Origin of the sequence: Streptomyces tendae, from assembly GCF_014650435.1 — a bacterium.
In the GTDB taxonomy this organism is placed as follows: Bacteria; Actinomycetota; Actinomycetes; order Streptomycetales; family Streptomycetaceae; genus Streptomyces; species Streptomyces tendae.
In genome coordinates, this window is record NZ_BMUY01000009.1 from 1 (window position 1) to 228,281 (window position 228,281).

Below are 228,281 nucleotides of genomic sequence, written 5' to 3' on the forward strand. Positions count from 1 at the left end.
ACGCCCGGTTACATTTCGAACCCGGAAGCTAAGCCTTACAGCGCCGATGGTACTGCAGGGGGGACCCTGTGGGAGAGTAGGACGCCGCCGAACAATCTTTGGGAAGGACCCCTGGTCCCCAGCGTTCAGCTGGGGACCAGGGGTCCTTTCGTTTTTCCAAGGCGCACCGGGTGGCCGGCTGCGCGAGAATGACTTGCGGTACCGAAGACAGGAGTCACCGATGTCCACCAACTCTCCCGACGACCGACCGGAGCGCGACCAGCGGCGACGGGACAGCGGTGACCGCGGTGACCGTAGGGGTCAGCGCGGGGACCGGGGTGGGTTCCGCCGCGACGACCGCCGCGACGACCGTCGGGGTGACGACCGCGGCGGACAGCGTGGTGGTGGCTTCCGACGGGACGATCGAGACCGTGGACCGCGTCGGGACGATCGCGATCGTGGTGGCGACCGGGGTTTCCGTCGGGATGACCGGGGTGGTGACCGTCCGCCCTTCCGCCGCGACGACCGCGGTGACCGCGGTGACCGGGGCGACCGTCCCTCGTACCGCCGCGACGACCGCCGTGACGATCGCCGGGACGACCGTCCTGCCTTCCGGCGTGACGACCGCCGAGACGACCGTGGTGGTGTCCGTCGGGACGACAACCGTGGGGACCGCGGTGGCTTCCGCCGGGACGATCGCCGCGATGACCGCGGTGGCTTCCGCCGGGATGACCGCCGCGATGACCGCCGTGACGGTCGCCGCGAGGACAACCGAGGTGGCGGGTACGGGCGTCGGGACGACCGGGACCGTGGTGGCGACCGGGGCTTCCGTCGGGATGACCGGGGTGGTGACCGTCCGTCCTTCCGCCGCGACGACCGCGGTGACCGCGGTGACCGGGGCGACCGTCCCTCGTACCGCCGGGACGACCGCCGGGACGACCGCCGTGACGATCGCCGGGACGATCGCCGGGACGACCGTCCTGCCTTCCGGCGTGACGACCGCCGCGACGACCGTGGTGGCTTCCGTCGGGACGACAACCGTGGGGACCGCGGTGGCTTCCGCCGGGACGATCGCCGTGATGACCGTCCGTCCTTCCGGCGTGATGACCGTCGTGACGACGGTCGGGGTGGCGATCGTGGTGGGTTCCGCGGGCGGGACGACCGCGGAGGCCGTGGGCCCCGTCGTGATGACCGGGGTGGGCGGCCCGGCGGTTACCGGGGGCGCGACGACCGGCACGGTGGTGGCGGTGGCCGCTTCCGTGAGGAGCGGGACCGGGACCGCGAGCCGATCAAGCGCCTGCCGATCCCCGAGGAGGTCACGGGCGACGAGATCGACAAGGACGTGCGGCAGGAGCTGCAGAGCCTGCCCAAGACGCTCGCGGAGGACGTCGCCAGGAACCTGGTGATGGTGGCGCGACTGCTGGACGAGGACCCTGAGGCCGCGTACGGCTACTCCAGGGTGGCCCTGCGCCTGGCGTCCCGCGTCGCCGCCGTACGGGAGGCGGCCGGGTTCGCGGCGTACGCCAACCAGAAGTACGGCGAGGCGCTGGCCGAGTTCCGGGCCGCGCGGCGGATGACCGGGTCCGTGGAGCTGTGGCCGGTGATGGCGGACTGCGAGCGTGGGCTCGGCCGGCCGGAGAAGGCGCTGGACATGGCAGGTGCACCCGAGGTGCACAAGCTGGACAAGGCCGGTCAGGTCGAGATGCGCCTCGTGGCGGCCGGCGCCCGGCGGGACATGGGGCAGCTGGACGCGGCCATCGTGACGCTGCAGAGCCCCGAGCTGGCCTCCAACTCCGTACAGCCGTGGACCGCGCGGCTGCGGTACGCCTATGCCGACGCGCTGCTGGCCGCGGGCCGGGAGCAGGAGGCGCGGGAGTGGTTCGCGAAGGCCGTGGAGTCGGACCGGGACGGCAGCACGGACGCCTCGGACCGGCTCGCGGAGCTGGACGGTGTGGAGTTCATGGACGCCCTGGACGAGGGCGAGTCCGAGAGCGATGGTGAGAGCCCTGCCGCCGAGGACGGTGGCAAGGACTGACGGTTCGACGGCCGTGAGGACCTGAGAGTCTGAGGGTCTGAGGGCGAGTCGAAGGGGGCGGGCCGGTTCACGGGCCCGCCCCCTTCGGCATGTCGTCAGGACCGTCTCAGGCGTCGAGTGCGCGCAGCACCAGGCCCGAGGCCGGTTTCGGGCCGAAGGACGTGGACTTGCGGGGCATCGTGACGCCCTGCCGGGCCAGGTCGCGGACGACCTCCTCGCGGACCGGGTGCATCAGCACCGCCGTACCGCCGTCGCGTTCGGCCTTCTCGACGGTGGCCGCCGTGTCGTGGATGTAGGAGATGTGGGCCGCCGAGTCGTCGGGGACGTGCCAGACGTGGGCGAGGAGCGTGGCGTGCAGGACGGTGGCGTCCAGGGTGCGCCAGGCATCGGGCCGGTCGGTGGGGACCGTGCGGGCCAGCAGGCCGGGATCCGGCAGGTCGACGAGGTGGAAGGCGCCGTCGCCGGCGAGGAGGAAGGCGTTGCCCGCGTCGGCCGCCTTCGCCAGGGTTTCCAGGGACGCGTCCAGAGGTGTGTCCAGGCGGCGGACGCGGAAGTGCCCGTCCAGGGCGGCCACGGCCTCGGGCACCGGCAGGTCGTGCAGCAGGCGGTGGATGGCGCGGACGCGGAGCGGGTAGCGGGCCGTGTCGACCAGGAGGACCAGGCCGTGGTCCCAGGGGCTGGGCGAAGGGTGTTCCGCGCGCAGGGTGCGGTAGGTGGCCCAGCGGTGGTGGCCGTCGGCGATGAGGGCCTGGTGCCGGGACAGCTCGGCGCGGACGCGGGCTACGGTGTCCTGGTCGGTGACCGACCACAGGCGGTGGCAGAAGCCGTCCTCCGTGGTCGTGGAGAGGAGCGGCGGCTGCTCGGCGGTCCGTTCCACGAGAGTCGTGGTGGCCGGCGCCCTGTCGTCGCCGCGGTAGGTCAGGAGCAGCGGTTCGAGGTTCGCCCGGGTGGCCCGCATGAGCGCCGCGCGGTCGGCGACGACGTGGGGCATGACGTCCTCGTGCGGCAGGACCACCTGCTCGGCGGGGTCCGACACGCGCAGGGCGCCGATGATGCCGCGCTGCAGCATGCCGGCGTCGTCGCGTTGTTCGTAGACGTACAGGCCCGGTTCGGGGTCGGTGGTCAGGACACCCGCCGCCGTCCAGCGCCGCAGGGTGCGGGCGGCCTGCTCGTTGCGCGCCTCGGGCGTGGCGGCCTGGGGCAGGATCAGCCGGACGATGTTGTACGGGTCGGCGGACTCGAGGTGGAGCAGGCCGTCGGGGCGGACCACGACGTCGTAGGGAGGGGAGGTGACGGCGGCCAGGCTGCCGACCCGGTCGGGGTCGTAGCGGAGGCCTCGGAACGGGGTGAGTTCCAGGCCCCGGCGCGCCGTTGCTTCCGGGTGACCTGCAGAGTTCATCCCGGCATCGTACGTGTGTCAGTGGCATGGGGGATGATCGGGGGAAAGGCGACGAACGAGGAGCGATGCGCAATGAGCCGGAGCGTCAGGACGAGGCCCGCGGGCAGTGGGCCGGACCTGAGTGAGGCGTACGACACCGCGCTGCTCGACCTGGACGGCGTGGTGTACGCCGGGGGGAACGCGATCGCCCACGCCGTCGACTCCCTCGCCGCGGCCCGCGACGGCGGGATGCGCCTGGCCTACGTCACCAACAACGCGCTCCGGACACCCGACGCGGTGGCCGCGCACCTGACCGAGCTGGGGATACCGACGGGGGCCGAGGATGTCATCACGTCGGCGCAGGCGGTGGCCCGGCTGATCGCCGAGCAGCTGCCCTCGGGAGCGCGGGTGCTGGTGATCGGCGGGGAGGGCCTGCGCGTGGCGCTGCGTGAGCGCGGTCTCGAGCCCGTGGAGTCGGCCGAGGACGATCCGGCGGCCGTGGTGCAGGGGTTCGGCGGTCCCGAGCTGCCGTGGGGGCGGTTCGCCGAGGCATGCTACGCAATCGCGCGGGGCGTGCCCTGGTACGCCTCCAACACCGACCTGACCATCCCGGGCGCCCGCGGGATCGCCCCGGGCAACGGCGCGGCGGTGGAGGTCGTGCGGATCGCGACCGGCGCCGAGCCGCAGGTCGCGGGGAAGCCCCTGCCGCCCATGCACCGGGAGACGATCCTGCGGACCGGCGCCCGGCGCCCGTTGGTGGTGGGCGACCGGCTGGACACCGACATCGAGGGCGCGTTCAACGGGGAGGTGGACTCGCTGCTCGTCCTGACCGGCGTCACCGACGGGGCGCAGCTGCTGGCGGCGCCGCCGCGGCACCGGCCGACGTACGTCGACGCCGATCTGCGAGGGCTGCTCACCGGGCAGCCGGAGGTCACGGGTGACGCGGAGGGAGGCTTCCGCTGCGGAGGCTGGACGGCGACGGCCGGCGGGGAGCGGTTGGAGCTGGACGGCGAGGGCGCGGCGCTGGACGGGCTGCGGGCCCTGTGCGCGGCGGCCTGGACGGCGGGCGGGGAGCGGGGCTGCCGGCTGGACTCGGGGAAGGCGCTGGCGCGGTTGGGGTTGTGACGCGGTGTACGGGGAAGGCGCCGGGTCGCGGGCCGGTGTGCGCCGGGGGTGCGTAGAGGGTGCGTGATGCCGGGCCGGGGCGGCCTCGGGAAGGCTCGGGGATCGTGATCGATTAGCAGGGTAGGCTAACCTAACTGCGTGTTGGTCGACAGTCCCCCCGAACAGCGCGCGGAGACCGCTCCCGCGCCGCCCTCCAAGCGCCGCGTCCTGCGTGCCGCGGGGCTGCCCGTCTCCGTGGCGGTCCTGGTGTTGATCGTGTTGGCGAGCATCGCGGTCGGTGCGAAGGACCTGTCCCTGGCGGAGGTCTGGCACGGCCTCTTCCACGACTCGGGCACCTACGGCGACGTGGTGGTCGGCGAGCGGCTGTCCCGGACCGTTCTCGGTCTGCTGGCCGGTGCCGCCCTCGGTCTCGCGGGCGCCGTGCTCCAGGCGCTGACACGCAATCCACTGGCCGACCCCGGACTGCTCGGCATCAACGCGGGGGCCTCGGCGGCCGTCGTCACGGGCATCACCTTCTTCGGCGTCACCTCGCTGACCGGGTACGTCTGGTTCGCCTTCGCCGGTGCGGCCGGCGTCGGCGCGCTGGTCTGGTTCCTGGGCGGCAGCCGGGGGGCCACGCCGGTGCGGCTGGTGCTGGCCGGTACCGCGATCAGTGCAGCGCTCTTCGGCTACCTCCAGGCCGTGATGATCATGGACGACGCCGCGTTGGGCCGGATGCGCTTCTGGACAGTCGGTTCGCTCGCCTCGGCGACGACCGGGACCATCAGGGAAGTGCTGCCCTTCTTCGTGGTGGGCACGGTCCTCGCCCTCGCGCTCGCCCGGCCGCTCAACGCCATGGAGATGGGCGACGACACCGCCAAGGCCCTCGGCGCCAACCTGAACCGCACCCGGGCGCTGTCCATGCTCGCCGCGACCGTGCTGTGCGGCGCCGCGACCGCGGCCTGCGGGCCGATCGTCTTCGTCGGGCTGATGATCCCGCACATCGTCCGCTCCTTCACCGGACCCGACATGCGCTGGATCCTGCCCTACGCGGCGATCCTGTCCCCGGTGCTGCTGCTGGGCGCGGACGTCCTCGGCCGGATCGTCGCCCGGCCCTCGGAGCTCCAGGTCGGCATCGTCACCGCCGTCCTCGGCGGGCCGGTCTTCATCTTTCTCGTACGACGGCGGAGGACGGCCCAGCTGTGAAGACCGCGAAGAACGGGACCGCGAAGAACGGCGAGACCGCGAAGAACGGGAAGACCGCGAAGTACGTGAAGAGCAATCGGGCCGTCCGCACTCCGGGTGGGCTGTCCCTGCGCCTGGATGTGCGGGCCGTGGTCGTCGTCGTGCTGCTGCTGCTCCTCGCGCTCGCCGCGAGCGTGTTGCTGATCGGCACCGGCGACTTCGACATACCGGCCGTCGACGTGCTGAAGACCCTGGTCGGCCAGGGCAACGCCGGGCAGGAGTTCATCGTCAACGAGCTGCGGCTGCCGCGCGTCCTGGTCGGGCTGCTGGTCGGCGGCGCCCTCGGCGTCGGCGGCGCGCTCTTCCAGGCCATCTCCCGCAACCCGCTCGGCAGTCCGGACGTACTGGGCCTCGGGCAGGGGGCGACGGCCGGCGCGCTCATCATGATCGTCCTGTTCTCCGGCAGCTCGGCCCAGGTGACCGTCGGCGCGCTCGTCGGCGGCCTGGTGACCGGTCTCGCCATCTATCTGCTCGCCTGGAAGCGGGGTGTGCACGGCTACCGGCTGGTCCTGGTCGGTATCGGCGTGTCCGCGATCGTCACGGCGGTCAACGGCTACCTGATGACCCGGGCCGACATCGTCGACGCCTCCCGCGCCGTCGTCTGGATGACCGGCTCCCTCAACGGCCGCGACTGGGACCAGGTCTGGCCCCTTCTCGCGCTGTGTGCCGTGCTCGTGCCGCTGGTGCTCACCAACGGGCGGGCCCTGCGGATGATGGAGATGGGCGACGACGTCTCGTACGCCCTCGGGGTGCGCGTCGAGCGGGTGCGGGCGCTGCTGATGGTGGCGGCCGTCCTGCTCACCGCCGCGGCCACCGCCGCCGCCGGACCGGTCAGCTTCGTGGCGCTCACCGCGCCGCAGCTCGCCCGGCGCCTGACCCGCTCGCCCGGCCCCAACCTGGTGCCGTCCCTGTGCATGGGTGCCGCCCTGCTGGTCGGCGCGGACTTCGTCTCGCAGCGGGTCTTCGGCGCCGAGCAACTGCCCGTGGGCGTCGTCACCGGCGTACTCGGCGGCGTCTACCTGCTGTGGCTGCTGGTCACCGAGCGCAAGGCGGGCCGGATATGAGCGCCGGCACCGGCCGTCGCAGCGGGCCGAACAACCGAAGGAGCAACAGCAACGTGAACCGCCTGACCGCCGAGAACGTCACCCTCGCCTACGACCAGCGGGTCATCGCGGAGAAGCTGTCGGTGGAGATACCCGACAACTCCTTCACCGTGATCGTCGGCCCGAACGCGTGCGGCAAGTCCACCCTGTTGCGCGCCCTGTCACGGATGCTCAAGCCGAGCCGGGGCCGGGTGCTGCTCGACGGGTCGGTCATCCAGTCGATGCCCGCCAAGCAGGTCGCCCGGACCCTCGGCCTGCTCCCGCAGTCGTCCATCGCGCCCGACGGCATCACCGTCGGCGACCTCGTCGGCCGCGGCCGCTACCCGCACCAGGGCATCCTGCGCCAGTGGTCGACCGAGGACGAGCGGGTCGTGCAGGAGTCGATGGCCCAGACGGGCATCTCCGAGCTGGCCGACCGCTACGTCGACGAACTCTCCGGCGGACAGCGCCAGCGCGTGTGGATCGCCATGGCGCTCGCCCAGCAGACCCCGCTGCTGCTCCTCGACGAACCGACGACGTACCTGGACATCCAGCACCAGATCGACGTCCTCGACCTGTGCGCGGAACTCCACGAGGAGCAGGGCCGCACCCTCGTGGCCGTGCTGCACGACCTCAACCACGCCGCCCGCTACGCCACCCACCTCATCGCCCTGCGCGACGGGGAGATCATCGCCGAGGGCGCGCCGAAGGACATCGTCACCGCCGACCTGGTCGAGCGGGTCTTCGGGCTCCGCTGCCAGGTCATCGACGATCCGGAGACGGGTACGCCGCTGGTGGTGCCGGCCGCCCGCAAGGGGCGCACCAAGCAGGAGAACGAGCAGGTGACCAAGCAGGCGAAGGCGGTTGCTACAGGAGCTTCCTGAGCCGGAACAGATCGCGCAGGCCGGCCTCCAGCTTCACCCGGCCCGAACCCCAGGCCCTGGCGAAGTTCAGCTCGCCCGCGACCAGGGCGACCAGGTCGTCGCCGGTCATCGCCAGCCGGATCTCGGCCTTCTCGCGCGGCGGCCCGGCAAGGGTCTCGCGCACGTCGATGCGGCCGTCCGCCATGCGTCCGGCGAAGGTGACGTCCAGGTCGGTGATGTGACAGCTCACCGAGCGGTCCAGCTCCGCGGCCGACCGCACGTCCCCTTCGGCGCTCCGCATGTGGTCAGAGAGCTTGTCGAGTGCGGCACGGCACTCCTCAGTCGTCGCCATCGGGACCGACCGTACCCCAGCGCCACGCGGTAGCGTCGGGGCATGAGCGACGCAGTACCGGAGCCGGAGCCGGAGACCGAGCCCGAGCAGGCGGAGCCCGGGGTGCGCACCGGCCCCGGGTACGAGCCGGCCGCCCCCGCCCCGCTGGGCGTCCCGCGCGACCCCACCGGGAACGCCGAGGTCGACGCCGGACTGGCGCGGCTGGCCGACGCCGACCACCTGGCCACCGACGGACACGTCGAGGTGTACGAGGATGTACACCGGGGGCTGCGCGACGCGCTCACCGCGCTCGACACCCGCCCGGGACCACCGGCGCCCCCGTCACCACCATCACCGTACGACCGCAGGAGCTGAACCGAACGTGGCAGGAGTCGCACGCCGCCGTCTCGACGCGGAGCTGGTGCGCCGCAAGCTGGCGCGCTCGCGTGAGCACGCGAGCCAGCTGATCGCCGCCGGGCGGGTCACCGTCGGCAAGACCGTCGCGACCAAACCCGCCACGCAGGTCGAGACCGCCGCCGCGATCGTCGTGACCGCCGACGACAACGACCCCGACTACGTCTCGCGCGGCGGCCACAAGCTCGCCGGGGCCCTCTCCGCCTTCGTACCGCGGGGCCTCGTCGTCGAGGGGCGGCGGGCCCTGGACGCCGGTGCCTCCACCGGCGGCTTCACCGACGTACTGCTGCGGGCGGGCGCCGCGCACGTCGTCGCCGTGGACGTCGGATACGGACAACTCGCGTGGAGTCTCCAGCAGGATGAACGCGTCACCGTCAAGGACCGTACGAACGTACGCGAGTTGACGCCGGAAGCGATCGATGGGGAGCCCGTGGACCTTGTGGTGGGGGATCTGTCCTTCATCCCGCTCGGACTGGTACTGCCCGCACTGGTGCGGTGCACCCGGCCGGACGCCGACCTGGTGATGATGGTGAAGCCGCAGTTCGAGGTGGGGAAGGAGCGGCTCGGCAGCGGGGGAGTGGTACGCAGTGCGCAGTTGCGCGCCGAGGCCGTGCGGGGAGTCGCGCACCGGGCCTGGGAGCTGGGGCTCGGGGTGAAGGGGGTCACCGCCAGTCCGCTGCCGGGTCCCTCCGGGAACGTCGAGTACTTTCTGTGGCTGCGGGCCGGGGCCGGTGAACTGGACCCGGCCGACGTTGACCGTGCAGTGGCGGAGGGGCCGCGTTGACACAGAACCGAGCGCGTACTGTTTTCCTGCTCGCCCACACCGGGCGTCCCGCGGCCGTTCGCAGCGCCGAACTGGTGGTAAAGGGGCTGCTGAACGCCGGGCTCGGGGTACGGGTGCTGGAGGCGGAGGCCCGCGACCTGCCGCTGCCGGGCGAGGTGGAACTGGTCGGCGAGGCCACTCCGCAGTGCCTGGACGGGTGCGAACTGCTGATCGTGCTGGGCGGCGACGGCACGCTGCTGCGCGGCGCCGAGTTCGCCCGCGCCTCCGGGGTCCCGATGCTCGGCGTCAACCTCGGGCGGGTCGGCTTCCTCGCGGAGGCCGAGCGCGACGACCTCGACAAGGTCGTCGACCGGGTGGTGAGCCGGGCCTACGAGGTCGAGGAGCGGATGACCGTCGACGTCGTCGTGCACCGCAACGGCGACATCGTGCACACCGACTGGGCGCTGAACGAGGCCGCCGTGCAGAAGGCGGGCGCCGAGAAGCTGCTGGAAGTCGTGCTGGAGATCGACGGCCGGCCGGTGACGGGGTTCGGCTGCGACGGCATCGTGCTGTCGACGCCGACCGGGTCGACGGCGTACGCCTTCTCGGCCGGGGGCCCCGTGGTGTGGCCCGAGGTGGAGGCGCTGCTGATGGTGCCGATCAGCGCCCACGCGCTGTTCGCGAAGCCGCTGGTGACCTCGCCGGACTCGGTGCTCGCGGTGGAGGTGCTGCCGCATGTCCCGCCGGGGGTGTTGTGGTGCGACGGGCGGCGGACGGTGGAGTTGCCGCCGGGCGCTCGGGTGGAGGTGCGGCGGGGGGCGGTGCCGGTGCGGTTGGCTCGACTGCATCACGCGTCGTTCACGGACCGGCTGGTCGCGAAGTTCGCGTTGCCGGTGTCAGGGTGGCGCGGGGCGCCGCACTAGCGGTCTCGAAGGGGTGGTTCTGTTGTGGCCCGGCCGCGGGTGGTCCGTGGCTGGTCGCGCCGTTCCCCGCGCCCCGGAGCGGCATGCACTGGACGGCGTTGCAAGGGCAGCCTGTGTGCGCTCCTCGCCCTCGACCTCGTATGGTCGTGTCCGTGCTTGAGGAGATGCGGATACGGTCGCTCGGGGTCATCGACGACGCCGTGGTCGAGCTGTCGCCCGGGTTCACCGCTGTCACCGGTGAGACGGGTGCCGGCAAGACCATGGTGGTCACCAGCCTGGGCCTGCTGCTGGGCGGACGCGCCGACGCGGCGCTCGTGCGGATCGGGGCGAAGAACGCGGTCGTCGAGGGGCGCATCGCCGTGCCCGGCGACGCCGCGGCCGCCGTCCGGGCCGAGGAGGCCGGGGCCGAGCTGGACGACGGGGCGCTGCTGATCAGCCGTACCGTGTCCGCCGAGGGAAGATCGCGGGCGCACCTGGGCGGGCGGTCGGTGCCGGTGGGGATGCTCGCCGAGCTGGCCGACGAGCTGGTCGCCGTGCACGGGCAGACCGACCAGCAGGGGCTGCTGAAGCTGAACCGGCAGCGGCAGGCACTGGACCGGTACGCGGGCGACGCGGTCGCCGGACCGCTCGCCAAGTACGCGGAGGCGTACCGGCGGCTGCGGGCCGTCGCCCGTGAGCTGGAGGAGATCACCACGCGCGCGCGTGAGCGCGCTCAGGAGGCCGACCTCCTGCGCTACGGCCTCGACGAGATCGCGGCCGTCGAGCCGCGCGCCGGTGAGGACGTGGAGCTGGCGGAGGAGGCGGAGCGGCTGGGACACGCCGAGGCGCTCGCGTCGGCCGCCACGGCCGCCCACGCCGCCCTGGCGGGCAACCCGGAGGACCCCGAGGGCGTGGACGGCTCCACGCTCGTCGCGGGCGCGCAGCGGGCCCTGGACGCCGTACGGTCCCACGACCCGGCGCTGGCCGCGCTCGCCGAGCGGATCGGCGAGGTCGGCATCCTGCTGCGCGACGTGGCCGGGGAACTCGCCGGGTACGCCGACGACCTGGACGCCGACCCGCTGCGTCTCGCGGCGGTCGAGGAGCGCCGGGCCGCGCTGACCGCGCTGACGCGGAAGTACGGCGAGGACATCGCGGCCGTGCTGACCTGGGCCGAGCAGGGTGCTGCACGGCTGACGGAGCTGGACGGGGACGACGAGCGGATCGGCGAGCTGACCGCAGAGCGGGACGCGCTGCGGGCGGAGCTGGGCGGGCTCGCGCAGGCGCTGTCCGACGCGCGGATCGAGGCCGCCGAGCGGTTCGCCGCCGCGGTGACCGCCGAGCTGGCGTCGCTCGCCATGCCCCACGCGCGCGTGTCCTTCGCGATCCGGCAGACCGAGGACCCGGAGGGCGTCGAGGTCGGCGGGCGGACCGTCGCCTACGGGCCGTCGGGCGCCGACGAGGTGGAGCTGCTGCTCGCCCCGCACCCGGGAGCGCCGCCGCGGCCGATCGCCAAGGGCGCCTCCGGCGGTGAGCTGTCGCGCGTGATGCTGGCCGTGGAGGTCGTCTTCGCGGGCACCGATCCCGTGCCGACGTACCTCTTCGACGAGGTCGACGCCGGGGTCGGCGGCAAGGCGGCGGTGGAGATCGGGCGGCGGCTGGCGCGGCTGGCGAAGAGCGCGCAGGTCGTCGTCGTCACGCACCTGCCGCAGGTGGCCGCGTTCGCCGACCGGCAGCTGCTGGTGGAGAAGACGAACGACGGCTCGGTCACCCGCTCCGGCGTGAAGGTCCTGGAGGGTGAGGAACGCGTCCGGGAACTCTCCCGGATGCTCGCTGGCCAGGAGGACTCGGAGACGGCCCGTGCCCACGCGGAGGAACTGCTGGAGGCGGCCCGGGCCGACCAGTAGCACTTCGGTGTCCGGGCGGGCGCACCTCGGCGGTCCCCAAACGCCCGCCCCGGGCGGGTCGGCGCGGCGGTGTGACGTTCACTCGTACGAGTGAGGCGGTTCGGTGTCGTTGTCCCGTCGGCCGTCCGCTCGTGGCGGCCGTCGTTCCCGGAACACCCGTGCGGCCTGGCATCCTTGACGGAGCGGCGCACCGGAATCCGCCCGGCGCACCCCGTCCGCACCATCCTTCTGTACGTTCTTCGTGACCGTCCCCCGCCGAACCAGGAGCCCCGGCCAGGTGACCCCTGTGAGCAGCCACTCACCGCACGGCCAGTCCCCGCTGCGCACCGTGCAGGTGCTGGGCGGCGGCAACGCCGGCAGCAGCGCTCACGTGCGCTCGTTGGCCGCGGGGCTCGTCGCGAGGGGCGTGAAGGTGACGGTGTGCGCCCCCTCCGATGCGGAGCGCACCTACGACTTCACCGGCGCCGGGGCCGACCACGTGCACGTGCCGCGCAGCAGCGATCCCGTCTCGGTGGCCGCGCTGCGGACGGTGTGCGCCGAGGCCGACCTGGTGCACGCGCACGGACTGCACGCCTCCTTCCGGGCCGCCCTGGCCCTCGGCGGGCGGCGGGTGCGCACACCGCTCGTCGTCACCTGGCACGACCGGGTGCATGCCGAGGGGGCCCGCGCCCATCTGCTGCGCGTGCTGGAGCGGCGGGTGATGAAGGCCGCCACCGTCGTGCTCGGCGCCACCTCGGAGCTGGTCGACGGGGCGCGGCGCACGGGGGCGCGGGACGCCCGCCTCGGCCCCGTCGCGCTCCCCGCCCGGCCCGGCCGGCCGGCCGGACCCGAGGACCCCGACCGGCTGCGGGCCAAGCTCCGCGCCGAACTCGGCGCCATCGACCGCCCGTTGCTGATCGCGGTCGGTTCCCTGGAGCCGCACCGGGGGTACGACGTCCTGCTCGACGCCGCGCGCGTCTGGCGCGGCCTCGACCCGGCGCCGCTGGTCGTGGTCGCCGGGGAGGGCCCGCTGCGCGGGGAGTTGCAGGGGCGGATCGAGGGCGAGGGACTGCCGGTGGTGCTCGCCGGCAGCCGCGACGACGTGCCCGACCTGCTGGCGGCGGCCGACCTCGCGCTGCTGCCGAGCCGCCGGGAGCCGGGGCGTTCGGTCCTCGCCCAGGAGGCGCTCCACGCACGCGTGCCGCTCGTCGCGGGTGCCGTCGGAGGCATCCCCGAGCTGGTCGGCGACGCCGCCGAACTCGTGCCGCCGGAGGACGGGGAGGCTCTCGCCGACGCCGTGGTCCGCCTGCTCGCCGACCCGGCGCGGCGGGAGGAGCTGCGACAGCGCGGCGCACGGCAGGCGGCCACCTGGCCGACCGAGGACGAGACCGTCGCCCAGGTGCTGAGCGTCTACGACGAGTTGACCCAGCCCACGCCGTTGCTCTAGGCACCCGCCTGCGAACCCCGCCCGCCCGGGAGCGTCCGCTACGGAACGTGCCGGCGGGCGCGCAGGGCCAGGCTCAACGCCAGTACGGTCTGCGGGTCGTCGAGGTCCGTGCCCAGCAACTCCCCGATCCGGGCCAGCCGGTTGTAGAGCGTCTGCCGGTTGAGGTGGAGCTCGCGCGCCGTCTCCGCCTTGCGGCCGGCGTGGGCCAGGTACGTCTGGAGGGTGGGCAGCAGGGGCGGTTTCGAGCGGTCGTCGTGGTCCCGCAGCGGGCCGATCGCCCGGTCCACGAACGCCGCGAGGTCCGGGTGGTCGCGCAGCCGCCACAGCAGCAGGTCGATGTCCAGGCGCCGCGCGTCGTACCAGGGCCGGTCGGTGAGGCCCTGCGCCGCGGTCGCCGTCTCCGCCGCGTGCCTGAGGCCCGCCGAGGCCGCCGCCCAGCCGCCGGACACCCCGACGACCACGACGGGCGGTTGCGCTCCCGGGCGCTGCATCCCGGCCCGTTCCACGCCCGCCCGCAGCGCCGCCGCGACCCGGTCGGCGACCGCTCCCCGCTCCGACTCCGCGCGCAGCCCCAGCAGCAGCGGGACCCGGCCCTCCACCGGCCGCACGCCCAGCAGGACCGGCACCCCCACCGAGGCCAGCTCCTCGGCGACCGCGCGCGCCAGCACCGCCCAGCCGCCGCCCGCGGGGGACAACGCGTCGCCCAGCCGCATCACCACCGGCAGCAGCGGCCCCGAGCCCGGCTTGAAGCCCAGGACCCGGGCCTGCGCCGGGGCGTCCTGCGCGGTGATCCGGCCCTCGGCCAGGTCGGTGAGGAAGTCGCCCCGCCCGCGCGCCGCCAGCTCCTCCTCCTGACGCGCCTGCATCAGCACCACGGCGAGGATGCCCGCCGCCCGCTCCGCCGCCATCCGGTGCACCGGCGCCGGCGCGGACCGTACCGGCAGCAGGACGAGGCGGGCCCGGACCGACCCCGTGCCGGGGCCGCCGCCGGGCACGTCCACGAGGACCGAGCCCGTTGGGGGCGGCGCGTCCTTGTGCGGGTCCCGCAGCCCCTCCCAGACCTGGAGGGGGTCGGCGCCCTCGGGTCCGGATCCGGCGGCGTACAGCAGCCGGCCGTCGGTGGTCTCCAGGAAGACGGGGTTGCCGGCGAAGTCGGCCAGGATGGCGAGGACCTGGGGCACCCCGCCGCCGCCCAGCAGTGCCTCGGTGCAGCGGCGGTGCACCTCCTCGGCCCGCTGGAGCAGCGCGTAGTGGCCGTTGACGATCTCGGTGTGGATCTCCTCGGTGACCGTCACGAACGGCACCTCGCGGTGCAGCTGCACCAGTGGCAGCCCGGCCGCGCGGGCCGTGTCGACCAGGGCCGCCGGCAGCCGGGAAAAGCGCGGGCCCAGCTCCACGACCAGCGCCGCGATGCCGCGCTCGGCCAGCGTGCGCACGAACGCCCGCTGCTCGGCGGGGCGGGTGCCCAGGCCGTACCCGGTGGTCAGCAGCAGTTCGCCGCCCTTGAGCAGCGAGGCGATGTTGGGCACCTCGCCCGCGTGCACCCAGCGCACCGTGCGCTGCATGCGGTCGGCACCCGCGACGATCTCCGGCAGACCGCTGCGCAGCCCGGGCAGCTCCAGTGCCCGCCGCACGGTGATCCCGGCCCCCTGCGTGTCGAATGCGCTGCTCATGCCGCTGTCCATGAGCCGGACGCTACCCGGCCAAGCCCCACCCGGGACATCCACCCGACCGCCCCCGGGTCGGCGGCCGCCCGCTGGGTAGGGCACCGGGCATGGACATCACCGTCGTGGCCGCCGCACGTGAGGACGCCAGCCCCCTCGACGAGCCCTTGCGCGTGGCGCAACAGGCCGACCGGCTGGGATACCCCGAGGTGTGGCTGGGGGAGGGACCCACCTGGGACGCGTTCGTACTGGCCGCGGCCGTCGGGGCGGGCACGCGGCGGGTGGCGCTCACCGCCGGGCCGGTCGCCGTGTCGGTGCGCGACCCGCACGGCATCGCGCGGGGCGCCGCCTCGGTGGCCGCGGTGACCGGGCGCCCGGTCGGCGTGGCGCTGGGCACGTCCAGCAAGCGGGTCGTCGAGGGTGTGCACGGCCGGCCCCGGGAACGTCCGGCGGCCACGCTGGAGGCGAGCGCCGCGGCGCTGCGGGACCTCCTCCACGGGGCGCCGGGCGAACCCGTCGTACCCGGCAGCGCCTTTACGCGCCGTCACCGGCCGCCGGGCGGGCCGCTCACCGTGGCGGCGTTCGGCGACCGTGCGATCTCCGTCGCTGCCCGGTACGCCGACCGCATGCTCCTCGACGTGGTCTCGCCCGAGCAGGTCCGCGCCCTGCGCGCCCGGCTGCTGGCCGCGGCCGGGGAGGCCGGGCGGACCCCGCCGACGCTGGCCGCCTGGGTCCCCGCCGCCGTCGACCCGGACCCCGCCTCGCTCACCCAGGTCATGCGCAGCGTCGTGGGCTATCTCACGGTGCCCGGCTACCGCGAGATGTTCGAGGAGGCTGGCTTCGGCGCGGCGGTCGCGCTGGCCCGTACGGGAGCCGACGCGGACACCCGGCTGCGCGCACTGCCGGCAGAGGCCGCGGCCACCGTCGGCCTGATCGGCGACCTGGACACCGTACGGGCGCGCATGGACGCCTACGCGCAGGCGGGCCTGGACGAGATCGCCCTGGTACCGGCGACGGCAGGCGACCCGGGCGGCGAACGGACCCTCACCGCGCTGGCGCCCTGAGCGGGGCGCAGGCATCGGGCAACCGACGGCGCCCGGACCTGCCCCCGACCCGGGGGAGTTCAGCCGCCGTACGCGCCGCTCGCCGTCAGCCGGAGGGCCGTGTCGATCAGGGGGACATGGCTGAACGCCTGGGGGAAGTTGCCGACCTGGCGCTGCAGGCGCGGGTCCCACTCCTCGGCGAGGAGGCCCAGGTCGTTGCGCAGGGAGAGCAGCTTCTCGAAGAGCTTCCGCGCCTCGTCCACCCGGCCGATCATCGCCAGGTCGTCCGCCATCCAGAACGAACAGGCCAGGAAGGCGCCCTCGTCGCCCGGCAGACCGTCGACGCCCTCGTCCTTGCCGTCCGTCGGGTAGCGCAGGATGAAGCCGTCCGAGGTGGACAGCTCCCGCTGGATGGCCTCGATGGTGCCGATGACCCGCTTGTCGTCCGGAGGCAGGAAGCCCATCTGCGGGATCAGCAGCAGGGAGGCGTCCAGCTCCGGGGAGCCGTAGGACTGCGTGAAGGTGTTGCGTTCCTTGTCGTAGCCCTTCTCGCACACGTCCCGGTGGATGTCGTCGCGCAGCTGCTTCCAGCGCTCCAGCGGGCCGTCCGCGTCACCGGACTCGATCAGCTTGATGGTGCGGTCGACGGCGACCCAGGCCATCACCTTGGAGTGCACGAAGTGGCGGCGCGGGCCGCGCACCTCCCAGATGCCCTCGTCCGGCTCGTTCCAGTGGTCCTCCAGGTAGCGGATCAGCTTGAGCTGGAGCACCGAGGCGTAGTCGTTGCGGGCCAGGCCCGTCATATGGCCCAGGTGCAGGGCCTCGGTCACCTCGCCGTAGACGTCCAGCTGGAGCTGGTGGGCCGCGCCGTTGCCGACCCGGACCGGCGTCGAGTTCTCGTAGCCCGGCAGCCAGTCCAGCTCCGCCTCGCCCAGCTCCCGCTCGCCGGCGATGCCGTACATGATCTGCAGGTTCTCCGGGTCGCCGGCGACCGCGCGCAGCAGCCACTCGCGCCAGGCGCGGGCCTCCTCGCGGTAGCCGGTGCGCAGCAGCGAGGACAGCGTGATCGCGGCGTCGCGCAGCCAGGTGTAGCGGTAGTCCCAGTTGCGGACGCCGCCGATGTCCTCCGGCAGGGAGGTGGTGGGCGCGGCGACGATGCCGCCGGTCGGGGCGTACGTCAGGGCCTTGAGCGTGATCAGGGAGCGGACCACGGCCTCGCGGTAGGGACCGTGGTACGTGCAGTGCTCGACCCAGTCGCGCCAGAAGTCCTCGGTGGCCACCAGCGACTGCTCGGGCTCGGGCAGCGCCGGCGGCTCCTTGTGCGACGGCTCCCACGAGATCGTGAACGCCACCCGGTCACCCGGCGCCACGGTGAAGTCCGCGTACGTGGTCAGCGCCTTGCCGTAGGTCTCCGCCTCCGTGTCGAACCACACGGAGTCCGGGCCCGCGACGGCCACCGTGCGGCCCTCCTGCTTGTGCACCCAGGGGACCACCCGGCCGTAGCTGAACCGCATCCGCAGCTCCGAGCGCATCGGCACCCGGCCGGAGACGCCCTCCACGATCCGGATCAGCTGCGGTGCGCCGTCGCGAGGCGGCATGAAATCGATCACCCGGACGGTGCCGCGCGGGGTGTCCCACTCGGACTCCAGGATCAGCGAGTCGCCGCGGTAGGTCCGCCGGGCGGAGGTGGGCGGTTCGGCACCGGGCGCGTAGGCGGGGCCGAGCCGCCAGAAACCGTGCTCCCCGGTGCCCAGCAGGCCGGCGAAGATGGCATGCGAGTCGAAGCGGGGCAGGCACAGCCAGTCGACTGTGCCGTCCCGGCAGACCAGGGCAGCGGTCTGCATGTCTCCGATGAGTGCGTAGTCTTCGATGCGCCCGGCCACGTGCAACTCCAGTCGAACGGCCACGTCACCCCGCATGGGGGCGGTCGCTAGTGCGGTCAGCGGTCAAGGGTGGGGTCAGGGGTGTGTGTCAGGGAATGTGTGTCGAGGATGTCGGTCCTGCGTGCCATGCCTCGTTGAGCCATGAAGCAAAGCAGCCGTCCGGCCGTGCAGCCAAACGTGATGCCTCGAACGACAATTGTTTCTCAACGAACTGACGAGCTCTCGTTGTTCCGGTACGGACGGGCGAGGGGTGGTGCCGTGTCGCCGGGCGGGCTCGGCAGCGAACGTCCGAGCAGGATACGACGCACGTAGATGATCTGTGTGCCGCTCCGGGCAACCCGGGTCCGCCGAACGGGTGACCGGCGTGTGAGGAAACGGTGACCTTCCCACCTGCGTGTCCGGGCGTGCGCGGAGGGTGGCCGGACGCCATCGCCCCGAGGCGCTGATACGCTGGTAGCCCGTGGACCGGTGGGAGAAAAACCCCGGAACCGCAGCGACGGCGCCGCCGACGACACCCGGGACGACCGGGGCGGAGGACGAACGCACCGCACCCCAGACCGCGACCACGGGAGCCCCCTCTTGGCCATGCCGCCCAAATCTTCGACGACCAAGCACATCTTCGTCACCGGGGGTGTCGCCTCCTCGCTCGGCAAGGGGCTCACCGCCTCCAGCCTCGGCATGCTGCTCAAGGCCCGGGGCCTGCGCGTCGTGATGCAGAAGCTCGACCCGTACCTGAACGTCGACCCCGGCACGATGAACCCCTTCCAGCACGGTGAGGTGTTCGTCACCAACGACGGCGCCGAGACCGACCTGGACATCGGCCACTACGAGCGCTTCCTCGACCGCGACCTCGACGGCTCGGCCAACGTCACCACCGGCCAGGTGTACTCCACGGTGATCGCCAAGGAGCGGCGCGGCGAGTACCTGGGCGACACCGTGCAGGTCATCCCGCACATCACCAACGAGATCAAGCACCGCATCCGCCGCATGGCGACGGACGAGGTCGACGTCGTGATCACCGAGGTCGGCGGCACGGTCGGCGACATCGAGTCGCTGCCGTTCCTGGAGACGGTCCGCCAGGTCCGGCACGAGGTCGGCCGCGACAACGTGTTCGTGGTGCACATCTCGCTCCTGCCCTACATCGGCCCTTCGGGTGAGCTGAAGACCAAGCCGACCCAGCACAGCGTCGCCGCCCTGCGCAACATCGGCATCCAGCCGGACGCGATCGTGCTGCGCTGCGACCGCGAGGTCCCGACCGCGATCAAGCGCAAGATCTCCCTGATGTGCGACGTCGACGAGGCGGCCGTGGTGGCCTGCCCCGACGCCCGCTCCATCTACGACATCCCCAAGGTCGTCCACACCGAGGGCCTGGACGCCTACGTCGTCCGCAAGCTGGACCTGCCGTTCCGCGACGTGGACTGGACGACCTGGGACGACCTGCTCGACCGCGTCCACAAGCCCGAGCACGAGATCGTGATGGCCCTGGTCGGCAAGTACATCGACCTGCCCGACGCCTACCTCTCGGTGACCGAGGCGCTGCGCGCGGGCGGCTTCGCCAACAAGGCCCGCGTGAAGATCAAGTGGGTCACGTCCGACGACTGCAAGACCCCGGCCGGCGCCAAGGCGCAGCTCGGCGACGTCGACGCGATCTGCATCCCCGGCGGCTTCGGCGACCGCGGTGTGCTCGGCAAGGTCGGCGCGATCAAGTACGCCCGCGAGAACCGGATCCCGCTGCTCGGCCTCTGCCTCGGCCTGCAGTGCATCGTCGTCGAGGCCGCGCGCAACCTGGCCGGCATCTCGGACGCCAACTCCACCGAGTTCGACCCGGCCACCGCCCACCCGGTCATCTCCACCATGGCCGAGCAGCTGGACATCGTGGCCGGCGAGGGCGACATGGGCGGCACCATGCGGCTCGGCATGTACCCGGCGAAGCTGGCCGAGGGCTCCATCGTGCGCGAGGTCTACGACGACAAGGAGTACGTCGAGGAGCGCCACCGCCACCGCTACGAGGTGAACAACGCCTACCGCGCGGAGCTGGAGAAGAAGGCCGGCATCGTCTTCTCGGGCACCTCCCCGGACGGCAAGCTCGTCGAGTACGTCGAGTACCCGCGCGACGTCCACCCCTACCTGGTCGCCACGCAGGCGCACCCGGAGCTGCGCTCGCGCCCGACCCGCCCGCACCCGCTCTTCGCCGGGCTGGTCAAGGCCGCGGTCGAGCGGAAGACGTCGAAGTAGCACACCAGTTGTACGGTGGCCGGGGCGCGCGCACTCAACTGCGCGGGCCCCGGCTTTCGCGTACGTCTGGAAGGGCAGGTCAGGCAATGACGGGCAGCACGATCAAGGACACTCCCGAGGCGTGGGAGGTCCGGGGCAGCCAGACCCCCTTCCGGGGCAAGAAGACCTCGGTCCGCACGGACGACGTGGTGATGCCCGACGGCTCCGTGGTCTCCCGCGACTACCAGGTCCACCCCGGCTCGGTCGCCGTCCTCGCCCTGGACGGGGAGGGGCGGGTGCTGGTCATCCGGCAGTACCGGCACCCGGTGCGCGAGAAGCTGTGGGAGATCCCGGCCGGCCTGCTCGACGTCCCGGGTGAGAACCCGCTGCACGCCGCCCAGCGCGAGCTGTACGAGGAGGCGCACGTCAAGGCCGAGGACTGGCGGGTGCTGACCGACGTCTACACCACCCCCGGCGGCTGCGACGAGGCCGTACGGATCTTCCTCGCCCGGGACCTGTCCGAGGCCGCCGGTGAGCGCTTCGAGGTCGAGGACGAAGAGGCCGACATGGAGCTGGCGCGGGTGCCCGTCGCCGACCTGGTCCGAGGGGTGCTCGCGGGCGAGCTGCACAACAACTGCCTGGTCGTGGGCGTGCTCTCGCTGGTCGCCGCGGAGCGGGGCGACGGGCTCGACGCGCTCCGTCCGGCCCTGGCGCCGTGGCCGGCCCGGCCTTTCGAGGCCTGAGGACGGCCCTCGGGGCCGCATTGGTGTGACCATCGGCTGATCCGATCGGGGGATGTGCCCGCCGCGCTCCACCGGGAACGTCGCAGAGCGTGAACTAGGCTCTCAAACGCCCGAACCGGGCTTCCGGCGGGCACCGGCGTGCGGTGGGATCGGGAGTGTGGCCCGTGACGGATCAGGCGGTGGACACGGACGAAGTACGGCTGTCCCGGGAGCCCGCTGAGGAGAGCGGGTTCCTCGGCCGCACCCGGGAACTGAAGGAACTGCGCGCCGACATCGAGCGCGCCGGCCTCGACACCCTCTCCGGCCGCAAGGCCCCCCGCGCGCGCGTGCTGCTCATCGCGGGCCGTCCCGGCTCGGGCCGCACCGCGCTCGCCGAGGAACTGGTCGCGCGGGTCGCGGACGACTACCCGGACGGCGTGCTGCGGGCCCGGCTGAGCGAACCGGACGGCACCCGCGTCCCCGTCGAACGCCTCGCCCGGGACCTGCTCGGCGCACTGGACCGCTCCGCCCCGCCCGGCGCCGACGAGGACGACCTCACCGAGGACCTGCGCACCGCGCTCGCCGACCGCAGGGTCCTGCTCCTGCTCGACGCCGTCGCCGACGCCGAGCAGGTCGACGCGCTGCTGCCGGACACCCCGGACTGCCTGGCCGTCGCCGTCGCCGAGGGCCCGCTGACCGGGATCGCGGACGTCCGCCCGTGCACCCTGGGGGGCCTGGACACCAAGTCGGCCGTGGAGCTGCTGTCCCGCCACACCGGCTCGGTCCGCATCACCGTCGACCCCCGGGCCGCCGAACAGCTGGTCGAGCTGTGCCAGGCCCAACCGGCCGCGCTGACCCTGGCCGGCGGCTGGCTCGCGGCGCGCCCCCAGGCGGCCGTCGCCGACCTCGCCAAGCACGTGCACGCGGAGAGCGACGAGTCGGGCGCGCTCGGCCGCGTCTTCGGCCTCGTCTACGCCTCCCTGCCCAGCACCGCCGCGCGCATGCTGCGGCTGCTCTCCCTGGCACCGGCGGGCCTGGTCGACCCGCACACCGCCTCCGCGCTCGCCGGCTGCTCGGTGAGCGGCGCCCGCACCACCCTGGACGACTTCGTCGCCCACGGCCTGCTGCGCGCCGTCGACTCGCCGCTGCCCGAGTACGAGGTCCCCGGGTGCCTGCACGGCCGGCTGAGCGCGCTGGCCCGCAAGCACGACCGGCCCGCCGAGCTGCAGCTGGCCCGCGCCCGCATGCTGGAGCGGACGGTACGCCTGCTGCAGTCCTGCCGGGCGGTCACCGAGACCGACAGCCCGCAGGCCCGCGAGAAACTCCTCGCCACGCCGCGCGACCTGCGCTTTCCGCACCCCAGGGCTGCCGCCGACTGGCTGCGCGCCCGGCGCCCCGCCCTGCTGGCCGCGGCCCGCCTCGCGGTCGCCGACGGCGAGCTGGACACCCTCGCCCGCAGACTCATGTCCCAACTGGTGCGGGCCATGGTGGCCCACTTCGGCACCCGGGCCGCGGCCCCCGACCTGTACGGGATCCACCGGCTCGTCCTCGACGTGGCCGAGCGCCGCGAACTGCCCCGGGAGAAGGCGGCGGCCCTGCTGAACCTGGCCGACCTGGACGCCCGCACCGGCCGCACCGCCGAGGCCCTGGTGCGCTACCGGGCCGCGCTGGACGCCGGACGCGAGGCGAACGACCCGTACGCGACCGGCCGCGCGATGGAATCCGTCGGCGGTGCCCACCTGGAGCTCGGCGACTACGACCGCGCCGCCGACTGGTTCGGCCGGGCCCTCGCCCAGCGCCTCGCCCGCGACGAACGTGCCGACGCCGCCCGGGTCTACGGGCGCCTCGCCACCGCCCACACCTACGCGGGCCGGTACGGCGAGGCGGTGCGGTCCTGGCGCGCGGCCGTCGCCGGGTACCGCAAGGCCGACGACGTGGCCGCGCACGCGCGGGCGCTGGCCGAGCTGGCCCGGGTCCAGGAGTACGCCGGGCGGCCCGAGGAGTCGCTGCGCACCTGCCAGGAGGCCGTCGACTGGGCCCGCCGGGCCGAGGACGACCGGCTCCAGGCCGCCCTGCACCTGCGGCTCGCCGACACGCTGGAGCGGCTCGGCGACCCCACCGCGGCGGCCCTGGAGCGGAGCACGGCCGAACGGATGCTGAGGGAAGATCCCGCAGACGCCTGCGAAATCCGTAGCGCATCGTCTGAAGATTAATGCTTTGAAAGGCTAGACAGAGGGAACACCTTCATTAAACTGGCTCTGCCGCACATTCTCCTGCGGTCTGACCCGGTGTGCCCGCGCTTGAGCGGGTATGCCTTGTAATAGCCCATCCTCTGAGCCAAGGACCGTGATCCACGTGAAGGTCGGCATCCCCCGCGAGGTCAAGAACAACGAGTTCCGGGTGGCCATCACCCCCGCCGGCGTGCACGAGCTGGTGCGCCACGGTCACCAGGTCGTCGTCGAGCACGGTGCCGGTGTCGGCTCCTCGATCCCCGACGAGGAGTACGTCGCGGCCGGAGCGCGGATACTCGACACCGCCGACGAGGTCTGGGCCACCGCGGACCTGCTCCTGAAGGTCAAGGAGCCGATCGCGGAGGAGTACCACCGCCTGCGCAAGGACCAGACGCTCTTCACCTACCTCCACCTGGCCGCCTCCAAGGAGTGCACGGACGCGCTCGTCGAGTCCGGCACCACCGCCATCGCCTACGAGACGGTCGAGCTGCCCAGCCGCGCGCTGCCGCTGCTGGCCCCGATGTCCGAGGTCGCGGGCCGGATCGCCCCGCAGGTCGGCGCATACCACCTGATGGCCCCCAACGGCGGACGCGGCGTGCTGCCCGGTGGCGTGCCCGGCGTGACCCCCGCCAAGGCCGTCGTCATCGGCGGGGGCGTCTCCGGCTGGAACGCCACCCAGATCGCCGTCGGCATGGGCTTCGACGTGACCCTGCTCGACCGCGACATCAACAAGCTGCGCGAGGCCGACAAGATCTTCGGCACCAGGGTCAAGGCCGTCATGTCCAACTCCTTCGAGCTGGAGAAGGCCGTTCTCGACGCCGACCTGGTCATCGGCGCGGTGCTCATCCCGGGCGCCAAGGCCCCGAAGCTGGTCACCAACGAGCTGGTCTCCCGCATGAAGCCGGGCAGTGTCCTTGTCGACATCGCGATCGACCAGGGCGGCTGCTTCGAGGACTCGCATCCGACCACGCACGCCGAGCCGACCTTCAAGGTCCACAACTCGGTCTTCTACTGCGTCGCCAACATGCCGGGCGCGGTGCCCAACACCTCCACCAACGCGCTCACCAACGCCACGCTGCCCTACATCGTCGAGCTGGCCGACCGCGGCTGGGTCGAGGCGCTGCGCCGCGACCCCGCGCTGGCCAAGGGCCTCAACACGCATGACGGCAAGGTGGTTTACCGCGAGGTCGCCGAGGCGCACGGCCTGGAGTATGTCGACCCGGCGACTCTGCTCGTCTGAGTCACCAACTCGCCCAAGTCATCAAACGGCAAAGGCGATACGTCAACAGACGTCGTCAACCCCACACACCCGGCCGGACCTTGCCCGACAAGGTCCGGCCGGGTGTGTGTATGGTCACTTTGCGATTCTCGGTCAACTCGCCTCGAACGTAACGCTTCAACCGATTCGCGCACCGGTGAAACCTGCTGTGCGACGGCCGTACGCCCTTGACAGAGGGATGTTTCATTGCCGACACATCGGGCCGGGTCCGGCGGATTGTGTTGCTGCGGACGGCCGACACGCCATAGAGTCGCCGAACGTCGGCATGGTGCCACGCTGACCTGTCTAGAAGTTCCCTGGTCACCAAGGAGGTAAGACGACTTGTGAATGAGTCGACATTTACTCCCGGGGGTGGTCAACCAGGAATGCCGGCACGGACCCACGGTCCCGGGCGTCTCGAGGCGGTCGGCTCCGTAGCTGTACGCACCTCCGCAGCCGACCACCACCGTCCGCAGGCAACTCGGACAGCACACATGAGTATGGATGGCCAACACGTGAACGCCATGGCCGGCGACGGAAGTGGCGCGCCCCGCAACCACTTCGCCGACTACGACGAACTGCCCGAGGGGCACTTCTACGACCCGGACGCGGAGTACGAGCCGGATCCCGAGTACGCCGCCACGCTCGCGCCCGACGCGGCCCGACAGCGCCGTGAGCGCATCGGCCCGACCGGACGCCCGCTGCCGTACTTCCCGATTCCGGGACCGCTGACCGAGCACGGCCCCGCGAAGATCATCGCGATGTGCAACCAGAAGGGCGGCGTGGGCAAGACCACGTCGACCATCAACCTGGGTGCCGCGCTCGCCGAGTACGGGCGCCGGGTGCTGCTCGTCGACTTCGACCCGCAGGGCGCGCTGTCGGTCGGTCTCGGCGTCAACCCGATGGAGCTCGACCTCACCGTCTACAACCTGCTCATGGAGCGGGGCATGGCGGCCGACGAGGTGCTGCTGAAGACCGCGGTCCCCAACATGGACCTGCTGCCCAGCAACATCGACCTGTCGGCGGCCGAGGTGCAGCTGGTGAGCGAGGTCGCGCGCGAGTCCACCCTCCAGCGGGCGCTGAAGCCGCTGATGGACGACTACGACTACATCGTCATCGACTGCCAGCCCTCGCTCGGCCTGCTCACGGTCAACGCGCTGACCGCCGCGCACAAGGTGATCGTGCCGCTGGAGTGCGAGTTCTTCGCGCTGCGCGGTGTGGCGCTGCTGACCGAGACGATCGAGAAGGTCCAGGAGCGGCTCAACCCCGACCTGGAGCTCGACGGCATCCTCGCCACGATGTACGACTCGCGCACGGTGCACAGCCGTGAGGTGCTCGCGCGGGTCGTCGAGGCGTTCGACGACCACGTCTACCACACGGTCATCGGGCGCACGGTCCGCTTCCCGGAGACCACGGTCGCCGGCGAGCCGATCACCACGTACGCGTCCAACTCCGTCGGTGCCGCCGCCTACCGCCAGCTCGCCAGGGAGGTGCTCGCCCGGTGTCACGCCGAGTGAGTCTGCCGGGGGCCGACGAACTCTTCCGTACGACAGGGGGAATGGCGCTCCAGGCGTCCACCCCGCGGCGACCGGCGGGCGGCGAGGCCCGGGTGCCGGCCCCGGCGGGGGAGAGCGACCAGGCCGCCGCCGAGGACGCACCGCAGTCGGTGCCCGCGCAGGGCGGGGACGGCGAGGGCGCGGAGCACGCCGCGGCGGACGCGGAGCCCGGCGCCGCCGGTGAGTCGCACACCCGGGGCACGGAGCGCTCGGCACGGGCCTCGGGGCCCGGTACGGGCGCGCAGGAAGGTTCTGCCGCCGACCGGCCCCGCAAGCGCGGCAGAGCCGCCGCACGGCGCCCCAGCGGGCGTGAGCGCCACGACGAGAAGATCACCGTGTACGTCTCCGCCGAGGAGTTGATGGACCTGGAGCACGCCCGCCTGGTGCTCCGGGGCGAGCACGGCCTGGCCGTCGACCGCGGCCGCATCGTCCGCGAGGCGGTCGCCGTGGTCCTGGCCGACCTGGAGACCCGCGGGGACGCCAGCATCCTCGTACGACGGCTGCGCGGGCGGTAGCGGTAGCCTGCGGGGGCCATGACCTCGAACGACGCCCCCCGCCCCGACCGCGGCCCGCGCACCGGCCGTCGGCGTGCGCTGGGCAGGGGCCCGGAGGTGTCGGCGGCTGCCCCGCTCCCCGAGGAGACGCCTTCCGGCGACGGGGCGCCCGGGACCGCCGGAGCGGCGCCCACCGAAGAGGACCTCCGGGCCGGACCGGCGTCCGCCCCCGCCGTATCGGCCGGGGCGTCGCCCGCTGACCCCGGAGACCCGCTGCGGGGCCGGGAGACGGCGGCGCCGGACGCGGAGGAGTACGCCCCCGGAACGGAACCGGACCCCGCGGGCCCCGCCGTGCGCGCGGAGGCGGAGCCGACGGACGCGGGAACGGCGTCGGAGGCGTCGGCGGCGACCGAGCGCGGCTCGCTCGCACCCGGCCGACAGGCCGCCGCGCCCGCCGACCGGCGAGTACGGGCGGACGGCCCGCCCGACGCGGTGGCCGCCGAGGATCCGCCCCTCGTGGTGGCCGCAGAGGATCCGCCCCTCGTGGTGGCCGCCGTGGATCCGCCCCTCGTGCCGGAACAGGCTCCCCGGACCGCGGAGGAGACCTCCGACGACGCGGGCGACGGTGTCTTCAAGGTGCGGCTCGCCAACTTCGAGGGGCCCTTCGACCTGCTCCTCCAGCTGATCTCCAAGCACAAGATGGACGTCACCGAGGTCGCGCTGTCGAAGGTGACCGACGAGTTCATGGCGCACATCCGGGCGATGGGGCCGGACTGGGACCTCGACCAGACCACCGAGTTCCTGGTGGTCGCGGCCACACTGCTGGACCTGAAGGCGGCCCGGCTGCTGCCCGCCGCCGAGGTCGAGGACGAGGCCGACCTCGCCCTGCTCGAAGCCCGCGACCTGCTCTTCGCCCGCCTGCTCCAGTACCGCGCGTACAAGCAGATCGCGGAGATCTTCAACGAGCGGCTGGAGGCCGAGGCCCGCCGCTACCCCCGTACCGTGGGCCTGGAGCCGCACCACGCCGAGCTGCTGCCCGAGGTCGTCATCAGCATCGGCCCCGAGGGCTTCGCCAAGCTCGCCGTGAAGGCGATGCAGCCCAAACCCAAGCCGCAGGTCTACGTCGAGCACATCCACGCGCCCCTGGTCAGCGTGCAGGAGCAGGCCGGGATCGTCGTCGCCCGCCTGAAGGAGCTGGGCGAGGCCAGCTTTCGCGTGCTGGTCCAGGACACCGAGGACACACTGACCGTCGTCGCCCGCTTCCTGGCCCTGCTGGAGCTCTACCGGGAGAAGGCCGTCGAGCTGGACCAGGAGACCGCCCTCGGCGACCTGCTGGTGCGCTGGACCGGCGGTGACGGCCAGACGCAGCCGGTGGTGACCGACGAGTTCGACCGGCCGCCCGAGGTACCGAAGGAGGAGCAGCAGGCGTGAGGGAACAGACCACAGGGGTCGAAGCGACCACCGACGCTCCGGACGGGCCCGACGGTGTCGCCGGACTCGACCTCAAGCCGGCCCTGGAGGCCGTCCTCATGGTCGTCGACGAGCCCGCGACCGAGGAACAGCTGGCGAAGATACTACAGCGGCCCCGGCGGCGGATCGCGGACGCCCTGCGCGAGCTGGCCGACGAGTACGCCGTCCAGGGCCGGGGCTTCGAGCTGCGCCTGGTCGCGGGCGGCTGGCGCTTCTACAGCCGGCCCGAGTACGCCGCGGCCGTCGAGGGCTTCGTCCTGGACGGCCAGCACGCCCGCCTCACCCAGGCCGCGCTCGAGACCCTCGCGGTGGTCGCCTACCGCCAGCCGGTCAGCCGCAGCCGGGTCTCCGCGGTGCGCGGCGTGAACTGCGACGGCGTGATGCGCACCCTCCTGCAGCGGGGCCTGGTCGAGGAGGCGGGCACGGAACCCGAAACAGGTGCGATCCTGTACGTGACGACGAACTACTTCCTGGAGCGGATGGGCCTGCGCGGCCTGGACGAGCTCCCGGAGCTCGCGCCCTTCCTCCCGGAGGCTGAGGCGATCGAGGCCGACACGCTGGAAGGGGTCCCGTCGTTCGATCCGGACGCCCCGGATGCCGGGGACGCAGACGACAAGACGGAATTTTGATGCGAAGCAGCAGCGGCAGGAACAGCAGCGGAAACAACGGCGGGAGCCGTGGTGGCAACAGCGGCGGCCGCGGCGGGAGCAGCGGGGGCCGCGGCAACCACCGCGGCGCCGGCAACAACCGCGACGACAAGCAGGGCGGCCGTCCCAAGAAGCCGCGCCCGGAGGAGCGGCGCTACGACGTGGGCCCCGGCGCCACGAAGGACGGCCCGAAGTCGGGCCGCGGCCCCTCGGCCCGGGGCGGCGCCAAGGGCGGCCCGAAGCGGCCCCAGCAGCGCGGGCGCAGCGCCCCGGCCACGTCCCGCGAGTACGAGACCCGGGCCGAGGAGCGCAACCGCGAGCGGTACGCGGGCAAGAAGGACGTCAAGCTGCCCAAGACCTTCCCGGGCGCCGAGCAGGAGGGTGAGCGGCTGCAGAAGGTCCTCGCACGCGCGGGCTACGGCTCCCGGCGCGCCTGCGAGGAGCTGATCGAGCAGGCCAGGGTCGAGATCAACGGCGAGATCGTGCTGGAGCAGGGCCGCCGCGTCGACCCGGAGAAGGACGAGGTCAAGGTCGACGGCCTGACCGTCGCCACGCAGTCGTACCAGTTCTTCTCGCTGAACAAGCCCGCCGGTGTCGTCTCCACCATGGAGGACCCGGAGGGCCGCCAGTGCCTCGGCGACTACGTCACCAACCGGGAGACCCGCCTCTTCCACGTGGGCCGGCTCGACACCGAGACCGAGGGCGTCATCCTGCTCACCAACCACGGCGAGCTGGCGCACCGCCTGACCCACCCCCGGTACGGCGTCAAGAAGACCTATCTCGCGCACATCGTGGGCCCGATCCCGCGCGACCTCGGCAAGCGCCTCAAGGACGGCATCCAGCTGGAGGACGGGTACGCGCGCGCGGACCACTTCCGGGTCGTCGAGCAGACCGGCAAGAACTACCTGGTCGAGGTCACCCTGCACGAGGGCCGCAAGCACATCGTCCGCCGGATGCTGGCGGAGGCGGGCTTCCCCGTCGACAAGCTGGTGCGCACCGCCTTCGGCCCGATCACCCTGGGCGACCAGAAGTCGGGCTGGCTGCGCCGGCTGTCCAACACGGAGGTCGGGATGCTGATGCAGGAGGTCGACCTCTAGGCCGCGATCCGGGCGAGGGCGCCAGCACGAGGCTTGTGCCGACCGGTCACCCCCTTTTATAGTCGCAGTGACTATTAAGGGGGTGGCCGGTCGTGCACGGCTACGACAAGCACGCTTTCGAACCCTTCGCCGTCACCGTCGACCTCGCTGTCCTCACGCTCCGCGCGGGCGCGCTGCACGTGCTGCTCGTCGAGCGGGGACAGGAGCCGTACGCCGGCCGCTGGGCACTGCCCGGCGGCTTCCTGCTCCCCGAGGAGTCGGCGGAGACGGCCGCCCGCCGGGAACTGGCCGAGGAGACCGGCCTCGCGGACGTGACCGGACTGCACCTGGAGCAGCTGCGCACCTACAGCGAGCCCGGCCGCGACCCCCGCATGCGGGTCGTGTCCGTGGCCTTCGCCGCGCTGCTCCCGGACCCTCCCGAACCGCACGGCGGCGGTGACGCGGCCGAGGCCCGCTGGGTGCCGTACGACAAGGCCCAGGGCCTCGCCTTCGACCACGACCGGATCCTGGCCGACGCCCGGGACCGCGTCGGCGCCAAGCTGGAGTACACCTGCCTGGCCACCGCCTTCTGCCCGGCCGAGTTCACCCTCGGCGAGCTGCAGCAGGTCTACGAGACGGTGTGGGGCACGGCCCTGGACCGGCCCAACTTCCGCCGCAAGGTCCTCGCCACCCCCGGCTTCGTCGAGCCCGTCCCGGGCGCTGCCCGCCTCACCGGAGGCCGGGGCAAACCGGCCGCCCTCTACCGCGCGGGCCCGGCCACCACCCTGCACCCACCGCTGCTCCGCACCCCTCGGGAAGGACGCCCCGCATGACCACGACCACCGGCACCAAGCGCGCCGCCACCGGAGCGCTCACCGGCCTCGCCCTCGGCGACGCGCTGGGCTTCCCGACCGAGTTCAACGACGTTCCGGCGATCCTCGCCAAGTGCGGCCCCTGGCGGGAGATGGCGCTGCCCCGGCCCGCGATCGTCACCGACGACACCCAGATGACGCTGGCGCTGGGCAAGGGGCTGCGGACGGCCATGGACCGGGGGGTCCTGTCGCCCGAGGGAATGACCGAGCCGGTACGGCGGGAGTTCATCGCCTGGAACCGTTCGCCGGACAACAACCGGGCACCGGGCAACACCTGCCTCAGGGCCTGTGACCTCCTCGAGCGGGACGACCGCCCCTGGCAGGACGCCAGCCAGATCCACTCCAAGGGCTGCGGCGCCAACATGCGCGTCGCACCGGTCGGGCTGGTCCCCGGACTGAGCGACGAACAGCGCGCGGGCGCCGCCCAGTTGCAGTCCGCGCTCACCCACGGGCACCCCACCGCGCTCGCCGCCTCCGACCTCACCGCGCACGCTGTACGGCTGCTCGCCGAGGGCGCCGAACCGACCGGCCTGGTCGGGCGGCTGCGCTCGTACGCTTACGACAACCGCACCCAGTACCACGAGCGCTGGCTCGGCGACCTGTGGACCCGCGCCCAGGACCCGACGCCCGAGCACTTCATCGCGCGCGGTTGGGACGAGTGCCTGGCGACCCTCGACCGGCTCCAGGAGGCGGTGCGCACCGTCTCGCCCGAGACCGACCCCTGCCTGGCCGTCGGCGAGGGCTGGATCGCCGAGGAGGCCATGGCGGCCGGGCTGCTCTGCTTCCTGCTCTTCGTCGACGAGCCGCTCACCGCCCTGCGCCGCGGCGCCTGCACCTCCGGCGACTCCGACTCCATCGCCTGCCTCGCCGGCGCCTTCGCGGGCGCCCACCTGGGCGCCGACGCCTGGCCGGCCGACTGGGCCGACCGCATCGAGTACCGGGGCGACCTGCTGACCCTGGGAGCGCTCTGGGACGCTTGAGCCCATGATCGACGCCCTCGACATCGACCTGGCCCCGGTGGTGGCCGAACAGCCCTTCCCGGTGCTGTTCGCCACCGTCTCCGGCGCCCACCTCTACGGCTTCCCCTCCCGCGACTCCGACGTCGACCTGCGCGGCGTGCACCTGCTGCCCGCCGCCGACCTGGTCGGGCTGCGCGAGCCGGAGGAGACGCGGTCGCGGATGTGGGACCGGGACGGCGTCGAGATGGACCTGGTCACGCACGACCTGCGCAAGTTCGTCCGGCTGATGCTCCGCCGCAACGGCTACGTACTGGAGCAGCTGCTCTCCCCGCTGGTCGTGCACACCACCGAGGCGCACCGGGAGCTGGCCGCCCTCGCGCCAGGTGTTCTCACCCGCCACCATGCCCACCACTACCGGGGATTCGCGGGCACCCAGTGGCGGCTGTTCGAGAAGACCGGCCAGCTGAAGCCGCTCCTGTACATCTTCCGGGTGCTGCTCACCGGCATCCACCTGATGCGCACCGGCGAGGTGCAGCCCCACCTGTCCACCCTCGTCGAGGAGATCGACACCGCTCCGGGGTACCTGCCCGAGCTGGTCGCCGCCAAGGCGGAGCGCGAGCACGGGGACGCGGGGGTCGACCACGCGCGCGTGCGGGCCGACGTGGAGCGGCTGCACGCCGTGCTGGACGAGGCCCAGGCCGCCTCAGCCCTTCCCGACGCCCCGGCCGGGTACGACGCCCTGCACGACTTCGTCGTACGGGTCCGGCTGGAGCGCTGAGGCTCGGCGGGTGCGGATCAGGAAGTCCTCCACGCGGCGCCGGTCCGGCTCCTCCGGGAGCGGGCTGTGCCGGGCCGCCTCCTCGCCCTCCCGCACCAGGCGGTTCATGCGCGCCTCCACTTCCCGCCAGGGCACCTCGCCGCGCTTCACGGCGAGCAGCGGCTCCCGCTCGTCGCCGACGTCGATCGTCAGTACGCCGGTGCGCAGCAGGTCGCGGGCGCTGGTCAGCAGCCTGAGCAGGTGCATCGCGTGCTTCCAGCGCGGGGCGCCGTGGGTGCGCACGTCGGCGTCGAGCTTGCGGCGCTGGCCGTGGGCGTAGCGGGTGAAGGTCTCGTAGGCCCGGCGGGAGAGGAACGCCTCGCGGAGGGTGAGGAGTTCGCGGCCGGTGTCGTCCACCGACTCCACCAGCGGGGAGTGCAGGCACTCCAGGATGTTCGGGTTCGCCCGCAGGGCCAGCTCGCAGAAGCGCTCCAGCTCCCAGCTGAACTGCTCCTCCGCGGGCCCCTCCACGTGCGTCGGCGGCTTCTCGAAGCGCCAGTACAGCTCGGTCGGAGCGAGGAAGACGCCGCGGCGGTCGGTGTCGCTGTCCTCCGTCGCCAGCCCGAAGGCCCGCGAACCCATGACACAGGAGTAGATCGTGTGGTCGCGGACCAGGGTATCGGGCGTCTCGGGGCGCATGGCGGGAGCGTACGCGGGCGGCTCACGCCAGGCGGACCGAATTTCCCTCCACCGTGATCCGCTTCTCCGGCAGCGGCTTCGTGGCCGGACCCCGCACCACCGAGCCGTCGGCCGCGGCGAACCTGCTGCCGTGGCAGGCGCAGTCGATGGTGCCGTCCCGTACGTCCGACACGATGCAGCCCTGGTGGGTGCAGACCGCCGAGAACGCCTTGAACTCGCCCTTCTTCGGCTGGGTCACCACAATCTTCTCGTCGGCCAGGACCTTGCCGCCGGCGATCGGGATGTCGCCCGTCCGCGCCAGTTCCTGCCCCGGCGAGGCGGAGGAGCCGTCGTCGCCTCCGCCGCCGCAACCCGTGCAGAGCGCCACCGCGCCCGCGCCCGTGCAGCGGAGGACCGTACGGCGGCTCGGGGTCTGGGTCATGTCGCAACTCCGGGGGAGGGGGGATCCAGGCGGCGGGGCCAGCGTCTCAGGGGACGGGCGCCGCGGGCCGGTACACGGCGGGCTGACTAGGCTGGACGGACCAAGAACCGATACACGCGTCAGCAACATCGGCAGCAGCACGTCAGCAAGGAGCATCGCCGTGGCGGTACGAGCGGTCCGGGGCGCCGTCCAACTGGAACGGGACGAGGCGGGGCACATGGACGAGCAGGTCGCGGCGCTGCTCACCACCCTCATGGAGCGCAACGGCCTGACGGTCGACGACCTGATCAGCCTGTGGTTCACCGCCACCCCCGATCTGCACAGCGACTTCCCGGCCGCCGCGGCCCGCGGGCTCGGCATCACCGACGTGCCGCTGATCTGCGCCCAGGAGCTGGACATCGAGGGCGCCATGCCGCGCGTTGTGCGTGTCCTCGCCCACATCGAGTCCGACCGGCCCCGCGCCGACATCGCCCACGTCTACCTCGGCGCCGCCGCGGCCCTGCGCAAGGACATCGCCCAGTGAGAACCGCACTCGTCATCGGCACCGGCCTCATCGGCACCTCCGCCGCCCTCGCCCTCACCGACCGGGGCGTCACCGTCCACCTCGCCGACCACGACCCCGAGCAGGCCCGCACCGCCGCCGCGCTCGGCGCCGGCACCGACGCCGCCCCGGACGGCCCAATCGACCTCGCGATCGTCGCCGCCCCGCCCGCCCTGGTGGCCGACGTGCTCGCCGACGCCATGGCCCGCGGCGCCGCCCGCGGCTACATCGACGTGGCCAGCGTCAAGGGTGGCCCCCGGCGAGAGCTGGAGGCACGGGGCCTGGACCTGTCGGCGTACATCGGCACCCACCCCATGTCCGGCCGGGAGAAGTCCGGCCCGCTGGCCGCCACCGCCGACCTCTTCGAGGGCCGCCCCTGGGTGCTGACCCCGACCCGGGACACCGACACCGAGGTGCTGAACCTCGCCCTGGAGCTGGTCTCGCACTGTCGCGCGGTGCCCGTGGTGATGGACGCGGACGCCCACGACCGCGCCGTGGCCCTCGTCTCCCACATGCCCCACCTGGTCTCCAGCATGGTCGCCGCGCGCCTGGAGCACGCCGAGGAGGCCGCCGTACGGCTGTGCGGGCAGGGCATCCGCGACGTGACCCGGATCGCCGCCTCCGACCCCCGGATGTGGATCGACATCCTCTCCGCCAACCCGGGGCCGGTCGCCGACCTGCTCACCGACGTCGCCGCCGACCTGGAGGAGACGGTACGGGCCCTGCGCGCCCTGCAGTCCTCCGACGAGGACAAGCGCCGCGAGGGCGGCACCGGCATCGCCGAGGTGCTGCGGCGCGGCAACGCCGGGCAGGTCCGCGTCCCCGGCAAGCACGGCTCGGCCCCGCGGGCCTACGAGACGGTGGCCGTCCTCATCGACGACCAGCCCGGCCAGCTGGCCCGCATCTTCGCGGACGCGGGACGGGCCGGGGTCAACATCGAGGACGTACGGATCGAGCACGCGACCGGGCAGCAGGCGGGCCTGGTGCAGCTGATGGTGGAGCCGAAGGCCGCCGCCGTCCTCACGGCGGCCCTCAAGGAGCGGGGCTGGGCGATCAGGCAGTGAGCGCGGGCCGCCTCTGGACGCCTGTCGGAGGGGTTCCCGCGGCCCGGTAACCTTGTGCGGGACGCGCTCGCGTCCCGCACACCACCCACCGCACCGCACCAGGAAGGTGTCCCCTCGTGGAAAACGGCGCCGCCCCGACCGTCCCGGCCGTGATTGTCGCCATCGACGGCCCCTCCGGCACGGGCAAGTCGAGCACGTCGAAGGCCGTGGCCGCACAGCTCGGCCTGAGCTACCTGGACACCGGTGCCCAGTACCGGGCGATCACCTGGTGGATGGTGACCAACGGCATCGACACCGACGACCCGCACGCCGTCGCCGCCGCGGCCGGCAAGCCCGAGATCGTCTCCGGCACCGACCCGGCCGGTCCGACCATCACGGTCGACGGCGTGGACGTGGCCGGACCGATCCGCACCCAGGAGGTCACCTCCAAGGTCAGCGCGGTCAGCGCCGTACCGGAGATCCGCGCCCGGATCACCGAGCTGCAGCGCTCCATCGCCGCCGCCGCGCCGCTCGGCATCGTCGTCGAGGGCCGCGACATCGGCACCACCGTGCTGCCCGACGCCGACCTCAAGATCTTCCTCACCGCCTCGGCCGAGGCCCGCGCGGCTCGCCGCAGCGGCGAGCTGAAGGGCGCCGACGTCAACGCCACCCGCGAGGCCCTGATCAAGCGGGACGCGGCCGACTCCAGCCGCAAGACCTCCCCGCTGGCCAAGGCCGGCGACGCGGTCGAGGTGGACACCACCGCCCTCACCCTCGCGCAGGTCATCGAGTGCGTCGTCACCCTCGTCGAGGAGAAGCGGGCGGGGAAGTGACCGCATCCTCCGCCGCGCCCGTCCCCTCCGAGAAGGGCGCCGAGGTCGGCCGGCGCATCGGCGTCGGCCTGATGTACGGGCTGTGGAAGCCGCGCGTGCTCGGTGCCTGGCGGGTGCCCGCCACCGGCCCGGTGATCTACGCCGTCAACCACGCGCACAACATCGACGGCCCGATGGTCATGGGCGTCGCGCCCCGGCCGACGCACTTCCTGATCAAGAAGGAGGCGTTCGTCGGCCCGCTCGGGCGGTTCCTGACCGGCATCGGCCAGCTGAAGGTGGACCGCCACTCCGCCGACCGCGCGGCCATAGGGCAGGCGCTCGGCGTGCTGGCGGACGGCGGCGTGCTCGGCATCTTCCCGGAGGGCACCCGGGGCGAGGGCGACTTCGCGTCGCTGCGCGCCGGGCTCGCCTACTTCGCGGTGCGCAGCGGCGCGCCGATCGTGCCGGTCGCGGTGCTGGGAAGCACGGACCGTCCCGGACGGTTGATAAAGGCGCTGCCCCCGCTGCGCTCCCGCGTGGACGTCGTCTTCGGCGATCCCTTCGAGGCGGGCGACGGCAGCGGGCGGCGCACCCGCAAGGCGCTGGACGAGGCCACCGAGCGCATCCAGAAGCAGCTCACCGCGCACCTGGAAAACGCCAGGCGCCTCACCGGGCGCTGAGTGACACTTGAGTAGTGGATCACCCGGTACAGGGGTGTTCCACCGATCACCACGATGAACGAGGTACGGACTTCATGAACGACCACATCCACTCCGAGGGCTCGGGCGCGGAGCACGACCACGGGGCGCTCGGCGACGCCGAGTACGCGCAGTTCATGGAGCTGGCCGCCGAAGAGGGCTTCGACATCGAGGAGGTCGAGGGCGCGATCGAGGAGGCCGGGCACGGCCCGCTGCCCGTCCTCGCCGTCGTCGGCCGCCCCAATGTCGGCAAGTCGACCCTCGTGAACCGCATCATCGGCCGCCGCGAGGCCGTCGTCGAGGACAAGCCCGGCGTCACCCGCGACCGCGTCACCTACGAGGCCGAGTGGGCGGGCCGCCGCTTCAAGGTCGTCGACACCGGCGGCTGGGAGCAGGACGTCCTCGGCATCGACGCCTCCGTGGCCGCCCAGGCCGAGTACGCGATCGAGGCCGCCGACGCGGTCGTCTTCGTCGTGGACGCCAAGGTCGGCGCCACCGACACCGACGAGGCGGTCGTCCGGTTGCTGCGCAAGGCCGGCAAGCCCGTCGTGCTGTGTGCCAACAAGGTCGACGGCCCGAGCGGCGAGGCCGACGCCGCCTACCTGTGGTCGCTGGGCCTCGGCGAGCCGCACCCGGTCTCCGCGCTGCACGGCCGCGGCACCGGTGACATGCTGGACCGGGTCCTGGAGGCCCTGCCCGAGGCTCCGGCGCAGACCTTCGGCACCGCCATCGGCGGCCCGCGCCGCATCGCCCTGATCGGCCGCCCCAACGTCGGCAAGTCCTCGCTGCTGAACAAGGTCGCCGGCGAGGAGCGCGTCGTCGTCAACGAACTGGCCGGCACCACCCGCGACCCGGTCGACGAGCTGATCGAACTGGGCGGCGTCACCTGGAAGTTCGTCGACACGGCGGGCATCCGCAAGCGCGTCCACCTCCAGCAGGGCGCCGACTACTACGCCTCGCTGCGCACCGCCGCCGCCGTCGAGAAGGCGGAGGTGGCCGTCGTCCTCGTTGACGCCTCCGAGTCGATCTCGGTCCAGGACCAGCGGATCGTCACCATGGCCGTCGAGGCGGGCCGCGCGATCGTCGTCGCCTACAACAAGTGGGACACCCTCGACGAGGAGCGCCGCTACTACCTGGAGCGGGAGATCGAGACGGAGCTGGGCCAGGTGGCGTGGGCGCCGCGGGTCAACGTCTCGGCGCAGACCGGTCGGCACATGGAGAAGCTCGTCCCGGCCATCGAGACCGCCCTGACGGGCTGGGAGACCCGGGTCCCGACGGGCAGGCTGAACGCCTTCCTCGGCGAGCTGGTCGCCGCCCACCCGCACCCGGTGCGGGGCGGCAAGCAGCCGCGGATCCTCTTCGGCACCCAGGCGGGCACCAAGCCGCCGCGGTTCGTGCTCTTCGCCTCCGGCTTCATCGAGGCGGGCTACCGGCGCTTCATCGAGCGCCGGCTGCGCGAGGAGTTCGGCTTCGAGGGGACGCCGATCCACATCTCCGTGCGGGTGCGCGAGAAGCGCGGCGCGAAGAAGAAGTAGCACGTACGACTGAGGGGGAGGGCACCCGGCCGGGTGCCCTCCCCCTCAGTCGTACGGCAGTTCTCCGGCGGTCAGCTGCCGGACCGCGGGGCCGGTGGCAGCGCCGCCGGGACGTGGTGCGTGCCGCCGACGCGCTGCCACACCGACTGCTGGCCGACACGGGCGCTCTGGGCCCCCGCGCTGTAGGCGCTGTAGGCGCCTCTGCCGCGCGGGATGCTCCTGAAGGCCGTGAATCCCAGCTCCTCCTCACCGCTGCGATCGCCCGGCAGCGATCGGAAGGACCTGACGTACTCGGCGTAGAGCGCGTCGTAGATCGGAGTGGCCGAGGGGCCGCCGTGGCGGTGGAAGGCGTCGTATGCGTACACGTATGTCCAAACGACACCGCGCGGGAAGGGATGCGGCCCAGGCGGCGGCCGTCCGGCAGCCGCGGGATCCGGCTCAGGTTCCCGCCAGCGGCAGCGCCGCCGCGACCAGCTGTCCGTTCGCCGCCGCCTTGTCCAGCGCGTCCCGCAGCAGGTCCTCGCGCGGCTGCCGGCCGATCGACCCGACGGGCGCCGCGAACATCAGCACCTGCTGGTGCTTGTTGGCCGCCGTGCGCCAGCCCTCGGTGACCTGGAGCGGCTGGTGCGCCTGCCACCAGGCCACCGGCCTGCCGCCGTGCGTCCCCGGCTGGAGCACCGCGTGCAGCTGGCCCATCGCCAGCAGGACCGACCAGCCGTGCAGCACGGCCGGCGTGGAGGCCAGCTCGGTGACCGGCATGAAGCCCTGCTCGATCAGCAGCGGCAGGAAGTCGTCGCCGGCACCGGCCGTGCCGGGCCGGGCGATGGGCGCGGTCGGCTCCACCACGAGGGCCGGGTGCAGCTCCCCGGCGATCAGGATCAGTCCGCTGGTCACCCCGAGGACGGCCTGCTCGGGCGCGGCCTTCTCCGGGGCGGCGGGCGCGGGCTCGGAACGGGCCTGGTCGGCGTTGATGGACCGCACCGCGCCCTGGAGCTGCTCCTCGGTGACCTTGACGACCTGCGAGGGCAGGCAGCCCGCGTGGGCGAAGGCGAGCACGGCGGTCTCGTCCCCGATGAAGAGGACGGTGCTGGTGCGCTCCTGCTCGCAGTCGCCCGGGGTGCGGCAGGACGTGCAGTCGTAGCTGCCCGGGGCGGACTCCCCGGCCAGCAGGCGGTCGGCTTCTTCGTCGCCGATCTCGGCGCGTACGTCGTCGCTGACGTCGAGCATGCGCGGCACGGGTGGCTCCCTCGGGATGCGGTGCGTGGCCGGACCGGGTGGCTCCCGGGCCGTGGTCCGGGCGGGTCCCCGGCTCATGCAAGGACAACGGGGGATCAGTGGCGGGAGTCACGCCCCATGGCCAACGGAATCGAACCATGCGAGGCGCCCGAGCGTCCGAGCGCCGAGATCGTCGCTCCAAGCTCAAGTGGGCCGCGCCGAAGGCGTGTTGGGTCGGGCGACCGGATAGGACGGTGTGCCCGGGAGTCGACAAATCATGAAATCAGTGAATGAACTGGGTGACTGGAAACAGTCGTCAGGAGGCGCTCGTCCCCGTCGTGACCACATCGCAATCGGACACGGACAACCAGAAGGCGGGGTTCCGGGTCTAACCGGACGACGAGACGCCCATCGGAGGAACCGCACCGCAATGACGCCGCCGGCCCCACCGGCCGCCCCGCTGCGCGCCGACTGCATCGGCGACTCCGCGGGCGGTCTGACCTTCGACGTCGCCGCGCGCAGAAACACCGGGGCGGCCCTGCTCATCCTGCGCCGCCGTGTCACCGACGCCGTCGACGCCGCCGCGGACACGGTCAGCCTGCCGCTGGCCCCGGCGGCGGAAGGCCGCCTGCGCGCCGCGCTGCCCAGCAGCGTGTCCCTGCCCGAGGGACGCTGGGACGCCTACGCCCGCCTCTCCGACGGCCGGCCGCGACGCCTGGTGCCCGGCGTCACCGACCTGCGCTCCCTCGCCGAGCGCACCCCCAGCGGGCTGCTCGGCCACGTCGCCGTCCGCATCCCGTACGCCACCCGGCAGGGCAACCTCACCGTCCGCAGCTGGCTGCGCGCCCCGCACGCGGAGGCGGTGGAGCTGCGCCTGGCGAGCGGCGGTCTGACCGTACGAGGGCGTGTCTACGGCACCCAGCTGGTGCCCGGGGCGGACGCCGAGCTGCGCGCCCGGCCCGGCGACGGGGAGCGCGGCGGCCGGGGCGGGGCCGGTGTGCTCCGGGTGGAGGTCGCCGCCGAGCGGACGAAGTTCGCCTTCACCGTGCCCTACGACGGCCTGGCACCGGGCCTGTGGGACCTGTGGCTGCGGCCCGCCGGTGACGCCGGTCCGGTGGTCCGCCTCGCGCGGCTGCTGGACGACGTGGCCGACAAGAACCCGGTCCTCACGTTTCCCCGCGCGCGGGTGCGGACGCCCCACGGCCCCGTGGAGGCCGGGCCGTACTACACCCGGGACAACGACCTGTCGCTCGCCGTCGCCCCGCTGGAAGCCTGACCGCATGTCCGATGTTCGATTCGTGTAAGTGATCCGGGGCCGTTCCGCGGGGGCACACGCAAGTCCGTTCGGGAGTGTTCGGATGCGAAATGCGGGACGCCGCCGGGCCGCCCCGAACGTCTTTTCCGTCCGCGTATTCGACGGGGTACCGCAACGCGCGGGAATTCACCTCGGCCGCCCGCGGAACGTGTGCGAATCCGTCCGTCCGTGTGAACGGGTTCCAGTAAAACGCCCATCATGATCCTGTGACAGAAATGTGACCGTAGGTGCATCTGTGACCCGTGTTACCGACTCGGGCTTCCCCGGTCCCGGAGCAGGGCATAGCGTGGCGGCATGGCACCGATTCCGACACCCCCCGCCGAGCCCCACGACAGTCCGGACACCTACGTCGGCCTCGATGCCGACGCGGCCGAGCGGCTGGCGCGGGAGCGGGGCTGGTCGACGGTGCGGTCCCTGGCACCCGGCACGGTCATCACCATGGAGTACCGCGTGGGCCGCCTCAATTTCGAGGTGAAGGACGGCCGCGTCTCCCGGGCCTGGAAGGGCTAGCGCGGGCCCAGGACGGCGCAACGGGCGCGCTCAGCCGCCGGACAGGGGGCGGGCGGTCGAGGCCGTGTTGCGCGGGTGGCGGTCGGCGTGCGGCGGCCGGCGGCTGCCGGCCGGGGTCACCGGCGTACGGTCCGAGCGGGCCGTGTGCGGGCCCGGAGCCAGGTACACCGGGGCCCGGGCGGTGCGCGGCGTGGAGACCGGCTCGCGGGCCGGAGCCTCCGGCCGGCCGGAGGCCGCCGGGGCGACGGGCACGGGCCGGCCGACCGGCCGCCTCGTCGTCCGCCTGCGGCCGAGGCGGGCGAACCAGCGGTCGCGCAGCCCGAGGATCCCTGCCTCCGCACGGGTGATCAGCGGCTCGAACCAGGGGAGCGCCAGCAGGATCAGCAGCCCCGCCGCCCAGCCGAGGAGCACGTCGCTGAGCCAGTGCGTACCGAGGTAGACGGTGGACATGCCCACCCCGAGCGAGGTGACCGCGGACAGCGCGGACAGCCAGCGCCGGGCCCGGTGCGTCGAGGCCAGGTAGGCGAGGATGCCCCAGGTCACGACGGCGTTCGCGGTGTGACCGCTCGGAAATATATCGCCGCCGAGCCACATCTCGTTGGCGCCGATCGTGGTCGCGTAGTGCGGTCCCAGCCGGCCCATGCCGTACTTGGCGGCGCCGACCGTGACGTTCAGCAGGAGCAGGGAGACGCCGAGCGCCAGCAGCGGACGCAGGGTGTGCTGCCGCCAGGAGCGCCAGCCGAGCCAGGCCGCGACCATCACCGCGGTGGGACCGCGCTGGCCGAGCACCACGTAGTAGTCGACGAAGGCGTGGATCTCCGGCCACTGCTGGTAGGGCCTGAAGAACATGACCTGCCAGTCGAGCCGTACCAGCCACGAGGTGATCACTACGGCCCACACGATCGCGAGGTAGAACGCGAGGGTCCCGGCGAACAGCGCGAACCTGTGCCGGGACATCTCCGGCACGTCCAGGAGCTCCGGTCGTTCCGGCTCCCGGTCCAGTCTCGCGAACACCCGGTCCAGACGGGTGGGCTTCCGTTCGGTACGCACCCAATCGACGTTACAGCGAGTGAGGAGTGATCCCGGCCGAATCAACGGCTTTGTGATGACGATGTGATGTGGGATTCCTCTCAGGCGGCGCATTGTTTCCTGGTAATCCGCAATGCGGTCCGAGCGCGGACTTCAATTCCTTTGATCTGCCCGGCCGACGGTTTTATCGTGCTTATGAATTCGTTCACCGAATCCTGGCCCGGAATTGTCCCGGCGGTCATCGGGCGTCCCCGCGGGTCAGGGCGGGCCCGAGCCGTTCAGCCAGAAGGCCCCGTAGACCGCCGACGCCGCCGCGACGGCGCACACGACCACCGTCGCCCTGGTGGTGCGCAGCCGGGCCAGGCCCAGGGCCAGGGGGAACAGCAGCGGGAACGCGGGCAGCAGCAGCCGGGGCTTGGAGCCGAAGTAGCTCGACGCGCACAGGGCGAGCACGGTGACGAGCCCCGCGTAGACCAGCAGCGGCAGCGGCTGGCGCTGCCGTACGCACACCACGTACAGCCAGACCAGCAGCGCTACCCCGATCACCAGTCCGACGCCCGCCAGGGCCCCCGGGAACGAGGTGAACTTCCCGGCGACGAAGCGGGCGAAGGCCGCGCCCCCGTCGAAGCCGTTGCGCCAGCCGGCCTGCACATCGAGATAGCCGAGCGGGCCCTTGCCGGTACGGTGGCCGACCCACAGGACGTAACCGGCGGCGCCCAGGGGCGCGAGCAGCATGCCGAGCACGTGCCGCGCGCCGGGGGCGCCCTCCGGGTCACCGCCGCTCCTGCTCCGCACGATGGCCGTGATCACGGCCACCCACACCGCCGCCGTCACCGCGAGCCCGACCGGGCGGGTCAGCCCGGCCAGCGAGGCCAGGGTCCCGGCCGTCACCCAGCGGCCGGTCAGCACCGCGTACAGCGACCAGGCGGCCAGCGCCGTGAACAGCGACTCGCTGTACGCCATCGACTGCACGATCCCGACCGGCAGCACGGCCCACAGCAGCGCCGCGCACACGCCCGCTCGGGGGCCGTACACGTGGTCCGCCACCGCGAAGATCCCCCAGGCCGCGGCGAGCGAGGCCAGGAGGCTCACGACGAAGCCCGCGTCCGCGTACGAGAGCGGGGAGACGGCCGCGCCCAGCCGCTCCAGCCAGGGCAGCAGCGGGAAGAACGCCAGGTTGGAGTGCACGTCCCCGTTGGGGAGCCGCACCTCGTAGCCGTACCCCAGCTCGGCGACCCGGGTGTACCAGAGGGAGTCCCAGCGGGCGGTCAGCAGCGTGTACGCGCTCTTGTCGCGCGCCGCGCTCCACAGGGCCAGGGCGAGCAGGCCCAGGGCGCGCACGGCCGCGTAGCCGACGAGCGCCGGGGCGGCCCGGCGCAGGGCGCCGGACGGACCCGAGGCGCTCGGGCGGCCCGCGGTGCGCGTTTCAAGATCGGTCACGGGCTCGATTATCTGCCGGACGGGAGGGCCGTCGTCGCGCCGGGGCGGGCGGGACGGTGGCCGCAGTGGCGCATGCCACACGGGTGACGCGGAATGTGTGAGGCCCGCCACGTGTGCGGGGGCGGGTCTCGCGTACTCTGGCGAGTCACTCGCGTTCCGTTGCACGGCCCGGAGCTCCCCCCGCTCCTCTCCGGCCGAGCCGCCGGGGAGTCCCCACCCCGCGGCCCGCCGGACGCGAGGGAACATCTTGGAGGTACGTACATGTCCGGGACGACCACGGCTGCCGCTGCGCCGCGCCGTCGGGCGGCCGGGGCCGGTGCCAACCGCTGGGTGGTCCTGGTCGTCCTCTGCGTCAGCCTGCTGCTCGTCGCCGTCGACGCGACCGTGCTGCACGTGGCGGTCCCCGCCGTCACCGAGGACCTCAGGCCCGGCGCCATCGAACTGCTCTGGATCGTCGACGTCTATCCGCTCGTCTGCGCCTCGCTGCTGATCCTCTTCGGCACGCTGGGCGACCGGGTGGGCCGCAGACGGGTCCTGCTGCTCGGCTACGCCCTCTTCGGCGTCGCCTCCGCGCTCGCGGCCCTCGCCGACACCGCCCAGGTGCTGATCGCGGCCCGCGCGCTGCTCGGCGTCGGCGGCGCCATGATCATGCCGGCGACGCTGTCGATCCTGCGGCAGGTTTTCCCCGACCGGCGGGAGCGGGCGCTGGCCATCGGCATCTGGAGCGCCGTGGCCGCGGTCGGCGCGGCGGTCGGTCCGCTGCTCGGCGGCTTCCTCCTCGAGCACTTCTGGTGGGGCTCGGTCTTCCTCGTCAACATCCCGCTGATGCTGGTCAGCCTGCCGGTGGGGCAGCTGCTGCTGCCCGAGTCGAAGGGCGACGGACGCGGGCCCTGGGACGTGGTCGGCGCGCTGATGGCGGCGGGCGGCCTGTTCGGGGTCGTCCTGGGTGTGAAGCGGCTGGGCGGCGGGGAGCCGGTGGCGAGCCTGCTCACCGTGCTGCCGCTGGTGCTGGGCGCGGCGCTGCTGGCGGGCTTCGTACGGCGGCAGCGGCGGCGTACGTATCCGCTGGTGGACCTCGCGATGTTCCGGCGGCCGGCGTTCAGTACGTCGGTGGGGTGCATCGTGCTGGCCATGCTGGCGCTGGTGGGGCTCGAGCTGATCGCCGCGCAGTACCTGCAGCTGGTGCTCGGTCTTTCCCCGCTGGAGACCGGGCTGCGGCTGCTGCCGCTGACCTTCGCGGCGATGGCGGCGGGGCTCGCGGGTGCGCGGCTGCTGCGGCGCTTCGGGCCGCGGCGGATGGTGTGCGCGGGGTTCTGCCTGACGGCCTTCGCGGTGGTGCTGCTGACGGCGATGGGCCGGGCCGACAACTGCGCGCTGCTGCTGACCGGGTTCGTGCTGCTCGGCTTCGGTCTGGAGACGACGCTGTTCGGGGCGTACGAATCGATGCTGAGCGAGGCGCCGCAGGAGCAGTCGGGGGGTGCGGCGGCGATCGGGGAGACCTCGTACCAGCTGGGCGCCGGGATCGGCATCGCCCTGCTCGGCAGTGTGATGAACGCGGCGTACGCGCCCGGGCTGACCGGGGGCGTGCCGGGGGTGCCGGCGTCGGCGTCGGTGGCGGCGGGGCATTCGCTGGGGGAGGCGTACGAGGTTGCTGCGCAGCTCGGGGGGCCTGCGGGGGTTGCCCTGCGGCGGGCGGCGGGGGATGCGTTCGTGCACGGGCTGCATGTGACGTTGGTGGTGAGTGCGGGGTTGTTGCTGCTGGGGGCGGTGATGGCGTTGCGGTTGCCGCGGGTGATGCAGTGCGAGGAGGTTTCCGTGCCGGCGCCTCGGGGGGCGGGGGCCGTGGAGTCCCAGTCCCGCGTCTCGGTGTGAGCGGGTGGCGATGGCCGTGGGCGGCTGCGGGCCGTCGCCGTTTGTCTCCCACCCACGCACCACCCGTTCGCCGTCGCCACGGGGTGGACGTTTCCCGTGGGGCCGGTCCGCCGTTGGCGGCTGCGGCTCGTGGGCCGGAGGGGGATCGCCCGGCCGGAGCATGGTGGACGTGTGGAGCGCCGCATCGTAACGTCGGCAGCGAGAGCCGTGACTAGCGGCGCTAGTTTTGAGAGTCCCGGAGGGTGTCCCCATGGCCGCGTCCCCCAAGTTGCCCGCGTTCGACCCCGCCGATCCCCTCGGCATCGACGACCTGCTCGAGCCGGAGGACCTCGCCGTCCGGGACACCGTGCGGAGCTGGGCCGCGGACCGCGTGCTGCCGTATGTCGCGGACTGGTACGAGAAGGGTGAGCTGCCCGGCATCCGGGAGCTTGCGCGCGAGCTCGGCTCCATCGGCGCGCTCGGGATGTCCCTCGACGGGTACGGCTGCGCCGGGGCGAGCGCCGTCCAGTACGGGCTGGCCTGTCTGGAGCTGGAGGCGGCCGACTCCGGTATCCGCTCCCTGGTCTCCGTGCAGGGCTCCCTCGCCATGTACGCCATCCACCGCTTCGGGAGCGAGGGGCAGAAGCAGACCTGGCTGCCGCGCATGGCCGCCGGTGAGGTCATCGGGTGCTTCGGGCTGACCGAGCCCGACCACGGGTCCGACCCGGCCAACATGCGCACCCACGCCAAGCGCGACGCGGGCGGGGACTGGGTGCTCAACGGGCGCAAGATGTGGATCACCAACGGCTCGGTGGCCGGTGTGGCCGTCGTCTGGGCGCAGACGGAGGAGGGCATCCGCGGGTTCGTCGTGCCGACCGGCACCGCCGGATTCTCCGCACCCGAGATCAAGCACAAGTGGTCCCTGCGGGCCAGCGTTACCAGCGAGCTGGTGCTCGACGACGTACGGCTGCCCGCCGACGCCGTACTGCCGGAGGTGACCGGGCTGCGCGGGCCGCTCAGCTGTTTGTCGCACGCCCGTTACGGCATCGTCTGGGGCTCGATGGGCGCGGCCCGCAGCTCCTTCGAGGCGGCCGTGGAGTACGCGAAGTCGCGGGAGCAGTTCGGGCGGCCCATCGGCGGCTTCCAGCTGACCCAGGCCAAGCTCGCCGACATGGCGGTCGAACTGCACAAGGGGATCCTGCTCGCCCACCACCTCGGGCGGCGCATGGACGCCGGCCGCCTGCGTCCCGAGCAGGTCAGCTTCGGCAAGCTCAACAACGTCCGCGAGGCCATCGACATCTGCCGTACGGCCCGCACGATCCTCGGCGCCAACGGGATCTCCCTCGAGTACCCCGTCATGCGGCACGCGACGAACCTGGAATCGGTGCTCACCTACGAGGGCACCGTCGAGATGCACCAGCTGGTGCTGGGCAAGGCGCTGACCGGGCTCGACGCCTTCCGGTAAGCGGCCGGGGGGTGGGGCGGGGCCGTGGTCTGCGGCCCCGCCTCAGCTCTGGTTGAAGAAACCGTCGGAACGGTGCGCGGCGGGCTCGCCGCTGATGACCTGGGTGTCGGCCGGGCTCAGCAGGAACACCCGGGTGGACACCCGCTCGATCGAACCGCGCAGGCCGAAGATGAGTCCGGCCGCGAAGTCGACCACGCGCTTGGCGTCGGTGCCCTCCATGGCCGTCAGGTTCACGATGACCGGGACCCCGTCCCGGAACAGCTCACCGATGGCCCGTGCGTCCCGGAAGCTGTCCGGGGTGACCGTCGCGATGCGGCGGCCCTTCTCCTCGGCCACGTCCGAGGCCACCTTGACCCGCGGGTCAGTGACCCAGGCGTCCCCGGGCTGCTCGGTGCCCTCGGAGTAGTCGTCGTCGTAGTAACGCTCGTCATCGTTGTCGTCGACGAGGCCGAGCCACGCACTCGCCTTGCGTACCGATCCCATGGACGCCTCCTCTCACAGCGGTCTTTCGTGCTTCCGCATCCCTATGGTCATCCATGATGCGGACGTCGCGCCAAGTGGATAGACGCCGCGCGGGGGGTTTGTGACGGTACTGGTGCACAGCGGATCCGTCGAGAGTCCTTGTGTCCCAAGGGTCGTTTCCCAAACGGCTGCTGACTGTGAGTGAAATATGATTCTTCACGGCACACGGGTGAGGGCGGGTGCGTACGGGTGATGGCGGCGGTCGGTACGATGCCGCAGCTCAGCGTCGTACCAACCACGGGGGAGCGTCGTGTTCGGAATCGTCAGGCCGTGCAGGCACCGGCTCGGAGAGAGCCTCACGAGCCAGTGGATGGCTCATTTGTGCGGGTTGTGCCTCGCGCTGCGCAAGGACCACGGACAGTTCGCGCGGATCGTGACGAACTACGACGGGTTGCTCATATCGGTTTTGACGGAGGCTCAGGCCGAGCGGGGTGGCGCAGGCGCCGGGCGGCGCACCGCCGGGCCCTGCCCGCTGCGCGGGATGCGCACCGCGTCCGTCGCGCACGGCGAGGGGGCCCGGCTCGCGGCGGCCGTCTCCCTGGTACTGGCCTCGGCCAAGGTGCGTGACCACGTCGCCGACGGGGACGGCCTGCTGGCCCGGCGTCCCGTCGCGCTCGCCGCCCGTCGGATCGCCACCGGCTGGGACGCGGCCGGAGCGCGCGGCGGCAGTGCCGTCGGCTTCGACACCGCCGTACTGGTCGACGCCGTGGACCGGCAGGGCGGCATCGAGGCGCTCGCCGGGCCCGGAACGCCCCTGCTCACCGTCACCGAACCGACCGAGACCGCGACCGCCGCCGCCTTCGCGCACACCGCGCACCTCGCCGGGCGACCGCACAACGCCGTGCCGCTCGCCGAGGCCGGACGGCTCTTCGGCAGGCTCGCCCATCTCCTGGACGCCGTGGAGGACCGGGAGGCCGACGCCGCCGCCGGCGCCTGGAACCCGCTCACCGCCACCGGGACGCCGCTCACCGAGGCCCGGCGGCTCGCCGACGACGCCGTGCACGGGGTGCGGCTGGCCCTCAGGGAGGCCGAGTTCACCGACGGCCGGCTGGTGCACCGGCTGCTCGTGCACGAGCTGGGTGCCTCCGTGGACCGCGCGTTCGGCACGGTCTCGTGCGCCCACGGCAGCCATCCGTACGCCCCTCCCGGCGCGCCCGGCACCCCGGGCGCCCCGGGCGGTCCCGGTGGGCCGACGCCCCCGGAGCCGCCCCGCCGCGACCGGCGCGGCCTGCTCGCCGGCTGCGCCCTGTGGCTCGGGCTGGCCTGTACGTGCCAGATGTGCTGCGGCACGTTCGAGGACCCGTGGAGCGGGCAGCGCAGGGAAGGGCTCTGCTCCCAGTGCGACTGCGGCAACTGCTGCGACTGCTGTGACTGCTGCAGCAACTGCTGCGGCGACGACGGGTGCGACTGCGGCTGCGACGGCTGCGACTGCGGGTGCAGCTGCTGAGGCTCCGTCAGCCCGTCAGCCCGTCAGTCCGTCAGCCCGTCAGTCCGTCGGCTCCGGCGGTGAGATCTCGGACTTCGCTGTCGCCGACTCCGTCGTGCCCCACTTTTTCAGGATGCGGGCGCACGTCCAGTCGGCGATCAGTTCGGGCACGCGTGGGCGTACGCATCGTCATCAGTGGTCTCCTGAGAGCGAAGGCATGGGGCGGCGCGAGGGGAGGGGGCGTGCGCGTGTGAAGGCGGGCCGACGACGGGTCGGACCCGAGGAGGCCCCGACCGGATCAGCGGATCGCCCGGTCAGGGGTGATCGGGCGGTCCGGGGTGATCAGGGCAGGCAGCGGGGTCGGCTCAACAGGAACAGGACCACACTCGACCGAAGTCGATGTGGGAGCGCGTGACCAGCCACTGCTGTGGATGCATGGGCCAAGTGGAACAGGCATCCGGTTCCGCGTCAACGACTTGAGATGCGCGGCTCAGAGTGTGGACAGCCTTGACAGCGGGCGGAAACACCCCCGTACTCTCGGCGGACGGCCATGCTGAGGGGCTCGGCCGTGTGAAGGCACCACCGTGTCCGACTGACTCGATGTCACGGAGCCTTCGCATGTCCTCCCACACCCTCGCCAACTCCGCCGCCATACCCGGCACCCCGGGCCAGGCGGACCTCCCGCGGATCGTCCCGCAACGCCGCCCCGGTCAGTGGGCGGCCGTCATCGTCGTCCTCGTCCTCCTCATCGGCGCTCTGTGGATCGTCCTCCCGCAGGCCATGCGCGCCATCGTGCCGCCGGCCGGGAACACGCTGATCGGCACCCTCAAGGGCACCTCCATCGTCAGCGTCATCGCCGTACAGCTCGGCATCGGCCAGTACTACGTCGAGAAGCACCGCGCCCGCGGCACGGAGCGCACCCGATGAGCCGCCGCGCGCAGGCTCCCCGGGCCTCGTTGGTCGTCGTCGGCGCCGGCCCCCGCGGCACCGGCCTCCTGGAGCGCATCGCCGCCAACGCGCCCGAGCTGTACGACGGCCGCGGCCTCGACATCCACCTCGTGGACCCGCACCCACCGGGCGCCGGACGCATCTGGCGCACCCGGCAGTCGCCGCTGCTGTGGATGAACTCGCACGCCGAGGACGTCACCATGTTCACCGACGACACGGTCGAGATGGCCGGTCCCGTACGGCCCGGACCCACCCTGCACGAGTGGGCGGCGGTGGACGGCCGTACCTTCGCCGACCGTCGGACCCAGGGCGGCTACCTGCGCTGGGTGTACCAGCGTGCCGTGGCGGGGCTGCCGCCCAACACCGTCGTGTACCACCACGCGCGCCGTGCGCTGCGGGTGGAGGGCTCGCGCCGGGAGCGTCAGCGGGTGTGGCTCGACGGTCGCGACACCCCGCTCCCCGCCGACCTGGTCGTCCTCACCCTCGGCCACCTCGACGCCGAACCCGACGACGAGCAACGGGAGCTGTCGGCCTACGCCCGTGCGCACGGGCTGGTCCACCTGCCGCCGGCCTTCACGGCCGACAGCGACCTGTCCGCGCTGCGCCCCAGGGAGCCGGTCCTCGTCCGCGGTCTCGGGCTGGCCTTCGTCGACCTGATGGTGCTGCTCACCGAAGGCAGGGGAGGGCGGTACGACGGGGACACCTACGTCCCCTCCGGACGGGAGCCGGTGCTGTACGTCGGCTCGCGGCGCGGAGTGCCGTACCACTCGAAGATCGGCTACGACTGGACCGGGGAGCGGCCGCCGCTGCCGAGGTTCTTCGGGCCCGACGAGACGGCGGCGCTGCTCGCCCGGCCGGACGGCATCGACTTCCGGCGCGACGTGTGGCCGCTGGTCGGGAAGGAACTGGGCTTCGCCCACTACCACCGCCTGTTCACGGCCCATCCGCAACGAGTGCGCGGCGACTGGGCCGGCTTCGAGGCGCGGTACGCGGCTGCCGCTGCGCACGAGCGGGCCGCCCTCGTCGCCGTCGCGGTGCCCGACCCCGCCGACCGGCTCGACCTCGCCGCCCTGGACCGCCCCCTCGACACCGTGCGGTACGGCTCGCACGCGCAGCTCCAGGAGGGCCTGCGCCGCTACGTCGAGGCCGACCTGCGGCGCAGGCACGATCCGGCGCACAGTCCTGACCTGGCGGTCTTCCTCGCCCTGCTCTCCGTGTACGGGCAACTCGTCCGGCTCGGCGACGTCGGCGGCTGGTGGCACGGCTTCTTCAGCCTCCTCGCCTCCGGACCACCCGGACCCCGGCTGCGGCAACTGCTCGCCCTGTCCCGGGCCGGCGTCGTGCGCTTCCTGGGCGCCGGGACGAAGGTCACCACCGGGGACGGGGTCTTCCGGGCGACCGGCGCCTCCGTGCCGGGTGCCGTCGTCGAGGCGCGGGCGCTGGTCGAGGCGCGGCTGCCGCACCCCACCGTGGAACGCGCCCGGGATCCGCTGCTGCGCGCGCTGCACGCCGACGGCGCCGCCGCGACACCGGACGGGTTGCTGGCCGTGGACCGCACCGACGGACGTGTGCTGGACCGGGCCGGGCGGCCCCATCCGCGGCGGTTCGCGCTCGGCCCGCACACCGACGGGCGCGGCTCGGGCGCGTTCACCCGGCCCCGTACCGGCGGCGTGGCCTTCCGGCAGAACGACGCCACCGCGCGGGCCGTACTGACCTTCCTGCGGGCGCCCGAGCCGCCCGCGACGCCGCACCCCCTGCTGGAGGAGTCCGCGCGATGAGCATCACCGACGACACGGACGTCATGGTCGACATCAGATCCGTGCACAAGAGCTTCGGCCCGCTGGGGGTGCTCAAGGGGCATCGACCTCACCGTATGGACGACGGACGCATCGTCGAACAGGGCCCGCCCGGCGACGTGGTGGACCGCCCGCGGCACGAGCGCACCCGGGCCTTCCTCTCCAAGGTCCCGTCATGACGCAGCCATTGGCGCAGACCGGGACGACAGGGCCGTTGACGCGGACAGAAAGGGACGACCCCGCATGACCTCCTCCCACGGCACCCGGCGGCTGCACCTGGCGACCGCCCTGGACCGGCGGTCGGTGTACGACGCCGACGCCTTCGTGGCGGCCGCCCGGCTCGCCGAACGCGGCGCGCTCGACTTCGTGACCCTGGGCGACAGCCTCGCCCGCCCCGGTCCCGACGCGCTCTCCGTCCTGTCCCGGGTGGCGCCCGCCACCCGGCGCGTCGGCCTGGTCCCCACCGTCACCACCACCCACACCGAGCCCTTCCATGTCCAGGCGGCCGTGGCGACCCTGGACTGGGTGAGCCGCGGCCGGGCGGGCTGGCGGATCGAGGTGTCCACCACCGAGGGCGAGGCCCGCCTCTTCGGCCGCCGCCACGCCGCCCCCGTCGACGCGCTCTGGCAGGAGGCCGGCGAGGTCGCCGACGTGGCGGCGCGGCTGTGGGACAGCTGGGAGGACGACGCCGAGATCCGGGACGTGGCCACCGGCCGCTTCGTCGACCGGGACAAGCTCCACCACGTCGACTTCACCGGCTCCGCCTTCTCCGTCAAGGGCCCGTCGATCGTGCCGCGGCCCCCGCAGGGGCACCCCGTGCGCGTGGTCGACGCCACCGACCGGGCCGCACGGGCGGTCGCGGCCCGGTACGCGGACGTGGCGCTGGTGCGCACCGCGCTCCCCGCCCGGGCCGCCGCCGCGCGGGCCGAACTGCGGGCGTCCGCCGCGGCGCACGGCCGCGACCCGGACGACCTGCGGGTCCTCGCCGCCCTGGACGTCGACCTCGGCGACGGCGAGTACGCGGCCGAACCCGGCCACGGCGGGGGCGGCCCGCGCACCACGCCACGCGGCCCGCAGTACCGAGGCGGTCCCGTGGACCTCGCCGAACTGATCGTCTCCTGGCACCGGGACGGCACCGTCGACGGCTTCCACCTCACGCCGGTCGAGCCGCTCCGCGACCTGGAACGCCTCGTCAACGGCACCGTGTCGCTGCTCCAGCACCGGGGCCTGTTCCGCACCTTCTACCCGGGCAGCACGCTCCGGGACCACCTGGGCCTGGCCCGGCCCGCCAACCAGTACGCCGTCGCGCAGGGAGCGTCATGACCGCACCGAAGCCGATGCAGCCCCGTCCGACCCAGCCCCGTCCGACCCAGCGTCCGACGCGGCCGAAGCCGATGCATCTCGCCGCCCACTTCCCGGGCGTCAACAACACCACCGTCTGGGCCGATCCGCGCTCGGGCTCGCAGATCGACTTCGCCTCCTTCGAGCACCTCGCGCGCACCGCCGAACGCGGCCTGTTCGACTTCTTCTTCCTCGCCGAGGGGCTGCGCCTGCGCGAGCACAAGGGCCGCATCCACGACCTGGACGTGGTCGGCCGCCCCGAGTCCCTGACCGTGCTGAACGCGCTCGCCGCCGTCACCGGACGCCTCGGACTCGCGGCCACGGTCAACGCCACCTTCAACGAGCCCTACGAACTCGCCCGCCGGTTCGCCACCCTGGACCACCTCAGCGGCGGCCGGGCAGCTTGGAACGTGGTGACCTCCTCCGACGCCTTCACCGGCGAGAACTTCCGGCGCGGCGGCTACCTGGACCGGGCCGAGAGGTACACCCGGGCCGCCGAGTTCGTGGCGACGGCACGGAAGCTGTGGGACTCCTGGACCCCGGACGGCACCCCCCGTCCCTTCGCCCACCACGGGCGGCACTTCGACATCGCGGGGGAGTTCACGCTGCCCCGCTCCCCGCAGGGGCACCCGGTGGTGATCCAGGCGGGCGACTCCGACGAGGGCCGGGAGTTCGCGGCCTCCTCGGCCGACGTGATCTTCACCCGCCACGGCACGCTGGAGGCGGGGCGTGCCTTCTACGCCGACGTGAAGCGCCGCCTGGCGAAGTACGGCAGGAGCCCCGCAGACCTCAAGATCATGCCCGGCGTCACCGTCGTCCTCGGGGACACCGCCGCCGACGCGCACGCGCGGGCCGAGGAGATCCGCCGGCAACAGGTGTCCCCGCAGACCGCGCTGCTCACGCTGGAGCGGATCTGGGGCGTCGACCTGTCCGGGTACGACCCCGACGGGCCGCTGCCCGACGTCGACCCGGTGCCCGATCCGCAGCTCAGCCAGGGGCGGACCCGGCAGGGCGACAGCGTCGCGACCGCCGAGAAGTGGCGGGCCCTGGCACAGGAGCGCGGGCTGTCCATCCGGCAGACCGTGATCGAGGCGGGGGCGCGGCAGTCCTTCGTGGGCACGCCCGAGGAGGTCGCCGCCGAACTGGCACAGTTCGTGGCCCGGGACGCCGCCGACGGCTTCATCCTCGTACCGCAGCTGACCCCGGGCGGGCTGGACGAGTTCGTGGACCGGGTGGTCCCGCTGCTGCAGGAGCGCGGCGCGTTCCGTACCGGGTACGAGGGCACCACCCTGCGCTCCCACCTCGGCCTGGCCGACCCGGTGCGGAACGCTTGAGCCGGGGCGGAGGGCGCCCGGCGACGCGGGCGGCGGGGCATCCGGACGGGCAACTTCCGGACATCTCCGGGCCCTTGCTGCGGACCGTCCGCGCCGACCACTTCCTGCGGCCTTGCGGGGAGTTGGTAAAAGTCGTTCAAAGCTTGACGGCCGAAAGGCACTCTTGCGCCGACCGGTCGTTCGGCCGAATACTCCAACCTCAGCGCTTGTCAGGAGCACGACGTATCCGGAACCCGGAGGTCCGCCCCTGGCTGCGCCTCACGGGCCCCCACCCCCACGAGAGGGGCCCCCGACTTCCCCTGTGGAGGAACGAAAAGTGAGGATCAAGCGCACCACCCCCCGCAGCGGCATCACGAGACGGACTCGGCTGATCGCCGTATCCACCGGCCTCGTGGCCGCGGCCGCCGTCGCGATCCCCAGCGCGAACGCGGCACCCACCCCGGCCACCTTCAGTGCCGCCGAGCTGAGCAGCGCCGGCAGCGCGGTGCTCAAGGCCGACGTCCCGGGCACCGCCTGGGCCGTCGACAACGAGTCCGGCCGGGTGCTGCTCACCGTCGACAGCACCGTCTCCCAGGCCGAGATAGCGAAGATCAAGGAGCAGGCCGGCGACAAGGCCGGCGCGTTCACGATCAAGCGCACCCCCGGCACGTTCAACAAGCTCATCCAGGGCGGCGACGCCATCTACGCGAGCAGCTGGCGCTGCTCCCTCGGCTTCAACGTCCGTGCCAGCAACGGCGCCGAGTACTTCCTGACCGCCGGACACTGCACCGACGGCGCCGGCGCCTGGCGGGCCAGCTCCGGAGGCACCGTCATCGGCCAGACGGCGGGCTCCAGCTTCCCGGGCAACGACTACGGCATCGTGCAGTACACCGGATCCGTCTCCCGGCCCGGCACCGCCAACGGCGTGGACATCACCCGCGCGGCCACCCCGAGCGTGGGCACCACCGTCATCCGCGACGGCTCCACCACCGGCACCCACAGCGGCCGGGTCACCGCCCTGAACGCCACCGTCAACTACGGCGGCGGCGACGTCGTCGGCGGGCTGATCCAGACCACGGTATGCGCCGAGCCCGGCGACTCCGGCGGCTCGCTCTACGGCAGCAACGGCACCGCGTACGGTCTGACCTCCGGCGGCAGCGGCAACTGCTCCTCCGGCGGTACGACGTTCTTCCAGCCGGTGACGGAGGCCCTGAGCGCCTACGGCGTCAGCGTCTACTAAGAACCAAGAACCAAGAGCGCAACCGGCAGTACGACGAGCCCCCGCACACCGCGGCCACGGTGTGCGGGGGCTCTTGCGCGGCCGCGGTGGCCGCGCCGTCCGCCGGTGCGGCCGTCGCGCGAATCCTGTGGGAAGCGGCATGAATGGTGAAGGCCGTGTGACCGCGCTGGAGTTGTCGTGCGCACGTCCTGGAGTCGACCTTGTGTACGGCCTGTGGAGTCGGAAGAGTTAACGCTCGTCAACCAGCCTTCCGGTTCACGGGGTCCCCACAACCTCGCGGACCGACCCCCCACAGGAGGACGTGAGTTGAAGCACCGACGCATACCCAGGCGGCGGGTCGCCGTGGTAGGTGCGGGAATCACCGCACTGGTCGCCGCGGGAGTCACCTTCCAGAGCGCGAACGCCAGCGAGGCCCCGCAGACCGCCGCGCCCGAGACCCTCTCGGTCACGGCGGCCGGGAAGCTCGCCTCCACGCTGCTCGGCGACCTCGGCGCCGACGCGGCCGGCACGTACTACGACGCGCAGGCCAAGAGCCTCGTCGTCAACGTGCTCGACCAGAGCGCCGCGCAGACCGTCGAGGAGGCGGGCGCCAAGGCCAGAGTCGTCGAGAACTCGCTCGCCGACCTGAAGAGCGCGCGCACCGCGCTCACGAAGGACGCGACGATCCCGGGCACGTCCTGGGCGACCGACCCGACCACCAACAAGGTCGTCGTCACCGCCGACCGCACGGTCTCCGAGGCCGAACTGGCCAAGCTGACCAAGGTGGTCGACGGGCTGGGCGCCAAGGCCGAGCTCAAGCGCACCAAGGGCGAGTACAAGCCCTTCGTCGCGGGCGGCGACGCCATCACCGGAGGCGGCGGGCGCTGCTCGCTCGGCTTCAACGTGACCAAGGGCGGCGAGCCGTACTTCATCACCGCCGGCCACTGCACCGAGTCCATCTCGACCTGGTCGGACTCCTCCGGGAACGTCATCGGCGAGAACGAGGCGTCCAGCTTCCCGGACAACGACTACGGCCTGGTCAAGTACACCGCCGACGTGGACCACCCGAGCGAGGTGAACCTCTACAACGGCTCCTCGCAGGCCATCTCGGGCGCCGCCGAGGCCACCGTCGGCATGGAGGTGACCCGCAGCGGTTCCACCACCCAGGTGCACGACGGGACGGTGACCGGCCTGGACGCCACCGTGAACTACGGCAACGGCGACATCGTCAACGGCCTGATCCAGACCGACGTATGCGCCGAGCCCGGCGACAGCGGCGGCTCGCTCTTCTCGGGCGACCAGGCCATCGGCCTCACCTCCGGCGGCAGCGGCGACTGCACCTCGGGCGGCGAGACCTTCTTCCAGCCGGTGACGGAGGCCCTGTCGGCCACCGGTACGCAGATCGGCTAGCAGCACCCGCACACCTGTGAAGTCCCGTCCCGCGCGCGAGGGGCGGGACTTCCGCGTGTCCGCCCAGGGCGGCTCCGGCGTCCGTACGACGGTCGGCCGGCCGGTGCGGCGAACGGTCAGTCGGCCGGCGCGGCCGGCAGCTCCGTCTCCTGCCGCCCGCGGCGCGGCAGCACGGCCGCCAGCATCGTGATCACCGTTCCCGCGACCGCCCACGCCCACAGCACCAGCAGGGAGGCGGTCACGTCGTTCCCCTTGAAGTAGGCGATCGAGCGGGCCGTCCAGGTGCCCGCACCGGGCGGCAGCCACGGGCCGATCGCCTTCCAGAACGGCGGCAGCATCGGCAGCGGGAAGGCGCCGCCCGCGCTCGGGTTGCCCGCGATCACCACCAGCAGGATCGCCAGACCGATGCCGACGATCCCGAACACGCCCTGGAGGGCGAGCGTGGCGGCGCCCACCGCGAAGGTGATCAGCGCGCCGAGCCCCCACAGATCCACCACGCTGCCGGGCAGCGCGCCCAGGATCGGCCCGATGATCACCGCGCCGCCGAGCCCGCCGACGATCGCGACCAGCGCCATCACGATCAGCCGGATCGCCGCCCGGCGCGGGTTGGCCGGCCGGGCGCCGGTGCTGATCGCCAGGATCGAGGCGCACAGGTAGCCGCCGACGCACCAGCCCACGACCAGGTAGAAGGACGACAGCCCGTCGAAGTCGTGGGGCGAGGCCGGGGCCGTGTCGACCACCCACACCGTGCGCCGCTCGGCCTGTTCCGCCTTGCCGACGATGCCCTCCAGCGTGGTGGCGAGGACGGTGCCGCCGCCGGAGGCGACCAGCAGGGTGTCCGGTCCGCCCTCGGGGTTCGTGATCAGGGCGCCGTCGATCTCCCGGTTCACGATCTGCCGCCGGGCGCTCGCCTCGTCGGCCACCGTGCGCGGGTCCAGCGGGGAACCGGGCAGCCGCTCCAGCCGGTCCACCGTCCGTCCGGCGGCCGCGCCGGGGGCGACCACCCCGAAGGGCACGTCCTTCGGCCTCGGGTCGTGCAGCGCCCCCACGTAGGAGGCGATGAACAGCAGCTGGAGCGCGATCACGCCGAGCACGAGCAGGGTGGCCCGCGGGGTGACGGCGTCCTTCACCTCACCGAGGAAGGAGCCGCTCCGCGCGCCGTTCCGCGTGCCGGGGCCCGGTGTGTGTGACATGTCCCCACAGTCCTGGTCGGAGGGTGTTCGCGCAGGTGGGACGGGGCCGAACGGATGTCGTACACACATTCGAAGATGAGGGTATGGTGGGTGGGGTAGCTGGGAACAGACGTTCGATAATGGCGTTCGGGCATACGTGGTCATGCGTCGGTTCATGAGTCGGGAGGTGCGTGATGCCGGGTTTCACGCATCTGCACACCGTCTCCGGGTTCTCCGCCCGCTACGGCGCCTCCCACCCGGAGCGGCTGGCCGAGCGCGCCGTCGAGCGGGGCATGGACGCCCTCGCCCTCACCGACCGCGACACCCTCGCGGGCACCGTCCGCTTCGCCAAGGCCTGCGCGCGGGCGGGCGTCCGTCCGCTGTTCGGTGCGGAGCTGGCGGTCGCCGCTCCCGCGCCCGAGTCCGCCGACCGCACGGAGACCTCCGTACGCCGGGACCGCCGCCGCGTCCCCGTGCGCGGCGGCGCCTTCGTCGACGAGTCGGCCCCGCGGGTGACTTTTCTCGCCCGCGACGGCGCCCGCGGCTGGGCCGACCTGTGCCGCCTGGTCTCCGCCGCCCACACGGCCGAGGACGGCCCGCTGCTGTCCTGGCCCGACAACCACGCCGACGGCCTGACCGTCCTGCTCGGCCCCGGCTCCGACGTCGGCCGCGCCCTCGCCGCGGGCCGTCCCGACCGCGCGGCGCGGCTCCTCGCCCCGTGGCGGGAGGTCTACGGCGACGCCCTGCGCCTGGAGGCCGTCTGGCACGGCCGCGAGGGCACCGGCCCCGGCTCCCTGAGGCTGGCCTCCCGCACCGTCGGTTTCGCCGCCGAGCAGGGGGTGCGGCCGGTGCTCTCCAACGCAGTCCGCTACGCCGACCCCGGCCAGGGCCAGGTCGCCGACGTCCTGGACGCCGCCCGCCGCCTGGTCCCGATCGGCGCCGGCAAGGAGCTGGACTCCGGCGAGGCATGGCTCAAGGACGCCGGTGCCATGCGGGACGCCGCCGAGCGGATCGTCGAGTCCGCGGGCTTCCGGCGCGACACCGCCCACCGCCTGCTGGAGCAGACCCGGGCCACGGCCGCCGAGTGCCTGGTCGACCCCGAGGACGACCTCGGCATGGGCGCCGTCCACTTCCCCGAACCGCACCTGGTCGGCGCCGGGCGGCGCACCGCCCAGCGGGCGCTCGCCTCCCGGGCGGCGGCCGGCATGGTGCGGCGCGGCTACGACCGGCGCCGGGACCACCGGGAGTACTGGGAGCGGATGCACCACGAGCTGGACATCATCGCCCACCACGGCTTCGCCTCGTACTTCCTCACCGTCGCCCAGGTCGTGGACGACGTACGGCACATGGGCATCCGGGTCGCCGCGCGCGGCTCCGGCGCGGGCTCGCTCGTCAACCACCTCCTGGGCATCGCGCACGCCGACCCGGTCGAGCACGGGCTGCTGATGGAGCGGTTCCTGTCCAAGGAGCGGGTGGTGCTGCCCGACATCGACATCGACGTGGAGTCCGCGCGCCGGCTCGAGGTCTACCGCGCGATCATCGGCCGGTTCGGCACCGAACGGGTCGCCACGGTCGCCATGCCGGAGACGTACCGGGTGCGGCACGCCATCCGCGACGTGGGCGCCGCCCTGTCCATGGACCCGGCCGAGATCGACCGGGTCGCCAAGTCCTTCCCGCACATCCGCGCCCGCGACGCCCGCGCGGCCCTGGAGGAGCTGCCCGAACTCAAAGCGCTGGCGGGGGAGCAGGAGCGGTACGGCAAGCTCTGGGAGCTGGTCGAGGGCCTCGACGCCCTCCCGCGCGGCGTCGCCATGCACCCCTGCGGCGTCCTCCTGTCCGACGCCTCCCTGCTCTCGCGTACGCCGGTCATGCCGACCAGCGGCGAGGGCTTCCCGATGGCGCAGTTCGACAAGGACGACGTCGAGGACCTCGGGCTGCTCAAGCTGGACGTGCTCGGGGTGCGGATGCAGTCGGCGATGGCGCACGCGGTCGCCGAGGTGAAGCGGGCCACCGGCACCGAGGTCGACCTGGACGCCGTACCCGAGGGCGATCCGGCGACATACCGGATGATCCAGTCCGCCGAGACGCTGGGCTGCTTCCAGATCGAGTCGCCGGGGCAGCGGGACCTGGTCGGCAGGCTCCAGCCGTCGACCTTCCACGACCTCGTGGTCGACATCTCGCTCTTCCGGCCGGGTCCGGTCGCCGCCGACATGGTGCGGCCGTTCATCGAGGCCCGGCACGGCCGGGCGCCGGTGCGTTACCCGCACGAGGACCTGGCGGAGCCGCTGGCGGGGACGTACGGGGTCGTCGTCTTCCACGAGCAGATCATCGACATCGTCGACATCATGACCGGCTGCGGACGCGGCGAGGCGGACCGGGTGCGGCGCGGTCTTTCCGACCCGGAGTCGCAGGGGCGGATCAAGGTGTGGTTCGCGCAGCACGCGACGGCGAACGGCTACGACGCGGAAACGATCCGGCGGACCTGGGAGATCGTCGAGGCGTTCGGCAGCTACGGCTTCTGCAAGGCGCACGCCGTCGCCTTCGCGGTGCCCACCTACCAGTCGGCGTGGCTGAAGGCCCATCACCCGGCCGCGTTCTACGCCGGGTTGCTCACCCACGACCCCGGCATGTACCCCAAGCGGCTGCTGCTGGCGGACGCGCGGCGGCGCGGGGTGCCGATCCTGCCGCTGGACGTGAACGAGTCCGGGGTCGCACACCGTATCGAACTGGTGTCTGAACCGGGTAAGGCCCGCCGGACGAAGACCTGGGGACTGCGCCTCGCCCTCTCCGACGTGCACGGCATCAGCGAGGCCGAGGCGGAACGGATCGCCGAGGGACAGCCCTACGCCTCCCTGCTCGACTTCTGGGAACGGGGCCGCCCCAGCAGGCCGCTGGCCGCACGGCTCGCCCAGGTCGGCGCGCTGGACGCGTTCGGCGCCAACCGCCGGGACCTGCAACTGCACCTGACCGAACTGCATCGCGGCGCCCGGGGCGGACGCGGAGACCAGCTCCCCCTGACCGGCGGCCGCAGGACCGCCTCCGCCGGGCTGCCCGACCTCACCTCCGAGGAGAAGCTCAGCGCCGAACTGGGCGTGCTCTCCATGGACGCCTCGCGCAACCTGATGGACGACCACCGCACCTTCCTGCGCGAGCTGGGCGTGGTGTCGGCCAAGCGGCTGCGCGAGGCGCGGCACGGCGAGACGGTGCTGGTCGCGGGCGCCAAGGCGGCCACCCAGACCCCGCCGATCCGCTCCGGGCGGCGCGTCATCTTCTCCACCCTGGACGACGGCTCGGGACTGGTCGACCTCGCCTTCTTCGACGACTCGCACGACGCCTGCGCGCACACCGTCTTCCACTCCTGGCTGCTGCTGGTGCGCGGGGTGGTGCAGCGGCGCGGCCCGCGCAGCCTCAGCGTCGTCGGCTCCGCCGCCTGGAACCTCGCCGAACTGCTGGAGGTCCGCCGGGAGGAGGGCCTGGAGGGCGTCGCCGCCCGGCTGGCCGCGGCGGGCGCGAGCCAGGAGGGCGACGACCCCGAGGGCGGCCCGGCGCGCCGCCGTCTCGCCGGTTCGGACGGGCAACCCGCGCCGGCCGGCTCCGCGGCCCAGGACCCGATGGAGCAGCGGAAGATCCGCATGTCCACCGGGTACGAGATGCACCCCTGGGCCGATCTGCGCCCCGCGGGCGAAGGGCCCGCGGTCGGAAGGAAGTTGTGGCACCAGAGTCCGGGGAGTGCGGGATGACGATTCTCTGCGTACGTTTCCAGCTACCGCCGATGTACGAGGCGGCCCTGCCCGAACTGCTCGGTCTCCTCGAGGAGTTCACGCCGGTCGTCGAGGCGCTGCCGCCCGACGGGGCGCTGGCCGACCTGCGCGGCGCCGAGCGGTACTTCGGGCGCGACGCCGTGGAACTGGCCTCGGTGATCCGGGTGCGCGCCCTCGCGCTGCACGGCGTGGACTGCGTGATCGGCGCCGGACCGGGCCCGATGCTGGCCCGCATGGCCCTGCGCGACGCCCGCCCGGGACTGACCCGTGCGGTGCCCGGCGGCGAGGAGCGCGCGTTCCTCGACGGCAAGCCCGTCGCCGCGCTGCCCGGAGTCGGCACCGCGACCGCCCGCACCCTGTGCGAGTACGGCCTCGACACCCTCGGCCGGGTCGCCGCCGCGCCGCTGTCCACGCTCCAGCGCCTGGTCGGCGCGAGGACCGGCCGCGAGCTGCACGAGAAGGCCCAGGGCGTCGACCGCGGCCGGGTCGTCCCCAACGGCGTCTCCCGGTCCCTGGCCGCCGACCGCCCCTTCGACCGCGACGAACTCGACCCCGACCGCCACCGCCGCGCCCTGCTCTCGGCCGCCGGAGACCTGGGCGCCCGGCTGCGCGCCGTGGACAAGGTCTGCCGCACCCTCACCCTCACCGTCCGCTACGCCGACCGGTCGGCCACCACTCGCAGCCGCACCCTGAAGGAGCCGACCGCGCACTCGGCGGCCCTGACCCGGACCGCGTACGACCTGTACGAGGCGCTCGGCCTCCAGCGCGCCCGGGTCCGTTCGATCGCTCTGCGCGCCGAGGGGCTCACGCCCGCCGAACACGCCTCCCACCAGCTCACCTTCGACCCCGTGGACGAGAAGGTCCGCCGCATCGAGGAGGTCGCGGACCGCGCGCGGGCGAAGTTCGGGCCGAAGGCGGTGATGCCGGGGTCGCTGGCGGCGTGAGGCCCCCGCGGGTCAGTTGGCCCACGGGGGAGTGATCCGGGTGCCGTCGGCCAGCTCCGCGGTCAGCCCGACCGAGGTGGTGACCCAGGAGGTCGCGGTCCGGTCGGTGGGGTTCTCGACGGCGAAGGCGGCACCGGCGTTGATGATCACCGTGTCCCCCGCGGTGACACGCTCGGTGTGGCCGTCGAGGGTGATCAGCAGCTCGCCGGTGAGCAGGTGGAAGACCTCTTCCCGGCTGACGGTGTGCGCGGGCGCCTTCGTCCCCGCCGGGATCTCGCCCCGCCAGGCGCAGAGCTCCTTGCTGCCGGTGCGGGGAGCGGCGTACGAGACGAATCGGGTGCCGTGGATCTCGTGGACGCTGCCTTCGGACGTGCGGACGACGGGCATGGCGGGCTCCTCCGAGCTTATGGTCAAGTAGCTTGACTATCTCTACGGCCCTTATGGTCAAGCTCCTTGACCAAAGTGTCAAGGGTGTTTCAATGCGGTCGTGCAGAACTCCGACGCCATGGCCCTCACCGCCGCCCTGCTCGCCGCGGCCGGCGGGCTCACGCAGCGCATCCACGAGGGCGTCGTCGCCCGCGGCTTCGAGGGGGTCCGGCCCGCGCACGGGTTCGCCTTCGCCCGGCTCGCCCCGGACGGCGCGACGGTCACCGACCTGGCCGTGCACCTGGGGGTGACCAAGCAGGCCGCAAGTCAGCTCGTCGACGAGCTGGTCCGCAAGGGGTACGCCGAGCGGCGGCCGCATCCTGCCGACGCGCGCGCCCGGCTCGTCGTCATGACGGAGGCGGGGTGGGCCTGCACGCGGGCCGCGGAGGCGGCGGCCGCCGAGGCCGTGGGCGCGTGGGCCGAGGTGCTCGGCGAGGACGGGGTGCGCGCGCTGCGCGCCGGTCTGCTGCGCGTTGCACCGGGCGGGCCGATCCGGCCCAGCTGGTGACCCGGGCCCTCTATCACCTGCGCCACCGACGACGTCGGTTATCGCTGGAAGTTTTTACTGACGCGTAACTTCACGCGTGCGCTACTCGCCCGTAACTTGACGAGTGAACAGCATCCCGTGATCCGGATCACAGGGCGTCCTGTCATCGAAACTCCCCTGCCCCGCAAGGAGATCACCCGATGCTGCCCTGGATACGCGCGCTCAGACCCCTGACAGCCCTGCTGCTGGCCGCCGCCATCGCCCTGGTCCCCGCCACCACCGCCCACGCCGCGGACGCGCGCCCTGCCTCCGGCTGGAACGACTACACCTGCAAGCCCTCCGCCGCCCACCCCCGCCCGGTGGTCCTGGTCCACGGCACCTTCGGGAACTCCGTCGACAACTGGCTGGGCCTCGCGCCCTACCTGAAGAACCGCGGCTACTGCGTCTTCTCCCTCGACTACGGCCAACTGCCCGGCGTTCCGCTCTTCAACGGACTCGGCCCGGTCGAGAAGTCGGCGGAACAACTGGCCGCCCACGTCGACAAGGTGCTCGCCGCGACCGGCGCATCCGAGACCGACCTCGTCGGCCACTCGCAGGGCGGCATGATGCCCCGCTACTACCTGAAGTTCCTCGGCGGAGCCGCCGAGGTCAACGCCCTGGTCGGCATCGCGCCCAGCAACCACGGCACCACACTGTCCGGCCTCACCAACCTGCTGCCGTACTTCCCCGGCGTCGAGGACCTGCTGAACGGGCACACCCCCGCCCTCGCCGACCAGGTCGCCGGCTCCGACCTCCTCACCAAGCTCAACGCGGGCGGCGACACCGTGCCAGGCGTGCGCTACACCGTCCTCGCCACGAAGTACGACGAGGTGGTCACGCCGTACCGCAGCCAGTTCCTCGACGGCCCCGGCGTGCGCAACGTCGTGCTGCAGGACCTGTGCCCGCTCGATCTCTCCGAGCACCTGGCGATCGGGCTGTTCGACCGGATCGCCTTCCACGAGGTGACCAACGCCCTGGACCCGGCGCACGCCACGCCCACCACCTGCGCCTCGGTCTTCGGCTGACGGGAGACCCGGCGCTCCGGCCCACGCCACGCGGGGCTCGTCCGGCCTGAGCCGCCGGACGAGCCCCGCATCCCCCGTGTCCCGGGGTCAGCCGCTGTGCCTGCCCCCGGCGGCCCGTCGGCGCACGGACGCGAACATCACGGCCGCTCCGACGGCCAGGGCGGCGGCGCCACCGACCGCGATGTAGGGCGTGCTGCCGTCCCCGCCGGTCTCCGCGAGGTTCTCGGTGCCCGCACCGGCGGCCTTGACCTCGTTGGGCCCACCGGCTGCGGCGGTCCCGGAAGCCGCAGTGGCCGGGTCGGACGGGTCGGCCGGGTCAGCCGGGTCGGTCGGGTCCGTCGTCGTCTCGGCGTCCTGGTCGCCGTGGCCGTGGTGCTCGATCGTCGACTTGTCGGCCGCGGCCGCGATCTGCTCCTCGGACGGCGCGGACGCCTCGGGGGCCGGAGCGGCACCGCCCGCGGAGTCACCGGCCGCCGTGCCGTTGTCGTCGCCGCCGCCTCCGAAGGAGACGTCCGAGCAGGAGTAGAAGGCCTCGGGGCTGTCCGAGCGCTGCCACACCGCGTACAGCAGGTGCTTGCCCGACCGCTCGGGCAGGGTGCCGGAGAAGGTGTAGAAACCGCCCGAGGCGACCGGGTCGGTGGAGGTCGCCACCGGCGCGGACAGGTCCAGGTCGCCCCAGCCCAGCGGCTTGGCCGGGTCGTAGCCCGGCTTGGTGATGTACACCTTGAAGGTGCCCTTGTGCGGGGCCGTCACGCGGTACTTGAAGGTGTACGAGCCGCTGCTCACACCTGTCGCGGGCCAGTCGGCGCGGGCCAGGTCCATGCCCTTGAACGCCGGGTCGTTGGCGCTGCACAGCTTGCCGTCCGGGATCAGTTCCTGGTGCTTGCCCGCGGCGTTGCCGATGCGGATGCCGTTCCAGTCGTAGAGCGCCTGCGTGCCACCCGCCGCGACCGCCGCCTTGCACGCGGCCGACTTCGGGTTCTCGGGCCCCTCGGCGTGGCACTGCGACACCCGGCTGACCGGGTCGCCCATCGAACCGTGCGCCGAGGCGGGGGCGGCGGCCAACGTGGTCAGGGCGAGCGGGGCGAGACCGGCGACGGCGACGGCTGCGACCCTGCGGGGCACGGACGGTGCGGGCATGGGGAACTCCTCGAAACGGTCACTGGGGATGCGGAACTCGGGCCGGAACCCGTGGGGTTGATCAGCAAGCTAGCCCCAAGAAACCGTGAAACCGCCTGCTGGAGGCGGGTGACGGAGATCCTTATGGTCGCGTTAAGGGAGTGCTCAGGCTGGGCTGAGGTAGCTACCGTCCGCGGTATGGAACGAGAGCAGATCCGGCAGGCGGTCACCGAGGACGTGCCGGCGGTCAAGGCCGTGACCGACGCCGCGTACCACCCCTACGTCGAGCGCATCGGGGTCGTGCCGCAGCCCATGGAGGCGGACCACGCGGCGAACGTGGCGGCGGGGAAGGTGTTCGTCACCGAGGACCCCGGCGCGGGGCGGGCGGGACCCGTGGGCCTCGTCGTCCTGGAGGCGCACGCCGACCACCTCTTCCTCGACAGCATCGCCGTCCACCCCGACGCGCACGGCAGAGGGGTGGGGCGGCGGCTGCTGCGGTTCGTCGACGCGCACGCCCGTGCGCTGGGCCTGCCCGAGGTCAGGCTCTACACGAACGCGATGATGTGGGAGAACCAGGAGATCTACCCAAAGTACGGGTACGAAGTCGTGGAACGCAGAGTGGACGGGCCCTACGACCGCGTCCACTACCGCAAGCGACTGCTCTGAGGCGTCTCATGCCCGGCCTGCCGGTCAGCTCTCCGGCCACCAGGTGCGCGCGATGTCCTTGCGGACCTCCGGGCGCCCGGAGGGGCGCTCGTCGGACTCCTCGCGGACTCGGCGGGCATCGGTCTTCTTCAGGGGCTTCTGCACGGTCAGACGGCGCATGGCTGCCTCCTTACGGATCCACCGGGTTCCGCGTTCTCACGGAGGTAGACCCTTTCCCCGAGACTCACTCATCGATGCATCCCTGTCAGTGGCGGTTGTCACGTTCCCGCGCCCCGACTCCGTTGTCAGTGGCGGGTGTCACCCTGGGCGCATGAGTGGGAACAGTGACGGAACGACCGCACCGGGTGCCGACTGGGACGCGCTGGCCGCCTCCTTCGACGACGAGCCGGACCACGGCCTGCGCGACGCGGACGTACGCCGGGCCTGGGCCGCCCGGTTGGCCTCCTGGCTGCCGGACCGGCCCGGCGACGTCCTCGACCTCGGCTGCGGCACCGGCAGCCTGTCACTCCTCGCGGCCGAGCAGGGGCACCACGTCACCGGTATCGACCTGTCCCCGGCCATGGTGGAGCTGGCCAGGACCAAACTCGCCGGTCGTGACGCGGTGTTCCTCACCGGTGACGCCGCGGCACCGCCGGTGGGGGAGCAGCGCTTCGACGCCGTGCTGGTCCGGCACGTCCTGTGGACGCTGCCCGATCCCGGCCGGGCCCTGCGCCACTGGCGGCAGTTGCTGCGCCCCCGGGGGCGGCTGGTCCTGGTCGAGGGCGTGTGGGGGAGCGTCGCCCCGGTCGGCATACCCGCCGGCCGGCTCACCGCCCTGCTCGACCCGCTCGCCGGACAGGCGCGGGTGGAACGGCTGTCGGACGACCCCTCGCTGTGGGGCAGGGAGGTGACGGACGAGCGGTACGCGGTGGTGGCGACGTACGGCTGAGCCGCGCGGCGGGCCGTGTCGACGGGCCGTGCGGGCAGGCCGTGCCGACGGGCTGGGTCGGTGGGCCGTGCCGAGGGGCCGGGTCGGGGGCCGATGGGCCGGGTGAAGCCGTCACTCCAGCAGGCCGGTGAAGCCGCCCCGGAGGGCCAGCCGCTCCAGTTCGTCCAGCGCGGCGACCGCGGCGGCGGCGGCCCCGGGGTCCCGGTCCGCCAGCCCGCTCTCGGCGAACTCGTCCTCGTCCAGGCGCCGTACGTCCGTGCCGTCGGCGGAGCGCCACAGGTCCAGGTCCAGGTCCTCGACGACCAGCTCGGTGCCGGTCAGCACGGCGGGGCGGGTGACGTCGCAGTACCAGCCCTTCAGCACCCCGGCCGCGGTCCTGACCTCCTTCACCGAGTACCACCGGTCCCGCCAGTAGTACTCGGTGAAGACGTCCCCTGCCTCGAAGCGCACGAAGCCGAAGTCGCGCACGCCGTCACCGGCCCAGGGAGCGCGGACGGCGAGGCGGGTGCCGTCGTCGTGCAGCAGCGTCGCCGCGTACCGGATCTTCGTGCGGCCCGCCTTGACCAGGGCGACACTCACCTCGGTCACAGGTTCAGCCGAGTTGGCGGACATGACGTACCTCCGTCGCGCAGATCTCGTACCCGAGCCACTTGTTGATGGCGAGCATCGGGCCGTTGTCGGTGTCGTTGCCGGTGAGCGCCTCCGTGTACCCGGCCGCGCGGGCCCGGTGCAGGGAGTCGGTCTTGGCGAGCTTGGCCAGGCCCCGGCCGCGCTGGGCGCGGACCGTGCCGGTCATCGCGGTCGCGTACCGGGTGCCGTCGGTGTAGGCGACGCTGAACGCGGCCGGACGGCCGTCGACGACCACGACCGTGGTCAGTTCGCGGTCGAGCAGCGGGTGCCGCCAGGTCTCCGCGAGCCACGCCTCGTAGTCCGTGAACTCGACGTCGACGTCGCTCGGTTCGTCCGCGACCGTCTCCGCGTCCAGCTCGAACACGGGCCGGGGATCGTCCGCGTAGTCGGCGGCGGTGCGCAGCTCGACACCCGGGGGAGGGGACGACAGGGGCGGGAGCGCGGCGTGCGCCAGGTCCAGCCGGAGGAAGTGCGCGGCGCGCTTGCGCCGGTAGCCGTGCTGCTCGGCGAAGGCCAGGTTGGCGGGCCCGTCCAGCACCCAGGCGTACAGCTTCGTCGCGCCCTCGCCGCTCAGGTACTCCTCGGAGGTACGCACCAGCAGGCCGCCGGCCCCGCGGCGGAGCCGCTCCGGATCGACGTAGACGTTCAGGAATGCCTGACCGGGCTCCGGGCTGTCGTGCACCAGTCCGATCTGGGCCGTGCCGATCACCTCCCCGTCCTCCTCCGCGACCAGGGACCGGCTCCGGGCGTCCGGATGGGTGTGGACGAGCCGGTGCACGACGGCCTCAGGGGTCCACAGGATGAACGGCAGGGCCCGATGGCGGACCCCGGCGAAGGCCGCGACATCGGCCGGGTCGTCGGAACGCAGATCGCGTACAAGAACGGTCATGGGGGCGCACGCTACGGCGGACGGGCGGTCGGGTGCCTCTCATTTTCGCGGGGATACGGGACAATCTCCGGGTGACCTTGAAGATCCGTATCGACGACGGCACGCCGCCCTACGAGCAGGTGCGCGCGCAGATCTCCGAACAGGCGCGGTCGGGGGCGCTCCCGGTCGGGTACCGGCTGCCGACCGTGCGCGGACTGGCCGAGTCCCTGGGCCTCGCCGCGAACACGGTCGCCAAGGCGTACCGGGCGCTGGAGACGGACGGGGTGATCGAGACGCGGGGGCGCAACGGAACGTTCGTCGCTGCGGCGGGCTCTGCGGCTCAGCGGGAGGTTGCCGCGGCGGCCCAGGGGTATGCCGAGCGGGCTCGGCGGCTCGGGGTGTCGGAGGAGGACGCGTTGGGGGCGGTTCGGGATGCGTTGCGGGCGGCTTACGGGTGAGTGCCGTTGGGGTTCGGGCCGCCGCCCGGCTGCTGGTTCGCTGTGGCCGGTCGCGCAGTTCCCCGCGCCCCTTCAGGGCGCGTTCTGGTGACCGTCCGGTTTGAAGTGCGGGCCAGTTTGGCCAACAACGCCGCGTCTGCCGGCGCCGCCGCGTTCGGGTCGTTGTTGAAGTAGGTGTAGACGTCGCTCGTGTTCGGCCAGGTGGTGGTGATGCGGTCGATCCACGTTGCCAGGGAGCGGCGGCCGTAGTGGGGCCACGCCGTGGCTCGGCCCTCGTGGAAGCGGACGTAGCCCCAGTCGGTGGTGCGCCACAGGGGGGTGACCGGGCGGGCGCGGACGTCCGCCCAGCACAGGGCCGCTTGCCGGGTCACGAGGACCTCGCGGGTCTCGGGCGTCCACCAGGACGCGTGCCGGGGTTCCACCGCGACCCGGGTGCCCGGTGGGAAGCAGGCCAGGCAGGTGTCCAGGAGGTCCGGGTCGGCGCGCAGGGTCGGCGGCAGTTGCAGCAGGACGGGGCCGAGGCGGTCGCCCAGACCGGCCACGTGGGTCATCAGGCGGTCGACCGGTTCGGCCGGGTCGCGCAGGCGTTTGATGTGCGTCAGGTAGCGGCTGGCCTTGACGGCGACCGTGAAGTCCGGTGGGACGCGGTCCCGCCAGGCCGCGAAGGTCTCCCTGGTCGGCAGGCGGTAGAAGGCGTTGTTGATCTCGACCGTCGCGAAGGCGGCCGCGTAGTGCTCCAGCCAGAGCCGGACCGGCAGACCGGGCGGGTAGAAGCTCTCCCGCCAGTCCCGGTACTGCCAGCCCGACGTGCCGACGAACAGGGTCATACCCCCATCAAAGCACCGAGCGGTGGCGCCCGGGCTACAGGTACAGCCCGGCCTCCGTGCCCGCCCGCGGCTCCGGCAGCGCCGTCGGCGAGGTGCCCCGGCGCAACGCGTACAGCTCCGCCAGGGTGGCGCCCTCGCGGCCGACGCCCTCTTCCGTGCCGAGCCAGTCCACCGCCTCCCGCCGGGTCAGCGGGCCGACCTCGATGCGGGCCAGGCAACGGCCGGGGCGGACCACGGCGGGGTGCAGGCGCTCCAGGTCCTCGTTGGTGGTGACGCCGACCAGGACGTTGCGGCCCTGGCCGAGGAGTCCGTCGGTGAGGTTCAGCAGGCGGGAGAGGGCCTGGCCCGCCGTGTGCTTGGCCTCGCCGCGGATCAGTTCGTCGCAGTCCTCCAGCAGCAGCAGTCGCCAGCGGCCCTTGCCCGCCGCGTCCTCCTCGCCGATGGCGATGTCCATCAGATAGCCGACGTCGGAGAAGAGCCGCTCCGGATCGAGGACGCAGTCCACCTGGCACCAGTCCCGCCAGGAACGGGCCAGCGTGCGCAGCGCCGAGGTCTTGCCGGTGCCCGGCGGCCCGTGCAGGAGCAGCAGTCGGCCCGCGATGTCCTCGGGCGTCGTCTTCATCAGGCCGTCCATCGCCTCGGCGACCGGCGCCGTGTAGTTGGCCCGGACCTCGTCCCAGGTGCCCGCGGCGATCTGGCGGGTGGTGCGGTGCGGGCCGCGCCGCGGGGAGACGTACCAGAACCCCATCGTCACGTTCTCCGGCTGCGGCTCGGGCTCGTCCGCCGCCCCGTCCGTCGCCTCGCCGAGCACCTTCTCGGCGAGGTCGGCGCTGGTCGCCGTCACCGTGACGTCGGCGCCCCGGTTCCAGCGCGAGATCAGCAGCGTCCAGCCGTCGCCCTCCGCCAGCGTCGCGCTGCGGTCGTCGTCGCGGGCGATCCGCAGCACGCGCGCGCCGGGAGGCAGCAGCGTGGCGCCGGACCGTACGCGGTCGATGTTCGCCGCGTGCGAGTACGGCTGCTCACCCGTGGCGAAACGGCCGAGGAACAACGCGTCGACGACATCGGACGGGGAGTCGCTGTCGTCCACGTTGAGCCGGATCGGCAGGACTTCGTGCGGATTCACGGACATGCCGCCATGATCGGGCACCCGGCCGCCGCACGCACCCGCTTTCCCGGGCACACGTGCGGCACGGACGCGCGGGGCGTCGCGCCTCGGCGGCCGTTCAAACGCCCGATTTTCGTCCGAATTTGAACGAGTGTCAGCCAATTGTTGACATGAGCACTTCCAGTCAACGCGCGTAGCCGCTACCACGGTTGTGGCAGCAATCCTGCTAAGGGAGGTTCCATGAGACGTTTCCGACTTGTCGGGTACCTGAGTTCACTCCTCCTCGCCGCCGGCGCCGCCCTCACCGGGGCCGCGACCGCCCAGGCGGCCCAACTCGCCGCAGCCGACGGCTATGTGGCCCTCGGCGACTCCTACTCCTCCGGGGTCGGATCGGGCAGCTACATCAGCTCCAGCGGCGACTGCAAGCGCAGCACGAAGTCCCACCCGTACCTGTACGCGGCCGCCCACTCGCCCTCCACGTTCGACTTCACCGCCTGTTCCGGCGCCCGTACGGGTGATGTTCTCTCCGGACAGCTCGGCCCGCTCAGCGCCGGCACCGGCCTCGTCTCGATCAGCATCGGCGGCAACGACGCCGGGTTCGGCGACACCATGACGACCTGTGTGCTCCAGTCCGACAGCTCCTGCCTGTCGCGGATCGCCACCGCGGAGGCGTACGTCGACTCGACGCTGCCCGGCAAGCTCGACGGCGTCTACTCGGCGATCAGCGACAAGGCGCCGAACGCCCACGTCGTCGTCATCGGCTACCCGCGCTTCTACAAGCTCGGCACCACCTGCATCGGCCTGTCCGAGACCAAGCGGACGGCGATCAACAAGGCCTCCGACCACCTCAACACCGTCATCGCCCAGCGCGCCGCCGCCCACGGCTTCACCTTCGGCGACGTCCGCACCACCTTCACCGGCCACGAGCTGTGCTCCGGCAGCCCCTGGCTGCACAGCGTCAACTGGCTGAACATCGGCGAGTCGTACCACCCCACCGCGGCCGGCCAGTCCGGCGGCTACCTGCCGGTCCTCAACGGCGCCGCCTGATCCGAGGCGGAAGGAGAAGAAGACGGAGAAGCGGGAGGAGAGGACGAGGAGGCCCCGCCGGTCGGGGTCTCCGTCTCCGTCCCCGTCCCGCAGGTCACCGAGAACGCCACCGCGTTCGACGTGGCCCGTACCGGAGTCCGCACCTCCACGCGCACGGCGCTCTCGAACGCGCCGCTGTCGTCGTGCGTCGTCACCACCACGGTGTCCTGACGCGAGCGGTCGCCGCCCGACGGGAAGGACAGCGTCCGCCACCCCGGGTCGGAGACCGACCCGTCCGCGGTCACCCAGCGATAGCCGACCTCCGCGGGCAGCCGCCCCACCGTGAACGTCGCCGTGAAGACGGGCGCCCGGTCGTGCGGCGGCGGACAGGCCCCCTTGTAGTGGGTGCGCGAGCCCACGACGGACACCCGCACCGACTGCGGCGCGGGAGTGCTCTCCCCGCTGCCGCTCCCGGAGGACGCCGACGGACTCGGCCCCCCGCCGCCCGTCGCCGCGGACGTGGCCCCCGGGTCCGGGCTCCCGCTCGAACCCTGCGTCCCCGCACCGCCGTCCGAGCGGTCCAGCAGCGCGTACGTCAGTCCGGCCAGCGCCAGGACCAGCACGGCCAGCCCCGCCGCCAGGGCGGCACGCGCCCGCCGGTCCCGGCTCCTCGACTCGCCGGACGCACCGGGCGCGGACGTGCCCCCGGTCGCCGGCCCGGGCATCGGAGGCGTCGACGCGGTGGGCACCCCCGGTGACCCCGGCGCCCCGGGCGACCCCGGGTCGGCCACGACCGTAGGGGCGTACGCGCCGGACGGCGCCCCGCCGGTGCGAGGTCCGCCGGACGGTGTCCCGCCGGCGCCCACCAGCCGCAGCTCACGCTCGGCCGCGTCCGCCGGGAGCCGCCCGGCCGGGTCCTTGCGCAGCAGGCCCGCCACCACCGGCCCGAGCGCACCGGCCCGGTGCGGCGGCGGCAACTCGTCGTCGACGATCGCCCGCAGGGTGCTCAGGGGCGTGTCCTGACGGAACGGAGAGACCCCCTCCACCGCCGCGTACAGCAGTACGCCCAGCGACCACAGGTCGGACGCGGGACCCGGCGTGCGGCCCAGCGCCCGTTCCGGCGCGAGGAACTCGGGCGAGCCGACGACCTCGCCGGTCATGGTCAGCGCCTCGCTGCCCTCGACCCTGGCGATGCCGAAGTCGGTGAGCACCACGCGGCCGTCGTTCGCCAGCAGCACGTTGGCCGGCTTCACGTCCCGGTGCAGCACCCCCGCGGCGTGCGCGGCCCGCAGCGCGGCCAGCACCTCGGCACCGATCAGCGCGGCCCGCCCGGGCTCCAACGGGCCCTCGGCGGCCAGCAGATCGGCCAGGGACAGCCCGCGGACCAGTTCCATCACGATCCACGGCCGGCCGCCGTCGGTGGCCACGTCGTACACCGTGACCACGTTGGGGTGGGAGATCCGGGCGGCGGCCCACGCCTCGCGCTCCAGCCGGGCGTACATCCGCCCGACGTCGGCCTGCGGCAGTCCGGCGGGGGCGCGCACCTCCTTGACGGCGACCTCGCGCCGCAGCAGCTCGTCGCGGGCGCGCCACACGGTGCCCATGCCGCCCTCGCCGAGCGGCGACAGGAGCCGGTAGCGGCCGGCGATCACACGCTCACCGTCGGGTTCTCCGGACACGGGCGCCCCCTATGACGTCGCGCGCGGACCCTACACAAAGTAGCCCAGCCCGGTGCGGATGCGGCCCCCCTGACGCCGATCCGGCGCGGGGACTGGCGTTTTCGGGCCGCTCGTCCGTAACCCCTGCGGAGGGCGGGCCACCGCGCGCCCGGTGACGACGCGGACGGGCCGGACACGGTCCGCGGAGAGGGGGACGGGTGGAGGCGGACGAGCTGCTGGAGCTGGTGGCGGGCGGCGACCAGAAGGCATTCGAGGAGCTGTACGGGCTGGTGTCGGGGCCGGTGTTCGGACTCGTGCGGCGCGTGGTGCGCGACCCCGCGCAGTCGGAGGAGGTGGCGCAGGAGGTACTGCTCGAACTGTGGCGGTCCGCGGCGCGCTTCGACCCGCGCCGGGGCAGCGCCCTGTCGTGGATCCTCACCGTCGCCCACCGCCGCGCCGTCGACCGGGTGCGCAGCGCCCGCGCGGCCGGCGAACGCGAACGGCGCGAGGCCCGCCGCGCCCACCAGCCCGCCTTCGACCAGGTCTCGGAGGAGGTCGAGGCGGGGCTCGAACGCGAGTGGGTGCGGCGCTGTCTCGACCGCCTGACCGCGCTGCAGCGCCAGTCGGTCACCCTCGCCTACTACGACGGCTACACCTACCGGGAGGTGGCCGAGCGGCTCCGCCTCCCGCTGGGCACGGTGAAGACCCGGATGAGGGACGGGCTGGGCCGCCTGCGCGACTGCCTGGGAGGCGCCGCATGAGCCGCTTCGCCCACTCGCTCGCCGCCCCCTACGCCCTGGACGCCCTGGAGGGCGCCGAACGGGTCCGCTTCGAACGGCACCTGGAGGGCTGCGCCCGCTGCGCGGCCGAGGTGCGGGCGCTGTCCGAGGACACCGTCCGGCTGGCCCGGTCCACGGCCACCCCGGCGCCGCCCGCGCTGCGCGAGCGGGTCCTGTCCGCCGTACGCACCACCGCGCAGGAGCCCGCGCCCGCGCGCGGACCGGTCCCGCGGCGGTCGGCCGGGCATGTCCGGCCGCGTCTCCTGCTCGTGCCGTTCGCCACGGTGACGGCCGCGGCCGCGCTCGTGGTCGCGGCACTGTTCGCCGTACGGGCCCACCAGACCCAGGACGAGCTGGACACCGCTCGGGACCGGGCACGTGAGATCGCCCACGTTCTGGCCGCTGCGGACGCCCGCGCGACGCGTGCTGCGGACGCCCGCGGCCGCGGTGTCGCCGTGGTCGCCTCCGTGTCCAGGGGGCGCGCGGTGGTGACCCTGAGCGGGTACGGCGAGCCGCCGGGCGACCGCGTGCGCCAACTGTGGCTGATGCGCCCCGGCGCTGAGCCGCGCTCCCTCGGGCTCTTCGACGGCGACACGCCCCTGATCGCCTCCGGCCTCAGCCGCTTTGCGACGTCACTCGCGGTGACCGTCGAGCCCGGCGGGGGGTCGGACCGGCCGACGACTGAGCCGGTCGTCCAACTCGCCCTGGAATCTGTCGGATTCGGAGAGTAATCGTCAACCCCCTTACAGGGAAGGTGAATCCTGTGACCGCGATACACGCATGCCGTACCGGGGCGATAGGGTTACCCTGCCCGGGCCGGGTGGACTCGTACGGGTGGGGAGTGACATGGAACAGATAACAGTGCGCAGCAGGGCAAGGGTCCCTGCGATCACCTGCGGAAGCAGCGCGACCAGCTCGCGCCTCGACCGTCATCTCGCGGTGCTCGGCGGGCCTGCCCTGCCGCCGCGGGAGACCGTGGAGGCGACGTCGCTGATGCGTGAGCTGACCGCGCGTGAGCCCGCACACAAGCGCAGCAACCGGGGTGCCAGGGTGCGCCGGGTATCGCTGTTCGCGCCACTGCGTCGACTGCGCCGCTCGCTGTTCGGCGGCAACTGAGGCCCGCGCTCCGGAGGGCACGCCTCCCGGCGCGGCGCCGCGGCACTCGTCCGTCATCCCCACGGCACGCAGCGGCGCCCCGGTGTGCTCCCGAGCGCGGGGCCGTCCCGTACACCCGACTCCGTACGTCCGTCCCGCACGCGTCCGCCCGTTCCCGCACCGCCGTACCGTCCCGCCGTCTCCCCACCGGCGGTGACGCGCTCCGGCCCGTTCAGCGACCCCCGTGCGCGTACCGGCGCACCGCGAGCGGGACGAAGAGCGCGAGCAGCACCGCGCACCAGGCCAGCGACCCGGCGACCGGATGTGCCACCGGCCAGGCCGCTCCCTCCGGCACGGGCGCGTTGCCGAAGAGGTCCCGCAGCGCCGTGGTCACCGCGCTGATCGGGTTCCACTCCGCGACCGTGCGCAGCCAGCCCGGCAGTCCGTCGGCCGGGATGTAGGCGTTGGACAGCAGCGGCAGGACGAAGGTCGCGCCGCCCAGCTGACCGGCGGCCTCCTCGTTGCGGGTGAGCAGCCCCAGGAAGATCCCGATCCACGTCGTCGCGAACCGGAACAGCAGCAACAGCCCCACCGCGCCCGCCGCGCCGAGCGCACCGCCCTCCACCCGCCAGCCCACCGCGAGCCCGACGAGCAGCAGGGGCACCGTCCCGGCGGCCGTCACGAGCACGTCGGCGACCGACTGCCCGAGCGGCACGGCGGCCCGGCTCACCGGCAGCGTGCGCAGGCGGTCCGTCACGCCCCGGTGGGTGTCCTGGGCGGCCTGGAACATGCCCGTCATGATGCCGTTCGCGGCGGTGGCGACCAGCAACCCCGGCACCAGGAAGGCCCGGTACTCCTCACCCGGCATGGCCAGCGCGCTGCCGAAGACGTAGCCGAAGAACAGCAGCATCGTGATCGGCATGGTCTGGGTGAGGATCAGCAGCCCCGGATTGTTCCGGACCCGTCGCAACTGGCGGCCCAGCATGGCCGCCCCGTCGTACGCCAGTCCGTAGGCCGGTCCGTGCGCAGAGCCGTACGATCCCGTCGTCACCGTGCTCATGCCACCAGCTCCCTGCCGTCGTTGCTGTCATCGCTGTTGTCGCGGCCGTTGCCGTCGCTGCCGTCGGTCAGGCGGAGGAAGACGTCGTCGAGGGTCGGCGGCCGCAGGCGCGCGTCCACCAGGGGCACGCCCGCCGCGTCGAGTTCGCGCACCAGGCGCGGCAGGGTCAGCGTCGGATCGGTGCTGACGGCCCCGACGGTGTGCCGCTCGTGGTCGAGGGCCGGCTCGGCACCGGTCAGCCGGTCCAGGACCGCCGCCGCCCGCGTCAGCGCTTCCGCGTCCGTGACGACGGCCTCCGCGTACGTCCCGACCAGGGCCTTGAGCGCGGCCGGTGACCCGGTGTGCGCGACCCGGCCGCGGTCCACCAGGGCGATGTCGTCCGCCAGACGGTCGGCCTCCTCCAGGTACTGCGTGGTGAGCAGCACGGTGGTGCCGTCCGCCTTCAGGGCGCGCACGGCGTCCCAGATCCGGTTCCGGCTGGCCGGGTCGAGCCCGGTCGTGGGCTCGTCCAGGAACAGCACGTCGGGGCGGCGCACCAGGCTCGCGGCCAGGTCGAGGCGGCGCCGCATTCCGCCGGACAGGGTGGCGGCGGGCCGGTCGGCGGCGTCGGCCAGGCCGAAGCGGTCGAGCAACTCGTCGGCCCGCGCCGCCGCGTTCCGCACCCGGTGCAGCCGGGTGAACAGCCGCAGGTTCTGCCGTCCGGTGAGGTCCCCGTCCACCGACGCGTACTGCCCGGTCACCCCGATCCGGCGGCGGACCGCGGCGGCCTCGCGCACCAGGTCGTGCCCGGCGATCCGGGCCGACCCGGCGTCCGGCCGCAGCAGCGTCGTCAGCAGCCGGACCGCCGTGGTCTTGCCGGCCCCGTTCGGCCCGAGCAGCCCGCAGACGGTGCCCTCGGCCACCGCGAGATCCAGGCCGCGCAGGGCGTGCACGGCGCCGAAGCGCTTCTCCAGACCCTCACTAAGTACAGCGTACGTAGTAGTCATGGGTCGACCATAGCGCACTACGTACGCTGTACGTAACTAGGATGGTGGCCGAGGTGATGCACGATGGCGGGCCGAGCGGCCGTACCCGAAGTGATCTGGTCGCGCCCCGAGCGCACCGGCCGGGGGCCGAGACCGGCCTACACCCGCGCCGACATCGCCGCCGCCGCGGTGCGGATCGCCGACGCCGAGGGCCTGGACGCGGTCACGATGCGCCGCGTCGCCGCCGAACTGGGCTGCGGCACCATGTCGCTCTACAACTACGTCCCCCGCAAGGAGGACCTGTACGAGCTGATGATGGACGCGGCCAGTGGCGAGCACGAGCTGTGGGAGCCCAGCGGCGACTGGCGCGCGGACCTGATCCGGGTCGCCCACCAGACCCGCGCCCTCATGCACCGCCACACCTGGCTGCCCCGCCTGATGTCCCCGGTCTACGGCTTCAGCCCCAACGCCCTGCGCTACCTGGAGCACTGCCTGGCCTGCCTGGACCCCTTCGAGGCGCCCTACGGCACCAAGATGGAGCTGATCGCGATGGTCAACGGCGTGGTGACCACGTACGTCGGCAACGAGATCGCCACCGTCGAGCGCACCCGCTCGCTGCCCTGGTCCCAGGAGCAGGAGAACGCGGTGCGCATCGCCTACCTCGGCCGGCAGGTCGCGAGCGGCGCCTACCCGAGGCTGGCGGCGTCCTTCGCCGAGGACGCGGGCCCGATCGACCTGGAGGGGGTCTTCGAGCGGGCGCTGGCGCGGGTGCTGGACGGGTTCGCCTGAGCGGCAGCCGGAGCCCCGGCTCCGCCGACGTCACAGCAGCGCGAGCTGCCCCTCCGGCCCCTCCTCCCGGTCGTCCAGCACGGAGGCCGGTCGGCGGGCCGACGCCGGCACCGGCAGGACGCCCGCCTCGCGCAGCTCGCCCGCGGTGATCCGGTCCGTGACCGTCAATTCCCGGCACGCACTTCGCACTTCGTCCAGCAGGGCGAGGACCGTGATCAGTTCCAGCAGTTCGGACGTCCATGTCTGCGGCCAGCCGATCGGACGGATCGCCGTCAGCGTGCCCGGCTCGCCCTCGGCGGTGCGGGCCGCGAACCACTGCTCCAGCACCCGCACCCCGCCCACCTCGAAGTCCCAGGCACCGGGCGGCACGGGGGAGACCCGGCCCTCGTCCAGGAAGAGGGCCTCCTCGTCCCGGTCGTAGCTCAGGGTCAGCGGTCGCGGCGGCAGCGGGGCGCGGACGTAGGGGCGGCGGCCGCCGGGCAGCTTGGGGCGCGCTCCGTCGCGGCGCATCAGCCACAGGGCGCGCCGTCCCAGCTCGACCCCGCGCTCCCACAGTGCGGGGTCCGCGGTGAGCGGGACCAGCGCACCGGGCCGCACGGCCGCCACCGACCAGGCGAGCACGTCCAGCGGGCCGGGGCGCAGGCCGAGACGGGCGGCCAGATGGTCCAGCAGACCCGGGGCGAGGTTGGGCTCCGCGCCGCCGGGGCGGCGGTGCAGCGGGCGGATCCGGGCCGGGCCGAACAGCGGCAGCAGCGAGGTCGCGAGGAGCAGCGGCCCACCGGCGGCGTCCGGCGTCTCCACCACGAACACCTGCCGCTCGTCCGCCACCCGCCACAGCTCCGGGCGGGCCGCGTCGATCAGCCGGTGGTCGGGGATCAGCCACTGCTCGTCGAAGGGCGACCGCAGCACCCGGACCGGCTCGGCACAGGGCCCCACGGCGCGCGCCAGCCGCTCGGTGCCCCCGGTGCCGCCCGGCAGCCGTCCGACCGCCGAGTACGGCGTGCGCGAGCGGGTCGGCTCGAACAGGGTCGCGCGGTCGGGTCCCTCGGCCTTCAGCAGGGCGTCCCAGCGGGCCTTGAGGGACGCCGGGTCGGGAGCCGTCGGCCACCCCCGGCCGAGCCGCGGCGGTGCGACGGACCACGGCATGAGGTCCGCCAGCGGCGGGGCGTCGTCGTGCGTCACGCCGGGCATCGTACGACGGGGCGCCGCGGCCTCACGTGGCATCCAGGGTGACCGTGAAGGAGAACCGGTCGCCCCGGTAGTGGATGACGGCCACGTCGAGGACCCGGCCGGCGCCGTCGTAGGTGATGCCCGTGTAGTGCAGGATCGGGCTGAGCAGGGGGACTTCGAGCAGCCGCGCCGTCTCCGGGTCCGCGAGCCGGGCCTCGACGGTGTCGGTGATCCGGCTGATGTCCATGCCCACCACGTCCCTGAGCACCTTGGTCATCGGCCACCGGGCGAGGCCGTCCGGGTCGATGCGCGCGGCCAGCTCCGGACGGACGTAGTTGCGGGCGTGGTTGGTCGGCTCGCCCGTCTTCTCGTCGCAGCGCAGCCGGTGGTACGTCGCCACCTCCGGCAGCTCCGGGAAGTACTCGCCGAGTTCGGAGGGCACGGGAGTGGTGCCGTGGTCCAGCAGTTCGGCCTTCATGCCGGACTGCTGGGCCACGATCGCGTCCACCGAGCCGAGCAGCCGCACCGGCGCGCCCCGGCGGGCGTGCGGTTCGATGAACGTGCCCCGGCGGCGGTGGCGGGTGATCAGCCCCTCGTCCTCCAGCTCCTTCAGCGCCTGCCGCATGGTCAGCACACTCACCCCGTAGTGCCCCGCCAACTGCTCCTCCGTGGGCAGGCGCAGCGGGTCCCGGGGCGAGCGGCCGAGTATCGAGGCGCGCAGCGACTGCGACACCTGATACCAGAGCGGCAGCTTGCGGTTCAGGACGATGGAGTCCGGGGCGAAGGAGGTCACGGGCCATCCGTACCGGTAGGAAATGCTCAGTGCAAGGGGCGGAAGTGCCGCTCCAGGCCCTGCCAGACGTCGTCGTAGCGGGGCTGGAGGTGCTCCGCACGGGCGGCCTGCGGAGTGAGGGTCACCGGCCACCGCGTCTCGAACATGAACGCCAGCCCGTCGTCGATCCGCTGCGGCTTCAGCTCGGCCGCGCTCGCCCGGTCGAAGGTCTCCCGGTCCGGGCCGTGCGCCGACATCATGTTGTGCAGCGAACCGCCGCCCGGCACGAAGCCTTCCGCCTTGGCGTCGTAGGCGCCCTCGATCAGGCCCATGTACTCGCTCATCACGTTCCGGTGGAAGTACGGCGGCCGGAAGGTGTCCTCGCCCACCAGCCAGCGCGGCGCGAACACGACGAAGTCCACGCCCGCCAGGCCCGGCGTGTCCGATGGCGAGGTGAGCACCGTGAAGATCGACGGGTCCGGGTGGTCGTACGAGATGGTGCCGATGACGTTGAAACGGCGCAGGTCGTAGACGTACGGGACGTGGTTGCCGTGCCAGGCGACGACGTCCAGCGGGGAATGGTCGTACTCGGCGGTCCAGAGGTTGCCGCAGAACTTGTTGACCACCTCCACCGGGCCCGGTGTGCTCTCGTCGTCCTCGTACGCGGCGACCGGCGCCCGGAAGTCCCGGGCGTTGGCCAGGCCGTTGGCGCCGATCGGGCCGAGGTCGGGGAGCTGGAACGGGGCGCCGTAGTTCTCGCAGACGTATCCGCGGGCGTCCGCGTCCAGCAGCGACACGCGGAAGCGGACCCCGCGCGGGATCAGCGCGACGTGGCCCGGCTCGGTGTGCAGCAGCCCGAACTCGGTGTGCAGCAGCAGGCCGCCGCGCTCCGGGACGATCAGCAACTCGCCGTCCGCGTCGCTGAAGACACGCTCCATGGACGCCGTGGCGTGGTAGAGGTGCACGGCCATGCCGGTGCGTTGGCTCGCGTCGCCGTTGCCGCCGAGCGTCCACAGCCCGTCGACGAAGTCCATGGCGGGCCCGGGCACCGGCAGCGGGTTCCACCTCAGCCGGTTCGGGTCGGGCACGGCCTGGTTGAAGGGCGCCGTGCGGATCGCGCCGTTGCCCGTGCGGGTGAACGCGGGGTGCGCGGCCGACGGGCGGATCCGGTACAGCCACGAGCGCCGGTTGTGCGCCCTCGGTTCCGTGAACGCCGTGCCGCTCAGCTGCTCCGCGTACAGGCCCAGCGGCGCCCGCTGCGGAGAGTTCCGGCCCTCGGGCAGCGCGCCCGCCACGGCCTCCGAGCTGTGCTCGTTGCCGAAACCGGACAGATAGGCCAGCCCCTCCGCGGTCTTCCGCGCGTTCCCGCTCATTGCTCGCTCCCTCGCGACCCGAATCCTTGCGACCCGATTCCTATGGCACACCGTAGGATTGCGGTTTCCCTCGCGCAAGAGGGCATAAGAGGACTTCCCCGCTCCGCTCCCGCCCGCCCCCTCCGTCCCAACATCCGTCGTGAGGATGACCGGAACCACACCCCCGGGGGATCCGGACTGTCGGACCCGTGTTCTAGTCTCGCGTCATGTCGTGGACGCGGGGAGTGCTCGCCGGGCTCGCGGTCTGTGTCCTGCTGTTGACGGGATCGGCGGGCTGCGGCTCGGGTGACGTGGGTGAACCGGAGGCCGGGGATTCGGCCACACCGGTCGGCAAGCTGCTCGACGCCACCGACGAGGAGGGCCGGCGCTACCGCGAGGTGGCCGCCGAGCACGCCCCCGACGTCGGGATCGAGGTGCAGCCCGAGGCCGACGACAGCTGGGACGTCCGCCTGACCGTCCGCAACTTCCGCTTCTCGCCGAACGGCACGGAGGCGAAGGCGGTGGCCGGCCGCGGCGTCGCCCACCTCTTCCTCGATGGCGACCTCCTCACCCGCCTGCGCGGCCCCCAGTACCGCCTCCCCGCCGACCTGGTCCCGCGCGGCACGCACCAGGTCACCGTCCGCCTGTACGCCGACGACGACACCGTCTGGGCCGTCGACGGCGAGCCCGTGGAGAGCACGGCGGACATCACGGCGTCGGAGGCCGAGCCGACCGGGGCGACGCAGCCGGAGGAGATCGAGGGCCGGACGGTCACCGAACCGGCGGCGGACCGGTGAGCGCGCCCGCCGTGCGCACCCGGCGCCCCGAAGGGCCGGGTACGGACGGTGCGGCCGGCCGTACCGGAGGGTGCGGTTCACCCGGCCGGTCCCGGAGGGCATCATGAGGACCGTGTCCCATGCGACCCCGCTCCGCCGTGCCCCCGTGCAGCGGCGCAGCGCCGAACGGCTGACCCGGATCCTCGACGCCTGCGCCGACCTCCTCGACGAGGTGGGCTACGACGCCCTGAGCACCCGGGCCGTGGCGCTGCGCGCGGACGTCCCCATCGGGTCCGTGTACCGCTTCTTCGGCAACAAGCGGCAGATGGCCGACGCCCTGGCCCAGCGCAACCTGGAGCGCTACGCGGAGCGGGTGACCGAACGGCTGACGGAGACGGACTCGGGGCCGGACGGCGGCGGCTGGCGCGGCGCGCTGGACGCCGTGCTCGACGAGTACCTGGCGATGAAGCGGACCGCCCCCGGCTTCTCCCTGATCGACTTCGGCAACCAGATCCCGGTCGGCGACCGCCACGCCGTGCCCAACCACCGCGTCGCCGAGCGACTCACCGAACTGCTCTCCGGCTATCTGGGCCGCCGCCCCGACGACGACCTGCGCCGCGTCTTCCTCGTCGCCGTGGAGACCGCCGACACCCTCGTACAACTCGCCTTCCGGGTCGCACCGGACGGCGACGAGAAGATCATCGAGGAGGCCCGGGAACTGCTGCGGGCATATCTGGGGCGGGTTCTGGACTGACGGGCCGGCAGCCGGCAGCCACGGCCGCACAGGTGTTCACGCGGCAGTCGGTTCAGGGCCTCCCCAACATGCCTACCGGTCGGTATGCTCGCGGGGCAGAGAGCGTAACCACCGCCCCGAGCGGACCGCCGCCCGAGCGGACCGCCGCCTTCCGGGAGGACCCGTGTCCCGCACCGCCCTGCGTATCTGCCCCCTGTGCGAGGCCACCTGCGGCCTGGCCCTCACCGTCGACGGCACCACGGTCACCGCGGCCCGCGGCGACCGGGACGACGTCTTCAGCCGCGGCTTCATCTGCCCCAAAGGCGCCTCCTTCGGGGCCGTCGACTCCGACCCCGACCGGTTGCGCGCGCCCCTGGTGCGCAGGGACGGCGCGCTGCGCGAGGCCACCTGGCAGGAGGCGTTCGACGCGGTCGCCGCCGGTGTCCGGCCCGTCGTCGAGCGGTACGGACCGCACTCCGTCGGCGTGGTCCTCGGCAACCCCAACGTGCACACCGTCGCCGGGGCCCTCTACCCGAACGTCCTGCTCGGTGCCCTCGGCAGCCGCAGCGTCTTCACCGCGTCCACCCTCGACCAGATGCCCAAGCACGTCTCCAGCGGCCTGCTCTTCGGCGACGCGAACGCCATCCCGGTGCCCGACCTCGACCGCACCGACCACCTGCTCCTCATCGGCGCCAACCCGCTGGAGTCCAACGGCAGTCTGTGCACCGCCCCCGACTTCCCCGGCCGGCTCAAGGCGCTCAGGGCCCGCGGCGGCACCCTCACCGTCGTCGACCCGCGCCGTACCCGCACCGCGAAGCTCGCCGACCGGCACGTGGCGATCCGCCCCGGCACCGACGCGCTGCTGCTGGCCGCGATGACCCACGTGCTGTACGAGGAGGATCTGGTCGACCTCGGCGCACTCGCCCCGCACGTCGAGGGGCTCGGCGAAGTCCGTGACGCGGTACGCGACTTCAGCCCCGAGTCCGTCGCCGCCGCCTGCGACGTGGACGCCGACGTGACGCGTGCCCTCGCCCGCGAACTCGCCGCCGCCCGCACCGCCGCCGTGTACGCCCGCATCGGCAGCTGCACCGTCCCGCACGGCACCCTCGCCAGCTGGCTCGTGGACGTCCTCAACATCCTCACCGGCAACCTCGACCGGCCCGGCGGCGCGCTCTTCCCGCAGGCCGCCACCGACCGGACCCCGCGCCCCGCGGGACCCGGTCGCGGGTTCGCGCTCGGCCGCTGGCACTCCCGGGTGAGCGGACACCCCGAGGCGAAGGGCGAACTGCCCCTGTCCGCGCTCGCCGAGGAGATCGACACCGCCACCGACACGGGCGAACCCGTCCGCGCGCTGCTCACGGTCGCCGCCAACCCCGTGCTGTCCGCGCCCGACGGCGACCGGCTCGACAAGGCGCTGGACTCCCTCGACTTCATGGTGAGCGTCGACCCCTACCTCAACGAGACCTCCCGCCACGCCCACGTCGTCCTGCCGCCGCCCCCGCCGGCCCAGAGCCCGCACCACGACTTCGCCTTCAACACCCTCGCCGTGCGCAACCAGGTCCGCTACACGCGTCCCGCCGTCCCGCTGGAGCCCGGCAGGATGGCCGAGACGGAGATCCTGGCCCGGCTCACCCTGGCCGTCACCGGGGCGCACGGCACCGACCCCGCCGCCGTCGACGCCGGCGTGATCGAGCAGACCCTCGCCAAGTCCGTACGGGAGCCCCACTCACCCGTGCACGGCCGCGACCCCGGAGCACTCACCGCACAACTGACCGGCGAGAACGGCCCCGAGCGGCGCCTGGACCTGATGCTGCGCCTCGGCCCCTACGGCGACGGCTTCGGCGCCCGGCCCGACGGGCTGACCCTGGAGCGGCTCCTCGCCCACCCGCACGGCATCGACCTCGGCCCGCTGCGCCCGCGCCTGCCGCAGCCGCTGAAGACCCGCAGCGGCAAGGTGGAGCTGCTGCCGGGGCCGATCGCCGCCGACCTGCCGCGCCTCGTGCGGGCCCGCGCCGAACGCCCCGCCGGGCTCGTCCTCGTCGGCCGCCGCCACCTGCGCTCCAACAACAGCTGGATGCACAACATCCCCGCCCTCACCGGCGGCTCCAACCGCTGCACCCTGCACGTGAACCCCGAGGACGCCGAACGGTTGGGTGTGCGCGGTGCGCAACCCGTGCGCGTGCAGGGGCCCGGGGGAGCGGTAACCGTCCCCGCCGAGGTCACCGACACCGTCCGGCCCGGCGTGGTGAGCCTCCCGCACGGCTGGGGCCACGACCGGCCGGGCACCCGCCAGACGCACGCCGCCGCGGACCCCGGCGTCAACGTCAACCAGCTCCTGGACGGCAGCATGCTCGACCCGCTCTCGGGCAACGCGGTCCTCAACGGCGTACCCGTCACGCTCACACCACTGACCGGCGCAAAGCCGTGACCTGGAGTTTTGCGCTTATTGCTCGCATGTCAACGTCTTGTTAACGCTCCCTCGCGCCACCTAACGTCGCTCGCACCGCCTGCCCCGGTGGGATGTTCAAGGGCGAACGTTAGGTACTCACTCATGCTGACCATCCTCGGCTTCGCCATGATCGCGACCTTCCTGGTCCTGATCATGATGAAGAAGATGTCGCCGATCGCGGCGCTCGTGCTGATTCCCGCGCTGTTCTGCGTGTTCGTCGGCAAGGGCGCCCACCTCGGCGACTACGTCATCGACGGCGTGTCCAGCCTCGCCCCCACCGCGGCGATGCTCATGTTCGCGATCGTCTACTTCGGTGTGATGATCGACGTCGGGCTCTTCGACCCGATCGTCCGGGCCATCCTGAAGTTCTGCAAGGCCGACCCGATGCGCGTCGTCGTCGGCACGGCGCTGCTCGCCGCGATCGTCTCGCTGGACGGGGACGGCTCCACCACCTTCATGATCACGGTCTCGGCGATGTATCCGCTGTACAAGCGGCTGAAGATGAGCCTGGTCGTGATGACCGGCGTCGCCGCGATGGCCAACGGTGTGATGAACACGCTGCCCTGGGGCGGCCCCACCGCCCGCGCCGCCACCGCGCTGAAGGTCGACGCCACCGACATCTTCGTCCCGATGATCCCCGCCCTGGCCGTCGGTCTCGTCGCGGTCGTCGTCCTGGCGTACGTGCTGGGTCTGCGCGAGCGCAGGCGGGTGGGCACGCTGACGCTGGACGAGGCGCTGGTGCGGGAGCCGGAGACCGAGACGGTGCTGGTCGGCGCCGGTGCCGGTGCGGGTGCCGTCTCCGGTGGGTCCGGTGCGCGTACCGGTGCGGACCGCGGTGCGGCGGGCGGCTCGGGCGAGGCGGCGGACGGGGATGCCGGGTCCGGCGGCGCGTCCGGCGACGGCTTCCAGGGCCTCGACCCGAACCGGCCCACCCTGCGGCCCAAGCTGTACTGGTTCAACGCGCTGCTCACGGTCGCGCTGCTCACCGCCATGATCATGGAGCTGCTGCCGATCCCGGTGCTCTTCCTGCTCGGCGCCGCGCTCGCCCTCACCGTCAACTTCCCGCACATCCCCGACCAGAAGGCCCGCATCGCGGCCCACGCCGACAACGTCCTCAACGTCTCCGGCATGGTCTTCGCCGCCGCCGTCTTCACCGGCGTCCTCACCGGCACCGGCATGGTCGACCACATGGCCAACTGGCTGGTGGACACCATCCCCGACGGCATGGGCCCGCAGATGGGCCTGGTCACCGGCCTGTTGAGCCTGCCGCTCACCTACTTCATGTCGAACGACGGCTTCTACTTCGGTGTCCTGCCGGTGCTCGCGGAGGCCGGCCAGGCACATGGCGTGTCGACGCTGGAGATCGCCCGCGCCTCGATCGTCGGCCAGCCGCTGCACATGTCCAGCCCGCTGGTGCCGGCCGTGTACGTCCTGGTCGGCATGGCCAAGGTCGAGTTCGGCGACCACACGCGGTTCGTGGTGAAGTGGGCCGTCCTGACGAGCCTGGTGATCCTCGCGGCGGGCATCCTGTTCGGCATCATCTGACCGTCGGAGAACATCAGATCATCGGAAAGGGGCGCGATCATGGTGCCCGGTGGGAACCGCGGCTGGCTGCTCCGTCTCGTCATCGCCTTCGGCTTCGCACAGGCCGCGGTGTCGATGGCCCGGCCCGCCGTCTCCTACCGGGCCCTCGCGCTGGGCGCGGACGAACGGGCCGTCGGTGTCATCGCCGGTGTGTACGCGCTGCTGCCGCTGTTCGCCGCCGTACCGCTGGGCCGCCGCACCGACCACGGCCGCTGCGCGCCGCTGCTGCCCGCCGGGGTGGTGCTCATCGCCGGGGGCTGCGCGCTGAGCGGTGTCGCCGGGTCGCTGTGGACCATGGCCCTGTGGAGCGGCGTCATGGGCCTCGGGCACCTCTGCTTCGTCATCGGCGCCCAGTCACTGGTCGCCCGCCAGTCCGCGCCGCACGAACAGGACCGCAACTTCGGCCACTTCACCATCGGCGCCTCGCTCGGCCAGCTGATCGGCCCCATCGCCGCGGGCGCGCTGATCGGCGGCCCCGACATGGCCGGCAGCAGCGCGCTGGCCCTGGTGGTGGCGGGCGCGGGCGCGGCGGTCGCCTTCACCTCCCTGTGGCGCACAGAGCACCCCTCGGCCGCCGAATCCCGTACGGAACGGGGCGCGCGCGTCCCCGTGGGGAGCATCCTGCGTGCCCGGGGCGTTCCGGCCGGCATCCTGATCAGCCTGTCCGTGCTCTCCGCGACCGACATCCTGACCGCCTACCTTCCGGTGGTCGGCGAGCACCGGGGGATCTCCCCGGCCGTGATCGGCGTACTGCTCAGCCTGCGGGCCGCCGCCACGATCGCCTGCCGGCTCGTGCTGACGCCCCTGCTTCGGCTGCTCGGCCGCACGGCGCTGCTCACGACGACGTGCCTGCTGGCCGCGCTGCTGTGCGCCGGGGTCGCGCTGCCTGTGCCGGTGTGGGCGCTCGCGCTGATGCTGGTCGTCCTCGGCTTCTGCCTGGGCGTCGGCCAGCCGCTGTCCATGACCACGGTCGTGCAGGCGGCCCCCGACGAGGCGCGCTCCACGGCCCTCGCCCTGCGTCTGACCGGCAACCGCCTCGGCCAGGTCGCCGCACCCGCCGCCGCGGGCCTGATCGCGGGCGTGGCGGGCGTGGCCGCGCCGTTCGTGATGCTGGGCGCGCTGCTCCTGCTCTCCTCCGGCGTCGCCCTGCGGGCCCCTTCGGCGGGCCTGGCCGACCCGCGGGGCCCGGTGGTGGGGCAGGATGTCCCGGACCGGGCCGGTGGCAGCCGGCCGTGTCGGGAAGCGAAGGGCTGAGCATGATCCTGTTGGTTCTGTCCGTAATCCTGGTCCTGGTCGTGGCGGGCTGCGCCAGTGTCGTGTGGGCGGCTCGCGGCGGCCCGCCCTGGACCCGGGCGGTGGCGAAGGCGACGATGGCGGCGGGCGAACTGGTCCGCGCCTCCGGCCGCTCCACCGGGAACCGCAACCGGAGCAACGACAGCAGCACCCTGGGAGGGGACTGACGCGACCGAGACCCCTGACAAGGGGTCGGAGAGGTCCGACAGGGCGTCCGAGAGGTCTGCAGGGCGTTCGAGAGGTCTGGCAGGACGTCCGAGACACCTGACAGGGCGTCCGGGACTGCTGAATGTGGGCGTCCGCTTTCTCACCAGATGGACGTTCGCGGCGAGTTGTGGTCCAGCGTCTTCCCCCGGCCGGGCACGGTCCGTTAACTTCCGTGACTCACACGCCCCGTACGACCCGCACGTGGGCGTCCGACCGCGGAGCACCAGAGCCCAGTGAGCCCCCGGGGGCACCTCCATGACACGCGCCATCTCCCTGCACGACGTGAGCAAGACCTACGCGCGAGGCGTCCGCGTGGTGGACCGGCTGTCGCTGGACATCGCGCCGGGCGAGTTCCTCGTCCTGCTCGGACCCTCCGGCTGCGGCAAGTCGACCGTGCTGCGGATGATCGCCGGACTGGAGGAGATCACCGAGGGGGAGCTGACGCTGGACGGCGCGTACGCCAACGACCTGCTTCCCGCCGAGCGGCGCATGGCGATGGTCTTCCAGAACTTCGCCCTGTACCCCAACATGACCACCCGCGGGAACATCGGCTTCCCGCTGCGCGTCGAGGACCCGCAGACCGACCCCCGTCCCCGCGTGGACGCCACCGCGCGCATGCTGGGCATCGAGGACCTCCTCGACCGTTTCCCCGCCCAGCTCTCCGGCGGTGAACGCCAGCGCGTCGCCATGGGCCGGGCCATCGCCCGGCACCCCACCGCCTTCCTGATGGACGAGCCGCTGTCCAACCTCGACGCCAAACTCCGCAACCACCTGCGCGCCGAGATCACCAGGCTGACCCGGGAACTGGGCGTGACCACCATCTACGTCACCCACGACCAGTCCGAGGCCATGTCGCTGGGCGACCGCGTCGCCGTCCTGCGCGGCGGGGTCCTCCAGCAGGTGGACACCCCGCGCGCCGTCTACGCCCTGCCCCGCAACGTCTTCGTCGCCGCCTTCATCGGCACCCCGCGCATCAACCTGCTGCGCGGCCTCGTGCGCGCGCCGCTCGACGGGGCGATGACGATCAGCCTGGGCAAGCAGTTCCTGCGCCTGCCCGAACCGCTCTCCCTGGACCACCAGTTGCTCCGCGTCCAGCAGGGCCGCGAGGTGATCGTGGGCCTGCGTTCGGAGGCCGTGCGGATCGCGAAGCCCTCGTCCGCCCGTCCCGGCGAGGTGCTGCTCACCGGGCTGGTGGAGCACGTCGAGTTCCAGGGCCACGAGGTCCTCGTGCACTTCAACACCGGTTCCCGGCCCGCCGTCGTGCCCGACCTGGAGGCGCCGCGCCCCGCCACCCGCCCGGTACGGCGCCGTCGCCGCGACGGCACGGTCCTGGACCGGCTTCGGGAGCGCGCGGGTGCCCTGCGTGCCGGACCGGTGGTCGTCATGGACGAACCGGAGGATCCGGAACCCGTGGTGGCCCCGCCCGACGGCCGCCTCCCCGGCGACCTGATCGTCCGGACCACCCCCGACATCGACCTCCGCCACGGCATGCAGGTGCCCCTCCTGGTCGACCTCGCCCACCTGTTCGTCTTCGACCAGCACGGCGACCGCATCTGCCCCGCCCCGGCGCGGCTGCCCGAACTGGAGGAGTGATCCCGCCCCGACTTCGCATTCCGGGAGGGTGAGCCGCGCCACCATCGTGGGAGCCCCTGGTGCCATAAAACTAACGGCGCTAGTTTGGGACGGACGACGAGGCCCGCCCGGAAGGAACGCGATGAAGGCACACGACGGCATGTACATCGACGGAGCCTGGCGCCCCGCCGACGGCCGGGACACGATCGATGTCGTGAACCCGGCCGACGAGCAGGTGATCGGCCACGTCCCCGCCGGCAACGCGCTGGACGTCGACACCGCCGTACGGGCCGCCCGCGCCGCCCTGCCGACCTGGGCCGCCACCCCGCCCGCCGAGCGGGCCGCACGCCTGGCCGCCCTGCGGGACGTACTGGCGGCCCGCAAGGACGAGATCGCCGAGACGGTCACCGCCGAACTGGGCTCCCCGCTGAAGTTCTCGCAGGCCGTGCACGCCGCAGTCCCCGTCGCGGTCGCCGGTTCCTACGCCGAGCTGGCGGCGACGTACGCCTTCGAGGAACGGGTCGGCAACTCCGTGGTCCACCACGAGCCGGTCGGCGTGGTCGGCGCCATCACTCCCTGGAACTACCCGCTCCACCAGATCGTCGCCAAGGCCGCCCCGGCGCTCGCGGCCGGCTGCACGATGGTGCTCAAGCCCGCCGAGGACACCCCGCTCGTCGCGCAGCTCTTCGCCGAGGCGGTGCACGAGGCCGGGATCCCCGCGGGCGTCTTCAACCTGGTCACGGGCCTCGGCCCGGTCGCCGGACAGGCCCTCGCCGAGCACCCGGGCGTCGACCTGGTCTCCTTCACCGGCTCCACCGCCGTCGGCCGCCGCATCGGCGCCACCGCGGGCGCCGCCGTCAAGCGGGTCGCCCTCGAACTCGGCGGCAAGTCCGCCAACGTCATCCTCCCGAGCGCCGACCTCGCCAAGGCGGTCAACGTCGGCGTCGCCAACGTCATGTCCAACTCCGGCCAGACGTGCAGCGCCTGGACCCGCATGCTGGTCCACCGCGACCAGTACGACGAGGCGGTGGCGCTCGCCGCCGAGGCCGCCGCGAAGTACGGCGACCGGATCGGCCCGGTCGTCAACGCCAAGCAGCAGGCGAGGGTGCGCGGTTACATCGAGAAGGGCGTCGCCGAGGGCGCGCGCCTGGTCGCGGGCGGCCCCGAAGCCCCGCGCGAGCAGGGGTACTTCGTCAGCCCGACGGTCTTCGCGGACGTCACCGAGGAGATGACGATCGCCCAGGAGGAGATCTTCGGCCCCGTCCTGTCCATCCTCCGCTACGAGGACGAGGACGACGCCCTGCGCATCGCCAACGGCACGGTCTACGGCCTGGCCGGCGCCGTCTGGGCCGGGGACGAGGCCGAGGCGGTCGCCTTCGCCCGCCGGATGGACACCGGGCAGGTCGACATCAACGGCGGCCGGTTCAACCCGCTGGCGCCCTTCGGCGGCTACAAGCAGTCCGGCGTGGGCCGCGAACTGGGCGCGCACGGCCTCACCGAGTACCTCCAGACCAAGTCCCTCCAGTTCTAGCCCGCAGGGGAGTCTCCACCTCATGGCCGTCCGTACCGCAGTCCGTGCCGCCGTCGTACCAGCCGTCGGCGCCCCGCTGGAGGTCACCGGCATCGAGCTGCCCGAGCCCGGCCCCGGCCGGGTCCGGGTGAAGCTCGCCGCCGCCGGGGTCTGCCACTCCGACCTGTCCCTGTCCAACGGCACCATGCGGGTGCCGCTGCCCGCCGTCCTCGGCCACGAGGGCGCCGGCACCGTCGTCGCCGTCGGCGGGGGCGTCACCCACGTCGCGCCCGGCGACGCGGTCGTCCTCAACTGGGCCCCGTCCTGCGGCGCCTGCCACGCCTGCTCGCTCGGCGAGGTCTGGCTGTGCGCGAACGCGCTGGCCGGCGCCGCCGACGTGCACGCCCGCCGCGCCGACGACGGCACCGACCTGCACCCCGGCCTGAACGTCGCCGCGTTCGCCGAGGAGACGGTCGTGGCCGCGTCCTGCGTCCTGCCCGCCCCCGAGGGCATCCCCCTCACCGAGGCGGCACTCCTCGGCTGCGCCGTCCTCACCGGCTACGGCGCCGTCCACCACTCGGCGAAGGTCCGCGAGGGCGAGACGGTCGCGGTCTTCGGCGTCGGGGGAGTGGGGCTCGCCACCCTCCAGGCGGCCCGGATCGCGGGCGCGTCGAAGATCGTCGCGGTCGACGTGTCCCCCGAGAAGGAGGAACTGGCCCGTGCCGCGGGCGCCACCGACTACCTCCTCGCCTCCGACACCACCGCCCGTGAGATCCGCGCCCTCACCGGCAAGCAGGGCGTCGACGTCGCCGTGGAGTGCGTGGGCCGCGCGGCCACCATCCGTACCGCCTGGGAGTCCACCCGGCGCGGCGGCCGCACCACGGTCGTCGGCATCGGCGGCAAGGACCAGCAGGTCACCTTCAACGCCCTGGAGATCTTCCACTGGGGCCGCACCCTGTCCGGCTGCGTCTACGGCAACGCCGACCCCGCCCGCGACGTCCCGGTCCTCGCCGAACACGTGCGCGCGGGCCGCCTCGACCTCGGCGCCCTGGTCACGGAACGCATCGCCCTCGACGGCATCCCGGCCGCCTTCGAGAACATGCTGGCGGGCAAGGGCGGCCGGGCCCTGGTGATCTTCTAACCCCGCACCCGCCGACCCGGCGTGCGCCTGCGGGCCCGGCCGGGCGTGCGGGGAGTTCCCCGGCGAGGAGCACTCCGGACCCGGCCCGGGGCTGGGCGAAGTTCTTGCGCCGGCGCAGGACATTGTGTCTCCGGTCCCGTCGGCCCGGACCAGGGGTGGTGTGGCGTGGCGTGGGCAGCACCCGGCCCCGGCCGGTCTCCCCGGCATCCGGGGGGAGCTCCGGCCGGTCTGTCCGGTGCTCTCGCGTCGTGGCGTGCCGGGGGAGTGGGCTCGGGGGTGCTACACCCGCTCCGCGTCCCCCGGGCGCGGCTCCCCGGCGGGGTCGGGCCCTTCCGCGGGTGCGGGTGCGGGTGCGCGGCGCCTGCGGGAGCGGGACACCGCCACGCCCGCCAGGCACAGCGCGCCGCCGGCCAGGGTGAGCAGCCCCGGCACCTCACCCAGCGCCAGCCACGACATCAGCACGACCAGCGCGGGCACGGCGTACGTGGTCGCGCCCATGCGGCCGGCGGTCGTACGGGCCAGGGCGTACGCCCACGTCGTGAACGCCAGCGCGGTGGGGAACACGCCCAGGTACACCATGTTGAGCGTGGCGGAGACCGGCGCGCCGCCCGCCTCGTGCACCAACTGCCCCGCGAACGGCAGACACAGCACCGCCCCGACCAGGCATCCGAACGTCGTCACCTGGAGGGCGCTCGCGTGCGCCAGCGCGGGCTTCTGCGCGACCACCCCGCCCGCGTACGCCACCGCCGCCAGCAGGCACAGCACCACCCCGAACAGCGAGGAACCGCCCTCGCCCGACATCGACAGGCCCACCGTCACCGCACCGGCGAACGACACCGCCATCCCCGCCAGCAGCCGCGGCGGCAGTGCGTCGCCCAGCAGCCGGGCGCCCAGCAACGCGATGAGGATCGGGCCGACGTTGACCACGAGGGCGGCGGTACCGGCGTCCACCTGCTGTTCGCCCCAGTTCAGGACGACCATGTAGAAGCCGAACCACAGCACGCCCGATATGGCGATCCCGCGCCAGGCGGCCCGCGGCGGCACGCCCTCCCGGCGCAGCAGACAGATCACGCCGAGCGCCAGGGCGCCCGACAGCAGCCGCCCGAGCGCCAGCGCGCCCGGCGAGTACGCCTCGCCCGCGCTGCGGATCGAGACGAACGCCGACGCCCACAGCACGACGGTGACGGTGGCCGCGCCGGCCGCGAGCAGTTCCGGACGGCGGGACGTGGTGGTACGCATCATGCTCCCGAGGCTAGGCAGGAAAGGCCGGGACGACCGGCGGATTTCGGACGGGGAGAACGGCACGGCTCAGCGCAGCGACACCGGATCGATCCGGAGCAGCTCGGACAGCGCGTCCTCGCCCGCCGGAGTCACCTTCACCGCCCGCTCCGAGCCGATCCGCACGCACCAGCCCGTGTCCAGGGCGTGCCGGCACAGGGCGGCGCCCGCCACGCCCGCGAGATGGGGGCGGCGTTCCGTCCAGTCGAGGCACGCCCGGGCCAGCGGCCGCCGACCGGTCGGCCGCAGCCGGATTCCGGCGGCGTCGAACCAGCCGAGCCCCGCGTCCGTGAGCGCGAAGCCGGTGTCCTGGCGCAGCAGCCCGAGCCCGGTCAGGGCGTCGGTCACCGCGATGCCGAGCCGCCCGGCGAGATGGTCGTAGCAGGTGCGGCCCCGGGCCATCGCCGACCCGGCGCTCGACGCCCGCAGCGTGCGCGGACGCCGGGCCGCCGCCTCGGGGGCGACCTGCGAGGCCAGGTCCTCCACGAGCTGCGCCACCCGGTCGTCGGCCAGCCGCACGTACCGGTGCCGCCCCTGCCGCTCCTCGGCGAGCAGCCCGCCCGCGACGAGCTTGCCCAGGTGCTCGCTGAGCGTCGACGCGGCGACCCCGGCGTGCCGGGCCAGCTCACCGGCCGTCCACGCCCGCCCGTCCAGCAGGGCCAGCAGACAGGCGGCGCGCGTCTCGTCGGCGAGCAGCCCGGCCAGCCGTGCCAGGCCGGGTGCCTCGGCTTCCTTCTCGGTCATGCGTCCCAGGATGCGCCACGCACGGTTCGGCGGGCGCCGAAGTGTGTCCGGAGCCCCTCAGACACCCTGCGCGACCTGTGCGTACTGCTGGGCCAGCCCGTCCAGCAGCGCGGTCAGCCCGGTCTCGAAGGCACGTTCGTCGATCTTCTCCTGCTGCTCTGCCAGGAGGTGGGCCTGCTGGAGATGCGGGTAGTCGGCGGGGTCGTAGGCACCGGCGTCGGTCACGAAGCCGCCGGCGAAGGAACCGAGCGCCGAGCCCATGATGAAGTACCGCATCAGCGCACCGATGGAGGTGGCCTGGGCCGGGGGCCAGCCCGCCCGGACCATCGCGCCGTAGACCGCGTCCGCGAGGTGCAGCGCGGCCGGGCGGCGGCCGGGGCCGTGGGCCAGGACCGGGACGATGTTGGGGTGGTCGCGCAGCGCCGTCCGGTAGGAGACGGCCCAGTCGTGCAGCGCGGTCCGCCACTCCCGGCCGTCCTCGAACATCGACAGGTCGACCTGCGCGCTCACCGAGTCGGCGACGGCCTCCAGGATCTCGTCCTTGGTGCGGAAGTGGTTGTAGAGCGAGGGTCCGCTGACCCCCAGTTCCGCGGCCAGCCGGCGGGTGGAGACGGCTGCGAGGCCCTCGGCGTCCACCAGCGCGCGCGCCGTCTCGACGATCCGGTCGGTGCTGAGCAGGGGCTTGCGCGGTCGGGCCATGGCGCACATAGTAGGGCTGCGGCTTTAAACTAGCAGTGCTAATTTACAACTCGGGCCCCGGTGGTCCGCCGTTCAAGGTCCGTCTTCTGTGGGGTGACTCGGCATGAATCTGGAGCTCAGCGAGGAGCAGGGCGCCGTACGGCGGCTCGCGCGGGAGTTCGTGGCGCGCGAGATCGCCCCGCACGTGGTCGCCTGGGACCGCGCCGAGGAGGTGGACCGGGCCATCGTGAAGAAGCTCGGCGAGGTCGGCTTCCTCGGCCTCACGATCGACGAGGAGTACGGCGGATCCGGGGGTGACCACCTCGCGTACTGCCTGGTCACGGAGGAGCTGGGGCGCGGCGACAGCTCCGTGCGCGGAATCGTCTCCGTCTCCCTCGGCCTGGTCGCCAAGACCGTCGCGGCCTGGGGCAGCGAGGAGCAGAAGCGGCGCTGGCTGCCGGGCCTCACCTCCGGCGAGTACGTCGGCTGCTTCGGTCTCACCGAGCCAGGCACCGGGTCGGACGCGGGCAACCTCTCCACGCGCGCCGTGCGCGACGGCGACGACTACGTCATCAACGGCACCAAGATGTTCATCACCAACGGCACCTGGGCCGACGTCGTGCTGCTCTTCGCCCGCTCCACCGACGCACCAGGGCACAAGGGCGTCTCCGCCTTCCTCGTGCCCACCGACACGCCCGGCCTGACCCGCCGCACCGTCCACGGCAAGCTCGGACTGCGCGGCCAGGCCACCGCCGAACTGGTCCTGGAGGACGTCCGCGTCCCCGCCGCCGCGATGCTCGCGCCCGAGGGCAAGGGCTTCTCGGTCGCCATGTCGGCCCTGGCCAAGGGGCGGATGTCGGTCGCGGCCGGCTGCGTCGGCATGGCCCAGGCCGCGCTGGACGCCGCCGTGAAGTACGCGGGGGAGCGCGAGCAGTTCGGCAAGACCATCGCCCACCACCAGCTCGTCCAGGAGCTGATCAGCGACATCGCCCTCGACGTGGACGCCGCCCGGCTGCTGACCTGGCGGGTCGCCGACCTGATCGACCGCGGGCAGCCCTTCGCCGTCGAGTCCTCCAAGGCCAAGCTCTTCGCCTCGGAGGCCGCCGTGCGCGCCGCCAACAACGCCCTCCAGGTCTTCGGCGGCTACGGCTACATCGACGAGTACCCGGCCGGCAAGCTGCTGCGCGACGCCCGCGTGATGACCCTCTACGAGGGCACCAGCCAGATCCAGAAGCTGGTCATCGGGCGGGCGCTGACCGGGGTTTCGGCGTTCTGAGTACGCGGTCTGAGTATCCCGGCGGATGTGGCGGGTGCCACATCCGCCGATCCTTCTTCCCATGAGTGACACACCGGTCAAGCAGCAGAACACCGCGGCCTTCTACGGGCAGGCCGTCGCCTCGTTCGCGGTGGCCATGGGCGCCACCGCCATCGGCATCTACCAGCTCGAAGCCGACGCCTGGGTGCGGGCCTTCCTCGCGATCGCCGTCCTGTACCTGGTCACCTCGGCCTTCACGCTGGCCAAGATCATCCGGGATCGCCAGGAGGTCGGCCAGATAGTCAGCCGGGTCGACCAGGCACGGCTCGACAAGATCCTGGTCGAGCACGACCCCTTCCAGAAGCCGGGCGGCACCCCGGCCGGACAGCGCCCCTAAGCGCCCGCTCAGCTTCGGCGGTATGGTGGTGCTCCTGTCACCGAGAGGGGCGAACAAGCGATGAGTACGGCGGCCGAGACGACGGGCGGCGACATCGAGCCGTGGGAAGAGGTCACGCCTGACGCGGCCCGGCGGCTTCTGGTCGCGGCCGTGGAGGCGTTCGCCGAACGCGGGTACCACGCGACCACGACCCGCGACATCGCCGGGCGGGCCGGCATGAGTCCGGCCGCGCTCTACATCCACTACAAGACCAAGGAAGAACTGCTCCACCGCATCAGCCGCATCGGCCACACCCGCGCGGTGGCCATCCTGCGCTCCGCCGCCCAGGCTGAGGGCGGTGCGACCGAGCGGCTCGCCGACGCCGTGAGCTCCTTCGTCCGCTGGCACGCCGGTCGGCGCACGACCGCGCGCGTCGTGCAGTACGAGCTGGACGCGCTCGGACCCGAGGCCCGGGAGGAGATCCTCACGCTCCGCCGGCAGTGCGACGCCGCGGTGCGCGGCATCATCGACGACGGCGTGGCGACGGGCGAGTTCGACGTGCCGGACGTCAAGGGCACGACACTCGCCGTGCTGTCCCTCTGCATCGACGTGGCCCGCTGGTTCAACGTGAAGGGCCCCCGCACGCCCGACGAGGTCGGCGCGCTCTACGCCGACCTCGTGCTGCGGATGGTGGGAGCCCGGGACCGCTCCGGTGCCCAGTAGACGGACGTCGTTTCAGACGTAGTAGCGCGAGACGGACTCGGCGACGCACACCGGCTTGTCGCCGCCCTCGCGCTCCACGGTGAACGCGACGCTCACCTGGATGCCGCCCGTGACGTCCTCGACCCCCGTGATCGTCGCCGTGGCGCGCAGGCGTGAGCCGACCGGGACGGGGGCGGGGAAACGGACCTTGTTGGTGCCGTAGTTGACGCCCATCTTCACGCCCTCGACCTGGATCAGCTGAGGCCCGAAGAGGGGGAGCAGCGACAGGGTCAGGTACCCGTGCGCGATGGTGGTGCCGAACGGGCCGGCGGCGGCCTTCTCCGGGTCCACATGGATCCACTGGTGGTCCCCGGTCGCCTCCGCGAACAGGTCGATCCGCTTCTGGTCGACCTCCAGCCAGTCGGTGTGGCCCAACTGCTCGCCCACCGCCGCCTTCACCTCGTCGGCGGACGCGAAGATCCTCGGCTCTGCCATGTTCCGGCCTCTCTGCTCGCTCGACCTGTGCACTCGACTCTAAGCGACTGCTTAGCATGGTCCGCCCGCGGGGCCGCTGTCAACGGAGCCGACCCGGCCGCACGGGTGACGGGGTCGGTAGGGTTTGAGGAGTGCCTCAGATTCCCGAGAAGATCCAAGAGCTCACGGTCGGCCAACTCGCCGCACGCAGTGGCGCCGCCGTCTCCGCCCTGCACTTCTACGAGTCCAAGGGCCTGATCAGCAGTCGCCGGACCTCGGGCAACCAGCGCCGCTTCAGCCGTGACGCGCTGCGCCGGGTCGCCTTCGTCCGTGCCGCCCAGCGGGTGGGCATCCCGCTGGCCACGATCCGCGAGGCGCTCGCCGAACTGCCGGAGGGGCGCACGCCCACCGAGGAGGACTGGGCGCGGCTCTCCCGGTCCTGGCGCTCCGAACTGGACGAGCGGATCAAACAGCTCAACCGGCTGCGCGACCACCTCACCGACTGCATCGGCTGCGGCTGCCTGTCCCTGGAGACCTGCGTGCTGTCCAACCCCGACGACGCCTTCGGCGAACGCCGCGCCGGCTCGCGCCTGCTCGTGGAACGCCGCGGCTCGGCCACCTCGACCACCTCCACCGCCACGGGCGGCGGGCGGCCGAGCCGTGCCCTGAGCGGGGAAACAGGGTGTTGCGACGACTGACCGTCCGGTGACCCGGGCCCGGTCGTCAGCGGCCGCCCCGACGTGCCGAGGCGTATTCGCTCAGACCTGCGCTGACCAGGGCGGCGTTGGAGGCGGCCCGGCCGCCGTCCGGCAGAAACAGGGTGTCCTCCAGGCCGATCCGGGTCGCCAAGTCCAGCCGGCCCGCCAGGCGCAGCACCGGCCAGGCGCCGCCGTCCTCGCCGTGCAGCAGGACCGGGCGGCCGTGGGCCGGACCGAGGTCGGACAGCAGGGCGTGCGCCGAGTCCCGCGCCGTCGCCGGGTCGGTGTCCGTGACCTCCGCGAGCACCCGCAGCACCTTCGGCCCGAGCGGTGAGCGCAGGAACAGGGCCGCGCCGTCCGTGCCGGACCAGACGCCCGCCTCCACGCCCACCCCGCGCTCGATCAGGGCGGCGGCCGTCTCCTCGGCGCCCGGCTCGTGCCAGTTGACGGAGGCGTGGTCGGGCAGCACCGTCCAGCTCCGGATCCGCGCCACCCGGGCCGCGGGGTCGGGTTCGGCCCAGGCGCCCGTCGTGACGCCGACCGGCACCGACGCCGGGACGCGCGCCCTGACCGCCTCCAGCGTCGCCGCGAGCACACGCGCGGACAGCGTGTCCCGGCCGCACGGGGTCTTCGGGTGGACGTGGACGTCCGTGGCCCCGGCGGCGACCGCCTCGGCCACCGAGTCGGCGACCGCCTCCGGCGACAGCGGGACCACCGCGCCGTCGGCGCTTCCCCGCACCCCGTTCACGCACAGCTGCACCATTCCCCCATGGTGCCGGGCGCCACCGACAGCGCCCGCCGGACCCGGTGCCGTACCGGACACCGGGGGTGCGGCATCCCCGGCACACCCCCGGTCGGTTACGCCGACATCAGCAACCGGCCCCGCCGGGCGTCCGCTCGCGCTGCGGGAGTGAGGACGGGCCGCGGCACGAGGATGCCGCAGTCCGTGCAGACGGGGCCCGTCGAGGGCTCGTGGTCCAGGTCGTACTTCCAGACGAGGCGCTCCCCGTCGCACACCGGGCACACGGAGCCCGGCTCACGCTCAAGCGCCGAGATCAGCCGGCGCAGCACCTCCGCCAGCGGTCCGTCGGGATGGACCCGGGGGTCGTCGCACCAGGCCACCCCGAAGCCGCCCCAGGTCAGCCGGTGCCAGTCGTCCATGCTGCCCGGCCTGCGCAGCCCGTCGTGCTTCTCCTTCCTGCGCCGCGCGGCGAACTCGACCTCGTAGGCCAGCCACACCGAACGCGCCTCCTCCAGCTCCTCCAGTGCGGCCACGAGCCGCGCTGGGTCGGGGGAGCGGTCCTCGGGACCGAACCCGGCCCGGGAGCAGAGATGGTCCCAGGTCGCCCTGTGCCCATAAGGGGCAAAACGCTCAAGGCACTTGCGCAGCGAATAGCGCCGCAGCGCCAGGTCGCACCGTGGATCGCGGACCTGTCTCGCCAGACTTCGGAAACCGGCCATCGCCCTGCACCTCCGTCACACCTTCACCTGTACTCGGGTCACTTCGGCGTCGTCGTACGGACGTCGCCGAATAGACGTATCGACAACCGATTCGGCTCCATCCGATTTCCGATGCCCCCCATAAGCCGATCCACCCGCTGCCAAAAAGTGACGCATGTTCACCTTCCCACTCGGGGATACCGGCGGTAACGTCCCGCCACACCCCCGTCGGGAGGAGCTGCCATGCCACGGCGCACCCCACGCAACGCCCTCGACAGACTGAGAACTCCCCGCGGCCTCCACGGGTTCCTGAAGACCGCATCCGTATGCGCCCTCATTGCCGGACTTTTGTCACCGCTTTCCCCGGCCATGGCCGCCGGGAGCGGATCCGCCGAGGTCACGGCCGTCGACGCCGCCGCCAACGACCACTGCGGCGGCCAGTGTTCCGACATCCTGCCGCCCGGCCAGAACGGCAACGCCACCCTCGCCCAGATCCTCCTCAACCAGGCGTTCGGCACCCAGCCCGCGCACGCCGAGGACCAGCTCGGCCCCTACGCCGGCCTCGCCACCGGCTACACCGGCCTCACCAACGACAAGATCAACACCTTCTTCAACGACGCCTCCTTCGGCGTCCCGGACGGTCAGGTCGCCTCCACCGTCCGCCCCGCCGGACGCGACGACGTCACCATCGTCCGCGACAAGAAGACCGGCGTGCCGCACATCACCGGCACCACCCGCTACGGCACCGAGTTCGGCGCCGGCTACGCCGCGGCCCAGGACCGGCTGTGGCTCATGGACCTCTTCCGGCACGTCGGACGCGGCCAGTTGACCCCCTTCGCCGGCGGTGCCCCCGCCAACCAGGGCCTGGAGCAGCAGTTCTGGCGCAGCGCCCCCTACACCGAGGACGACCTCGAGGCGCAGATCGAGAGCGCGGCCGCCAAGGCAGGGGAGCGCGGCGAGCTGGCCCTGGCCGACGTGGACGCCTACGTCGCCGGTGTCAACGCCTACATCGACGCCTCCGACAAGGGCCGCTACTTCCCCGGCGAGTACGTCCTGACCGGCCACAAGGACGCCATCACCAACTCCGGCACCATCGAGCGCTTCAAGCGTACCGACCTGATCGCGCTGGCCTCCGTCATCGGCTCCCTCTTCGGCGCCGGAGGCGGCGGCGAGGTCAACAACGCGCTCTCCCTCCTCGCCGCCCAGGAGAAGTACGGCGTCGCCGAGGGCACCGAGGTCTGGGAGTCCTTCCGCCAGCGCAACGACCCCGAGGCCGTCCTCACCCAGCACGACGGCAGCTTCCCGTACCTGCCCACCCCGGACGACCCGCAGGGCCGCGCCCTGCCCGACGCCGGGTCGGTCGAGCCGGAACCGCTGGTGTACGACCGTACGGGCAGCGCTGCCGCCGCGGGCGCGACCGGCGCATCGGCCAAGGCGGCGGACACCGCCGTGACCTCGGCGCGGCGCGGTATGTCCAACGCCCTCGTCGTCAGCGGCGAGCACACCGCCAGCGGCCACCCGGTCGCCGTCTTCGGACCGCAGACCGGCTACTTCGCGCCGCAGCTCCTCATGCTCCAGGAGATCCAGGGCCCCGGCATCAGCGCCCGCGGCGCCTCCTTCGCGGGCCTGAGCATGTACGTCGAACTCGGCCGCGGCCAGGACTACGCCTGGAGCGCCACCACCTCGGGCCAGGACATCATCGACACCTACGCGGTCGAGCTGTGCCAGGACGACTACCACTACCTCTACCGCGGCACCTGCACGCCCATGGAGAAGGTCGAGCGGCACAACGCCTGGAAGCCCACCGTCGCCGACTCCACCGCCGCCGGCTCCTACACGATGCGGGTCTGGCGCACCAAGTACGGCCCCGTCGAGTCCCGCGCAACGGTCGGCGGCAAGAAGGTCGCCTACACCACCCTGCGCTCCTCCTACATGCACGAGGCCGACTCCATCATCGGCTTCCAGATGCTCAACGACCCGGACTACCTCAACAGCCCGCAGCGCTTCCAGGGCGCCGTCCAGCACATCAACTACACCTTCAACTGGTTCTACGCCGACTCCGAGCACACCGCGTACTACAACAGCGGCGACAACCCGGTGCGCGCGGACGGTGTCGACGCCGAGTTCCCGGTCTGGGCCCGGTCCGCGTACGAATGGCGGGGCTGGGACCCCGCCGACAACACCGCCCGCTACACCGGCGCCTCCGCCCACCCGCAGTCGGTCGACCAGGACTACTACGTCTCCTGGAACAACAAGCAGGCCAAGGACTACCCCGCCGCCTCCTGGGGCAACGGCTCCGTCCACCGCGGCAACCTCCTCGACGACCGGGTGAAGAAGCTGGTCGCCGCAGGCGGCGTCACCCGGACCGCGCTGGTCAAGGCCATGGCCGAGGCGGGCCTCGCCGACCTGCGGGCCGAGGACGTCCTGCCCGACCTGCTGAAGGTGGTCGAGTCCGCACCGGTGACCGACCCGGCGGCGAAGACGGCCGTGGACCGGCTGAAGGCGTGGCTGTCCGCGGGCGGCCTGCGCACCGAGACCTCGGCGGGCTCCAAGAAGTACGCCCACGCCGACGCGATCCGCACCCTGGACGCCTGGTGGCCGCTGCTGGTGAAGGCCGAGTTCGAACCCGGCCTCGGCACCGACCTCTACACCGCCTTCACCCGCAACCTGCCCGTCGACGAGTCCCCGTCCGCCGCCCACGGCCCGACCGGTGCCCACGCCGGCAGCGCCTTCCAGTACGGCTGGTGGAGCTATGTCGACAAGGACATCCGGTCCGTGCTCGGTGAGTCCGTCAAGGGTCCGCTCGCGCACACGTACTGCGGCGACGGCGACCTCGCCGCCTGCCGGGACTCCCTGGTCTCCACCCTGAAGGAGGCGGCGGGCCGCACGGCCGCCCAGGTCTATCCAGGCGACGACAGCTGCTCGGCGGGGGACCAGTGGTGCGCCGACTCGGTGATCCACCGCACCCTCGGCGGCATCAAGCACGGCGGCATCAGCTGGCAGAACCGGCCGACCTACCAGCAGGTCGTGGAGTTCACGTCCCACCGGTGACCGGCCGGCCCGCAGGTCACCTGTAGAGGAGGTACTGGCGGCGTGTCCTGCGGAACGCCGCCAGTTCCGCCTCCCAGCCGGCCACCACGTCGTCGGTGTCCGCACCGGCGTCGATCATCGTGCGCACCTGCGTGGACCCGGTGAGCTTGTCGATCCAGTTGTCCGACCGCCAGGCGAAGCCGTCCCAGGTCCGCTTGGCGGTCACCAGGAGGGCGATTCCGGTGCGCACCGGGTCGAACGCGGCCCGGTCGTGCACGTGGAGCTGCACACCGCCGACGGTCTTCCCCTGGAACTTGGAGAATGTGGGCGCGAAGTACGCCTCCCTGAACCGCACACCCGGCAGCCCGAGTTCGTTCACGGCGGCGGCCCAGCTCCCGTCGACGCCCTCGGCGCCCAGCAGCTCGAACGGGCGGGTCGTGCCGCGGCCCTCGGAGAGGTTCGTGCCCTCGAACAGACAGGTCCCCGAGTACACCAGCGCGCACTCCGGTGTCGGCATGTTCGGGCTCGGCGGCACCCAGGGCAGCCCCCAGGCGTCGTAGAACTCCGAGCGCCTCCAGCCCGACATCGTCACCGTCTCCAGCGGAACTGGCGAGGTCAGGAACTCGCCGTTGAAGAGCAGGGCCAGCTCGGCGACCGTCATGCCGTGGGCCTGCGCGATCGGCTGCCGCCCGACGAAGGTCGCGAACTCCTTGTGCAGGACCGGGCCGAGGGCCGCCCGCCCGGTCACCGGGTTCGGCCGGTCCAGGACCACGAACCGCTTCCCCGCGAGCGAGGCCGCCTCCATGCAGTCGAACAGCGTCCAGATGTACGTGTAGAAACGCGCGCCCACGTCCTGGATGTCGAAGACGACGGTGTCCACGCCGGACGCCGTGAACACGTCCGCGAGCGGCTGCCCGCTCTTCAGGTACGTGTCGTACACCGGCAGCCCGGTCGCGGGGTCGTCGTAGCGGCCCTCGGAGCCGCCCGCCTGCGCCGTACCGCGGAAGCCGTGCTCGGGGCCGAAGACGGCGGTCAGGTTCACCCGGTCGTCGGCGTGCATGACGTCGACGATGTGGCGTACGTCCCGGGTGATGCCGGTCGGGTTGGTGACGACGCCGACCTTCTGCCCCCTGAGCGGCGCGTAGCCGTCGTCGGCGAGGCGCTCGAAGCCGGTGCGCAGCCGGCGGCCCCCGTGCCCGGCGGGCGCGGCCTGCGCCGTGCCCGCCGACGCGGTGGCGGCCGTGGTGCCGGCCGCCACCGCGGCCGTCGTGGCGAGCAGGTTGCGTCTGGACAGCGTCATGCGGTGACCTCCGTGATCGCGGCGGGTGTCATGCGCACGCACGCTAACCCGCACCCCGGCGCCCGGGGAATGGAGTAGACCGCGGTTCACCTCTTCCGTACGACATACCGACTGGTTAGTCTGGCGCTGCAACAGGGAGCGAGTCGTGCCCGAGCCGTGTCGAAGGAGACCGATGGTGGAAGCCGTGCAGGACGCCGGAGTCGTCGTCACCGGGGCGGGAGGCGGCATCGGAGCCGCGCTGGCCCGCCGCTTCGCCGCCGAGGGGGCCCGGGTCGTCGTCAACGACCTGGACGCCGGCCGGGCGAAGGCCGTCGCCGACGAGATCGGCGGCATCGCCGTCCCCGGCGACGCCTCCGCGATCGTCACCGAGGCCCGCGACGCGCTGGGCGGCAGGGTCGACGTGTACTGCGCCAACGCGGGTGTCGGCTGCGGCGGTACGGAGGCCGCCGAGGAGGCCGTCTGGGCACTCGCCTGGGACGTCAACGTCATGGCCCACGTGCGGGCGGCCCACGAACTGCTCCCCGACTGGCTGGAGCGCGGCAGCGGCCGCTTCGTCTCCACCGTCTCGGCCGCCGGACTGCTCACCATGATCGGAGCCGCCCCCTACAGCGTCACCAAGCACGGCGCGTACGCCTTCGCCGAGTGGCTGTCCCTGACGTACCGCCACCGCGGGGTCAAGGTCCACGCCATCTGTCCGCAAGGGGTGCGCACCGACATGCTCACTGCCAGCGGCAGTGCGGGCGAACTGGTGCTCCAGCCCACCGCGATCGAGCCGCAGGACGTCGCGGACGCCCTGTTCAAGGGCATCGAGGAGGACCGCTTCCTGATCCTGCCGCACCCCGAGGTGGCGCAGTACTACCAGGCCCGGGCCACCGAACCCGACCGCTGGCTGCACGGCATGAACCGGCTCCAGCGGCAGTGGGAGGAGGCGACGGCCCGGTGACCGGCTCCCGCTACGCGGCCAGGCCCTGGCTCGGCCTGCTGACCGACGCGCAGAAGGCCCCGCTCGACCCCGACGCTTCCCTCGTGCACGCCCTGCGCCGGGCGGCCGCCGAGGCCCCCGACCGCGCTTTCCTCGCCTACTTCGACGGCCGCCTCACCTACCGCGAGGTGGACGAGCTGAGCGACTCCGTCGCCGGGCACCTCGTCGCGCGCGGCCTGGAGCGCGGCGACCGGGTCGCCGTCCTGCTGCAGAACTCCCCGCACTTCGTGCTCGCCGTGCTGGGCGCCTGGAAGGCGGGCGCGGTCGTCGTGCCCGTCAACCCGATGTACAAGTCGGGGGAGGTCGGCCACGTCCTGCGGGACGGTGAGGTGGCCGCGCTGATCTGCTCCGACCGGGCCTGGGAGTCGTACCTGCGCGAGACGGCCGCCGACTCGCCGGTGCGGATCGTGCTCACGGGGTGCGAGTTGGACTTCCAGACCCGCCAGGACGCGCGCGTGCTGACGTTCGAGCGGCTGCCGGACGCCCCCGACGCCGACGACCTCGCCCGGGTGGCCCGCGCCGGCCACCGGGCGCCCGAGGGCCGCGACCCGCAGCCCGGCGACACCGCGCTCATCAGCTACACCTCGGGCACCAGCGGCACGCCCAAGGGTGCCACCAACACCCACCGCAACATCATGTACAACGCCGAGCGGCAGCGCACCGGGCTCGGCCTGCCCGCGGCGCCGGTCTACTTCGCGCTGGCCCCGTTGTTCCACATCACCGGCATGGTCTGCGAGTTCGGCGCCTGCCTGAACAGCGTGGGCACCCTCGTCCTGGCGTACCGCTTCGAGGCGGGTGTCGTCCTGGACGCGTTCGCCGAGCACCGGCCGCACTACACGGTCGGCCCGTCCACCGCCTTCATGGCGCTCGCCGCCCACCCCTCGGTCACCCGGGAGCACTTCGCGTCCTTCGCGAACATCTCCTCGGGCGGCGCCCCGCTGCCGCCCGCCCTGGTGGAGAAGTTCCGCGCGGGCTTCGGCCCGTACATCCGCAACGGCTACGGACTCACCGAGTGCACCGCGCCCTGCGCCTCCGTACCGCCGCACCTGGAGGCCCCGGTGGATCCCGTCTCGGGGACCCTCGCGGTCGGCGTGCCCGGCCCCGAGAGCGTCGTGCGGATCGTCGACGACCAGGGCGCGGAGGTGCCGTTCGGGGAGCAGGGCGAGATCGTCGTGAGCGGCCCCCAGGTCGTCCCCGGCTACTGGCGCCGCCCGGACGCCACCGCCGAGACCTTCCCCGGCGGTGAACTGCGCACCGGGGACATCGGCTTCATGGACGCCCAGGGGTGGCTCTACGTCGTCGACCGCAAGAAGGACATGATCAACGCCTCCGGCTTCAAGGTCTGGCCGCGCGAGGTCGAGGACGTGCTGTACACCCACCCAGCGGTGCGCGAGGCCGCCGTCGTCGGCGTGCCCGACGGGTACCGCGGGGAGACCGTCAAGGCCTACATCAGCCTCCGGCCGGGCGCCGCCACGGACCCGGACGCCCTCGTCGCCTACTGCGAGGAGAGACTGGCCGCCTACAAATACCCGCGCCAGGTGGAGATCCTGCCCGACTTGCCGAAGACGGCGAGTGGGAAGATCCTCCGTCGGGAACTGCGTTCCGGTAATGACGGGACGCAGCAGTGAACGGACAGTGAAAAGGAAAGGCAGGTGACGGCAGTGCCCAGGACCACGGACGGGGACGGCACTCCGGTGCCGCAGCGGCTCCTGGCCGCCGCCACCCGGCTCTTCGCCGAGCAGGGCTACGACCGCACCTCGGTACAGGAGATCGTCGAGGCGGCAGGCGTCACCAAGGGGGCGCTCTACCACTACTTCGGCTCCAAGGACGACCTGCTGCACGAGGTGTACGCGCGCGTGCTGCGCCTTCAACAGGAACGCCTGGACGCCTTCGCGGACGCCGACGAGCCGGTCGAGAAGCGGGTGCGGGACGCGGCGGCCGACGTCGTCGTCACCACCATCGACAACCTCGACGACGCGTCGATCTTCTTCCGGTCCATGCACCAGCTCAGCCCGGAGAAGAACAAGCAGGTGCGCGCCGAGCGCCGCCGCTACCACGAGCGCTTCCGCGCACTGATCGAGGAGGGCCAGCGGACCGGCGTCTTCACCAAGGAGACCCCGGCCGACCTGGTGGTGGACTACCACTTCGGGTCCATCCACCACCTGTCCACCTGGTACCGGCCGAACGGGCCGCTCAGCCCGCAGGAGGTCGCCGACCACCTGGCCGATCTGCTGCTGCGGGCCCTGCGGCCATGACACGACCGTGCGGCGCGCCCCCGGAGTCCCCGGGGGCGCGCCTTCGTTCGTTCAGAAGTACGTTCAGAGGTACTTCTTGATCTCCCGGCGGGCCAGCGAGCGCTGGTGGACCTCGTCGGGGCCGTCGGCGATCATCAGCGTCCGCGCCCCCGCGTACAGCTCGGCCAGCGGGAAGTCCTGGCTCACGCCGCCCGCGCCGTGCAGCTGGATCGCCCGGTCGATGATGTCGACCACCGCCCGAGGCGTGGCGATCTTGATGGCCTGGATCTCGGTGTGCGCGCCCCGGTTGCCGACGGTGTCCATCAGCCAGGCGGTCTTCAGCACCAGCAGCCGCAGCTGCTCGACGGTGACCCGGGCGTCCGCGATCCAGTTGTGGACCACGCCCTGCTGGGCCAGCGCCTTGCCGAAGGCCTCGCGGGACACCGCGCGGCGGCACATCAGCTCGATGGCGCGCTCGGCCATGCCGATCAGCCGCATGCAGTGGTGGATGCGGCCCGGACCCAGGCGGGCCTGTGCGATGGCGAAACCGCCGCCCTCCTCGCCGATCAGGTTCGTCACCGGCACGCGCGCGTGGTCGAAGGTCACCTCGGCGTGGCCGCCGTGGTAGTGGTCCTCGTAACCGAAGACCTGCATCGCGCGGTTGACGGTCACGCCGGGTGTGTCGCGGGGGACCAGCACCATGGACTGCTGGCGGCGGATGTCCTCGCCGTCGGGATAGGTCTTGCCCATCACGATGAAGATCTTGCAGTCGGGGTTCATCGCCCCGGAGATGTACCACTTGCGGCCCGTGACGACGTACTCGTCGCCGTCGCGCTCGATGTGCGTGGTGATGTTCGTGGCGTCGGAGGAGGCCACGTCCGGTTCGGTCATCGCGAACGCGGAGCGGATCTCGCCGGCGAGCAGCGGCTGAAGCCACTGCTTCTGCTGCGCCTCGTCGGCGAACTGGGCCAGCACCTCCATGTTCCCGGTGTCGGGGGCCGCGCAGTTCGTCGCCGTGGGCGCCAGCTGGGGGCTGCGGCCGGTGATCTCGGCGAGCGGGGCGTACTGGAGGTTGGTGAGGCCGGCGCCGTGCTCGGCGTCGGGGAGGAACAGGTTCCACAGGCCCTGGCGGCGGGCCTCGGCCTTCAGGTCCTCGACGACCTGCGGGGTGTCCCACGGGGAGGCCAGGCGGGCGCGCTGCTCGTGGGCGACCTGCTCGGCCGGGTAGACGTACTCGTCCATGAAGGCGAGCAGCTTGGCGCGGAGTTCCTCGGTGCGTGCGTCGTACGCGAAGTCCATGGCGGGGTCAGCCCTCCTGAAGGGTGGTCAGGCCGTGCTCGATGAAGACGGGGACGAGGTCGCCGATGCGGTCGAAACCGCGGCCGACCGTCTGGCCCAGCGTGTAGCGGTAGTGGATGCCCTCCAGGATCACGGCGAGCTTGAACCACGCGAACGCCGTGTACCAGGCGACGGCGGACACGTCGCGCCCCGAGCGCGTGGCGTACCGCTCGATCAGCTCGGCGGGGGCGGGGTGGCCGGGGGCCTGTGCCGTGGTGGAGACGGGGGAGTCGGGCATGCCGAGCGGACTGCTGTACATCGCCAGCAGGCCGAGGTCGGTGAGCGGGTCGCCGAGGGTGGACATCTCCCAGTCGAGGATCGCCCGGATCTCGTCGTTCTCCCCGCCGATCAGGACGTTGTCGAGGCGGTAGTCGCCGTGCACGACGGTGGGGGCGGGCGAGCGGGGCAGTTCCCGGCCGAGGGTGGCGTGCAGTTCGTCGATGCCGGCCAGGTCGCGGTTGCGGGAGGCGTCGAGTTGCTTGGCCCAGCGGCGGAGCTGGCGGTCCAGGAAGCCGTCGGGGCGGCCGAAGTCCGCGAGGCCCGCCTCGGCGGGGTCCACCGCGTGCAGGCCGACCAGTGTGTCGACCAGGTTCAGCACGGCGGCGCGGGTGCGCTCGGGGCCGAGGGGGGCGAGCTGTTCCGCGGTGCGGAACGGGGTGCCCTCTACGAACTCCATCACGTAGAACGGCGCTCCCAGCACCTCCTCGTCCTCGCACAGGAGTACCGGGCGCGGGACGGGCACGTCGGTCGGGTGCAGGGCGCTGATGACGCGGTGCTCGCGCCGCATGTCGTGCGCGGTGGCCAGGACGTGGCCGAGCGGTGGGCGTCGTACGACCCAGCGGGCGGCGCCGTCCGAGACGGCGTACGTGAGGTTCGACCGTCCGCCCTCGATCAGCCGGCCGGACAGCGGACCGGTCACCAGGCCGGGCCGCTCGCGGTCGAGCAGGACGCGCAACCGGTCGAGATCGAGTCCGGGCGGGTGGTCGGGGCTCATCGTCTCTCCCTGGGACGGGTGAACAGTACCCGACACATGATGCCGACCGGTCGGTATGCCGTCCAGTGGGCGGGCGGAACGTGATCGGCGTTACGGCCGGCCGGTTCTGCGGGGTCTCCCCGTCTCAGAAGACGAGGAACGCGCCGCAGACTGCCAGGGCCAGCGTGCACAGGGCCGCGGCGGCGGCGTGCGCCGGGGTGAGGGCGCGGGGGCGGTGCGCGGCGGCGAGGGTGCCGATGCGGCCGTGGGCGATCCGGAGGAAGGCCAGCCAGAGGGCGCAGCACAGGGCGGCGGCGAGCACCGAGACGGCCGTCGCGCCGCCGTGCACCGCGGTCTTCGCGGCGAGTACGGCGACGACCGTGGCGGACAGGGTGGTGCGGCGCCAGGCGAGCCGGGTGCGCTCGGGCTGGAGCCCGGGGTCGCGGTCCGGGGGTGCCGCGTCGGCGCCGCTCACGCTCAGGCCTCCCAGCCGACGAGGACCACCACGACCATGACCACGGCGACCACGGCGACGACCAGGCTGAGCAGCGCCGGGAAGCGCGAGACGGGAAGGTCCTCGCCCCGGCGCATGGCGCGTTCGCAGCGCGCCCAGTGGTTCACGGCCCGCAGCGAGCACAGCACACCGGCGACGAGCAGGGCGAGCGCGAGCCCGACCCGCCAGCCCCAGCGCAGGTCGGGCAGGAACTGGTCCACCGCGAACCCGCCGCCGATCAGGGCGAGGGCGGTACGCAGCCAGGCCAGGAACGTCCGCTCGTTGGCCAGCGAGAACCGGTAGTCGGGGGTTCCCCCTTCCTGCCGTACCTCCGCAGGCACGAACCACAACCGGACGCTCCGCACGAAATCGATCACCCGGGGACCCTATCCGGCCCCCGCCGCGGGTGCCTGCGGCGCCTGTGCGGGTTCGGTGGGGGTGCGGGGTGCCTGCGGCGTCGCTGCGGGTTCGGTGGGGGTGCGCGTAGCGCGGTGCGTGGGGTGGTGGGTCGGGGCCGCGCCGGGGGGTGTTCGTCCTCGGAACGGCGCGGAATCGGTTTTTCACAGGGGTGCGGGGCGTTGACGCGCCAACCGCTGCGGGCGAACACCCCCCGACACGTCCCCTCCTCGCCGTACGCGGCTCCCCGCTCCGGAACTGCGGGCTGTCGTCCCGCCGCCGTAGCTGCGGGCAGTCGTGCCGCTGGGGCGGCACGGGTGGGCGCAGGCGGCGCCCCGTCAGCGCCGGGCCGCGCTTCCCACCCCCGCGGTCACACTCACGCCGGGTCACCGCTCGCCGCCGGTCCACTCGACCCCCGCCAGGCCCGCAGCCGCGCATACGCCGACAAACCGTCCGGCACGAACTCCCACTCCCCGAGCCTCCCCTCCAGCTCCGCCTCCGGCAGGAACCCGTACCAGGCCACCTCCTCCACCTGAGGAGACACCGCCCCCGCCACCCGCACCTCGTACACCGCCGACCACCAGGTCCGCCCGGCCCCGTCGTCGTACAGGAACTTGAACAGGAACTCCGGCCGCGGCAGCCCGCTCGCCCCCAGCTCCTCCTCCGCCTCCCGCAGCGCCGCGTCGTCGTAGGACTCGCCCGCACCCACCACCCCGCCGACGAACATGTCGTACAGCGCGGGAAACACCAGCTTCGTCGCCGTGCGGCGGTGGACGAAGACCCGGCCCTCCGGGTCCCGGGCCCACACGAACACGCACCGGTGCCGCAGCCCCCGCGCGTACGCGTCGCCCCGCCGGGCCTGCCCGACGACGCGGTCGTTCTCGTCGACGATGTCGAGGATCTCGTCAGCAGAGCTCATGCGCCCATCCAAGCAGCAGCAGCCGACGGCCTCAGCTCCGCTCCAGCGCCCGTTCGCGCCCGCTCTCCCCCGTGCCCTGCGGCATCGCCGGATGCATGCCCAGCAGGACGATGCCCGCCACGACCGCCGCGAGGCCGCCCGCCTGCCACGCGAGCGCCCCGGTGTCGGTGTGCAGCCGGTCGCCGAGGAAGCCGACCCCGCAGGCGATGCCCGCGAGCGGCTGGGCCGCCGTCAGCGCGGGCAGCGACCTGCGCAGCGGCGCCGTCTCGAAGGCGCTCTGGACCAGGACCAGGCCCGTGACGCCGAGCACCACCACGGCGTACGGCTGCCAGCCCGTCAGCAGTTCCGCGAGGCCGCCCGCCGAGAAGCGCCGGCCGCTCACCCGGGTCAAAGCGTCCTGAACCCCGTAGAGGAGGCCGGCGGCCAGGGCCAGCAGCGTCGGGCCCCAGGTCAGCCGCAGGCGGCCGGCGCACAGCGTGAGCAGGAGGGCCAGGCCCAGCATCACGCCGACGATCAGCCAGTGCCGCAGCGGGTCGGTCACCGCACTGCCCCCGCGCGGCTCGCCCGCCAGGATGAACGCGGTCACCCCGCCCGCGAGCAGCGCGAGGCCGGCCCAGCCCTGGCGGCCCAGCGGCTGCCGGGTCTGGAAGCGGGAGAGGGCGAGGGCGAAGAGGAGGTTCGTTGCCAGGAGGGGCTCGACTAGGGTCAGTTCGCCGCCGCCCAGCGCGATCGCGCCGAGGACCATACCGGCCACCATCAGGCCCATGCCGGCCAGCCAGCGCGGCACCCGCACCAGGTCGAGCAGCAGGCGGGGCGAGAGAAAGTCGCCCAGCGGGGCGCGCTCGGCCGCGTTCTGCTGGAGGACGAAACCGAAACCCAGACAGCACGCGGCGCACACGGCGAGAACCAGAACGAGAACCGACACGCTGCGTACCTCGATCGTCAGTCGGGTCACGGGGGCGTCGGGGACGACACTAACGGGGGTGGGGGACAGGCGCCGGGCGAGAGGCGCATTCGGGGTGTGGAAGGAGGGGTGATCAAGAGCAAGTTCCCCTGGAGTCACGGTTGTTGACGCGTGTAACGAGTTGATTCCTCTTGACGTCAAGCCTTGGCTGCCGGTTTGCTGTGCGTGATCAGTTCATGGCAATCCGGTCATGGCAATCCGGCTACGACGACCCAGCGCGTCGCGTGAGGAAGTTTCCCGCGGTGTCCCCACCCCCGCCTCCCCTCGGCCGTGGCCGCAAACGCGCGGCCCAGGCCTTCGACGAGGCCCTCGACGACGCCGAACTCACCGCCGTGCGTGCGGCGTTGGCCCAGGGGCGCTGGCAGTCCGTCCGCTCGCTGCTGGTCCACACGGGTGACGACTGGGACCGCCGGGGGCACCGGGTGTCGGTGCTCGCCAAGGAGTCCCACTGCGCCCCCTGGGCCCGCGAGTGGCTGCTGGCCGAGCCCGACTCCGCCGACGCCTCGGTGCTGCTCGCCCTCGCCCTGGTCCACCGCGCCCTGCGGGGCAAGGAGAAGCCCGCCCGGGTCCGCGAGGCGTGCCGGGACGCCGCCGCCCTCGTGCCGGACGACCCCACGCCCTGGCTCGGCCTCCTCATGCTGGAACGCTCCCTGGGCGCGGACGAGGACGTCATCCGCGTCTTCGACGAGGTGCGCGGACGGTACGCCGACCACCACCACGCCCATCACCTGATGGTGGCCCGGCTCGCCGAGCGCGGCGGCGACGGCGGCGCCGACCCGCTGCACGAGGTGTACGACTTCGCCAACTGGGCCGCCGAGCAGGCCCCCGCCGACTCCCCGCTGGCCATCCTCCCGGTCGTCGCGCACGCCGAGCGCTACCGCGTGCTGGCCGCCGCCGGACACGAGTCCCCCGACCCGAGCGCCTCGGGCCACTGGGTGGGCCGGCGCGCCCGGCTGGTGATGAAGGCGGCCTTCGACTGGTGGCTCGAGTGGGAGCAGGACGGCCATCCGCGCCGGCTGATCGACCTCAACTTCCTCGCCCACGCCAAGTCCTGCGAGGGCCGCGGCGCCGAGGCCGCCGCCCTGTTCCACCGCATCGGCGAGCACGCCACGCCGGCCCCGTGGTCGTACCCGGACCGCGACGCGTTCGCCGCCTTCCGCGCCGCCCGCGCGGGCGCGCTCGGCACCGGCTGACCCGCCCGAAAGACCCGACGCACACCACCCACACGAGAGAAGGACGTCCTGCGATGACCACGGGCAGTTCGAGCAAGAGCAGAACCGCGAGCGGTGGCGCCATCAGCACCTTCAAGGGCGAGGAGCGCGCCCTGCGCGCCGACCGGCTGGGCACGGGTGGACTGCTCCTGTCCGTGCTCGCCGCCACCGCCCCGCTGATGGTGGTCGCGGGCGTGATGCCCACCACCTTCGCGGTCATGGGCATCGTCGGACAGCCCCTCCTCTTCGTGCTGCTGGGCGTGGTGCTGATCCTCTTCAGCATCGGGTACGCCGAGATGAGCAGGCACGTCCACAACGCGGGCGCCTTCTACGCCTACATCTCCCGCGGGCTCGGCGGCACCGCCGGCGCGGGCGCCGCCCTGGTCGCGCTGGTCGCCTACAACGCCCTCCAGGTCGGTATCTACGGCATCTTCGGCTTCGAGGTCTCCGGCCTGCTGTCCACCTACGCCGACCTCGACGTGGCCTGGTGGATCCCCGCGCTCCTTGCGGTCCTCGCGGTCGGTGCGCTGGGCTGGCTGAAGATCGACGTCAACGCGCGCGTACTGGGCGTCCTGCTGCTCATCGAGGTGGTGCTGGTGGTGGTGTTCGACATCGCCGCCGTCTCCGACCCGGGGGCGCAGGGGCTGTCGCTGCACGCCTTCAACCCGGACACCCTGACCGGCGCCGGGGTCGGCACCGCGCTCTGCTTCTGCATCGCCGCCTTCCTCGGCTTCGAGCAGGCGCCGGTGTACGCCGAGGAGACCAGCCGGCCCCATGTGCTCGTTCCGCGTGTCATGTTCCTGGCGGTCGGTGGGGTCGCCGTCTTCTTCGCGCTCAGCAGCTGGGCCCTGACCGTGGCCACCGGCCCCGACAAGATCGTCGGTACCGCGCAGGAGCAGAGCGCCGGACTGCTGTTCTTCCTGACCGAGTCACGGCTCGGCGACACCTTCACCGACGTGCTGCACGTCCTGTTCGTCACCGGGATGTTCGCCGCGCTGCTGAGCTTCCACAACGTCGTCGCCCGGTACGCGTTCGCCATGGGACGCGAGGGACTGCTGCCCGCCGCCTTCGGGCGGACCAGCGGCACCAGCGGCGCGCCGGGCACCGGCTCGCTGCTCCAGACCGCCGTGTCCGCGGTCGTCGTCATCGGCTTCGCGATCGCCGACGACAAGCCGAACGGCGACCCGACCCAGCCCGTACTGCACCTGTTCACCTGGGGCGGCAACATCGGGGCCCTCGGCGTGATCGTGCTGATGGCCGCCGCCTCGTTCTCCGTCGTGGCCTTCTTCGTCCGGCGCGGCGCCGCCGGGGCCCAGGCCGTGCGCCTGGTCACCTCCACCGTCGCGGGCCTCGCCCTGCTGGTGATCGCCGGTTACACGGTCAAGGACTTCGACGTCCTGGTCGGCGCGGGCCCCGACTCCGCCCTGAGCTGGGTGCTGCCCGGCATCATCGGCCTCGCCGCGGTGGCCGGCGTGGTGCAAGGCATGATCCTGCGCTCCCGTGCCCCCGAGCGGCACGCCCGTATCGGCCAGGGCAACGAGGCGTTCCAACTGGACAAGGCCGCGTCCTCCTGACGACGGGCCGGGAACGGGGGAGGGGCCGGGACGCCGCCGTGTGCGGGTTCCCGGCCCCTCGCCGCGCTCCGACGCTCCGGCGCGCTCAGCCGCCGGGCAGGCTCAGGCGGCCGGAGCCGCGCCGAAGTCCAGCAGCACCTTGCAGGACCTGCTCCGGTCCGCGGCCAGTTCGAACGCCGAAGCCGCGTCCCGAACCGGTATCACCGCGCCGACCAGAGCGTCGAACGCGGGCTCGGCCGCCAGCAGGAGCAGCGCGTCGTCGAACTCGCCGTCGAAGCGGAACGCGCCGCGCAGCTCGATCTCCCGGCTCACCAGCAGGTTCCCCGCGAAGGGGCTCTGCCCCGGGGGCAGCATGCCGAGCTGGACGACCACACCGCCGCGCCGCACCAGCCGCAGACAGGTGTCGAGACCCGCGGCCACCCCGGAGGCCTCGATCGCCGCGTCCACCTCCACCGGCCAACCCGAGTCGCCCGGGTCGTCCGCCCGTACCAGGGTGTCGGCGCCGACGGCCCGCGCGTACTCCAGGGCCGCCGGCAGCAGGTCCGTCACCGTCACGTGAGCCGCGCCCGCCGCCTTCGCCGCCGCGACCACCAGGCAGCCGATCGGCCCGGCCCCGGTCACCAGCACATGCCGGCCGACCAGGTCCCCGGCCCGGCGCACGGCGTGCAGGGCCACGGACAGCGGCTCGGCGAGGGCGCCCCGGCGCGGGTCCAGGCCGGCCGGGAGGGCGCGCAACTGCTCGGCGGGGACGACGATCCGCGCCGCGAAGCCGCCCTGGACGTGCGGGAAGCGGGCCGCGCTGCCCAGGTACCGGGTGTCCCGGCAGACGTTGCGCCGCCCGTCCACGCACTCCGGACACACCCCGCACGGGGTCGCCGGGTGCACGGCGACGGACGTACCGGCCGCCGGCCCCGGTGTGTCCGGGGAGCCGTACGCCACGACCGTGCCGACCACCTCGTGCCCGAGCAGCATCGGCTCCCGCAGGCGGAAGTCGCCGACGCCGCCGTGCCGCCAGTAGTGCAGGTCGGAGCCGCAGACCCCGCCGTAGCGCACGGCGACCAGCGCCTCGCCCGGACCCGGACGGGGGACGGGCACGTCCTCGACCCGCAGGTCGCCCGGCCCGTGGATCACACAGCCCGGCGCAAGGGCCTTCCCGGCGCTCACAGGACGCTCGTCATTCCGCCGTCGACGTACAGGATCTGTCCGCCGACGAAGTCCGCGGCGGGCGAGGCCAGGAACAGCAGCCCGCCCACCAGGTCCTCCGTACGGCCCCAACGGCCCGCCGGAGTGCGGCCGCGCACCCAGGTGCTGAACTCCTCGTCCTCGACGAGCGGCCGGGTCAGCTCGGTCTCGATGTAGCCGGGACCGAGGCCGTTGACCTGGACGCCGTAGGGGCCCCAGTCGGCGCACATGCCCTTGGTGAGCATCTTCAGCGCGCCCTTGGTGGCCGCGTAGGGCGCGATGCCCGGGCGGACCACCTCGCTCTGCAGCGAGCAGATGTTCACGATCTTGCCGTGGCCGCGTTCCGTCATCCGGCGCGCGGCCTCCCGGCCCACCAGGAAGGCGCTGGTGAGATTGGTGTCCAGGACGCGGTGCCAGTCCGCGTCCGCGAACTCCAGCAGGGGCGCCCGCAGCTGCATCCCGGCGTTGTTGACCAGGATGTCGAGCGGACCCACCCGCTCCTCGACCTCCGCGATCCCGGCGGTCACGGACGGACCGTCGGTCACGTCGAACACCGCCGTGCGGACGTCGCCGGGGAGTCCGGCGGCGGCCTTCGCGAGGCGGTCGCCGTCGCGTCCGTTCAGGACCACCCGGCAGCCGGCCTCCGCCAGGCCCCGGGCCAGCGCCAGCCCGATGCCCCGGCTGGAGCCGGTCACCAGGGCGGTGCGGCCGCCGATGTCGAAGAGGGGGTGCGCCGTCATCGTCGTACTTCCGTTCCTTCTCGCTGGTGTCCCGTGCCTGGTGCGGCTATATGACCAGGGACAACAGCAGGACCAGCGCACCGGCGACCACTGAGATGATCGTCTCCATCACGGACCAGGTCTTGATGGTCTGGCCGACGTTCAGCCCGAAGTACTCCTTCACCAGCCAGAAGCCGGCGTCGTTGACGTGGCTGAAGAAGAGCGAGCCGGCGCCGATGGCCAGGACCAGCAGGGCGGCGTGCGTGGTCGACATGTCGGCCGCGAGCGGCGCGACCAGACCGGCCGCCGAGACGGTCGCCACCGTCGCAGAACCGGTCGCCAGCCGGATCACCACCGCGATCAGCCAGGCGAGCAGCAGCGCCGGGATCGACCAGTCCTTGGAGATGTCCAGGACCATCTGGCCCACGCCGGAGTCGATCAGCGTCTGCTTGAAGCCGCCGCCCGCGCCGACGATCAGCAGGATGCCGGCGATGGGCGCCAGCCCCTTCTCGACCAGGCCGGAGAGACGGTCCTTGCCGAACCCGGCGGGCCGCAGCAGCGTGAAGATGCCGACGATCACCGAGACGAGCAGGGCGATCAGCGGGTTGCCGATGACGTCGAAGGTGCGCTGCACCACGTTCTCGGGGTCGTCGATGATGATGTCGACCAGGGCCTTGAGCAGCATCAGCACGACCGGCAGCAGGATCGTGGCCAGCGTGGCGCCGAAGCTCGGACGCTTGTCCAGCTGCTCGGAGGCGCGCTGCGGGATCATGCGGTCGGGGGCCGGGACGTCCACCCAGCGGGCCGCGTACTTCGAGAAGACCGGACCGGCGATGATCACGGTGGGGATCGCGATCAGCACGCCCAGCGCCAGGGTCACCCCGAGGTTGGCGTCCACCGCGTCGATGGCGACCAGCGGGCCGGGGTGCGGCGGGACCAGACCGTGCATCACGGACAGACCGGCCAGCGCCGGGATGCCGATCCGCATCAGCGAGTAGTTGCCGCGCTTGGCGACCATGAGGACGACCGGGATCAGCAGCACGATGCCGACCTCGAAGAACAGCGGCAGTCCGATGACCGAGGCGATCAGCACCATCGTCCACGGCATCGAACGCGGGGTCGCCTTGGCGAGGATGGTGTCCACGATCTGGTCGGCGCCGCCGGAGTCGGCGAGCATCTTGCCGAGGATCGCACCGAGGGCGATCAGGACGCCGACGCCCGCGACGGTGGAGCCGAGCCCGGCGGTGAAGCTGGTGATGACCTTGTCCAGCGGCGCCCCGGCGAACGCGCCGAGCGCCAGCGACCCGATGGTCAGCGACAGGAAGGCGTGCAGCTTGAACTTGGTGATGAGCAGGACGATGACGGCGATGCCCAGGAGCACGGCGATGCCCAGCTGGGCGTGGCCCGCCGAGGTGATCGGCTCGACGGGGTCCGCTGCCAGCATCTCGACGCTGAGTCTGGTCACGGTGGTTCCCTTGCGGTGATGGGGACTGGGGGGAGTTCGGGGCCGTGCGCGTGGAGGGCGGCACGACCCCGGGGGAGGTGGGGGGTGCGGGGGTTACTGGACCGGCTCGGGGAGGTCCTTCAGGGCGTCGACCGCCCGTTCGGTGATCTCCTCGGGGGTGCCGGCGACGTCCACCGCGACTCCCGCCTCGTCCGGCTGCAGCGGCTGGAGCGTGGCGAACTGGGAGTCGAGCAGGGCCGTCGGCATGAAGTGGCCCTGCCGGTGCGACATCCGGTCCTCGATCAGCTCACGGCTGCCCGTGAGATGCACGAAGACGACACCGGGAGCGGCGGCCCGCAGCCGGTCGCGGTACGACCGCTTCAGCGCCGAACTGCTCACCACCCCACCGAGCCCGGCACGCCCGTGCGCCCAGCCGCCGATGGCGTCCAGCCAGGGCCAGCGGTCCTCGTCGGTGAGCGGGGTGCCGGCCGTCATCTTGGCGATGTTGGCCGGAGGGTGGAAGTCGTCGCCCTCGGCGTAGGGAACGCCGAGCCGGGCCGCGAGCAGGGGACCGATGGTGGTCTTCCCGGTGCCCGCGACGCCCATGACCACGACCACGTGGGGGGTGTGCAGTTGCTGCATCGCACTCTCGCTGTCTGCTGTCTTCGTCGACACCTGATGTCGACGCAACTGAAACTCATTAGTACGACAACTTCAAGAGTCTGTGACATATAAGTCTGACTTTTTGTTCCCGTGACGTGCCCCGTACGCTGAGTGCATGAGCACACCGGGCCGGGGGCTGCACGGCCGCGTACTGGACACCCTCGGCCCCGCGATCACAGCGGGCGAATACCCCGCGGGCAGCGTTCTGCGCACGGACGAGCTCGCGCAGCGCTTCGAGGTCTCGCGCTCCGTGATGCGGGAGGCGGTCCGGGTGCTGGAGTCCATGCACCTCGTCGAGTCGCGCCGCCGCGTCGGCGTCACCGTCCTGCCCGAGTGCGAGTGGAACGTCTACGACCCGCAGGTCATCCGCTGGCGCCTGGCCGGCTCCGAACGCCCCCGGCAGCTGCGCTCCCTGACCGTGCTGAGGTCGGCCGTCGAACCGGTCGCGGCGGGCCTGGCCGCACGGCACGCCACGGCGGAGCAGTGCGCCGAGCTGACCGAGTGCGCACTCGGCATGGTCGCCAACTCACGAGGTCACCGGCTCGAGGAGTACCTCTTCCACGACGTGGCCTTCCATCGCGTCATCCTCACCGCCTCGGGCAACGAGATGTTCGCCCGCCTCGGCGGCGTCGTCGCCGAGGTGCTGGCCGGCCGCACCCACCACGACGTGATGTTCGAGGACCCCGACCCGGCCGCCGTCACCCTGCACGTCCAGGTCGCCGAGGCGGTCCGCGCCCGCGACGCCGAGCGCGCGGAGCAGCTCACCCGGGAGATCACCGAGGGCGCGCTTCAGGAGCTGGACATCCTGGCGCCGTAGGGCCCCCGGGGCGTGCCAGGGCGTGCCGGGGGCGGCGTCAGTCGAGGAACTCCCCGTCGACGTACACCCACGCCCCGTCCACGCGCTCGAAGCGGCTGCGCTCGTGCAGCGAGCCGCCGCGATAGGACGCCCGGAACGTCACGGTCCCGGTGGCGTGGAAGGCGGAACCGTCGGCCGTGTCCAGGATCTCCAGCCCCGTCCACCGCATGCCCGGGTCGAGGTCGAGCCGCGCGGGCCGGGTCCGCGGGTGCCAGGTGCGCAGCAGGTAGCCCGCGTCCCCCCGTACGAAGGCGCAGTAGCGCGAGCGCATCAGGGCCTCGGCGGTCGGGGCGGCGGCGGTCCCGGCGTGGAAACGGCCGCAGCACTTCTCGTACGGCTCGGACCGCCCGCAGGGGCAGGGAGGGGTGGGCATGGCGACCACTGTAGAGGAGAGTCGGCCCGAGAAAAGCAGAAAACCCCTGCTCGGCAGGGGTCTCAGCTGGTGTCCGAGGGGGGACTTGAACCCCCACGCCCGATAAAGGGCACTAGCACCTCAAGCTAGCGCGTCTGCCATTCCGCCACCCGGACAAGGTGTCTGTCGCGTGGGTTTCTCCCCGCGGCGACGACGTAAACATTACCAGGCTTTCCGGGGTGGCCGATCACCCCCTCCTTGGGCCCGGACGGCCCAGGGAGGAGGATGAGGGGGACCCACCAGCAGTGACATCGGCAGTGACAGCGGGAGGAACCACGTGAGCGACTCGGGCACGGCCAGGAGCGTCACCGGCGAGGACGAGGTCGTCGACCTCTGCCGCGAGCTGATCCGGATCGACACCAGCAACTACGGCGACCACTCGGGGCCGGGCGAGCGGAAGGCCGCCGAGTACGTCGCCGAGAAGCTCGCCGAGGTGGGACTCGAACCGAAGATCTTCGAGTCCCACCCCGGACGCGCCTCCACGGTGGCCCGGATCGAGGGCGAGGACCCGTCCCGCCCGGCGCTGCTCATCCACGGCCACACCGACGTCGTCCCGGCCAACGCGGACGACTGGACCCACCACCCCTTCTCCGGGGAGATCGCCGACGGGTGCGTATGGGGGCGCGGTGCCGTCGACATGAAGGACATGGACGCGATGACGCTCGCGGTCGTCCGCGACCGGCTGCGCAGCGGGCGCAAGCCCCCGCGGGACATCGTGCTGGCGTTCCTCGCCGACGAGGAGGCCGGCGGCACGTACGGCGCCCGGCACCTCGTCAACCACCACCCCGACCTCTTCGAGGGCGTCACCGAGGCGATCAGCGAGGTCGGCGGCTTCTCCTTCACCGTGAACGAGCAGCGTCGCCTCTACCTGATCCAGACGGCCGAGAAGGGCATCCACTGGATGAAGCTGACCGTGGCCGGCACCGCCGGGCACGGGTCGATGATCCACCGCGACAACGCCATCACCGAGCTGTCCGAGGCCGTCGCACGCCTCGGACGGCACAAGTTCCCCGTCCGCGTCACCAAGACGACCCGGGCCTTCCTCGACGAACTGGGCGACGCGCTCGGCACCGAGCTGGACCCGGAGGACATGGACGGCACGATCGCCAAGCTCGGCGGCATCGCCAAGCTCATCGGCGCCACCCTGAGCAACACCGCCAACCCGACCCAGCTGGGCGCGGGTTACAAGGTCAACGTCATCCCCGGCGAGGCCACCGCGCACGTCGACGGGCGCTTCCTGCCCGGGTACGAGGAGGAGTTCCTCGCCGACGTCGACCGGATCCTCGGACCGCTCGTGCGGCGCGAGGACGTGCACGCCAACAAGGCCGTCGAGACGACCTTCGACGGAGCGCTGGTCGACGCGATGCAGTCCGCCCTGGTGGCCGAGGACCCGGCCGCGAAGGCGATTCCCTACATGCTCTCCGGCGGCACGGACGCCAAGTCCTTCGACGAACTCGGCATCCGGGGCTTCGGCTTCGCGCCGCTCAAGCTGCCGCCGGAGCTGGACTTCGCGGGCATGTTCCACGGGGTGGACGAGCGGGTGCCGGTGGAGGGACTCCAGTTCGGCGTGCGGGTGCTCGACCGCTTCATCGACGCGTCCTGAAACGCCGGTGTGGACGCGTGTTGAATCGCCCGTGTGTGCGGGAGGTGACCGGGGCGAGTGAATGCGCTCATAAGCTCGTAGCCTCATTACTCCCTCCTCGTTACAGGTGATGCGATCGGCAATTTTGGGATCGCGTTTGCCAACTAGGAGGAACAATGCTCAAGAAGGTCGTCGCCGCCGCGGCAGCCACCGGTGGTCTGGTTCTCGCGGGCGCGGGCATGGCCGTCGCCGACTCCGGTGCCCAGGGTGCCGCCGTGCACTCGCCCGGCGTCCTTTCCGGCAACGTCGTTCAGGTTCCCGTGCACGTGCCGGTGAACGTCTGCGGCAACACGATCTCCGTGATCGGCCTGCTGAACCCCGCCTTCGGCAACGTCTGCATCAACAAGTGACGTTGTGCCCCGCCCCGTGAGGGTCTGATTCCGCCGGCCCCGGAGTGCACGCCATGCGCTCCGGGGCCGACGGCCTTTCGGGGGACATTCGAGGCGGAAGGACGACGGCGACGCCGGAATTCCGGCACGCTCGGCATTCTCGGTACCACGGGACCAGGACAAGGCAGGGATTCAGAAAATGCGACAGGTCACCCGCAAGGGCCTGATGACGATGGCGGCGGCCACCGGCGTGATCGCCGCCGCGGGCGGCACCGCCCACGCGGACGCGGGCGCGCACGGCTCGAGTTCGGGTTCGCCCGGCGTGCTGTCCGGCAACACGGTGCAGGCCCCGGTGCACGTGCCGGTGAACGTCTGCGGCAACACGGTGGACGTGGTCGGCGTCCTCAACCCGGCGATGGGCAACTCGTGCGCCAACAAGGGCGGCGGCGCCGCCGGAGGCCACGGCGACTCCGGCGGATACGGCGGCTCCGGGAGCCATGACGGGTCGCACGGCGGCTCGCACGGCGGCGGGGGCTCTCACGCGGGCGGCCACGCCTCGGACTCGCCCGGCGTCGGCTCCGGCAACCACGTCGAGGTGCCGATCGACGTGCCGGTGAACGTGTGCGGCAACAGCATCGACGTGGTCGGCGCCCTCAACCCGGCCTTCGGCAACGACTGCGACAACGGGGGCGGAGGCGGGGACCGCTCGACGCCCCCTGGCGACCACGAGACGCCTCCCGAGAAGCCGGGCAACCCCGACAACCCCGACACCCCGGACAAGCCGTCCGGCCCGGACGGCGAGACGCCGGACGACTCCAAGGACCGCAACCGGCCCGACACCCAGACCGTCGGCCAGCCCAGCGGTGACGCGGCGCTCGCCGAGACCGGCAGCGACCTGCCGCTGGGCCTCGCCCTGCCGGTGGGCGCCGGCGCGCTGCTCGCGGGCACGGTGCTCTACCGCAAGGCGCGCGCCTCGGCGTGAGAGGGGCACACCGGTACACGCAGCGGGCTCCGCACCGGCGGGGCCCGCTCCGTTTCCGCCTCCGTCACCAGGTGGCGCGCACCTGGCGAATGATCCGCCGCCGCAACCGCACCTTGCGGCTGCCGTCACGCAGCAGGGTCAGGCGGTACAACTCCCAGTGTCCGTACTCGGCATGGTCCGTCAGCTGACGTGTCGCCTCCTTGCGGGTGACCCCGCGCGGTAGGTACACGTCGACAAATTCGTATTCCGGCATCGAATCTATTGTGCGGGCTGGGGCCCGGTACGGATAGCGTCTGCACTATGTCTGATGCTGCGCAGCCCACCGCTGCCGAGGTACGCGCCGCCGCCGAGGCGGTCAAGACCGCGCTCGACCGTCACCTTGCCGCGGTCGAACGCCGGTCGGGAGAGGAAGACCCGGCCGTCTACGACGCGTTCAACGAGCTGGCCGCGGCCGCGGAGGCGTACGACGAACTGCTCTACGACCGGTACGACGAGGTCACTCCCTTCGAGATCCCCGGCGAGGACACGCTGCCGCCGTACACGGGCCCGGAGGAACCCAGCGCGCTGAGCGTCCTGATCCGCCGCGACTACGCCGTGGCCGAACCGCAGCGGCTGATGGCCCAGGCCCGGCGGGTGGAGGCGGCGGACGAGGACGCACCGGGGGCCGGGGCCTCGGGCACGGTGCACGGCGCCCTCGGCCTCCTCTTCGGCGAGTTCGAGCCGGACGAGATCGCCTCGCGGCACAAGGAGTTCGGTCTCGAGGAGGGCGACTCCACGCTCTGGGTGACGGCCGCGGACGAGAGTGCCGAGCCGGGCGAGTGGCTGGAGGCCCCGTTCGAAGAGGTCGACCCCGAGCGGGTGGTCTGCCGCTTCGACGTCAGCGCGGTCTTCGACGAGGAGTTCGACGACGGCGACGAGGAGGAAGAGGAGGACGAGGGCGAGGGCGAGGACGGCGAAGCCGACCTGTCGGACCTGGACGAGGACCTGGACGAGGATCTCGACACGGATCTGGACAGGGACCTCGACGAGGACGGTGAGCCCGCCCGCCTGGAGGCCGACCGCTGACCGGCACCCGCCACGGCCTGCCCGAGGCGTCAGCGGTAGCCGCAGGCGGGTCTGGGTGCCCCCGGCGGGGATGCGCCGGGGGCCGGGTGCCCGCGGTCAGTCGGTGGTCGGGGTCTGGGGGGCCAGCAGCCGAGGCAGGCGGGTCGTGCGGGGCTTCGCCGGGATTTCGGCCACCGCGCGGGGGAGGGCCTGCTCCACGCCGTGCACCACGGACAGGTGCCGTGCGGCCCGGCCGAACGCCGTGTAGATCCAGGGGCGGCTGAGGGCCTGCACGGCGTCACCGGGCAGCACCACGACCGCGGCGGCCCAGCGGCCGCCCAGCGCCTGGTGGGCGGTCAGCGCCCAGCCGTGCCGCACCGCGCCCTCCACCCGGTCCCTGGGCACGATCACGGTCTCGCCCGCGCACGACAGGTGCAGTCCTTCGGCGTCGGCCGTGACCACCCGCCCCGGCAGCACCCGGCCCGGGGCGGGCGTGTGGACGACCCGGTCCCCGGGGTCGAATCCGCCGAAGCGACCGGGGCCGGGGTTGAGGCGTTCCTTCAGCGCCGCGTTGAGCACGCGCGTGCCCGCGGCACCGCCGTGGCCCGGCGTGATGACCTGCGTCTCCTCGGCCGGGACGCCGATCGCGCGCGGCACCGAGTCCGCCACGAGCTGGACGGTGCGGTGCACGGCCTCGCCCGCGTCCCGCACCGGCACGATCACGACCTCCTTGCCGGGCGCCTCCACCTGGCCCAGCTCACCGATGCCGATGCCGGAGACCAGTTCGCCGAGCGGACCCGGGTCCGGGCGCCGCGAGGCGATCTGGGGACAGACCCGTGCCGCCAGCAGGTCCGCGAAGACCCGCCCGGGGCCCACGGACCAGAGCACCGCCGGGTCCCCGGCCAGCACCAGCCGGGCCCCGTCCGGCAGTGACTCCGCGAGTAGGGCACCCGCCTCCACGTCGAGCTGCGGCGCGTCGACCACGACGAGCAGATCGAGGTCCAGCGCCCCGTCGGCGTCCCGCCCCGGACCCTCGGCGCCGGTCAGCAGCCCGGTCACGGTGACCGCCGCGGGAGCCTTTGGCCCCGAGGAGGGCGGCTCGGCCGGCGCGGCGCCCAGCAGGGCGGCGAAGCGGTCGCGGCCGAGCGGGCCGGGCGCGGCTGCCCAGGCCCGCAGGCCCAGGGCGTGCGCCGTGCGCAGCAGGGCGGCGGGCTCGGCCAGGGACGCCTCGCCGCCGGTGTGCAGGACCAGTCCGTGGCCCGCGACGGCACGGATCAGCTCGGCCGCCGAGCCCTGCGCGGAGGCGGCCGCCTGCTCCCAGTCCGCCGCGGAGCCGTCCTGCTTGGGCGCCGAGTTGACCAGCCGGGCCAGTCCGTCGGCGAGGCTCTCCTCGGCGAGCGCGTACCGCTCGAGGCCGATCAGCACCCGGACGGGACGCTCCTCGCCCTCCTCGCCTTCCTCGTCCTGCTCGCCCTCCTGGCGGGCGTCGGTCTCCTCCAGGGCGTCCTGGAAGGCGAGTGCCTCGCCCTCGGCGAGCGTGCTCTGCACGGCGGCGTCGGGGTCCGGAACGCCCCGCTGGGCCAGCGTGGCGGTGAGCCGCGGCAGCTCCAGTGCCGTGTGCCCGGCCAGCGCCGCCTGCTCCAGCAGCCACACGGTCACGGCACGGCCGCGCCGCTCGTCGTCCGGGCCGCACTCGGCGCCGAGCAGCGCGCGGGCGAACCCGTCGGCCTGCTCCGGCCGCACTCCGGCGACCCGGAGCAACAGCCAGGGGTCCTCGCGCAGCGCGTCCTGAGCGCCTTCACCGAGGAGCGCGGCGGTCTGCGGCGCGAGCCCCTCGGGGGCGCCCCCCTCCGCCAGTACGCGTCGCACGCTCTGCACGGTCTCCGGGGCCGGACCCGCGGGCCCGGCGGGCGCGGCGGAGTGCTCCGCGGGCGCCGGACGGGGCGGGCGCACCGGCTCCGGCGCTGGGCGGCGGGCGGGTTCGGGAGCGCCGAAGACCGTGGCCGCCGGCTTCTCACCGCTCTCCACGGCGCGTACTGCGGCGAGCAGGTCGGCCGCCGAGCCGCTGAGCTTGCCACCGGCGTTGATCGGCCCCTGCTTCTCGGCCTTCCGCCGCTCGATGCGCTCCCGCTCGATCCGCTGCGCCGCCAGCTCGGCCTCGACCTCGGACACCTGCGCCGCCGCCTCGCCCCCGTCCCCTGCGGGCTCGTCCGGCCGCGCTTCGGAGGCCGCCCCGGCCGGCTCCGCGGTGCCCGGGGTCTCCGGCCCGGTGTCCACGGCGTGCGCGGTGTCCTCGGTGGCGGGCTCGGGCTCCGTGCTCACAGCGTGCTCCAGTCGTGATCGGGATAGCGGTGCACGGGCGCCGACACGTCGTCGAGCGCCCGGCAGATCTCGTCAGGAAGACTAAGGGTCTCCACTGACAGCGCCGCCGTGAGTTGCTGCGCGGTGCGCGGACCGATGATCGGGGCGACCACCCCGGGCCGGTCGCGGACCCAGGCCAGCGCCACCTGGAGCGGGGTCACCGCGAGCCCGTCCGCCGCCGTCGCCACCGCGTCCACGATGTGCCCGGCCGTGTCGTCGAGGTAGGGCTCGACGAACGGTGCCAGATGGTCCGAGGCGCCCCGCGAGTCCGGGGGCGTGGCGTCCTTGCGGTACTTGCCCGTGAGCACCCCCCGGCCCAGCGGGGACGAGGGCAGCAGCCCGATCCCCAGGTCCAGGGCGGCCGGCAGCACCTCCCGCTCCACACCCCGCTGGAGCAGCGAGTACTCCATCTGGGTGCTCGCCACCCGGTTGCGCACACCCGGCGCCGCCAGCTGCCAGGTCGCCGCCTTGGCCAGCTGCCAGCCGCAGAAGTTGGAGACCCCCGCGTAGCGCGCCCGGCCGCTGCTGACCGCGACGTCGAGGGCGTGCAGCGTCTCCTCCAGCGGGGTGTGCGGGTCGAAGGCGTGCAGGTGCCACACGTCGACGTGGTCCGTGCCCAGGCGGGCCAGCGAGGCGTCCAGTGCGGAGAGCAGGTGGGCACGCGACCCGTCGAACCGGCGGTCGGGATCCGGAACGCTGCCGGCCTTCGTCGAGATCACCAGGTCCCGGCGCGGCACCAGGCCCTCCATGAGGCGGCCCAGCAGGTACTCCGACTCGCCGTCGCCATAGACGTCCGCGGTGTCGACGAGCGTCCCGCCCGCCTCCCAGAAGGTCTTCAAGAGGTCCGCGGCGTCATGCTCGTCCGTGTCCCGGCCCCAGGTCAGGGTGCCTAGACCGATGCGGGACACGCGCAGGCCGGTGCGGCCGAGATGCCTCTGCTCCATGAACGCCGACATTACTGGGCACGGCTTGCCCTGTGGGGGCCTGTGGACAACCGATTTCCGCGCGCTAAGGTCGGGGCACCAGCCACGTTACTGATCGGTAAGGGGAATCGGCCATGCAGCTCGGGATCAACCTCGGCTACTGGGGTGCCGGAATGGACGCGGACAACCTGGCCGTCGCCCAGGAGGCCGACCGGCTCGGATACGCCGTGTGCTGGGCCGCCGAGGCATACGGCTCCGACGCGGCCACCGTGCTGACCTGGGTCGCCGCCCAGACCGAACGCATCGACGTCGGCTCGGCCATCTTCCAGATCCCCGCCCGCCAGCCCGCGATGACCGCGATGACCGCCGCCACCCTGGACTCCCTGTCCAAGGGCCGTTTCCGCCTCGGCCTCGGCGTGTCGGGACCGCAGGTCTCCGAGGGCTGGTACGGCGTCAAGTTCGACAAGCCGCTCGCCCGCACCCGCGAGTACGTCGAGATCGTGCGCAAGGCGATGACCCGGGAACGGCTCTCCTACGAGGGACAGCACTGGACGCTGCCGCTGCCCGACGGCCCCGGCAAGCCCATCAAGCTGACCGTGCACCCGCAGCGCGAGCACATCCCGCTGTACATCGCCGCGATCGGCCCGAAGAACCTGGAGCAGACCGGCGAGATCGCCGACGGCGCCCTGCTCATCTTCCCCTCCGCCGACCACCTGGAGGAGACCGCCGTCAAGCACCTGCGCGCCGGGCGCGAGAAGGCCGGCAAGACCCTCGACGGGTTCGACGTCTGCCCGACCCTGCCGCTCGCCCTCGGCGACGACAAGGACGTCCCCGCCCTCGCGGACACCTTCCGCCCCTACACCGCGCTCTACGTCGGCGGCATGGGCAGCCGCAAGCAGAACTTCTACAACCAGCTCGCCCAGCGCATGGGATACGAGCGGGAAGCCGCCGACATCCAGGACAAGTACCTGTCCGGCGACAAGCAGGGCGCCGCCGAAGCCGTACCCCACGAGCTGATCGACCAGACGACACTGCTCGGCTCCGTCGACCGCATCGCCGACCGGATGAAGGCATACGCCGCGGCCGGTGTCACCACCCTCACCCTCGCCCCCGCCGGCTTCACCCTGGACGAGCGGCTCGCCGCACTCCGCGCGGGCACCGAGGCCCTGGAGCGCGCCGGACTGGCGTGACCCGGGAGGAAAGTTTCTGCGGCCGTGGTGGGGGCTCGGGGGTCTTCCCCGCCACGGCCGTCACGAGGAACAACGCGTCCACGCGCGCGTGGTTACGCCTTGGCGCGCCCCGGCCGTCCTTCTTTCGGCGGAGTTGTGCGCCGCACCTGTTGCCGTGCCCCCTCGCCCGCACTTGACTCGGCTTCGCGGAGTGTGCGGAACCTGCGGATCACGCAGCGGCAGAGAGGTGCCCACCGATGCTTTCGGCCAAGAGTCTTTTCCAGGAGATCCTCGACAACGACGAGTCGTTCCGTCTCTTCTGCTCCATCGCGGCCAGCGGCGAGTCCCAGGGCGGCTGGGAGAACGCGCGCATCGCGGCGCTGGTGCCGGAGAGCGAACGCGCCCTCGCCCCCAAGATCACCCGGCACGGTGCGGACGAGGACAAGCACGGCCGGATCTTCAACGCCCTGTTGAAGAAGCGCGGCCTCGAACCCGTCGAGGTACCGCCCGAGACCGACTACACGATGCTCCTGGAGCGGCACGGCATCGGCCTCGCCCACGAGAAGCTCAAGGCCGACCAGCCCCTCACGGTGCGGGACGTCATCACCTACCTCGCCCACAGCAGGGTCACCGAGCAGCGCGCGGCCGAGCAGATGGCGATGCTCCTCAAGTACTTCGCGGACCACCCCGACCTGGGCCGGGCGGTCCGGATGATCTCGGCCGACGAGGACAACCACCTCGCCTACTCCCACGAGGAACTGCTGCGCTACGCCGCCGCCGGGCACGGCCCGTACATCCGGCGCACCCTGCGCGAGTGCGCGCACGCCGAGATCCGCGTCCACCGTGACGTCAGCCTCGCCGTGATGGCCCGCATGGGGCGCCTCCTCGGCTGGTCCCGCGCCAGGTCGGCGCTGCTCGCGGCGGGCATCCACGCGACGTACGCCGCCGAGCGGCTGGCCGGCTGGCGCCGCATGGTGACGCTGCGGGCGCCCGAACGGCGCGACGCGCTCGGCGGACCCGCCGCCGCGGCCCCCGAGGTCGCCTAAGGGGCCCCGGTCCCACAGCCGGCCCCGGCTACAGCCAGCCCCGGCGCTTGAACTGCCGGTACAGCAGCAGCTCCAGGACGGCCATCAGTGCGATCACCGCCGGGTAGCCCCACACCCAGTGCAGCTCCGGCATGTGCTCGAAGTTCATGCCGTAGATCCCCGCGACCATCGTGGGGACCGCGGCCATGGCCGCCCACGCGGAGATCTTCCGCATGTCGTCGTTCTGGCGGACGCTCGTCTGCGCCAGGTGTGCCGACAGGATGTCCGACACCAGCCGGTCCAGGCTCTCCACCGACTCGTTCACGCGCGTGAGGTGGTCGCTCACGTCCCGGAAGAACGGCCGCGCCCGGTCGTTCACGAAAGGCACGCCGCCGCCGTACACCCCGGTACCCGCCAGCCGGGCCAGCGGGGGCGCGAGTGGCCCCGTCGCCCGGCGGAACTCCAGCACCTGCCGCTTGAAGGTGTAGATCCGCGACGCGGTGTGCCGGGAGCCGCCGCCGTCCGGAGAGAAGACCTCCGCCTCCAGCTCCTCCAGGTCCGTCTGCAGCTCGACCGCCACGTCCAGGTAGTGGTCGACGGTGGCGTCCGCTATCGCGTACAGGACCGCGGTGGGACCCTTCCCCAGCAGTTCCGGTTCGTGCTCCAGCCGCCTCCGCACGGCCTTCAGCGGCGAACCCTCGCCGTGCCGGACGACGACCGCGAACGCGTCGCCCAGGAAGATCATCAGCTCGCCGGTGGACACGGCGTCGCTGTCCGGCTCGTACACCACCGGCTTGAGGACGGCGAAGAGGGAGTCGTCGTACACCTCCAGCTTGGGCCGCTGATGCGCCTTGAGGGCGTCCTCCACCGCCAGCGGGTGCAGCCCGAACTCCTGGCTGACCAGCTCGAACTCCTTCTCCGTCGGCTCGTGCAGGCCGATCCAGACGAAGCCGCCGGCCTCCCGTGCCTCACCGAGCGCGTCGGAGAAGTCCTCGGGCCCGGCCGTGCGGTGCCCGTCCCGGTAGATGGCGCAGTCGACGATCACCGAACCCATTCTCCCCTCGTCCCGGCGCCCCTGTACCGCGCCGTACGCCTACCCTGGCCGCATGCCCACGCTGATCCTGGTTAGGCACGGACGTTCCACCGCCAACACCGAGGGGCTGCTCGCCGGCTGGACGCCCGGCGTCGCCCTCGACGAACGCGGCGCCGCGCAGGCCGCCGCGCTCCCCGGGCGGCTCGCCGGCCTGCCGCTCTCCGAAGTCGTCACCAGCCCCCTGCAGCGCTGCCAGGAGACCCTCCGGCCGCTGCTCGAAGCCCGGCCCGACCTGCGGGCCCACACCGACGAACGGATCGGGGAGTGCCACTACGGCGACTGGTCCGGTCGCAAGCTCGCCGAACTCAGGGACGAGCCCCTGATGGAGGTGGTGCAGGCGCACCCCTCCGCGGCGGCCTTCCCCGGCGGCGAGTCGATGCGCGCCATGCAGACCCGCGCCGCCGAGGCGGTACGCGAGTGGAACGCGCGCGTGGAGCGCGACCACGGGCCCGACGCCGTCTACCTCATGTGCTCCCACGGCGACATCATCAAGTCCCTCGTCGCCGAGGCCCTCGGACTCCACCTCGACCTCTTCCAGCGGATCTCCGTCGAGCCCTGCTCCGTCACCGCCATCCGCTACACCCGGCTGCGCCCGTTCCTCGTCCGCCTCGGCGACACCGGTGACTTCGCCTCCCTGGCCCCGCGCGAGGAGCCGTCCGGTGACGAGGCCCCGGTCGGGGGTGGTGCGGGCGCACCGTGATCGTCCGCCGCAGTAGGGTGAACCGGTCGCGGCAGTGCCCTCGATCCCGATCTTCCGCTTTCCCCGACTTCCATGGAGACAGGACGTGTCCCGTCAGGTGTTCCTCTACGACCAACCGGAACGGTTCGTGGCCGGTACGGTCGGGCTGCCCGGACGCCGTACGTTCTTCCTCCAGGCCTCCGCCGGCTCCCGGGTGACCAGCGTGGCCCTGGAGAAGACCCAGGTCGCCGCCCTCGCCGAGCGCATGGACGAGCTCCTGGACGAAGTCGTACGGCGCAGCGGCGGCAGCACCGTCGTCCCCGCCACCGCTCCCACCGGGCCCGCCGACACGGCGCCGCTGGACACCCCCGTCGAGGAGGAGTTCCGGGTCGGCACCATGGCGCTGGCCTGGGACGGCGAGGACCAGCGCATGATCGTCGAGGCACAGGCCCTCGTGGAGCTGGACGCCGAGTCCGAGGAGGACCTGGCGGAGGCCGAGGAACGCCTCCTCCAGGACGAGGAGAACGGCCCGCCGATGCTCCGGGTCCGCCTCACCGGCGCGCAGGCCAGGGCCTTCGCCAAGCGCGCCCTCGACGTCGTCAACGCCGGGCGGCCGCCGTGCCCGCTGTGCAGCCTCCCGCTCGACCCGGAAGGACACGTATGTCCGCGCCAGAACGGATACCGCCGCGGAGCGTGACCACCGACGCGGCGGCGGCCGAACTGCTCGTCCTGGGCGAGCTGACCGTGCGCGGACGCATCCGTGACGCGTCCAACGCGGCGCTGTACTGCACGGTGACGCACGAGGGACGCGAGGCGGCCTGCGTCTACAAGCCGGTCGCCGGGGAGCGCCCGCTGTGGGACTTCCCCGACGGCACCCTCGCCCAGCGCGAGGTCGCCGCCTACGAGGTCTCCGAGGCCACCGGCTGGGGCCTGGTCCCGCCCACCGTGCTGCGCGACGGCCCGTACGGCGAGGGCATGGTCCAACTGTGGATCGAGACCGTGCCCGAGACGGAACTGCTCGCCCTGGTGGACGAGGAGGAACCCGGCGCCGGCTGGAAGGCGATCGCCCTCGCCGAGGTCGGCGAGGGCCGCACCGCGCTGCTCGTCCACGCCGACGACGCACGGCTGCGCCGGCTCGCCGTACTCGACGCCGTGATCAACAACGCCGACCGCAAGGGCGGCCACCTGCTGCCCGCGGCGGGGGAGCGGCTGTACGGCATCGACCACGGGGTCACCTTCAACGCCGAGAACAAGCTGCGCACCCTGCTGTGGGGCTGGGCGGGCGACCCCCTCACCGAGGAGGCCCTGACGGTGCTCGACGCCCTCAGGGAGGCACTGAAGGACGGCGGCACGCTGGCGATCCGGCTCGCCGCGCTCATCACCCCCGCCGAACTCGACGCCACGCGCGCGCGTGTCGGGGCCCTGTTGGATTCCGGGAAGCACCCCGAACCGAGCGGCGAGTGGCCGGCGATCCCCTGGCCGCCCGTGTAGGGACCCTGCGCCACGCGGGCCGGTGGTGTGCAAGAGCGCCTTACCGGCCATCCGGGCCCGGTCCGGTTCGTGTACGGAACATCCGTCCGGTTAGGCTCATGACATGCATGCCTGGCCCGCTTCCGAGGTCCCCGCCCTGCCTGGTCAGGGCCGCGACCTGAGGATCCACGACACCGCGACCGACGGCCTCGTCACCCTCGACCCCGGTCCCGTCGCCCGTATCTACGTCTGCGGCATCACGCCGTACGACGCCACCCACATGGGGCACGCGGCGACTTACAACGCGTTCGACCTCGTGCAGCGCGTGTGGCTCGACACCAAGCGGCAGGTCCACTATGTCCAGAACGTCACCGACGTGGACGACCCGCTCCTCGAGCGGGCCGTGCGCGACGGGGTCGACTGGACCGCCCTCGCCGAGCAGGAGACCGCCCTCTTCCGCGAGGACATGACGGCGCTGCGGATGCTCCCGCCGCAGCACTACATCGGGGCCGTGGAGGCAATACCCGGCATCGTCCCGCTCGTCGAGCGGCTGCGCGACGCCGGCGCCGCCTACGAGCTGGAGGGTGACACCTACTTCTCCGTCGAGGCCGACCCGCACTTCGGCAGCGTCTCGAACCTGGACGCCGCCGCGATGCGGCTGCTCTCCGCGGAGCGGGGCGGCGACCCGGACCGGCCGGGCAAGAAGAACCCGCTCGACCCGATGCTGTGGATGGCCGCCCGCGAGGGCGAGCCCAGCTGGGACGGCGGCACGCTCGGCCGCGGGCGGCCCGGCTGGCACATCGAGTGCGTCGCCATCGCCCTCGACCACCTCGGAATGGGCTTCGACGTCCAGGGCGGCGGCTCCGACCTCGCCTTCCCGCACCACGAGATGGGCGCCTCGCACGCCCAGGCACTCACCGGCGAGTTCCCCATGGCCAAGGCGTACGTGCACGCCGGCATGGTCGGTCTCGACGGCGAGAAGATGTCCAAGTCCAAGGGCAACCTGGTCTTCGTGTCGAAGCTGCGCCGCGAGGGCGTCGACCCGGCCGCCATCCGGCTCACGCTGCTCGCCCACCACTACCGCTCCGACTGGGAGTGGACCGACCAGGTGCTTCAGGACGCCCTCGCCCGCCTCGACCGCTGGCGCGCCGCCGTCTCCCGCCCCGACGGCCCGCCCGCCGAGGCCCTGGTGGAGCAGATCCGCGAGGCCCTCGCGAACGACCTGGACTCCCCGGCCGCCCTCGCCGCGATCGACCGCTGGGCCGCCCTCCAGCAGGACTCCGGCGGCACGGACCCCGGCGCCCCGGGCGTGGTATCCCGAGCGGCAGACGCCCTACTGGGCGTGGCGCTGTAGGACCGAACCGCGGGCAGCCGCCGCGCCGCGCCGCGCCCGCCCCAGCTGCGGGCAGTCGTGCCGCTGGGGCGGCACGGGTGGGCGCAGGCGGTGCCCGGTCAGCGCCGGTCAGCGCCCCCGCAGTAACCCGCACTCAAACGACTGAGGGGCGCTCCCACCAGGGAAGCGCCCCTCACTCACACTCGGTCGGGCTCAGTCCTCCGACGACTCCTCGTCCTCCCCGCCCGCCTTCGGCGGCTTCGGCGGCCGCCCACGCCCACTCGGATTGTCCCGCAGGAACGGCGCCCCGGACGGCCCGTCGCCGCCGTCCGCCGTGGCATGCCCACCGGCGCCCCCGGGGCCGGGCCCACCCGTCCCCGACCCGTCCCGCCGTCGCAGATACCGCTCGAACTCCCGCGCGATCGCCTCGCCCGACGCCTCCGGCAGCTCCGCCGTGTCCCGGGCCTCCTCCAGCGACTGCACGTACTCGGCGACCTCGGTGTCCTCCGCGGCCAACTGGTCCACGCCCACCTGCCAGGCACGCGCGTCCTCGGGCAGCTCGCCCAGCGGGACCCGCACGCCGATCAGGTCCTCCAGTCGGTTCAGCAGCGCCAGCGTGGCCTTCGGGTTCGGCGGCTGCGACACGTAGTGCGGCACCGCGGCCCACAGCGACACGGCCGGCACGCCCGCGTGCGTGCACGCCTCCTGGAGGATGCCGACGATGCCCGTGGGCCCCTCGTACTTGGTCTCCTCCAGGTCCATGCGCCGCGCCAGATCGGCGTCCGACGTGGTCCCGCTGATCGGGACCGGACGGGTGTGCGGCGTGTCGCCCAGCAGGGCGCCCAGGACGACCACCAGCTCGACGCCCAGCTCATGGGCGAAACCGAGCAGCTCGTTGCAGAACGAACGCCAGCGCATGGACGGTTCGATACCGCGGACGAGGACGAGGTCGCGCGGTTTGTCGCCGCCGACGCGGACCACCGACAGCCTGGTCGTCGGCCAGGTGATCTTGCGTACGCCGTCCTCCATGAACACCGTGGGACGGTTGACCTGGAAGTCGTAGTAGTCCTCGGCGTCCAGCGCCGCGAACACCTCGCCCTTCCACTCCCTGTCGAGATGCGCGACCGCGGTGGAGGCGGCGTCACCGGCATCGTTCCAGCCCTCGAACGCGGCCACCATGACCGGGTCGACCAGCTCGGGAACCCCCTCGAGCTCGATCACCCAGCGCCTCCTTCCGACGTGCCCTCGCGTACCCCCCAACCTTACGGCGTGTCGAGGGGCCGCCCGCAGCCCCCTTGCACGGGGCAGTGCACGGATCACTGCCCCGTGCCCGGGGTCCGGACACCCGCCGCGCGGTGCCGAACGCGGGGCCTACTTCTTGTCCAGCACGTCCTGGACCCGCGCGCGGACGTCGTCCGTGGCCAGGCCGCGGATGGTCAGAGTGGTACGGCGGCGCAGCACGTCGTCCGCCGTCTCGGCCCACTCGTTGTCCCGGGCCCACACGACCTGCGCCCAGATCTCGGGCGCGTCCGGGTGGACGCGCTGTCCCAGCTCGGGGCTCTCGTTCGCGAGCCGGGCGATGTCGAAGGCGAGCGAACCGTAGTGCGTGGCCAGGTGCTTGGCGGTGTCGGCCGCCATGCGCGGGCCGGGCGCCGAACCGTCCACCAGCAGCCGGTGGGCGACCGCGCGCGGGTTGGCGACGCCGGGCAGCGGCAGCTTCTTCGGCAGCGACGCGATCGGCTCGAAGTCGTCGCCCAGCGGGTGGCCCGGCAGCGCCTCCAGCTTCTTCATCACCGTACGGCCGATGTGGCGGAAGGTGGTCCACTTGCCGCCCGCGACGGACAGCATGCCGCCCCGGCCCTCGGTGACGACCGTCTCGCGCTTGGCCTTCGCCGTGTCGCCGGGACCGCCCGGCAGCACCCGCAGCCCCGCGAAGGAGTACGTGATGAGGTCGCGGTCGAGCTGCTGGTCGCGGATGGAGAACGCGGCCTCGTCCAGGATCTGGGCTATGTCCTTGTCGTTGACCGCGACGTCCGCCGGGTCACCCTCGAACTCCTCGTCGGTGGTGCCGAGCAGCAGCATGTCCTCCCAGGGGAGGGCGAAGGTGATCCGGTACTTGTCGATCGGGGTGGCCAGCGCGGCCTTCCACGGCGCGGTCCGCTTGAGCACCAGGTGCGCGCCCTTGGACAGGCGGATGGACGGCGCCGCGTTCGGGTCCTCCATGCGGCGCAGGTGGTCGACCCAGGGGCCGGTGGCGTTCAGCACCAGCCGGGCGTTCACCCCGAACTCGTCGCCGGACAGCCGGTCCTTCAGCTCGGCGCCGGTCACCCGGCCGTTGGTGAAGCGCAGCCCCGTCACCTCGGCGTGGTTGAGGACCACCGCGCCGGACTCGACCGCCGCGCGGACGGTCATCAGGGCCATACGGGCGTCGTTCATCTGGTCGTCGCCGTACACGGCCACGGCCTTGAGGTTGTCGGTGCGCAGCTCGGGCACGTCCTGCGCGGCCTTGGCCGGGGAGAGCAGGTGGCCGACGCGGTCACCGAACGCGGACAGCGCCGAGTACGCGAAGACACCGGCCCCGAGCTTCGCCGCGCCGTGCGGCCCGCCCTTGTACACGGGGAGGTAGAAGGTGAGCGGGTTCGCCAGGTGGGGGGCCACCTGGCGGGAGACCGCACGGCGCTCGAAGTGGTTCTCCGCCACCAGCTTCACCGCGCCGGTCTGCAGGTAGCGCAGACCGCCGTGGAGCAGCTTGGAGGAGGCGGAGGAGGTGGCGCCGGCGAAGTCGCCGGCGTCGACCACGGCCACCCTGAGGCCGGACTGCGCGGCGTGCCAGGCGGTGGAGATGCCCAGGATGCCGCCGCCGATCACGAGAAGGTCGTACGACGCCTTGGAAAGCTGCTCCCGGGTCTCGGCCCGGCTCGGGTTCGAGCCGGAGGCCGGGTGCGTACCCAGGGCAGGCACGGACTGCAGGGTGGACTGGGTGGTCATGGTCGTTCTTACTCCTCGTCCTCGAGCCAGCCCATGGTCCGCTCGACGGCCTTGAGCCAGCTCTTGTACTCACGGTCGCGGGTGTCCGCGTCCATGCGGGGGGTCCACTCGGCGGCCCGCCGCCAGTTGGCGCGCAGGTCGTCGGTGCTGTTCCAGAAGCCGACGGCCAGGCCGGCGGCGTAGGCGGCGCCGAGGCAGGTGGTCTCGGCGACCATCGGGCGCACCACGGGGGCGTCCACGAAGTCGGCGAGGGTCTGCATCAGCAGGTTGTTGGAGGTCATGCCGCCGTCGACCTTGAGGGCGGTCAGCTCCACGCCGGAGTCCTTCGTCATGGCGTCCGCGATCTCCCGCGTCTGCCAGGCGGTGGCCTCCAGGACGGCGCGCGCGAGGTGCGCCTTGGTGACGTACCGGGTGAGGCCGGCGATCACACCGCGGGCGTCGGAGCGCCAGTACGGGGCGAACAGGCCGGAGAAGGCCGGCACGAAGTAGGCACCGCCGTTGTCCTCGACCGTCAGGGCGAGGGTCTCGATCTCGGCGGCCGTGGAGATCAGGCCCATCTGGTCGCGCATCCACTGCACCAGCGAACCGGTGACGGCGATCGAGCCCTCCAGGGCGTAGACCGTGTCCTGGTCGCCGATCTTGTAGCCGACGGTGGTCAGCAGGCCCGAGTAGGAGTTGATCAGCTTGTCACCGGTGTTCATCACCATGAAGGTGCCGGTGCCGTACGTCGACTTGGTCTCGCCCTCGGAGAAACAGGTCTGGCCGAACAGGGCCGCCTGCTGGTCGCCGAGCGCGGAGGCGACCGGGATGCCGCCGAGCAGCTCGCCGAGCCGGCCGCCGGTGATCTCGCCGTACACCTCGGCGGAGGAGCGGATCTCCGGGAGCATCTGCATCGGCACGCCGATCGACTCGGCGATCTTCTCGTCCCACGCCATGGTGTGCAGGTTCATCAGCATGGTGCGCGAGGCGTTGGTGACGTCGGTGACGTGCTTGCCGCCGTTCACCCCGCCGGTCAGGTTCCAGATGACCCAGGTGTCCATGGTGCCGAAGAGCAGGTCGCCCGCCTCGGCGCGCTCGCGCAGACCGTCGACGTTGTCGAGCAGCCAGCGGGCCTTGGGACCGGCGAAGTAGGAGGCGAGAGGCAGGCCGGTCTCGCGGCGGAAGCGGTCCTGGCCGACGTTGCGGCCGAGCTCCTTGCACAGGGCGTCGGTGCGGGTGTCCTGCCAGACGATGGCGTTGTGGACGGGCTCACCGGTGTTCTTGTCCCAGACGAGGGTGGTCTCGCGCTGGTTGGTGATGCCGATGGCCTTGATGTCGTCGCGGGTGATGCCGGCCTTCTCGACGGCTCCGGCGACGACCTCCTGGACGTTGGTCCAGATCTCGGTGGCGTCGTGCTCGACCCAGCCCGGCTTGGGGAAGATCTGCTCGTGCTCCTTCTGGTCGACGGAGACGATGCGTCCGTCGCGGTCGAAGACGATGCAGCGCGAGGAGGTGGTGCCCTGGTCGATCGCGGCGATGAAGGGCCCTGCGGTGTGGGAGTCGGTCACTGTGTGCTCCTGGGGTTCCGTGGTGGGTGGCGGTGGCCGGTGCGTACGGCGCGTGGTCTGCGGCTCGATGATCGCCGAAGCGGGGCCCGCTCAGGCGAACGCGAGGTTGTAGACACCTCCGGCGATCGCACCGCCGATCAGCGGACCGACGACCGGGATCCAGGCGTAGGACCAGTCGGAGCCGCCCTTGTTGGGCAGCGGCAGCAGGGCGTGCACGATGCGCGGGCCGAGGTCGCGGACCGGGTTGATCGCGTACCCCGTCGGGCCACCGAGCGACAGGCCGATGGAGACCACCACGAAGCCGGTGATCAGGGCGCCCAGGATGCCGAGACCGTTGCCCTCGTCGTTCAGGCCCTGGGTCAGGATGGCGAGCAGCAGGACGAAGGTGCCGATGATCTCGGTGGCGAGGTTCTGGACCGTGTGCCGGATCTCGGGGCCGGTCGAGAAGACGCCCAGGACGGGCCCGGCGCCCTTCTCCTGCGCCTCGACGGACTTGGCCGTCGTGTCCTGCGCGCCGGGACCGCCGACGATCTCCCGGTCGGTGAGGTGGGCCTGGAACTGGCCGTAGTAGGTGATCCAGACCAGGACCGCGCCGATCATGGCGCCGAGGATCTGGCCGGCGAAGTAGGTCGGCGTGTTGCTCCAGTCGCCGTCCTTGATCGCGATGCCGATCGTCACGGCCGGGTTCAGGTGGGCTCCGGAGAGCGGACCCGATATGTAGGCCGCCGTCATGACGGCGAAGCCCCACCCGAGGGCGATGGCGACCCAGCCGGCGTTGCGTGCCTTGGAGGCCTTGAGCGTCACGGCGGCACACACGCCGCCGCCGAGCAGGATGAGTATGGCGGTACCGATGGTCTCGCCGATGAAGATGTCGGAGCTGGACACCCGCGACTCCTTTGTCCTTCGTCCAGGGGAAGCCGAACCCCCGGGTCCCTCCGGGTGTTCCGGCGCCCTCGGTATGAGAGCGATGGCGGCCCTTGGCACTGTCACACTCTAACGCGTATTGCCGGTAGGTGTTCGACAATGCCGACCGATGGACGCGAGTCTCGTTCGGCGTCACGCGTGCGTCAAGAGCTGTGTTATCGAAAGCACGATCGTTATTGATCGTCGCGGGTTATCTATCCCGCGCCGCGGACGGCACGGCGGGAACGCGAAGGGCCGGAACACCCTTGGTGTCCCGGCCCGTGTCGACCCTGCGCCCTGATCCGCCGGACAGGCCCTAGAACCGCCCTGCGCCCAGGTCCCGCGACACCGCGCGGGCGCAGTCCCGTACCGCCGCGACCAGCTCGGGCCGCAGCTCGCCCTCCCGGCACAGCCGTTCCACGGCCCCGGTGATGCCGACCGCGCCGACCGGCATGCGCCTGCGGTCGTGGATGGGGGCGGCGATGGAGGCGATGCCCTCCCAGGTCTCCTCGACGTCGGCGGCGTACCCGCGCGCGCGGGTGATGTCCAGGATGTGCTCGAAGCTGTCCGGTTCGCAGACGGTCCGGTCGGTGAACGCCTTGCGGTCGGCCTCCAGGGCCTCGCTGTGCGCCACCGGGTCGTACGCCGACAGCACCTTGCCCAGCGCCGTGGAGTGCAGAGGCTGCATGGCCCCGATCTCCAGGACCTGCCGGCTGTCGTCGGGACGGAAGACGTGGTGCACGATCAGGACGCCCTGCTGGTGCAGCACCCCGAGGTGGACGCTCTCGCCGCTGGAGCGGGCCAGGTCGTCCGTCCACACCAGGGCGCGCGCCCGCAGCTCGTGCACGTCCAGATACGTCGTGCCCAGGCGCAGCAGCTCGGCGCCCAGCTGATAGCGCCCGGAGGCGTCGTCCTGCTCGACGAAGCCCTCCTGCTGGAGGGTGCGCAGGATGCCGTGCGCGGTGCCCTTGGCCAGACCCAGCGACGAGGCGATGTCCGACAGGCCGAGCCGCCGCTCGCCGCCCGCGAGCAGGCGCAGCATCGCGGCCGCCCGCTCGAGCGACTGGATGTTCCGTGCCATCGACGTACTGCCTCCGTCCCCTTCGACTGCCGACCTCGGCGTCGCTGACGTCGTTCGGCAATGCCGAACACTACCGGTCCATGCCGACCTCCCGCCAATGGTCGGCGGGCAACTGTTGCACTTCGGCCACTCCCGAGACCGCGGACGTTCCGTACGAGGTGTGCGCACCGCGCGGGCGCCGCGCGCCCGCCACCGCCGGAGCGAGACGCTCCGGACGGGAGGGGCTCGTCCGTTCGGCGGGTATTCGCCCCGCCATCCTCGTCCGTCTCGTGGACGCCCTGACCATCAGCCCCCGGTCCCGGCTACCCTGGCGGCGTGCGTTCTCCCCGGGGACGTCCACAACGGGCGGCACCGGGCAGAGGCAAAGCCGACAGCCGTCGCATCCTAGGGAGCCCTTTCATGGCCTCGTCGCCATCCACCCCGCCCGCCGACACCCGCACCCGCGTTTCCGCCCTCCGAGAGGCCCTGGCCACCCGTGTGGTGGTCGCCGACGGCGCGATGGGCACCATGTTGCAGGCCCAGAACCCCACGCTGGACGATTTCCAGCAGTTGGAGGGGTGCAACGAGGTCCTGAACCTGACCCGGCCCGACATCGTGCGTTCGGTGCACGAGGAGTACTTCGCGGCGGGTGTCGACTGCGTCGAGACGAACACCTTCGGCGCCAATCACTCCGCTCTGGGTGAGTACGACATCCCCGAGCGGGTGCACGAGCTGTCCGAGGCCGGCGCCCGGGTGGCCCGTGAGGTCGCCGACGAGTTCGGTGCCCGCGACGGCCGGCAGCGCTGGGTGCTGGGCTCCATGGGCCCCGGCACCAAGCTCCCCACCCTGGGTCACGCCCCGTACACCGTCCTGCGCGACGCCTACCAGCGCAACGCCGAGGGCCTGGTCGCGGGCGGCGCGGACGCGCTGCTGGTGGAGACCACGCAGGACCTGCTGCAGACCAAGGCTTCGGTGCTCGGAGCCCGGCGCGCCCTGGACGCCCTCGGCCTCGACCTGCCGCTCATCGTGTCGGTCACCGTCGAGACCACGGGCACGATGCTGCTGGGCTCGGAGATCGGTGCGGCGCTGACCGCGCTGGAGCCGCTGGGCATCGACATGATCGGTCTGAACTGCGCGACCGGTCCGGCGGAGATGAGCGAGCACCTGCGCTACCTCGCCCGGCACTCGCGTATCCCGCTGACCTGTATGCCGAACGCCGGTTTGCCCGTGCTGGGCAAGGACGGCGCGCACTACCCGCTGACGGCGCCGGAGCTGGCCGACGCGCATGAGACGTTCGTGCGCGAGTACGGCCTGTCGCTGGTCGGCGGCTGCTGCGGCACCACGCCCGAGCACCTGCGCCAGGTGGTGGAGCGGGTCCGGGACACCGCCCCGACCGTCCGTGACCCGCGCCCCGAGCCCGGCGCCGCCTCGCTCTACCAGAGCGTGCCGTTCCGCCAGGACACCTCCTACCTGGCCATCGGTGAGCGTACGAACGCCAACGGGTCGAAGAAGTTCCGTGAGGCGATGCTGGAGGGCCGCTGGGACGACTGTGTGGAGATGGCCCGCGACCAGATCCGCGAGGGCGCGCACATGCTCGACCTGTGCGTCGACTACGTCGGCCGGGACGGGGTGGCGGACATGGAGGAGCTGGCGGGCCGGTTCGCGACCGCCTCCACGCTGCCGATCGTGCTGGACTCCACCGAGGTCGACGTGATCCGGGCCGGTCTGGAGAAGCTGGGCGGCCGCGCGGTGATCAACTCGGTCAACTATGAGGACGGTGCGGGCCCCGAGTCCCGGTTCGCGCGTGTCACGAAGCTGGCCCGGGAGCACGGCGCTGCGCTGATCGCGCTGACCATCGACGAGGTGGGACAGGCCCGCACCGCGGAGAAGAAGGTCGAGATCGCCGAACGGCTGATCGAGGACCTGACCGGCAACTGGGGCATCCACGAGTCGGACATCCTCGTCGACTGCCTGACGTTCACGATCTGCACCGGTCAGGAGGAGTCCCGCAAGGACGGCCTGGCCACCATCGAGGGCATCCGGGAGCTGAAGAGGCGCCACCCGGACGTGCAGACCACGCTGGGCCTGTCGAACATCTCCTTCGGCCTGAACCCGGCGGCCCGCATCCTGCTCAACTCCGTCTTCCTGGACGAGTGTGTGAAGGCGGGTCTGGATTCGGCGATCGTGCACGCGTCGAAGATCCTGCCGATCGCGCGGTTCGACGAGGAGCAGGTCACCACCGCCCTGGACCTGATCTACGACCGCCGCCGTGAGGGCTACGACCCCCTGCAGAAGCTCATGCAGCTCTTCGAGGGCGCCACGGCCAAGTCGCTGAAGGCGTCCAAGGCCGAGGAGCTGGCCGCCCTCCCGCTGGAGGAGCGCCTCAAGCGGCGCATCATCGACGGCGAGAAGAACGGCCTGGAGCAGGACCTCGACGCCGCCCTCCAGGAGCGCCCGGCGCTGGACATCGTCAACGAGACGCTGCTGGACGGCATGAAGGTGGTCGGTGAGCTGTTCGGTTCCGGCCAGATGCAGTTGCCGTTCGTGCTGCAGTCGGCCGAGGTGATGAAGACCGCGGTGGCTCATCTGGAGCCGCACATGGAGAAGACCGACGACGACGGCAAGGGCACGATCGTGCTGGCCACCGTCCGTGGTGATGTCCACGACATCGGCAAGAACCTCGTCGACATCATCCTGTCCAACAACGGCTACACGGTCGTCAACCTCGGGATCAAGCAGCCGGTCTCCGCGATCCTGGAGGCGGCCGACGAGCACCGGGCCGACGTCATCGGCATGTCCGGCCTCCTCGTCAAGTCCACCGTGATCATGAAGGAGAACCTGGAGGAGCTGAACCAGCGCAAGCTGGCCGCCGACTACCCGGTCATCCTCGGCGGCGCGGCCCTCACCAGGGCCTACGTCGAACAGGACCTGCACGAGATCTACGACGGCGAGGTCCGCTACGCCCGTGACGCCTTCGAGGGCCTGCGCCTGATGGACGCGCTGATCGGCATCAAGCGCGGTGTGCCCGGCGCGAAGCTGCCGGAGCTGAAGCAGCGCCGGGTGCGGGCGGCCACCGTCGAGATCGACGAGCGTCCGGAAGAGGGGCACGTCCGTTCCGACGTCGCCACCGACAACCCGGTGCCCACGCCGCCCTTCCGCGGCACCCGCGTGGTCAAGGGCATCCAGCTCAAGGAGTACGCGTCCTGGCTGGACGAGGGCGCTCTCTTCAAGGGCCAGTGGGGTCTCAAGCAGGCCCGCACCGGTGAGGGGCCCTCCTACGAGGAACTGGTCGAGTCCGAGGGCCGGCCGCGGCTGCGGGGTCTGCTGGACCGCCTGCAGACGGAGAACCTGCTGGAGGCGGCCGTGGTCTACGGCTACTTCCCCTGCGTCTCCAAGGACGACGACCTGATCGTCCTCGACGACGACGGCAACGAACGCACCCGGTTCACCTTCCCGCGCCAGCGCCGCGGCCGGCGCCTGTGCCTGGCCGACTTCTTCCGGCCGGAGGAGTCCGGCGAGATCGACGTGGTCGGCTTCCAGGTCGTCACCGTCGGCTCCCGCATCGGCGAGGAGACCGCCCGCATGTTCGAGGCCAACGCCTACCGCGACTACCTCGAACTGCACGGCCTGTCCGTCCAGCTCGCCGAGGCCCTCGCCGAATACTGGCACGCCCGCGTGCGCTCGGAACTCGGCTTCGCCGGGGAGGACCCGGCCGAGATGGAGGACATGTTCGCCCTGAAGTACCGGGGTGCCCGCTTCTCCCTCGGCTACGGCGCCTGCCCCGACCTGGAGGACCGCGCCAAGATCGCGGCCCTCCTGGAGCCGGAGCGCATCGGCGTCCACCTGTCCGAGGAGTTCCAGCTGCACCCCGAGCAGTCCACCGACGCCATCGTCATCCACCACCCGGAGGCGAAGTACTTCAACGCCCGCTGAGGCCGACGCGGGCCGCTCCCCACCGGGCCCGGCGGCCACACCAGGCGTTCCGGTCCCGCACGACGTACACTGGTCGGTCCACCGCAGGCCGGCTCCCTTCGTGGGAGCCGGCCTGATCGTCCCTCAAGGAGGTACGTGGATGACCAGCACGGTCCCCGCGCTCGGAACCCGTACGGCCGAAGGCTCAGCCCTGCAGGCCGTACTCCTGGACATGGACGGCACCCTGGTGGACACCGAGGGCTTCTGGTGGGACGTCGAGACGGAGGTCTTCGCCTCCCTCGGCCACACCCTGGACGACTCCTGGCGCCACGTCGTGGTCGGCGGCCCGATGACCCGCAGCGCGGGCTTCCTGATCGAGGCCACCGGCGCCGACATCACCCTCGCCGAACTCAGCGTGCTGCTCAACGACGGCTTCGAGCAGCGCATCGGCCGTGACCTGCCCCTCATGCCCGGCGCCGCTCGACTGCTCGCCGAGCTGTCCGCGCACGAGATCCCCACCGCCCTGGTCTCCGCCTCGCACCGGCGCATCATCGACCGCGTCCTGAAGTCGCTGGGACCCCAGCACTTCGCCCTCACCGTCGCCGGCGACGAGGTACCGCGCACCAAGCCCCACCCCGACCCGTACCTGGCGGCCGCGGCCGGACTCGGCGTGGACCCGGCCCGGTGCGCCGTCGTCGAGGACACCGCGACCGGCGTCGCCGCCGCGGAGTCCGCCGGCTGCCACGTCGTGGCGGTCCCCTCGGTCGCACCCATCACCCCGGCCGTCCGGCGCACGGTGGTCGCCTCCCTGGAAGAGGTCGACCTGACATTTCTGCGCGGTCTGATGACGCAAATGCGCTAGCCGTTCACCAAGCGTGCGGCGGCGTCGCCGCGGCAATTCGAGGAAGGGTCGTCCGGCGCGACCGACGTATGTTCACGGTCCATTTCCGCCGTCCCGGGTGGCCGAATTCCGGTACGAGCGTCCAAAGTCCGACTGTGACGTTCACCACGTTCCCAGGGGTCGACAGAGGTGCGTGGGTGTGCTGCTTCCGGCTTGGCGAACGTTGTCGAGGAGCCTTTGTGTCCTGATTGGTGAAACCCTGCACGAATCCTTCCACTGTCGGGTTTTCGGTGTGTCCACACCCGGTTTCGCTCCGTGATGAGCCCTCAACTCCGGTGGCTGCGAGCGCCCGTGCGGGCGCGGACTAATCTCGTCGCGAGAACATCGGCCACTACCCCCGTGATCCGCAGCGACACCCCTGCATGCCGGATACACGGACCGACAGCTCTGGAGAAACTCGAGCATGAACCGCAAGACTTTGGTGCTGCCGGCGGTCGTCGGCCTGCTCGCGCCGGTGCTCGCCGCCTGCGGTGGGTCGGACAGCGGCAGCGGCGACGGGGACGCGATCGTCGTCGGCACCACGGACGGGTTCAGCGTCTCGAAAGAGATAACCGCGCCCTTCGACCCGGCGTACGCCTACGACGTCGGCGCCTGGAACATCATGCGCCAGACCTCGCAGACGCTGATGGTGCTGCCCCGCGGTGACGGCGAACCCGTGCCCGAGGCCGCCCAGCAGTGCGGATTCACCGACACCGGCAACGAGCGCTACGCCTGCACCCTGCGCGACGGCCTGGAGTTCGCCAACGGCGACCCGGTCACCGCCGAGGACGTGAAGTACTCCATCGAGCGCGTCCGGAAGATCGACGCCGACACCGAGGTGGCCTCGCTGCTGTCCACGGTGGACACCATCGAGACGAAGGGTGACCGCGAGGTCATCTTCCACCTCAACACCGCCGACGCCACCTTCCCGTTCAAGCTGTCCACACCGGTCGCCGGCATCGTGAACCCGGACGACTACGAGAAGGACAAGCTGCGTGACGGCTTCGAGTTGACCGGCTCGGGCCCGTACACGATGAAGGCCGAGGTCAAGGGCGAGGAGATGACCAAGGCCGTGTTCACCAAGAACCCCAATTACAAGGGGAGTCTCAAGGTGAACAACGACAAGGTCGAACTCGTGTCCTTCGCCGACGCCGACGCCATGGGCGACGCCATCAACAAGGGCGACATCGACGTGATGACCCGCGCGATGTCGCCGAAGCAGATCCAGAACCTGTCCAAGGGCACGGACGGCGACGTCGACCTGGTCGAGGTGGCCGGTCTCGAGATCCGCTACCTCGCCTTCAACACGGACGCCGCCACGGTCAAGGACAAGGCCGTCCGCGCCGCCATGGCCCAGCTCATCAACCGCAGCGAACTCGTCTCCGCGGTCTACGGATCCCAGGCCGAACCGCTGTACTCGATGGTTCCGGCCGGCATCACCGGCCACTCCAACTCGTTCTTCAACAAGTACGGCGACCCCAGCGTCGCCAAGGCGAAGGCGACGCTGGAGGACGCGGACATCACCACGCCGGTCAAGCTGACGCTGGACTACACGACGGACCACTACGGCGCCGCGACCAAGGAGGAGTTCGAGCACCTCCAGAAGCAGCTGAACGACAGCGGCCTGTTCGACGTCGACATCAAGGGCACGCCCTGGGAGACGTTCCACCCGGCGGAGCGGGCGCGCAAGTACGACGTCTTCGGCATGGGCTGGTTCCCCGACTTCCCGGACGCCGACAGCTTCGTCGCGCCGTTCCTCGACAAGGGCAACACCCTCAACATCCCGTACGCCAACCCGGAGATCATCAACAACCTGATCCCCGCCTCCCGCGGCGAGGCCGACCGGCTCTCCGCGGTGGACAGCCTCACCGAGATCCAGGACATCACCGCCCAGGACGTCCCGCTGATCCCGCTGTGGCAGGGCAAGCAGTACGTCGCCACCCGCGACGACGTCACCGGCACGGCCTACCTCCTCAACTCCTCCTCCTCGCTCCAGCTCTGGGAGCTGGGCCGGGGCGTGAGCGGCTGACGTCGGCCCCGGACAAGCCCGAAGGGCGCCCTCTTCCCGTCCGGAAGAGGGCGCCCTTCGCGTTGGCTACTGCGCGCCGGGACGCACCAGACCGCTCTCGTAGGCGTACACCGCGGCCTGCACCCGGTCCCGCAGGCCCAGCTTGGTCAGCACATGCCCCACATGGGTCTTGACGGTGGTCTCGCTGACGAACAGGTCCGCGGCGATCTCCGCGTTGGACAGCCCGCGGGCCACCAGCTTCAACACCTCCACCTCACGGTCCGTGAGCGTATGCAGGGTGTCCGGCACCGGCTCGTCACCGGAGGGCAGGTGCGTGGCGTACTTGTCGAGCAGCCGCCGGGTGATGCTCGGCGCGAGCATCGCCTCGCCGTTCGCCACCACGCGGATCGCCTGCACCAGCTCGTTGGCCGGGGCGTCCTTGAGCAGGAAGCCGCTGGCGCCCGCCTTCAGCGCCTCGACCACGTACTCGTCCAGATCGAAGGTGGTCAGCACCAGCACCTTCGCCGGGCCGTCCCGCTCGGGCCCGGTGATCTGCCGGGTCGCCTCCACACCGTCCATCCGCGGCATGCGGATGTCCATCAGCACCACGTCGGGCTGCAACGCCCGCACCTGGTCGAGCGCCTGGAGGCCGTCTCCGGCCTCGCCGACGACCGCGAGGTCCTGCTCCGCCTCCAGAATCATCCGGAAGCCCGTGCGCAGCAGCGGCTGGTCGTCGACCAGTAGGACGCGGATGGCCACGTAAGTCTCCTTCTCGCTAGTCCGGCCCCATTCTGCCCTGCGCGACGGCGCCGGAGTCGGCCGCCCTCACCGGCAGCGGGTAGGGCGGGGGAGTGCCGCCGAACTCCGGACAGTGCGCCTGGTGGTCGCACCAGCCGCACAGCTTGGTGGGACGCGGCCGCCAGTCACCCGTCTCGGTCGCCAGCCGGATCGCCTCCCACAGGGCCAGCAGCTTGCGCTCGACCCGCTCCAGGTCGGCCAGGACCGGGTCGTACGTGAGCACGTCGCCGCTGCCGAGATAGACCAGCTGCAGCCGCCGCGGGACGACCTTCTTGAGCCGCCACACCACCAGCGCGTAGAACTTCATCTGGAACAGCGCGCCCTCCGCGTACTGCGGCCGGGGTGCCTTGCCCGTCTTGTAGTCGACGATCCGCACCTCGCCGGTGGGGGCCACGTCGACGCGGTCGATGATGCCGCGCAGCCGCAGCCCGGAGTCCAGCTCGGCCTCGACGAACAGCTCCCGCTCGGCGGGCTCCAGCCGGCTCGGGTCCTCCAGGGTGAACCAGCGCTCGACGAGCCGCTCCGCCTCGGACAGCCACTGCGCCAGCCGCTCGCCCTCCGGATCGTCCGCGAACAGCTCACCGACCTCCGGCCTGCTCTCCCGCAGCCGGTCCCACTGACCGGGGACCAGCGCCTTCGCCCTGGGCGCGGTGCGCTCGGCCGCCGGGGCGTCGAAGAGCCGTTCCAGCACCGCGTGCACCAGGGTGCCCCGGGTCGCCGCCTCGCTGGGCTTCTCCGGCAGCCGGTCGATCACCCGGAACCGGTACAGCAGCGGGCACTGCATGAAGTCGCCTGCCCGGGAGGGCGAGAGCGAGGTGGGCGGTATCACCGAGGGCGCGGCGACGGCGGGCGCGGCGGCCGCGGCTACCGTCTCCGCCGCCGGGGCGCCCGGCTCCACGGCCGTCTCCGGCTGGTCCACCACCGCCGCCGGCCGGGCGGACCCGCCCGCGTCCTCCGCGACGTCCTCGGTACTCGTCTCCATGTCCACAGACCATACGGCCGGCCACTGACAACGACCCAGCCCGCAGGCGTGACCCGTGTGACGGAAGGGAAGCAGAGGGGTGCCGGAGCGGAACGGAAGGCGACGGACGCATACCATCGACACGAGACCCTCCCGTCCGCAGGCGGGAGACGCTTCGAACGAGGGGACACCGTGGACGTGAGCGGCGGGAGCGGGCAGCCGCGGTCCGGCAACGACGAGCCGGCCGAGCCCCGGGCACATCCCACGGCCCCGGCCGCCGACCCCACCGGCCCCGCGGAGCGCGGACCGGGGGAGACCTCCGGCCGACCCCCCGCCACACCCGACGAACCGGGCCGGGCCGCCCCGACCGGGAAGCCGAACCCGAGCACCGATGGCGAGAGCGACAAGGACGCCCGGCCGAAGCCGCCGTCGGACATCTGGCGTGCCCCGGCCCCCTCGGACCCCTCCGCCCCCACTGAACCCTCCGGCACCACTACCACGGAACCCTCCGCCCCCCAGGGACCCGCCGAGCCCCGCGAACCGGCCGCCGGCCCCCGGCACGCCGCTCACCACGCCGGCACCGACGCCCCGCGCCACCGCACCGAGGCCCACACCGCCGGCACGGGCGGGCCGGGACGGCCGCCGCAGCGCCGACCGGAACCCGGAGGCGGGCTGCTGATGGGCCGGCCCTTCGGCGTGCCCGTGTACGTCGCCCCCAGCTGGTTCCTGGTCGCCGTCCTGATCACCTGGGTCTTCGGCGGCCAGCTCGACCGCGTACTGCCCGAGCTGGGGGCCGCCCGCTACCTGGTCTCCCTCTTCTTCGCCATCGCCTTCTACGCCTCCGTCCTCGTCCACGAGCTCGCCCACACCGTCGCCGCCCTCCGCTTCAAACTCCCCGTCCGCCGCATCCAGCTCCAGTTCTTCGGCGGCGTCTCCGAGATCGAGAAGGAAGCCGAGACCCCCGGCCGCGAATTCGTGCTGGCCTTCGTCGGCCCCCTGCTCTCCCTCGTCCTCTCCGGCGTCTTCTACGCCGCCCTGCTGCCCGTCGAGCCCGACAGCGTCCCCGGCGTGCTGCTGGCCGGCCTGATGGTCTCCAACCTCATCGTGGCCGCCTTCAACCTGCTGCCCGGCCTCCCCCTCGACGGCGGCCGCATGCTCCGCGCCGTCGTCTGGAAGCTCACCGGCAAACCCATGAGCGGAACGATCGCCGCCGCCTGGGTCGGCCGCGCCCTCGCCATCGCCGTACTGATCGGCCTGCCGCTGCTCACCCAGTCACTCGGCAGCGACGCCGCGGACGACGTCGGCATGGACACCGTCATGGACGCCCTGCTCGCCGCGATCCTCGCCGCGATCATCTGGACCGGCGCCGGAAACAGCCTCCGCATGGCCCGCCTGCGCGAACACCTCCCCGAGCTGCGCGCCCGCGCCCTCACCCGGCGCGCCGTCCCCGTCCAGGCCGACACCCCCCTCTCCGAGGCCCTGCGCCGCGCCAACGCCTCCGGAGCCCGCGCCCTCGTCGTCGTCGACGCCGACGGCACCCCCGCCTCACTGGTCCGCGAGGCCGCCATCGTCGGCGTACCCGAGCACCGCCGCCCCTGGGTACCGGTCAGCACCCTCGCCCAGGACCTCACCGACGGCATGCGCGTCTCCGCGGAACTGTCCGGCGAGGAACTCCTGGACGCCCTGCGCGCCAACCCGGCCACCGAATACCTCGTCGTCGAGGAGACCGGCGAGATCTACGGCGTCCTGTCCGCGGCCGACGTCGAGCGCGCCTTCGTCAAGGCCATGGCAAGGCCCAGCTGAACGCGCCCCCAAGGGGCGCGGGGGACTGCGCGAGCGACCCCGTACGGCCCGCGCCCGTTCGCACGCACCGCGACAAGCATCCGCCTACGCTGGTCAAGCCCCCGGCAGGGAACCGGTAGGCTGGTCACATGTCCGAACCGACCGGTGCCGCCCGCAGGCGCGGGCCCTTCACGGTCGGGGACCAGGTTCAGCTGACCGACCCCAAGGGCCGCCACTACACGTTCACGCTCGAGGCCGGGAAGAACTTCCACACCCACAAGGGTTCCTTCCCCCACGACGAACTGATCGGTGCTCCCGAGGGCAGCGTTGTCCGCACCACCGGGAACGTCGCCTACCTCGCGCTGCGCCCCCTGCTCCCCGACTACGTCCTGTCCATGCCCCGCGGGGCAGCAGTCGTCTACCCGAAGGACGCGGGCCAGATCCTCGCCTTCGCCGACATCTTCCCCGGCGCACGCGTCGTGGAGGCCGGCGTGGGCTCCGGCTCCCTCAGCAGCTTCCTGCTGCGCGCCATCGGCGACCAGGGCATGCTGCACTCCTACGAGCGCCGCGAGGACTTCGCCGAGATCGCCCAGCAGAACGTGCAGCGCTACTTCGGCGGCCCGCACCCCGCCTGGCAGCTCACCGTCGGCGACCTCCAGGACAACCTGTCCGACACCGACGTCGACCGCGTCATCCTGGACATGCTCGCCCCGTGGGAGTGCCTGGACGTCGTCAAGAAGGCCCTCGTGCCCGGCGGCATCCTGTGCTGCTACGTCGCGACCACCACCCAGCTCGCCCGGACCGTCGAGTCCATCCGCGAGATCGGCTGCTTCAACGAGCCGACCTCCTGGGAGACGATGATCCGCAACTGGCACGTGGAAGGCCTCGCCGTCCGCCCCGACCACCGGATGATCGGCCACACCGGCTTCCTGCTCACCGCCCGGCGCCTCGCCGACGGCGTCGAGCCGCCCATGCGCCGCCGCCGCCCCGCCAAGGGCGCCTACGGCGAGGACTACGACGGTCCCAACGCAGGCGGAGGCTCCGGCCGCTGAGGCGGCCCCGTGCCGCGTACAACGTACAGACGCCGTGGTGGAGTTCCCGGGCCCTCCGGGAACTCCACCACGGCGTCGACGCGTTGACGGCGCCGCACGACGGCCACCACCCGACGGGACACGCGCCCGCACGGGAATCGGAACGAGTACCCACCCCGCCGTTCCCCCGCACTGTGACGTGTGGCACGATGCTGGCCACCCCCACCGGCACAGCCCTCACAGGAGACACTCCTCGTGCAGCACCCCGCCGTTCCGGACCTCTCGCACACGCACACCCGGCCGATCCACTGGGTCGCCACCGCCACGGCCGTCGCCGGAGTGGTCGCCCTGTCCTCCGTCCTCCAGCCCGACGCCGCGACGGCCGCCCAGAGCGCCGACAAGGCCGCGACCCCCGCCCCGAAGAGCGCGCCGGCCCACGGCACGCCGCCCGATCCGGCCACCGTGGCCTTCCCCCTGGAATGCGGCCCCGTCAAGGCCGTGGTGCAGAAGAAGGCATCCGGCGACCTCGACGGCGACGGCCGGCCCGAAACGGTGGCCGTCGTGCACTGCGACGCGCCCATGGGCACACCACCCGACGGCGTGTACGTCGTCACGCGGAGCAACGACGGCGGCAGGCCCCGCGTCGTGGCCACCCTCGTGAACCCCGAGGAGCGCCGCACGGCCACCGAGCTCTCCGTGCGCGACGGCGTCGTCCGCGCCACCCTGCTCGGCTACTCGTCGGCCGACGTGCCCAGTTGCTGCCCCGACGTCACCGACGACGTGAAGTGGCGATGGAAGAACGGCGCGTTCGTCAGCGACACGCCGTCGCACGCACGCACCGTGTGACCGCCACCGCCACCGCCACCGCCACCGCCGCGACAACCGGTGTGACACACCAGACAGTAGTCACGGAGCGTACGCGGTGAGTCACATTTTGGTCACTCTGAGTCCGGACCGTAGACCTCGGCCCTGTCCGAAACGCGACGCACGTGGATGCACTCGCCCGGACACTCCTTCACGGAGTCGACCACATCCGTGAGAAGCGTCAACGGCACGGGCGTTGCCGCCCCCGGGGCCTGCAGCAGCTCGTCGTCCGCGCCCTTCACATAGGCCAGACCGTCGATGTCCAGCTCGAACACCTCGGGCGCGTACTGGGCACAGATGCCGTCGCCGGTACACAGGTCCTGGTCGATCCAGACCTCCAGAGCCTCGCCACCGACCCCGGCCTCCTGCTGCACGCTCATCTCTCCTGCCGTTTCCTGCGCCGAGCCGTTCGGGAATCCGGCCAGCTCTGACGGGTGTTGAACACTTCGACCCTACCCCCGCCTGGGTTCCTCTCACGTTCCGTGGGTATTCCCCTGGCGTGAGGGAGAGCGCAAGGGTGAAGATCGGACACACCCCGACAGTCTTTGTGATCTAGGGGTTTCAATCGACACCCACCCAGGTAGGGTCTGGAAGCGTCCAGCTCCCCTTGGAGGAGGTGAGGACCGTGGCAGCCCACGACGACGACATGAACCGCGGCATCCGCCCGGGACGCGGGTCCGAGGACCCGGCCGGGCAGGTGGCCTACCTTGAGCAGGAGATCGCCGTCCTGCGACGCAAGCTCGCCGAATCTCCGCGACACACGAGAATTCTCGAAGAGCGGATCGTCGAACTGCAGACCAACCTGGCCGGCGTGTCCGCCCAGAACGAGCGACTCGCCGGCACACTCCGCGAGGCCCGCGACCAGATCGTGGCCCTCAAGGAAGAAGTCGACCGGCTGGCCCAGCCGCCCGCCGGCTTCGGCGTCTTCCTGCAGGCCAACGAGGACGGCACCGCCGACATCTTCACCGGCGGCCGCAAACTCCGGGTGAACGTCAGCCCGAGCGTCGAGCTCGACGAGCTCCGACGCGGCCAGGAAGTGATGCTCAACGAAGCACTCAACGTGGTCGAGGCCATGGAGTACGAGAGCGTCGGCGACATCGTCACCCTCAAGGAGATCCTCGAGGACGGCGAGCGCGCCCTGGTACTCGGCCACACCGACGAGGAACGGGTGGTACGGCTCGCCGAACCCCTGCGCGGCCTCACCATCCGCCCCGGCGACGCCCTCCTGCTCGAACCCCGCTCCGGCTACGTCTACGAGGTCGTCCCCAAGAGCGAGGTCGAGGAACTCGTCCTCGAAGAGGTCCCCGACATCGGCTACGAGCAGATCGGCGGCCTCGGCGGACAGATCGAGATGATCCGCGACGCGGTCGAGCTCCCCTACCTCTACCCCGACCTGTTCCGGGAGCACGAGCTGCGTCCGCCCAAGGGCGTCCTGCTCTACGGGCCCCCCGGATGCGGCAAGACGCTCATCGCCAAGGCCGTCGCCAACTCGCTGGCCAAGAAGGTCGCCGAGGTCACCGGCCAAGCCGCAGGCAAGAGCTTCTTCCTCAACATCAAGGGCCCCGAGCTGCTCAACAAGTACGTCGGCGAGACCGAGCGCCAGATCCGCCTGGTCTTCCAGCGGGCCCGCGAGAAGGCCAGCGAGGGCACCCCCGTCATCGTCTTCTTCGACGAGATGGAATCCCTCTTCCGCACCCGCGGCTCCGGCGTCAGCTCGGACGTGGAGAACACCATCGTCCCGCAGCTCCTCGCCGAGATCGACGGCGTGGAAGGTTTGCAGAACGTGGTCGTCATCGGCGCCTCCAACCGCGAGGACATGATCGACCCCGCCATCCTGCGACCCGGCCGGCTCGACGTGAAGATCAAGATCGAACGTCCGGACGCCGAAGCGGCCAAGGACATCTTCGGCAAGTACCTCACCGAACGCCTCCCCCTCCACTCCGACGACCTCGCGGAGCACGAGAAGGACAAGGCGGCCACCGTCTCCAGCATGATCCAGACGGCAGTGGAACAGATGTACGCCGAATCCGAGGAGAACCGCTTCCTGGAAGTCACCTACGCCAACGGCGACAAGGAAGTCCTCTATTTCAAGGACTTCAATTCCGGCGCCATGATCGAGAACATCGTGGGCCGCGCCAAGAAAATGGCGATCAAGGACTTCCTCGACAAGAACCAGAAGGGCCTCCGCGTCTCCCACCTCCTCCAGGCATGCGTGGACGAGTTCAAGGAGAACGAGGACCTGCCCAACACCACCAACCCCGACGACTGGGCCCGCATCTCCGGAAAGAAGGGCGAACGGATCGTGTACATCCGTACGCTCGTCACCGGAAAGCAGGGCGCGGACACCGGACGCTCCATCGACACGGTGGCAAACACCGGTCAGTACCTGTAAAAGGCGGGGCGGCTGCGGGTCCCCACAGTGGGTACCCGCAGCCGACTGTTTTCCGGAGCCCCGGCTGGAGCAAGGCAATGACGCAAATGATCTCCCCGCCAGCGCAAAGGCGTTCTAGGCTCTTCCATACCGCCGAGTCGCGCAGTGCGGGGACGGGCACCGCACACGCATCGGAGCGCCAGCGGTACTTGAGCAGCACCCACTACGGGCGCTGCCGGGCAAGGAGGGCCGCATGACCGTACGGCGAGTAATGGGCATCGAGACGGAGTACGGAATCTCCGTCCCCGGCCACCCCAACGCCAATGCCATGCTCACCTCGTCCCAGATCGTCAACGCCTACGCGGCGGCGATGCACCGGGCCCGCCGGGCCCGCTGGGACTTCGAGGAGGAGAACCCGCTCCGGGACGCGCGAGGCTTCGACCTCGCCCGCGAAAACGCCGACAACAGCCAGCTCACCGACGAGGACATCGGCCTCGCCAACGTCATCCTCACCAACGGAGCACGGCTCTACGTCGACCACGCCCACCCCGAATACAGCGCTCCGGAAGTCACCAACCCCCGCGACGCCGTCCTCTGGGACAAGGCCGGCGAACGCATCATGGCCGAAGCCGCCGAACGCGCCGCCCAGCTCCCCGGCGCCCAGCCCATCCACCTCTACAAGAACAACACCGACAACAAGGGCGCCTCCTACGGCACGCACGAGAACTACCTGATGAAGCGCGAAACCGCCTTCTCGGACATCGTGCGCCACCTGACACCCTTCTTCGTCTCCCGCCAGGTCTTCACCGGCGCCGGCCGCGTCGGCATCGGCCAGGACGGCCACGAACACGGCTTCCAGCTCAGCCAGCGCGCCGACTACTTCGAAGTCGAGGTCGGCCTGGAGACGACACTCAAACGCCCCATCATCAACACCCGCGACGAACCCCACGCGGACGCCGAGAAATGGCGCCGTCTGCACGTGATCATCGGCGACGCGAACCTGTCCGAGATCTCCACCTACCTCAAACTGGGCACCACGGCCCTGGTCCTGTCCATGATCGAAGACGGCTTCATCGCCGTCGACCTGGCCGTCGACCAGCCCGTACGCACCCTCCACCAGGTCTCGCACGACCCCACGCTCAAACACCTCGTCACGCTGCGCAGCGGCCGCACACTGACCGCCGTACAGCTCCAGATGGAGTACTACGAGCTGGCCCGCAAATACGTGGAGGAGCGGTACGGTGCCGACGCGGACGACCAGACCAAGGACGTCCTCGGCCGCTGGGAGGACACCCTCAACCGGCTCGAGAACGACCCGATGAGCCTCGCGGGCGAACTGGACTGGGTCGCCAAGCGGGAACTCATGGAGGGCTACCGCCGCCGCGACAACGTCGACTGGGACGCCGCCCGGCTGCACCTCGTCGACCTCCAGTACGCCGACGTACGGCCCGACAAGGGCCTCTACAACCGTCTGGTGGACCGCGGCCGCATCAAGCGCCTGCTGGACGAGAACGAGGTCGAGCGGGCCCGTACGAAGCCGCCCGAGGACACCAGGGCCTACTTCCGCGGGCGCTGCCTCGAGCAGTACGCCGACGACGTCGCGGCGGCCTCCTGGGACTCGGTGATCTTCGATCTGCCGGGCCGGGACTCGCTCCAGCGGGTCCCAACCCTGGAACCGCTTCGCGGAACGCGTAATCACGTCAAGGAACTCCTGGACCGCTGCCGCACCGCGGACGACCTGGTCAGGGTCCTGTCCGGCGGGTGAGCGGCCCGAGCGGGCACAGGGGAGTAGACAGCCGGACAGGGTGGAATACACCGGGTCCGGGAACCATGGAGATGGTCCCCGTACGTTGGAGAAGTGCGGGGCCGATGTCGGACCAGACTTGTAGGGTCTGATCTTGACCGAGCAACTGTGTCGGGCGAACCGAGCGGGGTGAGGGTTATGGCGACCAAGGACACCGGCGGCGGGCAGCAGAAGGCCACGCGGTCCACCGAGGAGGTCGAGGAGCAGGCGCAGGACGCGCAGGCATCGGAGGACCTCAAGGAACGCCAGGAAAAGCTGAACGACGACGTGGACTCCGTCCTGGACGAGATCGACGATGTCTTGGAAGAGAACGCAGAGGATTTCGTTCGATCGTTTGTTCAAAAGGGTGGACAGTAGTCCGCTATATGAACGATCCGGGTTCGAAGAAGTGCTCGACGTGCCAGAGAGTGCTTCCGGCCGGCGCATTCGCGAGCAATCGGTCGCGGCCCGACGGGCGTCAGACCAACTGCCGTGAGTGCGCCGCCGAGTACCACAGGCGTAGGCAGGAGGCTCGGGGCAAGGCTGTTCGCGTCAAAGTCCCGGTTCCGAGGGGACACAAGCGCTGTCCACAGTGCGAAGAGGTGAAGCCGCACTCCGATTGGGAGCGGAACAGGTCGTCCTCGGACGGCTGGGCCAGCTACTGCCCCGAGTGTCGTGCCGAGCGGAACCGCACTGGCTACTTCAAGCGCAAGTATGGCCTCGCTCCTGCTGAGTTGGATGCGATGATCGCCGAACAGCAGGGGGTCTGTTGTATCTGCCTCACGGCTCGGGCCGAGCATGTGGATCACTGCCGCGAGACGGGTAGGGTCCGTGGCGTACTGTGCTTCAGCTGCAACGCTGCGCTGGGGCAGTTCAAGGACCGGCCCGATGCCATAAGGCGGGCTGCCGCTTACGTGGAAGGAATCGCGTGGAAGCCAACACTCGTAGCACCGGGCGTCTACCAGCTGCCTTCCTGACGCCCGGGTCCTCCTCTTTCATGGACTTCCTCGGGGAGCACCAGCCGGAGATGCTCCCGGGCAACCGGCAGCTGCCGCCGGTGCAGGGCGTCATCGAGGCACCGCACGGCACCACGATCGTGGCGGTCACGTTCCCCGGCGGTGTCGTGCTCGCCGGTGACCGGCGGGCCACCATGGGCAACATGATCGCCCAGCGGGACATCGAGAAGGTCTTCCCGGCCGACGAGTACTCGGCGGTGGGCATCGCCGGTACGGCCGGCCTGGCGGTGGAGATGGTGAAGCTGTTCCAGCTGGAGCTGGAGCACTTCGAGAAGGTCGAGGGCGCGCAGCTGTCCCTGGAGGGCAAGGCGAACCGCCTGTCGACGATGATCCGGTCCAACCTGGGCATGGCGATGCAGGGTCTGGCCGTGGTGCCGCTGTTCGCCGGTTACGACGTGGACCGGGGCCGGGGTCGCATCTTCTCGTACGACGTGACGGGTGGCCGGTCCGAGGAGCGGAACTACGCGACCACGGGTTCGGGGTCGGTCTTCGCGCGCGGTGCGATGAAGAAGCTGTTCCGTGACGACCTGACCGAGGAGCAGGCCACGACGCTCGTGGTGCAGGCGCTGTACGACGCGGCTGACGACGACTCGGCGACCGGTGGTCCCGATGTCGCCCGCCGGATCTATCCGATCATCACTGTGATCACCGAGGACGGTTTCCGCCGGCTCGGTGAGGACGAGGCCGCGGAGCTGGCCGGCTCGGTGCTGCAGGCCCGGCTGGAGCAGCCCGACGGTCCGCGGGCCGCGCTGCTGTAGCGGGGCGCGGGTCTTCGTTGTCAGGTGGTCCAGTGATTTCGACAGGAAGGGACGGATAACCGGTGTCGACGCCGTTCTATGTATCTCCTCAGCAGGCGATGGCGGACCGGGCGGAGTACGCCCGCAAGGGCATCGCGCGTGGTCGCAGCCTGGTGGTGCTGCAGTATGCCGACGGCATCGTGTTCGTCGGTGAGAATCCGTCCCGTGCGCTGCACAAGTTCAGTGAGATCTACGACCGGATCGGCTTCGCGGCCGCCGGCAAGTACAACGAGTACGAGAACCTGCGGATCGGCGGGGTGCGCTATGCCGATCTGCGGGGTTACACCTATGACCGTGACGACGTGACGGCGCGGGGTCTGGCGAACGTGTACGCGCAGACGCTGGGCACGATTTTCTCCAGCCAGGCCGAGAAGCCGTACGAGGTGGAGCTGGTCGTCGCCGAGGTCGGTGACAGTCCCGACAGTGACCAGATCTACCGGTTGCCGCACGACGGTTCGATCGTCGACGAGCACGGTTCGGTGGCGGTCGGGGGCAACGCGGAGCAGATCAGCGGGTATCTGGATCAGCGGCACCGGGACGGCATGACGCTGGCCGAGGCGCTGAAGCTGGCGGTGCAGGCGCTGTCCCGCGACACCAACGGCAGTGAGCGGGAGATTCCGGCGGAGCGGCTGGAGGTCGCGGTGCTGGACCGGACGCGGCCGCAGCAGCGCAAGTTCAAGCGCATTGTGGGCGGCCAGCTGTCGCGGCTGCTGGATTCCGGCGCGGGCGCGGCGTCGGCGGAGAGCGAGAGCGCGGCCGAGACCGAGACCGACTCCGGGTCGGACGAGGAGTAGGCGCCCGCCGCACCTCGCTTCACCTCACCTCATCGCGGCGGGGCCGTAGATCCCCGTACCACCAGGCTGACCGGCAGGTCCCCCTTCTCGGGGGGCCTGCCTTCCAGTACCGCCAGCAGTGCGCGCATGCCCCGTTCGCCGAAAGCTTCCGCGTCGAGGCGGACGGTGGTGAGTTCGGGGTCGATGGCGGTGGCGAGGCCGAGGTCGTCGAGGCCGGTGACGGAGAGGTCGTCGGGGACGCGGAGTCCGGCGCGGCGGATGGCCTTGTAGGCGCCGGCCGCCAGTTTGTCGTCGTCGCAGACCAGTGCGGTGGGCCGGGGTCCGGGCGCGGCGAGGGCGGCCTCGGTTGCCCGTAGGGCGCCCTCGATCGAGATGGGTGCCCGGATCGTGCGCAGTTCGGTGCCGGGGGCGGCGTCGAGTCGCGAGGCCAGTTCGCGGGCGCGTACCTCGAAGGTCCAGGAGGGGATGTCGGCTGCGAGGTGGAGGAAGCTGCGGTGGCCCAGGGCCAGCAGGTGCTCGGTGACCTGGCGGATGCCGTCGGCGATGTCGAGGTTGACGGTGGCGGTGCCCAGGCTGCCTTCCGGGTCGCTGTCGAGCATGACGAGGGGCAGTTGGTCGCCCCGAATGGCGGTGAGGGCGTCGGCGGCCATGGAGGAGGCGATGACGCCGTCGAGTGCGGCCTGGGCGGAGGCGAAGGGGTCGCGGGCGGGTCCCACGCCTTCGGGTGAGGGGTAGAGGACGACGCCGAAGCCGTGTGCGGCGGCGACTCGTGCGGCGCCGGTGTACACCTCCGCGAAGAACTCCGTGGTGAGGGCAGGGACGACCAGCAGGACGGTGCGGGTGCGGCCGAGGCGCAGGTTGCGTGCGGCGAGGTTGGGGCGGTAGCCGAGTTCCTGCGCGGCGTCGCGGACTCGCTGGGCCGTGGGTGCCGACACACGGCCGCGCCATTTGTCGCCGAGGACCAGGGAGACGGCTGCCTGGGAGACGCCGGCGGCCTGGGCGACGTCCCGGCTCGTGGGGCGGGTGCTGCCTCGTGCCACCGTTCGCCTGCGCTTTCGTCTGGACTGCGGAACTGGCGACATGGTACGTATGACGACGGAAGTTATACGTAAAACTTGCTGGAGCGCGGACATAGGAGGCGGGTCGTGGTCGCCGGGTATCTGGACATCCTCCGGGCGCGGCATGCCGTGCGGCTGCTCGTCGGCACGCTGGTCGGGCGGTTGCCGAACGCGACCGCGGCGATCGCGATCGTGCTGTTCGTGCGGGCCGAGGGCGGTTCGTACAGCCTCGCGGGGGTGCTGGCGGCCGTGTACGGCGTCGCGAACGCCTTGGGGCAGCCGGTGCTGGGGCGGCTGGTGGACCTGCACGGGCAGCCGCGGGTGCAGTTGCCGGCCGCGGTGCTGTCGGCGCTGGCGATGGCCGTGTTCGCGTTCGCGGGCACCGGCGCGGCCGTCCTGGCGTATGTGGCGGTGGGGGCGGCGGGGTTGTTCACGCCGCCGCTGGAGGGCGGTCTGCGGGCGCTGTGGCCCAGTGTGCTGGGCAAGGAGGACCAGGTGCACACGGCGTACGCGATGGACGCCGTGGCGCAGGAGGTCATGTTCACCGTCGGGCCGCTGCTGGTGACGGTGTGCGTGTCGCTGTGGTCGCCGCAGGCGGCGTTGCTCGTGCTGAACGGTGTCGGTGTGCTGGGCGCGCTGTCGGTGGTCGTGTCGCCGCCCTCGCGGGCGTGGCGGTCGGCGCCCCGGGAGGCGCACTGGCTGGGTGCTCTGCGTTCGGGCGGGCTGCTGGCGCTGCTGGGTGCCTTCCTGTTCATCGGGATGGCGCTCGGGTCGATCACGGTGGCCTCGGTGCCGTACGCCGACGAGCACGGCGGTGACGCGGTGTACGGGTGGCTGATGGCCGCGCTGGGGCTGGGTGCGCTGGTCGGGGGAGCGGTCTACGGTGCGCGGCGGTGGGCCGGTGAGCCGGCGCGGCGGCTGCGGCTGCTGGTGGCCCTGCTGGCGGTCTGCTACCTGCCGTTGATGCTGATGCCGGGCGCGGTGCCCATGGTGCTGCTGACGGTCCTCGCGGGTGTGTTCCTGGCGCCGTGCATCGCGTGTGCGTTCGTCCTCGTCGACGTGCACGCGCCGCGGGGGACGGTGACGGAGGCGTTCTCGTGGCTGGTGACGACGTTCACCGTGGGCGCTTCGGTGGGGACGGGTCTGGCGGGGCCCGTCGTGGAGCACGGTGGGGCGCTGTGGGGCTTCGCGGTGCCGGGGGCGGCGGGTTTCGTCTCGCTGCTCGTACTGGCGTGCACGGGGCGGGTCCTCGCAGCTCCCGCGCGGGGGGCGGTGGTTGCGGCTTCATCGGAAAATGATCCAAACCGTGCCGTCGAACCCCGTTTCAGTTCGGGTCATCAGGCGTAATGTTCAGTCATGGACCGCCGCATTTTCGGGCTGGAGAACGAGTACGGCGTCACGTGCACGTTCAGGGGACAGCGCCGCCTGTCGCCTGACGAGGTGGCGCGGTACCTCTTCCGCCGTGTCGTGTCATGGGGCCGCAGCAGCAATGTCTTTCTGCGCAACGGTGCCCGCCTTTATCTCGACGTGGGATCGCATCCGGAGTACGCGACACCCGAATGTGACAACGTGATCGAGCTCGTCACCCACGACAAGGCGGGCGAGCGCATTCTCGAAGGACTCCTGGTGGACGCCGAACGACGCCTGCACGAGGAGGGAATCGCGGGCGACGTCTACCTCTTCAAGAACAACACCGACTCCGCCGGCAACTCCTACGGCTGCCACGAGAATTACCTCGTGGCCCGGCACGGGGAGTTCTCGCGGCTCGCGGACATCCTCATTCCGTTCCTGGTGACGAGGCAGTTGCTGTGCGGTGCGGGCAAGGTGCTGCAGACGCCGCGCGGTGCCGTGTACTGCGTCAGTCAGCGGGCCGAGCACATCTGGGAGGGCGTCTCCTCGGCGACGACCCGGTCCCGGCCCATCATCAACACGCGCGACGAGCCGCACGCCGACGCGGAGCGCTACCGGCGTCTGCACGTCATCGTGGGCGACTCGAACATGTCCGAGACGACCATGCTGCTCAAGGTCGGCGCCACCGACCTGGTGCTGCGCATGATCGAGGCGGGCACCGTGATGCGTGACCTGACCCTGGAGAACCCGATCCGGGCGATCCGCGAGGTCAGCCACGACATCACCGGTCGCCGCAAGGTGCGCCTGGCCAGCGGCCGGGAGGCGTCGGCGCTGGAGGTGCAGCGGGAGTACTACGAGAAGGCCGTGGACTTCTGCGAGCGCCGGGGCATCCGCACGGGCACCGTGGAGCGGGTGCTGGAGCTGTGGGGCCGCACGCTGGACGCGATCGAGGCCGAGGACCTCGACCGCATCGACACCGAGATCGACTGGGTCATGAAGTACAAGCTGCTGGAGCGGTACCGGGCCAAGCACAACATGACCATGTCGCACCCGCGGGTCGCGCAGATAGACCTCGCCTACCACGACATCCACCGGCGTCGTGGTCTGTACTACCTGCTCGAGAAGAAGGGCCAGGCGGCCCGGGTCGCCAACGACTTGAAGATCTTCGAGGGCAAGTCCGTTCCGCCGCAGACCACTCGGGCCCGGCTGCGCGGCGACTTCATCCGGCGGGCCCAGGAGCAGCGCCGGGACTTCACCGTCGACTGGGTCCACCTCAAGCTCAACGACCAGGCGCAGCGCACCGTGTTGTGCAAGGACCCGTTCCGCTCGGTGGACGACCGGGTGGAGAAGCTGATCGCCGGCATGTGATCCGGGAGCTGCTGGTGTGATCCGGGTGTGATCCGGGCGGTATGGGACCGGACGGGTGAGAGAAGCGTCTCCGCGCGAAAGGGCGGAACGCCACACGGGCACCGTACGTTAGCCGTGCGGTGCCCTTCTCACGCCGTAGAGTTGCGCGCACGCCAGCCAACAGGACCGACCCGATACCGATACGAGGCCCCCACCGTGCGCCGACGCTCACTCCTCATCGCCGTCCCCGCGGGACTGGCCACGCTCGCCGCCTGCGGTGACAGCGACGACTCAGGCTCATCGAGCAACGCGAGCGAGAGCCCGTCGCCCGACGCGTCGGCCACCTCGGCCGCGCCGCCGCCGAAGATCGTGGACGGTCCGCTGCCGGCGATCACGGCGGGGACGAAGTTCGACGAGAAGCCGACCGTCGCCAAGGGCAGCGGTGAGCCCTCCAAGGACCTCGCGGTCAAGACGGTCGTCGCGGGCGGCGGCAAGGCCGTCGCGGAGAACGACTTCATCTCGGCGAACTACCTCGGTCAGGTCTGGCAGAGCGCGAAGGTCTTCGACAACTCCTACGACCGCAAGACCCCCTTGGTCATCCAGCTCGCCCAGGGCAGCATCATCGACGGCTGGCGGTACGCGCTCACCGGCAAGAAGACCGGCAGCCGCGTCCAGTTCTCGGTGCCGCCGACCTGGGGGTACGGGGAGCAGGGCAACGAGCAGGCGGGCATCAAGGGCGACGACACGCTGGTGTTCGTGGTCGACGTCCAGGACACGTTCAACGCGAAGAGCAGTGCCGACGGCAAGAAGGTCGCGCAGGACGACGCCGCCCTGCCGAAGGTCGGCACCAACACCGACGGCAAGGCACCGTCCATCGAGGTGCCGAAGGCCGACGCGCCGAAGAAGCTCGCCGCGGAGTACGTCCTGGAGGGCGACGGCGCCGAGGTCGGCGCGCAGGACAGTGTGCTCGTGCAGTACAAGGGTGTGCTGTGGGACGGCGGCAAGGAGTTCGACTCCACGTACGCCAGGAAGCAGCTGACGTCGTTCTCGCTGCAGCAGGTCGTCAAGGGCTGGGCGCAGGGTCTGACGGGCAAGAAGGTCGGCAGCCGCGTCCTCATCGTCATCCCGCCGGACCTGGGGTACGGCGACAGCCCGCCGGAGGGCAGCGGCATCGAGAAGGACTCCACGCTGGTCTTCTCCGTGGACATCCTCGCGAAGATGTGACGCCCGGGGATGTAAGACTTGGCCGTTGCCTTTCCGCAGACAAGCAGGAGCTGAACACGTGAGCATCGACAAGCCCGAGGTCGACTTCCCGGGCGGCGAGCCCCCGGCGGACCTTGAGATCAAGGACATCTGGGAGGGCGACGGCCCGGTTGCCGAGGCCGGTCAGACCGTGACCGTCCACTACGTGGGCGTGACCTTCAGCACGGGCGAGGAGTTCGACGCCAGCTGGAACCGCGGTGCGCCGTTCCGCTTCCCGCTCGGTGGCGGCCGCGTCATCGCGGGCTGGGACCAGGGCGTGCAGGGCATGAAGGTCGGCGGCCGTCGCCAGCTGACCATCCCCGCACACCTCGCGTACGGCAACCAGAGCCCGTCCCCCGCGATCCCGCCCGGCTCGACGCTGATCTTCGTGGTCGATCTGCTCGGAGTCTGATCGAAGTCCGAGCGGCCGGCGATCGGAGCCGGTCACCTGGGGTCCATGCCTGTCCGGGCATGGGCCCTCGGCTTTTGCCACGCCACCGCGGGGCGGTACGGTCATCCGTCGTAAGCACCATAGGGAGAAGGGCGTCGATGGCCATTGCCAAGGCCGAGCGGCTGATGAACCTGGCGCTGTGTCTGCTCGGGACACGGCGGCCGCTCAGCAAGCGTGAGCTGCGCGAGTCGGTCGAGGCATACCTCGAAGCGGGCTCCGACGACTCCTTCAACCGCATGTTCGAGCGGGACAAGGACGACCTGCGCGAACTCGGACTGGTCATCGAGACCGTGGAGAGCCTCGACGGTGAGATCGGCTACCTGGCCCGCCGGGACAGCAACCGGCTGCCGCCCATCACCCTGGACGCCGAGGAGGCGGCCGCGCTCGGGCTGGCCGCGAAGGTGTGGCAGCAGGCCCGGCTCGCCGGCGCCGCGAGCGGCGCGCTGCAGAAGCTGCGGGCGGCCGGTCTGCCCGAGGACGTCGACCCGTACGAGCCGCACAGTGCGCTGGAGCCCCGCATTCCGGTGCACGAGGCCGCGTTCGAGCCGCTGATGCTGGCCTGCCGCGACCGCAGGCCGGTCGTCTTCGACTACCGCAAGGCCAACGCCGCCCAGCCCGAGCCCCGGCACGTGGAGCCGTGGGCGCTGGAGTGCTGGCGCGGCCACTGGTATCTGGCGGGCTTCGACCGCGACCGGGGTGCCGAGCGGGTGTTCCGGCTGTCGCGGATCACCGGGAAGGTGCGCTCGCGCGGCTCGCGCTTCACCGCGCCGGTGCCGGACGTCGTCACGGTCCGGGAGACGGTCGCGAGCTGGGCGGGGGAGACCGCCGACCGCTCGGCGCTGATCCGGCTGCGTACGGGTGCGGGCTACCCCCTTCGGGCGAAGGCCACGGGGGTGCGGGAACTCGGTGACGGCTGGGACGAGTTGGAGATTCCGTACGGGCACGGCCTGGACGCCTGGCTGGTGGAGTTCGGGCCGGACGTGGTGGTGCTGGAGCCCGCGGAGTTGCGTGCGGACGTGGTGGACCGGCTGCGTGCCGTCGCCAAGGGCTGAGGGGGAGCGGACAACACTGTGGCAGGCAAACCGGTCAGGCCCGTGAACGCCATCGACCAGACCCGGCGGATGCTGTCCCTGGTGACGTATCTGCGCGAGCGCCCCGGTGCCCGCGTCGAGGACGTCGCGCGTGCCTTCGGCATCACCGAGGACGAGCTGGTCTCCGACCTCGACGTGCTCCCGATGTGCGGCACGAGCTTCCGCGGCGGGGATCTGCTGGACATCGACACCGACGGCGAGCGCATCTGGTGGCACAATCCGGCCGCTCTCGGCGCGGACGCCGCCGAGCCGCTGCGGCTGGCCGCCGACGAGGCGACCGCGCTGCTGGTCGCCGCCCGGGCGGTGGCGACCCTGCCGGGGCTGCGCGAGAGCGACCGGCAGGCGCTGCTGCGGGCGACCGCGAAGGTGGAGACCTCGGCCGGTGAGGCCGCCGGTGCCAGCTCGCGCCTGTCCGTCACCTTCGAGTCCGAGGGCGGTGTCTTCGCCGACGTCGACCGGGCCATCTCGGAGCGCCGCCGGCTGTGGATCCGCTACTACTCGCCGGCCCGCGACGAGGTCACCGAGCGGGAGATCGATCCCATCCGGCTGGTCAGTGTCGGGCACACGTACGTGGAGGCATGGTGCCGCCGCTCCGAGGCGCGGCGCACCTTCCGGCTCGACCGGGTGGCCGAGATCCGGATCCTGGACGAGCCCTCCGCACCGCCGGAGGTGGAGCTGCGGGACCTGTCGGAGGGGCTGGTGCAGCCCGCCGCGGAGGACCCCGAGGTCGTCGTGGAGGTCGGTCCCGGCGGTCGCTGGGTCGCCGAGTACTACCCGCACGACAGCGCGGATGAACTTCCCGACGGTGGCCTGCGTATCACCCTGCGCACCCCGGACCCCGCCTCCCTGCGGCGGCTGGCGCTGCGGCTCGGGCGGGACGGCCGGATCGTCTCGCCGTCCGCGCTCGCCGACAGCGCCCGGCAGGCCGCCCGCGAGGCTCTGGCCGCGTACGACGGGATGGAGGCGGCGGGGACGCGGGGCGGGGCCGAGACGGTCACCGGGAGTGGGGCGCGCCCGGGTGCCGGGGCGGTCGACGGGCAGCACGACAGGCAGGAGCGAGCACTGTGAGCGACCCCCTTGGACCGTCCGGGCCGGCCGGGCCGGGTATGACGGCGGCGACCGCGTTCGCCGGCATGAGACGTGTGTCACCGGTCGTGTTCAAGGCGGGCTGCCCGGACTGCCGGGGCCGTTTCGAACTCGCCGCGAGCGCCCTGCGCCTGGCCATCGGCGCCACGAGCCGCACCACCTTCTACTCGTTCACCTGCCCCGAGTGCGGTTCGGCCGTGCGCAAGCCGGCGGGGGAGCGGGTCGTGGAGCTGCTCACCGGCGGCGGGGTCAGGACCCTGCGGCTGCACTCGACGGTCTAGTCTCGACGTCATGTTCTGGCCGATGTTCGCGGTTGCCGTGGGTTTCCTGGGTCTTGCCGTCCTCGCGGTGTTCGCCGTGAAGGTGTTCGTCGAGGCGGAGCGCCTCGGCCGGCAGGTGACGGACTCGGCCCGCCGGATCAGCCGGGCCGCGGAAGACCTGGAGCGCGCGACGGAGAGCGCCGCCCGTGCCGTGGACGCCTTGTGACGCCGTGAACCCGTCGCGCCCCGTGACCCGGTGAACCCCGCAGCGGTGTCCCGTCGACGCGCCGACGGGCCGGTTCGAGTTACGTTTTGGGACACTTCGCCCTGTCACCTCACGGGTCCCGGACGGTACGCTGCTGGTCGCGGCTGGAAAAACGAGGCCCGGTCGCGGACGGGAGTACGCACGGGGATTGCCTCACGTTCACCCCTGAGCGTTACGATCGCTGCACAAGACGATCGATCGGACACATGTCCGGCCGGTCGGACAGCATCCCCACCCAGCCGCCTCGGTGAGAAGGTAAAGACTTATGTTCGGAAGGCTCGGCGCCCCCGAGATCATTCTCATCCTCGTCGTCATCATCCTGCTGTTCGGCGCGAAGAAGCTTCCGGACATGGCGCGGTCGCTCGGCAAGTCGGCGCGCATCCTCAAGAGCGAGGCCAAGGCCATGAAGAGCGAGGCCAAGTCCGACGAGGCCGCCCCCGCCGACCCGCCGAGCCCCGAGCAGTCCGCGGCGCAGCGCACCATCCAGGCCGCCCCCGGCGACGTGACCAGCTCCCGGCCGGTCACCGAGCCGACGGACACGACCAAGCGCTGACGCAGGGCCGGTGACCTCCGGCCCGCCGCACGAGATGGGAACGTGGGTTGCTGAAGTCTGCCCGCAACAAGGAGAAGGATCCCGAGGGGCGGATGCCGCTCGCGGAGCACCTTCGTGAGCTCCGCAACCGGCTCGCGAAGGCGCTGCTGGCCATCGTCGTCGTCACCGTCGTGGCTGCCTTCTTCTACCAGGAGATCATCAACATCCTCACCGAGCCGATCCTCAAGTCGGTCGGCTGTGAGAAGTCGTTCGGCGAGCTGGCCCAGGCGGAGGCCGGCTCGGAGCCGTGCGCGCAGATCACCATCAACGGTCTGCTCGGGCCGTTCACCCTGGCGCTGAAGGTGTCCCTGACGGCCGGTGTGGTGCTGGCCTCGCCGGTCTGGCTCTACCAGCTGTGGGCGTTCGTCGCCCCGGGCCTGCACCGCAGCGAGAAGAAGTACGCCTACGCGTTCGTCGCCACCGGCGCGCCGCTGTTCCTCATCGGCGCCTACTTCGCCTACGCGGTGCTGCCCACCTCCGCGAAGGTGCTGATCGAGTTCACGCCGAGCGACGTGGACAACCTGCTGCCGCTGGACGAGCTGCTCGACCTCGTCACGCGCATGGTGCTCGTCTTCGGTCTCTCCTTCGAGCTGCCGCTGCTGCTGGTGATGCTCAACTTCACCGGAGTGCTGACCGGCAAGCGGATGCTCGGCTGGTGGCGCGCGATGATCATGGGGATCACGCTGTTCGCGGCGATCGCCACGCCCAGCACGGACCCCCTGACCATGCTCATGCTGGCCGGGCCGATCTGGGTCCTGTACTTCGGCGCGGTCACCGTCTCCCTGCTGAACGACCGCCGCAAGGCCCGCCGAGAGGCCCTGGAGCCCGACGACGACGAGGCGTCCGACCTGGACCTCACCCCCGAGGACATCGGCGAGGTCGAGCCCGTGACCACCGCCCGTGCCCTGCCCGAGCAGGCCACGAAGGACCGGGTCAACGGCTACGACGACGTGACCTGAGGACCGCCGGGGCGGTGACGGCACGCGTCGCCGCCCCCACGGAACCCCCACACGGCCGATCCCGATAATGATCGTCCGGTTGTCGGTGCGGGCCGGTACGCTCGAAAGCACGATGACAGAGGATCTCTCACCGGCCGAGCGGTACGCGGCAGCCCGTCAGCGCGCTGTCGAGCAGGCCACCGCGCTCGCCTCCTTCCGCGAGATGTACGACTTCGGCCTCGACCCCTTCCAGATCGAGGCATGTCAGGCGCTCGAGGCGGGCAAGGGCGTGCTGGTGGCCGCGCCCACCGGCTCCGGCAAGACGATCGTCGGCGAGTTCGCCGTCCACCTCGCCCTCCAGCGGGGCCGGAAGTGCTTCTACACGACGCCCATCAAGGCCCTGTCGAACCAGAAGTACGCCGACCTGTGCCGCCGCTACGGCACCGACCGGGTGGGCCTGCTCACCGGCGACAACAGCGTGAACTCCGACGCCCCCGTGGTCGTGATGACCACCGAGGTCCTGCGGAACATGCTGTACGCCGGCTCGCAGACCCTCCTCGGCCTCGGCCACGTGGTCATGGACGAGGTGCACTACCTCTCCGACCGGTTCCGCGGCGCCGTCTGGGAGGAAGTGATCATCCACCTGCCGGAGTCCGTGACCCTGGTGTCACTCTCGGCGACCGTGTCGAACGCGGAGGAGTTCGGCGACTGGCTGGACACCGTGCGCGGCGACACCCAGGTGATCGTCTCCGAGCACCGGCCCGTGCCGCTGTTCCAGCACGTGCTGGCCGGACGCCGGATGTTCGACCTGTTCGAGGAGGCGGATGGCCACAAGAAGGCCGTCAACCCCGACCTGACGCGCATGGCGCGCCTGGAGGCGAGCCGCCCCTCCTATCAGGACCGCAGGCGCGGCCGCGCCATGAAGGAGGCCGACCGGGAGCGGGAGCGCAGACAGCGCTCGCGGGTGTGGACGCCGAGCCGGCCCGAGGTCATCGAGCGGCTGGACTCCGAGGGGCTGCTCCCCGCGATCACCTTCATCTTCAGCCGGGCCGGCTGCGAGGCCGCCGTCCAGCAGTGCCTGTACGCGGGCCTCAGGCTCAACGACGAGGACGCCCGGGAGCAGGTGCGGGCCCTCGTCGAGGAGCGCACCGCGTCCATCCCCCGCGAGGACCTGCACGTCCTGGGCTACTACGAGTGGCTGGAGGGACTGGAGCGCGGCATCGCCGCCCACCACGCGGGCATGCTCCCCACCTTCAAGGAGGTCGTCGAGGAGCTGTTCGTCCGCGGTCTGGTGAAGGCCGTCTTCGCCACCGAGACCCTCGCCCTCGGCATCAACATGCCCGCCCGCTCGGTCGTGCTCGAGAAGCTCGTCAAGTGGAACGGCGAGCAGCACGCCGACATCACCCCCGGCGAGTTCACCCAGCTCACCGGCCGGGCCGGCCGTCGCGGCATCGACGTCGAGGGCCACGCCGTGGTGCTGTGGCAGCGCGGCATGAACCCCGAGCACCTCGCGGGCCTGGCCGGCACCCGCACGTACCCGCTGCGCTCCAGCTTCAAGCCGTCGTACAACATGGCGGTCAACCTGGTCGAGCAGTTCGGCCGGCACCGCTCGCGGGAGCTGCTGGAGACGTCGTTCGCGCAGTTCCAGGCGGACAAGTCGGTCGTCGGGATCTCCCGCCAGGTGCAGCGCAACGAGGAGGGTCTGGAGGGCTACAAGGCCTCCATGACCTGCCACCTCGGCGACTTCGACGAGTACGCCCGGCTGCGCCGCGAGCTGAAGGACCGCGAGCAGGAGCTGGCCCGGCAGGGCGCCAACCAGCGGCGTGCCGAGGCCGCCGTGGCGCTGGAGAAGCTGAAGCCGGGCGACGTCATCCACGTGCCGACCGGCAAGTACGCGGGCCTCGCCCTGGTCCTCGACCCGGGTCTGCCCGCCGGGCGGTCCAACGGGCACCGCGGCTTCGACCACCACGACGGGCCCCGCCCGCTGGTGCTGACGGCCGAGCGGCAGGTCAAGCGGCTGGCGTCGATCGACTTCCCGGTGCCCGTCGAGGCCCTGGACCGGATGCGGATCCCCAAGTCCTTCAACGCGCGCTCGCCGCAGTCCCGCCGCGACCTGGCCTCCGCGCTGCGCACCAAGGCCGGGCACATCCCGCCGGAGCGGGCCCGCAAGAAGCGGTCCCAGGCCGCCGACGACCGGGAGATCGCGCGGCTGCGCAAGGCGATCCGCGCCCACCCCTGCCACGGTTGCGACGACCGTGAGGACCACGCCCGCTGGGCCGAGCGCTACCACCGGCTGCTGCGCGACACCTCGCAGCTGGAACGCCGGATCGAGGGCCGGACCAACACCATCGCCCGCACCTTCGACCGGATCGTCGCGCTGCTGACCGAGCTGGACTACCTGCGCGGCGACGAGGTCACCGAGCACGGCAAACGCCTGGCGCGGCTCTACGGGGAGCTGGACCTGCTCGCCAGCGAGTGCCTGCGCGAAGGCGTCTGGGAGGGGCTGTCCCCGGCCGAGCTGGCCGCCTGCGTCTCGGCGCTGGTCTTCGAGTCGCGGGCCGCCGACGACGCCATGGCCCCGAAGGTGCCCTCGGGCAAGGCCAAGGCCGCGCTCGGCGAGACGGTCCGCATCTGGGGGCGCCTGGACGCCCTGGAGGAGGACTTCCGGATCAGCCAGACCGAGGGCGTCGGCCAGCGCGAGCCCGACCTCGGCTTCGCCTGGGCGGCGTACATGTGGGCCTCCGGCAAGGGCCTCGACGAGGTGCTGCGCGAGGTGGAGATGCCGGCCGGCGACTTCGTGCGCTGGTGCAAGCAGGTCATCGACGTCCTCGGCCAGATCTCGGCCGCCGCGCCCGGCGCGGGCTCCACCGTCCCGAAGAACGCGCGCAAGGCGGTCGACGAACTGCTGCGCGGAGTGGTCGCCTACTCGTCCGTGGGCTGACGCCCACATCCAGCAGGGCCCGGCGGGATTCCCGCCGGGCCTTCGCGCGTTCATCGGCTCTCGGCGCCCGTTTCCCTCATGACGGTGAGTGATATTCGCACGCCCATGGAGCGCTACTCCATGTGTTCGAGTGACTCCTCATCGTGCAAATGGGCCCGACCATACTCCAGTCCCCGGACCCGTTTCAGGTGCTTGCCGAATATGACACGGCGATGATCCCCCCGGACTAAGCTCGCCCGCAGCGCACCGAGTTGAGGTGTATTCGCGCGCTTGTTCCCAATGCGCCGAAGATCCCGACAACTCCCAGACATACCCCGCCGCTAGGGGGTGTCGTTTGGATCAGGTCGGCTCCAGGCAACGGTGCCTTGTTGCCGACTCGAGCGGGGCCTGGTGCGTGCAGCTGCAAGGCGGAGGAGGGCGTCAACGCGGAGCGTTGGCAACCGACGACAACGCCGCAGATGTGCGTGCCAGGCCCCGCGCCCCCGGCAAGATCCAAACGACACCCCCTAGATCCCCCATCCCAGCCGATTCGTTTTCAGAGGGCCTACATGGTGAGTGTTGATTCCCCTCCAGGTCGCCGCGAACTTCCGTACGCGCGCACACTGTTGCTGCCCGCCATACTGATGGCCGCGGCCACCGGGGCCGCCGTCGCCCTCGTGACGGAACCGGCCCGGCTCGCCGTCGGCCTGTGCGGTGCCGTCGCCACCGTGCTGGTGATCGCCGCGGCCGCCGAAGCGGTGCGGCGCGGCCGCGCCCTGCGGGCCCTGCGCGCCGAGCACGCCCGTCACACCGCGTATCTGGAACACCGGGCCGCCGGCCACCACGAGGAAATGGTCCGCCTCGGCGCCGAAGTCATCCCCAACGTCCTGCACTTCATGCGCAGGGGCGTCACGCCCCGCGAAATCACGGGCCGCCTCGGCGAGGTGGACCCCGCCTACACCGAACTCGGCGAGCCCCAGCGCAAGCTGATCCGGATGGTCTGCGAGATCGTCGACCACGAGGACGCGATGCGCGAGTCCGCCGAGCGCTCCTTCGTCGACATCGCCCGCCGGGTCCAGGCGATCGTCCACCAGCAGCAGAAGGAACTCCGCGAGATGGAGGAGGACCACGGGCGCAACCCCGAGGTCTTCGACGACCTCCTGCGCATCGACCACGGCACCTCGCTGATCGGCCGCCTCGCCGACTCCATCTCCGTGATCGGCGGCGGCCGGCCCGGACGCCAGTGGCCCGAACCGGTCGCCCTGTACAGCGTGCTGCGCGGCGCCATGTCCCGGATCCTGGAGTACCGCCGGATCAACCTGGCCTCCATCGCCAAGGTCAACATCAAGGGCACCGCCGTCGAACCGGTCATTCACGCCGCCGCTGAACTCCTCGACAACGCCACCCGCTACTCGCCGCCCGCGGCCAAGGTGCACGTCACCGCGACCGAGGTGCAGAGCGGGGTGTGCATCGAGATCGAGGACGCCGGCGTCAGTCTCAGCGAGGAGTCCCGCGCCCGTATCGAGGGCCTGCTGGAGCAGGCCAAGCGCGGCACCGACGTGCAGGACCTCGCCCACCACCCGCGCCTCGGCCTGTCCGTGGTCGGCCGGCTGTGCACCCAGTTCGGCATGGACGTCTCGCTGCGGGCCTCCGCGTACGGCGGCGTCCGCGCCATCCTCATCGTGCCCAGCAAGATGATGACCACCGAGCCCGGCGTCGGCCTCGCCCACGGCATCGGCGCCACCTCGATCCCCACCCCCGGCCCCGACGCCCTGCCCGGACCGGAGCGCAAGCCCAAGAAGCGCCGTCCCACCAGTCCCCGGATCCCCGCCACGGTCTCCATGGAGGACGACGTTCCGGAGGTGACCGAGTGGACGGCGGGCGGGCTCCCGCAGCGCCGCAGCCGGGTCAAGATGCCGCTCAGCCAGCGCCTGGCCGAGCAGGCCGCGTGGGAGCGGGAGGACGCCGAACGCGAGGCCCGGCTGGCCGCCGAGCGCGCCCGCAACGGCATCCCGGCGCCCGCGGAGCCGGAACCCGCACCGGAGAAGGACCAGGGCGGCCTCCCGCCCGGCCACTTCATCGGCGCCTTCTGGGAGGGGCTCAAGCAGCACCCGGGCAGCGCCCAGGCCCACCAGCAGTCCAGCAGCAACGAGCCGGCCCACGCCCCGGCAGACGACGAGGGGAACCTCAAGTGATCGAGCAGCAAGGCAAGTTCGACTGGATGCTCCGGGACCTCTACGACGGCGTCCCGGGCATCGAGATGATCGTGGTGCTCTCCGCCGACGGCCTGCGCATCGCCCGCTACTCCGGGGACCCGGACGCCGCCGACCGGGTCGCCGCCGCCTGCGCGGGCCTGCAGAGCCTGGCGAGCGCCGTCAGCCAGGAGATCCCCACCAGCGACGGCGACATGAAGATGGTGCTCATCGAGATGAACGGCGGCTACTTCTACCTGATGGCCGCCGGTCCCAACGCCTACCTCGCCGTGCTCTCCGACGTCCGCTGTGAACCCGGCCGGATGGGCCTGAGCATGGCCGACCTGGTCGCGCGCATCGGCCCCCACCTCACCAGTCCGGCACGGCGCAACGGGCAGACCGTATGACTCCTCCCCAGCGCCAGAGGCGATCCCCCGGGTCCGACCGGCCCGCCGCGCCCGCCCCCGGCGGCGCGCCCGCCAAGGAGGGCGAGGTCCGCAACCCCGAGCGGCTCTTCGTCATCGGCGGTGAGGGAGGCGGCGAACGCGCCGACATCGACCTCGTCACCCTGATCGTGGCCCGCGCCGACCCCCCGGTGTCCGCCACACCGGAACAGGCGGCCCTGCTGCGGCTGTGCGCCGCACCCCTGTCCGTGGCCGAGCTGTCGGCCTACCTGAGCCTGCCGTTCAGTGTGGTGACCGTGCTGCTCACCGACCTGCTGGCGTCGGAACTGGTGCAGGCCCGCGCCCCGATCGTCCGCCAGAAGGTCGCCGACCGAAACCTCCTCGAAGCGGTGATGCATGGACTTCAAAAACTCTGACACGATCCCGGGCCCACGGACCGAGGACCGGCTGCCGCACACGGCCGAGGCCGCCGTGAAGATCGTCATCGTGGGCGGCTTCGGGGTCGGCAAGACCACCATGGTCGGTTCGGTCAGCGAGATCAGACCGCTGACCACCGAGGAGACGATGACCCAGGCCGGCATCGGCGTCGACGACAACTACGGGTCCCCCTCCAAGACGGCCACCACCGTCGCCATGGACTTCGGCCGGATCAGCATCACCGACGAACTGGTGCTCTACCTCTTCGGCACCCCCGGCCAGGAGCGCTTCTGGTTCCTGTGGAACGGCCTGTTCGAAGGCGCCCTCGGCGCGGTCGTCCTGGTCGACACCCGCCGCCTGGAGGTCAGCTTCGACGTCATGGGACGCCTGGAGGAGCGCGGCGTGCCCTTCGTCGTGGCCGTCAACACCTTCCCCGACGCGCCCCGTTACCCCGTCGCGGAACTGCGCACCGCGCTCGACCTGCCCGAGGAGATCCCCATCCTCGACTGCGACGTGCGGCGCCGGGCCTCCAGCCGGGACGTCCTCATGACCCTGATGCGCTTCCTGCACTCCCTCGCCATGAAGGGCGCGCTCACCTGAAGCGCGCGCCCCACCGGCACCCCTTGACGTAGACCCACCCCCTTTGTTTGCGGAGCGAGACTGTGACGCCTGAAAGCCACTCCCCGACCGGAACGGGCGAACCCCTGCTCGAACCACCGCCCGGCTGCCCCGCGCACGGCCTCGGGCCGGGCGGACTGCACCGGCTGCACGAGGCGGACGACCTGGAGGAGCTGTACGAGAAGCTGCGCGCCCAGCACGGACCGGTGGCGCCCGCGCTGCTCCACGACGACGTACCCATGTGGGTGGTCCTCGGGCACGCCGAGAACCTGCACATGGTGAGCACCCCCTCCCAGTTCTGCCGCGACAGCCGGATCTGGACCCCGCTCAACGAGGGCATGGTCAAACCCGACCACCCGCTGATGCCGCACATCGCCTGGCAGCCCATCTGCTCGCACGCCGAGGGCGACGAACACAAGCGGCTGCGCGGCGCGGTCACCAGCGCCATGTCCGACCTCGACTACCGGGAGCTGCGCCGGCACATCAAGCGCTACACCCAGCGCGTCGTCAACCGGTTCTGCGAGGAGGGCCGCGCCGACCTGGTCAGCCAGTTCGCCGAGCACCTGCCGATGGGCGTGATGTGCCATCTGCTCGGCATGCCCGAGGAGTACAACGACCGGCTGGTGGAGGCGGCCCGCGACACCCTCAAGGGCACCGAGACGGCGATCGCCAGCCACGCCTACGTCATGGAGGCACTGGGCCGGCTCACCGCCACCCGCCGGGCCGACCCGGCCGACGACATCGCCGGCCGTCTCGTCACCCACCCGGCCGGGCTCACCGACGACGAGGTTCGCGAACACCTGCGGGTGGTGCTGCTGGCCGCCTACGAGGCGACCGTCAACCTGATCGCCAACGTGATGCGCGTGGTGCTCACCGACCCCGGCTTCCGCGCCCAGCTCAGCGGCGGTCAGATGACGGTGCCCCAGGCGGTCGAGCAGTCCCTGTGGGACGAGCCGCCGTTCAGCACCGTCTTCGCCTACTTCGCCAAGCAGGAGACGGAACTCGGCGGCCAGCGCATCCGGGCCGGCGACGGCCTGCTGCTCGGCATCGCGCCGGGCAACGTCGACCCGCGCATCCGTCCCGACCTGGACGCGAGCATGATGGGCAACCGCGCCCACCTCGCCTTCGGCGGCGGCCCGCACGAATGCCCCGGTCAGGACATCGGGCGGGCCATCGCCGACGCCGGCATCGACGCGCTGCTGATGCGGCTGCCCGACCTCCAGCTCGACTGCGACGAGGACGACCTGCGCTGGCGGTCCTCGATCGCCTCCCGGCACCTGGTGGAACTGCCGGTCCGCTTCGAGCCCAGGGCGCAGCAGGACATCATGCAGCAGCCCAGTCACGCCCCGGCCCCGGAACGGCACGCACCCTGGCAGGTCGGCCTGCCGAAGCCGGAACAGGGGACACAGCCGCCGTGGCCCTCCCAGCCGCCGCAGCCCGTGTCGGTGACGGCCGCAGAGCCGCAGCAGGCGCCGGGAGCGGACCAGGCGCCTCCCCGCGGTGCCTGGCAGCGCCTCCTGCGCTGGTGGCGCGGCTACTGACGGCCGGGCCGGGCCGGCTCCGCCCGCACCCCGCTTACGCCGCCCAGTCCTCGTACGCCGTCCAGGCGCCCAGGGACCGGCCGCTGCGGAAACGGTGCTCGCGCCCCGTGACCGGATCGGTGAACGCCAGCTCCCGGGCCAGCAGTTGCAGCGGGCGCCGGAAGTCGCCGGCCGGCACGGGGGCGGCCACCTCGGGGTAGAGGGGGTCGCCGAGGATCGGCACGCCGAGCGCGCTCATGTGCACGCGCAGCTGGTGCGTCTGGCCGGTGGCGGGCACCAGCCGGTACCGGCCGAGCCCGTGGTCCGGCCGGTGCGCGAGCAGCTCGACGCGGGTCACCGCGTTGGGCTCGCCGTCGACCTCGCGGGCGGCGAGCACCCCGCGCTCCTTGAGGATCCGGCTGCGGACCGTGCGGGGGAGGGCGAGCGCCGCGTCGTACGGGGCGACGGCCTCGTACTCCTTGCGCACCCGCCGGTCGGCGAACAGGCCCTGGTAGGCGCCGCGTTCCTCGGGGCGCACGGTGAACAGGACCAGCCCCGCCGTGAGCCGGTCCAGCCGGTGCGCGGCGCCGAGCCGCGGGAGACCCAGCTCCCGGCGCAGCCGTGCCAGCGCGGTCTGCGTGACGTGGCCGCCGCGCGGGGTGGTGGCCAGGAAGTGCGGCTTGTCCACGACGACGATGTGGTCGTCTCGGTGCACGACCTCCAGCGGGAAGGGCACCGGCACCTCCGCGGGCAGCTCGCGGTGGAACCACACGAACATGCCCGGCACGTACGGCGCGTCGCCCGCCACCGGGCGCCCGTCCACCCCGACGAACAGCCCGGCGTCGAACATGCCGTCGACCACCCCGGCGCCCGCGCCCGACAGTCGCTCCGTGAGGTGTTCGCGCACCGTGGCCCAGGGCCCGTCCGCGGGCAGCCGCACCCGCACCGCGTCGATGCCGTCGCGCTGCGGCAGGGGCGAGGGCGGGGGAGGGGTACGGCGTCTCATCACCTGCCAGCGTACGAGGCGGTGACCTGCGACGGTGGACCGAGTCGGCCGGGCCGCCCCGGAAAACCGCTGGGCCGCCGCACGGCACCCTTGGCAGGATGCAGCCCATGCCCAGCCTCATCCGCCCGGTCCTCGCCGCCGGCACCCTCTCCCGTACCCCGCAGCCCACGCTCCCCACCGGCGACGGGCTGGTGCTGAGACCCTGGCGCACCGAGGACGCGCCCGCCGTGCACGCGGCCTTCCAGGACCCGGTGATGCACCAGTGGCACGCACGCGCCGCCGACTCCGAGGAGGAGGTGCGGGGCTGGATCAGCGAGTGGCAGCGTGCCTGGGAGCAGGAGCGCGGCGTCCAGTGGGCGGTCGCCGACGCGGCGGACGACCGACTGCTCGGCCGGGTCGCGCTGCGCGAATGGGTGCTCGGCGACGGGGAGGCAGAGGTCGCCTACTGGACGACGCCGGGCGCCCGCGGCCGGGGCGTCGCCGCGCGGGCCACCCGGACCCTCGCCCGGTGGGCCCTGGACGAGATCGGCTTCCAGCGCCTGGAACTCCTGCACGCCGTGGCCAACGAGGCCTCGTGCCGGGTCGCCGGGAAGACCGGCTTCGCCCTGGAGGGCACCAAGCGCAAGGCCGCGCTCCACCCCGACGGGTGGCACGACATGCACCTGCACGCACGCGTACGAGGCGACTGACGCAAGCGTGACCCACGGGGCCGCCAGGGCCCCGGCGGGCGGGTGTTCGTGGGCGGGCGGGGCCGTTACGCCGCCGTCGTGCCCTCCTGTTCGGCCTCGATGCGGGCGTTCCACTCGCGCTTGGATGCCTGCCAGCCGTCCTCGTTGTGGCCGAGCCGCCAGTAGCCGGAGATCGACAGGTCCTCGCGGGCGATCTCGCGCTCCAGACGCAGGTACCGGCGCAGCTCCTTCACACAGGCAGCCTCGCCGTGGACGAACGCGTGGACCCGGCCCTCGGGGAACTCCAGTGCGCGCACGGCCTCGACCAGGGCCTGCCCGACCGGACGGCCGGCGCGGTGCAGCCAGACGACCTCCACGTCGGAGTCGATCTTCTGCTCCTCGGCGGCCCCGTCGACCTCGACGAAGGCGAACGCGCGGGCGCCGTCGGGCAGCGCCTCCAGGGAGCGGGCGATCGCGGGCAGCGCGCTCTCGTCACCGGCGAGGAGGTGCCAGTCGGCGGCGGGGTCGGGGGCGTAGGCGCCGCCGGGGCCCATGAAATGGATCGTCTCGCCCGGCCGTACCCGCTTGGCCCAGGGCCCGGCGAGTCCCTCGTCGCCGTGGATGACGAAGTCCAGCGTCATCTCGCGGTGCTCGGCGTCCCAGTGGCGGACGGTGTACGTCCGGGTCACCGGCCACTGCTCGCGGGGGAACTCCTCGCGGATGCGCTCCATGTCGAAGGGCTCCGGGTAGGTCGCGCCCCCGGAGGGGAAGAGCAGCTTCACATAGTGGTCGGTACAGGTGTCCGCCGCGAACGCGGAGAGACCCTCGCCGCCGAGTACCACGCGCTGCATGTGCGGGGTCAGCCGCTCGGTGCGGACGACCTGCGCGGTGTGCGGCTTGCGCGGCTTGCGTGCCGGACGGTCTGCCATGTCGGGCTCCCTGCTCCCTGCGGTTCCCTGGCTTAGGTATACCTAAGCTAGCATCCCCGACCTGTGAGCGGCTCGGGGCAACGGGTGCCGAGTGCCCCCGATCAGGTGGTGAGCGTGGTCAGCAGCCGCTGCAGCGACCCGCCGAGCCCCCAGCGGGCCGCCAGCGCGTCCAGCGCCCCGGCGTCGCGCGGGCCGTGCGGCAGCGCGGTGCCGGTGTCCGGCAGCGGCACGTCGTCCGCCACCCGGACGACCTTCGGGGCGACCGCGAGATACGGCGCGGCCTCGGTCAGCCGCTTGCGCTGCGTGGGGGTGAGCTTCGCCTTCGGGTCGTCGACGGCGACCTGGATCCCGGCCAGGTCCCCGAACTCGGCGAGCAGCTTCGCCGCGGTCTTCTCGCCGATGCCGGGCACCCCGGGCAGGCCGTCGCTCGGGTCGCCGCGCAGGAGGGCCAGATCGGCGTACCCGCCGCCGTCGACGCCGTACTTCTCGCGCAGCGCGGCCTCGTCGACCAGGTTGAGCGTGCCGACGCCCTTGACCGGGTAGAGCACGCGCACGCCGCGGGCGTCGTCGACGAGCTGGTAGAGGTCGCGGTCACCGGTGACGATGTCGACCGGGCCGGTGGCCCGCGCGGTGTAGGTGCCGATGACGTCGTCCGCCTCGTATCCCGCCACGCCGACGCGGGCGATGCCGAGCGCGTCGAGGACCGCCTCGATCACCGGGACCTGCGGGGACAGCGTGTCGGGCACCTCCTCCTCGTCGGGGCCGGCCGGGCGTTCCTCGGCCACCCGGTGCGCCTTGTAGGAGGGGATCAGCTCCACCCGCCAGTGCGGTCGCCAGTCGGCGTCCATGCAGGCCACCAGGTGGTCGGGCCGGTGGTCCTTCACCAGGCGGTCGATGAAGTCCAGCAGTCCGCGCACGGCGTTCACCGGCGTGCCGTCGGGCGCCCGTACCGAGTCCGGCACGCCGAAGTAGGCGCGGAAGTAGAGGGAGGCGGTGTCGAGAAGCATCAGTCGTCCGGTCACGCCTCGCAATCATGCCGCAGGTGGTGTGCGCGGACGGGGGAGGGCGTGTGAACTGGCTCACTTAAATGTTTGTCGCATAAGCATCGGGGCAGGCGCGCAGCCGGGCCGAAGCTGGTTGATGCATTCAACTGTTAGGGGAGCTTTGGGCCCTGCCCCTGCCCCCGACTCAAGAGGTAAGCGTGTCAGCCAGACTAGAGGCCGAGAACCTGTACAAGGTCTTCGGCAGGAAACCGGACCAGGCGGTCGAACGACTGCGCCAGGGCGAAGACGCACGGGAGGAACTGCGCGCCGACGGCACCACCGCCGCCGTCATCGACGCGTCCTTCACCGTCGAGCCCGGCGAGATCTTCGTGGTCATGGGACTGTCCGGATCAGGCAAGTCCACGCTGCTGCGCATGCTCAACGGTCTGTCGGAGCCGACCGCCGGGCACGTCCGCTTCGGGGGCCAGGACCTCACCGCGCTCAGCGACCGGGAGCTGCGCGAGGTCCGTTCCAAGAAGATCAGCATGGTCTTCCAGCACTTCGCGCTCTTCCCGCACCGCAGCGTCCGTGACAACGCTGCCTACGGTCTTGAAGTGCAGGGCGTGCCCCGCGCCGAGCGCGAACGCCGCGCCGACGAGGCGCTCGCCCTGTGCGGCCTGGCCGGCTGGGAGAAGTCCTGGCCCGACGAGCTGTCCGGCGGCATGCAGCAGCGTGTCGGGCTGGCCCGCGCGCTCGCCACGGACGCCGACCTGCTGCTGATGGACGAGTCCTTCAGCGCCCTCGACCCGCTGATCCGCCGCGACATGCAGGACCAGCTGCTCGACCTGCAGAAGACCCTGAAGAAGACCATCGTCTTCATCACCCACGACCTCAACGAGGCCATGCGCCTGGGCGACCGCATCGCCGTGATGCGCGACGGCCGGATCGTGCAGATAGGCACCGCGCAGGACATCCTGATCCGTCCCGCCAACGACTACGTCGCCTCCTTCACCAAGGACGTCGACCGCTCCCGCGTCCTGACCGCCGCCGCCGTCATGGAGACCGACGTGCGCGGCGACGAGGCCGACTGCGACTGCGAGACGGCCCTGCCCGACACGCCGTTCTCGGAGCTGTGCGCGATCAGCGCCCGCGTGCCCCACGCGGTGGCGGTGGTCGACGGCGAGCGCCGACTGGTCGGCGTCGTCCCGGCCCAGCGGCTCATCGGCTTCCTCGGCGACGACGAGGACGTCGTCCCCGGTGTCTGCGACAGCCCGCGGGACAAGGGCGGCAAGAAGGTGATCAGCCGTGCCTAGAATCCCCCTCGGCGACTGGGTCAACAGCAGCGTCGACTGGCTGCTCGACAACGTCTCCTGGCTCTTCACCTTCCTCAAGGACATCTTCACCGGCGCCTACGACGGCATCAACGCCGTCCTCCAGGCCCCCGAGCCGCTGCTGCTCGCCGGCATCTTCGCCGTGATCGCCTTCTGGCTGCGCGGCACCTTCGCCGGTGTCCTGTCCTTCGTCGGGTTCGCCTTCATCGACTCCCTCGGTCTGTGGGAGAACGCGATGGTCACCCTGGCGCTCCTGCTGGTCGCCACGATCATCGCGCTGGTCGTCTCGGTGCCGGTGGGCATCTGGGCGGCCCGCTCGGACCGGGTGAGCGCGTTCGTCCGGCCGGTCCTGGACTTCATGCAGACGCTGCCCGCGATGATCTACCTGATCCCGGCGATCCTGTTCTTCGGGACCGGCTCCGCCCCGGGCATCGTGGCCACCCTGATCTTCGCCCTCGCCCCCGGCGTCCGCATGACGGAGCTGGGCATCCGCCAGGTCGACAAGGAACTGGTCGAGGCGGCCGAGGCGTTCGGCACCACCCCCCGCAACACCCTGCTGCGCGTCCAGCTCCCGCTGGCGCTGCCGACGGTGATGGCGGGCGTCAACCAGGTCATCATGCTCGGCCTGTCCATGGCCGCGATCGCCGGCATGGTCGGCACCGGCGGCCTCGGCGGCGACGTCATGGAGTCCATCGGCCAGCTCAACGTCGGCCTCGGCGCCGAGGCCGGTGTCGCCATCGTGATCCTGGCGATCTACCTGGACCGCATGACCAGCGCGCTGGGCACGCACGTCTCCCCGCTGGGCCGCCGCGCCGCGGCCAAGGCACGCGCCGCCAAGGGCCTGAAGATCTGGTCCTACCGCCCCCAGCCGCAGGTCGCCGTGATCGGCATCGTGGTCCTCGCGCTGGTGGCCGGCGGCATGGGCATGTTCGGCGGCGGCTCCGACGACGCCGACACGGCGGGCGGCGGCAAGAACGTCGGCAACGGCAAGAAGGTCTCCATCGGCTACATCCCCTGGGACGAGGGCGTCGCCTCCACGTTCCTGTGGAAGGAGATCCTCGAACAGCGCGGCTTCGAGGTCGAGGCCAAGCAGTTCGAGGCCGGCCCGCTCTACACCGCGCTCGCCCAGGGCAACATCGACTTCCAGACCGACTCCTGGCTGCCGACGACCCACGAGCAGTACTGGAAGAAGTACGGCAAGCAGCTCGAGGACCTCGGCTCCTGGTACGACGAGACGTCGCTGGAGCTGACCGTCCCGGCGTACATGAAGGACATCAACTCCCTCGAGGACCTCAAGGGCAAGGCCGACCTGTTCGGCGGGGAGATCACCGGCATCGAGCCCAGCGCCGGTGAGATGAACCTGCTCAAGACCAAGGTGCTCAAGGAGTACGGCCTCGACAAGGAGTACAAGGTCGTCGACAGCTCCACGCCGGCGATGCTGGCCGAGCTGAAGCGGGCCTACAGCAAGCAGGAACCGATCGTCACCACGCTGTGGTCCCCGCACTGGGCGTACAACGACTACAAGCTGAAGAAGCTGAAGGACCCCAAGGGCGCCTGGGGCAAGGGCGACGGCGTGCACTCGCTGTCCCGCAAGGGCTTCTCGGACGACAACCCGGTCGTGTCCAAGTGGCTGAAGGACTTCTCCATGACGGAGAAGCAGCTCACCAGCCTCGAGGCCGAGATCAACAAGGCCGGCAAGGGGCAGCAGCAGGAGGCCGTCCGCACCTGGCTCAAGGCCAACCCGGGCGTCGTCGACAAGCTCGCCCCGGTCGAGGGCGGCTCCGGCGGCACGCCCGCCGAGGCCAAGCAGCCGCTCGACGTGGCCTGGTTCCCCTGGGAGGAGGACGTAGCCGTCACCTACCTGTGGAAGAACGTCCTCGAGCGCCGCGGCTACAAGATGAACCTGAAGCAGATGGACGTCGGCCCGGTCTACACCGGCCTGGCCTCCGGCGGCATCGACCTCAACTTCGACGCGTGGCTTCCCTACGCCCAGAGCAACTACTGGAACAAGCACAAGGACAACCTCGTCGACCTGGGCACCTGGTACGAACCGACCTCCCTGGAGATCGCCGTCCCCTCGTACGTGAAGGACGTCAAGTCCCTCGCCGACCTCAAGGGCAAGAGCGACCTCTTCGACGGGAAGATCATCGGCATCGAGCCCGGCACCGGTGAGATGCAGCTGCTGAAGAACGAGGTCCTGCCGGGCTACGGCCTCGAGGACGAGTACGAGGTCGTCGACGGCTCCACGCCCGCCATGCTGGCCGAGCTCAAGCGCGCCCTCGCCAAGAAGGAGCCGGTCGCGGTCACCCTGTGGTCGCCGCACTGGGCCTACAGCGACTACGAGCTGACCAAGCTGAAGGACCCGAAGAAGGCCTTCGGTGAGGGCAACACGATCCGGACCATCTCCAGCAAGAAGTTCCCCGAGCAGTACCCGCAGCTCACGAAGTGGATCAAGAACTTCAAGATGAGCGAGGACGAGCTGGGCAGCCTGGAGGCCGAGATCAAGGACCGCGGCCAGGGCAAGGAGGAGGAAGCCGTCGCCGCCTGGCTGGAGGAGCACCCGGACATGGTCGGCCGGATGACCCCGTAGCAGCGCGAGCCGCAGTGCTCCGCGGTAGTCGGTACCGCGGAGCACCGCGTGACGGTCACCCCGAGGGGTGGGCCCGGTGGCGTCTCCTGACGGCGCGCCGCCGGGCCCACCCCTCGGGTCGTTCCCGGACCGGACACGGTAGGAATTCGGCCAACCACGGAGCGTCAAATCCCGGCCCCGAGCATCCCCCCGACCGGGGCGCGACGAGCCGGCGGGAACATGCGGGACCGTCCACGCCTTGAACCGGTAGGGCGCGCGGACCCGCCTGTCGATGGCGAGAAACGTGAGGTCGCGGCCACCGCACCGTGACATCGATGTGACGGCCGCATGAAACGGTTTGCCGAACATGCGTAGGGTGCAGAGAACTCATCAGGGGGACGACGCCCCGCACGGGGCGCGGTGACGGGACGACGACGGGTGGAGGAGGGAGCCGGAGCGATGGGCGACCACAAAGATCAGCACCTCCGGGTGGGCGCGGCCGTACGTCGGCGGCGCCGGGACCTCGAACTCACCCTCGCCGTGGTGTCCGAGCGCAGCGGCCTGTCCGTGCCCTTCCTGAGCCAGATCGAGAACGACCGGGCACGGCCCAGCCAGACCTCCCTGGAGAAGGTGGCCGACGCGCTGCGCACCACCGCCGTGGAGCTGCTCGCCGCGGCCGACCCCGCCTGCAGCGTCGACGTGGTCCGCGCCGAGGACCCCGACCCGGAGCTGGCGCCCAGGGTGCGCTCCCTGGTGCGCGGACACCACCAGATGCACGCCTCCGAGTTCACCGGCGACCACGACGCCGGCCGGGAACTGCAGTACCGCAACGACCAGTTGATGTTCGTCGCCGAGGGCGCCGTGGAGATCGAGGCCGAGGGCCGCGCCTACCGGCTCGGACGCGGCGACACGCTGTACCTCACCGGCGGTGTCCGGCACCGCTGGCGGGCCACGGTGCCGGACACCCGGCTGATCGTCGTCGCCGTCGCCGAGCACATCGAGGCGGTCCGGGAAGGGCCGCGCAGGTGAGGGCGCGCGGGTGAGGGTCGTCTCCCTGGTGCCCTCGCTGACCGAGGCGGTGGCCCGCACGGTCCCCGGGGCGCTGATCGGCGCGACCGACTGGTGCACCCACCCGGCCGGCCTGGACGTCGTGCGCGTCGGCGGCACCAAGAACCCGAAGACCGACCGGATCCTCTCCCTCGCCCCCGACCTCGTCGTCGCCAACGAGGAGGAGAACCGGGCCCCCGACCTCGACGTCCTGCGGGCGGCGGGCGTCGAGGTGCTGGTCACCGAGGTGCGCACCGTCCCGCAGGCCATCACGGAGCTGGCGCGGGTACTGGCCGCCTGCGGGGCGTCCGCCCGGCCCCGCTGGCTGGACGAGGCGGCGGCCGCCTGGGCGGACCCGCCCGCCCCCGAGCTGCGGGCCACGGCCGTCGTGCCGATCTGGCGCAGGCCCTGGATGGTGCTGGGCCGCGACACCTTCGCGGGCGACGTCCTGGCCCGCCTCGGCGTCGACCACCTGTACGCCGCCCACGCCGAGCGCTACCCGAAGGTGCCGGTGGACGAACTGCGGGCGGCCCGCCCGGACGTCGTGGTCCTGCCCGACGAGCCGTACCGCTTCACCGCAGACGACGGCCCGGAGGCCTTCCCCGGCCTGCCCTGCGCCCTCGTCGACGGCCGGTACCTCACGTGGTACGGGCCGTCACTGGCCGAGGCGCCCCGGGTCCTGGCCGCGGCCCTGCGAGCAGCACGCCGCTGAGCAGGCCCCGTGCGGTGTGCACGGCGGCGACGGCCCAGGCCGCGACGAGCAGGGCGTACAGGCCGACGGTGAGCCCGTCGTAGACCACCAGGCCCGTCTCCCGGGCCAGCGCCTCGGCGCCGGTGACACAGGTACCGACCGGGAAGGTGAAGGACCACCAGGTCATCGAGAAGCGCATGCCCTCCCGGCGGGCCCGTACGACGTGCGCGGCGGCGAGGGCCAGCCACATCAGCGCGAAGCCCGTGACCGGCACTCCGTACAGCACGGCGAAGACCGAGAAGCCCTCGGCGTACGGCCCGGGCAGCACCCCGGGCGCCACGTCCGCGAACTTCCCCACGGCGGTCGTCGACTGCCCGAGCGGGCCGAGGACGAGGAACAGCGACGGGGTGAGCGCGAGCGGCAGCGGTCCGCCGGTGAGCAGCCGCCCGAAGATCACCGGCAGTGTCACGAGGGTCGCGAACAGGCTCACGCCGAACATCGCGACACAGGCGAGCAGCAGCGTCTCGCGGGGCTGCCCCGGCGGGAGGTGCGGGACGAGCAGGGGGCCGACGGCCGCGGACACCATCGGTGCGACGAGCGGCAGCAGCCAGACCGGACTGGCCGAGCCCGGCTCGATCCGGTGGCGTACGGCCATCAGGTACGGCACGGCGACCGCCGCCGCGAGCCCGATCACCGTACCGGCGGTGAACAGCACGGTGTCCAGGGCGACCGCGGCCGAGGTGCCGATCCAGTCCCGGCCCAGGGTCAGGGCGCCGCCGCCGACGGCCAGCAGGGCCATCGACAGACAGCCGTAGAACGGTGCCGCGGCCGGGTCGAGGAGGTGGGCGCGGGCCTGGTCGCGGTGGTGGAGCCAGTGCAGGGAACGGGCGGTCAGCAGCACCCCCAGCAGGAGGAGGGACAGTGCCCACACCGCGGTGCAGACGGCACGCAGGCCCGGCAGGTGCCCGGGGAGCGCGGCCCCGGCCGTGCCGACGATGGCGGTGCCCATGACGCAGGCGTACCAGTTGGGCCCGAGATGACGGACGGCCGGGACCCGCTGGACGGCCGGGCCGACGGCGGGGGAGGGGGCGGGAGAGCGGTGCTGGGCTGCGGTGACCATGGATCCACCGTCCCGGCGGGCGAAGCCCCTGACCAGGGACCATGTCCCTATGAGGGCATAAGCTGGGGTTATGAGCAGGGGCACGGGCAGCGATACGGGCGGCGGCACGGGCGCCGGGGACGGCGGGCACGACACCCGGACACGGCACGCGGCGGGCTCGCTGGCGCACCGGGTACCGGACCTCGGTGCGATGGAGCTGCTGCTGGCGGTGGCGCGCCTGGGCAGCCTGGGCGGGGCGGCCCGCGAGCTGGGCATCACCCAGCCGGCCGCCAGCAGCCGCATCCGCTCGATGGAACGGCAGCTGGGCGTCGCCCTGGTGGACCGCTCGCCGCGCGGCTCCCGGCTCACCGACGCGGGCGCCCTGGTCACGGACTGGGCGCGGCGGATCGTGGAGGCCGCCGAGGCGTTCGACGCGGGCGCGCAGGCGCTGCGGGACCGGCGGGACTCGCGGCTGCGGGTGGCGGCGAGCATGACGATCGCCGAGTACCTGCTGCCGGGCTGGCTGGTCGCGCTGCGCACCCAGCTGCCGGACACGGCGGTGTCGCTGCTCGCGGGCAACTCGACGGCGGTGGCGGAGCGCCTGCTGGCCGACGAGGCCGACCTCGGCTTCGTGGAGGGGGTGAGCGTGCCCACCGGCCTCGACTCCGCGGTCATCGGCCACGACCGGCTCATCGTCGTGACCGCTCCGGGTCACCCCTGGGCCCGTCGCAGGCGCCCGCTGAAGGCGGCGGAGCTGGCTGCCACCCCGCTGATCCTGCGGGAGAAGGGCTCGGGCACCCGGCAGGTCCTGGACGCGGCGCTGGGCGGCCTGGCCCGCCCCCTGATCGAACTGTCCTCGACCACGGCGGTGAAGGCCGCCGCGGTGGGCGGCGCCGGTCCCTCCGTCCTCAGCGAACTCGCCGTCGGCGAGGAGCTGACCACCCGGCGCCTGGTGAGCGTCCCCGTGGCGGACGTCGTCCTCGCCCGCGACCTGCGAGCGGTGTGGCCCACCGGCCACCGCCCCACCGGACCCGCCCGCCAACTGCTCTCCCTGACCCGGGCGTAGGCGCCCGACCGGGTCCGCCTCCGCGCCGGTCGCACCGACGAGGCCGTCGGAGCCCGCCCGCCCCGCCCCGCGCCCTCGCCCCGCCCCGCCCCGCTTCACCCCGCACCGCGCCTCGCCGGCCCGGTCGGCCTGCTCGTACCGTGCCCTTCGGGGTCGGGCCCGCGCCGTTCCCGTCGGTGGTCCGAGGCGGGTACCCCGGCGGAGCCACTCAGCCCGCCCGCGCCGCCGCCACCAGGGCGCCCATCACCCGTACGTCCTCGCCCATCTCCGGGTGCCACTGCACGCCCAGGACCCAGCCGGGGGCGGAGGGCAGCTCCACGGCCTCCACGGTGCCGTCCGCCGCGTGCGCCGACGCGACCAGGCCGGTGCCGAGCCGGTCCACCGCCTGGTGGTGGTACGTCGGCACGAACGCCTCCTCCGGCACGGCCGCGGCGTACAGCGTCCCCGGCACCGGCCGGACCGGGTGGCCGCCGAACACGCCCACCACCTCGGCGTGCCCCTCGATGTGCTGGACGAGGGTGCCGCCCAGGGCGACGTTGAGCAGCTGCATGCCCCGGCAGACGCCCAGCAGTGGGACGCCCGCGGCCAGCGCCGCCTCGATCAGCGCCAGCTCCCAGGTGTCCCGGGCCCGGGCCGGCGGACCGGTGCGCGGATCGGGCTCGGCGCCGTAGCGGACCGGCTCCACGTCCGGGCCACCCGCGATCACCAGCCCGTCGAGGCGGGCGACGGTCGCGACGGCGTGCCCCGGCGCGTCCGGCGGGAGCATCACGGCCAGGCCGCCCGCCCGTTGCACCAGCCGCGGATACCCGGCCGGCAACAGGGCCGCCTCCAGCTCCCACACGCCCCAGCGCGCGCCGGGCTCCAGGTACGTACTGACACCGATCAGCGGCCGCTCGGCCATCCGTCCTCCAGGCAATGATCCGTTCCCATACCTTTGCCTCAGGATGCGTTCACGGCAAGGCGTTCACGTCAGGAACCCGCGCAGCAGCGCCGCCGTCCCCGCGCAGTGCTCCCGGGCGATCTCCCGCGCCCCGTCCGCGTCTCCGTCGAGCACCGCCTCCACCAGCGCGGCGTGCTGGCGCTGGGAGTGCTCCAGGTTGCGCACCAGCAGCGGGATGCAGTCCAGCAGGTCGTTGAGGGTGGCGCGGACCGCCGCGTACTGCGCCGCCAGCGCCGGCGAGCCGCACAGCTCCGCCAGCGTGAGGTGCAGCATCGTGTCCAGCCGCCGGTACTGCGCCAGCGGGGCCTCCCGCGTGGCGGCCAGCGCCGCGCCGAGCCGCGCCGCCCGCGCCTCCGTCAGCCCGTGCGCCGCGCACAGCCCGGCCGCGCCCACCTCCAGCACTTCCCGGAAGCGCAGCACGTCCTCGATGTCGACCCCGGCCACCCGGCGCCGCAGCTCGTCCTCGCCGGCCGCGTCCGCCCGGGGCAGCACGAACGTTCCGCCGTAGCGCCCCCGCCGAGCCTCCACCAGCCCCTGGTCCTGGAGCACCCGCAGCACCTCGCGCAGCGTCACCCGGCTGATTCCCAGCCGCTGCGCCAGCTCCCGCTCGGCCGGCAGCCGCTCGCCGCCGGCCACCAGGCCCAGCCGGACGACCTGGAGGATCTGCTCCAGCGCCTCCTCGAAGCCGTTCCCGGCCCGCACCGGTCGCAGCACCGGCGCCAGCCGGTCCGCAACGCTCCCGGCCCTCCCGCCGGATTCCTCCCGCACGCGGCCGCGCCCCCTTCCCAACCAAAGGTTCCCGGCAATACCTTATGGCTCCCGGCCAGAAGGAGGCTCTCCCCGTGGCAGACCGCACACCCCCGCTCCGGGTCGAGGAACTGCACGCCCTCGTCGCCGCCGGTGACGTCGACACCGTCGTCCTGGCCTTCCCCGACATGCAGGGCCGCCTCCAGGGCAAGCGGTTCGCCGCGCGCTTCTTCCTGGACGAGGTCCTGGACCACGGCACCGAGGGCTGCAACTACCTCCTCGCCGTCGACGCCGACATGAACACCGTCGACGGCTACGCCATGTCCTCCTGGGACCGCGGCTACGGCGACTTCGCCATGCGCCCCGACCCGGCCACCCTGCGCCGGCTGCCCTGGAACGAGGGCACCGCGATGGTCGTCGCCGACCTCGCCTGGGAGGACGGCTCCCCGGTGCTCGCCGCGCCCCGCCAGATCCTGCGCCGCCAGCTGGAGCGGCTCGCGGGGCACGGGTACACCGCGCAGGTCGGCACCGAGCTGGAGTTCATCGTCTTCCGCGACACCTACGAACATGCCTGGGACGCGAACTACCGCGGCCTGACCCCGGCCAACCAGTACAACGTCGACTACTCCGTCCTCGGCACCGGCCGCGTCGAACCCCTGCTGCGCCGCATCCGCAACGAGATGGCCGGCGCGGGACTCACCGTCGAGTCCGCCAAGGGCGAGTGCAACCCGGGCCAGCACGAGATCGCCTTCCGCTACGACGAGGCCCTGGTCACCTGCGACCAGCACGCGGTGTACAAGACCGGCGCCAAGGAGATCGCCGCCCAGGAGGGCATGTCCCTCACCTTCATGGCCAAGTACAACGAACGGGAGGGCAACTCCTGCCACATCCACCTCTCGCTCGCCGACGCCGACGGCCGTAGCGTCATGGCCGGCGGCCACAAGGGCGGCATGTCGAAGGTCATGCGGCACTTCCTCGCCGGACAGCTGGTGGCGCTGCGCGAGTTCTCCCTCCTCTACGCCCCGCACATCAACTCCTACAAGCGCTTCCAGCCCGGCTCCTTCGCCCCCACCGCCGTCGCCTGGGGCCACGACAACCGCACCTGCGCCCTGCGCGTCGTCGGCCACGGCCGCTCGCTCCGCTTCGAGAACCGCCTCCCCGGCGGCGACGTCAACCCCTACCTCGCGGTGGCCGGCCTGGTCGCGGCCGGACTGCACGGCGTCGAGCAACGCCTGGAGCTGCCCGAACCCTGCCCCGGCAACGCCTACGCCGCCGACTTCGAACACGTCCCCACCACGCTGCGCGAGGCCGCCGAGCTGTGGGAGAACAGCACCCTCGCCAAGGCCGCCTTCGGGGACGAGGTCGTCGCCCACTACCGCAACATGGCGCGCGTCGAACTGGACGCCTACGACGCCGCCGTCACCGACTGGGAACTGCGCCGCTCCTTCGAACGCATGTGAGGCCCACTTGTCCCACGAGTCCCACGAGTCCCACGAGACGTACCAGTCCCACGAGTTGTACGAGTCGCACGAACTGGCCGTACTCAACCCCGCCACCGAAGAGGTGGTCGCCACCGTCCCCGCCGCCTCCGCGGCCGACGTGGACGCCGCCGTCGGCCGCGCCGCACGGGCCCAGACGACCTGGGCCGCCCTCGCCCCCGGCGACCGGGCCCGGCTGCTGCGCCGTTTCGCCACCACCGTCGACGAGCACCTGGAGGAGCTGGCCCGCCTGGAGGTCCGCCAGGCCGGACACCTCCTCGGCAACGCCCGCTGGGAGGCCGGCAACGTCCGCGACCTGCTCGACTACGCCGCCGGGGGAGTGGAGCGGCTCACCGGACGCCAGATCCCCGTCGCCGGCGGCCTGGACGTCACGCTCCTGGAACCTCTCGGTGTCGTCGGCGTCATCGCCCCGTGGAACTTCCCGATGCCGATCGCGGCCTGGGCCACCGCGCCGGCGCTCGCGGCGGGCAACGCGGTCCTCCTCAAGCCCGCCGAGACGACCCCGCTCACCGCGCTACGCCTGGCCGAACTCGCCCTGGCGGCGGGCCTTCCCGAGGGCCTGTTCCAGGTGCTGCCCGGACACGGGCCCGTCGCGGGCGACGCGCTGGTCGAACACCCGGACGTCGCCAAGGTCGTCTTCACCGGGTCCACGGCCGTGGGCCGGCAGGTGGCCGCCAAGGGCGCCGCCCTCCTCAAACCCGTCACCCTCGAACTCGGCGGCAAGAGCCCCAACATCGTCTTCGCCGACGCCGACATCGAGGCCGCCGCGGCCGCCACCCCCATGTCCTTCCTCGACAACAGCGGCCAGGACTGCTGCGCCCGCACCCGCATCCTCGTCCAGCGGTCCGTGCACGACCGCTTCCTCGAAATCCTCGCCCCCGCGATCGAGGCCGTCCGGGTCGGCGACCCGGCCGACGAGAACACCGAGATGGGCCCGCTGATCTCCCGCGCCCAGCTGGAGCGCGTCCGCTCCCACGTCCCCGCCGACGCCGCAGGCATCCGCGGCAAGGCGCCCGAGGGCGGCCCCGGCTTCTGGTTCCCGCCCACCGTCCTCACCGGCGTCGACGCGCACGCGCGCGTGGCCGTCGAGGAGGTCTTCGGGCCCGTCGCCGTCGTCCTGCCCTTCGAGGACGAGGCCGACGCGATCCGCCTGGCCAACGCCACCGCCTACGGCCTGTCCGGTTCGCTGTGGACCCGGGACGTCGGTCGTGCCCTGCGGGTGTCGGGCGCGGTGCGCGCCGGGAACCTGTCCGTCAACTCCCACGCCAGTGTTCGCTACTGGACGCCGTTCGGCGGCTTCAAGCAGTCCGGCCTCGGCCGGGAGCTTGGCCCGGACGCGCTGACCGCCTTCACCGAGACCAAGAACGTCTTCATCAGCAGCACCCCATCGAGCACGGAGGGCCCCGCACAGTGAGCGAAGACATCGTCTGCCGCAGGCTCGTCGGCCGTACCGCGGTCGTCACCGGAGCGGGCAGCGGCATCGGCCTCGCCACCGTCCGACGACTGGCCTCCGAGGGCGCCCACGTCGTCTGCGGCGACGTGGACGAGACCCGGGGCAAGGCCGCGGCCGAGGACACCGGCGGCATCTTCGTCAAGGCCGACGTCACCGACCCCGAGCAGGTCGAGGCGCTGTTCGCGGCGGCGTACGACACCTACGGCAGCGTCGACGTCGCGTTCAACAACGCCGGTATCTCGCCGCCCGACGACGACTCCATCCTGGAGACGGGGCTGGAGGCGTGGAAACGGGTCCAGGAGGTCAACCTCACCTCCGTCTACCTGTGCTGCAAGGCCGCCATCCCCTACATGCGGCGCCAGGGCCGGGGGTCCATCATCAACACCGCGTCCTTCGTGGCCCGGATGGGCGCGGCCACCTCGCAGATCTCGTACACCGCGTCCAAGGGTGGCGTCCTCGCCATGTCCCGGGAACTGGGCGTGCAGTTCGCCCGGGAGGGCATCCGGGTCAACGCGCTGTGCCCGGGACCGGTCAACACCCCGCTCCTGCAGGAGCTGTTCGCCAAGGACCCGGAGCGGGCCGCGCGCCGCCTCGTGCACATCCCGGTGGGCCGGTTCGCCGAGGCCGAGGAGATCGCCGCCGCGGTCGCCTTCCTGGCCAGCGACGACTCCTCCTTCGTCAACGCCACCGACTTCCTGGTCGACGGCGGGATCTCCGGGGCGTACGTCACACCGCTGTAGATCCCCGCGCACGGCGTCCTACAGTGCCGGGATGAGCATGACGCCGCCGCCCGGCTGGTACCGCGACCCGTCGGCCCCGCACCAGGAACGGTGGTGGGACGGCACGGCCTGGACGGAGCACCGCCGCGCTCCCGAGCCCGTCGGGTACGGGCCGGCGGTGGGCCAGGCCCCGCAGACGGGGCAGCCGCCGACGCCGATGTACCAGCCGGTGCAGCCCGGCCAGGCGGCGACCGTGCCCCTGTCCTCCGGCGGAGCACCGGGCGGACCGGGCGGCGGCGGACGCGGCAAGGCCGTCGCCCTCATCGCCGCCGCGGCCGTGCTCGTCGCCGCGATCGTCACCGGCGTGTTCGTCCTGGGCGAGGACGACGGCGGCAGCCCGCGGACGCAGCCCCCGCCCGTCACGGCGACCGCGACCGACCCCGCGCCGGTCAGCGACCCGCCGTCCCCCTCGCCCACCGCCTCCGCACCCTCCGCCGACGACCCGGCCCTGGTCGAGGACCAGCTCAACGGCGTCACCTTTCCGCTGCCGGACGGCTGGGTCCGGCCCAAGTACGTCGCCGAGGACGACGTCATGATGACCACCGACGGCACCTACGACTGCCCTGCCGACGGCAGCGTCTGCCGGCACGGCCTCGTCGTCTCCCGCACCGTCACGGCGAACGCCGAGTCCTCCCCGAAGGTCCTGGCCCAGCAGGACATCGAGGACGCGGCCGACGACGCCTACGACCGCGACCTGATCGGCAACAAGCCCTTCGGCGGCATCGAGTCCCACGAGGAGATGGCGTCCGGCCCCGTCGCGGTCGCCGGACGCGCCGGGTACTACGTGCGCTGGCGGGTGAAGACGGCCAAGGGGCCCGGCGGCTACGTGCAGTCGATGGTGTTCCCCTCCACCGTCGGCACCGAGTCCCCGATCCTCGTCCGCTACGTCTTCGACGCCGGCGAGGACGGGCCGCCGCTGGCCGACATGGACACCATCACCAAGGGCATCCGGCCCATCGGCGACGCGGACACCGGTGGCGGCGTGGGCAGCGGCATCGGCCCGACGGACTGACACCGACACCGACCCGCCGGAGGGCTCCCCGCTACAGGAAGGTGTGCCCCTCGCCCCGGTACGTCGGCACCGTCGCCGTCACCGCGTCCCCTGCCACCAGGTGCAGCGCGTCGAACCGCTCGCACAGCTCCCCGGCCTTGGCGTGCCGAAACCACACCTTGTCGCCGATGAGCAGGTCGTCGGCGGGCGAGCCCAGCAGCGGCGTCTGCACCTCGCCGGGCCCCTCCTGGGGGTCGTAGCGCAGCCCCTCGGGTAGATACGGCACCGGCAGCCGGTCGGCGCCGGGCGCGCCGGAGGCCGGGTACCCGCCGCCGAGCACGGTCACGACCCCGACGCCCGGCCGCCGCACGACGGGCTGGGCGAACAGCGCCGCCGGACGACCGCTGAACGACGTGTAGTTGTCGAACAGCCGCGGCACGTACAGCCCCGACCCGGCCGCGATCTCCGTCACCGCGTCCTCGGCGGCGGTGTGCTGCACGCTGCCCGTACCGCCGCCGTTGACGAACTCCAGGCCGGACACCACGGCCCGGACCGCCCGCACCACGGCCGCCCGCCGCTCGGCGAGCTCCCGGCGGGCGGCGGCCTGCATCAGCCGTACGGCACGCGACCGGAACGGACGTCCCGCCACCGCGTCGCCGACCCCGGCGACATGCCCCTCGTACGCCATGATGCCGACGACCTCGAACCCCGGGCGGCGGGCCACCGCGCGGGCCAGGTCGGCGACCTCGGCGGGGGAGTGCAGCGGCGAGCGCCGGGCGCCGACCCGCACCCGGCCCCCGAGCAACCTCAGCGAAGTGTCCAACTCCAGGCACACCCGCACGATTTCCCGCCCGCCGTCGCCGTCGCGTGCCGCGTCCACCAGGTCCAGCTGCGCCACGTCGTCGACCATCACCGTCACGGCGGAGGCGAGCTTGGGATCCGCGGTCAGCTCGGCGTACCCGACACGGTCCGCCGACGGATAGGCGAGCAGCACGTCCTCGAAACCGGAGCGCGCCAGCCACAGGGACTCGGCCAGCGTGAACGACATGACGCCCGCGAAACCGTCCCTGGCCAGGACCCGTTCCAGCAGCGCACGACAGCGTACGGACTTGCTGGCGACCCGGATCGGCTTCCCGCCGGCCCGGCGGACCAGGTCGTCCGCGTTGGCGTCGAAGGCATCCAGGTCCACGATCGCCACGGGGGCGTCCAGATGGGCGGTGGCCCGGTCGTAGCGGGCCCGGTCGGCGGCGCGTCCGGTCATGACGGAAGCCTGCCAGACAGGATTACCGCAGGGTAGGGGGACGATCCGGGCCAATGCCACGGGCGTGCGGACTGGTTCCCCCTCCGGCGGGGTCACGCCGTAGAGTGACGCGCACGCACGGCGGGCCCGGCCCCGGCGGCAGGGCCCAGGAGCCCGCGCCGGGATGGCGGTCCCCCCGAGCGGGTATGCGTGCCCGGGACGGATCGGTTCCGCGCCGGGCCGGGCAGGAGACCGCGGTCAGGACCACCGTCTCCCGCCCGTGTCGGAGAAACGGGCCGGGCCCGAGGAAACGGGGGGTGCATGAGCACGGAAGCGCGCCGCGCCTCCCTTCCCCCGCATCCCGCAGCACCGCCCCGCCCACAGACCCCGCCCCGCCCCGAGGCGCCGCCGCGCACGGACCCCGGACCGCCTCCCGCATCCGCGCCGGGCACGAACGAGACGCCCCGACCGGACGCCGCTGCCGGGCCGTCGGCGCCGCCGCGCCCGGGGACCCCGCCCCGTCCCGGTGTTCCTCCCCGCCCGGCGCAGGCGCCGGCGGGGGAGCGCGGCGAGGCCACGGAGCCGGGAGGGGCGCCGCGGCGTACCGGTGAGGCCGGCGCAGCCGCACCCACGGCGGGCCGTGACGGCCGTGGGGGCACGTCCACGGCCCCGGACGACGGCCGGGAGGGGGACGCCACGGGTCCCGGTGCCCGGACCCGCTACCCGCGCTTCCGGCTCGGCGACTCCCGGTCCGCCGACGGTGCGCCGCCGCCGAGCGCCTCGGTGCCGCCGCCGAGCGCGGTCGCCCTGCCGCCCAGTGCCTCCGCTTTGCCGCCCAGCGGTGCTGCGCCGCTGCCCGACGTTGCCGCCCCGCCGTCCAGTGCCTCCGTGCCGCCGTCGGGTGCCGCTGTGCCGCCGCCCAGTGGCTCCGCTTTGCCGCCCAGGGGTGCTGCGCCGCTGTCCAACCTTGCCGCCCCGCCGTCCAGTGCCTCCGTGCCGCCGTCGGGTGCCGCTGCGCCGGCGTCCAGTGCCGCCGCCCCGCCGCCCAGCCCCTCCGCCCGGTTCCCCGACGCCGCCCCGACCGTCGGCCGGGACGCCCTGCGCGGCGGCGCGGCGCAGGTGCCGTTCCGGCGTCCCGGTGCTCCCGCACAGACCCCGACGGAGACGACCGCGCGCCTGCGCCCGATCCCGGCGGCGCCGGAAGCGGAGACGGCGGCCGGAACGGACGTTCCAGCGCCCCGGGCGGCCGTCCCGCCAGCCGGCCCCGCCGCCCCCCGCACCCCCGACCCGGCCCTCTCCTGGAGCACCCCGCACGACCCCCGGCCCCTGGTCTCCTTCGGGGAGCCCGAGGGGTACGACGGACTGGCCCGGCCGCGTCCGCTCGGCGGCCGTCCGCGGCCGCAGGCGGTCGCCGCCGCCGTCTGCCTCGTGCTCGGGGTGGGTCTCCTCACCGGCGCCGTCACCGGCAGCTGGCTCGCCGGGGACTCCGGGGACGACGGCGCGCGCAGTGCGTACACCGAGGCCGGGGACCTGTGGCACAGCGTGCCTGTCGACCAGCTGTTCCCGCCCACCCTCCTGGGCAAGGGCGCCGGGCCCGGCGGAGCCGACCGCACCTGGACGCGGGTCGCCGTCGCCCCGGACGGCGACTGCGCCGGCGCCTTCGACCGGCTCCTCGCCAAGGCGCTCGACCCGGTCGGGTGCTCGCGCCTGCTGCGCGCCACCTACACCGACGCCACCCAGAGCCACGTCACCACCGTCGGCCTGCTCTTCACCAAGGCCGACGCCGCCGCCATGACGGCGCTGGCGGACCGGTTCGAGAAGCAGGGCCTGGGCCGCCGGGAGGACCTCATGCCCCTGCCGTACGCCGCGAAGGACACCGTCGCCGCGGGCTTCGGCGCACCGCAGCGGGCCTCCTGGACCGTCTCCGTCCTCACCGACGCCCCGGTCGTCGTCTACGCCGTGTCCGGGTGGGCCGACGGCCGCACCGTCGACGACCCCGAACCCGCCGAGGAGGCCATCGAGTCCGGCGCCGCGTCGGCGCCCGCGCAGGCCGGTCTCGGCCACGAGGCGAAGGGCCTCGCCGACCGCGTCGAACGTGCCCTGCGCAAGAACATCGGCACGCCCACGGAGCACCCGTCGTGACCCCCGCGGACCTCCGCCGCAGGACCGGCGCCCTGAGCCTCTTCCTGGCCGCCGCCCTCGTCCTCGCCCCGGCCCCCGCCGCGCACGCCGACGGCATCCGCGCCCAGCAGTGGGCCCTGGACGCCATGCACACCCAGCAGGCGTGGCGCACCACCAAGGGCGCGGGCGTCACCGTCGCCGTCCTGGACACCGGTGTCGAGGCCGACCACCCCGACCTGGTCGGCAACGTCCTCACCGGCAAGGACCTGGTCGGCTTCGGCGCGAGCGAGGGCGACCGCTCCTGGGCCCGGCACGGCACCGCCATGGCCGGGATCATCGCCGGCCACGGACACGGCACCGGCAACACCGAAGGCGTCATGGGCATCGCCCCGGAGGCCAGGATCCTCCCCCTGCGGGTGATCCTGGAGGACGGCGACCCCTCCCGCGCCAAGGCCCGCAAGACCCGCGGCAACGCGCTGGCCGAGGGCATCCGCTGGGCCGCCGACCACGGCGCCGACATCATCAACCTCTCCCTCGGCGACGACTCCGCCTCCGCCCACCCCGAACCGGCGGAGGACGAGGCCATCCAGTACGCCCTGAAGAAGGGCGTGATCGTCGTCGCCTCGGCCGGAAACGGCGGCGAGAAGGGCGACCACATCTCCTACCCGGCCGCCTACCCGGGCGTCATCGCCGCGACCGCCGTCGACCGCTACGGCACCCGCGCCTCCTTCTCCACCCGCCGCTGGTACGCCACGGTCAGCGCCCCAGGCGTCGACGTGATCATCGCCGACCCCGACCACCGCTACTACGAGGGCTGGGGCACCAGCGCCGCCTCCGCCTTCGTCTCCGGGGCCGCCGCCCTGGTGAAGGCGGCCCACCCGGACCTGACCCCGGCCCAGGTCAAGTCCGTCCTGGAGGACACCGCCCGCAACGCCCCGGCCGAGGGCCGCGACGACTCCCGCGGCTTCGGTTTCGTCGACCCGGCCGCCGCCATCGAGGCGGCCGGACGGCTGAAGCCGGAGGGGCTGAAGGCGGCGGCGTACGGCGAGAAGTACTTCGGCCCGGGACCGGACGCCCCCGCCTCCGACGACGACACCTCCGCCTGGGCCGCCCCGCTGGCGGGCAGCGCGGGCGGCGTCCTGGTGGTCGCGGCGGTGGTCCTGTGGCGCGGGCGCCGCGAACGCCACGAAGACATCTGAGCGCCCGGAGGGGCCCCTAGGGGGTGTCGTCCGCGAGCACGGACACCGCCGCCCGTGCCGCCGCCTCGGTCAGCGAGATCCCCTCCGCCTGCGTGCCGCTGCCCCGGGACACCACCGCCAGCAGGTAGCCGCGGCCACCGCTCGCCACCCGCCCGACGCTGTTGACGACCCACAGGCCGGTGGTGCTGCGCCGCAGCCAGCCGTTCTTCAGCGCCCACGCCGAACCGTCCGTCCCCGCGGCCGCGTCGGCCGCCGCCGACACACCCCACCCCTGACCGTCGGCGATGTGCTCCATCAGTCCCCGCACGTACGCGCGTGAGCCCTCGCTCAGCACCGAGCCGTCCGCCACGAACACCTGCCGCAGCAGCGTGACCTGGTCGGCGGCGGTCGTCTGGGTCAGGCCCCACAGCGGGCCCTGGCCGCCCTCGGTGTCGGTCAGCCCGAAGCGTTCGTTCGCGGCGTCGAGCCCCTCGGCCGTCCCGATCGCCCGCCACAGCGCCGACGCCGAGTCGTTGTCGCTGTTCTCGATCATCGTGGTGGCGTACGACTTCTCCGAAGCAGTGAGGGAGCGCCCCACGTCCTGTGCCTGCAGCAGCAGCGCCGCCAGGATGTCGACCTTGACGATGCTCGCCGTGTCGAAGGCGCCGGTGCCGTACGAGGCGCCCTCACCCGAGTCCGGGTCCAGCACGGCCACCGACACCTCGGCGCCGTCCGCCACCGGCACCGACGCCATGGCGGCGGCCAGCCGCGCGTCGCCGTCGACCCCCGGTTCGACCGGTTCGACCGTCTCCACCGATGCCTCCCCGCCCGAGGGTGCCGAGGCCGACGACGATACGGCGCCGCCCGCGCCCGGGCGTGCGTGGCCCTGCCAGTACACCGCGCCGGTGGCCGTGGCGCCGACGACGGCGAACGCGATCAGGGCGGACCACACCCGGGCACGCCGCCGCCGGGTCCGCCGCGCCCGCCGGGCTCTGGAGGATGCCATGGCGGCGATCGTCCAGGCGCTTGCTGTGCCGATCGTTTGGCGGAGGTTAAATCCCGGTCAGAGATCCCTGAGAGGCTGGTGAGGAGCGCCGAACGCGCACCCCGATAGGGTCGGGGACCGTGGCCGACAAGAACATCCCCGATTCCGCCTTCGCCGACGACGACGGCTCCGCCGACCCCCGGCTGAGCGCCGCGCTCGCCGCCTGGGCCGAGGACCGCGCCGCCGTGGGCCCGGTCCTCGAGGCACTCAAGGGCGCCCGGCTGCTCGTGCCGGTCGTCGCCGTCCTCGGTGAGGTGGAGGAGGACGAGAACGGGCTGCGCCGGGAGAAGACCAGCGACATGGCCGTACCGACCCTGAAGGCCGGCGACCGCACCGCGCTGCCCGCCTTCACCTCCACGGAGTCGCTCGCCCGCTGGGATCCCGCGGCCCGTCCCGTCGCCGTACCCGTGCACCAGGCACTGGAGGCCGCCGCGCACGAGAAGGCGGACACCGTCGTACTGGACCTGGCGGGCCCGGTGCCGTTCGAGCTGACCGGAGCGGTGCTGCTGGCGCTGGCCGAGGGACGTACGACGACCGACCCGCTCGCGGACCCTGCCGTGGCCGGGGCCGTGCGCGCCGCCCTGGCCGACGAGCCCACCGTGCTCCGCGCCCACCTCGGTCCGGGCCGGGCCGACGGCACGCTGGCGCTGGTCCTGGACCCGGCCGCCGACGCGGCGAAGGCCGCCCGTGCCGTCGCCGAGCGGCTGGCGGCCGACGACACGCTGAGGGCCCGCCTGGTGCGCGGCCTCGACCTGGCACTGCTGCCGGCCGAAGCAACGCCGCCGGGCGAGCCCTTGTACGTGCGGGGACGGCTCTCCGGGTCAGCGGGCGGCGGTCAGCCGTAGACCGCGCCCGTGTACTTCTCGCCCGGACCCTGGCCCGGCTCGTCCGGGACCAGTGAGGCCTCGCGGAAGGCCAGCTGGAGCGACTTCAGACCGTCGCGCAGCGGCGCCGCGTGGAACGAGCTGATCTCGGTCGCCGTCGCGTCCAGCAGACCGGCCAGCGCGTGCACCAGCTTGCGGGCCTCGTCCAGGTCCTTGTGCGCGTCGCCCTCCTCGGTCAGGCCCAGCTTCACGGCGGCGGCGCTCATCAGGTTGACGGCGACCGTCACGATCACCTCGACCGCCGGAACCTCGGCGATGTCGCGGGTCATGGCGTCGAAGTCGGGATTCGCCGCGGATTCAGGAGGGGTCTCACTCATGTCGCACACGATAGGCGCAGCGGGGGCGCGGGCCCCACGCGGACTCGGTTAGCCCTTCCCCCGCCGAGCTGCTAACCTTGTGTAACGACCGGCCGGACACGCACGCCCACGGCAGCGGATCCGGCCCACAAGTGGAGGTTTCGAACTCCCACCTGGCCGTCCTGCGGACGGCGGGTCACCGGTCAGGCGGTCTCGTCCCACGGCGATGACCAGCCCGAAGTCGCGCCCCGCGGTCATCGCGGCGGTGCTCCGGTAGCAGTTCGAGGAGCCCCGCCTGTGATCGTCCGGGGCATTTTTTGTGCGCCGGCGCGGTTAGGTCTAACGAACACAGACGTTACGCGGCTGTCCGCCAGACCGTCGCGTGGTGCTACCGAGGAGGATCCATCAGCGCCGAGCCCCGCATCAACGACCGGATTCGCGTTCCCGAGGTGCGACTTGTCGGTCCCAGCGGCGAGCAGGTCGGGATTGTCCCGCTTGCCAAGGCCCTGGAGCTTGCGCAGGAGTACGATCTCGACCTCGTCGAGGTCGCGGCGAACGCCCGTCCGCCCGTGTGCAAGCTCATGGACTACGGGAAGTTCAAGTACGAGTCGGCCATGAAGGCCCGTGAGGCGCGCAAGAACCAGGCGCACACGGTCATCAAGGAGATGAAGCTCCGGCCGAAGATCGACCCGCACGACTATGACACCAAGAAGGGTCACGTCGTCCGGTTCCTCAAGCAGGGCGACAAGGTCAAGATCACGATCATGTTCCGTGGTCGCGAGCAGTCCCGGCCGGAGCTCGGTTACCGACTGCTGCAGCGTCTCGCGGAGGACGTCCAGGATCTCGGCTTCGTGGAGTCGAACCCGAAGCAGGACGGCCGAAACATGATCATGGTTCTCGGTCCGCACAAGAAGAAGACCGAGGCGATGGCCGAGGCCCGTCAGGCGCAGGAAGCGCGCAAGGCGGACGCGAAGGCCAACCCCGGCAAGTCGCAGAACGCCGCGGAGGCCGACGACGTCGCGGAAGCCGAGGCCCCGGCCGAGGCACCCGCCGAAGCGTGACCCCGGGGGACCGCCAGTCCCCAGGACACAACCGATACAAGAGCGACGCTCCACACCGTGCCCGGTTTCACGACCGGGCACCGGAGCGCCACCGACGAGGAGAGAACGGCACTATGCCGAAGAACAAGACGCACAGTGGTGCCAAGAAGCGGTTCCGGGTGACCGGTTCGGGCAAGATTCTGCGCCAGCGTGCCAACCGTCGCCACTACCTCGAGCACAAGTCCTCGACGCTGACCCGCCGCCTGGCCGGCACCGTCGAGCTGGCGCCGGGCGACGCCGCCAAGGCCAAGAAGCTTCTCGGAAAGTAGCGCGCACCCTGCCGTGCAGGGCGCAGCTGATAACCGGGACCAAGCCGTTCTCGGGTCACCGAGTGACCCAGCTACAAGGAGTTAACAAGTGGCACGCGTCAAGCGGGCAGTCAACGCCCACAAGAAGCGCCGGGCGATCCTCGAGCAGGCCTCCGGCTACCGCGGTCAGCGTTCGCGCCTGTACCGCAAGGCCAAGGAGCAGGTCACCCACTCGCTGGTCTACAACTACAACGACCGCAAGAAGCGCAAGGGTGACTTCCGCCAGCTGTGGATCCAGCGCATCAACGCCGCTGCCCGCGCCAACGGCATCACGTACAACCGCTTCATCCAGGGCCTGAAGGCCGCCAACGTCGAGGTCGACCGCAAGATTCTCGCCGAGCTGGCCGTCAACGACCCGAACGCGTTCGCCGCGCTCGTCGAGGTCGCGCAGAAGGCGCTGCCGAGCGATGTGAACGCGCCGAAGGCGGCGTGACGCTGCGCTGGCTTGAGCCGTAGTTGAAGGGACCCGCAGGCTGGAGCCTGCGGGTCCCTTCGGTTGCCGTCGTTGGGTTCGTTGTCTGCTGCGGGTGCGTTGTGGCTGGTCGCGCAGTTCCCCGCGCCCCTTTGGGGCGCGTTGCAGTCCACGACGATTCAGATGTGAAGGTGAGCAAGAGTGCGTCCTGTCAGCCCCGAGCTGATCTCCCCCCGGTCCCCCCGTGTCGCCGCCGCGCGGCGGCTTGGGAAGCGGAACTTCCGGGGGAAGGAGCGGCTGTTTCTGGCCGAGGGGCCGCAGGCCGTGCGGGAGGCCGCGGGGTACGGGGAGACGCTGGTCGAGCTGTTCGCGACCGTGGAGGCCGCGGAGCGGTACGCCGACATCGTCGGGGCCGCGCGTGACGTCGGTGCCCGGGTGCACCTCGCCGCCGACTCGGTGATCGAGGACATCTCCACCACCGTCACCCCGCAGGGTCTCGTCGGGGTCTGCCGGTTCCTGGACACGCCCTTCGAGGAGATCCTCGCCGCCCGGCCCAAGCTGGTCGCCGTCCTCGCGCACGTGAGGGACCCCGGCAACGCCGGGACCGTGCTGCGCTGCGCCGACGCCGCCGGGGCCGAGGCGGTGGTGCTCACCGACGCTTCCGTCGACCTGTACAACCCCAAGGCCGTACGCGCCTCCGTCGGCTCCCTCTTCCACCTTCCGGTCGCCGTCGGCGTCCCCGTCGAGCGGGCCGTCGCCGGGCTGCGGGACGCCGGGGTACGGGTGCTGGCCGCCGACGGCGCGGGCGAGGACGACCTCGACACCGAGCTGGACGCGGGCACCATGGGCGGGCCCACCGCCTGGGTGTTCGGCAACGAGGCATGGGGGCTCCCGGAGGAGACCCGCGCCCTCACCGACGCCGTCCTGCGCGTCCCGATCCACGGGAAGGCGGAGAGTCTGAACCTCGCGACCGCCGCCGCCGTATGTCTCTACGCGTCGGCGCGTGCACAGCGTGCCGCCGGAGGGTGCCGCTCCGTCACCGAGAGCTAGTAGGGTGACCAGCTCAAGGCCCCTGCGCGGTTGAGAGGTGGGGTACGGGGATGAGCGTCGGCACGAGCAGCGCACCGGGAGCACGCCGGGTGCCGCGCCCGCCCGCGCCCCGCACGTCCGGCGATCCCGCCGACCTCGGCCTCGACCCGGACCAGCTGCCCGACGGCCTGGTCGTCGCCGACGAGCACGGCCGGGTGGTCTGCTTCAACGCCGCCGCCGTCCGGATCACCGCCACCCCCGCCGCCGAGGCCCTCGGGCAGCCCCTGGAGAGCGCCCTGCCGCTGGAGGACCTGGAGGGCCGCCGCTGGTGGCAGCTCACCGACCCCTACGGCGGCCTCGCCATCCGGGTCCGGCAGCCCGAGCGCAACCTGCTGCTCCCCGGCGGACGGGAGGTCCTGGTCACCGCCCGCTATGTCCGCACCGAACGCCTCGGCCCCGTCCACCGCGTCGTCGTCACCCTGCGCGACACCGAGGCCCGCCGCCGCACCGAGCGCAGCCACGCCGAGCTGATCGCCACCGTCGCCCACGAGCTGCGCTCCCCGCTCACCTCCGTCAAGGGCTTCACGGCCACCCTGCTGGCCAAGTGGGAGAGGTTCACCGACGACCAGAAGCGGCTGATGCTGGAGACCGTCGACGCCGACGCCGACCGCGTCACCCGGCTCATCGCCGAGCTGCTCGACATCTCCCGGATCGACTCCGGCCGCCTGGAGGTGCGCCGCCAGCCCGTCGACATCGGCGCCGCCGTCGGCCGGCACATCCAGGCGTACGTCGCCTCCGGTCTGGAGGCCGACCGATTCCTGCTCCGCCTCGCGCAGCCGCTGCCCGACCTGTGGGCGGACCCCGACAAGGTCGACCAGGTGCTGAGCAACCTGCTGGAAAATGCCGTGCGGCACGGCGAGGGAACCGTCACCATTGACGTCACGCCCACGGCGTCCCCCCGCGAAGGGGAGGACACCGGCACGTCGGTCACGGTGAGCGACGAGGGGGCGGGCATCCCGGAGGAATCCATGAACCGCGTCTTCACCCGCTTCTGGCGGGGCAGCAAACGCGGTGGCACCGGCCTCGGGCTGTACATCGTCAAGGGCATCGTCGAGGCCCACGGCGGCACCATCACGGTCGGCCGCGCCCCCGGCGGCGGCGCCGAGTTCCGATTTACGTTGCCCGTGGCGGCACCGGCCTACCTCACCTGAGAGACGACCGAGGCGACCGACGACCCCCACGGGCGCAATCAGCGATCCACAGCCCCGTTAGACTCGGTCTTTGGCACCTTTGCGTCCAGATCCGCAGACGAAGCGCAGACGAAGCGTCTCCGCCGCGTCCGAGGACCGTAGACGGGGCGTCCCAGCCAGCCAATCGGAAGCACGGGAAGAGATGTCGGCACCGAATAAGTCGTACGACCCAGTCGAGGTCGAGGCGTTGAAACCGGAAGAGATCGAGCGCATGCGGGACGAGGCGCTCGCCGCCTTCGCCGCCGCGGACTCCCTCGACGCGCTCCAGGAGGCCAAGGTCGCCCACACCGGCGGCACCTCCCCGCTGTCGCTGGCCAACCGCGAGATCGGCGCCCTGCCCCCGCAGGCCAAGGCCGAGGCCGGCAAGCGCGTCGGCATGGCCCGCGGCGCGGTGAACAAGGCGCTGGCCGCCCGCCAGGAGGAGCTGGAGGCCGAGCGCGACGCGCGCGTCCTGGTCGAGGAGGCCGTGGACGTCACGCTGCCCCACGACCGCGTACCGGCCGGCGCCCGCCACCCGCTCACCACGCTCTCCGAGCGCATCGAGGACATCTTCGTCGCCATGGGCTACGAGGTCGCCGAGGGCCCCGAGGCCGAGGCCGAGTGGTTCAACTTCGACGCCCTCAACATCGGCCCGGACCACCCGGCCCGCGGTGAGGCCGACACCTTCTTCGTGCAGGGCCCGGAGGGCGGCGCCGAGTCCGGCGTCGTGCTGCGCACCCACACCTCGCCCGTGCAGATCCGCTCGGCGCTCTCCCGCGAGCTGCCGGTCTACGTGATCTGCCCCGGCCGGGTGTACCGCACCGACGAGCTGGACGCCACGCACACCCCCGTCTTCCACCAGGTCGAGCTGCTCGCCGTCGACGAGGGCCTGACCATGGCGGACCTCAAGGGCACCCTGGACCACATGGTCCAGTCGCTGTTCGGCGCGGAGATGAAGACCCGGCTGCGGCCGAACTTCTTCCCCTTCACCGAGCCGTCCGCCGAGATGGACATGCTCTGCTACGTCTGCAAGGGCGCCTCCGTCGGCAACCCCGACCGGCCCTGCCGCACCTGCTCCAGCGAGGGCTGGATCGAGCTGGGCGGCTGCGGCATGGTCAACCCGCGGGTGCTCACCGCCTGCGGTATCGACCCGGAGAAGTACAGCGGCTTCGCCTTCGGGTTCGGCATCGAGCGGATGCTGATGTTCCGCCACAACGTCGAGGACATGCGAGACATGGTCGAGGGTGACGTCCGGTTCACCCGGCCGTTCGGGATGGAGATCTGATGCGGGTCCCGCTTTCCTGGCTGCGGGAGTACGTCGACCTGCCGGCCACCGAGACCGGCCGCGACGTGCAGGCCAAGCTGATTTCGGCCGGCCTCGAGGTCGAGACCGTCGAGCACCTGGGCGCCGACCTCAAGGGCCCCCTCGTCGTCGGCCAGGTGCTGACCATCGAGGAGCTGGAGGGCTTCAAGAAGCCGATCCGCTTCTGCACGGTGAACGTCGGCCAGGCCAACGGCACCGGTGAGCCGCAGGAGATCGTCTGCGGCGCCCGGAACTTCGCGGTCGGCGACAAGGTCGTCGTGGTCCTGCCCGGCGCCACCCTGCCCGGCGGATTCTCGATCTCCGCCCGCAAGACCTACGGCAAGACGTCCCACGGCATGATCTGCTCCAGCGACGAGCTGGGCATGGGCGACGACGGCACCCACGGCATCATCGTGCTGCCGCCGGAGACCGAGGTCGGCAAGGACGCCATCGAGCTGCTGGAGCTGGTCGACGAGGTGCTGGACATCGCCGTCACCGCCAACCGCGGCGACTGCCTGTCCATCCGCGGCGTCGCCCGTGAGGCCGCCATCGCCTACGGCCTGCCGCTGCGCGACCCGGCCCTGCTCGACGTGCCCGGCCCGAACGCCTACGGCTACCCGGTGAAGATCGCCGACCCGACCGGCTGCGACCGCTTCACCGCGCGCACCGTGACCGGCCTCGACGCCGAGGCCCGCTCCCCGATCTGGCTCCAGCGTCGGCTCCAGAAGGTCGGCATGCGCCCGATCTCGCTGGCCGTCGACGTCACGAACTACGTGATGATGGAGCTGGGCCAGCCCCTGCACGCCTACGACCGCGGACTGGTCCAGGGCACCATCGGCGTTCGCCGGGCCCAGGAGGGCGAGAAGATCGTCACCCTCGACGGTGTCGAGCGGAAGCTGCACGCCGAGGACCTGGTCATCACCGACGACCGCGGCCCGATCGGCCTCGCCGGTGTCATGGGCGGCGCCAACACGGAGATCGCGGACCACGGCGACACCGAGAACGCGACGAGTGACGTGGTCATCGAGGCCGCCCACTTCGACCAGGTGTCCATCGCGCGCACCGCCCGCCGGCACAAGCTGTCCTCCGAGGCGTCCCGCCGTTTCGAGCGCGGCGTCGACCCGCAGGCCGCCGCCGCTGCCGCGCAGCGCACCGTCGACCTTCTCGTGCTGCTCGCGGGCGGCACCGCCGAGGCCGGGGTCACGGAGATCAGCGCCCCGTCCGCACCGCACACCATCAGCGTCCCGGCCGACCACCCGGACAAGGTCGCGGGCGTGGCCTACGGCCGCGAGACCGTCGTGCGCCGCCTCCAGGAGGTGGGCTGCGACGTCTACGGCCAGGACGAGCTGATCGTCACCGTGCCGTCCTGGCGGCCCGACCTCGATGACATCAACGACCTGGCCGAAGAGGTCATCCGCCTGGAGGGCTACGAGAACCTGCCCTCCACGCTGCCCCGGCCCCCGGCGGGCCGCGGCCTCACCTCCCGGCAGCGGCTGCACCGCCGCGTCGGGCGGGCCCTGGCCGGTGCCGGTTACGTCGAGGCGCTGAACTACCCGTTCGTGGGCGAGCAGGTCTTCGACCAGCTCGGCCTCGACGCCGACGACCCGGCCCGCCGCGTCGTCAAGCTGGTCAACCCGCTCAGCGACGAGGAGCCAGCGCTGCGGACCTCGCTGCTGCCCGGCCTGCTCGCGGCGCTGCGGCGCAACGACGGCCGGGGCGCGCACGACCTGGCGCTCTTCGAGACGGGCCTGGTCTTCCACCCGCGCGACGAGCGGCGCGTCGCCGCGAACCTGCCCGTCGACCGGCGCCCCAGCGAGGACGACCTCGCCGCGCTGGACGCCGCGCTGCCCGACCAGCCCCGGCACGTCGCCGTGGTCCTGGCCGGCGCCCGTGAGCAGGCCGGCTGGTGGGGCAAGGGCCGTCCGGCCGACTGGGCCGACGCGGTCGAGTCCGCCCGGACCGTCGCCCGCGAGGCCGGCGCCGAGCTGGGCGTCCGCAAGGGCCAGTACGGACCGTGGCACCCGGGCCGCTGCGCCGAGCTGTTCGTCACCGTGGACGGCGAGGACCGCCTCGTCGGACACGCGGGTGAGCTGCACCCGCGTGTCCTGAAGACGCTCGGCCTGCCCGCGCGCACCAGTGCGATGGAGCTGGACCTCGACGCGGTGGAGCGGGTCGGCGACGACACCCCGCAGGCGCCGGGCATCTCCACGTTCCCGGTCGCGACGCAGGACGTCGCCCTGGTCGTCGAGGAGTTCGTGCCGGCGTCGGAGGTCGAGGCGGCGCTGCGCGAGGGCGCGGGCGAACTGCTGGAGTCCATCCGGCTGTTCGACGTGTACGACAACGCGGAGCAGCTCGGTGAGGGGCGCAAGTCGCTGGCGTACGCGTTGCGCTTCCGCGCGGGGGACCGGACGCTGACGGTCGACGAGGCGTCGGCTGCCCGCGATGCCGCGGTTGCCCTCGCGGGCGAGCGGGTCGGAGCGGTGCTGCGCAGTTAGCGGTTCGGTTCTCCCAAGGGGCGTGGGGTTGCTGCCGGTCGGCGGCCTGCGGGTAGTCAGTGGCTGGTCGCGCAGTTCCCCGCGCCCCTTGGGCATCACCTGAACGGCGTTTGACCGCCTCTCCGGCCGGCGGAGCCGTCCGCCCCGCCACGGAGTGTCGGGCAGGCAGCTGGGCGGACGGCGTGGATACGGGCCGCCGCACTGTACGAGGGGGAGCCGGCGGCCCGGCCGGCCTCTTTCGAGGCCCTTCAGTCAACCGGGTCGGAACTCTCCGCGACAGCGCGCACACGCTGCGGATGCGCGTACTCCGTTCACACCCCGTGTGAAGACCGACGCACTACGCTGTCGGCACCGATCCACCGGGGGGCACCATGCAGCCCAACACCCTGCTCGACGCGATCCTCGACGAGGCCGGGATCTCGCACGCGGGGCTGGCCGCGCACGTCAACCAGGCGGGGCGGGCACGCGGGCTCGCACTGAGGTACGAACACACCGCCGTCGCACGGTGGTTGAAGGGGCAGCGGCCGCGCGGCCAGGTGCCCGACCTGATCTGCGAGGTCCTCGCGTCCCGGCTGCACCGGCCGGTCACCCTCGACGACATCGGCCTCGGTGTCCCCGGCGAACCGGCCGCCCCGCACACCGGTTCACTGTCCGGGTTCGTGGAGCGGGCCACCGCCCTGTGGCGCTCCGACCAGCAGCAGCGCCCGCACATCCTCGGCGCCCCCGCGCTCACCGGCACACCCGCCGTGATCCCCGTGTGGGAGTGGGAGAACCCGCCCGAGGACACGGACGTCTCCCGCGGCGGGCGGCACCGGGTCACCACGGCCGACCTGGAGATGGTGCGCTGCGCCCGCACGCACTACGAGCAGATGTACCGCAAGGCCGGCGGCATCGCGACCCGCGCCCGCATCGTCGGCTTCCTCAACTCCGAGGCCGCGCCACTGCTGCGCGGCGGCTACACCGACGCCACCGGACGACAGCTGCACCGGGCCACCGGGGGCCTGGTCGCGGTGGCCGGGATCTGCGCGTACGACTCCGACGCGCACGGCCTCGCCCAGCGCTACTTCCACCAGGCGCTGCGGCTCGCCAAGGCCAGCGGCGACCGGGGGCTCGGCGCCTACGTCATCGCGCTGCTGGTCAACCAGGCGCTGTTCCTGCGGGAGTTCCGGCAGGCCGTCGCCTTCGCCGAGGCCGCGCTGCGCGCCGCCGGACGGCACATCACCCCGGCGCTCGCCTCCGACCTGTACGCGATGCAGGCGAAGGCGTACGCGCACCTGGGCGACGCCAGCGGCGCGCTGGCCTGCATCCGCCGGGCCGAGCGGGCCGCCGAGCGCATCCGGCGCGGGTACGAGCCCGACGAGACCGGCTACGTCCAGCCCGGACTGGTCAACGTCCAGGTGGCGGAGGCGCTGCTGAGCCTCGGCGAACTCGCGGCGGCCGGGGAGCACGCGGCGGCGGCCGTCGACACCCCGGCGCACGACCGGGGGCGCGTGCACCGGCTCGCCATGCTCAGCACCATCGAGCTGCGCCAGGGCAACGCCGACAAGGCGGTCGCCACCGCCGTGCGGATGGCCGAGCAGGCCCGGGGCATGGAGTCCCAGCGGCTGCGCGACCGACTGCGCGCGGTGCGCGAGCACCTGGTGAGCAACGGGTGCGCGGGCACGGCCGAGGCGGCCGAACTCATCGACGGGGCGCTGCGCGTACCGCTGTAGACGGCCCGACTGCGCGGACCCCGCGCCCGCCCCTGCGCCGTGAGCGGCCGTCGTACGCCTGCTGCCGGGACGCCGCTGCTGCGATATTGCCACCTACTCAAAGAAAGGTGGCAGAACCGTGCAGTGGACGAAAGAGAGCGAACAAAATGTGTACTCGAATCGGTGGTTCAGCGTCCATCTCGCCGATGTCGCCCTACCGGACGGCCGGCACCTCGACCACTTCCTGATACGGATGCGCCCCGTGGCCGTGGCCACGGTCGTGAACGAGGCCGACGAGGTCCTCCTGCTGTGGCGGCACCGTTTCATCACCGACAGCTGGGGCTGGGAACTCGCGGCCGGCGTCGTCGAGGACGGCGAGGACGTGCCGGTGGCGGCGGCCAGGGAACTGGAGGAGGAGACCGGCTGGCGGCCCGGACCGCTGCACCACCTGATGAGCGTGGAGCCCTCCAACGGCCTCACCGACGCCCGGCACCACGTCTACTGGGCCGAGGAGGGCACGTACGTCGGACACCCCGTGGACGACTTCGAGTCGGAGCGGCGGGAATGGGTCCCCCTCAAGCTCGTCCCCGACCTCGTCGCCCGCGGGGAGGTCCCGGCCGCCAACATGGCGGCCGCGTTACTCCTGCTGCACCACCACAGGCTCGGGCGCGATCAGCCGTAGGCGTAGAAGCCCGAGCCGCTCTTGCGGCCGAGGCGGCCAGCGTCGACCATGCGCTGGAGCAGCGGGGGAGCGGCGTACAGCGGTTCCTTGTACTCCTCGTACATCGAGTACGCCACCGAGGCGACCGTGTCCAGGCCGATCAGGTCGGCCAGCTTCAGCGGACCCATCGGGTGGGCGCAGCCCATCTCCATGCCGTTGTCGATGTCCTCGCGGCTGGCGATGCCCGACTCGAACATCCGGATCGCGGAGAGCAGGTACGGGATCAGCAGCGCGTTGACCACGAAGCCGGAGCGGTCCTGGGCGCGGATCGCGTGCTTGCCGAGCACCTTCTCGGTGAACAGCTGGGCCCGGCTGAGCGTGCCCTCGGAGGTGGTGAGCGCCGGGATCAGCTCGACGAGCTGCTGCACCGGGGCCGGGTTGAAGAAGTGGATGCCGATCACGTGGTCGGGCCGCGAGGTGGCGACCGCCAGCTTCACCAGCGGGATCGAGGAGGTGTTGGAGGCCAGGATCGCGTCCGGCCGGGTCACGACCTGATCGAGCACCTGGAAGATCTCGGTCTTGACCTGCTCGTTCTCGACGACGGCCTCGATCACCAGATCACGGTCGGCGAACTCGCCGAGGTCGGTGGTGAAGCTCAGGCGCGCCTGCGTCGCGTCCCGCTCCTCCTCGGTGATCTTGCCGCGCTCGGCCGCCTTGGTCAGCGAGTTGTACAGCCGGGTGCGGCCGATCTCCAGAGCCTCGCCGGTGGTCTCGGCGACCATCACCTCCAGACCCGAGCGGGCGCACACCTCGGCGATGCCCGCCCCCATCTGACCGCAGCCCACCACGCCGACGCGTGCGATATCTCCCGAGATGCCGGTCACATCGTCCCTTTCGCTGACTCCACGGCTGGCAGCAGGCATGCCGGGGTCCCCGGGTGTCTGCTCCGATCGAGCACGTTACCCCCGAATGGTCACGGATCCGTCTCCCGGGTCGGGCATGCTGAGGCCCCGTACACGATCCGTGACCATGCGGATCCGCAGCGTTCAGGAGGTCTTCCCATGGGCGGTGTCTCGCGCCGTGCCTTCACGGTGGCGGCGTTGTCGGCGTTCACGGCGGTGCCCGGAGCGTCCGGGGCGTCCGCGACCCCGGGGCCCGCGAAGCCGGCGCCCCCGCGCAGCGCCGCCGCCGGGATGCGGGGGATGTGGCTGGCCACCGTGGCCAACCGCGACTGGCCCACCCGCGCCGGGCTGCGCGCCGCCGAGCAGCGCGCGGAACTGATCGAACACCTCGACAACGCGGTGCGGCACCGCCTGAACACGGTGATCCTCCAGGTGCGGCCGACGGCCGACGCGCTGTGGCCCTCGGCACACGAGCCGTGGTCGCAGTACCTGTCCGGCAGCCAGGGCCGCGACCCGGGCTGGGACCCGCTGGGCACGGCCGTGACGGAGGCCCACGCCCGCGGCCTGCACCTGCACGCCTGGTTCAACCCGTACCGCGTCGCCACCCACGACGACCCGGCCCGCCTCGTCTCCTCCCACCCCGCGCGGAAGAACCCCGCGTGGGTGGTGCCGTACGGCGGGCAGCTGTACTACAACCCCGGGCTGCCCGACGTCCGGGCCTTCGTACAGGACGCCATCATGGACGCGGTGGCGAAGTACGCGGTGGACGGCGTCCACTTCGACGACTACTTCTACCCCTATCCGGTGGCGGGCCAGAGCTTCGCCGACGGCGGCACCTTCACCACCTTCGGCACCGGCTTCGCGACGAAGGCCGACTGGCGCCGCGACAACATCGACCGGCTGGTGCGCGAAACCGCCCAGCGCGTCAAGGAGGTCCGCCCGGCCGCCCGCTTCGGTGTCAGCCCCTTCGGTGTGTGGCGCAACGCCGCCACCGACGAGCGCGGCTCCGACACCCGGGCGGGCGTCCAGACGTACGACGACCTGTACGCGGACACCCGCAAGTGGGTGCGCGAGGGCTGGATCGACTACGTGGTGCCGCAGCTGTACTGGAACATCGGCATGGACGGCGCCGACTACGCGAAGCTGCTGCCCTGGTGGGCCGAGGTGGCCCGGGGAAGCCGCACCCAGCTGTACGTGGGCGAGGCGCTGTACAAGTCCGGCGACCCGGCGCAGCCCGCCGCCTGGCAGGACCCGGCCGAACTCTCCCGCCACCTGACGCTGGCGGCGCGGTACCCGGAGGTCCGCGGGCACGTCTACTTCTCGGCGAAGGACGTCGCCGACGACCGCGGCGGCGCGATGGCGCGGCTGGCCGCCGACCACTACACGCAGCCGGCCGCCGCCCCGCGCTGAGCCGCCGCCGAGCGGCTCGGCCGACTAGAGCTGGACCTCCCTGTGCCGGATCTCCGAGTCGGGGCCGGGCGAGCACACCGCCTCGTGCCCGTCCTCGAACCGGACCCGGTACGGGGGGCCGCCTTCCTGGCCCATGACTTCGACGATCTCCGCGACCTTGTCGTGCTCACCGACCACCCGGCCGTGCTGGACCAACCGGTCGCCCTTGATTGCATGCATCCGTGAGGCCTCCTCACCTGTGTGCCGCCGGGCGGGGCCCTACCCCCGGGCCCGCTGGGTCACCGCGATGCACACCAGTACGGCCGCGGCCGTCAGCGGAGCGGCCACCGGCAGGTGCTCGCCCAGGAGAAGTACCGACCACACCAGTGTGAGCAGCGGCTGGGCCAGCTGCAACTGGCTGGCCTTCGGAATGCCGATAGCCGCCATGCCCCGGTACCAGACGACCAGACCGAGGAACTGCGACCCGATCGCCACCCACAGCAGCCCGGTCACACTGTGCGCCGTCAGGTGCACCGGCTCGTACGACAGCGCCACCGCCGCCATGGGCACCGTCAGCGGCAGGCACAGCACCAGCGCCCAGCCGATGACCTGCCAGCCCGGCATCTCCCGGGCCAGCCGGCCGCCCTCCGTGTAACCCGCCGCGCACACCAGCAGCGCCGCGAAGAGATAGGCGTCCGCCGAGGTCAGCGCGCCGCCGCTCTGCTGCACCGTGAAGGCGATCACCGCCGCCGCACCCGCCAGGGCCGCGAACCAGAAGGTGCGCGAGGGGCGGGTGCCGACGCGCAGCGCGGACAGCAGCGCGGTGGTCAGCGGGAGCAGGCCCACCACGACGGCGGCGTGCGCGGTGGTCGAGGTCTGCAGGGCGAGCGTGGTCAGCAGCGGGAAGCCCAGCACCACCCCGGCGCCCACCACCGCGAGGCCCAGCCAGTGCCGCCGCTCGGGCGGTGCCACCCTCAGTGCCAGCAGACAGACCCCGGCGACCGCGGCGGCCAGGATGCTGCGCACGGCGATCAGGGACCAGGGGCCGAAGCCCTCCAGGCCCCAGGCGGTGGCCGGGAAGGTGAGGGAGAAGGCGACGACACCCAGGGCGGCCTGGACGGTACCGAAGGAGGCGCCGCCGGTCGTCGCGTTCGCGGCGCCGACTGCTATCCGAGGCGATGCGGTAGCGCTACTCTGTGCTCTCATGCAAGAGCGTAGCAGCGTCGCTGACCTGGTGACCGTGTTGCGGCGGGAGCTGGAGTGCTACTCACCCGGCGGAAAGCTCCCGTCCAGCCGGGCCCTCGTCGGCCGGTTCCGGGTGAGCCCCGTGACGGTCTCCCGCGCCCTGGCCCAGCTGGCCGCCGAGGGGCTGGTCGTCACCCGGCCCGGCGCCGGCGCCTTCCGGGCCCGGCCACGCCCCGCGGCCGTGCCCGCCGGGGACACCTCCTGGCAGGAGGTCGCGCTCAGCGCCGACGGGGCCGCCGACGTCGTACCGCGCTCGGTGGACGCCTCCGGGGTCCTCGTCTCACTGGCCGCCCCGCCCCCGGGTGTCGTTGAGTTCAACGGCGGCTACCTGCACCCGTCGTTGCAGCCGGAGCGCGCCATGGCGGCGGCGCTGGCGAGGGCCGGGCGGCGGCCCGGCGCCTGGGGGCGGCCGCCGATGGAAGGCTTGCCGGAGCTGCGGGAGTGGTTCGCGCGGGGCATCGGCGGCGCCATCACGGCGGCCGAGGTGCTGATCACCGCGGGCGGCCAGTCCGCGCTGGCCACCGCCCTGCGCGCACTCGCCCCGCCCGGCACCCCCGTACTCGTCGAGTCCCCGACCTACCCCGGCATGCTGGCCATCGCGCGGGCGGCCGGGCTGCGACCGGTGCCGGTTCCCGTGGACGCCGACGGCGTACGGCCCGCCCTGCTCGCCGACGCCTTCCGTGCCACCGGCGCCCGCGTCTTCGTCTGCCAGCCCCTCTTCCAGAACCCCACCGGCGCCGTGCTCGCCCCCGAGCGGCGCGGAGAGGTGCTGCGCATCGCGCGGGCCGCCGGTGCCTTCGTGGTGGAGGACGACTTCGTGCGCCGCCTCGTGCACGAGGACGCGGGCCCGCTGCCCGCCCCGCTCGCCGCCGACGACCCGGACGGCGTCGTCGTCCACGTCTGCTCGCTGACCAAGGCGACCTCGCCCAGCTTCCGGGTGAGCGCCCTGGCCGCCCACGGGCCGGTCCTCGAACGCCTGCGCGCCATCCAGATCGTCGACACCTTCTTCGTGCCCCGGCCGCTCCAGGAGGCGGCGCTGGAACTGGTCGGGTCGCCCGCCTGGCCGCGCCATCTGCGCGCGGTGTCGGCCGAGTTGAAGGCCCGCCGGGACGCCATGACGTCCGCGCTGCGGCTGCAACTCCCCGCGATCTCCCTGGCCCACATCCCCTCCGGCGGCTACCACCTGTGGCCCCGCCTGCCGGAGGGCGCCGACGAGAGCGCCCTGACCTCCGCCGCCCTGCGCGCGGGCGTCGCGATCACCCCGGGCCGGCCGTACTTCAGCGCCGAACCCCCGGCCGCCCACTTCCGGCTGAGCTTCGCGGCGGTCGCGAACGTCGGGGAGATCACGGAGGGGGTACGGCGCCTGCGCACCGCCTGCCCGCAGGCGTGGGGCGGCTGACCCGGGCCCGATATCCGGTCGACGGGCTCTCACCGGCCCTGCGAGCATCCCGGCATGACCGACACACCGAGGCTTCCCGAGGGCTACGAGATCTCCACGGACCCGCACCGCATCGACGCCGGACGCGTCCACCGCTGGCTGTCCACCGACGCGTACTGGGCCCTGGGGCGGACCCGCGAGAAGCAGGACCGGGCCGTCGAGGGCTCGCTCAACTTCGGCGTGTACGACGTGGTCTCCGGCGAGCAGGTCGCCTACGCCCGGGTGGTCACGGACCTGGCCACCTTCGCGTGGCTGTGCGACGTGTACGTCGACCCGTCGGTGCGGGCCAAGGGCCTCGGCACGGCGCTGGTCGCGGCCGTCCGCGAGTACCTGGCGCCCCACGGGCTGCGACGCATCCTGCTGGCGACGCACGACGCGCACGGGGTGTACGAGAAACTCGGGTTCACCGCGCTGGACCGGCCGGAGCAGTGGATGGCCTTCGCCTTCGGTCGGTGAGCCGTGGCACACCCTGGGTGACCCACAGGTAACACCCCTTGACCTGGACACCTCGGCGCTCCACCATCACCGCATGGCGCTTCGGGTCACGTTCGTCGCGGCTGCGCGCAGCTCACCGCTGCTCGCGGAGCGCTTCGACGACGACCGGCCGCTGGACCGGGCCGGCTGGGACGAGGTGCTGCGCGCCGCGGGCGACCTGCTGCCGCTGGCGGCGGCCGAGTTGCGCTACTGCTCGCCCACTCCCCGCAGCCGCGCCACCGGCGACGCCCTCGGCTGCGCCCCGCTGGCCCAGCTCGCCCTGCGCGACTGTGACATGGGTCGGTGGCGCGGTCTGACGCTCGGCGAGGCCATGGCCCGTGAGCCGGGGGCGGTGGACGCCTGGCTGGCCGACCCCCGGTCGGCGCCGCACGGCGGGGAGTCGCTGCTGGGCTTCATCACCCGGGTCGGCGGCTGGCTCGACACCCGCCCCGGCGAGGACGGCGACCGGATCGTCGCCGTGGCCGAGCCCTCCGTGATCCGGGCCGCGCTCGTCTACGCGCTGAAGGCGCCGCCCGGAACGTACTGGAACCTGGACGTCCGCCCGCTGTCGACGACCACCGTGACGGGCCGTGCGGGCCGGTGGAGCCTCCGTTTCGACGGTGCGCCGGACCAGGGGGCTACGCCTCCGGTGTTTCGCGAAGGTAATCCGTTGTGAGCAGCAGGTCCTTGGCCGGGCCGCCCACCCGCCACACGGTCCGCCAGCGGTCCGGGCCCCGGACGGTGAACTCGCCCCGGTAGAGGTCGGCGGCGCACGGGTGGTCGGCCACGTGGTGTCCCGTGGTCAGGTCCAGTGCGTGGAAGGGCCGGCCGTCCGCGAACCGCACGTCGGCGCGGCCGGGCCCACTCCCCGGCTCGTAGCGCAGTGTCCGCTCGGCGGGCCGGGTCGCTCCCTGCCAGGTGAAGCCGCCCGACTCCCGGCTGATCAGCCCGCCGTCGTCGAGCCTGTCGTAGGACGTGACCCCTTCGAAGCGGCCCTCCAGGCCGCTCGCCAGATCCCGCACCGACCGTTCGGTGCGCCAACGCCCCGCGAGGTACGCCAGCACGTCGGGCACCGGCCACAACTCGCCCATTTCCACTCGCCCTTCCCGCTCCGGCCCACTCGTCGCCGCGCGACCCATTGACGCGCCGCCACCCCCTCCCTATCTTGCCGTTCGAAGTGCTGACCAATGTCCGATATCCCGAACGACTACCTGGTGAGAGCCGCGGAGTATCCATGTCACGCACCCGCTGGAGACTCGGTCTCAGCGTCACCGCCCTCCTGACGGCCTCGGCCCTGCTGCCGTCCCCGGCACACGCGGAGGCCGCCGCCGACTACACGATCACCGTTGCCCCGTCCGGCCGGGGCCCCGCGATCGACGACACGATGTACGGCGTCTTCTACGAGGACATCAACCGCGCCGCCGACGGCGGCCTGTACGCCGAACTCGTGCAGAACCGGTCCTTCGAGTACTCCACCGCCGACCACGCCTCGTACACACCGCTCACCGCGTGGTCGGCCGACGGCACGGCCGAGGTGGTGGACGACGGGGGTCGCCTGAACGAACGCAACCGCAACTACCTCTCGCTGGCCGCCGGTTCCACCGTCACCAACGCGGGCTACAACACCGGCATCCGGGTCGAGAAGGGCGAGAGGTACGACTTCTCGGTCTGGTCCCGCGCCGAGAGCGGCACCACCCTCACCGTCGCCCTCCGGGACGCCGCGGGCACCCTCGCGAAGGTGCGCGAGGTGGCCGCGAAGGGGAAGTGGCGCAAGTACACCGCCACCTTCACCGCCACCCGCACCAGCAACCGCGGCCGCCTCGCCGTCACCACCACCGCCCCCGCCGCCCTCGACATGGTGTCCCTCTTCCCCCGCGACACCTACCGGCACCAGCCGAACGGCCTGCGCAAGGACCTCGCGGAGAAGATCGAGGCCCTGCACCCCGGCTTCCTGCGCTTTCCCGGCGGCTGCCTGGTCAACACCGGATCCATGGCGGACTACAGCGCGGACTCCGGCTGGCAGCGCAAACGCTCCTACCAGTGGAAGGACACGATCGGCCCGGTCGAGGAGCGCGCCACCAACGCCAACTTCTGGGGCTACAACCAGAGCTACGGGCTCGGCTACTACGAGTACTTCCGCTTCGCCGAGGACATCGGCGCCATGCCGCTGCCCGTCGTCCCCGCCCTGGTCACCGGCTGCGGCCAGAACAAGGCCGTCGACGACGACGCGCTGCTGAAGCGGCACATCCAGGACACCCTGGACCTGATCGAGTTCGCCAACGGCCCCCGCACCAGCGAATGGGGCAAGAAGCGCGCCGAGATGGGCCACCCCGAGCCCTTCCACCTCACCCACCTCGAAGTCGGCAACGAGGAGAACCTGCCGAAGGAGTTCTTCGCCCGCTTCGAGCAGTTCCGCGCCGCCATCGAGGCCGCGTACCCGGACATCACCGTCGTCTCCAACTCCGGCCCCGACGACTCCGGCGCCACCTTCGACACCGCCTGGCAGCTCAACCGCGACGCCGGTGTCGCGATGGTCGACGAGCACTACTACAACAGCCCGCAGTGGTTCCTCCAGAACAACGACCGCTACGACTCCTACGACCGCAGCGGCCCCAAGGTCTTCCTCGGCGAGTACGCCTCCCAGGGCAACGCCTGGAAGAACGCCCTCGCCGAGGCCGCGTTCATGACCGGCCTGGAGCGCAACGCCGACGTCGTCAAGCTCGCCTCCTACGCCCCGCTGCTCGCCAACGAGGACTACGTGCAGTGGAGCCCGGACCTGATCTGGTTCAACAACCACGCGTCCTGGGGCTCGGCCAACTACGAGGTCCAGAAGCTGTTCATGAACAACACCGGCGACCGCGTCGTCCCCTCGAAGGCCACCGGCACCCCTGCCGTCAGCGGCCCCATCACCGGTGCGGTCGGCCTGTCCACCTGGGCGACCAGCGCGGCGTACGACGACGTCAAGGTGACCGCGGCCGACGGGCAGACCCTCCTGTCCGACGACTTCTCCGACGGCGCCGCGCAGTGGACCCACACGGGAGCCGGCAGCTGGACCGTCCAGGACGGCCAGTACGTCCAGACGGACCCGGCCGCCGAGAACTCCATGATCACGGCGGGCGACCCGGCCTGGCACGACTACGACCTGCACGTGAAGGCCACGAAGAAGTCCGGCAAGGAGGGCTTCCTGGTCGCCTTCGGCGTCAAGGACACCGGGAACTACTACTGGTGGAACCTGGGCGGCTGGAACAACACCCAGTCCGCCGTCGAGCAGGCATCCGACGGCGGCAAGTCGACGCTCCTGTCCAAGGCCGGCTCGATCGAGACGGGCCGCGCCTACGACATCGACGTCAAGGTCCGGGGCCGTCAGGTCAGCCTCTACCTCGACGGCCAGGAATGGGGCAGCTTCACCGACGACAAGCCGGCCGAGCCGTTCCGGCAGATCGTCACGCGCGACGACCGCACCGGCGAGCTGATCGTCAAGGTCGTCAACGCCCAGGACACGGCCGCCCGCACCACCGTCGACCTCGGCGGCGCGAAGGTGGCGTCCAGGGCCGCGGTCACCACCCTCGCCGCCGACCAGGACGCGGTCAACACCGAGACGGACGCCGCGGTGACCCCGGTGACCTCGACCTTCTCGGGAGCGGCGAGCGAGTTCACGTACACCTTCCCGCCGAACTCGGTGACGTTCCTGCGGATCAGGCAGCGGTAGCCCGGCAGCGACCGACCGGGACCGGCGACGCGAGCACCCCACCGCGTCGCCGGTCCCGGCTAGCCTGGGGACGCATGATCGTATGGCTCAACGGCACCCACGGTGCGGGCAAGACCACGACCGCCGCGCTCGTGCAGCGGCTGCTCCCGGACTCCCGGGTGTTCGACGCCGAGAAGGTCGGCGAGACGCTCATGGACATCACGCCGGCGCTGCCCGAGACGGGCAACTTCCAGCACTGGCCGCCGTGGCGGCCGCTCGTCGTCGAGACCGCACGCCGCGTGCTCGACTACACCGGCGGCACCCTGGTGATGCCGATGACGGTGCTGGTCGAGGAGTACTGGCGGGAGATCGCCGACGGCCTCGCCGCGCACGGGATTGCCGTGCGGCACTTCGTCCTCCACGCCGACCGGGAGACCCTGCGCGGGCGCATCGCGGGGGACACCGTACTGGGGCCGGACTCGCCGTTCCGCCTGCGGTACCTCGAGCCGTACGCCGAGGCCGCCCGCACCTGGCTGCACGCCGAGGCCGAGGTCGTCGACACCACCCACCTCACACCCGACCAGGCCGCACTGCGCATCGCGGAGGCCGTCAAGGGCTGAGGTTTCGGCACCTCCCTGGTGGGTCGGTATTCACTGGATTGCATAAACGTGCAGCGAAACGTATAGTCATGCCATCCAGGAGGAGGGTTTTCCATGGCGGTACGTGCGGCGGTGGCCGGAGCGAGTGGGTACGCGGGCGGTGAGCTGCTGCGTCTGCTCCTGACCCACCCCGAGGTCGAGATCGGCGCCCTGACCGGCAACTCCAACGCGGGGCAGCGCCTCGGTGCGCTGCAACCGCACCTGCTGCCGCTGGCCGACCGGGTGCTGGAGGCGACCACCCCCGAGGTGCTCGACGGCCACGACGTCGTGTTCCTCGCCCTGCCGCACGGGCAGTCCGCCGCGGTCGCCGAGCAGCTCGGGCCGGACGTCCTCGTCGTCGACATGGGCGCCGACTTCCGGCTGAAGGACGCCGGAGACTGGGAGCGGTTCTACGGCTCCCCGCACGCCGGCACCTGGCCCTACGGCCTCCCCGAACTTCCGGGTGCCCGCGCCGCGCTGGAGGGGTCCAAGCGCATCGCGGTACCCGGTTGCTACCCCACGGCCGTGTCCCTGGCCCTCTTCCCGGCGTACGCGGCCTCGCTGGCCGAGCCCGAGGCCGTGATCGTCGCCGCCTCCGGTACCTCCGGCGCGGGCAAGGCGGCCAAGCCGCACCTGCTGGGCAGCGAGGTCATGGGCTCCATGTCGCCGTACGGCGTCGGCGGCGGTCACCGGCACACCCCCGAGATGATCCAGAACCTCGGCGCGGTTGCGGGGGAGCCGGTCACCGTCTCCTTCACGCCGACCCTCGCGCCGATGCCCCGCGGCATCCTCGCCACCTGCACCGCGAAGGCCAAGCCCGGGGTCACCGCCGAGTCGGTCCGGGCCGTCTACGAGAAGGCCTTCGCCGACGAACCGTTCGTGCACCTGCTGCCCGAGGGGCAGTGGCCCGCGACCGCCTCCGTGTACGGCTCCAACGCCGTCCAGGTGCAGGTCGCGTACGACGCCGCCGCCGGCCGGATCATCGCGATCAGCGCCATCGACAACCTGGCCAAGGGCACCGCGGGCGGTGCCGTCCAGAGCATGAACATCGCCCTCGGTCTCGACGAGACCACCGGACTGACGACGATCGGAGTTGCGCCGTGAGTGTGACGGCAGCGAAGGGATTCACGGCGGCGGGCATCACCGCCGGGATCAAGGAGAGCGGCAGCCCCGACCTGGCCCTCGTGGTCAACACCGGCCCCCGCCGCTCCGCCGCGGGCGTCTTCACCTCCAACCGCGTCAAGGCCGCGCCGGTCCTGTGGTCCGAGCAGGTGCTGAAGAGCGGTGAGGTGACCGCCGTCGTCCTCAACTCCGGCGGCGCCAACGCCTGCACCGGACCCAAGGGCTTCCAGGACACGCACGCCACGGCCGAGAAGGTCGCCGACGTGCTCGGGACCGGGGCGGGCGAGGTCGCCGTGTGCTCCACCGGGCTCATCGGCGTACTGCTGCCCATGGACAAGCTGCTCCCGGGCGTGGAGACGGCCGCCGGCCAGCTCTCCGAGCACGGCGGCGAGAAGGCCGCCATCGCCATCAAGACCACCGACACCGTGCACAAGACGTCCGTGGTCACCGGGGACGGCTGGACGGTGGGCGGCATGGCCAAGGGCGCGGGCATGCTCGCCCCCGGCCTCGCCACCATGCTCGTCGTGATCACCACCGACGCCGACCTGGAGACCGAGGCCCTGGACCGCGCCCTGCGCGCCGCCACCCGGGTCACCTTCGACCGGGTCGACTCCGACGGCTGCATGTCCACCAACGACACCGTGCTGCTGCTCGCCTCCGGTGCCTCCGGCGTCACCCCCGAGTACGACGCCTTCGCCGAGGCCGTACGGGCCGTCTGCGACGACCTCGGGCAGCAGCTCGTCCGGGACGCCGAGGGCGCCAGCAAGGACATCAAGGTCGAGGTGGTGAACGCGGCGACCGAGGACGAGGCCGTCCAGGTGGGCCGCACCATCGCCCGCAACAACCTGCTCAAGTGCGCCATCCACGGCGAGGACCCCAACTGGGGCCGCGTGCTGTCCGCCATCGGCACCACCGACGCGGCCTTCGAGCCCGACCGGCTGAACGTCGCCATCAACGGCGTCTGGGTCTGCAAGAACGGCGGCGTCGGCGAGGACCGCGAGCTGGTCGACATGCGCTACCGCGAGGTGCACATCGTCGCCGACCTCGCCGCGGGCGACGCCACCGCCACCATCTGGACCAACGACCTCACCGCCGACTACGTCCACGAGAACAGCGCGTACTCCTCATGAGCGACGCAAAGAGCAACGCACCCACGCGGAAGCACACCGCGCTCCCCAAGGCCCAGATCCTCATCGAGGCGCTGCCCTGGCTGACCCGGCACCACGGCAAGACCGTCGTCATCAAGTTCGGCGGCAACGCCATGATCGACGAGGACCTCAAGGCCGCCTTCGCCCAGGACGTCGTCTTCCTGCGGCACGCCGGCCTCAAGCCCGTCGTCGTGCACGGCGGCGGCCCGCAGATCAGCGCCGCCCTCGACAAGCACGGCATCGTCAGCGAGTTCAAGGCCGGCCTGCGCGTCACCACCGAGGACGCCATGGACGTCGTACGTATGGTGCTCGCCGGGCAGGTGCAGCGCGAGCTGGTCGGGCTGCTCAACCAGCACGGACCGCTCGCCGTCGGCCTCACCGGCGAGGACGCCCACACCCTCACCGCCACCAAGCACCAGCCCGAGATCGACGGCGAGCTCGTCGACATCGGACGGGTCGGCGAGATCACCGAGATCGACACCGGCGCCATCGAGGCACTGCTGGCCGACGGCCGCATCCCGGTCGTCTCGTCCATCGCCCGCTCCCAGGACGACCACCATGTCTACAACGTCAATGCTGATACGGCGGCTGCGGCACTCGCTGCGGCGCTCGGCGCCGAGACTCTCATGGTCCTCACCGACGTCGAGGGCCTCTACGAGGACTGGCCGAACTCCGACGAGGTGATCAGCCGCCTCACCGCGTCCGAGCTGGAAAAACTGCTGCCCGACCTGTCCAGCGGCATGGTGCCGAAGATGGAGGGCTGCCTGCACGCCGTACGCGGCGGCGTCACCACCGCCCGCGTCATCGACGGCCGGGTCCAGCACTCGATCCTGCTGGAGATCTTCACCGACGAGGGGATCGGCACGATGGTCGTGCCCGACGAACAGGGGGAGTCGTGAGCAACGAAGAGCTGACCGAGCGGTGGCAGGGCACCCTCATGAACAACTACGGCACCCCGCGCCTGCCCCTGGTGCGCGGCGAGGGCTCCCGCCTGTGGGACGCCGACGGCAAGGAGTACCTCGACTTCGTCGGCGGTATCGCGGTCAACGCGCTCGGCCACGCCCACCCGGCGGTGGTGGACGCCGTGAGCCGGCAGATCGCCTCCCTCGGCCACGTCTCCAACCTGTTCATCGCCGAGCCGCCGGTCGCCCTCGCCGAACGGCTGCTCCAGCACTTCGGCCGGGACGGCAAGGTCTACTTCTGCAACTCCGGCGCCGAGGCCAACGAGGGCGCCTTCAAGATCGGCCGACTGACCGGCCGGCCGCACATGGTCGCCACCCGGGGCGGCTTCCACGGCCGCACCATGGGCGCCCTGGCGCTGACCGGCCAGCCCGGCAAGCAGGAGCCCTTCCTGCCGCTGCCCGGCGATGTCACGCACGTGCCGTACGGCGACCCGCAGGCGCTGGCCGCGGCGGTCACCGAGGAGACGGCGCTGGTGATCATCGAGCCGATCCAGGGCGAGAACGGCGTCGTCGTCCCGCCCCCCGGCTATCTGAAGGCGGCCCGCGCCATCACCGCCGCCACCGGCGCGCTGCTCGTCCTGGACGAGGTGCAGACCGGCGTCGGCCGGACCGGGCACTGGTTCGAGTACCAGGCCCACGAGGGCGTCCTGCCGGACGTCGTCACCCTCGCCAAGGGCCTCGGCGGCGGACTGCCGCTCGGCGCGACGGTCGCCTTCGGACGCGCCGCCGACCTCCTCAAGCCAGGCCACCACGGCACCACCTTCGGCGGAAACCCGGTGGTCTGCGCCGCCGGACTCGCGGTGCTCGACACCATCGCCGACGAGGGACTGCTCGACAACGTCAAGCGGCAGAGCGAGACGCTGCGCGGCGGGGTCGAGGGCCTGGGCCACCCGCTCGCCGCCCACGTCCGGGGCGCCGGACTGCTCCTGGGTATCGTGCTCACCGAGCCGCTCGCCGCCCAGGTGCAGCAGGCGGCTCAGGACGCCGGAATCCTGGTGAACGCGCCCGCACCCGATGTCGTACGGCTGATGCCCGCGCTGAACCTCGGCGACGACGTGGTGGAGGCGTTCCTCGGGGCGCTGCCCGGCATCCTTGACCAGGCCGCCGAGACGGCCCACGGGGACGGACGATCCGGAGAATGAGACGACGATGAGCCACGCGCAGGAGCACGAGCAGACGGCCGGGCCCGCCCTGCCGCAGACCCGCACCGCACGCCACCGCCGGATCGTGGACATCCTCAACCGGCAGGCGGTGCGTTCGCAGAGCCAGCTGGCGAAGCTGCTCGCCGACGACGGGCTGACGGTCACCCAGGCGACGCTCTCCCGCGACCTGGACGAGCTGAACGCGGTCAAGATCCGCAACACCGACGGCGACCTCATCTACGCGGTGCCCAGCGAGGGCGGCTTCCGCACCCCGCGGGCGCCGCTCGGGGAGTCGGCGAAGGAGGAGCGGATGCGGCGGCTCTCCGCGGAGCTGCTGATCTCCGCGGAGGCGTCCGCGAACCTCGTGGTCCTGCGGACCCCTCCGGGGGCGGCGCAGTTCCTCGCCTCGGCCATCGACCAGGCGGAACTGCACGACATCCTGGGGACGATCGCGGGCGACGACACGCTGATGCTGATCAGCCGGGAGCCGACCGGCGGGCAGGCC

At 72.4% G+C, this 228,281-nt stretch carries 212 protein-coding genes, 1 tRNA gene, 1 rRNA gene and 2 pseudogenes (1 of these 216 running past the window's edge); 144 read left to right on the top strand and 72 right to left on the bottom strand.

From position 1 onward, the window contains the following. Positions 1–93, top strand: a 5S ribosomal RNA gene (rrf, locus tag IE258_RS23215); the annotation flags it as partial. 121 nt (positions 94–214) lie between these two features. Here the strand turns inward: rrf and IE258_RS23220 are convergent. Beyond that, on the bottom strand, positions 215–1,216 hold the full coding sequence (locus IE258_RS23220) for a hypothetical protein (protein WP_189747035.1): 1,002 nt from the start codon (positions 1,214–1,216) through the stop codon (positions 215–217). Between the two features lie 60 nt (positions 1,217–1,276). Here IE258_RS23220 and IE258_RS23225 point away from each other — a divergent pair, with 60 nt between their 5' ends. After that, the gene (locus tag IE258_RS23225; protein ID WP_189746992.1) at positions 1,277–2,014 is read left to right on the top strand and encodes a tetratricopeptide repeat protein; all 738 of its coding nucleotides are present in this window, start codon (positions 1,277–1,279) and stop codon (positions 2,012–2,014) included. 106 nt (positions 2,015–2,120) lie between these two features. Here IE258_RS23225 and IE258_RS23230 read toward each other — a convergent pair whose 3' ends face one another. Next, complete coding sequence (locus IE258_RS23230; protein ID WP_189746434.1) at positions 2,121–3,413, bottom strand: DUF1015 domain-containing protein; 1,293 nt, start codon at positions 3,411–3,413, stop codon at positions 2,121–2,123. 72 nt (positions 3,414–3,485) lie between these two features. On the opposite strand from IE258_RS23230, the gene IE258_RS23235 reads away from it, so the two are divergent. The 4 genes from IE258_RS23235 (at position 3,486) to IE258_RS23250 (ending at position 7,707) form a co-directional block, all read left to right on the top strand. Beyond that, positions 3,486–4,517: an HAD hydrolase-like protein gene (locus IE258_RS23235; protein ID WP_189746436.1), complete on the top strand. Its 1,032-nt coding sequence runs from the start codon at positions 3,486–3,488 to the stop codon at positions 4,515–4,517. Between the two features lie 138 nt (positions 4,518–4,655). Next, positions 4,656–5,702: a FecCD family ABC transporter permease gene (locus tag IE258_RS23240; protein WP_159330210.1), complete on the top strand. Its 1,047-nt coding sequence runs from the start codon at positions 4,656–4,658 to the stop codon at positions 5,700–5,702. A 65-nt stretch (positions 5,703–5,767) separates the two neighbouring features. Continuing rightward, on the top strand, positions 5,768–6,805 hold the full coding sequence (locus IE258_RS23245) for a FecCD family ABC transporter permease (protein ID WP_189746994.1): 1,038 nt from the start codon (positions 5,768–5,770) through the stop codon (positions 6,803–6,805). Further along, on the top strand, positions 6,802–7,707 hold the full coding sequence (locus IE258_RS23250; RefSeq protein ID WP_189746438.1) for an ABC transporter ATP-binding protein: 906 nt from the start codon (positions 6,802–6,804) through the stop codon (positions 7,705–7,707). Before IE258_RS23245 ends, IE258_RS23250 begins: the two co-directional genes overlap by 4 nt. Here the strand turns inward: IE258_RS23250 and IE258_RS23255 are convergent. Continuing rightward, positions 7,691–8,038, bottom strand: coding sequence for an SCP2 sterol-binding domain-containing protein (locus IE258_RS23255; RefSeq protein ID WP_127895515.1), 348 nt, complete (start codon positions 8,036–8,038; stop codon positions 7,691–7,693). The genes IE258_RS23250 and IE258_RS23255 overlap by 17 nt on opposite strands. A 42-nt stretch (positions 8,039–8,080) precedes the next feature. On the opposite strand from IE258_RS23255, the gene IE258_RS23260 reads away from it, so the two are divergent. From IE258_RS23260 to IE258_RS23280, 5 genes are all read left to right on the top strand, one after another. Further along, positions 8,081–8,392 (top strand): hypothetical protein, encoded by a 312-nt coding sequence (locus IE258_RS23260; protein ID WP_189746440.1) that lies wholly within the window; start codon positions 8,081–8,083, stop codon positions 8,390–8,392. Positions 8,393–8,399: 7 nt separating this feature from the next. After that, positions 8,400–9,215 carry a hemolysin gene (locus tag IE258_RS23265; protein ID WP_189746442.1) on the top strand — a complete coding sequence of 272 codons (816 nt, stop codon included), beginning with the start codon at positions 8,400–8,402 and terminating at the stop codon, positions 9,213–9,215. Then, the gene (locus IE258_RS23270; protein ID WP_127895512.1) at positions 9,212–10,117 is read left to right on the top strand and encodes an NAD kinase; all 906 of its coding nucleotides are present in this window, start codon (positions 9,212–9,214) and stop codon (positions 10,115–10,117) included. The genes IE258_RS23265 and IE258_RS23270 overlap by 4 nt, the downstream gene beginning before the upstream one ends. Positions 10,118–10,257: 140 nt before the next feature. After that, positions 10,258–12,000, top strand: coding sequence for a DNA repair protein RecN (recN, locus tag IE258_RS23275; protein ID WP_189746444.1), 1,743 nt, complete (start codon positions 10,258–10,260; stop codon positions 11,998–12,000). 277 nt (positions 12,001–12,277) lie between these two features. Further along, on the top strand, positions 12,278–13,426 hold the full coding sequence (locus tag IE258_RS23280) for a glycosyltransferase family 4 protein (protein ID WP_189746446.1): 1,149 nt from the start codon (positions 12,278–12,280) through the stop codon (positions 13,424–13,426). Between the two features lie 38 nt (positions 13,427–13,464). Here IE258_RS23280 and IE258_RS23285 read toward each other — a convergent pair whose 3' ends face one another. Next, positions 13,465–15,111, bottom strand: a complete 1,647-nt coding sequence (locus IE258_RS23285; protein WP_189746448.1) for a PucR family transcriptional regulator — start codon at positions 15,109–15,111, stop codon at positions 13,465–13,467. Positions 15,112–15,200: 89 nt separating this feature from the next. Between IE258_RS23285 and IE258_RS23290 the strand changes: the two genes are divergently transcribed. Next, positions 15,201–16,154, top strand: coding sequence for an LLM class F420-dependent oxidoreductase (locus IE258_RS23290; protein WP_189746450.1), 954 nt, complete (start codon positions 15,201–15,203; stop codon positions 16,152–16,154). Between the two features lie 59 nt (positions 16,155–16,213). Here IE258_RS23290 and IE258_RS23295 read toward each other — a convergent pair whose 3' ends face one another. Beyond that, positions 16,214–18,016 carry a glycoside hydrolase family 15 protein gene (locus IE258_RS23295; protein ID WP_189746996.1) on the bottom strand — a complete coding sequence of 601 codons (1,803 nt, stop codon included), beginning with the start codon at positions 18,014–18,016 and terminating at the stop codon, positions 16,214–16,216. Between the two features lie 585 nt (positions 18,017–18,601). Here IE258_RS23295 and pyrG point away from each other — a divergent pair. From pyrG to IE258_RS23355, 12 genes are all read left to right on the top strand, one after another. Continuing rightward, positions 18,602–20,251, top strand: a complete 1,650-nt coding sequence (gene pyrG, locus IE258_RS23300) for a CTP synthase (protein WP_127895648.1) — start codon at positions 18,602–18,604, stop codon at positions 20,249–20,251. 86 nt (positions 20,252–20,337) lie between these two features. Then, positions 20,338–20,973 carry an NUDIX domain-containing protein gene (locus tag IE258_RS23305; protein WP_189746452.1) on the top strand — a complete coding sequence of 212 codons (636 nt, stop codon included), beginning with the start codon at positions 20,338–20,340 and terminating at the stop codon, positions 20,971–20,973. Between the two features lie 164 nt (positions 20,974–21,137). Continuing rightward, entirely contained in the window at positions 21,138–23,165 is a 2,028-nt protein-coding gene (locus tag IE258_RS23310) for a tetratricopeptide repeat protein (protein ID WP_189746454.1), read from the top strand. 142 nt (positions 23,166–23,307) lie between these two features. After that, entirely contained in the window at positions 23,308–24,423 is a 1,116-nt protein-coding gene (gene ald / locus IE258_RS23315) for an alanine dehydrogenase (protein WP_189746998.1), read from the top strand. Positions 24,424–24,827: 404 nt separating this feature from the next. After that, entirely contained in the window at positions 24,828–25,958 is a 1,131-nt protein-coding gene (locus tag IE258_RS23320) for a ParA family protein (protein ID WP_189746456.1), read from the top strand. After that, the gene (locus IE258_RS23325; RefSeq protein WP_159330270.1) at positions 25,955–26,512 is read left to right on the top strand and encodes a hypothetical protein; all 558 of its coding nucleotides are present in this window, start codon (positions 25,955–25,957) and stop codon (positions 26,510–26,512) included. Before IE258_RS23320 ends, IE258_RS23325 begins: the two co-directional genes overlap by 4 nt. Before the next feature lie 549 nt (positions 26,513–27,061). Then, on the top strand, positions 27,062–27,922 hold the full coding sequence (locus IE258_RS41920) for a segregation and condensation protein A (protein WP_308434203.1): 861 nt from the start codon (positions 27,062–27,064) through the stop codon (positions 27,920–27,922). A 98-nt stretch (positions 27,923–28,020) separates the two neighbouring features. Next, entirely contained in the window at positions 28,021–28,590 is a 570-nt protein-coding gene (scpB, locus tag IE258_RS23335; RefSeq protein ID WP_229892387.1) for an SMC-Scp complex subunit ScpB, read from the top strand. Next, positions 28,590–29,705 (top strand): pseudouridine synthase, encoded by a 1,116-nt coding sequence (locus IE258_RS23340; protein ID WP_189746463.1) that lies wholly within the window; start codon positions 28,590–28,592, stop codon positions 29,703–29,705. Before scpB ends, IE258_RS23340 begins: the two co-directional genes overlap by 1 nt. A 92-nt stretch (positions 29,706–29,797) precedes the next feature. Continuing rightward, on the top strand, positions 29,798–30,517 hold the full coding sequence (locus IE258_RS23345; protein ID WP_189746465.1) for an NUDIX hydrolase: 720 nt from the start codon (positions 29,798–29,800) through the stop codon (positions 30,515–30,517). Then, complete coding sequence (locus IE258_RS23350; RefSeq protein WP_189746466.1) at positions 30,514–31,536, top strand: ADP-ribosylglycohydrolase family protein; 1,023 nt, start codon at positions 30,514–30,516, stop codon at positions 31,534–31,536. The genes IE258_RS23345 and IE258_RS23350 overlap by 4 nt, the downstream gene beginning before the upstream one ends. A 4-nt stretch (positions 31,537–31,540) precedes the next feature. Continuing rightward, positions 31,541–32,293, top strand: coding sequence for a nucleotidyltransferase domain-containing protein (locus tag IE258_RS23355; RefSeq protein ID WP_189746468.1), 753 nt, complete (start codon positions 31,541–31,543; stop codon positions 32,291–32,293). Here IE258_RS23355 and IE258_RS23360 read toward each other — a convergent pair. Together IE258_RS23360 and IE258_RS23365 are read right to left on the bottom strand one after the other, a co-directional pair. Next, the gene (locus IE258_RS23360) at positions 32,219–32,971 is read right to left on the bottom strand and encodes a nucleotidyltransferase domain-containing protein (RefSeq protein WP_189746470.1); all 753 of its coding nucleotides are present in this window, start codon (positions 32,969–32,971) and stop codon (positions 32,219–32,221) included. The two genes, IE258_RS23355 and IE258_RS23360, sit on opposite strands and share 75 nt — an antisense overlap. A 22-nt stretch (positions 32,972–32,993) precedes the next feature. After that, positions 32,994–33,392: a Rieske (2Fe-2S) protein gene (locus IE258_RS23365; protein WP_189746472.1), complete on the bottom strand. Its 399-nt coding sequence runs from the start codon at positions 33,390–33,392 to the stop codon at positions 32,994–32,996. Positions 33,393–33,552: 160 nt separating this feature from the next. Between IE258_RS23365 and aroH the strand changes: the two genes are divergently transcribed. The 5 genes from aroH to der all read left to right on the top strand — a co-directional run bounded on the left by aroH (position 33,553) and on the right by der (position 38,021). Continuing rightward, positions 33,553–33,915, top strand: a complete 363-nt coding sequence (gene aroH / locus IE258_RS23370) for a chorismate mutase (RefSeq protein WP_189746474.1) — start codon at positions 33,553–33,555, stop codon at positions 33,913–33,915. Next, positions 33,912–34,997 carry a prephenate dehydrogenase gene (locus tag IE258_RS23375; protein ID WP_189746476.1) on the top strand — a complete coding sequence of 362 codons (1,086 nt, stop codon included), beginning with the start codon at positions 33,912–33,914 and terminating at the stop codon, positions 34,995–34,997. The genes aroH and IE258_RS23375 overlap by 4 nt, the downstream gene beginning before the upstream one ends. 116 nt (positions 34,998–35,113) lie before the next feature. Beyond that, the gene (gene cmk / locus IE258_RS23380) at positions 35,114–35,809 is read left to right on the top strand and encodes a (d)CMP kinase (protein ID WP_189746478.1); all 696 of its coding nucleotides are present in this window, start codon (positions 35,114–35,116) and stop codon (positions 35,807–35,809) included. Further along, complete coding sequence (locus tag IE258_RS23385) at positions 35,806–36,468, top strand: lysophospholipid acyltransferase family protein (protein ID WP_127896382.1); 663 nt, start codon at positions 35,806–35,808, stop codon at positions 36,466–36,468. Before cmk ends, IE258_RS23385 begins: the two co-directional genes overlap by 4 nt. A 74-nt stretch (positions 36,469–36,542) precedes the next feature. After that, the gene (gene der, locus IE258_RS23390) at positions 36,543–38,021 is read left to right on the top strand and encodes a ribosome biogenesis GTPase Der (RefSeq protein WP_189746480.1); all 1,479 of its coding nucleotides are present in this window, start codon (positions 36,543–36,545) and stop codon (positions 38,019–38,021) included. A 71-nt stretch (positions 38,022–38,092) separates the two neighbouring features. Here the strand turns inward: der and IE258_RS23395 are convergent, their stop codons facing one another. Further along, positions 38,093–38,386, bottom strand: coding sequence for a hypothetical protein (locus tag IE258_RS23395; protein ID WP_127896953.1), 294 nt, complete (start codon positions 38,384–38,386; stop codon positions 38,093–38,095). 73 nt (positions 38,387–38,459) lie between these two features. Next, positions 38,460–39,257, bottom strand: a complete 798-nt coding sequence (locus IE258_RS23400) for a DUF8842 C-terminal domain-containing protein (RefSeq protein WP_189746483.1) — start codon at positions 39,255–39,257, stop codon at positions 38,460–38,462. A 409-nt stretch (positions 39,258–39,666) separates the two neighbouring features. On the opposite strand from IE258_RS23400, the gene IE258_RS23405 reads away from it, so the two are divergent. Together IE258_RS23405 and IE258_RS23410 are read left to right on the top strand one after the other, a co-directional pair. Then, positions 39,667–40,512 (top strand): hypothetical protein, encoded by an 846-nt coding sequence (locus IE258_RS23405; RefSeq protein ID WP_189746485.1) that lies wholly within the window; start codon positions 39,667–39,669, stop codon positions 40,510–40,512. Between the two features lie 333 nt (positions 40,513–40,845). Continuing rightward, entirely contained in the window at positions 40,846–41,061 is a 216-nt protein-coding gene (locus IE258_RS23410) for an I78 family peptidase inhibitor (RefSeq protein ID WP_189746487.1), read from the top strand. Between the two features lie 30 nt (positions 41,062–41,091). Here IE258_RS23410 and IE258_RS23415 read toward each other — a convergent pair whose 3' ends face one another. Both IE258_RS23415 and IE258_RS23420 read right to left on the bottom strand, forming a co-directional pair. After that, positions 41,092–42,111, bottom strand: coding sequence for a phosphatase PAP2 family protein (locus tag IE258_RS23415; RefSeq protein WP_189746489.1), 1,020 nt, complete (start codon positions 42,109–42,111; stop codon positions 41,092–41,094). A 237-nt stretch (positions 42,112–42,348) separates the two neighbouring features. Next, on the bottom strand, positions 42,349–43,530 hold the full coding sequence (locus IE258_RS23420) for a mannosyltransferase family protein (RefSeq protein ID WP_189746491.1): 1,182 nt from the start codon (positions 43,528–43,530) through the stop codon (positions 42,349–42,351). 261 nt (positions 43,531–43,791) lie between these two features. Here IE258_RS23420 and IE258_RS23425 point away from each other — a divergent pair, with 261 nt between their 5' ends. Together IE258_RS23425 and IE258_RS23430 are read left to right on the top strand one after the other, a co-directional pair. Further along, positions 43,792–45,402 (top strand): MFS transporter, encoded by a 1,611-nt coding sequence (locus IE258_RS23425; protein ID WP_189746493.1) that lies wholly within the window; start codon positions 43,792–43,794, stop codon positions 45,400–45,402. Between the two features lie 250 nt (positions 45,403–45,652). Beyond that, entirely contained in the window at positions 45,653–46,846 is a 1,194-nt protein-coding gene (locus IE258_RS23430; RefSeq protein WP_189746495.1) for an acyl-CoA dehydrogenase family protein, read from the top strand. Between the two features lie 42 nt (positions 46,847–46,888). On the opposite strand, the gene IE258_RS23435 is transcribed toward IE258_RS23430, so the two are convergent. Further along, the gene (locus tag IE258_RS23435) at positions 46,889–47,329 is read right to left on the bottom strand and encodes a cell division protein SepF (RefSeq protein WP_007447969.1); all 441 of its coding nucleotides are present in this window, start codon (positions 47,327–47,329) and stop codon (positions 46,889–46,891) included. Positions 47,330–47,618: 289 nt separating this feature from the next. Here IE258_RS23435 and IE258_RS23440 point away from each other — a divergent pair, with 289 nt between their 5' ends. From IE258_RS23440 to IE258_RS23475, 8 genes and pseudogenes are all read left to right on the top strand, one after another. After that, positions 47,619–48,815: a DUF5685 family protein gene (locus tag IE258_RS23440; RefSeq protein WP_189746497.1), complete on the top strand. Its 1,197-nt coding sequence runs from the start codon at positions 47,619–47,621 to the stop codon at positions 48,813–48,815. A 741-nt stretch (positions 48,816–49,556) separates the two neighbouring features. Continuing rightward, positions 49,557–49,721: pseudogene (locus IE258_RS41325) on the top strand (amino acid ABC transporter permease); the annotation flags it as partial. After that, positions 49,718–51,520 carry an FAD/NAD(P)-binding protein gene (locus IE258_RS23450; RefSeq protein ID WP_189746501.1) on the top strand — a complete coding sequence of 601 codons (1,803 nt, stop codon included), beginning with the start codon at positions 49,718–49,720 and terminating at the stop codon, positions 51,518–51,520. The pseudogene IE258_RS41325 and the gene IE258_RS23450, both read left to right, overlap by 4 nt. A 95-nt stretch (positions 51,521–51,615) precedes the next feature. Further along, positions 51,616–51,717, top strand: a pseudogene (locus IE258_RS23455) (ectoine/hydroxyectoine ABC transporter ATP-binding protein EhuA); the annotation flags it as partial. A 64-nt stretch (positions 51,718–51,781) separates the two neighbouring features. Beyond that, positions 51,782–52,861, top strand: coding sequence for an LLM class flavin-dependent oxidoreductase (locus IE258_RS23460; protein ID WP_189746502.1), 1,080 nt, complete (start codon positions 51,782–51,784; stop codon positions 52,859–52,861). A gap of 71 nt (positions 52,862–52,932) precedes the next feature. Then, the gene (locus IE258_RS23465) at positions 52,933–54,213 is read left to right on the top strand and encodes an NtaA/DmoA family FMN-dependent monooxygenase (RefSeq protein ID WP_189747000.1); all 1,281 of its coding nucleotides are present in this window, start codon (positions 52,933–52,935) and stop codon (positions 54,211–54,213) included. Positions 54,214–54,529: 316 nt separating this feature from the next. After that, positions 54,530–55,432 (top strand): S1 family peptidase, encoded by a 903-nt coding sequence (locus IE258_RS23470; protein ID WP_127895847.1) that lies wholly within the window; start codon positions 54,530–54,532, stop codon positions 55,430–55,432. A gap of 306 nt (positions 55,433–55,738) precedes the next feature. Further along, on the top strand, positions 55,739–56,821 hold the full coding sequence (locus tag IE258_RS23475) for a S1 family peptidase (protein ID WP_159325553.1): 1,083 nt from the start codon (positions 55,739–55,741) through the stop codon (positions 56,819–56,821). 116 nt (positions 56,822–56,937) lie between these two features. Here the strand turns inward: IE258_RS23475 and IE258_RS23480 are convergent, their stop codons facing one another. Continuing rightward, the gene (locus tag IE258_RS23480) at positions 56,938–58,014 is read right to left on the bottom strand and encodes an ABC-2 transporter permease (protein WP_189746504.1); all 1,077 of its coding nucleotides are present in this window, start codon (positions 58,012–58,014) and stop codon (positions 56,938–56,940) included. 173 nt (positions 58,015–58,187) lie between these two features. Here IE258_RS23480 and IE258_RS23485 point away from each other — a divergent pair, with 173 nt between their 5' ends. Together IE258_RS23485 and IE258_RS23490 are read left to right on the top strand one after the other, a co-directional pair. Further along, positions 58,188–61,733 carry a DNA polymerase III subunit alpha gene (locus tag IE258_RS23485; RefSeq protein WP_189746506.1) on the top strand — a complete coding sequence of 1,182 codons (3,546 nt, stop codon included), beginning with the start codon at positions 58,188–58,190 and terminating at the stop codon, positions 61,731–61,733. Further along, positions 61,730–62,698 (top strand): DNA polymerase Y family protein, encoded by a 969-nt coding sequence (locus tag IE258_RS23490; RefSeq protein ID WP_189746508.1) that lies wholly within the window; start codon positions 61,730–61,732, stop codon positions 62,696–62,698. The genes IE258_RS23485 and IE258_RS23490 overlap by 4 nt, the downstream gene beginning before the upstream one ends. A gap of 12 nt (positions 62,699–62,710) precedes the next feature. On the opposite strand, the gene IE258_RS23495 is transcribed toward IE258_RS23490, so the two are convergent. After that, complete coding sequence (locus IE258_RS23495; protein ID WP_189746510.1) at positions 62,711–63,085, bottom strand: cupin domain-containing protein; 375 nt, start codon at positions 63,083–63,085, stop codon at positions 62,711–62,713. A gap of 100 nt (positions 63,086–63,185) precedes the next feature. On the opposite strand from IE258_RS23495, the gene IE258_RS23500 reads away from it, so the two are divergent. Beyond that, the gene (locus tag IE258_RS23500; RefSeq protein WP_189746512.1) at positions 63,186–63,632 is read left to right on the top strand and encodes a MarR family winged helix-turn-helix transcriptional regulator; all 447 of its coding nucleotides are present in this window, start codon (positions 63,186–63,188) and stop codon (positions 63,630–63,632) included. A gap of 179 nt (positions 63,633–63,811) precedes the next feature. Beyond that, on the top strand, positions 63,812–64,675 hold the full coding sequence (locus IE258_RS23505) for an esterase/lipase family protein (RefSeq protein WP_189746514.1): 864 nt from the start codon (positions 63,812–63,814) through the stop codon (positions 64,673–64,675). Positions 64,676–64,762: 87 nt separating this feature from the next. Here IE258_RS23505 and IE258_RS23510 read toward each other — a convergent pair whose 3' ends face one another. Beyond that, complete coding sequence (locus IE258_RS23510; RefSeq protein ID WP_189746516.1) at positions 64,763–65,815, bottom strand: lytic polysaccharide monooxygenase auxiliary activity family 9 protein; 1,053 nt, start codon at positions 65,813–65,815, stop codon at positions 64,763–64,765. 177 nt (positions 65,816–65,992) lie between these two features. Here IE258_RS23510 and IE258_RS23515 point away from each other — a divergent pair, with 177 nt between their 5' ends. Beyond that, complete coding sequence (locus tag IE258_RS23515) at positions 65,993–66,460, top strand: GNAT family N-acetyltransferase (RefSeq protein ID WP_189746518.1); 468 nt, start codon at positions 65,993–65,995, stop codon at positions 66,458–66,460. Between the two features lie 24 nt (positions 66,461–66,484). Here the strand turns inward: IE258_RS23515 and IE258_RS41745 are convergent, their stop codons facing one another. Beyond that, the gene (locus tag IE258_RS41745) at positions 66,485–66,619 is read right to left on the bottom strand and encodes a hypothetical protein (RefSeq protein WP_268256337.1); all 135 of its coding nucleotides are present in this window, start codon (positions 66,617–66,619) and stop codon (positions 66,485–66,487) included. A gap of 151 nt (positions 66,620–66,770) precedes the next feature. On the opposite strand from IE258_RS41745, the gene IE258_RS23520 reads away from it, so the two are divergent. Next, positions 66,771–67,388 carry a class I SAM-dependent methyltransferase gene (locus IE258_RS23520; RefSeq protein WP_189746520.1) on the top strand — a complete coding sequence of 206 codons (618 nt, stop codon included), beginning with the start codon at positions 66,771–66,773 and terminating at the stop codon, positions 67,386–67,388. A gap of 111 nt (positions 67,389–67,499) precedes the next feature. On the opposite strand, the gene IE258_RS23525 is transcribed toward IE258_RS23520, so the two are convergent. Together IE258_RS23525 and IE258_RS23530 are read right to left on the bottom strand one after the other, a co-directional pair. Beyond that, a complete protein-coding gene (locus tag IE258_RS23525) occupies positions 67,500–68,000 on the bottom strand; it encodes a ribonuclease FAU-1 family protein (protein ID WP_189746522.1) in 501 nt (166 codons plus the stop codon). After that, positions 67,981–68,907: a GNAT family N-acetyltransferase gene (locus tag IE258_RS23530; protein WP_189746524.1), complete on the bottom strand. Its 927-nt coding sequence runs from the start codon at positions 68,905–68,907 to the stop codon at positions 67,981–67,983. The genes IE258_RS23525 and IE258_RS23530 overlap by 20 nt, the downstream gene beginning before the upstream one ends. A 71-nt stretch (positions 68,908–68,978) precedes the next feature. Between IE258_RS23530 and IE258_RS23535 the strand changes: the two genes are divergently transcribed. Continuing rightward, entirely contained in the window at positions 68,979–69,344 is a 366-nt protein-coding gene (locus IE258_RS23535; protein WP_189746526.1) for a GntR family transcriptional regulator, read from the top strand. Here IE258_RS23535 and IE258_RS23540 read toward each other — a convergent pair. Beyond that, the gene (locus tag IE258_RS23540) at positions 69,335–70,171 is read right to left on the bottom strand and encodes a DUF72 domain-containing protein (RefSeq protein ID WP_189746528.1); all 837 of its coding nucleotides are present in this window, start codon (positions 70,169–70,171) and stop codon (positions 69,335–69,337) included. The genes IE258_RS23535 and IE258_RS23540 overlap by 10 nt on opposite strands. A 34-nt stretch (positions 70,172–70,205) precedes the next feature. Beyond that, on the bottom strand, positions 70,206–71,300 hold the full coding sequence (locus tag IE258_RS23545; RefSeq protein ID WP_159325519.1) for a DUF5925 domain-containing protein: 1,095 nt from the start codon (positions 71,298–71,300) through the stop codon (positions 70,206–70,208). A gap of 216 nt (positions 71,301–71,516) precedes the next feature. On the opposite strand from IE258_RS23545, the gene IE258_RS23550 reads away from it, so the two are divergent. After that, a complete protein-coding gene (locus tag IE258_RS23550) occupies positions 71,517–72,323 on the top strand; it encodes an SGNH family lipase (RefSeq protein WP_189746530.1) in 807 nt (268 codons plus the stop codon). On the opposite strand, the gene IE258_RS23555 is transcribed toward IE258_RS23550, so the two are convergent. Next, on the bottom strand, positions 72,293–73,981 hold the full coding sequence (locus IE258_RS23555; RefSeq protein ID WP_189746532.1) for a serine/threonine-protein kinase: 1,689 nt from the start codon (positions 73,979–73,981) through the stop codon (positions 72,293–72,295). The genes IE258_RS23550 and IE258_RS23555 overlap by 31 nt on opposite strands. A gap of 197 nt (positions 73,982–74,178) precedes the next feature. Here IE258_RS23555 and IE258_RS23560 point away from each other — a divergent pair, with 197 nt between their 5' ends. From IE258_RS23560 to IE258_RS23570, 3 genes are all read left to right on the top strand, one after another. Next, positions 74,179–74,721: a sigma-70 family RNA polymerase sigma factor gene (locus IE258_RS23560; RefSeq protein ID WP_159325513.1), complete on the top strand. Its 543-nt coding sequence runs from the start codon at positions 74,179–74,181 to the stop codon at positions 74,719–74,721. Then, positions 74,718–75,470, top strand: a complete 753-nt coding sequence (locus IE258_RS23565) for an anti-sigma factor (protein WP_189746534.1) — start codon at positions 74,718–74,720, stop codon at positions 75,468–75,470. The genes IE258_RS23560 and IE258_RS23565 overlap by 4 nt, the downstream gene beginning before the upstream one ends. Before the next feature lie 115 nt (positions 75,471–75,585). Then, positions 75,586–75,855 carry a hypothetical protein gene (locus tag IE258_RS23570; protein WP_003977105.1) on the top strand — a complete coding sequence of 90 codons (270 nt, stop codon included), beginning with the start codon at positions 75,586–75,588 and terminating at the stop codon, positions 75,853–75,855. A 211-nt stretch (positions 75,856–76,066) separates the two neighbouring features. On the opposite strand, the gene IE258_RS23575 is transcribed toward IE258_RS23570, so the two are convergent. Together IE258_RS23575 and IE258_RS23580 are read right to left on the bottom strand one after the other, a co-directional pair. After that, positions 76,067–76,894: an ABC transporter permease gene (locus IE258_RS23575; RefSeq protein ID WP_189746535.1), complete on the bottom strand. Its 828-nt coding sequence runs from the start codon at positions 76,892–76,894 to the stop codon at positions 76,067–76,069. Continuing rightward, complete coding sequence (locus tag IE258_RS23580) at positions 76,891–77,880, bottom strand: ATP-binding cassette domain-containing protein (RefSeq protein ID WP_189746536.1); 990 nt, start codon at positions 77,878–77,880, stop codon at positions 76,891–76,893. The genes IE258_RS23575 and IE258_RS23580 overlap by 4 nt, the downstream gene beginning before the upstream one ends. A 63-nt stretch (positions 77,881–77,943) precedes the next feature. On the opposite strand from IE258_RS23580, the gene IE258_RS23585 reads away from it, so the two are divergent. Next, on the top strand, positions 77,944–78,648 hold the full coding sequence (locus tag IE258_RS23585) for a TetR/AcrR family transcriptional regulator C-terminal domain-containing protein (protein WP_189746537.1): 705 nt from the start codon (positions 77,944–77,946) through the stop codon (positions 78,646–78,648). Positions 78,649–78,678: 30 nt separating this feature from the next. On the opposite strand, the gene IE258_RS23590 is transcribed toward IE258_RS23585, so the two are convergent. Genes IE258_RS23590 through hmgA form a run of 3 tightly spaced genes read right to left on the bottom strand, consistent with a single transcriptional unit; the run spans position 78,679 to position 81,963 of the window. Then, a complete protein-coding gene (locus IE258_RS23590; RefSeq protein WP_189746538.1) occupies positions 78,679–79,839 on the bottom strand; it encodes a type ISP restriction/modification enzyme in 1,161 nt (386 codons plus the stop codon). A 22-nt stretch (positions 79,840–79,861) separates the two neighbouring features. After that, complete coding sequence (locus IE258_RS23595) at positions 79,862–80,611, bottom strand: GntR family transcriptional regulator (RefSeq protein ID WP_189746541.1); 750 nt, start codon at positions 80,609–80,611, stop codon at positions 79,862–79,864. Positions 80,612–80,637: 26 nt separating this feature from the next. Then, the gene (hmgA, locus tag IE258_RS23600) at positions 80,638–81,963 is read right to left on the bottom strand and encodes a homogentisate 1,2-dioxygenase (RefSeq protein ID WP_189746543.1); all 1,326 of its coding nucleotides are present in this window, start codon (positions 81,961–81,963) and stop codon (positions 80,638–80,640) included. 206 nt (positions 81,964–82,169) lie between these two features. Here hmgA and IE258_RS23605 point away from each other — a divergent pair, with 206 nt between their 5' ends. The 9 genes from IE258_RS23605 to IE258_RS23645 all read left to right on the top strand — a co-directional run bounded on the left by IE258_RS23605 (position 82,170) and on the right by IE258_RS23645 (position 93,207). After that, positions 82,170–82,739 (top strand): hypothetical protein, encoded by a 570-nt coding sequence (locus IE258_RS23605; protein ID WP_189746545.1) that lies wholly within the window; start codon positions 82,170–82,172, stop codon positions 82,737–82,739. Between the two features lie 103 nt (positions 82,740–82,842). Continuing rightward, positions 82,843–83,472 carry a TetR/AcrR family transcriptional regulator gene (locus IE258_RS23610; RefSeq protein ID WP_109033602.1) on the top strand — a complete coding sequence of 210 codons (630 nt, stop codon included), beginning with the start codon at positions 82,843–82,845 and terminating at the stop codon, positions 83,470–83,472. A gap of 163 nt (positions 83,473–83,635) precedes the next feature. After that, the gene (locus tag IE258_RS23615) at positions 83,636–85,879 is read left to right on the top strand and encodes a molybdopterin-dependent oxidoreductase (RefSeq protein ID WP_189746547.1); all 2,244 of its coding nucleotides are present in this window, start codon (positions 83,636–83,638) and stop codon (positions 85,877–85,879) included. A 123-nt stretch (positions 85,880–86,002) separates the two neighbouring features. Beyond that, complete coding sequence (locus IE258_RS23620) at positions 86,003–87,445, top strand: CitMHS family transporter (protein WP_159325498.1); 1,443 nt, start codon at positions 86,003–86,005, stop codon at positions 87,443–87,445. A gap of 39 nt (positions 87,446–87,484) precedes the next feature. Beyond that, a complete protein-coding gene (locus IE258_RS23625; protein ID WP_189746549.1) occupies positions 87,485–88,738 on the top strand; it encodes an MFS transporter in 1,254 nt (417 codons plus the stop codon). A gap of 2 nt (positions 88,739–88,740) precedes the next feature. Then, positions 88,741–88,944 carry a hypothetical protein gene (locus IE258_RS23630; RefSeq protein WP_189746552.1) on the top strand — a complete coding sequence of 68 codons (204 nt, stop codon included), beginning with the start codon at positions 88,741–88,743 and terminating at the stop codon, positions 88,942–88,944. A gap of 295 nt (positions 88,945–89,239) precedes the next feature. Beyond that, a complete protein-coding gene (locus IE258_RS23635) occupies positions 89,240–90,577 on the top strand; it encodes an ABC transporter ATP-binding protein (protein WP_159325492.1) in 1,338 nt (445 codons plus the stop codon). 121 nt (positions 90,578–90,698) lie between these two features. Continuing rightward, a complete protein-coding gene (locus IE258_RS23640) occupies positions 90,699–92,087 on the top strand; it encodes an aldehyde dehydrogenase family protein (protein ID WP_189746553.1) in 1,389 nt (462 codons plus the stop codon). 22 nt (positions 92,088–92,109) lie between these two features. Next, positions 92,110–93,207 (top strand): zinc-binding dehydrogenase, encoded by a 1,098-nt coding sequence (locus tag IE258_RS23645; RefSeq protein ID WP_189746555.1) that lies wholly within the window; start codon positions 92,110–92,112, stop codon positions 93,205–93,207. Between the two features lie 279 nt (positions 93,208–93,486). Here the strand turns inward: IE258_RS23645 and IE258_RS23650 are convergent, their stop codons facing one another. The 3 genes from IE258_RS23650 to IE258_RS23660 form a co-directional block, all read right to left on the bottom strand. Then, positions 93,487–94,446 carry a DMT family transporter gene (locus IE258_RS23650; protein WP_189747002.1) on the bottom strand — a complete coding sequence of 320 codons (960 nt, stop codon included), beginning with the start codon at positions 94,444–94,446 and terminating at the stop codon, positions 93,487–93,489. A 69-nt stretch (positions 94,447–94,515) separates the two neighbouring features. Beyond that, on the bottom strand, positions 94,516–95,229 hold the full coding sequence (locus IE258_RS23655; protein ID WP_189746558.1) for an ArsR/SmtB family transcription factor: 714 nt from the start codon (positions 95,227–95,229) through the stop codon (positions 94,516–94,518). 57 nt (positions 95,230–95,286) lie between these two features. Then, positions 95,287–95,928 (bottom strand): TetR/AcrR family transcriptional regulator, encoded by a 642-nt coding sequence (locus IE258_RS23660; RefSeq protein ID WP_087791788.1) that lies wholly within the window; start codon positions 95,926–95,928, stop codon positions 95,287–95,289. Between the two features lie 103 nt (positions 95,929–96,031). Between IE258_RS23660 and IE258_RS23665 the strand changes: the two genes are divergently transcribed. From IE258_RS23665 to IE258_RS23675, 3 genes are all read left to right on the top strand, one after another. Continuing rightward, positions 96,032–97,183 (top strand): acyl-CoA dehydrogenase family protein, encoded by a 1,152-nt coding sequence (locus IE258_RS23665; protein WP_189746560.1) that lies wholly within the window; start codon positions 96,032–96,034, stop codon positions 97,181–97,183. A 61-nt stretch (positions 97,184–97,244) separates the two neighbouring features. Next, positions 97,245–97,559, top strand: coding sequence for a YiaA/YiaB family inner membrane protein (locus tag IE258_RS23670; RefSeq protein WP_189746562.1), 315 nt, complete (start codon positions 97,245–97,247; stop codon positions 97,557–97,559). A gap of 60 nt (positions 97,560–97,619) precedes the next feature. After that, positions 97,620–98,261: a TetR/AcrR family transcriptional regulator gene (locus tag IE258_RS23675; protein WP_189746564.1), complete on the top strand. Its 642-nt coding sequence runs from the start codon at positions 97,620–97,622 to the stop codon at positions 98,259–98,261. Between the two features lie 12 nt (positions 98,262–98,273). Here the strand turns inward: IE258_RS23675 and IE258_RS23680 are convergent, their stop codons facing one another. After that, positions 98,274–98,735: a MaoC family dehydratase gene (locus IE258_RS23680; protein ID WP_159325477.1), complete on the bottom strand. Its 462-nt coding sequence runs from the start codon at positions 98,733–98,735 to the stop codon at positions 98,274–98,276. A gap of 131 nt (positions 98,736–98,866) precedes the next feature. Here IE258_RS23680 and soxR point away from each other — a divergent pair, with 131 nt between their 5' ends. Further along, complete coding sequence (gene soxR / locus IE258_RS23685; RefSeq protein WP_189746567.1) at positions 98,867–99,412, top strand: redox-sensitive transcriptional activator SoxR; 546 nt, start codon at positions 98,867–98,869, stop codon at positions 99,410–99,412. A 25-nt stretch (positions 99,413–99,437) separates the two neighbouring features. On the opposite strand, the gene IE258_RS23690 is transcribed toward soxR, so the two are convergent. Continuing rightward, positions 99,438–100,175: a 3-keto-5-aminohexanoate cleavage protein gene (locus IE258_RS23690; protein WP_189746569.1), complete on the bottom strand. Its 738-nt coding sequence runs from the start codon at positions 100,173–100,175 to the stop codon at positions 99,438–99,440. 95 nt (positions 100,176–100,270) lie between these two features. Next, entirely contained in the window at positions 100,271–100,873 is a 603-nt protein-coding gene (locus IE258_RS23695; RefSeq protein WP_127894731.1) for a hypothetical protein, read from the bottom strand. 222 nt (positions 100,874–101,095) lie between these two features. On the opposite strand from IE258_RS23695, the gene IE258_RS23700 reads away from it, so the two are divergent. After that, complete coding sequence (locus IE258_RS23700) at positions 101,096–103,903, top strand: penicillin acylase family protein (protein WP_189746571.1); 2,808 nt, start codon at positions 101,096–101,098, stop codon at positions 103,901–103,903. Between the two features lie 16 nt (positions 103,904–103,919). Here IE258_RS23700 and IE258_RS23705 read toward each other — a convergent pair whose 3' ends face one another. Further along, positions 103,920–105,182 carry an exo-beta-N-acetylmuramidase NamZ family protein gene (locus IE258_RS23705; protein ID WP_189746573.1) on the bottom strand — a complete coding sequence of 421 codons (1,263 nt, stop codon included), beginning with the start codon at positions 105,180–105,182 and terminating at the stop codon, positions 103,920–103,922. 172 nt (positions 105,183–105,354) lie between these two features. Between IE258_RS23705 and IE258_RS23710 the strand changes: the two genes are divergently transcribed. Genes IE258_RS23710 through IE258_RS23720 form a run of 3 tightly spaced genes read left to right on the top strand, consistent with a single transcriptional unit; the run spans position 105,355 to position 108,419 of the window. Then, positions 105,355–106,125, top strand: a complete 771-nt coding sequence (locus IE258_RS23710; RefSeq protein WP_159325471.1) for an SDR family oxidoreductase — start codon at positions 105,355–105,357, stop codon at positions 106,123–106,125. After that, positions 106,122–107,792, top strand: a complete 1,671-nt coding sequence (locus tag IE258_RS23715) for a class I adenylate-forming enzyme family protein (protein WP_189746575.1) — start codon at positions 106,122–106,124, stop codon at positions 107,790–107,792. Before IE258_RS23710 ends, IE258_RS23715 begins: the two co-directional genes overlap by 4 nt. 33 nt (positions 107,793–107,825) lie before the next feature. Then, the gene (locus IE258_RS23720; protein ID WP_087810197.1) at positions 107,826–108,419 is read left to right on the top strand and encodes a TetR/AcrR family transcriptional regulator; all 594 of its coding nucleotides are present in this window, start codon (positions 107,826–107,828) and stop codon (positions 108,417–108,419) included. A gap of 63 nt (positions 108,420–108,482) precedes the next feature. Here IE258_RS23720 and IE258_RS23725 read toward each other — a convergent pair whose 3' ends face one another. From IE258_RS23725 to IE258_RS23750, 6 genes are all read right to left on the bottom strand, one after another. Further along, the gene (locus tag IE258_RS23725; RefSeq protein WP_189746577.1) at positions 108,483–109,697 is read right to left on the bottom strand and encodes an acyl-CoA dehydrogenase family protein; all 1,215 of its coding nucleotides are present in this window, start codon (positions 109,695–109,697) and stop codon (positions 108,483–108,485) included. 7 nt (positions 109,698–109,704) lie between these two features. Then, positions 109,705–110,730, bottom strand: coding sequence for a phosphotransferase family protein (locus IE258_RS23730; RefSeq protein ID WP_189746579.1), 1,026 nt, complete (start codon positions 110,728–110,730; stop codon positions 109,705–109,707). Between the two features lie 124 nt (positions 110,731–110,854). Next, positions 110,855–111,184 carry a DUF202 domain-containing protein gene (locus tag IE258_RS23735; protein ID WP_189746582.1) on the bottom strand — a complete coding sequence of 110 codons (330 nt, stop codon included), beginning with the start codon at positions 111,182–111,184 and terminating at the stop codon, positions 110,855–110,857. A 2-nt stretch (positions 111,185–111,186) separates the two neighbouring features. Beyond that, a complete protein-coding gene (locus IE258_RS23740; protein ID WP_189746584.1) occupies positions 111,187–111,579 on the bottom strand; it encodes a YidH family protein in 393 nt (130 codons plus the stop codon). Positions 111,580–111,974: 395 nt separating this feature from the next. Next, complete coding sequence (locus IE258_RS23745; protein WP_189746586.1) at positions 111,975–112,517, bottom strand: NUDIX hydrolase; 543 nt, start codon at positions 112,515–112,517, stop codon at positions 111,975–111,977. A gap of 31 nt (positions 112,518–112,548) precedes the next feature. Continuing rightward, entirely contained in the window at positions 112,549–113,442 is an 894-nt protein-coding gene (locus tag IE258_RS23750) for a DMT family transporter (protein WP_189746588.1), read from the bottom strand. A gap of 281 nt (positions 113,443–113,723) precedes the next feature. On the opposite strand from IE258_RS23750, the gene IE258_RS23755 reads away from it, so the two are divergent. Together IE258_RS23755 and IE258_RS23760 are read left to right on the top strand one after the other, a co-directional pair. Beyond that, positions 113,724–114,674 carry a tetratricopeptide repeat protein gene (locus IE258_RS23755; protein ID WP_189746590.1) on the top strand — a complete coding sequence of 317 codons (951 nt, stop codon included), beginning with the start codon at positions 113,724–113,726 and terminating at the stop codon, positions 114,672–114,674. Positions 114,675–114,727: 53 nt separating this feature from the next. Beyond that, positions 114,728–116,266: an APC family permease gene (locus IE258_RS23760; protein WP_189746592.1), complete on the top strand. Its 1,539-nt coding sequence runs from the start codon at positions 114,728–114,730 to the stop codon at positions 116,264–116,266. A gap of 102 nt (positions 116,267–116,368) precedes the next feature. Here IE258_RS23760 and IE258_RS23765 read toward each other — a convergent pair whose 3' ends face one another. The 4 genes from IE258_RS23765 to IE258_RS23780 all read right to left on the bottom strand — a co-directional run bounded on the left by IE258_RS23765 (position 116,369) and on the right by IE258_RS23780 (position 120,253). Further along, on the bottom strand, positions 116,369–117,430 hold the full coding sequence (locus tag IE258_RS23765; RefSeq protein WP_189746594.1) for an L-idonate 5-dehydrogenase: 1,062 nt from the start codon (positions 117,428–117,430) through the stop codon (positions 116,369–116,371). Beyond that, entirely contained in the window at positions 117,427–118,188 is a 762-nt protein-coding gene (locus IE258_RS23770) for an SDR family oxidoreductase (RefSeq protein WP_189746596.1), read from the bottom strand. Before IE258_RS23770 ends, IE258_RS23765 begins: the two co-directional genes overlap by 4 nt. Positions 118,189–118,234: 46 nt before the next feature. Then, complete coding sequence (locus tag IE258_RS23775) at positions 118,235–119,632, bottom strand: GntP family permease (protein WP_125633013.1); 1,398 nt, start codon at positions 119,630–119,632, stop codon at positions 118,235–118,237. A gap of 93 nt (positions 119,633–119,725) precedes the next feature. After that, a complete protein-coding gene (locus tag IE258_RS23780; protein WP_189746598.1) occupies positions 119,726–120,253 on the bottom strand; it encodes a gluconokinase in 528 nt (175 codons plus the stop codon). A 136-nt stretch (positions 120,254–120,389) separates the two neighbouring features. On the opposite strand from IE258_RS23780, the gene IE258_RS23785 reads away from it, so the two are divergent. Beyond that, complete coding sequence (locus IE258_RS23785) at positions 120,390–121,091, top strand: FadR/GntR family transcriptional regulator (RefSeq protein WP_159325445.1); 702 nt, start codon at positions 120,390–120,392, stop codon at positions 121,089–121,091. A 37-nt stretch (positions 121,092–121,128) separates the two neighbouring features. On the opposite strand, the gene IE258_RS23790 is transcribed toward IE258_RS23785, so the two are convergent. Continuing rightward, positions 121,129–121,503 carry a YchJ family protein gene (locus tag IE258_RS23790; RefSeq protein WP_189746600.1) on the bottom strand — a complete coding sequence of 125 codons (375 nt, stop codon included), beginning with the start codon at positions 121,501–121,503 and terminating at the stop codon, positions 121,129–121,131. A gap of 67 nt (positions 121,504–121,570) precedes the next feature. After that, positions 121,571–121,658: transfer RNA gene (locus tag IE258_RS23795), tRNA-Leu, on the bottom strand. Between the two features lie 161 nt (positions 121,659–121,819). On the opposite strand from IE258_RS23795, the gene IE258_RS23800 reads away from it, so the two are divergent. The 3 genes from IE258_RS23800 (at position 121,820) to chpC (ending at position 124,495) form a co-directional block, all read left to right on the top strand. Next, positions 121,820–123,145, top strand: a complete 1,326-nt coding sequence (locus IE258_RS23800) for a M20/M25/M40 family metallo-hydrolase (RefSeq protein ID WP_189746602.1) — start codon at positions 121,820–121,822, stop codon at positions 123,143–123,145. A gap of 155 nt (positions 123,146–123,300) precedes the next feature. Then, a complete protein-coding gene (gene chpH, locus IE258_RS23805) occupies positions 123,301–123,534 on the top strand; it encodes a chaplin ChpH (protein ID WP_003977150.1) in 234 nt (77 codons plus the stop codon). A 178-nt stretch (positions 123,535–123,712) separates the two neighbouring features. Continuing rightward, the gene (gene chpC / locus IE258_RS41925; protein ID WP_189746604.1) at positions 123,713–124,495 is read left to right on the top strand and encodes an LAXTG-anchored chaplin ChpC; all 783 of its coding nucleotides are present in this window, start codon (positions 123,713–123,715) and stop codon (positions 124,493–124,495) included. A 64-nt stretch (positions 124,496–124,559) separates the two neighbouring features. Here the strand turns inward: chpC and IE258_RS23815 are convergent, their stop codons facing one another. Next, on the bottom strand, positions 124,560–124,748 hold the full coding sequence (locus IE258_RS23815) for a DUF5703 family protein (RefSeq protein WP_007388288.1): 189 nt from the start codon (positions 124,746–124,748) through the stop codon (positions 124,560–124,562). 47 nt (positions 124,749–124,795) lie between these two features. Here IE258_RS23815 and IE258_RS23820 point away from each other — a divergent pair, with 47 nt between their 5' ends. Then, positions 124,796–125,560: a hypothetical protein gene (locus IE258_RS23820; RefSeq protein ID WP_189746606.1), complete on the top strand. Its 765-nt coding sequence runs from the start codon at positions 124,796–124,798 to the stop codon at positions 125,558–125,560. Positions 125,561–125,656: 96 nt separating this feature from the next. Here the strand turns inward: IE258_RS23820 and IE258_RS23825 are convergent, their stop codons facing one another. Both IE258_RS23825 and IE258_RS23830 read right to left on the bottom strand, forming a co-directional pair. Further along, positions 125,657–127,861, bottom strand: a complete 2,205-nt coding sequence (locus IE258_RS23825; protein WP_189746608.1) for a helix-hairpin-helix domain-containing protein — start codon at positions 127,859–127,861, stop codon at positions 125,657–125,659. After that, positions 127,858–128,844 carry an aldo/keto reductase gene (locus IE258_RS23830; RefSeq protein WP_189746610.1) on the bottom strand — a complete coding sequence of 329 codons (987 nt, stop codon included), beginning with the start codon at positions 128,842–128,844 and terminating at the stop codon, positions 127,858–127,860. Before IE258_RS23830 ends, IE258_RS23825 begins: the two co-directional genes overlap by 4 nt. A 113-nt stretch (positions 128,845–128,957) precedes the next feature. Here IE258_RS23830 and IE258_RS23835 point away from each other — a divergent pair, with 113 nt between their 5' ends. Together IE258_RS23835 and IE258_RS23840 are read left to right on the top strand one after the other, a co-directional pair. Further along, positions 128,958–130,013, top strand: coding sequence for an LLM class F420-dependent oxidoreductase (locus IE258_RS23835; RefSeq protein ID WP_159325433.1), 1,056 nt, complete (start codon positions 128,958–128,960; stop codon positions 130,011–130,013). Between the two features lie 236 nt (positions 130,014–130,249). Continuing rightward, entirely contained in the window at positions 130,250–131,038 is a 789-nt protein-coding gene (locus IE258_RS23840; protein WP_189746612.1) for a ferritin-like domain-containing protein, read from the top strand. Positions 131,039–131,066: 28 nt separating this feature from the next. Here the strand turns inward: IE258_RS23840 and corA are convergent, their stop codons facing one another. After that, positions 131,067–132,062 carry a magnesium/cobalt transporter CorA gene (gene corA / locus IE258_RS23845; protein WP_189747004.1) on the bottom strand — a complete coding sequence of 332 codons (996 nt, stop codon included), beginning with the start codon at positions 132,060–132,062 and terminating at the stop codon, positions 131,067–131,069. 61 nt (positions 132,063–132,123) lie between these two features. On the opposite strand from corA, the gene IE258_RS23850 reads away from it, so the two are divergent. From IE258_RS23850 to mshC, 4 genes are all read left to right on the top strand, one after another. Beyond that, positions 132,124–132,810 carry a histidine phosphatase family protein gene (locus tag IE258_RS23850; protein WP_189746614.1) on the top strand — a complete coding sequence of 229 codons (687 nt, stop codon included), beginning with the start codon at positions 132,124–132,126 and terminating at the stop codon, positions 132,808–132,810. A gap of 85 nt (positions 132,811–132,895) precedes the next feature. Further along, on the top strand, positions 132,896–133,486 hold the full coding sequence (locus IE258_RS23855; RefSeq protein ID WP_003977160.1) for a DUF3090 domain-containing protein: 591 nt from the start codon (positions 132,896–132,898) through the stop codon (positions 133,484–133,486). Further along, on the top strand, positions 133,450–134,280 hold the full coding sequence (locus IE258_RS23860) for an SCO1664 family protein (protein ID WP_189746616.1): 831 nt from the start codon (positions 133,450–133,452) through the stop codon (positions 134,278–134,280). The genes IE258_RS23855 and IE258_RS23860 overlap by 37 nt, the downstream gene beginning before the upstream one ends. Before the next feature lie 103 nt (positions 134,281–134,383). Further along, positions 134,384–135,613: a cysteine--1-D-myo-inosityl 2-amino-2-deoxy-alpha-D-glucopyranoside ligase gene (gene mshC, locus IE258_RS23865; RefSeq protein ID WP_189746618.1), complete on the top strand. Its 1,230-nt coding sequence runs from the start codon at positions 134,384–134,386 to the stop codon at positions 135,611–135,613. Between the two features lie 192 nt (positions 135,614–135,805). On the opposite strand, the gene parJ is transcribed toward mshC, so the two are convergent. From parJ to IE258_RS23890, 5 genes are all read right to left on the bottom strand, one after another. Beyond that, positions 135,806–136,813 carry a filament polymerization regulator ParJ gene (gene parJ, locus IE258_RS23870; RefSeq protein WP_189746620.1) on the bottom strand — a complete coding sequence of 336 codons (1,008 nt, stop codon included), beginning with the start codon at positions 136,811–136,813 and terminating at the stop codon, positions 135,806–135,808. A 150-nt stretch (positions 136,814–136,963) separates the two neighbouring features. Next, positions 136,964–138,580, bottom strand: a complete 1,617-nt coding sequence (locus IE258_RS23875; protein ID WP_189746622.1) for a glycerol-3-phosphate dehydrogenase/oxidase — start codon at positions 138,578–138,580, stop codon at positions 136,964–136,966. Between the two features lie 8 nt (positions 138,581–138,588). Further along, positions 138,589–140,127 (bottom strand): glycerol kinase GlpK, encoded by a 1,539-nt coding sequence (glpK, locus tag IE258_RS23880; protein WP_159325417.1) that lies wholly within the window; start codon positions 140,125–140,127, stop codon positions 138,589–138,591. Positions 140,128–140,217: 90 nt separating this feature from the next. Then, positions 140,218–141,012, bottom strand: coding sequence for an MIP/aquaporin family protein (locus IE258_RS23885; protein ID WP_087810221.1), 795 nt, complete (start codon positions 141,010–141,012; stop codon positions 140,218–140,220). 334 nt (positions 141,013–141,346) lie between these two features. Further along, positions 141,347–142,111 carry an IclR family transcriptional regulator gene (locus IE258_RS23890; protein ID WP_189746623.1) on the bottom strand — a complete coding sequence of 255 codons (765 nt, stop codon included), beginning with the start codon at positions 142,109–142,111 and terminating at the stop codon, positions 141,347–141,349. A 399-nt stretch (positions 142,112–142,510) separates the two neighbouring features. Between IE258_RS23890 and metH the strand changes: the two genes are divergently transcribed. From metH to IE258_RS23905, 3 genes are all read left to right on the top strand, one after another. Further along, positions 142,511–146,023 carry a methionine synthase gene (gene metH / locus IE258_RS23895; protein ID WP_189746625.1) on the top strand — a complete coding sequence of 1,171 codons (3,513 nt, stop codon included), beginning with the start codon at positions 142,511–142,513 and terminating at the stop codon, positions 146,021–146,023. A gap of 139 nt (positions 146,024–146,162) precedes the next feature. After that, a complete protein-coding gene (locus IE258_RS23900) occupies positions 146,163–146,864 on the top strand; it encodes an HAD family hydrolase (protein WP_159325411.1) in 702 nt (233 codons plus the stop codon). A 442-nt stretch (positions 146,865–147,306) separates the two neighbouring features. Further along, positions 147,307–148,911: an ABC transporter substrate-binding protein gene (locus IE258_RS23905; RefSeq protein WP_189746627.1), complete on the top strand. Its 1,605-nt coding sequence runs from the start codon at positions 147,307–147,309 to the stop codon at positions 148,909–148,911. A gap of 66 nt (positions 148,912–148,977) precedes the next feature. Here IE258_RS23905 and IE258_RS23910 read toward each other — a convergent pair whose 3' ends face one another. Beyond that, positions 148,978–149,649 carry a response regulator gene (locus tag IE258_RS23910; RefSeq protein WP_003977171.1) on the bottom strand — a complete coding sequence of 224 codons (672 nt, stop codon included), beginning with the start codon at positions 149,647–149,649 and terminating at the stop codon, positions 148,978–148,980. A 16-nt stretch (positions 149,650–149,665) separates the two neighbouring features. After that, positions 149,666–150,670: a RecB family exonuclease gene (locus IE258_RS23915; protein ID WP_189746629.1), complete on the bottom strand. Its 1,005-nt coding sequence runs from the start codon at positions 150,668–150,670 to the stop codon at positions 149,666–149,668. A gap of 171 nt (positions 150,671–150,841) precedes the next feature. On the opposite strand from IE258_RS23915, the gene IE258_RS23920 reads away from it, so the two are divergent. The 3 genes from IE258_RS23920 (at position 150,842) to IE258_RS23930 (ending at position 154,308) form a co-directional block, all read left to right on the top strand. Next, a complete protein-coding gene (locus IE258_RS23920; protein ID WP_189746631.1) occupies positions 150,842–152,452 on the top strand; it encodes a site-2 protease family protein in 1,611 nt (536 codons plus the stop codon). A 128-nt stretch (positions 152,453–152,580) separates the two neighbouring features. Next, positions 152,581–153,483, top strand: coding sequence for a tRNA (adenine-N1)-methyltransferase (locus IE258_RS23925; protein ID WP_011027901.1), 903 nt, complete (start codon positions 152,581–152,583; stop codon positions 153,481–153,483). A 234-nt stretch (positions 153,484–153,717) separates the two neighbouring features. Next, on the top strand, positions 153,718–154,308 hold the full coding sequence (locus IE258_RS23930; protein WP_189746633.1) for a hypothetical protein: 591 nt from the start codon (positions 153,718–153,720) through the stop codon (positions 154,306–154,308). A 92-nt stretch (positions 154,309–154,400) separates the two neighbouring features. On the opposite strand, the gene IE258_RS23935 is transcribed toward IE258_RS23930, so the two are convergent. Further along, a complete protein-coding gene (locus IE258_RS23935) occupies positions 154,401–154,706 on the bottom strand; it encodes a ferredoxin (RefSeq protein ID WP_189746635.1) in 306 nt (101 codons plus the stop codon). Between the two features lie 245 nt (positions 154,707–154,951). On the opposite strand from IE258_RS23935, the gene arc reads away from it, so the two are divergent. The 6 genes from arc (at position 154,952) to prcA (ending at position 161,087) form a co-directional block, all read left to right on the top strand. Beyond that, positions 154,952–156,718 (top strand): proteasome ATPase, encoded by a 1,767-nt coding sequence (arc, locus tag IE258_RS23940; RefSeq protein WP_007447848.1) that lies wholly within the window; start codon positions 154,952–154,954, stop codon positions 156,716–156,718. A gap of 232 nt (positions 156,719–156,950) precedes the next feature. Next, positions 156,951–158,462 (top strand): depupylase/deamidase Dop, encoded by a 1,512-nt coding sequence (gene dop, locus IE258_RS23945; RefSeq protein WP_007447846.1) that lies wholly within the window; start codon positions 156,951–156,953, stop codon positions 158,460–158,462. A gap of 177 nt (positions 158,463–158,639) precedes the next feature. After that, positions 158,640–158,858, top strand: coding sequence for a ubiquitin-like protein Pup (locus IE258_RS23950; protein WP_053128307.1), 219 nt, complete (start codon positions 158,640–158,642; stop codon positions 158,856–158,858). An 8-nt stretch (positions 158,859–158,866) separates the two neighbouring features. Continuing rightward, positions 158,867–159,457: an endonuclease VII domain-containing protein gene (locus IE258_RS23955; protein ID WP_189746637.1), complete on the top strand. Its 591-nt coding sequence runs from the start codon at positions 158,867–158,869 to the stop codon at positions 159,455–159,457. Further along, positions 159,409–160,254: a proteasome subunit beta gene (gene prcB / locus IE258_RS23960; RefSeq protein WP_159325400.1), complete on the top strand. Its 846-nt coding sequence runs from the start codon at positions 159,409–159,411 to the stop codon at positions 160,252–160,254. Before IE258_RS23955 ends, prcB begins: the two co-directional genes overlap by 49 nt. A gap of 62 nt (positions 160,255–160,316) precedes the next feature. Then, positions 160,317–161,087 carry a proteasome subunit alpha gene (gene prcA, locus IE258_RS23965; protein WP_189746639.1) on the top strand — a complete coding sequence of 257 codons (771 nt, stop codon included), beginning with the start codon at positions 160,317–160,319 and terminating at the stop codon, positions 161,085–161,087. Between the two features lie 29 nt (positions 161,088–161,116). On the opposite strand, the gene IE258_RS23970 is transcribed toward prcA, so the two are convergent. Then, positions 161,117–162,127, bottom strand: a complete 1,011-nt coding sequence (locus tag IE258_RS23970; protein ID WP_189746642.1) for a LacI family DNA-binding transcriptional regulator — start codon at positions 162,125–162,127, stop codon at positions 161,117–161,119. A gap of 105 nt (positions 162,128–162,232) precedes the next feature. Here IE258_RS23970 and IE258_RS23975 point away from each other — a divergent pair, with 105 nt between their 5' ends. The 16 genes from IE258_RS23975 (at position 162,233) to IE258_RS24050 (ending at position 178,859) form a co-directional block, all read left to right on the top strand. Further along, the gene (locus tag IE258_RS23975; protein ID WP_189746644.1) at positions 162,233–163,492 is read left to right on the top strand and encodes an MFS transporter; all 1,260 of its coding nucleotides are present in this window, start codon (positions 162,233–162,235) and stop codon (positions 163,490–163,492) included. A gap of 9 nt (positions 163,493–163,501) precedes the next feature. Beyond that, positions 163,502–164,863, top strand: a complete 1,362-nt coding sequence (gene pafA, locus IE258_RS23980; RefSeq protein WP_055416065.1) for a Pup--protein ligase — start codon at positions 163,502–163,504, stop codon at positions 164,861–164,863. Between the two features lie 195 nt (positions 164,864–165,058). After that, on the top strand, positions 165,059–166,066 hold the full coding sequence (locus IE258_RS23985) for an FKBP-type peptidyl-prolyl cis-trans isomerase (protein WP_189746647.1): 1,008 nt from the start codon (positions 165,059–165,061) through the stop codon (positions 166,064–166,066). A gap of 58 nt (positions 166,067–166,124) precedes the next feature. Beyond that, positions 166,125–166,496: an FKBP-type peptidyl-prolyl cis-trans isomerase gene (locus tag IE258_RS23990; RefSeq protein ID WP_189746649.1), complete on the top strand. Its 372-nt coding sequence runs from the start codon at positions 166,125–166,127 to the stop codon at positions 166,494–166,496. 137 nt (positions 166,497–166,633) lie between these two features. Further along, positions 166,634–167,587 (top strand): helix-turn-helix transcriptional regulator, encoded by a 954-nt coding sequence (locus tag IE258_RS23995; RefSeq protein WP_159325390.1) that lies wholly within the window; start codon positions 166,634–166,636, stop codon positions 167,585–167,587. An 18-nt stretch (positions 167,588–167,605) separates the two neighbouring features. Next, the gene (locus IE258_RS24000; protein WP_189746651.1) at positions 167,606–168,694 is read left to right on the top strand and encodes a helix-turn-helix transcriptional regulator; all 1,089 of its coding nucleotides are present in this window, start codon (positions 167,606–167,608) and stop codon (positions 168,692–168,694) included. Beyond that, entirely contained in the window at positions 168,691–168,993 is a 303-nt protein-coding gene (locus IE258_RS24005; protein ID WP_229892380.1) for a hypothetical protein, read from the top strand. Before IE258_RS24000 ends, IE258_RS24005 begins: the two co-directional genes overlap by 4 nt. Positions 168,994–169,003: 10 nt before the next feature. Continuing rightward, positions 169,004–169,198: a hypothetical protein gene (locus tag IE258_RS24010; RefSeq protein ID WP_052837748.1), complete on the top strand. Its 195-nt coding sequence runs from the start codon at positions 169,004–169,006 to the stop codon at positions 169,196–169,198. 304 nt (positions 169,199–169,502) lie between these two features. Beyond that, positions 169,503–169,790 (top strand): Sec-independent protein translocase subunit TatA, encoded by a 288-nt coding sequence (gene tatA / locus IE258_RS24015; protein ID WP_127894301.1) that lies wholly within the window; start codon positions 169,503–169,505, stop codon positions 169,788–169,790. A gap of 47 nt (positions 169,791–169,837) precedes the next feature. After that, on the top strand, positions 169,838–170,788 hold the full coding sequence (tatC, locus tag IE258_RS24020; protein WP_159325384.1) for a twin-arginine translocase subunit TatC: 951 nt from the start codon (positions 169,838–169,840) through the stop codon (positions 170,786–170,788). A 67-nt stretch (positions 170,789–170,855) separates the two neighbouring features. Next, entirely contained in the window at positions 170,856–173,708 is a 2,853-nt protein-coding gene (locus tag IE258_RS24025; protein WP_189746653.1) for a DEAD/DEAH box helicase, read from the top strand. 548 nt (positions 173,709–174,256) lie between these two features. Next, positions 174,257–175,882 (top strand): sensor histidine kinase, encoded by a 1,626-nt coding sequence (locus IE258_RS24030; protein ID WP_189746655.1) that lies wholly within the window; start codon positions 174,257–174,259, stop codon positions 175,880–175,882. Between the two features lie 26 nt (positions 175,883–175,908). After that, positions 175,909–176,286: a roadblock/LC7 domain-containing protein gene (locus IE258_RS24035; RefSeq protein ID WP_167308645.1), complete on the top strand. Its 378-nt coding sequence runs from the start codon at positions 175,909–175,911 to the stop codon at positions 176,284–176,286. Beyond that, positions 176,283–176,699, top strand: a complete 417-nt coding sequence (locus tag IE258_RS24040; protein ID WP_109033671.1) for a DUF742 domain-containing protein — start codon at positions 176,283–176,285, stop codon at positions 176,697–176,699. Before IE258_RS24035 ends, IE258_RS24040 begins: the two co-directional genes overlap by 4 nt. Further along, the gene (locus IE258_RS24045; RefSeq protein WP_189746657.1) at positions 176,680–177,300 is read left to right on the top strand and encodes a GTP-binding protein; all 621 of its coding nucleotides are present in this window, start codon (positions 176,680–176,682) and stop codon (positions 177,298–177,300) included. The genes IE258_RS24040 and IE258_RS24045 overlap by 20 nt, the downstream gene beginning before the upstream one ends. 62 nt (positions 177,301–177,362) lie before the next feature. Further along, on the top strand, positions 177,363–178,859 hold the full coding sequence (locus tag IE258_RS24050) for a cytochrome P450 (protein WP_189746659.1): 1,497 nt from the start codon (positions 177,363–177,365) through the stop codon (positions 178,857–178,859). A 34-nt stretch (positions 178,860–178,893) separates the two neighbouring features. On the opposite strand, the gene IE258_RS24055 is transcribed toward IE258_RS24050, so the two are convergent. Beyond that, a complete protein-coding gene (locus tag IE258_RS24055) occupies positions 178,894–179,844 on the bottom strand; it encodes an RluA family pseudouridine synthase (protein ID WP_189746661.1) in 951 nt (316 codons plus the stop codon). Between the two features lie 107 nt (positions 179,845–179,951). Here IE258_RS24055 and IE258_RS24060 point away from each other — a divergent pair, with 107 nt between their 5' ends. Beyond that, positions 179,952–180,533 (top strand): GNAT family N-acetyltransferase, encoded by a 582-nt coding sequence (locus tag IE258_RS24060; RefSeq protein WP_189746663.1) that lies wholly within the window; start codon positions 179,952–179,954, stop codon positions 180,531–180,533. A 65-nt stretch (positions 180,534–180,598) separates the two neighbouring features. Here IE258_RS24060 and IE258_RS24065 read toward each other — a convergent pair whose 3' ends face one another. Together IE258_RS24065 and IE258_RS24070 are read right to left on the bottom strand one after the other, a co-directional pair. Then, positions 180,599–181,441 (bottom strand): siderophore-interacting protein, encoded by an 843-nt coding sequence (locus IE258_RS24065; RefSeq protein WP_189746666.1) that lies wholly within the window; start codon positions 181,439–181,441, stop codon positions 180,599–180,601. A 101-nt stretch (positions 181,442–181,542) separates the two neighbouring features. Beyond that, positions 181,543–182,448 (bottom strand): 5'-3' exonuclease, encoded by a 906-nt coding sequence (locus IE258_RS24070; RefSeq protein ID WP_189747006.1) that lies wholly within the window; start codon positions 182,446–182,448, stop codon positions 181,543–181,545. Positions 182,449–182,642: 194 nt separating this feature from the next. Here IE258_RS24070 and IE258_RS24075 point away from each other — a divergent pair, with 194 nt between their 5' ends. The 4 genes from IE258_RS24075 to IE258_RS24090 all read left to right on the top strand — a co-directional run bounded on the left by IE258_RS24075 (position 182,643) and on the right by IE258_RS24090 (position 188,083). Then, positions 182,643–183,737 carry a quaternary amine ABC transporter ATP-binding protein gene (locus IE258_RS24075; protein ID WP_189746668.1) on the top strand — a complete coding sequence of 365 codons (1,095 nt, stop codon included), beginning with the start codon at positions 182,643–182,645 and terminating at the stop codon, positions 183,735–183,737. Beyond that, the gene (locus IE258_RS24080) at positions 183,730–186,345 is read left to right on the top strand and encodes an ABC transporter permease/substrate binding protein (protein ID WP_189746670.1); all 2,616 of its coding nucleotides are present in this window, start codon (positions 183,730–183,732) and stop codon (positions 186,343–186,345) included. Before IE258_RS24075 ends, IE258_RS24080 begins: the two co-directional genes overlap by 8 nt. 438 nt (positions 186,346–186,783) lie before the next feature. Continuing rightward, a complete protein-coding gene (locus IE258_RS24085) occupies positions 186,784–187,353 on the top strand; it encodes a helix-turn-helix domain-containing protein (RefSeq protein WP_030190837.1) in 570 nt (189 codons plus the stop codon). Between the two features lie 10 nt (positions 187,354–187,363). Then, entirely contained in the window at positions 187,364–188,083 is a 720-nt protein-coding gene (locus IE258_RS24090; RefSeq protein ID WP_189746684.1) for a helical backbone metal receptor, read from the top strand. Here IE258_RS24090 and IE258_RS24095 read toward each other — a convergent pair. Continuing rightward, a complete protein-coding gene (locus tag IE258_RS24095) occupies positions 188,010–189,182 on the bottom strand; it encodes a TDT family transporter (RefSeq protein WP_189746685.1) in 1,173 nt (390 codons plus the stop codon). The two genes, IE258_RS24090 and IE258_RS24095, sit on opposite strands and share 74 nt — an antisense overlap. 70 nt (positions 189,183–189,252) lie before the next feature. Here IE258_RS24095 and IE258_RS24100 point away from each other — a divergent pair, with 70 nt between their 5' ends. After that, positions 189,253–190,227, top strand: a complete 975-nt coding sequence (locus tag IE258_RS24100; RefSeq protein ID WP_189746686.1) for a LysR family transcriptional regulator — start codon at positions 189,253–189,255, stop codon at positions 190,225–190,227. A gap of 208 nt (positions 190,228–190,435) precedes the next feature. Here the strand turns inward: IE258_RS24100 and IE258_RS24105 are convergent, their stop codons facing one another. Together IE258_RS24105 and IE258_RS24110 are read right to left on the bottom strand one after the other, a co-directional pair. After that, complete coding sequence (locus IE258_RS24105) at positions 190,436–191,128, bottom strand: gamma-glutamyl-gamma-aminobutyrate hydrolase family protein (RefSeq protein ID WP_189746688.1); 693 nt, start codon at positions 191,126–191,128, stop codon at positions 190,436–190,438. 63 nt (positions 191,129–191,191) lie between these two features. Further along, positions 191,192–191,935 carry a FadR/GntR family transcriptional regulator gene (locus tag IE258_RS24110; protein WP_189746690.1) on the bottom strand — a complete coding sequence of 248 codons (744 nt, stop codon included), beginning with the start codon at positions 191,933–191,935 and terminating at the stop codon, positions 191,192–191,194. Between the two features lie 74 nt (positions 191,936–192,009). On the opposite strand from IE258_RS24110, the gene glnA4 reads away from it, so the two are divergent. Genes glnA4 through IE258_RS24130 form a run of 4 tightly spaced genes read left to right on the top strand, consistent with a single transcriptional unit; the run spans position 192,010 to position 196,657 of the window. Continuing rightward, positions 192,010–193,374, top strand: a complete 1,365-nt coding sequence (gene glnA4 / locus IE258_RS24115) for a gamma-glutamylethanolamide synthetase GlnA4 (RefSeq protein ID WP_189746692.1) — start codon at positions 192,010–192,012, stop codon at positions 193,372–193,374. Between the two features lie 55 nt (positions 193,375–193,429). Continuing rightward, positions 193,430–194,827 (top strand): aldehyde dehydrogenase family protein, encoded by a 1,398-nt coding sequence (locus IE258_RS24120; RefSeq protein WP_189747008.1) that lies wholly within the window; start codon positions 193,430–193,432, stop codon positions 194,825–194,827. Then, the gene (locus IE258_RS24125; RefSeq protein WP_189746694.1) at positions 194,824–195,606 is read left to right on the top strand and encodes a 3-oxoacyl-ACP reductase; all 783 of its coding nucleotides are present in this window, start codon (positions 194,824–194,826) and stop codon (positions 195,604–195,606) included. The genes IE258_RS24120 and IE258_RS24125 overlap by 4 nt, the downstream gene beginning before the upstream one ends. 37 nt (positions 195,607–195,643) lie before the next feature. Continuing rightward, positions 195,644–196,657, top strand: coding sequence for a DUF2510 domain-containing protein (locus tag IE258_RS24130; RefSeq protein ID WP_189747011.1), 1,014 nt, complete (start codon positions 195,644–195,646; stop codon positions 196,655–196,657). Positions 196,658–196,688: 31 nt separating this feature from the next. On the opposite strand, the gene IE258_RS24135 is transcribed toward IE258_RS24130, so the two are convergent. Together IE258_RS24135 and IE258_RS24140 are read right to left on the bottom strand one after the other, a co-directional pair. Further along, the gene (locus IE258_RS24135; RefSeq protein ID WP_189746696.1) at positions 196,689–197,897 is read right to left on the bottom strand and encodes an amino acid deaminase/aldolase; all 1,209 of its coding nucleotides are present in this window, start codon (positions 197,895–197,897) and stop codon (positions 196,689–196,691) included. 698 nt (positions 197,898–198,595) lie between these two features. After that, a complete protein-coding gene (locus tag IE258_RS24140) occupies positions 198,596–198,841 on the bottom strand; it encodes a hypothetical protein (RefSeq protein ID WP_189746698.1) in 246 nt (81 codons plus the stop codon). Positions 198,842–198,869: 28 nt separating this feature from the next. Here IE258_RS24140 and IE258_RS41330 point away from each other — a divergent pair, with 28 nt between their 5' ends. Together IE258_RS41330 and mycP are read left to right on the top strand one after the other, a co-directional pair. Further along, positions 198,870–200,018, top strand: a complete 1,149-nt coding sequence (locus IE258_RS41330) for a hypothetical protein (protein WP_229892382.1) — start codon at positions 198,870–198,872, stop codon at positions 200,016–200,018. Further along, the gene (mycP, locus tag IE258_RS24150) at positions 200,015–201,196 is read left to right on the top strand and encodes a type VII secretion-associated serine protease mycosin (RefSeq protein WP_189746700.1); all 1,182 of its coding nucleotides are present in this window, start codon (positions 200,015–200,017) and stop codon (positions 201,194–201,196) included. The genes IE258_RS41330 and mycP overlap by 4 nt, the downstream gene beginning before the upstream one ends. A 16-nt stretch (positions 201,197–201,212) precedes the next feature. On the opposite strand, the gene IE258_RS24155 is transcribed toward mycP, so the two are convergent. Next, the gene (locus tag IE258_RS24155) at positions 201,213–202,181 is read right to left on the bottom strand and encodes a serine hydrolase (RefSeq protein WP_189746702.1); all 969 of its coding nucleotides are present in this window, start codon (positions 202,179–202,181) and stop codon (positions 201,213–201,215) included. A gap of 119 nt (positions 202,182–202,300) precedes the next feature. Here IE258_RS24155 and IE258_RS24160 point away from each other — a divergent pair, with 119 nt between their 5' ends. Then, the gene (locus IE258_RS24160; protein ID WP_189746705.1) at positions 202,301–203,065 is read left to right on the top strand and encodes an SseB family protein; all 765 of its coding nucleotides are present in this window, start codon (positions 202,301–202,303) and stop codon (positions 203,063–203,065) included. Here the strand turns inward: IE258_RS24160 and IE258_RS24165 are convergent. Further along, positions 203,056–203,421: a DUF1844 domain-containing protein gene (locus tag IE258_RS24165; RefSeq protein WP_159325348.1), complete on the bottom strand. Its 366-nt coding sequence runs from the start codon at positions 203,419–203,421 to the stop codon at positions 203,056–203,058. The genes IE258_RS24160 and IE258_RS24165 overlap by 10 nt on opposite strands. Before the next feature lie 383 nt (positions 203,422–203,804). On the opposite strand from IE258_RS24165, the gene infC reads away from it, so the two are divergent. From infC to IE258_RS24210, 9 genes are all read left to right on the top strand, one after another. After that, a complete protein-coding gene (gene infC / locus IE258_RS24170; protein WP_159325588.1) occupies positions 203,805–204,461 on the top strand; it encodes a translation initiation factor IF-3 in 657 nt (218 codons plus the stop codon). 113 nt (positions 204,462–204,574) lie between these two features. Beyond that, positions 204,575–204,769: a 50S ribosomal protein L35 gene (gene rpmI / locus IE258_RS24175; protein WP_159325346.1), complete on the top strand. Its 195-nt coding sequence runs from the start codon at positions 204,575–204,577 to the stop codon at positions 204,767–204,769. Between the two features lie 88 nt (positions 204,770–204,857). Beyond that, positions 204,858–205,241 carry a 50S ribosomal protein L20 gene (gene rplT, locus IE258_RS24180; protein ID WP_003977226.1) on the top strand — a complete coding sequence of 128 codons (384 nt, stop codon included), beginning with the start codon at positions 204,858–204,860 and terminating at the stop codon, positions 205,239–205,241. Between the two features lie 180 nt (positions 205,242–205,421). After that, the gene (locus IE258_RS24185) at positions 205,422–206,270 is read left to right on the top strand and encodes a TrmH family RNA methyltransferase (protein WP_189746707.1); all 849 of its coding nucleotides are present in this window, start codon (positions 205,422–205,424) and stop codon (positions 206,268–206,270) included. A gap of 50 nt (positions 206,271–206,320) precedes the next feature. Then, on the top strand, positions 206,321–207,460 hold the full coding sequence (locus IE258_RS24190) for a sensor histidine kinase (RefSeq protein ID WP_189746709.1): 1,140 nt from the start codon (positions 206,321–206,323) through the stop codon (positions 207,458–207,460). A gap of 181 nt (positions 207,461–207,641) precedes the next feature. Beyond that, the gene (gene pheS / locus IE258_RS24195; protein WP_109033695.1) at positions 207,642–208,763 is read left to right on the top strand and encodes a phenylalanine--tRNA ligase subunit alpha; all 1,122 of its coding nucleotides are present in this window, start codon (positions 207,642–207,644) and stop codon (positions 208,761–208,763) included. Next, the gene (pheT, locus tag IE258_RS24200) at positions 208,763–211,276 is read left to right on the top strand and encodes a phenylalanine--tRNA ligase subunit beta (protein ID WP_189746711.1); all 2,514 of its coding nucleotides are present in this window, start codon (positions 208,763–208,765) and stop codon (positions 211,274–211,276) included. The genes pheS and pheT overlap by 1 nt, the downstream gene beginning before the upstream one ends. A gap of 371 nt (positions 211,277–211,647) precedes the next feature. Then, complete coding sequence (locus IE258_RS24205) at positions 211,648–212,988, top strand: NsdA family TPR-like regulatory protein (protein ID WP_189746713.1); 1,341 nt, start codon at positions 211,648–211,650, stop codon at positions 212,986–212,988. A gap of 118 nt (positions 212,989–213,106) precedes the next feature. Further along, positions 213,107–213,649, top strand: a complete 543-nt coding sequence (locus tag IE258_RS24210) for an NUDIX hydrolase (protein WP_159325337.1) — start codon at positions 213,107–213,109, stop codon at positions 213,647–213,649. On the opposite strand, the gene IE258_RS24215 is transcribed toward IE258_RS24210, so the two are convergent. Further along, positions 213,640–214,551: a 3-hydroxybutyryl-CoA dehydrogenase gene (locus tag IE258_RS24215; RefSeq protein ID WP_079032931.1), complete on the bottom strand. Its 912-nt coding sequence runs from the start codon at positions 214,549–214,551 to the stop codon at positions 213,640–213,642. The two genes, IE258_RS24210 and IE258_RS24215, sit on opposite strands and share 10 nt — an antisense overlap. 138 nt (positions 214,552–214,689) lie before the next feature. On the opposite strand from IE258_RS24215, the gene IE258_RS24220 reads away from it, so the two are divergent. Continuing rightward, entirely contained in the window at positions 214,690–215,940 is a 1,251-nt protein-coding gene (locus IE258_RS24220; protein WP_189746715.1) for a glycoside hydrolase family 10-like protein, read from the top strand. Between the two features lie 24 nt (positions 215,941–215,964). On the opposite strand, the gene IE258_RS24225 is transcribed toward IE258_RS24220, so the two are convergent. Both IE258_RS24225 and IE258_RS24230 read right to left on the bottom strand, forming a co-directional pair. Continuing rightward, positions 215,965–216,159: a DUF1918 domain-containing protein gene (locus tag IE258_RS24225; protein WP_189746717.1), complete on the bottom strand. Its 195-nt coding sequence runs from the start codon at positions 216,157–216,159 to the stop codon at positions 215,965–215,967. 39 nt (positions 216,160–216,198) lie between these two features. Beyond that, a complete protein-coding gene (locus tag IE258_RS24230; RefSeq protein ID WP_159325331.1) occupies positions 216,199–217,125 on the bottom strand; it encodes a DMT family transporter in 927 nt (308 codons plus the stop codon). Here IE258_RS24230 and IE258_RS24235 point away from each other — a divergent pair. The 3 genes from IE258_RS24235 to IE258_RS24245 all read left to right on the top strand — a co-directional run bounded on the left by IE258_RS24235 (position 217,124) and on the right by IE258_RS24245 (position 219,752). Further along, positions 217,124–218,563: an aminotransferase-like domain-containing protein gene (locus IE258_RS24235; protein WP_189746720.1), complete on the top strand. Its 1,440-nt coding sequence runs from the start codon at positions 217,124–217,126 to the stop codon at positions 218,561–218,563. The two genes, IE258_RS24230 and IE258_RS24235, sit on opposite strands and share 2 nt — an antisense overlap. 54 nt (positions 218,564–218,617) lie before the next feature. After that, positions 218,618–219,058, top strand: a complete 441-nt coding sequence (locus IE258_RS24240) for a GNAT family N-acetyltransferase (protein WP_189746722.1) — start codon at positions 218,618–218,620, stop codon at positions 219,056–219,058. Positions 219,059–219,131: 73 nt separating this feature from the next. After that, a complete protein-coding gene (locus tag IE258_RS24245; RefSeq protein ID WP_189746724.1) occupies positions 219,132–219,752 on the top strand; it encodes a histidine phosphatase family protein in 621 nt (206 codons plus the stop codon). Here IE258_RS24245 and IE258_RS24250 read toward each other — a convergent pair. Further along, positions 219,715–220,167, bottom strand: coding sequence for a DUF6314 family protein (locus IE258_RS24250; protein WP_189746725.1), 453 nt, complete (start codon positions 220,165–220,167; stop codon positions 219,715–219,717). The genes IE258_RS24245 and IE258_RS24250 overlap by 38 nt on opposite strands. 143 nt (positions 220,168–220,310) lie before the next feature. Between IE258_RS24250 and IE258_RS24255 the strand changes: the two genes are divergently transcribed. From IE258_RS24255 to IE258_RS24285, 7 genes are all read left to right on the top strand, one after another. Then, the gene (locus tag IE258_RS24255) at positions 220,311–222,785 is read left to right on the top strand and encodes an alpha-L-arabinofuranosidase family protein (protein WP_189746727.1); all 2,475 of its coding nucleotides are present in this window, start codon (positions 220,311–220,313) and stop codon (positions 222,783–222,785) included. Between the two features lie 74 nt (positions 222,786–222,859). After that, positions 222,860–223,384, top strand: coding sequence for an AAA family ATPase (locus IE258_RS24260; protein WP_189746729.1), 525 nt, complete (start codon positions 222,860–222,862; stop codon positions 223,382–223,384). Positions 223,385–223,477: 93 nt separating this feature from the next. Then, the gene (gene argC, locus IE258_RS24265) at positions 223,478–224,506 is read left to right on the top strand and encodes an N-acetyl-gamma-glutamyl-phosphate reductase (RefSeq protein WP_189746730.1); all 1,029 of its coding nucleotides are present in this window, start codon (positions 223,478–223,480) and stop codon (positions 224,504–224,506) included. Continuing rightward, a complete protein-coding gene (argJ, locus tag IE258_RS24270; RefSeq protein WP_189746732.1) occupies positions 224,503–225,654 on the top strand; it encodes a bifunctional glutamate N-acetyltransferase/amino-acid acetyltransferase ArgJ in 1,152 nt (383 codons plus the stop codon). The genes argC and argJ overlap by 4 nt, the downstream gene beginning before the upstream one ends. Beyond that, positions 225,651–226,571, top strand: coding sequence for an acetylglutamate kinase (argB, locus tag IE258_RS24275; RefSeq protein WP_159325315.1), 921 nt, complete (start codon positions 225,651–225,653; stop codon positions 226,569–226,571). The genes argJ and argB overlap by 4 nt, the downstream gene beginning before the upstream one ends. After that, positions 226,568–227,776 carry an acetylornithine transaminase gene (locus tag IE258_RS24280; RefSeq protein ID WP_189746734.1) on the top strand — a complete coding sequence of 403 codons (1,209 nt, stop codon included), beginning with the start codon at positions 226,568–226,570 and terminating at the stop codon, positions 227,774–227,776. The genes argB and IE258_RS24280 overlap by 4 nt, the downstream gene beginning before the upstream one ends. Before the next feature lie 7 nt (positions 227,777–227,783). Further along, a protein-coding gene (locus tag IE258_RS24285) for an arginine repressor (protein WP_059299601.1) crosses the window boundary here: on the top strand, positions 227,784–228,281 show its 5' portion. The gene runs 42 nt beyond the window's last position; the window shows 498 of its 540 coding nt (coding positions 1–498); the start codon lies at positions 227,784–227,786; its stop codon lies beyond the right edge, outside the window.

Bases quoted from the DNA above. Each gene is read 5' to 3' on its own strand.
- IE258_RS23290 (WP_189746450.1), top strand. From the start codon at position 15,201: ATGGACATCACCGTCGTGGCCGCCGCACGTGAGGACGCCAGCCCCCTC.
- IE258_RS24070 (WP_189747006.1), bottom strand. From the start codon at position 182,448: ATGCTTCTCGACACCGCCTCCCTCTACTTCCGCGCCTACTTCGGCGTG.
- IE258_RS23690 (WP_189746569.1), bottom strand. From the start codon at position 100,175: ATGGTGCAGCTGTGCGTGAACGGGGTGCGGGGAAGCGCCGACGGCGCG.
- IE258_RS23350 (WP_189746466.1), top strand. From the start codon at position 30,514: ATGACCACGACCACCGGCACCAAGCGCGCCGCCACCGGAGCGCTCACC.
- IE258_RS23360 (WP_189746470.1), bottom strand. From the start codon at position 32,971: ATGCGCCCCGAGACGCCCGATACCCTGGTCCGCGACCACACGATCTAC.
- recN (WP_189746444.1), top strand. From the start codon at position 10,258: ATGGTCGTGTCCGTGCTTGAGGAGATGCGGATACGGTCGCTCGGGGTC.
- IE258_RS23550 (WP_189746530.1), top strand. From the start codon at position 71,517: ATGAGACGTTTCCGACTTGTCGGGTACCTGAGTTCACTCCTCCTCGCC.
- IE258_RS23625 (WP_189746549.1), top strand. From the start codon at position 87,485: ATGGTGCCCGGTGGGAACCGCGGCTGGCTGCTCCGTCTCGTCATCGCC.
- IE258_RS23790 (WP_189746600.1), bottom strand. From the start codon at position 121,503: ATGCCCACCCCTCCCTGCCCCTGCGGGCGGTCCGAGCCGTACGAGAAG.
- IE258_RS23515 (WP_189746518.1), top strand. From the start codon at position 65,993: ATGGAACGAGAGCAGATCCGGCAGGCGGTCACCGAGGACGTGCCGGCG.
- IE258_RS24035 (WP_167308645.1), top strand. From the start codon at position 175,909: ATGCTCCGGGACCTCTACGACGGCGTCCCGGGCATCGAGATGATCGTG.
- IE258_RS23815 (WP_007388288.1), bottom strand. From the start codon at position 124,748: ATGCCGGAATACGAATTTGTCGACGTGTACCTACCGCGCGGGGTCACC.
- IE258_RS23620 (WP_159325498.1), top strand. From the start codon at position 86,003: ATGCTGACCATCCTCGGCTTCGCCATGATCGCGACCTTCCTGGTCCTG.
- IE258_RS23450 (WP_189746501.1), top strand. From the start codon at position 49,718: ATGAGCCGCCGCGCGCAGGCTCCCCGGGCCTCGTTGGTCGTCGTCGGC.
- hmgA (WP_189746543.1), bottom strand. From the start codon at position 81,963: ATGAGCGGGAACGCGCGGAAGACCGCGGAGGGGCTGGCCTATCTGTCC.
- pyrG (WP_127895648.1), top strand. From the start codon at position 18,602: ATGCCGCCCAAATCTTCGACGACCAAGCACATCTTCGTCACCGGGGGT.
- IE258_RS23285 (WP_189746448.1), bottom strand. From the start codon at position 15,111: ATGGACAGCGGCATGAGCAGCGCATTCGACACGCAGGGGGCCGGGATC.
- IE258_RS24085 (WP_030190837.1), top strand. From the start codon at position 186,784: ATGGGCGACCACAAAGATCAGCACCTCCGGGTGGGCGCGGCCGTACGT.
- IE258_RS23610 (WP_109033602.1), top strand. From the start codon at position 82,843: ATGAGGACCGTGTCCCATGCGACCCCGCTCCGCCGTGCCCCCGTGCAG.
- IE258_RS23340 (WP_189746463.1), top strand. From the start codon at position 28,590: ATGCGAAGCAGCAGCGGCAGGAACAGCAGCGGAAACAACGGCGGGAGC.
- IE258_RS23260 (WP_189746440.1), top strand. From the start codon at position 8,081: ATGAGCGACGCAGTACCGGAGCCGGAGCCGGAGACCGAGCCCGAGCAG.
- IE258_RS24220 (WP_189746715.1), top strand. From the start codon at position 214,690: ATGGGCGGTGTCTCGCGCCGTGCCTTCACGGTGGCGGCGTTGTCGGCG.
- chpC (WP_189746604.1), top strand. From the start codon at position 123,713: ATGCGACAGGTCACCCGCAAGGGCCTGATGACGATGGCGGCGGCCACC.
- IE258_RS24235 (WP_189746720.1), top strand. From the start codon at position 217,124: ATGCAAGAGCGTAGCAGCGTCGCTGACCTGGTGACCGTGTTGCGGCGG.
- IE258_RS24155 (WP_189746702.1), bottom strand. From the start codon at position 202,181: ATGGCATCCTCCAGAGCCCGGCGGGCGCGGCGGACCCGGCGGCGGCGT.
- argC (WP_189746730.1), top strand. From the start codon at position 223,478: ATGGCGGTACGTGCGGCGGTGGCCGGAGCGAGTGGGTACGCGGGCGGT.
- IE258_RS23645 (WP_189746555.1), top strand. From the start codon at position 92,110: ATGGCCGTCCGTACCGCAGTCCGTGCCGCCGTCGTACCAGCCGTCGGC.
- IE258_RS23950 (WP_053128307.1), top strand. From the start codon at position 158,640: ATGGCGACCAAGGACACCGGCGGCGGGCAGCAGAAGGCCACGCGGTCC.
- IE258_RS23665 (WP_189746560.1), top strand. From the start codon at position 96,032: ATGAATCTGGAGCTCAGCGAGGAGCAGGGCGCCGTACGGCGGCTCGCG.
- IE258_RS23830 (WP_189746610.1), bottom strand. From the start codon at position 128,844: ATGGAGCAGAGGCATCTCGGCCGCACCGGCCTGCGCGTGTCCCGCATC.
- pheS (WP_109033695.1), top strand. From the start codon at position 207,642: ATGTCGGCACCGAATAAGTCGTACGACCCAGTCGAGGTCGAGGCGTTG.
- IE258_RS24190 (WP_189746709.1), top strand. From the start codon at position 206,321: ATGAGCGTCGGCACGAGCAGCGCACCGGGAGCACGCCGGGTGCCGCGC.
- IE258_RS23655 (WP_189746558.1), bottom strand. From the start codon at position 95,229: ATGACCGAGAAGGAAGCCGAGGCACCCGGCCTGGCACGGCTGGCCGGG.
- IE258_RS23900 (WP_159325411.1), top strand. From the start codon at position 146,163: ATGACCAGCACGGTCCCCGCGCTCGGAACCCGTACGGCCGAAGGCTCA.
- IE258_RS23725 (WP_189746577.1), bottom strand. From the start codon at position 109,697: ATGGACTTCGCGTACGACGCACGCACCGAGGAACTCCGCGCCAAGCTG.
- IE258_RS23640 (WP_189746553.1), top strand. From the start codon at position 90,699: ATGAAGGCACACGACGGCATGTACATCGACGGAGCCTGGCGCCCCGCC.
- IE258_RS24065 (WP_189746666.1), bottom strand. From the start codon at position 181,441: ATGGCAGACCGTCCGGCACGCAAGCCGCGCAAGCCGCACACCGCGCAG.
- IE258_RS23320 (WP_189746456.1), top strand. From the start codon at position 24,828: ATGCCGGCACGGACCCACGGTCCCGGGCGTCTCGAGGCGGTCGGCTCC.
- IE258_RS23545 (WP_159325519.1), bottom strand. From the start codon at position 71,300: ATGTCCGTGAATCCGCACGAAGTCCTGCCGATCCGGCTCAACGTGGAC.
- IE258_RS23255 (WP_127895515.1), bottom strand. From the start codon at position 8,038: ATGGCGACGACTGAGGAGTGCCGTGCCGCACTCGACAAGCTCTCTGAC.
- IE258_RS23510 (WP_189746516.1), bottom strand. From the start codon at position 65,815: ATGCCCGCACCGTCCGTGCCCCGCAGGGTCGCAGCCGTCGCCGTCGCC.
- IE258_RS23480 (WP_189746504.1), bottom strand. From the start codon at position 58,014: ATGTCACACACACCGGGCCCCGGCACGCGGAACGGCGCGCGGAGCGGC.
- IE258_RS23525 (WP_189746522.1), bottom strand. From the start codon at position 68,000: ATGTCCGCCAACTCGGCTGAACCTGTGACCGAGGTGAGTGTCGCCCTG.
- IE258_RS24205 (WP_189746713.1), top strand. From the start codon at position 211,648: ATGCAGCCCAACACCCTGCTCGACGCGATCCTCGACGAGGCCGGGATC.
- IE258_RS24095 (WP_189746685.1), bottom strand. From the start codon at position 189,182: ATGGTCACCGCAGCCCAGCACCGCTCTCCCGCCCCCTCCCCCGCCGTC.
- IE258_RS23355 (WP_189746468.1), top strand. From the start codon at position 31,541: ATGATCGACGCCCTCGACATCGACCTGGCCCCGGTGGTGGCCGAACAG.
- IE258_RS23955 (WP_189746637.1), top strand. From the start codon at position 158,867: ATGAACGATCCGGGTTCGAAGAAGTGCTCGACGTGCCAGAGAGTGCTT.
- IE258_RS24130 (WP_189747011.1), top strand. From the start codon at position 195,644: ATGACGCCGCCGCCCGGCTGGTACCGCGACCCGTCGGCCCCGCACCAG.
- argB (WP_159325315.1), top strand. From the start codon at position 225,651: ATGAGCGACGCAAAGAGCAACGCACCCACGCGGAAGCACACCGCGCTC.
- IE258_RS41745 (WP_268256337.1), bottom strand. From the start codon at position 66,619: ATGCGCCGTCTGACCGTGCAGAAGCCCCTGAAGAAGACCGATGCCCGC.
- IE258_RS23580 (WP_189746536.1), bottom strand. From the start codon at position 77,880: ATGACTACTACGTACGCTGTACTTAGTGAGGGTCTGGAGAAGCGCTTC.
- IE258_RS24255 (WP_189746727.1), top strand. From the start codon at position 220,311: ATGTCACGCACCCGCTGGAGACTCGGTCTCAGCGTCACCGCCCTCCTG.
- IE258_RS23230 (WP_189746434.1), bottom strand. From the start codon at position 3,413: ATGAACTCTGCAGGTCACCCGGAAGCAACGGCGCGCCGGGGCCTGGAA.
- IE258_RS24225 (WP_189746717.1), bottom strand. From the start codon at position 216,159: ATGCATGCAATCAAGGGCGACCGGTTGGTCCAGCACGGCCGGGTGGTC.
- IE258_RS23465 (WP_189747000.1), top strand. From the start codon at position 52,933: ATGCATCTCGCCGCCCACTTCCCGGGCGTCAACAACACCACCGTCTGG.
- chpH (WP_003977150.1), top strand. From the start codon at position 123,301: ATGCTCAAGAAGGTCGTCGCCGCCGCGGCAGCCACCGGTGGTCTGGTT.
- IE258_RS24250 (WP_189746725.1), bottom strand. From the start codon at position 220,167: ATGGGCGAGTTGTGGCCGGTGCCCGACGTGCTGGCGTACCTCGCGGGG.
- IE258_RS23905 (WP_189746627.1), top strand. From the start codon at position 147,307: ATGAACCGCAAGACTTTGGTGCTGCCGGCGGTCGTCGGCCTGCTCGCG.
- IE258_RS23730 (WP_189746579.1), bottom strand. From the start codon at position 110,730: ATGAGCCCCGACCACCCGCCCGGACTCGATCTCGACCGGTTGCGCGTC.
- IE258_RS23490 (WP_189746508.1), top strand. From the start codon at position 61,730: ATGACGATTCTCTGCGTACGTTTCCAGCTACCGCCGATGTACGAGGCG.
- IE258_RS23915 (WP_189746629.1), bottom strand. From the start codon at position 150,670: ATGGAGACGAGTACCGAGGACGTCGCGGAGGACGCGGGCGGGTCCGCC.
- IE258_RS23675 (WP_189746564.1), top strand. From the start codon at position 97,620: ATGAGTACGGCGGCCGAGACGACGGGCGGCGACATCGAGCCGTGGGAA.
- IE258_RS23495 (WP_189746510.1), bottom strand. From the start codon at position 63,085: ATGCCCGTCGTCCGCACGTCCGAAGGCAGCGTCCACGAGATCCACGGC.
- IE258_RS24040 (WP_109033671.1), top strand. From the start codon at position 176,283: ATGACTCCTCCCCAGCGCCAGAGGCGATCCCCCGGGTCCGACCGGCCC.
- IE258_RS24010 (WP_052837748.1), top strand. From the start codon at position 169,004: ATGTTCTGGCCGATGTTCGCGGTTGCCGTGGGTTTCCTGGGTCTTGCC.
- der (WP_189746480.1), top strand. From the start codon at position 36,543: ATGAACGACCACATCCACTCCGAGGGCTCGGGCGCGGAGCACGACCAC.
- IE258_RS24045 (WP_189746657.1), top strand. From the start codon at position 176,680: ATGGACTTCAAAAACTCTGACACGATCCCGGGCCCACGGACCGAGGAC.
- IE258_RS23925 (WP_011027901.1), top strand. From the start codon at position 152,581: ATGTCCGAACCGACCGGTGCCGCCCGCAGGCGCGGGCCCTTCACGGTC.
- IE258_RS23575 (WP_189746535.1), bottom strand. From the start codon at position 76,894: ATGAGCACGGTGACGACGGGATCGTACGGCTCTGCGCACGGACCGGCC.
- IE258_RS23785 (WP_159325445.1), top strand. From the start codon at position 120,390: ATGAGCACACCGGGCCGGGGGCTGCACGGCCGCGTACTGGACACCCTC.
- IE258_RS23485 (WP_189746506.1), top strand. From the start codon at position 58,188: ATGCCGGGTTTCACGCATCTGCACACCGTCTCCGGGTTCTCCGCCCGC.
- IE258_RS23670 (WP_189746562.1), top strand. From the start codon at position 97,245: ATGAGTGACACACCGGTCAAGCAGCAGAACACCGCGGCCTTCTACGGG.
- IE258_RS23570 (WP_003977105.1), top strand. From the start codon at position 75,586: ATGGAACAGATAACAGTGCGCAGCAGGGCAAGGGTCCCTGCGATCACC.
- IE258_RS23530 (WP_189746524.1), bottom strand. From the start codon at position 68,907: ATGACCGTTCTTGTACGCGATCTGCGTTCCGACGACCCGGCCGATGTC.
- IE258_RS23585 (WP_189746537.1), top strand. From the start codon at position 77,944: ATGGCGGGCCGAGCGGCCGTACCCGAAGTGATCTGGTCGCGCCCCGAG.
- IE258_RS24055 (WP_189746661.1), bottom strand. From the start codon at position 179,844: ATGAGACGCCGTACCCCTCCCCCGCCCTCGCCCCTGCCGCAGCGCGAC.
- metH (WP_189746625.1), top strand. From the start codon at position 142,511: ATGGCCTCGTCGCCATCCACCCCGCCCGCCGACACCCGCACCCGCGTT.
- IE258_RS23520 (WP_189746520.1), top strand. From the start codon at position 66,771: ATGAGTGGGAACAGTGACGGAACGACCGCACCGGGTGCCGACTGGGAC.
- IE258_RS24025 (WP_189746653.1), top strand. From the start codon at position 170,856: ATGATCGTCCGGTTGTCGGTGCGGGCCGGTACGCTCGAAAGCACGATG.
- IE258_RS23770 (WP_189746596.1), bottom strand. From the start codon at position 118,188: ATGACGGCGCACCCCCTCTTCGACATCGGCGGCCGCACCGCCCTGGTG.
- IE258_RS23540 (WP_189746528.1), bottom strand. From the start codon at position 70,171: ATGACCCTGTTCGTCGGCACGTCGGGCTGGCAGTACCGGGACTGGCGG.
- IE258_RS23460 (WP_189746502.1), top strand. From the start codon at position 51,782: ATGACCTCCTCCCACGGCACCCGGCGGCTGCACCTGGCGACCGCCCTG.
- IE258_RS23305 (WP_189746452.1), top strand. From the start codon at position 20,338: ATGACGGGCAGCACGATCAAGGACACTCCCGAGGCGTGGGAGGTCCGG.
- IE258_RS24260 (WP_189746729.1), top strand. From the start codon at position 222,860: ATGATCGTATGGCTCAACGGCACCCACGGTGCGGGCAAGACCACGACC.
- IE258_RS23935 (WP_189746635.1), bottom strand. From the start codon at position 154,706: ATGAGCGTGCAGCAGGAGGCCGGGGTCGGTGGCGAGGCTCTGGAGGTC.
- IE258_RS23710 (WP_159325471.1), top strand. From the start codon at position 105,355: ATGGTGGAAGCCGTGCAGGACGCCGGAGTCGTCGTCACCGGGGCGGGA.
- IE258_RS23850 (WP_189746614.1), top strand. From the start codon at position 132,124: ATGCCCACGCTGATCCTGGTTAGGCACGGACGTTCCACCGCCAACACC.
- dop (WP_007447846.1), top strand. From the start codon at position 156,951: ATGACCGTACGGCGAGTAATGGGCATCGAGACGGAGTACGGAATCTCC.
- IE258_RS23820 (WP_189746606.1), top strand. From the start codon at position 124,796: ATGTCTGATGCTGCGCAGCCCACCGCTGCCGAGGTACGCGCCGCCGCC.
- IE258_RS23875 (WP_189746622.1), bottom strand. From the start codon at position 138,580: ATGACCACCCAGTCCACCCTGCAGTCCGTGCCTGCCCTGGGTACGCAC.
- IE258_RS23995 (WP_159325390.1), top strand. From the start codon at position 166,634: ATGGCCATTGCCAAGGCCGAGCGGCTGATGAACCTGGCGCTGTGTCTG.
- IE258_RS24060 (WP_189746663.1), top strand. From the start codon at position 179,952: ATGCCCAGCCTCATCCGCCCGGTCCTCGCCGCCGGCACCCTCTCCCGT.
- IE258_RS23590 (WP_189746538.1), bottom strand. From the start codon at position 79,839: ATGCCCGGCGTGACGCACGACGACGCCCCGCCGCTGGCGGACCTCATG.
- IE258_RS23250 (WP_189746438.1), top strand. From the start codon at position 6,802: ATGAGCGCCGGCACCGGCCGTCGCAGCGGGCCGAACAACCGAAGGAGC.
- IE258_RS24245 (WP_189746724.1), top strand. From the start codon at position 219,132: ATGGCGCTTCGGGTCACGTTCGTCGCGGCTGCGCGCAGCTCACCGCTG.
- IE258_RS23405 (WP_189746485.1), top strand. From the start codon at position 39,667: ATGACGCCGCCGGCCCCACCGGCCGCCCCGCTGCGCGCCGACTGCATC.
- IE258_RS23695 (WP_127894731.1), bottom strand. From the start codon at position 100,873: ATGGCCGGTTTCCGAAGTCTGGCGAGACAGGTCCGCGATCCACGGTGC.
- IE258_RS23635 (WP_159325492.1), top strand. From the start codon at position 89,240: ATGACACGCGCCATCTCCCTGCACGACGTGAGCAAGACCTACGCGCGA.
- IE258_RS24165 (WP_159325348.1), bottom strand. From the start codon at position 203,421: ATGAGTGAGACCCCTCCTGAATCCGCGGCGAATCCCGACTTCGACGCC.
- mshC (WP_189746618.1), top strand. From the start codon at position 134,384: ATGCATGCCTGGCCCGCTTCCGAGGTCCCCGCCCTGCCTGGTCAGGGC.
- IE258_RS23835 (WP_159325433.1), top strand. From the start codon at position 128,958: ATGCAGCTCGGGATCAACCTCGGCTACTGGGGTGCCGGAATGGACGCG.
- IE258_RS24100 (WP_189746686.1), top strand. From the start codon at position 189,253: ATGAGCAGGGGCACGGGCAGCGATACGGGCGGCGGCACGGGCGCCGGG.
- tatA (WP_127894301.1), top strand. From the start codon at position 169,503: ATGTTCGGAAGGCTCGGCGCCCCCGAGATCATTCTCATCCTCGTCGTC.
- IE258_RS23840 (WP_189746612.1), top strand. From the start codon at position 130,250: ATGCTTTCGGCCAAGAGTCTTTTCCAGGAGATCCTCGACAACGACGAG.
- IE258_RS23630 (WP_189746552.1), top strand. From the start codon at position 88,741: ATGATCCTGTTGGTTCTGTCCGTAATCCTGGTCCTGGTCGTGGCGGGC.
- IE258_RS23605 (WP_189746545.1), top strand. From the start codon at position 82,170: ATGTCGTGGACGCGGGGAGTGCTCGCCGGGCTCGCGGTCTGTGTCCTG.
- IE258_RS23425 (WP_189746493.1), top strand. From the start codon at position 43,792: ATGTCCGGGACGACCACGGCTGCCGCTGCGCCGCGCCGTCGGGCGGCC.
- scpB (WP_229892387.1), top strand. From the start codon at position 28,021: ATGGTCGTCGACGAGCCCGCGACCGAGGAACAGCTGGCGAAGATACTA.
- pafA (WP_055416065.1), top strand. From the start codon at position 163,502: ATGGACCGCCGCATTTTCGGGCTGGAGAACGAGTACGGCGTCACGTGC.
- IE258_RS23435 (WP_007447969.1), bottom strand. From the start codon at position 47,329: ATGGGATCGGTACGCAAGGCGAGTGCGTGGCTCGGCCTCGTCGACGAC.
- rpmI (WP_159325346.1), top strand. From the start codon at position 204,575: ATGCCGAAGAACAAGACGCACAGTGGTGCCAAGAAGCGGTTCCGGGTG.
- IE258_RS23780 (WP_189746598.1), bottom strand. From the start codon at position 120,253: ATGCAGCAACTGCACACCCCCCACGTGGTCGTGGTCATGGGCGTCGCG.
- IE258_RS23680 (WP_159325477.1), bottom strand. From the start codon at position 98,735: ATGGCAGAGCCGAGGATCTTCGCGTCCGCCGACGAGGTGAAGGCGGCG.
- IE258_RS24105 (WP_189746688.1), bottom strand. From the start codon at position 191,128: ATGGCCGAGCGGCCGCTGATCGGTGTCAGTACGTACCTGGAGCCCGGC.
- IE258_RS24240 (WP_189746722.1), top strand. From the start codon at position 218,618: ATGACCGACACACCGAGGCTTCCCGAGGGCTACGAGATCTCCACGGAC.
- IE258_RS24230 (WP_159325331.1), bottom strand. From the start codon at position 217,125: ATGAGAGCACAGAGTAGCGCTACCGCATCGCCTCGGATAGCAGTCGGC.
- pheT (WP_189746711.1), top strand. From the start codon at position 208,763: ATGCGGGTCCCGCTTTCCTGGCTGCGGGAGTACGTCGACCTGCCGGCC.
- IE258_RS23365 (WP_189746472.1), bottom strand. From the start codon at position 33,392: ATGACCCAGACCCCGAGCCGCCGTACGGTCCTCCGCTGCACGGGCGCG.
- IE258_RS23650 (WP_189747002.1), bottom strand. From the start codon at position 94,446: ATGCGTACCACCACGTCCCGCCGTCCGGAACTGCTCGCGGCCGGCGCG.
- IE258_RS23235 (WP_189746436.1), top strand. From the start codon at position 3,486: ATGAGCCGGAGCGTCAGGACGAGGCCCGCGGGCAGTGGGCCGGACCTG.
- IE258_RS23700 (WP_189746571.1), top strand. From the start codon at position 101,096: ATGCCACGGCGCACCCCACGCAACGCCCTCGACAGACTGAGAACTCCC.
- IE258_RS23860 (WP_189746616.1), top strand. From the start codon at position 133,450: ATGTCCGCGCCAGAACGGATACCGCCGCGGAGCGTGACCACCGACGCG.
- IE258_RS23745 (WP_189746586.1), bottom strand. From the start codon at position 112,517: ATGAGCTCTGCTGACGAGATCCTCGACATCGTCGACGAGAACGACCGC.
- IE258_RS23760 (WP_189746592.1), top strand. From the start codon at position 114,728: ATGACCACGGGCAGTTCGAGCAAGAGCAGAACCGCGAGCGGTGGCGCC.
- IE258_RS24030 (WP_189746655.1), top strand. From the start codon at position 174,257: ATGGTGAGTGTTGATTCCCCTCCAGGTCGCCGCGAACTTCCGTACGCG.
- IE258_RS23505 (WP_189746514.1), top strand. From the start codon at position 63,812: ATGCTGCCCTGGATACGCGCGCTCAGACCCCTGACAGCCCTGCTGCTG.
- IE258_RS24135 (WP_189746696.1), bottom strand. From the start codon at position 197,897: ATGACCGGACGCGCCGCCGACCGGGCCCGCTACGACCGGGCCACCGCC.
- IE258_RS23890 (WP_189746623.1), bottom strand. From the start codon at position 142,111: ATGGCACGGAACATCCAGTCGCTCGAGCGGGCGGCCGCGATGCTGCGC.
- IE258_RS23565 (WP_189746534.1), top strand. From the start codon at position 74,718: ATGAGCCGCTTCGCCCACTCGCTCGCCGCCCCCTACGCCCTGGACGCC.
- IE258_RS23660 (WP_087791788.1), bottom strand. From the start codon at position 95,928: ATGGCCCGACCGCGCAAGCCCCTGCTCAGCACCGACCGGATCGTCGAG.
- IE258_RS24215 (WP_079032931.1), bottom strand. From the start codon at position 214,551: ATGCCTGCTGCCAGCCGTGGAGTCAGCGAAAGGGACGATGTGACCGGC.
- IE258_RS23430 (WP_189746495.1), top strand. From the start codon at position 45,653: ATGGCCGCGTCCCCCAAGTTGCCCGCGTTCGACCCCGCCGATCCCCTC.
- IE258_RS23705 (WP_189746573.1), bottom strand. From the start codon at position 105,182: ATGACGCTGTCCAGACGCAACCTGCTCGCCACGACGGCCGCGGTGGCG.
- IE258_RS23410 (WP_189746487.1), top strand. From the start codon at position 40,846: ATGGCACCGATTCCGACACCCCCCGCCGAGCCCCACGACAGTCCGGAC.